This is a genomic window from Paracoccus aminovorans, from assembly GCF_001546115.1.
In the GTDB taxonomy this organism is placed as follows: Bacteria; Pseudomonadota; Alphaproteobacteria; order Rhodobacterales; family Rhodobacteraceae; genus Paracoccus; species Paracoccus aminovorans_B.
On sequence record NZ_KQ955208.1, the window covers coordinates 1,764,321 to 1,987,115 of the forward strand.

General features: G+C 68.5%; 212 protein-coding genes, 3 tRNA genes and 7 pseudogenes (1 of these 222 cut by a window edge). 103 read left to right on the forward strand and 119 right to left on the reverse strand.

Translation table 11 applies throughout. From position 1 onward, the window contains the following. Positions 1-940 (reverse strand): annotated as a pseudogene (locus tag ASV56_RS09075) (IS3 family transposase); the annotation flags it as partial. Positions 941-1,231: 291 nt separating this feature from the next. Here ASV56_RS09075 and ASV56_RS22695 point away from each other — a divergent pair. Next, positions 1,232-1,816 (forward strand): annotated as a pseudogene (locus ASV56_RS22695) (type IV secretory system conjugative DNA transfer family protein); the annotation flags it as partial. A gap of 66 nt (positions 1,817-1,882) precedes the next feature. Next, positions 1,883-3,009 (forward strand): IS3 family transposase gene (locus ASV56_RS09100; protein WP_152988090.1). Its coding sequence is split into 2 segments (ribosomal slippage): positions 1,883-2,147 and positions 2,147-3,009, totalling 1,128 coding nucleotides; the frame shifts between segments, so codons are not numbered across the junction. Positions 3,010-3,012: 3 nt separating this feature from the next. Here ASV56_RS09100 and ASV56_RS24395 read toward each other — a convergent pair. From ASV56_RS24395 to ASV56_RS23945, 4 genes are all read right to left on the reverse strand, one after another. Continuing rightward, positions 3,013-3,411, reverse strand: a complete 399-nt coding sequence (locus ASV56_RS24395; RefSeq protein WP_253879937.1) for a hypothetical protein — start codon at positions 3,409-3,411, stop codon at positions 3,013-3,015. Continuing rightward, on the reverse strand, positions 3,393-4,061 hold the full coding sequence (locus ASV56_RS24400) for a hypothetical protein (RefSeq protein WP_253879939.1): 669 nt from the start codon (positions 4,059-4,061) through the stop codon (positions 3,393-3,395). Before ASV56_RS24400 ends, ASV56_RS24395 begins: the two co-directional genes overlap by 19 nt. 342 nt (positions 4,062-4,403) lie before the next feature. Further along, complete coding sequence (locus tag ASV56_RS09110; RefSeq protein WP_253879941.1) at positions 4,404-5,552, reverse strand: hypothetical protein; 1,149 nt, start codon at positions 5,550-5,552, stop codon at positions 4,404-4,406. After that, a complete protein-coding gene (locus tag ASV56_RS23945) occupies positions 5,497-5,952 on the reverse strand; it encodes a hypothetical protein (RefSeq protein ID WP_172823709.1) in 456 nt (151 codons plus the stop codon). Before ASV56_RS23945 ends, ASV56_RS09110 begins: the two co-directional genes overlap by 56 nt. Positions 5,953-5,986: 34 nt before the next feature. Here ASV56_RS23945 and ASV56_RS22700 point away from each other — a divergent pair, with 34 nt between their 5' ends. The 3 genes and pseudogenes from ASV56_RS22700 (at position 5,987) to ASV56_RS09125 (ending at position 7,468) form a co-directional block, all read left to right on the forward strand. Beyond that, positions 5,987-6,160: a type 2 periplasmic-binding domain-containing protein gene (locus tag ASV56_RS22700; protein WP_216635376.1), complete on the forward strand. Its 174-nt coding sequence runs from the start codon at positions 5,987-5,989 to the stop codon at positions 6,158-6,160. Between the two features lie 102 nt (positions 6,161-6,262). Continuing rightward, positions 6,263-7,128, forward strand: a pseudogene (locus ASV56_RS09120) (carbohydrate ABC transporter permease). 7 nt (positions 7,129-7,135) lie between these two features. Continuing rightward, entirely contained in the window at positions 7,136-7,468 is a 333-nt protein-coding gene (locus ASV56_RS09125; protein WP_216635377.1) for an ABC transporter permease family protein, read from the forward strand. Between the two features lie 188 nt (positions 7,469-7,656). Here the strand turns inward: ASV56_RS09125 and ASV56_RS09130 are convergent, their stop codons facing one another. The 6 genes from ASV56_RS09130 to ASV56_RS09155 form a co-directional block, all read right to left on the reverse strand. Continuing rightward, positions 7,657-8,187 (reverse strand): L,D-transpeptidase family protein, encoded by a 531-nt coding sequence (locus tag ASV56_RS09130; RefSeq protein WP_082724775.1) that lies wholly within the window; start codon positions 8,185-8,187, stop codon positions 7,657-7,659. A gap of 65 nt (positions 8,188-8,252) precedes the next feature. Further along, positions 8,253-9,470: a class I SAM-dependent RNA methyltransferase gene (locus tag ASV56_RS09135; protein WP_062561686.1), complete on the reverse strand. Its 1,218-nt coding sequence runs from the start codon at positions 9,468-9,470 to the stop codon at positions 8,253-8,255. Then, a complete protein-coding gene (locus ASV56_RS09140; protein ID WP_062561687.1) occupies positions 9,467-11,323 on the reverse strand; it encodes an ABC transporter ATP-binding protein in 1,857 nt (618 codons plus the stop codon). Before ASV56_RS09140 ends, ASV56_RS09135 begins: the two co-directional genes overlap by 4 nt. Next, a complete protein-coding gene (locus tag ASV56_RS09145) occupies positions 11,323-12,483 on the reverse strand; it encodes a CCA tRNA nucleotidyltransferase (protein ID WP_062561688.1) in 1,161 nt (386 codons plus the stop codon). Before ASV56_RS09145 ends, ASV56_RS09140 begins: the two co-directional genes overlap by 1 nt. Beyond that, positions 12,480-13,040 (reverse strand): NUDIX hydrolase, encoded by a 561-nt coding sequence (locus ASV56_RS09150; protein ID WP_062562298.1) that lies wholly within the window; start codon positions 13,038-13,040, stop codon positions 12,480-12,482. The genes ASV56_RS09145 and ASV56_RS09150 overlap by 4 nt, the downstream gene beginning before the upstream one ends. Before the next feature lie 20 nt (positions 13,041-13,060). Then, a complete protein-coding gene (locus ASV56_RS09155) occupies positions 13,061-14,119 on the reverse strand; it encodes an Hsp33 family molecular chaperone HslO (protein WP_062561689.1) in 1,059 nt (352 codons plus the stop codon). 225 nt (positions 14,120-14,344) lie between these two features. Between ASV56_RS09155 and rpe the strand changes: the two genes are divergently transcribed. The 3 genes from rpe to ASV56_RS09170 are packed head-to-tail and all read left to right on the forward strand — an operon-like array spanning position 14,345 to position 16,676. After that, on the forward strand, positions 14,345-15,037 hold the full coding sequence (rpe, locus tag ASV56_RS09160) for a ribulose-phosphate 3-epimerase (RefSeq protein WP_062561690.1): 693 nt from the start codon (positions 14,345-14,347) through the stop codon (positions 15,035-15,037). Next, a complete protein-coding gene (locus ASV56_RS09165; RefSeq protein ID WP_062561691.1) occupies positions 15,034-16,242 on the forward strand; it encodes a 3-deoxy-D-manno-octulosonic acid transferase in 1,209 nt (402 codons plus the stop codon). Before rpe ends, ASV56_RS09165 begins: the two co-directional genes overlap by 4 nt. Before the next feature lie 17 nt (positions 16,243-16,259). Next, complete coding sequence (locus tag ASV56_RS09170; protein ID WP_062561692.1) at positions 16,260-16,676, forward strand: DUF1178 family protein; 417 nt, start codon at positions 16,260-16,262, stop codon at positions 16,674-16,676. A gap of 18 nt (positions 16,677-16,694) precedes the next feature. Here the strand turns inward: ASV56_RS09170 and ASV56_RS09175 are convergent, their stop codons facing one another. Next, positions 16,695-17,045 carry a DUF488 domain-containing protein gene (locus ASV56_RS09175; protein ID WP_062561693.1) on the reverse strand — a complete coding sequence of 117 codons (351 nt, stop codon included), beginning with the start codon at positions 17,043-17,045 and terminating at the stop codon, positions 16,695-16,697. Between the two features lie 110 nt (positions 17,046-17,155). On the opposite strand from ASV56_RS09175, the gene ASV56_RS09180 reads away from it, so the two are divergent. The 3 genes from ASV56_RS09180 to ASV56_RS09190 all read left to right on the forward strand — a co-directional run bounded on the left by ASV56_RS09180 (position 17,156) and on the right by ASV56_RS09190 (position 19,164). Beyond that, positions 17,156-17,860, forward strand: a complete 705-nt coding sequence (locus ASV56_RS09180; protein WP_062561694.1) for a CoA transferase subunit A — start codon at positions 17,156-17,158, stop codon at positions 17,858-17,860. Continuing rightward, complete coding sequence (locus tag ASV56_RS09185) at positions 17,860-18,504, forward strand: 3-oxoacid CoA-transferase subunit B (RefSeq protein ID WP_062561695.1); 645 nt, start codon at positions 17,860-17,862, stop codon at positions 18,502-18,504. The genes ASV56_RS09180 and ASV56_RS09185 overlap by 1 nt, the downstream gene beginning before the upstream one ends. Positions 18,505-18,588: 84 nt before the next feature. After that, the gene (locus ASV56_RS09190) at positions 18,589-19,164 is read left to right on the forward strand and encodes a hypothetical protein (protein WP_062561696.1); all 576 of its coding nucleotides are present in this window, start codon (positions 18,589-18,591) and stop codon (positions 19,162-19,164) included. Here the strand turns inward: ASV56_RS09190 and topA are convergent, their stop codons facing one another. From topA to ASV56_RS09220, 6 genes are all read right to left on the reverse strand, one after another. Continuing rightward, positions 19,165-21,726, reverse strand: coding sequence for a type I DNA topoisomerase (gene topA, locus ASV56_RS09195; RefSeq protein WP_062561697.1), 2,562 nt, complete (start codon positions 21,724-21,726; stop codon positions 19,165-19,167). It lies immediately after the preceding gene. 124 nt (positions 21,727-21,850) lie between these two features. After that, on the reverse strand, positions 21,851-22,690 hold the full coding sequence (locus tag ASV56_RS09200; protein WP_062561698.1) for a ferredoxin--NADP reductase: 840 nt from the start codon (positions 22,688-22,690) through the stop codon (positions 21,851-21,853). A gap of 51 nt (positions 22,691-22,741) precedes the next feature. Then, on the reverse strand, positions 22,742-23,113 hold the full coding sequence (locus tag ASV56_RS09205) for a DUF934 domain-containing protein (RefSeq protein ID WP_062561699.1): 372 nt from the start codon (positions 23,111-23,113) through the stop codon (positions 22,742-22,744). Next, entirely contained in the window at positions 23,110-23,841 is a 732-nt protein-coding gene (locus ASV56_RS09210; protein WP_062561700.1) for a phosphoadenylyl-sulfate reductase, read from the reverse strand. The genes ASV56_RS09205 and ASV56_RS09210 overlap by 4 nt, the downstream gene beginning before the upstream one ends. After that, complete coding sequence (locus tag ASV56_RS09215) at positions 23,834-25,498, reverse strand: nitrite/sulfite reductase (protein WP_062561701.1); 1,665 nt, start codon at positions 25,496-25,498, stop codon at positions 23,834-23,836. Before ASV56_RS09215 ends, ASV56_RS09210 begins: the two co-directional genes overlap by 8 nt. Continuing rightward, the gene (locus tag ASV56_RS09220; RefSeq protein ID WP_062561702.1) at positions 25,491-25,817 is read right to left on the reverse strand and encodes a DUF2849 domain-containing protein; all 327 of its coding nucleotides are present in this window, start codon (positions 25,815-25,817) and stop codon (positions 25,491-25,493) included. The genes ASV56_RS09215 and ASV56_RS09220 overlap by 8 nt, the downstream gene beginning before the upstream one ends. A 122-nt stretch (positions 25,818-25,939) precedes the next feature. Here ASV56_RS09220 and ASV56_RS09225 point away from each other — a divergent pair, with 122 nt between their 5' ends. Further along, entirely contained in the window at positions 25,940-26,422 is a 483-nt protein-coding gene (locus tag ASV56_RS09225; protein WP_062561703.1) for an Lrp/AsnC family transcriptional regulator, read from the forward strand. 48 nt (positions 26,423-26,470) lie between these two features. Here the strand turns inward: ASV56_RS09225 and ASV56_RS09230 are convergent, their stop codons facing one another. Then, positions 26,471-27,574, reverse strand: coding sequence for a pyridoxal phosphate-dependent aminotransferase (locus ASV56_RS09230; protein ID WP_062561704.1), 1,104 nt, complete (start codon positions 27,572-27,574; stop codon positions 26,471-26,473). Positions 27,575-27,953: 379 nt separating this feature from the next. After that, complete coding sequence (locus tag ASV56_RS09235; protein ID WP_062561705.1) at positions 27,954-28,841, reverse strand: NAD(P)-dependent oxidoreductase; 888 nt, start codon at positions 28,839-28,841, stop codon at positions 27,954-27,956. Between the two features lie 133 nt (positions 28,842-28,974). On the opposite strand from ASV56_RS09235, the gene gcvA reads away from it, so the two are divergent. The 9 genes from gcvA to ASV56_RS09280 all read left to right on the forward strand — a co-directional run bounded on the left by gcvA (position 28,975) and on the right by ASV56_RS09280 (position 38,455). Then, positions 28,975-29,910 (forward strand): transcriptional regulator GcvA, encoded by a 936-nt coding sequence (gene gcvA / locus ASV56_RS09240; RefSeq protein WP_062561706.1) that lies wholly within the window; start codon positions 28,975-28,977, stop codon positions 29,908-29,910. A gap of 317 nt (positions 29,911-30,227) precedes the next feature. Then, a complete protein-coding gene (locus ASV56_RS09245; RefSeq protein WP_062561707.1) occupies positions 30,228-31,235 on the forward strand; it encodes a TRAP transporter substrate-binding protein in 1,008 nt (335 codons plus the stop codon). 3 nt (positions 31,236-31,238) lie between these two features. Then, the gene (locus ASV56_RS09250; RefSeq protein WP_062561708.1) at positions 31,239-31,832 is read left to right on the forward strand and encodes a TRAP transporter small permease; all 594 of its coding nucleotides are present in this window, start codon (positions 31,239-31,241) and stop codon (positions 31,830-31,832) included. Beyond that, entirely contained in the window at positions 31,829-33,088 is a 1,260-nt protein-coding gene (locus ASV56_RS09255; protein WP_062561709.1) for a TRAP transporter large permease, read from the forward strand. The genes ASV56_RS09250 and ASV56_RS09255 overlap by 4 nt, the downstream gene beginning before the upstream one ends. Positions 33,089-33,199: 111 nt before the next feature. Further along, positions 33,200-34,045: a transketolase gene (locus ASV56_RS09260; RefSeq protein ID WP_062561710.1), complete on the forward strand. Its 846-nt coding sequence runs from the start codon at positions 33,200-33,202 to the stop codon at positions 34,043-34,045. Positions 34,046-34,050: 5 nt separating this feature from the next. Continuing rightward, complete coding sequence (locus ASV56_RS09265; RefSeq protein ID WP_062561711.1) at positions 34,051-35,091, forward strand: transketolase family protein; 1,041 nt, start codon at positions 34,051-34,053, stop codon at positions 35,089-35,091. Between the two features lie 37 nt (positions 35,092-35,128). Then, on the forward strand, positions 35,129-35,887 hold the full coding sequence (locus ASV56_RS09270; RefSeq protein ID WP_062561712.1) for an SDR family NAD(P)-dependent oxidoreductase: 759 nt from the start codon (positions 35,129-35,131) through the stop codon (positions 35,885-35,887). A gap of 44 nt (positions 35,888-35,931) precedes the next feature. After that, on the forward strand, positions 35,932-36,747 hold the full coding sequence (locus tag ASV56_RS09275; RefSeq protein WP_062561713.1) for a sugar phosphate isomerase/epimerase family protein: 816 nt from the start codon (positions 35,932-35,934) through the stop codon (positions 36,745-36,747). A 10-nt stretch (positions 36,748-36,757) separates the two neighbouring features. After that, on the forward strand, positions 36,758-38,455 hold the full coding sequence (locus ASV56_RS09280; RefSeq protein ID WP_062561714.1) for a dihydroxyacetone kinase family protein: 1,698 nt from the start codon (positions 36,758-36,760) through the stop codon (positions 38,453-38,455). Between the two features lie 9 nt (positions 38,456-38,464). Here ASV56_RS09280 and ubiV read toward each other — a convergent pair whose 3' ends face one another. From ubiV to ubiT, 3 genes are read right to left on the reverse strand one after another with little or no spacing between them, the layout of a single operon-like run. Then, positions 38,465-39,355, reverse strand: a complete 891-nt coding sequence (ubiV, locus tag ASV56_RS09285) for a ubiquinone anaerobic biosynthesis protein UbiV (RefSeq protein ID WP_062561715.1) — start codon at positions 39,353-39,355, stop codon at positions 38,465-38,467. 3 nt (positions 39,356-39,358) lie between these two features. Then, on the reverse strand, positions 39,359-40,354 hold the full coding sequence (ubiU, locus tag ASV56_RS09290; RefSeq protein ID WP_062562299.1) for a ubiquinone anaerobic biosynthesis protein UbiU: 996 nt from the start codon (positions 40,352-40,354) through the stop codon (positions 39,359-39,361). After that, the gene (gene ubiT, locus ASV56_RS09295; protein ID WP_062561716.1) at positions 40,354-40,887 is read right to left on the reverse strand and encodes a ubiquinone anaerobic biosynthesis accessory factor UbiT; all 534 of its coding nucleotides are present in this window, start codon (positions 40,885-40,887) and stop codon (positions 40,354-40,356) included. Before ubiT ends, ubiU begins: the two co-directional genes overlap by 1 nt. A gap of 104 nt (positions 40,888-40,991) precedes the next feature. Between ubiT and ASV56_RS09300 the strand changes: the two genes are divergently transcribed. From ASV56_RS09300 to ric, 3 genes are read left to right on the forward strand one after another with little or no spacing between them, the layout of a single operon-like run. Next, positions 40,992-42,461, forward strand: coding sequence for a UbiD family decarboxylase (locus tag ASV56_RS09300; protein WP_062562300.1), 1,470 nt, complete (start codon positions 40,992-40,994; stop codon positions 42,459-42,461). Then, the gene (locus tag ASV56_RS09305; RefSeq protein ID WP_062561717.1) at positions 42,458-43,075 is read left to right on the forward strand and encodes a UbiX family flavin prenyltransferase; all 618 of its coding nucleotides are present in this window, start codon (positions 42,458-42,460) and stop codon (positions 43,073-43,075) included. The genes ASV56_RS09300 and ASV56_RS09305 overlap by 4 nt, the downstream gene beginning before the upstream one ends. Continuing rightward, on the forward strand, positions 43,050-43,715 hold the full coding sequence (gene ric / locus ASV56_RS09310) for an iron-sulfur cluster repair di-iron protein (protein WP_062561718.1): 666 nt from the start codon (positions 43,050-43,052) through the stop codon (positions 43,713-43,715). The genes ASV56_RS09305 and ric overlap by 26 nt, the downstream gene beginning before the upstream one ends. Positions 43,716-43,748: 33 nt before the next feature. Here the strand turns inward: ric and ASV56_RS09315 are convergent, their stop codons facing one another. From ASV56_RS09315 to ASV56_RS09350, 8 genes and pseudogenes are all read right to left on the reverse strand, one after another. Continuing rightward, entirely contained in the window at positions 43,749-44,459 is a 711-nt protein-coding gene (locus ASV56_RS09315; protein ID WP_062561719.1) for a Crp/Fnr family transcriptional regulator, read from the reverse strand. Positions 44,460-44,567: 108 nt separating this feature from the next. After that, complete coding sequence (locus ASV56_RS09320) at positions 44,568-45,257, reverse strand: Crp/Fnr family transcriptional regulator (RefSeq protein WP_232419320.1); 690 nt, start codon at positions 45,255-45,257, stop codon at positions 44,568-44,570. Between the two features lie 122 nt (positions 45,258-45,379). Then, on the reverse strand, positions 45,380-46,192 hold the full coding sequence (locus ASV56_RS09325) for an SUMF1/EgtB/PvdO family nonheme iron enzyme (protein WP_062561720.1): 813 nt from the start codon (positions 46,190-46,192) through the stop codon (positions 45,380-45,382). Between the two features lie 63 nt (positions 46,193-46,255). Next, positions 46,256-47,392, reverse strand: a complete 1,137-nt coding sequence (gene nirK, locus ASV56_RS09330) for a copper-containing nitrite reductase (protein ID WP_062561721.1) — start codon at positions 47,390-47,392, stop codon at positions 46,256-46,258. 287 nt (positions 47,393-47,679) lie between these two features. After that, positions 47,680-47,964, reverse strand: a complete 285-nt coding sequence (locus tag ASV56_RS09335) for a metal-sulfur cluster assembly factor (protein ID WP_062561722.1) — start codon at positions 47,962-47,964, stop codon at positions 47,680-47,682. After that, the gene (locus ASV56_RS09340) at positions 47,957-48,478 is read right to left on the reverse strand and encodes a DUF2249 domain-containing protein (RefSeq protein ID WP_062561723.1); all 522 of its coding nucleotides are present in this window, start codon (positions 48,476-48,478) and stop codon (positions 47,957-47,959) included. Before ASV56_RS09340 ends, ASV56_RS09335 begins: the two co-directional genes overlap by 8 nt. A 17-nt stretch (positions 48,479-48,495) precedes the next feature. Beyond that, complete coding sequence (locus tag ASV56_RS09345; protein ID WP_156429118.1) at positions 48,496-49,818, reverse strand: hypothetical protein; 1,323 nt, start codon at positions 49,816-49,818, stop codon at positions 48,496-48,498. Positions 49,819-49,966: 148 nt separating this feature from the next. After that, positions 49,967-51,142: pseudogene (locus ASV56_RS09350) on the reverse strand (NAD(P)/FAD-dependent oxidoreductase). Positions 51,143-51,357: 215 nt separating this feature from the next. On the opposite strand from ASV56_RS09350, the gene ASV56_RS09355 reads away from it, so the two are divergent. Continuing rightward, the gene (locus ASV56_RS09355) at positions 51,358-51,699 is read left to right on the forward strand and encodes a DUF2853 family protein (RefSeq protein WP_062561725.1); all 342 of its coding nucleotides are present in this window, start codon (positions 51,358-51,360) and stop codon (positions 51,697-51,699) included. A 112-nt stretch (positions 51,700-51,811) separates the two neighbouring features. Here ASV56_RS09355 and ASV56_RS09360 read toward each other — a convergent pair whose 3' ends face one another. Beyond that, positions 51,812-52,429 carry an enoyl-CoA hydratase/isomerase family protein gene (locus ASV56_RS09360; RefSeq protein ID WP_062561726.1) on the reverse strand — a complete coding sequence of 206 codons (618 nt, stop codon included), beginning with the start codon at positions 52,427-52,429 and terminating at the stop codon, positions 51,812-51,814. Positions 52,430-52,510: 81 nt separating this feature from the next. Between ASV56_RS09360 and ASV56_RS09365 the strand changes: the two genes are divergently transcribed. The 4 genes from ASV56_RS09365 (at position 52,511) to ASV56_RS09380 (ending at position 56,980) form a co-directional block, all read left to right on the forward strand. After that, on the forward strand, positions 52,511-54,133 hold the full coding sequence (locus ASV56_RS09365) for a DUF2125 domain-containing protein (protein ID WP_062561727.1): 1,623 nt from the start codon (positions 52,511-52,513) through the stop codon (positions 54,131-54,133). A 92-nt stretch (positions 54,134-54,225) separates the two neighbouring features. Continuing rightward, positions 54,226-55,578, forward strand: coding sequence for a TldD/PmbA family protein (locus ASV56_RS09370; protein WP_062561728.1), 1,353 nt, complete (start codon positions 54,226-54,228; stop codon positions 55,576-55,578). Further along, the gene (locus ASV56_RS09375; RefSeq protein WP_062561729.1) at positions 55,565-56,362 is read left to right on the forward strand and encodes a 3'(2'),5'-bisphosphate nucleotidase CysQ; all 798 of its coding nucleotides are present in this window, start codon (positions 55,565-55,567) and stop codon (positions 56,360-56,362) included. Before ASV56_RS09370 ends, ASV56_RS09375 begins: the two co-directional genes overlap by 14 nt. A 69-nt stretch (positions 56,363-56,431) precedes the next feature. Then, entirely contained in the window at positions 56,432-56,980 is a 549-nt protein-coding gene (locus ASV56_RS09380) for a flavin reductase FerA (RefSeq protein ID WP_062561730.1), read from the forward strand. A gap of 92 nt (positions 56,981-57,072) precedes the next feature. Here the strand turns inward: ASV56_RS09380 and ASV56_RS09385 are convergent, their stop codons facing one another. From ASV56_RS09385 to ASV56_RS09400, 4 genes are read right to left on the reverse strand one after another with little or no spacing between them, the layout of a single operon-like run. Continuing rightward, entirely contained in the window at positions 57,073-57,720 is a 648-nt protein-coding gene (locus ASV56_RS09385) for a PqiC family protein (RefSeq protein WP_062561731.1), read from the reverse strand. A 1-nt stretch (position 57,721) separates the two neighbouring features. After that, on the reverse strand, positions 57,722-59,782 hold the full coding sequence (locus ASV56_RS09390) for a PqiB family protein (RefSeq protein ID WP_062561732.1): 2,061 nt from the start codon (positions 59,780-59,782) through the stop codon (positions 57,722-57,724). Beyond that, the gene (locus tag ASV56_RS09395; RefSeq protein WP_062562301.1) at positions 59,779-60,408 is read right to left on the reverse strand and encodes a paraquat-inducible protein A; all 630 of its coding nucleotides are present in this window, start codon (positions 60,406-60,408) and stop codon (positions 59,779-59,781) included. The genes ASV56_RS09390 and ASV56_RS09395 overlap by 4 nt, the downstream gene beginning before the upstream one ends. 29 nt (positions 60,409-60,437) lie before the next feature. Further along, positions 60,438-61,118, reverse strand: coding sequence for a paraquat-inducible protein A (locus ASV56_RS09400; RefSeq protein WP_062561733.1), 681 nt, complete (start codon positions 61,116-61,118; stop codon positions 60,438-60,440). 285 nt (positions 61,119-61,403) lie between these two features. Here ASV56_RS09400 and ASV56_RS09405 point away from each other — a divergent pair, with 285 nt between their 5' ends. The 7 genes and pseudogenes from ASV56_RS09405 to ASV56_RS24405 all read left to right on the forward strand — a co-directional run. Beyond that, a complete protein-coding gene (locus ASV56_RS09405; RefSeq protein WP_062562302.1) occupies positions 61,404-62,204 on the forward strand; it encodes a flagellar motor protein MotB in 801 nt (266 codons plus the stop codon). A gap of 85 nt (positions 62,205-62,289) precedes the next feature. Beyond that, entirely contained in the window at positions 62,290-63,630 is a 1,341-nt protein-coding gene (locus ASV56_RS09410) for a flagellar hook protein FlgE (protein ID WP_062561734.1), read from the forward strand. Positions 63,631-63,687: 57 nt separating this feature from the next. Then, positions 63,688-65,145 carry a flagellar hook-associated protein FlgK gene (gene flgK, locus ASV56_RS09415; RefSeq protein WP_062561735.1) on the forward strand — a complete coding sequence of 486 codons (1,458 nt, stop codon included), beginning with the start codon at positions 63,688-63,690 and terminating at the stop codon, positions 65,143-65,145. Further along, a complete protein-coding gene (locus ASV56_RS09420; protein WP_062561736.1) occupies positions 65,142-66,161 on the forward strand; it encodes a flagellin N-terminal helical domain-containing protein in 1,020 nt (339 codons plus the stop codon). Before flgK ends, ASV56_RS09420 begins: the two co-directional genes overlap by 4 nt. After that, positions 66,158-67,258, forward strand: a complete 1,101-nt coding sequence (locus ASV56_RS09425) for a flagellar basal body P-ring protein FlgI (RefSeq protein WP_062561737.1) — start codon at positions 66,158-66,160, stop codon at positions 67,256-67,258. The genes ASV56_RS09420 and ASV56_RS09425 overlap by 4 nt, the downstream gene beginning before the upstream one ends. Before the next feature lie 121 nt (positions 67,259-67,379). Further along, positions 67,380-68,377 (forward strand): annotated as a pseudogene (locus tag ASV56_RS22705) (IS110 family transposase). A gap of 228 nt (positions 68,378-68,605) precedes the next feature. Next, positions 68,606-68,818 (forward strand): annotated as a pseudogene (locus ASV56_RS24405) (IS5/IS1182 family transposase); the annotation flags it as partial. A gap of 6 nt (positions 68,819-68,824) precedes the next feature. Here ASV56_RS24405 and ASV56_RS09430 read toward each other — a convergent pair. The 3 genes from ASV56_RS09430 to ASV56_RS09440 are packed head-to-tail and all read right to left on the reverse strand — an operon-like array spanning position 68,825 to position 71,221. Next, entirely contained in the window at positions 68,825-69,262 is a 438-nt protein-coding gene (locus ASV56_RS09430; protein ID WP_062561738.1) for an HIT family protein, read from the reverse strand. Positions 69,263-69,313: 51 nt separating this feature from the next. Further along, positions 69,314-70,705, reverse strand: a complete 1,392-nt coding sequence (gene ahcY, locus ASV56_RS09435; RefSeq protein ID WP_062561739.1) for an adenosylhomocysteinase — start codon at positions 70,703-70,705, stop codon at positions 69,314-69,316. Between the two features lie 57 nt (positions 70,706-70,762). After that, complete coding sequence (locus tag ASV56_RS09440; protein WP_062561740.1) at positions 70,763-71,221, reverse strand: hypothetical protein; 459 nt, start codon at positions 71,219-71,221, stop codon at positions 70,763-70,765. 138 nt (positions 71,222-71,359) lie between these two features. Here ASV56_RS09440 and ASV56_RS09445 point away from each other — a divergent pair, with 138 nt between their 5' ends. From ASV56_RS09445 to tnpC, 9 genes and pseudogenes are all read left to right on the forward strand, one after another. Beyond that, positions 71,360-72,283, forward strand: a complete 924-nt coding sequence (locus tag ASV56_RS09445) for a glucokinase (RefSeq protein WP_062561741.1) — start codon at positions 71,360-71,362, stop codon at positions 72,281-72,283. A gap of 90 nt (positions 72,284-72,373) precedes the next feature. Beyond that, on the forward strand, positions 72,374-74,260 hold the full coding sequence (locus ASV56_RS09450; protein WP_062561742.1) for an autotransporter assembly complex protein TamA: 1,887 nt from the start codon (positions 72,374-72,376) through the stop codon (positions 74,258-74,260). Next, on the forward strand, positions 74,260-78,762 hold the full coding sequence (locus ASV56_RS09455) for a translocation/assembly module TamB domain-containing protein (protein WP_062561743.1): 4,503 nt from the start codon (positions 74,260-74,262) through the stop codon (positions 78,760-78,762). The genes ASV56_RS09450 and ASV56_RS09455 overlap by 1 nt, the downstream gene beginning before the upstream one ends. Positions 78,763-78,893: 131 nt before the next feature. Next, a complete protein-coding gene (locus ASV56_RS09460; RefSeq protein ID WP_062561744.1) occupies positions 78,894-79,325 on the forward strand; it encodes a MarR family winged helix-turn-helix transcriptional regulator in 432 nt (143 codons plus the stop codon). Then, positions 79,322-80,935, forward strand: a complete 1,614-nt coding sequence (locus ASV56_RS09465; protein ID WP_062561745.1) for an MFS transporter — start codon at positions 79,322-79,324, stop codon at positions 80,933-80,935. Before ASV56_RS09460 ends, ASV56_RS09465 begins: the two co-directional genes overlap by 4 nt. Then, complete coding sequence (locus ASV56_RS09470; protein ID WP_062561746.1) at positions 80,932-82,014, forward strand: HlyD family secretion protein; 1,083 nt, start codon at positions 80,932-80,934, stop codon at positions 82,012-82,014. The genes ASV56_RS09465 and ASV56_RS09470 overlap by 4 nt, the downstream gene beginning before the upstream one ends. A gap of 134 nt (positions 82,015-82,148) precedes the next feature. After that, complete coding sequence (locus tag ASV56_RS09475; RefSeq protein ID WP_156429119.1) at positions 82,149-83,243, forward strand: hypothetical protein; 1,095 nt, start codon at positions 82,149-82,151, stop codon at positions 83,241-83,243. Between the two features lie 757 nt (positions 83,244-84,000). Then, a complete protein-coding gene (gene tnpB / locus ASV56_RS24415) occupies positions 84,001-84,141 on the forward strand; it encodes a transposase (RefSeq protein WP_253879986.1) in 141 nt (46 codons plus the stop codon). Positions 84,142-84,282: 141 nt separating this feature from the next. Beyond that, positions 84,283-85,957 (forward strand): annotated as a pseudogene (tnpC, locus tag ASV56_RS09490) (IS66 family transposase). A gap of 91 nt (positions 85,958-86,048) precedes the next feature. Here tnpC and ASV56_RS09495 read toward each other — a convergent pair. The 3 genes from ASV56_RS09495 to ASV56_RS09505 all read right to left on the reverse strand — a co-directional run bounded on the left by ASV56_RS09495 (position 86,049) and on the right by ASV56_RS09505 (position 91,361). Next, positions 86,049-88,712, reverse strand: coding sequence for a DNA translocase FtsK (locus ASV56_RS09495; protein WP_062561749.1), 2,664 nt, complete (start codon positions 88,710-88,712; stop codon positions 86,049-86,051). 3 nt (positions 88,713-88,715) lie between these two features. Then, positions 88,716-89,909, reverse strand: a complete 1,194-nt coding sequence (locus ASV56_RS09500; protein ID WP_062561750.1) for an aminotransferase class I/II-fold pyridoxal phosphate-dependent enzyme — start codon at positions 89,907-89,909, stop codon at positions 88,716-88,718. Positions 89,910-90,038: 129 nt separating this feature from the next. Continuing rightward, entirely contained in the window at positions 90,039-91,361 is a 1,323-nt protein-coding gene (locus tag ASV56_RS09505; RefSeq protein WP_062561751.1) for an amidase, read from the reverse strand. Positions 91,362-91,489: 128 nt separating this feature from the next. Here ASV56_RS09505 and ASV56_RS09510 point away from each other — a divergent pair, with 128 nt between their 5' ends. Both ASV56_RS09510 and ASV56_RS09515 read left to right on the forward strand, forming a co-directional pair. Beyond that, positions 91,490-92,713, forward strand: a complete 1,224-nt coding sequence (locus ASV56_RS09510; protein ID WP_062562303.1) for a UbiH/UbiF/VisC/COQ6 family ubiquinone biosynthesis hydroxylase — start codon at positions 91,490-91,492, stop codon at positions 92,711-92,713. Between the two features lie 90 nt (positions 92,714-92,803). Further along, positions 92,804-93,400 (forward strand): LolA family protein, encoded by a 597-nt coding sequence (locus ASV56_RS09515; protein WP_062561752.1) that lies wholly within the window; start codon positions 92,804-92,806, stop codon positions 93,398-93,400. 30 nt (positions 93,401-93,430) lie between these two features. Here the strand turns inward: ASV56_RS09515 and ASV56_RS09520 are convergent, their stop codons facing one another. The 5 genes from ASV56_RS09520 to ASV56_RS09540 form a co-directional block, all read right to left on the reverse strand. Next, entirely contained in the window at positions 93,431-94,009 is a 579-nt protein-coding gene (locus ASV56_RS09520; protein ID WP_062561753.1) for a transglycosylase SLT domain-containing protein, read from the reverse strand. A 74-nt stretch (positions 94,010-94,083) separates the two neighbouring features. Then, on the reverse strand, positions 94,084-95,124 hold the full coding sequence (gene modC, locus ASV56_RS09525) for a molybdenum ABC transporter ATP-binding protein (protein ID WP_062561754.1): 1,041 nt from the start codon (positions 95,122-95,124) through the stop codon (positions 94,084-94,086). Beyond that, a complete protein-coding gene (gene modB, locus ASV56_RS09530) occupies positions 95,124-95,828 on the reverse strand; it encodes a molybdate ABC transporter permease subunit (RefSeq protein ID WP_062561755.1) in 705 nt (234 codons plus the stop codon). The genes modC and modB overlap by 1 nt, the downstream gene beginning before the upstream one ends. Further along, the gene (modA, locus tag ASV56_RS09535; RefSeq protein WP_062561756.1) at positions 95,825-96,568 is read right to left on the reverse strand and encodes a molybdate ABC transporter substrate-binding protein; all 744 of its coding nucleotides are present in this window, start codon (positions 96,566-96,568) and stop codon (positions 95,825-95,827) included. Before modA ends, modB begins: the two co-directional genes overlap by 4 nt. Positions 96,569-96,633: 65 nt before the next feature. Further along, on the reverse strand, positions 96,634-96,990 hold the full coding sequence (locus ASV56_RS09540; RefSeq protein ID WP_062561757.1) for a winged helix-turn-helix domain-containing protein: 357 nt from the start codon (positions 96,988-96,990) through the stop codon (positions 96,634-96,636). 105 nt (positions 96,991-97,095) lie between these two features. Here ASV56_RS09540 and ASV56_RS09545 point away from each other — a divergent pair, with 105 nt between their 5' ends. Next, entirely contained in the window at positions 97,096-98,277 is a 1,182-nt protein-coding gene (locus ASV56_RS09545; protein WP_062561758.1) for an acetyl-CoA C-acyltransferase family protein, read from the forward strand. 147 nt (positions 98,278-98,424) lie between these two features. After that, positions 98,425-99,129: a DUF1003 domain-containing protein gene (locus ASV56_RS09550; RefSeq protein WP_062561759.1), complete on the forward strand. Its 705-nt coding sequence runs from the start codon at positions 98,425-98,427 to the stop codon at positions 99,127-99,129. 493 nt (positions 99,130-99,622) lie between these two features. On the opposite strand, the gene ASV56_RS09555 is transcribed toward ASV56_RS09550, so the two are convergent. The 5 genes from ASV56_RS09555 to ASV56_RS09575 all read right to left on the reverse strand — a co-directional run bounded on the left by ASV56_RS09555 (position 99,623) and on the right by ASV56_RS09575 (position 104,121). Then, positions 99,623-100,237: a VUT family protein gene (locus tag ASV56_RS09555; RefSeq protein ID WP_062561760.1), complete on the reverse strand. Its 615-nt coding sequence runs from the start codon at positions 100,235-100,237 to the stop codon at positions 99,623-99,625. Between the two features lie 112 nt (positions 100,238-100,349). Beyond that, positions 100,350-101,306 (reverse strand): esterase-like activity of phytase family protein, encoded by a 957-nt coding sequence (locus ASV56_RS09560; protein ID WP_062561761.1) that lies wholly within the window; start codon positions 101,304-101,306, stop codon positions 100,350-100,352. Then, positions 101,279-102,151: a penicillin-insensitive murein endopeptidase gene (mepA, locus tag ASV56_RS09565; protein ID WP_062561762.1), complete on the reverse strand. Its 873-nt coding sequence runs from the start codon at positions 102,149-102,151 to the stop codon at positions 101,279-101,281. The genes ASV56_RS09560 and mepA overlap by 28 nt, the downstream gene beginning before the upstream one ends. Next, positions 102,148-103,512 (reverse strand): MFS transporter, encoded by a 1,365-nt coding sequence (locus ASV56_RS09570; protein ID WP_062561763.1) that lies wholly within the window; start codon positions 103,510-103,512, stop codon positions 102,148-102,150. Before ASV56_RS09570 ends, mepA begins: the two co-directional genes overlap by 4 nt. Positions 103,513-103,548: 36 nt before the next feature. Beyond that, complete coding sequence (locus ASV56_RS09575; protein ID WP_062561764.1) at positions 103,549-104,121, reverse strand: acyl-CoA thioesterase; 573 nt, start codon at positions 104,119-104,121, stop codon at positions 103,549-103,551. 138 nt (positions 104,122-104,259) lie between these two features. Between ASV56_RS09575 and ASV56_RS23540 the strand changes: the two genes are divergently transcribed. Both ASV56_RS23540 and recQ read left to right on the forward strand, forming a co-directional pair. Continuing rightward, the gene (locus tag ASV56_RS23540; RefSeq protein ID WP_062561765.1) at positions 104,260-104,553 is read left to right on the forward strand and encodes a YggT family protein; all 294 of its coding nucleotides are present in this window, start codon (positions 104,260-104,262) and stop codon (positions 104,551-104,553) included. Next, positions 104,554-106,587: a DNA helicase RecQ gene (gene recQ, locus ASV56_RS09585; protein ID WP_062561766.1), complete on the forward strand. Its 2,034-nt coding sequence runs from the start codon at positions 104,554-104,556 to the stop codon at positions 106,585-106,587. It abuts the gene before it with no gap. A gap of 146 nt (positions 106,588-106,733) precedes the next feature. On the opposite strand, the gene ASV56_RS09590 is transcribed toward recQ, so the two are convergent. The 7 genes from ASV56_RS09590 to fliF form a co-directional block, all read right to left on the reverse strand. Further along, positions 106,734-109,829, reverse strand: a complete 3,096-nt coding sequence (locus tag ASV56_RS09590) for an efflux RND transporter permease subunit (RefSeq protein ID WP_062561767.1) — start codon at positions 109,827-109,829, stop codon at positions 106,734-106,736. Further along, positions 109,826-110,920 (reverse strand): efflux RND transporter periplasmic adaptor subunit, encoded by a 1,095-nt coding sequence (locus ASV56_RS09595; RefSeq protein ID WP_253879944.1) that lies wholly within the window; start codon positions 110,918-110,920, stop codon positions 109,826-109,828. Before ASV56_RS09595 ends, ASV56_RS09590 begins: the two co-directional genes overlap by 4 nt. Then, positions 110,920-111,996, reverse strand: coding sequence for an efflux RND transporter periplasmic adaptor subunit (locus ASV56_RS09600; RefSeq protein WP_062561769.1), 1,077 nt, complete (start codon positions 111,994-111,996; stop codon positions 110,920-110,922). Before ASV56_RS09600 ends, ASV56_RS09595 begins: the two co-directional genes overlap by 1 nt. 130 nt (positions 111,997-112,126) lie before the next feature. Then, positions 112,127-112,849: a flagellar type III secretion system pore protein FliP gene (gene fliP, locus ASV56_RS09605; RefSeq protein ID WP_062561770.1), complete on the reverse strand. Its 723-nt coding sequence runs from the start codon at positions 112,847-112,849 to the stop codon at positions 112,127-112,129. Beyond that, a complete protein-coding gene (locus ASV56_RS09610; protein WP_062561771.1) occupies positions 112,846-113,103 on the reverse strand; it encodes a FliM/FliN family flagellar motor switch protein in 258 nt (85 codons plus the stop codon). The genes fliP and ASV56_RS09610 overlap by 4 nt, the downstream gene beginning before the upstream one ends. Before the next feature lie 2 nt (positions 113,104-113,105). After that, the gene (locus ASV56_RS09615; protein ID WP_062562304.1) at positions 113,106-113,594 is read right to left on the reverse strand and encodes a hypothetical protein; all 489 of its coding nucleotides are present in this window, start codon (positions 113,592-113,594) and stop codon (positions 113,106-113,108) included. A gap of 68 nt (positions 113,595-113,662) precedes the next feature. Continuing rightward, the gene (gene fliF / locus ASV56_RS09620; protein ID WP_062561772.1) at positions 113,663-115,231 is read right to left on the reverse strand and encodes a flagellar basal-body MS-ring/collar protein FliF; all 1,569 of its coding nucleotides are present in this window, start codon (positions 115,229-115,231) and stop codon (positions 113,663-113,665) included. A gap of 114 nt (positions 115,232-115,345) precedes the next feature. Here fliF and ASV56_RS09625 point away from each other — a divergent pair, with 114 nt between their 5' ends. The 12 genes from ASV56_RS09625 to ASV56_RS09680 all read left to right on the forward strand — a co-directional run bounded on the left by ASV56_RS09625 (position 115,346) and on the right by ASV56_RS09680 (position 124,113). Then, positions 115,346-115,825, forward strand: coding sequence for a flagellar basal body-associated FliL family protein (locus ASV56_RS09625; RefSeq protein ID WP_062561773.1), 480 nt, complete (start codon positions 115,346-115,348; stop codon positions 115,823-115,825). After that, a complete protein-coding gene (locus ASV56_RS09630) occupies positions 115,822-116,169 on the forward strand; it encodes a hypothetical protein (protein WP_062561774.1) in 348 nt (115 codons plus the stop codon). Before ASV56_RS09625 ends, ASV56_RS09630 begins: the two co-directional genes overlap by 4 nt. After that, positions 116,162-116,701 carry a MotE family protein gene (locus ASV56_RS09635; protein ID WP_062561775.1) on the forward strand — a complete coding sequence of 180 codons (540 nt, stop codon included), beginning with the start codon at positions 116,162-116,164 and terminating at the stop codon, positions 116,699-116,701. Before ASV56_RS09630 ends, ASV56_RS09635 begins: the two co-directional genes overlap by 8 nt. A 9-nt stretch (positions 116,702-116,710) precedes the next feature. Further along, on the forward strand, positions 116,711-117,577 hold the full coding sequence (gene motA, locus ASV56_RS09640; protein WP_062561776.1) for a flagellar motor stator protein MotA: 867 nt from the start codon (positions 116,711-116,713) through the stop codon (positions 117,575-117,577). Next, a complete protein-coding gene (locus ASV56_RS09645; protein WP_062561777.1) occupies positions 117,574-117,843 on the forward strand; it encodes a hypothetical protein in 270 nt (89 codons plus the stop codon). Before motA ends, ASV56_RS09645 begins: the two co-directional genes overlap by 4 nt. Further along, the gene (locus ASV56_RS09650; protein ID WP_062561778.1) at positions 117,840-119,927 is read left to right on the forward strand and encodes a flagellar biosynthesis protein FlhA; all 2,088 of its coding nucleotides are present in this window, start codon (positions 117,840-117,842) and stop codon (positions 119,925-119,927) included. The genes ASV56_RS09645 and ASV56_RS09650 overlap by 4 nt, the downstream gene beginning before the upstream one ends. Beyond that, positions 119,924-120,682 carry a flagellar biosynthetic protein FliR gene (locus tag ASV56_RS09655; RefSeq protein WP_062561779.1) on the forward strand — a complete coding sequence of 253 codons (759 nt, stop codon included), beginning with the start codon at positions 119,924-119,926 and terminating at the stop codon, positions 120,680-120,682. Before ASV56_RS09650 ends, ASV56_RS09655 begins: the two co-directional genes overlap by 4 nt. Then, positions 120,679-121,782, forward strand: coding sequence for a flagellar type III secretion system protein FlhB (gene flhB, locus ASV56_RS09660; protein WP_062561780.1), 1,104 nt, complete (start codon positions 120,679-120,681; stop codon positions 121,780-121,782). The genes ASV56_RS09655 and flhB overlap by 4 nt, the downstream gene beginning before the upstream one ends. Continuing rightward, a complete protein-coding gene (locus ASV56_RS09665; protein WP_062561781.1) occupies positions 121,779-122,168 on the forward strand; it encodes a hypothetical protein in 390 nt (129 codons plus the stop codon). Before flhB ends, ASV56_RS09665 begins: the two co-directional genes overlap by 4 nt. Positions 122,169-122,726: 558 nt before the next feature. Then, entirely contained in the window at positions 122,727-123,374 is a 648-nt protein-coding gene (locus ASV56_RS09670; protein WP_062561782.1) for a TetR/AcrR family transcriptional regulator, read from the forward strand. 111 nt (positions 123,375-123,485) lie between these two features. After that, positions 123,486-123,824: a hypothetical protein gene (locus tag ASV56_RS09675; RefSeq protein ID WP_017999324.1), complete on the forward strand. Its 339-nt coding sequence runs from the start codon at positions 123,486-123,488 to the stop codon at positions 123,822-123,824. 10 nt (positions 123,825-123,834) lie between these two features. Beyond that, positions 123,835-124,113, forward strand: a complete 279-nt coding sequence (locus ASV56_RS09680) for an I78 family peptidase inhibitor (protein ID WP_062561783.1) — start codon at positions 123,835-123,837, stop codon at positions 124,111-124,113. Between the two features lie 220 nt (positions 124,114-124,333). Here ASV56_RS09680 and ASV56_RS09685 read toward each other — a convergent pair. Then, positions 124,334-124,423 (reverse strand) — tRNA-Ser (locus ASV56_RS09685). A 270-nt stretch (positions 124,424-124,693) separates the two neighbouring features. After that, entirely contained in the window at positions 124,694-126,358 is a 1,665-nt protein-coding gene (locus ASV56_RS09690) for a thiamine pyrophosphate-binding protein (protein WP_062561784.1), read from the reverse strand. 100 nt (positions 126,359-126,458) lie between these two features. Between ASV56_RS09690 and smpB the strand changes: the two genes are divergently transcribed. The 5 genes from smpB to ASV56_RS09715 all read left to right on the forward strand — a co-directional run bounded on the left by smpB (position 126,459) and on the right by ASV56_RS09715 (position 129,823). Next, positions 126,459-126,929: an SsrA-binding protein SmpB gene (smpB, locus tag ASV56_RS09695; RefSeq protein ID WP_062561785.1), complete on the forward strand. Its 471-nt coding sequence runs from the start codon at positions 126,459-126,461 to the stop codon at positions 126,927-126,929. A 63-nt stretch (positions 126,930-126,992) separates the two neighbouring features. After that, positions 126,993-127,859, forward strand: a complete 867-nt coding sequence (gene sseA, locus ASV56_RS09700) for a 3-mercaptopyruvate sulfurtransferase (protein WP_062561786.1) — start codon at positions 126,993-126,995, stop codon at positions 127,857-127,859. Beyond that, positions 127,859-129,043, forward strand: a complete 1,185-nt coding sequence (locus ASV56_RS09705; RefSeq protein ID WP_062561787.1) for an amino acid aminotransferase — start codon at positions 127,859-127,861, stop codon at positions 129,041-129,043. Before sseA ends, ASV56_RS09705 begins: the two co-directional genes overlap by 1 nt. 64 nt (positions 129,044-129,107) lie before the next feature. Continuing rightward, positions 129,108-129,383: a hypothetical protein gene (locus ASV56_RS09710; protein ID WP_062561788.1), complete on the forward strand. Its 276-nt coding sequence runs from the start codon at positions 129,108-129,110 to the stop codon at positions 129,381-129,383. Then, the gene (locus ASV56_RS09715; RefSeq protein WP_062561789.1) at positions 129,356-129,823 is read left to right on the forward strand and encodes a hypothetical protein; all 468 of its coding nucleotides are present in this window, start codon (positions 129,356-129,358) and stop codon (positions 129,821-129,823) included. The genes ASV56_RS09710 and ASV56_RS09715 overlap by 28 nt, the downstream gene beginning before the upstream one ends. A gap of 64 nt (positions 129,824-129,887) precedes the next feature. On the opposite strand, the gene ASV56_RS09720 is transcribed toward ASV56_RS09715, so the two are convergent. The 3 genes from ASV56_RS09720 to ubiA form a co-directional block, all read right to left on the reverse strand. Beyond that, the gene (locus tag ASV56_RS09720; RefSeq protein WP_062561790.1) at positions 129,888-130,214 is read right to left on the reverse strand and encodes a hypothetical protein; all 327 of its coding nucleotides are present in this window, start codon (positions 130,212-130,214) and stop codon (positions 129,888-129,890) included. A 27-nt stretch (positions 130,215-130,241) separates the two neighbouring features. After that, positions 130,242-132,497, reverse strand: coding sequence for an OmpA family protein (locus ASV56_RS09725; protein ID WP_082724777.1), 2,256 nt, complete (start codon positions 132,495-132,497; stop codon positions 130,242-130,244). A gap of 62 nt (positions 132,498-132,559) precedes the next feature. Further along, a complete protein-coding gene (ubiA, locus tag ASV56_RS09730) occupies positions 132,560-133,516 on the reverse strand; it encodes a 4-hydroxybenzoate octaprenyltransferase (protein ID WP_062561792.1) in 957 nt (318 codons plus the stop codon). Positions 133,517-133,531: 15 nt separating this feature from the next. Here ubiA and ASV56_RS09735 point away from each other — a divergent pair, with 15 nt between their 5' ends. Further along, positions 133,532-134,251 (forward strand): 16S rRNA (uracil(1498)-N(3))-methyltransferase, encoded by a 720-nt coding sequence (locus tag ASV56_RS09735; RefSeq protein ID WP_062561793.1) that lies wholly within the window; start codon positions 133,532-133,534, stop codon positions 134,249-134,251. A 238-nt stretch (positions 134,252-134,489) separates the two neighbouring features. Continuing rightward, positions 134,490-134,684, forward strand: a complete 195-nt coding sequence (locus ASV56_RS09740) for a DUF1127 domain-containing protein (protein ID WP_017999339.1) — start codon at positions 134,490-134,492, stop codon at positions 134,682-134,684. Positions 134,685-134,815: 131 nt separating this feature from the next. On the opposite strand, the gene ASV56_RS09745 is transcribed toward ASV56_RS09740, so the two are convergent. Both ASV56_RS09745 and msrA read right to left on the reverse strand, forming a co-directional pair. Next, the gene (locus ASV56_RS09745; RefSeq protein ID WP_062561794.1) at positions 134,816-135,685 is read right to left on the reverse strand and encodes a 50S ribosomal protein L11 methyltransferase; all 870 of its coding nucleotides are present in this window, start codon (positions 135,683-135,685) and stop codon (positions 134,816-134,818) included. Next, positions 135,686-136,270 carry a peptide-methionine (S)-S-oxide reductase MsrA gene (gene msrA, locus ASV56_RS09750; RefSeq protein ID WP_062561795.1) on the reverse strand — a complete coding sequence of 195 codons (585 nt, stop codon included), beginning with the start codon at positions 136,268-136,270 and terminating at the stop codon, positions 135,686-135,688. Between the two features lie 101 nt (positions 136,271-136,371). Between msrA and ASV56_RS09755 the strand changes: the two genes are divergently transcribed. Next, positions 136,372-137,352, forward strand: coding sequence for a P1 family peptidase (locus ASV56_RS09755; protein WP_062561796.1), 981 nt, complete (start codon positions 136,372-136,374; stop codon positions 137,350-137,352). On the opposite strand, the gene ASV56_RS09760 is transcribed toward ASV56_RS09755, so the two are convergent. Further along, a complete protein-coding gene (locus ASV56_RS09760) occupies positions 137,349-138,128 on the reverse strand; it encodes a protein-disulfide reductase DsbD domain-containing protein (RefSeq protein WP_062561797.1) in 780 nt (259 codons plus the stop codon). The genes ASV56_RS09755 and ASV56_RS09760 overlap by 4 nt on opposite strands. 122 nt (positions 138,129-138,250) lie before the next feature. On the opposite strand from ASV56_RS09760, the gene ASV56_RS09765 reads away from it, so the two are divergent. After that, positions 138,251-138,823, forward strand: coding sequence for a YqgE/AlgH family protein (locus tag ASV56_RS09765; RefSeq protein ID WP_062561798.1), 573 nt, complete (start codon positions 138,251-138,253; stop codon positions 138,821-138,823). Here the strand turns inward: ASV56_RS09765 and ASV56_RS09770 are convergent. The 6 genes from ASV56_RS09770 to ASV56_RS09795 all read right to left on the reverse strand — a co-directional run bounded on the left by ASV56_RS09770 (position 138,820) and on the right by ASV56_RS09795 (position 144,954). Beyond that, positions 138,820-139,965, reverse strand: coding sequence for an iron-containing alcohol dehydrogenase (locus tag ASV56_RS09770; RefSeq protein ID WP_062561799.1), 1,146 nt, complete (start codon positions 139,963-139,965; stop codon positions 138,820-138,822). The genes ASV56_RS09765 and ASV56_RS09770 overlap by 4 nt on opposite strands. Before the next feature lie 33 nt (positions 139,966-139,998). Then, positions 139,999-140,625, reverse strand: coding sequence for an ABC-type transport auxiliary lipoprotein family protein (locus tag ASV56_RS09775; protein WP_062561800.1), 627 nt, complete (start codon positions 140,623-140,625; stop codon positions 139,999-140,001). Between the two features lie 9 nt (positions 140,626-140,634). Continuing rightward, positions 140,635-141,936: an MlaD family protein gene (locus ASV56_RS09780; RefSeq protein ID WP_062561801.1), complete on the reverse strand. Its 1,302-nt coding sequence runs from the start codon at positions 141,934-141,936 to the stop codon at positions 140,635-140,637. A 3-nt stretch (positions 141,937-141,939) separates the two neighbouring features. Then, positions 141,940-142,716 carry an ABC transporter ATP-binding protein gene (locus tag ASV56_RS09785; protein ID WP_062561802.1) on the reverse strand — a complete coding sequence of 259 codons (777 nt, stop codon included), beginning with the start codon at positions 142,714-142,716 and terminating at the stop codon, positions 141,940-141,942. Then, positions 142,713-143,801 (reverse strand): MlaE family ABC transporter permease, encoded by a 1,089-nt coding sequence (locus ASV56_RS09790; RefSeq protein ID WP_062562305.1) that lies wholly within the window; start codon positions 143,799-143,801, stop codon positions 142,713-142,715. The genes ASV56_RS09785 and ASV56_RS09790 overlap by 4 nt, the downstream gene beginning before the upstream one ends. Before the next feature lie 235 nt (positions 143,802-144,036). Then, on the reverse strand, positions 144,037-144,954 hold the full coding sequence (locus ASV56_RS09795) for a LysR family transcriptional regulator (RefSeq protein ID WP_062561803.1): 918 nt from the start codon (positions 144,952-144,954) through the stop codon (positions 144,037-144,039). Positions 144,955-145,044: 90 nt separating this feature from the next. On the opposite strand from ASV56_RS09795, the gene metF reads away from it, so the two are divergent. After that, positions 145,045-145,908, forward strand: coding sequence for a methylenetetrahydrofolate reductase [NAD(P)H] (metF, locus tag ASV56_RS09800; RefSeq protein WP_062561804.1), 864 nt, complete (start codon positions 145,045-145,047; stop codon positions 145,906-145,908). A gap of 663 nt (positions 145,909-146,571) precedes the next feature. Here metF and ASV56_RS09805 read toward each other — a convergent pair. Together ASV56_RS09805 and ASV56_RS09810 are read right to left on the reverse strand one after the other, a co-directional pair. Next, positions 146,572-147,690, reverse strand: coding sequence for a DUF2235 domain-containing protein (locus ASV56_RS09805; RefSeq protein ID WP_253879946.1), 1,119 nt, complete (start codon positions 147,688-147,690; stop codon positions 146,572-146,574). A gap of 41 nt (positions 147,691-147,731) precedes the next feature. Beyond that, positions 147,732-148,889, reverse strand: coding sequence for a type III PLP-dependent enzyme (locus ASV56_RS09810; RefSeq protein WP_062561805.1), 1,158 nt, complete (start codon positions 148,887-148,889; stop codon positions 147,732-147,734). A 138-nt stretch (positions 148,890-149,027) separates the two neighbouring features. On the opposite strand from ASV56_RS09810, the gene ASV56_RS09815 reads away from it, so the two are divergent. Further along, the gene (locus ASV56_RS09815) at positions 149,028-149,459 is read left to right on the forward strand and encodes an Lrp/AsnC family transcriptional regulator (RefSeq protein ID WP_017999354.1); all 432 of its coding nucleotides are present in this window, start codon (positions 149,028-149,030) and stop codon (positions 149,457-149,459) included. On the opposite strand, the gene rsmD is transcribed toward ASV56_RS09815, so the two are convergent. Further along, positions 149,456-150,022, reverse strand: a complete 567-nt coding sequence (rsmD, locus tag ASV56_RS09820; RefSeq protein WP_062561806.1) for a 16S rRNA (guanine(966)-N(2))-methyltransferase RsmD — start codon at positions 150,020-150,022, stop codon at positions 149,456-149,458. The genes ASV56_RS09815 and rsmD overlap by 4 nt on opposite strands. Further along, on the reverse strand, positions 150,019-151,200 hold the full coding sequence (locus ASV56_RS09825; RefSeq protein WP_062561807.1) for an NAD(P)/FAD-dependent oxidoreductase: 1,182 nt from the start codon (positions 151,198-151,200) through the stop codon (positions 150,019-150,021). The genes rsmD and ASV56_RS09825 overlap by 4 nt, the downstream gene beginning before the upstream one ends. Before the next feature lie 81 nt (positions 151,201-151,281). On the opposite strand from ASV56_RS09825, the gene ASV56_RS09830 reads away from it, so the two are divergent. Next, complete coding sequence (locus tag ASV56_RS09830) at positions 151,282-151,764, forward strand: peroxiredoxin (protein ID WP_062562307.1); 483 nt, start codon at positions 151,282-151,284, stop codon at positions 151,762-151,764. Here the strand turns inward: ASV56_RS09830 and ASV56_RS09835 are convergent. Beyond that, on the reverse strand, positions 151,761-152,405 hold the full coding sequence (locus ASV56_RS09835; RefSeq protein ID WP_062561808.1) for a winged helix-turn-helix transcriptional regulator: 645 nt from the start codon (positions 152,403-152,405) through the stop codon (positions 151,761-151,763). The two genes, ASV56_RS09830 and ASV56_RS09835, sit on opposite strands and share 4 nt — an antisense overlap. A gap of 88 nt (positions 152,406-152,493) precedes the next feature. Here ASV56_RS09835 and ASV56_RS09840 point away from each other — a divergent pair, with 88 nt between their 5' ends. From ASV56_RS09840 to ASV56_RS09865, 6 genes are read left to right on the forward strand one after another with little or no spacing between them, the layout of a single operon-like run. Then, the gene (locus ASV56_RS09840; RefSeq protein ID WP_062561809.1) at positions 152,494-152,850 is read left to right on the forward strand and encodes a DUF1428 domain-containing protein; all 357 of its coding nucleotides are present in this window, start codon (positions 152,494-152,496) and stop codon (positions 152,848-152,850) included. Positions 152,851-152,860: 10 nt separating this feature from the next. Then, the gene (locus ASV56_RS09845; protein ID WP_062561810.1) at positions 152,861-153,649 is read left to right on the forward strand and encodes a VOC family protein; all 789 of its coding nucleotides are present in this window, start codon (positions 152,861-152,863) and stop codon (positions 153,647-153,649) included. Beyond that, positions 153,646-154,278: a YceI family protein gene (locus ASV56_RS09850; RefSeq protein ID WP_062561811.1), complete on the forward strand. Its 633-nt coding sequence runs from the start codon at positions 153,646-153,648 to the stop codon at positions 154,276-154,278. The genes ASV56_RS09845 and ASV56_RS09850 overlap by 4 nt, the downstream gene beginning before the upstream one ends. Positions 154,279-154,281: 3 nt before the next feature. Further along, positions 154,282-154,911, forward strand: a complete 630-nt coding sequence (locus tag ASV56_RS09855) for a glutathione S-transferase family protein (RefSeq protein ID WP_062561812.1) — start codon at positions 154,282-154,284, stop codon at positions 154,909-154,911. Next, a complete protein-coding gene (locus ASV56_RS09860; protein WP_216635380.1) occupies positions 154,911-155,570 on the forward strand; it encodes a glutathione S-transferase family protein in 660 nt (219 codons plus the stop codon). The genes ASV56_RS09855 and ASV56_RS09860 overlap by 1 nt, the downstream gene beginning before the upstream one ends. Before the next feature lie 60 nt (positions 155,571-155,630). After that, positions 155,631-158,720 carry a valine--tRNA ligase gene (locus ASV56_RS09865; RefSeq protein WP_062561814.1) on the forward strand — a complete coding sequence of 1,030 codons (3,090 nt, stop codon included), beginning with the start codon at positions 155,631-155,633 and terminating at the stop codon, positions 158,718-158,720. A gap of 117 nt (positions 158,721-158,837) precedes the next feature. Here ASV56_RS09865 and ASV56_RS09870 read toward each other — a convergent pair whose 3' ends face one another. After that, entirely contained in the window at positions 158,838-159,518 is a 681-nt protein-coding gene (locus tag ASV56_RS09870) for a sirohydrochlorin chelatase (RefSeq protein WP_062561815.1), read from the reverse strand. Beyond that, complete coding sequence (locus ASV56_RS09875; RefSeq protein ID WP_062561816.1) at positions 159,511-160,071, reverse strand: DUF4202 domain-containing protein; 561 nt, start codon at positions 160,069-160,071, stop codon at positions 159,511-159,513. The genes ASV56_RS09870 and ASV56_RS09875 overlap by 8 nt, the downstream gene beginning before the upstream one ends. A 90-nt stretch (positions 160,072-160,161) precedes the next feature. Between ASV56_RS09875 and ASV56_RS09880 the strand changes: the two genes are divergently transcribed. Beyond that, entirely contained in the window at positions 160,162-160,668 is a 507-nt protein-coding gene (locus tag ASV56_RS09880; RefSeq protein ID WP_062561817.1) for an NnrU family protein, read from the forward strand. Here the strand turns inward: ASV56_RS09880 and ASV56_RS09885 are convergent. Then, positions 160,652-161,653 (reverse strand): NAD(P)/FAD-dependent oxidoreductase, encoded by a 1,002-nt coding sequence (locus ASV56_RS09885; protein WP_062561818.1) that lies wholly within the window; start codon positions 161,651-161,653, stop codon positions 160,652-160,654. The two genes, ASV56_RS09880 and ASV56_RS09885, sit on opposite strands and share 17 nt — an antisense overlap. Before the next feature lie 46 nt (positions 161,654-161,699). Between ASV56_RS09885 and mnmD the strand changes: the two genes are divergently transcribed. Continuing rightward, on the forward strand, positions 161,700-162,353 hold the full coding sequence (gene mnmD, locus ASV56_RS09890; protein WP_062561819.1) for a tRNA (5-methylaminomethyl-2-thiouridine)(34)-methyltransferase MnmC2: 654 nt from the start codon (positions 161,700-161,702) through the stop codon (positions 162,351-162,353). Here mnmD and ASV56_RS09895 read toward each other — a convergent pair. Next, positions 162,350-163,069 (reverse strand): rhomboid family intramembrane serine protease, encoded by a 720-nt coding sequence (locus tag ASV56_RS09895; RefSeq protein WP_062562308.1) that lies wholly within the window; start codon positions 163,067-163,069, stop codon positions 162,350-162,352. The two genes, mnmD and ASV56_RS09895, sit on opposite strands and share 4 nt — an antisense overlap. A gap of 101 nt (positions 163,070-163,170) precedes the next feature. Between ASV56_RS09895 and ASV56_RS09900 the strand changes: the two genes are divergently transcribed. Beyond that, positions 163,171-164,439, forward strand: a complete 1,269-nt coding sequence (locus ASV56_RS09900) for a 4-aminobutyrate--2-oxoglutarate transaminase (protein WP_062561820.1) — start codon at positions 163,171-163,173, stop codon at positions 164,437-164,439. 261 nt (positions 164,440-164,700) lie between these two features. Here ASV56_RS09900 and ASV56_RS09905 read toward each other — a convergent pair whose 3' ends face one another. The 4 genes from ASV56_RS09905 to pgsA all read right to left on the reverse strand — a co-directional run bounded on the left by ASV56_RS09905 (position 164,701) and on the right by pgsA (position 167,040). Next, a complete protein-coding gene (locus ASV56_RS09905; protein ID WP_062561821.1) occupies positions 164,701-165,657 on the reverse strand; it encodes an acetyl-CoA carboxylase carboxyltransferase subunit alpha in 957 nt (318 codons plus the stop codon). Between the two features lie 76 nt (positions 165,658-165,733). Then, a complete protein-coding gene (locus ASV56_RS09910; protein WP_062561822.1) occupies positions 165,734-166,168 on the reverse strand; it encodes a molybdenum cofactor biosynthesis protein MoaE in 435 nt (144 codons plus the stop codon). Position 166,169: 1 nt separating this feature from the next. Then, positions 166,170-166,421, reverse strand: a complete 252-nt coding sequence (gene moaD, locus ASV56_RS09915; RefSeq protein WP_062561823.1) for a molybdopterin converting factor subunit 1 — start codon at positions 166,419-166,421, stop codon at positions 166,170-166,172. Then, a complete protein-coding gene (gene pgsA / locus ASV56_RS09920) occupies positions 166,411-167,040 on the reverse strand; it encodes a CDP-diacylglycerol--glycerol-3-phosphate 3-phosphatidyltransferase (RefSeq protein ID WP_062562309.1) in 630 nt (209 codons plus the stop codon). Before pgsA ends, moaD begins: the two co-directional genes overlap by 11 nt. 165 nt (positions 167,041-167,205) lie before the next feature. On the opposite strand from pgsA, the gene ASV56_RS09925 reads away from it, so the two are divergent. Then, positions 167,206-167,610 carry a group II truncated hemoglobin gene (locus tag ASV56_RS09925; protein WP_062561824.1) on the forward strand — a complete coding sequence of 135 codons (405 nt, stop codon included), beginning with the start codon at positions 167,206-167,208 and terminating at the stop codon, positions 167,608-167,610. A gap of 18 nt (positions 167,611-167,628) precedes the next feature. On the opposite strand, the gene ASV56_RS09930 is transcribed toward ASV56_RS09925, so the two are convergent. The 12 genes from ASV56_RS09930 to ASV56_RS09985 form a co-directional block, all read right to left on the reverse strand. Next, positions 167,629-168,405 (reverse strand): DUF429 domain-containing protein, encoded by a 777-nt coding sequence (locus ASV56_RS09930; protein WP_062561825.1) that lies wholly within the window; start codon positions 168,403-168,405, stop codon positions 167,629-167,631. 3 nt (positions 168,406-168,408) lie between these two features. Then, complete coding sequence (uvrC, locus tag ASV56_RS09935) at positions 168,409-170,280, reverse strand: excinuclease ABC subunit UvrC (protein ID WP_062561826.1); 1,872 nt, start codon at positions 170,278-170,280, stop codon at positions 168,409-168,411. A gap of 299 nt (positions 170,281-170,579) precedes the next feature. After that, complete coding sequence (locus ASV56_RS09940) at positions 170,580-171,350, reverse strand: SDR family oxidoreductase (protein WP_062561827.1); 771 nt, start codon at positions 171,348-171,350, stop codon at positions 170,580-170,582. Positions 171,351-171,453: 103 nt separating this feature from the next. After that, on the reverse strand, positions 171,454-172,266 hold the full coding sequence (locus ASV56_RS09945; RefSeq protein ID WP_062562310.1) for a S49 family peptidase: 813 nt from the start codon (positions 172,264-172,266) through the stop codon (positions 171,454-171,456). Positions 172,267-172,305: 39 nt separating this feature from the next. Beyond that, on the reverse strand, positions 172,306-173,175 hold the full coding sequence (locus ASV56_RS09950; RefSeq protein ID WP_062561828.1) for a ribokinase: 870 nt from the start codon (positions 173,173-173,175) through the stop codon (positions 172,306-172,308). A gap of 146 nt (positions 173,176-173,321) precedes the next feature. Further along, positions 173,322-174,752, reverse strand: a complete 1,431-nt coding sequence (locus ASV56_RS24795; RefSeq protein WP_062561829.1) for a cytochrome c1 — start codon at positions 174,750-174,752, stop codon at positions 173,322-173,324. A gap of 13 nt (positions 174,753-174,765) precedes the next feature. Then, complete coding sequence (gene petB / locus ASV56_RS09960) at positions 174,766-176,088, reverse strand: cytochrome b (RefSeq protein ID WP_062561830.1); 1,323 nt, start codon at positions 176,086-176,088, stop codon at positions 174,766-174,768. A 10-nt stretch (positions 176,089-176,098) separates the two neighbouring features. Then, positions 176,099-176,668 (reverse strand): ubiquinol-cytochrome c reductase iron-sulfur subunit, encoded by a 570-nt coding sequence (gene petA, locus ASV56_RS09965; RefSeq protein WP_026155292.1) that lies wholly within the window; start codon positions 176,666-176,668, stop codon positions 176,099-176,101. 196 nt (positions 176,669-176,864) lie between these two features. Next, positions 176,865-177,641 (reverse strand): RadC family protein, encoded by a 777-nt coding sequence (gene radC, locus ASV56_RS09970; protein ID WP_062561831.1) that lies wholly within the window; start codon positions 177,639-177,641, stop codon positions 176,865-176,867. Between the two features lie 117 nt (positions 177,642-177,758). After that, positions 177,759-178,919, reverse strand: coding sequence for a molecular chaperone DnaJ (dnaJ, locus tag ASV56_RS09975; RefSeq protein WP_062562311.1), 1,161 nt, complete (start codon positions 178,917-178,919; stop codon positions 177,759-177,761). A gap of 81 nt (positions 178,920-179,000) precedes the next feature. Continuing rightward, positions 179,001-180,920 (reverse strand): molecular chaperone DnaK, encoded by a 1,920-nt coding sequence (dnaK, locus tag ASV56_RS09980; protein ID WP_062561832.1) that lies wholly within the window; start codon positions 180,918-180,920, stop codon positions 179,001-179,003. 209 nt (positions 180,921-181,129) lie between these two features. Beyond that, complete coding sequence (locus ASV56_RS09985) at positions 181,130-181,993, reverse strand: ABC transporter permease (protein ID WP_318013703.1); 864 nt, start codon at positions 181,991-181,993, stop codon at positions 181,130-181,132. 102 nt (positions 181,994-182,095) lie between these two features. Here ASV56_RS09985 and cysQ point away from each other — a divergent pair, with 102 nt between their 5' ends. From cysQ to ASV56_RS10025, 8 genes are all read left to right on the forward strand, one after another. Beyond that, on the forward strand, positions 182,096-182,893 hold the full coding sequence (gene cysQ, locus ASV56_RS09990) for a 3'(2'),5'-bisphosphate nucleotidase CysQ (RefSeq protein WP_062561834.1): 798 nt from the start codon (positions 182,096-182,098) through the stop codon (positions 182,891-182,893). A 4-nt stretch (positions 182,894-182,897) separates the two neighbouring features. Next, positions 182,898-183,698 (forward strand): 3-deoxy-manno-octulosonate cytidylyltransferase, encoded by an 801-nt coding sequence (locus ASV56_RS09995; protein WP_062561835.1) that lies wholly within the window; start codon positions 182,898-182,900, stop codon positions 183,696-183,698. Positions 183,699-183,979: 281 nt separating this feature from the next. Continuing rightward, positions 183,980-184,870: a UTP--glucose-1-phosphate uridylyltransferase gene (locus ASV56_RS10000; RefSeq protein ID WP_017999391.1), complete on the forward strand. Its 891-nt coding sequence runs from the start codon at positions 183,980-183,982 to the stop codon at positions 184,868-184,870. A 2-nt stretch (positions 184,871-184,872) separates the two neighbouring features. After that, a complete protein-coding gene (galE, locus tag ASV56_RS10005) occupies positions 184,873-185,871 on the forward strand; it encodes a UDP-glucose 4-epimerase GalE (RefSeq protein WP_062561836.1) in 999 nt (332 codons plus the stop codon). Next, positions 185,868-186,911: a glycosyltransferase family 2 protein gene (locus ASV56_RS10010; RefSeq protein WP_082724780.1), complete on the forward strand. Its 1,044-nt coding sequence runs from the start codon at positions 185,868-185,870 to the stop codon at positions 186,909-186,911. The genes galE and ASV56_RS10010 overlap by 4 nt, the downstream gene beginning before the upstream one ends. A gap of 86 nt (positions 186,912-186,997) precedes the next feature. Then, positions 186,998-188,026: a glycosyltransferase family 2 protein gene (locus tag ASV56_RS10015; RefSeq protein WP_082724781.1), complete on the forward strand. Its 1,029-nt coding sequence runs from the start codon at positions 186,998-187,000 to the stop codon at positions 188,024-188,026. Then, positions 188,023-189,711: a DUF5927 domain-containing protein gene (locus ASV56_RS10020; RefSeq protein WP_172823741.1), complete on the forward strand. Its 1,689-nt coding sequence runs from the start codon at positions 188,023-188,025 to the stop codon at positions 189,709-189,711. The genes ASV56_RS10015 and ASV56_RS10020 overlap by 4 nt, the downstream gene beginning before the upstream one ends. Further along, positions 189,708-191,102, forward strand: a complete 1,395-nt coding sequence (locus ASV56_RS10025) for a hypothetical protein (RefSeq protein WP_062561837.1) — start codon at positions 189,708-189,710, stop codon at positions 191,100-191,102. Before ASV56_RS10020 ends, ASV56_RS10025 begins: the two co-directional genes overlap by 4 nt. Here ASV56_RS10025 and ASV56_RS10030 read toward each other — a convergent pair. The 6 genes from ASV56_RS10030 to choX all read right to left on the reverse strand — a co-directional run bounded on the left by ASV56_RS10030 (position 191,099) and on the right by choX (position 196,228). Next, entirely contained in the window at positions 191,099-192,031 is a 933-nt protein-coding gene (locus ASV56_RS10030) for a DMT family transporter (RefSeq protein WP_062561838.1), read from the reverse strand. The genes ASV56_RS10025 and ASV56_RS10030 overlap by 4 nt on opposite strands. Beyond that, positions 192,028-193,086, reverse strand: a complete 1,059-nt coding sequence (gene queG, locus ASV56_RS10035) for a tRNA epoxyqueuosine(34) reductase QueG (protein WP_062561839.1) — start codon at positions 193,084-193,086, stop codon at positions 192,028-192,030. The genes ASV56_RS10030 and queG overlap by 4 nt, the downstream gene beginning before the upstream one ends. Next, positions 193,067-193,756: an FtsZ-binding protein FzlA gene (gene fzlA, locus ASV56_RS10040; RefSeq protein WP_017999399.1), complete on the reverse strand. Its 690-nt coding sequence runs from the start codon at positions 193,754-193,756 to the stop codon at positions 193,067-193,069. Before fzlA ends, queG begins: the two co-directional genes overlap by 20 nt. 76 nt (positions 193,757-193,832) lie before the next feature. Further along, positions 193,833-194,579, reverse strand: a complete 747-nt coding sequence (mtgA, locus tag ASV56_RS10045; protein WP_062561840.1) for a monofunctional biosynthetic peptidoglycan transglycosylase — start codon at positions 194,577-194,579, stop codon at positions 193,833-193,835. A 40-nt stretch (positions 194,580-194,619) separates the two neighbouring features. After that, a complete protein-coding gene (locus ASV56_RS10050) occupies positions 194,620-195,177 on the reverse strand; it encodes a DUF1269 domain-containing protein (RefSeq protein WP_062561841.1) in 558 nt (185 codons plus the stop codon). A gap of 109 nt (positions 195,178-195,286) precedes the next feature. Next, a complete protein-coding gene (gene choX, locus ASV56_RS10055) occupies positions 195,287-196,228 on the reverse strand; it encodes a choline ABC transporter substrate-binding protein (protein WP_062561842.1) in 942 nt (313 codons plus the stop codon). Between the two features lie 160 nt (positions 196,229-196,388). Between choX and ASV56_RS10060 the strand changes: the two genes are divergently transcribed. Continuing rightward, positions 196,389-196,464 (forward strand) — tRNA-Ile (locus tag ASV56_RS10060). A gap of 111 nt (positions 196,465-196,575) precedes the next feature. Further along, on the forward strand, positions 196,576-197,568 hold the full coding sequence (locus ASV56_RS10065) for a type I glyceraldehyde-3-phosphate dehydrogenase (RefSeq protein ID WP_062562315.1): 993 nt from the start codon (positions 196,576-196,578) through the stop codon (positions 197,566-197,568). A gap of 64 nt (positions 197,569-197,632) precedes the next feature. Here the strand turns inward: ASV56_RS10065 and katG are convergent, their stop codons facing one another. Next, positions 197,633-199,810 (reverse strand): catalase/peroxidase HPI, encoded by a 2,178-nt coding sequence (gene katG / locus ASV56_RS10070; protein WP_062561843.1) that lies wholly within the window; start codon positions 199,808-199,810, stop codon positions 197,633-197,635. Positions 199,811-199,958: 148 nt separating this feature from the next. On the opposite strand from katG, the gene gloA2 reads away from it, so the two are divergent. Beyond that, positions 199,959-200,348: an SMU1112c/YaeR family gloxylase I-like metalloprotein gene (gene gloA2 / locus ASV56_RS10075; protein ID WP_062561844.1), complete on the forward strand. Its 390-nt coding sequence runs from the start codon at positions 199,959-199,961 to the stop codon at positions 200,346-200,348. On the opposite strand, the gene nagA is transcribed toward gloA2, so the two are convergent. Genes nagA through ASV56_RS10095 form a run of 4 tightly spaced genes read right to left on the reverse strand, consistent with a single transcriptional unit; the run spans position 200,345 to position 204,082 of the window. Next, positions 200,345-201,460: an N-acetylglucosamine-6-phosphate deacetylase gene (nagA, locus tag ASV56_RS10080; RefSeq protein ID WP_062561845.1), complete on the reverse strand. Its 1,116-nt coding sequence runs from the start codon at positions 201,458-201,460 to the stop codon at positions 200,345-200,347. The genes gloA2 and nagA overlap by 4 nt on opposite strands. Next, positions 201,457-202,482, reverse strand: coding sequence for an SIS domain-containing protein (locus ASV56_RS10085; protein ID WP_062561846.1), 1,026 nt, complete (start codon positions 202,480-202,482; stop codon positions 201,457-201,459). Before ASV56_RS10085 ends, nagA begins: the two co-directional genes overlap by 4 nt. Continuing rightward, on the reverse strand, positions 202,479-203,249 hold the full coding sequence (locus tag ASV56_RS10090) for a GntR family transcriptional regulator (protein ID WP_062561847.1): 771 nt from the start codon (positions 203,247-203,249) through the stop codon (positions 202,479-202,481). Before ASV56_RS10090 ends, ASV56_RS10085 begins: the two co-directional genes overlap by 4 nt. Next, entirely contained in the window at positions 203,249-204,082 is an 834-nt protein-coding gene (locus ASV56_RS10095; RefSeq protein WP_062561848.1) for a glucosamine kinase nucleotide-binding domain-containing protein, read from the reverse strand. Before ASV56_RS10095 ends, ASV56_RS10090 begins: the two co-directional genes overlap by 1 nt. 153 nt (positions 204,083-204,235) lie before the next feature. Here ASV56_RS10095 and ASV56_RS10100 point away from each other — a divergent pair, with 153 nt between their 5' ends. From ASV56_RS10100 to ASV56_RS10120, 5 genes are all read left to right on the forward strand, one after another. Further along, positions 204,236-205,114 (forward strand): N-acetylmuramic acid 6-phosphate etherase, encoded by an 879-nt coding sequence (locus tag ASV56_RS10100; RefSeq protein ID WP_062561849.1) that lies wholly within the window; start codon positions 204,236-204,238, stop codon positions 205,112-205,114. Between the two features lie 50 nt (positions 205,115-205,164). After that, a complete protein-coding gene (locus ASV56_RS10105; RefSeq protein ID WP_062561850.1) occupies positions 205,165-206,439 on the forward strand; it encodes an ABC transporter substrate-binding protein in 1,275 nt (424 codons plus the stop codon). A 149-nt stretch (positions 206,440-206,588) separates the two neighbouring features. Beyond that, positions 206,589-207,506, forward strand: a complete 918-nt coding sequence (locus tag ASV56_RS10110) for a carbohydrate ABC transporter permease (RefSeq protein ID WP_062561851.1) — start codon at positions 206,589-206,591, stop codon at positions 207,504-207,506. Positions 207,507-207,516: 10 nt separating this feature from the next. After that, positions 207,517-208,356 (forward strand): carbohydrate ABC transporter permease, encoded by an 840-nt coding sequence (locus tag ASV56_RS10115; protein WP_062561852.1) that lies wholly within the window; start codon positions 207,517-207,519, stop codon positions 208,354-208,356. A 31-nt stretch (positions 208,357-208,387) separates the two neighbouring features. Continuing rightward, positions 208,388-209,380, forward strand: coding sequence for an ABC transporter ATP-binding protein (locus ASV56_RS10120; RefSeq protein ID WP_062561853.1), 993 nt, complete (start codon positions 208,388-208,390; stop codon positions 209,378-209,380). Here the strand turns inward: ASV56_RS10120 and ASV56_RS10125 are convergent. From ASV56_RS10125 to ASV56_RS10165, 9 genes are all read right to left on the reverse strand, one after another. Continuing rightward, on the reverse strand, positions 209,377-210,276 hold the full coding sequence (locus ASV56_RS10125) for a cation diffusion facilitator family transporter (protein ID WP_062561854.1): 900 nt from the start codon (positions 210,274-210,276) through the stop codon (positions 209,377-209,379). The genes ASV56_RS10120 and ASV56_RS10125 overlap by 4 nt on opposite strands. Before the next feature lie 183 nt (positions 210,277-210,459). After that, positions 210,460-210,711 (reverse strand): hypothetical protein, encoded by a 252-nt coding sequence (locus ASV56_RS10130; RefSeq protein ID WP_062561855.1) that lies wholly within the window; start codon positions 210,709-210,711, stop codon positions 210,460-210,462. Positions 210,712-210,719: 8 nt separating this feature from the next. Beyond that, positions 210,720-211,073: a hypothetical protein gene (locus ASV56_RS10135; protein ID WP_062561856.1), complete on the reverse strand. Its 354-nt coding sequence runs from the start codon at positions 211,071-211,073 to the stop codon at positions 210,720-210,722. A 92-nt stretch (positions 211,074-211,165) separates the two neighbouring features. Beyond that, complete coding sequence (gene gltB / locus ASV56_RS10140) at positions 211,166-215,698, reverse strand: glutamate synthase large subunit (protein WP_062561857.1); 4,533 nt, start codon at positions 215,696-215,698, stop codon at positions 211,166-211,168. 14 nt (positions 215,699-215,712) lie between these two features. Next, a complete protein-coding gene (locus ASV56_RS10145) occupies positions 215,713-216,510 on the reverse strand; it encodes a hypothetical protein (RefSeq protein ID WP_253879949.1) in 798 nt (265 codons plus the stop codon). Between the two features lie 11 nt (positions 216,511-216,521). Continuing rightward, positions 216,522-218,006, reverse strand: coding sequence for an NAD(P)-dependent oxidoreductase (locus tag ASV56_RS10150; protein ID WP_062561858.1), 1,485 nt, complete (start codon positions 218,004-218,006; stop codon positions 216,522-216,524). A 150-nt stretch (positions 218,007-218,156) separates the two neighbouring features. Next, positions 218,157-218,963 carry an undecaprenyl-diphosphate phosphatase gene (locus ASV56_RS10155; RefSeq protein WP_172823768.1) on the reverse strand — a complete coding sequence of 269 codons (807 nt, stop codon included), beginning with the start codon at positions 218,961-218,963 and terminating at the stop codon, positions 218,157-218,159. Next, on the reverse strand, positions 218,960-219,952 hold the full coding sequence (locus ASV56_RS10160) for a complex I NDUFA9 subunit family protein (protein WP_062561860.1): 993 nt from the start codon (positions 219,950-219,952) through the stop codon (positions 218,960-218,962). The genes ASV56_RS10155 and ASV56_RS10160 overlap by 4 nt, the downstream gene beginning before the upstream one ends. 37 nt (positions 219,953-219,989) lie before the next feature. After that, positions 219,990-221,579 (reverse strand): GMC oxidoreductase, encoded by a 1,590-nt coding sequence (locus ASV56_RS10165; RefSeq protein WP_062561861.1) that lies wholly within the window; start codon positions 221,577-221,579, stop codon positions 219,990-219,992. A gap of 247 nt (positions 221,580-221,826) precedes the next feature. On the opposite strand from ASV56_RS10165, the gene ASV56_RS10170 reads away from it, so the two are divergent. Both ASV56_RS10170 and ASV56_RS10175 read left to right on the forward strand, forming a co-directional pair. Next, positions 221,827-221,911, forward strand: a tRNA-Leu gene (locus ASV56_RS10170). A gap of 161 nt (positions 221,912-222,072) precedes the next feature. Continuing rightward, positions 222,073-222,534, forward strand: coding sequence for an NUDIX domain-containing protein (locus tag ASV56_RS10175; protein ID WP_062561862.1), 462 nt, complete (start codon positions 222,073-222,075; stop codon positions 222,532-222,534). Here the strand turns inward: ASV56_RS10175 and ASV56_RS10180 are convergent. Continuing rightward, positions 222,519-222,795, reverse strand: the end of a protein-coding gene (locus ASV56_RS10180) for a PP2C family protein-serine/threonine phosphatase (RefSeq protein ID WP_062561863.1). The gene runs 1,004 nt beyond the window's last position; the window shows 277 of its 1,281 coding nt (coding positions 1,005-1,281); its start codon lies beyond the right edge, outside the window — the gene reads right to left on this strand; it ends in the stop codon at positions 222,519-222,521. The genes ASV56_RS10175 and ASV56_RS10180 overlap by 16 nt on opposite strands.

Here is a 222,795-nt window from a genome sequence, read left to right on the forward strand (position 1 = left end):
CTCTCGCAATACCCGTTCTCCCAGGGTGAACCCGGCTCGATGAACGCGGTCTTGGCACCAACTGCGCCGATCCAGCCCTGCACCTTCTTGGCAATGAATTCCGCGCCATTGTCGGACCTTATGAACGCAGGCGGGCCACGCAAGATGAACAGATCCGTCAGGGCGTCGATTACGTCGGTGGAATTGAGCCTGCGGTTTACACGGATCACCAGCGCCTCCTTCGTGAATTCGTCGATGATATTGAGCGTCCGAAACAGCCGTCCGTCATGTGTCCGGTCCTGAACGAAATCATAGGACCAGACGTGGTTCGGGTGCTCCGGCCGGAGACGGACGCAGGACCCGTCGTTCAACCAGAGCCGACCCTTCTTTGCCTGCTTTTGCGGGACCTTCAGCCCTTCACGCCGCCATATCCGTTCCACGCGTTTATGATTTACATGCCAACCGGCGTTGTTCAGCAATCCGGTGATCATCCGATAGCCATATCGCCCGTAGGTGCGAGCGAGCGTGATGATGTCTTCCGTCAGCCGTTCTTCGTCCGGGGCGCCGCAAGGAACCTTGCGTTGCGTCGAGCGGTGCTGCCCGAGGATGCGGCAGGCGCGGCGCTCGGATATGCCGAGCGCCTGCCGCACATGGTCAATGCACTGGCGACGGCGCGAAGGGCTTAGAAGTTTCCCCGTGCAGCCTCGCTCAGGATCATCTTGTCCAAGGTCAGATCTGACACCGCGCGCCGCAACCGCTGGTTCTCCGCCTCAAGCTCCTTGAGACGCTTCAGCTGATCCCGGTTCATGCCGCCATACTGCTTGCGCCAGCGATAATACGTCGGCTCGGTCACGCCGATCTGCCGCACCGCGTCGGAAATTGCCATTCCCTGTCCATGAAGCACTTCAATCTGTCGAAGCTTCAGAACGATGTCTTCCGGTTTGTCTCGCTTGCCTGCCATCTGATGGTCCTCCTGAACAGGATATTTCTATCCCAGTGGGTGGACCACTTCAGTGGGGGCACTCCAGTGGCGATCAGCAGTATAGGAATCAGGGTGTCCAGTTTCATGATCGAAGCTGGCCAATCTTATGATCGTGGTCAGCAACTTGCACTGGCGGTCGGAACGCCGCGCCCTGTAAGTATTTCCACGCTGCCCTGCGCCAGCCTGCGACCCGCGGAGGCGTAACTGTTGAATCCTGCGACGGGCGCGTTTTCCTCAATGCATCAGATACCTGCAGGGAAACCAGATTTCATGTCCGGCACGAAGATCCTCTGGGGACAGATCATCGTGGTCTTCCTGATCGTGCTGATCTCGGTCTGGTCCGGCACGCAATGGACGGCCTGGCGGCTCGGCTTCCAGCCGCAGCTCGGCCCGGCCTGGTTCGAGCTTTATGGTATCCCGGTCTATTACCCGCCGGCACTGTTCTGGTGGTGGTACTTCTACGATGCCTATGCCCCGCGCATTTTTGTCGAGGGCGGCATCATCGCCGCCTCGGGCGGGTTTCTGGCCATCGGTGTCGCCATCACCCTCTCGGTGATGCGCGCCCGCGAGGCTGCCGACGTCGACACCTACGGATCGGCGCGTTGGGCGGAGCGGCCCGAGATCGAGTGAGCCGGGCTGCTCGGCCCCGATGGCGTCGTGCTCGGCCGCTACGATCAGGACTACCTGCGCCATGACGGGCCGGAGCATGTGCTCTGCTTCGCGCCCACCCGATCCGGCAAGGGCGTCGGGCTGGTGGTGCCGACGCTGCTGACCTGGCCCGGCTCGGCCATCGTCCATGACATCAAAGGCGAAAACTGGCAGCTCACCGCCGGGTTCCGAGCGAAGCATGGCCGGTGGAGTGCCCCCACTGAAGTGGTCCACCCACTGGGATAGAAATATCCTGTTCAGGAGGACCATCAGATGGCAGGCAAGCGAGACAAACCGGAAGACATCGTTCTGAAGCTTCGACAGATTGAAGTGCTTCATGGACAGGGAATGGCAATTTCCGACGCGGTGCGGCAGATCGGCGTGACCGAGCCGACGTATTATCGCTGGCGCAAGCAGTATGGCGGCATGAACCGGGATCAGCTGAAGCGTCTCAAGGAGCTTGAGGCGGAGAACCAGCGGTTGCGGCGCGCGGTATCAGATCTGACCTTGGACAAGATGATCCTGAGCGAGGCTGCACGGGGAAACTTCTAAGCCCTTCGCGCCGTCGCCAGTGCATTGACCATGTGCGGCAGGCGCTCGGCATATCCGAGCGCCGCGCCTGCCGCATCCTCGGGCAGCACCGCTCGACGCAACGCAAGGTTCCTTGCGGCGCCCCGGACGAAGAACGGCTGACGGAAGACATCATCACGCTCGCTCGCACCTACGGGCGATATGGCTATCGGATGATCACCGGATTGCTGAACAACGCCGGTTGGCATGTAAATCATAAACGCGTGGAACGGATATGGCGGCGTGAAGGGCTGAAGGTCCCGCAAAAGCAGGCAAAGAAGGGTCGGCTCTGGTTGAACGACGGGTCCTGCGTCCGTCTCCGGCCGGAGCACCCGAACCACGTCTGGTCCTATGATTTCGTTCAGGACCGGACACATGACGGACGGCTGTTTCGGACGCTCAATATCATCGACGAATTCACGAAGGAGGCGCTGGTGATCCGTGTAAACCGCAGGCTCAATTCCACCGACGTAATCGACGCCCTGACGGATCTGTTCATCTTGCGTGGCCCGCCTGCGTTCATAAGGTCCGACAATGGCGCGGAATTCATTGCCAAGAAGGTGCAGGGCTGGATCGGCGCAGTTGGTGCCAAGACCGCGTTCATCGAGCCGGGTTCACCCTGGGAGAACGGGTATTGCGAGAGCTTCAACGCTCGATTCCGCGACGAACTCCTGGATGCAGAAGTCTTCTATTCGCTCAGGGAGGCCCAGATCCTCATCGAGCGATGGCGCCGCCACTACAACACTGTCAGGCCGCACAGCTCCCTGGGATACCGCCCACCCGCACCGGAAGCCGTCATCCCAATAGACCAGCGGCCGACGATGCACTAACAATCAACCCGGACCACTCGGTGGGGGCAGTCCAATCTGGTGCGCGGCCCGTAGTGCCGGACTGTCGCCATGGATATCCTCGAGCCAGGGGCCGTCGGCCATGGCGCGTGGCGCCTTGACCGTGAGGGCTGCGATCCGTTCGGCGACGGCCTTCGCGGTCGGCGCACGCATCGCCAGACCAAGAGCCAGGGGCTCCAGGTCAGACAGCGCGGCGTCGTCCGGCAAGGCGGCGCGCACCGCGGCCTCGTCGATCCGGCCGGTGGCGCTGTGCGTGGAGCGGAGCGCGGTGATCAGGATCTCAGCCGACAGAGGCGCGAATGCCCGTCGCTGGACAGGCGGGTGGTGCAGCACCTGGGGCGGGGTTGCCACATCCGGCAGCAGGATCAGGATCGGGACCCGCATGTCGATGGCGCTTGCCAGCTCTGCGGCAACCCGCGTCCGGCGTGCTCAGAGATTTTTCCGTTCATGAGTTCCGGGCCCAGCACCAGCAGATAAGGCGTGTCGCGAGGCAGCCGGCCCATGGACATGGCCAGTGACCAGCCGGTCGGCAACGCATGCGGCAGCAGCTTCTTGAGCGCATCGACCAGATCGTTAGGAATGCCTTCGATCACGGTGATGGCGCCCGGCACCAGCATCGCGTCGCGGTGCTTGAGGCTGCCGATACTGGCGGCAAGGCGCAGCAGCGGGATCAGCTTGCTCGCCGGCAGAAGGATACGCGGATGCGATGTGCCATTGGCGGCTGTGGCGGCCGGATCGCCGCCGGCGTCCGCGATCGCGTCGAACTCTTCGGGCGAAACATTTTGCGCGTTGGGGCTGGTGTTCAGGGCATCCAGCGCGGCGGATCCCGAAGGCGACATGGCGGCCTCCAGCAGCTCAGGCAGATCCGCATCTTTCGGGTCGAGCGCGGGATCCCATGACGGGGTCAGCCTCTCGGCCAGATCGACCTGCAGGCGGCGGATGGCGTGACGGGCCAAGGAAGCCCAAGGCGCGGGATGACGGGTTCCGGATTTGGGGTCAGGGTTGCTGGACGGGGTGGAGATTGTCTGGGTCATGGCAGGATTCCGGGTATAAGAGAGGCTGGCCATCCGGCATTCCGGATGGCGGCGGGGCAGATGGCAGAGCGGGCCGCGATCCCGAGGGGCGGGATGGGATGTAGGTGTCAGGTCTGGGGCCGGCGGGGATCCGGAAGCCTCCGAACGGCGGGCGTATCGGATCCGTTCGGATCCGGATTCCGGGATGCGGGCGGCAGGCAACTTGGCATTCGTCCGACGTGGGACGGACTTCCGGATCGCGACGAGGCGCGCTGCCGTCTCGTTTGTCCCGGGGGTATCCGGATCAGCGAGAATGGCTCTTCGTGCGATCCGGATTCGCCCCGTCCGGAACCCGCTGTCCGGTCAGGCCCCAGTGGCGGCGCAGGATCGGGTGGCGATCCCGCGCTGCCCTGGCGGGCCGGGGTTGGACGTTGCCGGAACCCGGGGGACCGATGCCGCAGGCGTGTGCGCTTCCGGGATGTTGTTCGCGCCTTCCGGGTTGCCGTCTGCCCCGGTTCGGGGCGGCGCAGAGATGGCATCCGGAGTCCGGTTGTGTGCCGCATCGATGACTTCCGCCTCGATCCGGTCGAGGGTGTCGTGGAGGATGGGAAGCGCCTCGGGCTGGTAGATCTCGGACACGACATTCATGATGTCCGCGTATTCCGGATGGGGGACCAAGGCTTCCGGATGTGCGCGCTTGAGGCGGGCATGGGCGGCCTTCTCGCGGGCGCAGGCGTCGTGGCCGGTGGGCATCGCGACGACCCGGAGCACCTCGACCTCAGCATCTTTTGGGAGCCCGAGCTGGTGTTTGTGACGCTTTACGGGACGGGAAGAATACCCAAGTTTGGGATAGTGCCTCTTGGTCTGGGGGTGACGGATGTCGAGAAGATAGATGAAGCTGGGCTTGGCGGTCCAGCTCTGCCCGCAACCGGCGCAGTCGCACTGGCCCCATTGCAGATTGGCGCGAGCGATGCGTTGCTCGTGCCCGCAGCTGTGACGATAGAGCCGATAGTTCGGATTGCCCTGCGGATCGCGCCCGAGGCGCGTCCAGCCGAAACGCAGTGCCTCTGCCTCTTCGCGATGGACGAGACAGGTCTCGCAGCGTGCCGAAACCACGCCGGACGCGACACGCTCAACGAAGGTGAACTGGCGCCGAATCTCGTGGCCACAGGGCGGGAGATAGCGGCCGTAGTGGCGATGATCCGGATTCCGGCCGAGCCAGGTCAGGCCGGCGGCTATGGCGGTCGCGCGCCAACGCGCTTCGATACAATGCGGGCACAAGGGCTGCGCGTTCATGACCACGGAGTGGCGCGCCACATGGACCCCGCCGCAGGTCTGGCAGCGCAGCGCGACATGCAGGCGGTCCCGAATGCGGGCGATCAGATCGAAGCCTTTGCTCCGCGCCGCTTCGACCCAATGGGCATGCAGTTCGCCATGATGAATGACGAGCGGCAGGTCAGTGGCAGAGAGCGGGGCGCGGGTGTCGTGCGAGGAACAGGTGGTCTTGGACATGGGAAGTCCTCCCAAAAAACAGGATGAGAAGATGAAGCCAGTCCTCGGTCGCACGCAGGACGTGCGACCAGGAGCCGGTGGCGGAAGAAATCGGACAGGTGCGCGGCTGTGGCTGCCCATCTGTGATGGGCGCCCAACTCGTCAGATATGTGGGATGATCAGGCTGCGGGCGCCACAGCACCTGCTCGGCACTATCGGCCATCACCCAGTCGCCCGGCGCCAGTTCGGCTGCGAGTTCCATCTTCCGCAGATGCTGCAGGCGGCCGACCGTCAGGCGGCGCAGTTCGGGATCCGACGGGCCTTTCATCTCGGGACGCAGATTGATGAGACCGGCGTCATCCGCCTGGAAACGTATCTCGCGGTCGAGGCGGGTCGCCGCGACCGTTCTGGCCTCGATCAAGGCGGCAGATCCGGCCAAGCCCACGAAGGATCCGGTGCCCTATACCGGCATCCAATATGTGACGATCCCCCGGTTCCAGAGCATCGGCACGGTTGCCGGCCAGCAGATCTCGGCTGCGCTGGCCGGGCAGACGAGCGTCGAAGCGGCCCTGAAGGCCGCCCAGGACTACGCGGCGCGCGAGATGACCCGCGTCGGCTACCCCAAGTAAAGGGCTCCTCCCTGGAGGGGGGCGGAGCGGCAAGCTCCGCCCTTTTCGAGAGCGGCCGATTTCCCGTCCGCACGCGCCGATCATCTTTCATTGGAGACACGCATGGCCACCGCGCATTCGCGCGCGCTTGCGCGCCTGATGGTCTCCCCTCGGTCTCCTGCTGCTCTTGTGGATGATCGTGCCCTGGGCATGATCGTTTATTTCAGCTTCCTGCGCTACAACCTGCTCATGCCCGGGATGGAGACCTGGGCGGGTTTCGACAACTACTATTACTTCGCGACGCAGCCCTCGTTCTGGATCGCGCTGAAGAACACGCTGTATCTGGTCCTTGGCTTGCTTTCGTTCACATGATCGGCGGCATCGCCCTGGCCTTGCTGCTGAACCAGCCCTTCTGGAGGCAGGGGATCGTCCGGGTCATGGTCATCGCGCCCCTCTTCGTCATGCCTACGGTCTCTGCGCTGGTGTGGAAGAGCTTCTTATGAACCCGGTCAACGGCATGTTCGCGCATCTGGCTAAGGCGCTGGGGTTCGCGCCGCTGGACTTCCTGTCGCAGGCGCCGCTCATGTCGATCATCCTGATCGTTTCCTGGAGCTGGCTGCCCTTTGCCACGCTGATCCTGCTGACCGCGCTGCAATCCTTGGACAGCGAGCAGATGGAGGCGGCCGAGATGGACGGCGCCGGCTGGCTTTCGCGCTTTCGTTACCTGACGCTGCCGCATCTGATGCGCTCGATCACGGTGGTGGTGCTGATCCAGACCATCGTCCTGTTGTCGATCTTTGCCTAGATCCTGGTCACGACCAACGGCGGCCCCGGCGTCGCATCGACCAACCTGCCGGCCTGGTCTATTCGCAATCGCTTCTGTCCTTCGACGTGGCGGCGGCTCGGCCGGCGGCATCATCGCGGTCATCCTGGCCAATATCGTCGCGATCTTCCTGATGCGGATGATCGGCAAGAACCTGGACGCATGAGGAAGCCATGGCACGCAAAACTTCCCCCACCCAAGGGGCCGTCGTCACCGTCGCGGCATGGAGCATCGGCTTCCTGATCTTCCTGCCGATCCTGTGGACCGTCATCCTCAGCTTCAAGTCGGAAACCGATGCGATCCGCACGCCCTTGCAGGTGCTGTCGGCGCCCTGGACAACGGCCAGCTATGCCGAGTTGCAGGCCCGCTCGAACTACGGCGCGCATTTCATGAACTCGGTCATCATCTCGGTCGGCTCGACGGTGCTGGCGCTGATCGTCGCCATTCCGGCGGCTTGGGCCATGGCCTTTCAGCCCGTCCGGCGGACCATGGACCTGCTGGGATGATCTTCCCGAAGAACAATTCCTGACGTTGGATCGAGGTCGCGAAAGACCGTGGTGCCGCGAAGACGCTCGACAATCGTTGGAAGCGTTGGCTTGTGCGGGTGATGCCGGTCCGTTGCAGGTGACCGCAAAGCCGTCTTGCCGAAAGGAAAGCCCCGCGCCGGCGGGGCCGTGGCTGTTGCGAGACCGTCTCAGGGGTAGACGAAGACCGGCACGCCGGGTTGCAGCATGGCGAAGATCTCTTCGATCTCTTCATCCGTCACCGCGATGCAGCCGGCGGTCCAGTCGCGGCGCTGCTTCACCAGCGCCCGCCCCTCGGGGCCGAGGCCGTGGATCATGATGTCGCCGCCGGGGCGCAGGCCCAGCATCGCTGCATGCGCCACGTCCTGCGCCGAAGGGTAAGAGATGCCCAGCGACAGGTGATAGCGGCTGGCCGGGTTCTTGCGGTCGATGAAATAGACGCCCTCGGGGGTCCTGCCGTCGCCCTCGAACACCTTGGCGCCGACGGGCTGGCTGCCCAGGCCCACGTCGTAGCTTTTCAGCACCGTCCGGCCCGAGATCAGGTAAAGCTTGCGCTCGCCCTTCTTGACCACGACCTGGGTGACGGGCGGGCCGGAATAGGACTTGAACTTGCTGGGTGCGGGCTGGCTGCTGTCGCCGCCGCAGCTTGCCAGAAGCGCGATGGATACCACCGCGACCAAAGCGCGTATTGCCTGAATCATCACTGCCCTCTGCGCGCGTTATGCGCCTCGTTTTGCTATGAAATACCACAGAGGTTAAAACTTCGCTAGCGTCGGCGGAATTCCGCCACGGTCTCGACATGCGGCGACCAGCGAAACTGGTCGATGACGAAAAGCCGGGAGATCACCCAGCCGCCCTGGGCGAGAATCCGCGCATCCCTTGCGAAAGTCACCGGATCGCAGCTGACCCAAGCCAGTTTTGCCGCGCCGATCCGGGCGATTTCACGGGCTTGCGCCTCGGCGCCTGCACGCGGCGGGTCGATCACGATTGCGTCATAGCCCAGCTCGTCGGGCAGCAGCGGGCGGCGGGACAGGTCGCGCATCTCGGTCGTGATTCGACGCAGGCCGGCGGCGCGGCGGGCGGCGTCCTGCAATGCGGCGAGCGGCGCGGCAAGGCCCTCGACGGCATGGACCTCGGCGGTCTCGGCCAGCGGCAGGGTGAAGGTGCCGCAGCCGGCGAAGAGGTCGAGCAGGCGGCCGGCGCCGCGGGTGATGTCGCGCACGGCCGAGAGCAGCGCGGCCTCGCCCTCGGCCGTGGCTTGCAGGAAGCTGCCGGGCGGCGGGACCACCTGGGCGCGGCCCATGACCAGGGCCGGGGGGCGGCGGGTGATCGGCTGGTCGTTCCAGGTCAGCCGCGCCAGGTCGCCGCGCTCGGCCAGCGCGGCGAGGGCCGAGAACAGCGCCGGGTCCATCGGCTTGCCGCCGCTGGTGGCGATGTCGAGGCCGGCGGGGGTCTCGGTCACGGTCAGCGACAACTCGCCCGCGCGCGAGGCGCCCGTCACGGTCAGCTCGCGCAGGAGCGGCAGGGCCGAAAGGATTGCCGGGCGCAGGACGTGGCATTCGGCCAGGTCCACGATCACCTCGGAGGCGCGGGCGTGGAAGCCGACCAGCGCGCCCTTTTTCGTGCGCCGGCCCGAGAGCACGGCGCGGCGGCGCGAACGGGGTGGCGAGACATGCACGCCGGCGATGGCGGCGGTCAGCCCCTGGGCGCGCAGGGCCTCGGTCACCACGCCGACCTTCCAGGCCTTCACGAAATCATCCGAGCCGTGCATCAGCGCGCAGCCGCCGCAGGCGCGATAATGCGGGCAGGGCGGCCGCACCCGGTCGGGCGAGGGCGTCAGGATGCGCGGGGCCGCGATGCGGCCGTCCTGGGCCTCGCCCTCGACGGTTTCGCCGGGCAGGGTCAGGGCGGCCAGCGCGCGGGCCTCGCCCGAGATGGCGACGCCGTCGCCCTTGCGGCCCAGCCGCGCGATGTCCCAGATCACTCGGCGGCCTCCGCCGGATCGTCGTCGGTGCCAAGGAAGCCGCCGGACTGGCGGTTCCAGTAGCGGGCATAGGTGCCGCCGCGGGCCAGCAGCTCGGCATGGCTGCCCTGTTCGACGATGCGGCCGGCCTCCAGCACCACGATGCGGTCGAGCTCGGCGATGGTCGAGAGGCGGTGGGCGATGGCGAGCACGGTCTTGCCCTGCATGGCGCGCGAGAGTGCCTCCTGCACCTGGGCCTCGACCTCGCTGTCGAGTGCGCTGGTCGCCTCGTCCAGCACCAGGATCGGGGCGTTTTTCAGCAGCGCGCGGGCCAGCGCGATGCGCTGGCGCTGGCCGCCCGAGAGTTTCACCCCGCGTTCGCCCAGATGCGCCTCATAGCCCTTGCGGCCCATGTGGTCCTGCAAGGACAGGATGAAGTCGTGGGCCTCGGCGGCGCGGGCGGCGGCGATGATCTCGTCCTCGGTGGCGTCGGGGCGGCCGTAAAGGATATTGTCGCGGGCCGAGCGGTTGAACATCGCGGTTTCCTGCGTGACCATGGCGATGTTGCGGCGCAGGCTTTCCTGGGTCACGTCGCGCAGGTCGTGGCCATCGACGCGGACGGCGCCCTCTTCGACGTCGTAGAGCCGCAAGAGCAGCGAGACCATGGTGGACTTGCCCGCGCCCGAGGCGCCGACCACGCCCAGCTTCTCGCCCGGGGCGATGTGCAGGTCGAGGTCGCGGATGCCGCCGCTGCCCGTGTCGCGGCCATAGGCGAAGCTGACATGGTCGTAGTCGATGCGGCCCGCCACCCGGCCCAAGCCCACGGCGCCGGGCTTGTCGGTCAGGGCATGGGGCGGCGACAGGGTCTTCATGCCGTCCTCGACCTCGCCGATCGAGCCCCAGACGCCCATCAGCGCCATGCTGACCCAGCCGGTCATCTGCGCCAGCCGCATCGAGATGGCGCCGGCGGCGGCGATGTCGCCGGCCGTCGCCAGCCCGTCGCGCCACAAAAGCAGCGTGCCGCCGATCAGCACCACCGGCAGGGCGCCGGCGACGAACATCAGCGAGAAGCGGAACCAGGTCGAGACCCGGCCGAAGTCCAGCGCGCGTTCGCGGAAGCCGGCCATGGCGCCCAAGGCCACGTTTTCTTCATGCTCGGCATGGGCGAAGAGCTTCACCGTCTTGATGTTGGTGATGGTGTCGACGACCTGCCCGGTGACCAGCGCCCGGGCCGAGGCGCGGCTGGCCGAGCGGCTGCGGATGCGCGGCAGGAAGAAGCGGATCAGCGCGACATAGCTCGCGAGCCAGACCAGCATCGCCAGCGCGCCCCAGCCGTCGACCGAGACCAGGAACGCCGCCGAGCCCAGGATCGAGGCCAGCGCGAAGGCCACCACGTTGACGAATTCCGAGGCGACGTCGGTCACGGCCCGCGCGGTCTGGGTCTGCTTCTGCGCGATGCGGCCGGCGAAGTCGTTGTCGAAGAAGGTCACCGAATGGCCCATGGTCCAGCGGTGCAGCCGCGACAGCACCAGCGGGAACAGGTTCGGGCCGATGATCACGGACGAGCTGGCCGTCGAAAGCCCGAAGATCGCCGGCCGCACCACCAGGAAGAAGATCACGAAGCCCGCGATCAGCGCGCCCTTGTCGGCCAGCAGGCTGTCGGGCGTGGTCGTGGTCACCGCGTCGATCACCCAGCCCAGCATCACCGCCGAGACGATGTCGGCGATGCCGCTGAGCGCCGAGGCGACGGCGGCGATCACCAGCCCCGGCCAGGCGCCCGACAGGCACCAGCGGAAGAAGGCCAGCAGCGTGCGCGGCGGCGGCCCCTCGGCCGGGCGGAAGGCGTCGATCAGGCGGGCGAAAAGATTGTGCATCAGCTATCCTGTTCCAGGGCGATGCGGCGCAGTTGGTCGCGGCCCAGGGCGAAGTCGTGGTCGATCCAGGCCGTCTCGGCCCGTTTCAGGGCGGCACCCAGCGCCGGGCCCGACAGATCGGGCATCAGGTCGCGGGCGGCCAGCGGGAATTGCGCCTGGTCGCCCTTGGCGACGGCGTGGCACCAGCCGAAGGGCGGCGGCTCGCCGCGGGCGGCGCGGATCAGCACCGATTGCGCGGCGGCGCGGCGGCCGAGGCGATAGGCGGCCTCGGGGGCGGGCAGCGCCAGCGCCTGGGCGATGCGATCCTGTTCGCGCGCCTCGTCGCGCGACAGGCGCAGGGCGGCGCCGGGGTCGTCGGCCGCCAGCAGCGCCAGCCGGCGCGGCCAGCAGGGCAGGGCGCCGCTGCCGAAGTCATGCTCGGCCGCGACCAGCTCGGCCATGTCGCCGGCATCGGCGCCGGGCAGCACCAGCGGCAGCACGCCCGCCTCGGCCATCAGCGCCAGCGCCCGCGACGGGTCGGGCGCGTCCAGCAGCTTGCGCATCTCGTGCCCGATGCGTTCGCGGGAAATCTCGCGCAAGCCGTCGCGCAGCGCGGCGCAGGCGGCAAGCGCGTGCAGGTCGGCCTCGCGGCCATAGCGGGCGAGGAAGCGATAGAAGCGCAGGATGCGCAGGTAATCCTCGCGGATGCGGGTCTCGGCGTCGCCGACGAAGCGCAGCCGGCGCCGGGCCAGGTCGGGCAGGCCGCCGACCGGGTCCAGCACCGCGCCTTCGGCGGTGGCATAAAGCGCGTTCATGGTGAAGTCGCGGCGCTGCGCGTCTTCCTCGATCCGGTCGGAAAAGGCGACCACGGCGCGGCGGCCGAAGGTTTCGACGTCGCGGCGGAAGCTGGTGACCTCATAGCCACGGCCCTGGGCGACGATGGTGACGGTGCCGTGTTCGATGCCGGTCGGGACGGCGCGCAGCCCGGCGGCCTCGGCCAGCCGGATCACCTGCTCGGGCCGGGCCGAGGTGGCGAGATCGATGTCGGCGACCGGCTCGCCCAGCAGCGCGTTCCTGACGGCGCCGCCGACCACCAGCGCCTGCGCCCCCCCGGCCGAGAGCGCGGCCATGACGGCGTGCAGCGCCGGGTCGTCGAGGAAGGGCGCGGTGATGCGGGTCATGGGGCGAGCCTTCGGGCCAGGGAGTGCAGCACGCGGGCGGTGGCGCCCCAGATGTAATAGGGCCCCCAGGGGGCGACGTAATAGTCGCGCCGGGCGCCGCGCCAGATCCGGCCCTCGACATGGTAATGCGCCGGGTTCGCGACATGGGCGAAGGGCACGGTGAAGACCTCGTCGACCTCGCCCAGCTCGCGGATCGGGGTGAAGGGGCCGTGCACCAGCGCCAGAACCGGGGTCATGGCATAGTTGGTGATGGTGCGATGCGGCGGCATGGTGCCCAGCACCTCGACCTGCGCGGGGTCGAGGCCCACCTCCTCATGCGCCTCGCGCAGGGCGGCGGCGGTCTCGTCGGCATCGGTCGGGTCGACCTTGCCGCCGGGCAGGGCGATCTGGCCGGGGTGGTGGCGCAGGCCCGAGGCGCGCTTGGTCAGGATCAGCCGGCCGGTTTCGGCGTCGAAGGCGGCGAGCACACCGGCCGGCCGCAGCGGCGCCTCGCCCGGCGGCGCGGCGCCGAAGTCATAGTCGGACGAAGGCCCCGTCGTTCCCGACAGGGCCCGCATCAGCTGCTGGCGAATCAGGCTCAATGCGGCGCCCGGTTTTCTGAGGCCCGGTTTTCTGGGGCCCGGCTTTCGCGGGCGCGGCTTTTCGGCGGCAGCGGCTGGCCCTCGGCATCGACCGTCGCCTCGAAGCCCAGGCTCTTCGGGTCGAATTCGTAATGCGCGCCGCAGAACTGGCAGTCGGCGGTGACGATGCCCTCCTCGTTCGTCATGTGGCCGATGTCCTTTTGCGAATAGATCGACAGCGTGCCGCGCACCCGTTCGGCCGTGCAGGAGCAGCCGAAGACCAGGCGCTGCGGTGCGAACGAGGTCGGCTCCTCTTCGTGGAACAGCCGGAAGACCAGGTTCGGCAGCGGCAGCGTGGCGTCGACCAGCTCGATCGCCTCGACCGTGGCCATCAGCATGGTCGAGCGGGTCCAGTCCTCGGATTGCGCGCCTTGCAGGATGTCGGCGGATTCCAGCGCCTCGCCCTGGGGTGCGGCGTGGCTGGCGGCGGGCAGGGTTTGCAGCATGACGCCGCCGGCGCGCCAGTGCTCGCCCGCGGTGCCGGGCAGACGGGCGCGGCCCACGGTCAGCTCGAACCGGGTCGGCAGCTGCTCGGATTGTTCGAAATAGGTCTGGGCGCAGGCGGCGAGCGAGCCGCCCGAGAGCGGCGTCAGGCCCTGGTAGGGCGTGGTGCCCTCGCCCTGGTCGATGAGCACGGCGAAATAGCCCTGGCCGAGCTGGTCGAAACCCGGGGCCTCGGGGTTCAGCCGCTCGGCGTCGAAACTGGCCCAGGCGCGCATGCGGGCGGGAGCGCCCGCGGATTCCGGGGCGTAATAATCGGTGGCGAGCGTGCGGATGGCGCCGTTGCCGCGCACCTGCAGCGAGAGTTTCCAGCGCAGCTTGATGGTCTGGCCGATCAGCGCGGTCAGCGTGGTCAGCTCGGCCAGCATGGCGCTGACCGCGACCGGGTAGTCGTGGCGCGTCAGGATATGTTCCAGCGTGGCGCCGAGCCGCGCCACGCGGCCGCGCATGCCGGAGCGTTCGAGCTGGAAGGGCAGCACGCTGTCGTCCCAGGAGATTTCCTTCGTTTCGGTCATCCTATGTCCTTCGGAATGCGGATGCGCGGGGCCCGGGGAGGCGGCGCGCTTTGGCCTTCAATATAGGCCCTGTGCGCGAAAGCCCAAGGGGGGCGCTGCCCCCGCCGCGCGTGCCGCGCGGCCCCCCCGGGATATTTGGACAAGAAAGAAAGCCGGCATTTCGCGCGTGTTGACGGCTGGCGGGTTGTGGCGGTAACCGGGGCTGGACCTGTGCAGGAGCCCGCCATGACATTCGACCGCAAGATCAAGATCGCGCCCTCCATCCTGTCGGCGGATTTCGCCGATTTCGGCCGCGAGATCCGCGCCATCGAGGCGGAAGGCGCCGACTGGGTGCATGTCGATGTGATGGACGGGCATTTCGTGCCGAACCTGACCTTCGGCCCGCCGGCGGTGAAGGCGTTCCGGCCGCATGTGACCGGTTTCATGGACGTGCACCTGATGATCGCGCCGGTCGATCCCTATATCGAGGCCTATGCCGAGGCCGGCGCCGACATGATCACCGCCCACATCGAGGCCGGGCCGCATCCGCATCGCACCCTGCAGGCGATCCGGGCCACCGGCAAGAAGGCCGGGATCGCGCTGAACCCCGGCACGCCGGCAGAGGCGGTCGAGTATCTCTTGGACCTGTGCGACATGGTGCTGGTGATGACGGTGAACCCCGGCTTCGGCGGGCAGAAGTTCATCCATTCGCAGACGGCCAAGATCGCGCGGCTGCGCGCCATGATCGGCGACCGGCCCATCCATATCCAGGTCGATGGCGGCGTCGATCCGGTCACCGCGCCGCTGGTCGCGGCGGCGGGGGCGAATGTGCTGGTCGCGGGCTCGGCCGTGTTCAAGGGCGGCTCGGTCGCGGATCCCGCGCCCTATGGCGCCAATATCCGCGCCATCCGCGAGGCGGCCGAGGCTGCCCGGCGTTGATCTGGCGCGGCGCCTCGGCCTTGGCGGGCGCCGCGCTGGGGCTGGCCGCGCCGCTCGCGGGCGCGGATTGGCGCGAGCGGCTGGCGCTGGCCGGGCCCGCCGTCGCGCCCGGCGGCATCTGGCTGCATGCGGCGAGCGTCGGTGAGCTGACGTCGGCCCGCGTGCTGGCCGAGGCGCTGGCGCGCGAGTTTCCCCTGGTGGTGACGACGAACAGCCTGACCGGGCGCGACCTGGCGCGGCGGCTGGGTTATCCCTGCGCGCTGGCGCCCTTGGACGTGCCGCAGGCGGTGGCGCGCTTTCTGGACCGGGTGCGGCCAAGCGTCCTGGTGACGGTCGAGAACGAGCTTTGGCCGAACCGCTCGGCCATGGCGGCCGCGCGGGGCGTGGCGCAGGTCGTGGTGGGGGCGCGGATCTCCGAGCGTTCGGCCGCGGCTTGGGCGCGCCTGCCGGGGCTGATCGGGCCGATGCTGCGCCGGATCGACGCGCTTTCGGCGCAGGATGGCGCCAGCGAGGCGCGGCTGCTGGCGCTGGGGCTGCGGCCGGAGGCGCTGGCGGCGCGGCTGAGCCTGAAGCTCTTGGCGCCGGCGCAGACCCGGCCGGGGCCGGAGGCGGCGGATCGCGGGCTGGTGGTGCTGGCGGCCTCGACCCATGAGGGCGAGGAAGCGCTGGTGCTGGACGCCTGGGCCGCCGCGCGCGCAGCCGTTCCGGGGCTGCGGCTGATCCTGGCGCCGCGCCACCCCGAGCGGGGCGATGCCGTGGCCGCGCTGATCGCGGCGCGGGGCCTCGGTTTTGCCCGGCGCAGCGCGGGCGGAACGGCGGCGGCGGCGCTGCTCTTGGCCGATACATTGGGCGAGATGGCGGGCTGGTATGCGGCGGCCGGGATCTGCATCACCGGCGGCTCTTTCGTCGATCACGGCGGCCATACGCCCTGGGAGCCGGCGGCCTGGCGCTGCGCCATCCTGCATGGCCCGCATGTGGCGAACCAGGCCGAGGCCTATGCGGCGCTGGACGGCGCGGGCGCGGCGCTGGGCTGCGATGCGGCCGCCCTGCCCGGCGTGCTGGCGGAACTGGCCGGTGACGCCGCCCGACAACGCGGCATGGGCGATGCGGCGCGGGCCTTGCTGCTGGCGCGGGCGGGTGACCCGGCGCCGCTGCTGGCGCGGATCCGGCATCTTGCGCAAGGGCGCCGGCATCCTGATATGTGACAGGGAAAGGACAAGCGATGATCCGATATGCCCTGCGCTGCGACCAAGGCCATGACTTCGACGGCTGGTTCCGCAACTCCGACGCCTTCGACAGCCTGCTGAGGGCGGGTCAGGTCGCCTGCACGCAATGCGGATCGGTGGCGGTCGAGAAGGCGGTGATGGCGCCGCGCGTCGCCAAGGGCGATGACGCGGCCCCGCTGAGCGCGCCCCGCGACCCGCGCGAGGCGGCGCTGGAGGCGATGCGCCGCCATGTCGAGGCGCATTCCGATTACGTCGGCATGTCCTTTGCCGCCGAGGCCCGCGCCATCCACGAAGGTGCGGCGCCCGAGCGCGCCATCCATGGCGAGGCAAAGCTCGAGGATGCGAAGAAGCTCATCGAGGATGGCATTCCGGTCGCGCCGCTGCCCTTCCGTGCGCGCCAGCGGGTGAACTGAGCCTCGGGGCGGGTCGAGTCAGGGCGCGCCGAGATAGTCGCGCAGCGCCACGGCATTGTTGTGGTCGCGGTCATGGGCGGCATAAAGCAGCACCACCGGGCCCTCATCGATGATCCGGCGCAGCGCCTCGACCGGGGCGGGGTTGGCGTCGAGCTCGGCCGCGTAGCGCCGACGGAATTCGGGCCATTTCTGCGGATCGTGGCCGAACCAGTGCCGCAGCGCATCCGAGGGCGCGATCTCGCGCAGCCACAGCGCCTCGCCCAGCTTCTGGTGGCTGAGGCCGCGCGGCCAGAGCCGGTCGACGAGGATGCGGCGCCCCTCGTCCGGGGCGGGCGGATCATAGGCGCGGCGCAGCGAAATCCTTGCCATGGCTGGTCCTTTCAGCAGGGCAATCCCGAGGCGGCGGTTCCGGTTCCCGGCGCGTTGACAGGCTTCGGGAATAGGGCCAAGACTGGCCGCGCCAACAACGGGAGGGATGCATGAAGAAGGTCTATGCGAGCGCGGATGCTGCTCTTGACGGCCTGCTGCGGGACGGGATGCTGATCGCGGCCGGAGGGTTCGGGCTTTGCGGCATTCCCGAGCTGCTGATCGAGGCGATCCTGAAGGCCGGGACCAGGGACCTGACCATCGCCTCCAACAATTGCGGCGTGGACGGGTTCGGGCTGGGCAAGCTCTTGGATTCGCGCCAGATCCGCAAGATGATCTCCTCCTATGTCGGCGAGAACGCCGAGTTCATGCGGCAGTATCTCTCGGGCGAGCTGGAGCTGGAGTTCAACCCGCAGGGCACGCTGGCCGAGCGCATGCGGGCGGGCGGCGCCGGCATCCCGGGCTTCTACACGAAAACCGGCGTCGGCACGGTGATTGCCGAGGGCAAGGACCACAAGGATTTCGATGGCGAGACCTATATCCTCGAGCGCGGCATCGTCGCCGACCTGGCCATCGTCAAGGGCTGGAAGGCGGACGAGTCGGGCAACGTGATCTTCCGCAAGACCGCGCGCAACTTCAACGTGCCGGCGGCGAAATGCGGCCGCATCTGCATCTGCGAGGTCGAGGAAATCGTGCCGACCGGCAGCCTTGATGCGGACGCGATCCACCTGCCGGGGATCTATGTCCACCGCCTGATCCAGGGCCAGCACGAGAAGCGCATCGAGCAGCGCACCACCCGGAAGAAGGAGACCGTCTGATGGCCGGCGAAATCAAGGGCTGGGACCGCAACCAGATGGCGGCGCGGGCCGCGCAGGAGCTGCAGGACGGCTGGTATGTGAACCTCGGCATCGGCATTCCGACGCTGGTGGCGAACTATATCCCCGAGGGGGTGCATGTGACGCTGCAGTCCGAGAACGGCATGCTGGGCATCGGCCCCTTCCCCTATGAGGGCGAGGAGGACCCGGACCTGATCAACGCCGGCAAGCAGACGGTGACCGAACTGCCGCAGACCGCCTATTTCGATAGCTCCGAGAGCTTCGCCATGATCCGCGGCGGCAAGATCGCCATGGCGATCCTGGGCGCGATGGAGGTGGCCGAGAACGGCGACCTGGCGAACTGGATGATCCCGGGCAAGCTGGTGAAGGGCATGGGCGGCGCGATGGACCTGGTCGCCGGCGTGAAGCGGGTGGTGGTGGTGATGGATCACACCTCGAAACATGGCGAGTCGAAGGTGCTGAAGGCCTGCACGCTGCCCTTGACCGGGCAGAAGGTGGTCAACCGCATCATCACCAACCTGGGCGTGCTGGACGTGGTTCCGGGCGGGCTGAAGATCGTCGAACTGGCCGATGGCGTCAGCGAGGACGCGCTGCGCGCGGCAACCGAGGCGGCGATCGTCGGCTGAGCGGCGCGAAGGGGAGGGGGCTGTCTGCCCCCTCTTGCGGCTTCGCCGCAATTCACCCCCGAGGATATTTGGACACAAAAGAGAATGATGCAGGCGGAGGAGATCGCGGGGCTGTTCACCCGCGATGGGCAGTATCTGTGCGCGAGGTGGGGGCGGCCGGTGGCGCCGGTGATCTTCGGCCTGGCGGATGAGAGCCTGGCGGTGTTCCGGGCCGCCACGGCGGCGGTGCTGGCCGATGCCCGTCATCCCCTGGCCGAGACCGATCCCGAGATGGGCGCCAATATGCTGGGCTTCTTTGTCCGCGATTGGGACGAGCTGGCGGGCGTGCCGGATTTCGACCGGCTGGTCGGGCAGCCCGGCCTGCCGGCGCGGCTGAAGGCGCAGCGGGCGGACCAGTACCGGGTGTTCCGCTTTGACGGCGACGGCGGCATCCGGGCCTGCATCACGCTGGTGGCCATGGGCGGCGCGCTGGCCGAGGCGCATCCGGGGCAATTGGCCGAGGCGCTGGCGGTGCGCGCGATGCTGACATTCGCCCGGGACGTGCAGCCCTCGGCCGCGCTGGCGCGGGTGATCCGCGCCGCCTATGATCCGGCGCTGCCGGTGGTGGCGCGGGACGCCTCGCATGCGCTGCGGCTGGCGGCGCGGGCGTCCCTGGCCTGACTATTCGGCTTTTTTCGCGGTTTTTTTCGCGGCGGGCTTCTTGGCAGCGGCTTTCCTGGCCGGAGGCTTTTCGGCCTTGGCGGCGGTCTTCCGGGCCGGTTTCTTCGCCTTGCCGGCCTTTTCCGCGACCAGCTCCAGCGCCCGCTCCAAGGTCACGGCGCCCGGCTCCAGGTCGCGCGGCAGGGTGGCGTTGACCTTGCCCCATTTGACATAGGGGCCGTAGCGGCCGGCCATGACCTGCACCGGGCCGCCCTCGGGGTGTTCGCCCAGTTCCGCCAGCGGCGCGGCGGCGGCGGCGCGGCCGCGGGTGACCTTCTGGGCCAGCACCTCGACGGCGCGGTTCATGCCGATGGTGAAGACCTCGTCCACCTCGGGCAGGTTCGCGTATTTGCTGCCGTGCTTCACATAGGGGCCATAGCGGCCGATGCCGGCCTCGACCGGCACGCCGTCCTCGGGGTGCGGGCCGATTTCGCGCGGCAGCGCCAGCAGGGCCAGCGCCTTTTCCAGATCGACCGCGGCCAGCTCCCAGCCCTTGGGGATCGAGGCGCGCGGCGGCTTCGGCTGCTCGGCCGTGGCCTCGCCGCGCTGGACATAGGGGCCGAAGCGGCCGTTCTTCAGGCTGATCTCGTCGCCCTTGTCGGTGCCCAGCACGGTGTCGCCGACCACCTCGGCATCGGGGCTGCTGATCGGCCGGGTAAAGCGGCACTCGGGGTAGTTGGTGCAGCCGATGAAGGCCCCGCCCGAGCGCGCCGTCTTCAGGTGCAGCCGGCCCTTGTGGCACAGCGGGCATTCTCGCGGATCGCTGCCATCGGCGCGCGGCGGGTAGAGCGCGGGCGCGAGCGCGTCGTCGATCGCCTCGAGCACCTCGGTGATGCGCAATTCGCTGGTGCCTTCCAGTGCGGCGGTGAAGTCCCGCCAGAAGCGGCGCAGCACCTCGCGATAGGCCAGGTCGCCGGCGCTGATGTCGTCGAGTTCGCCCTCCAGATGCGCGGTGAAGTCGTAGCTGACATAGCGCGGGAAGTATTTCAGCAGGAAGATGGTGACCAGCCGGCCCTTGTCCTCGGGGATCAGGCGGTTCTGCTCCTTGCGGACATAGTCGCGGTCCTGGATCGTGGTGACGATGCTGGCATAGGTCGAGGGCCGGCCGATGCCCAGCTCCTCCATGCGCTTGACCAGCGTCGCCTCGGTATAGCGCGGCGGCGGCTGGGTGAAATGCTGCTCGGGCGTGACCGAGCGCTTGTCGGTCGCCTCGCCCTCCTGGATCGGCGGCAGGCGGCGGCCGTCCTCGTCGTCCTCGTCGTCGCGGCCCTGGTCATAGACGCGCAGGAAGCCGTCGAAGAGCATGACCTGGCCATTGGCGCGCAGGCCGACCTGGCCGTCGGGGCTGGCGATCTCGACCGTGGTGCGCTCCATGCGGGCCGATTCCATCTGGCTGGCGATGGTGCGCTTCCAGATCAGGTCGTAAAGCGCCTTCTGGTCCTTGTCCGCCACCGGCAGCCGGTCGGGCGACAGGCCCATGTCGGTCGGGCGGATGCACTCATGCGCCTCTTGCGCGTTCTTGGCCTTGTTCTTGTACATACGCGGCGATTTCGGCAGATATTCCGCGCCGAAACGGGCCTTGATCGCGTCGCGGGCGGCCATCACCGCCTCGGGCGCCATGTCGATGCCGTCGGTCCGCATATAGGTGATGTGGCCGGCCTCATAGAGCCGCTGCGCCGCCGACATGCAGGCCCGCGCGCCCAGGCCCAGCTTGCGGCTGGCCTCCTGCTGCAGGGTCGAAGTCATGAAGGGCGGCCAGGGATTGCGGCTGGCGGGCTTGGCCGAGACGCTGGCGACCTTCAGGTCGCGCGAGCGGATCGCGGCGACGGCCAGCTTGGCGGCTTCTTCATCGGCGATGTCGAAGCGTTCCAGCTTCTTGCCGCCGAAGACGGTCATGGTGGCGTCGAATTCATCGCCGCGCGGGGTCGCCAGGCGGGCATGGACCGACCAGTATTCGCGGGCCTTGAAGGCCTCGATCTCCATCTCGCGGTCGACGATGATGCGCAGGGCGACGGATTGCACCCGGCCGGCCGACTTGGCACCGGGCAGCTTGCGCCACAAGACCGGCGACAGGTTGAAGCCGACCAGGTAATCCAGCGCCCGGCGCGCCAGATAGGCATCGACCAGCGGCTGGTCGATCTGGCGCGGATTGGCCATCGCCTCGGTCACGGCATTCTTGGTGATGGCGTTGAAGGTGACGCGGCTGACCTCGGCACCCTTCTTCAGGGCCGGCGCCAGCGTCTCCAGCAGGTGCCAGGAGATCGCCTCGCCCTCGCGGTCGGGGTCGGTAGCGAGGATCAGGTTCGGGTCGCCCGCCAGGGCATCCTTGATCGCCTTGACATGCTTGCGCGAGTCCGCCGCCACCTCCCATTTCATGGCGAAATCGGCATCGGGATCGACGCTGCCATCCTTGGGCGGCAGATCGCGGACATGGCCGAAGGACGCCAGAACCGTATAGTCGTCGCCCAGGTATTTATTGATCGTCTTGGCCTTGGCCGGGGATTCAACGACGACGACAGGCATGAAAATTCCTTCGCATGATTCGGCGCCGGAACATGGGCACAGCCCGGCGGACTGTCAACGCCGGGCTTCTTTCTTGTCCAAATATCCTGCGGGGGTCCGGGGGCGCAAAGCCCCCGGCAGCGGGTCAGATGCCGTCGCCGACGAAGGCCTTTTCGACAACGAATTCCTTGGGCTCGCTGTTGGCGCCCTCGCGCAGGCCGAAGCCTTCCAGCACCGCCTTCACATCGGTGTTGAAGGCCAGGCTGCCGCAGATCATGGCGCGGTCATTCGCCGCATCCATCGGCGGCAGGCCCAGATCGGCAAAGACCTTGCCCGAGGTCAGGTTGTCGGTGATCCGGCCCATATGGGGCGACGTCTCGCGCGTGGTCGTCGGGTAATAGAGCAGCCGGCTGGCGAATGCCTCGCCGTAAAGCTCGCCCAGCAGCGGGTCGTGCTTCAGGTTCTCGACCAGCTCGCGGCCATAGGCCAGTTCGTCGGCGGTGCGGCAGGTGTGCATCATGATGACCTGCTCGAAACGCTCATAGCTTTCCGGCTCGCGCATCAGGCTGGCGAAGGGCGCGATGCCGGTGCCGGTGGCGAGGAACCACAGCCGCTTGCCGGGCAGAAGCGCGTCCAGCACCAGCGTGCCCACCGGCTTCGGGCGCAGGATGATCTCGTCGCCCGGCCGGATGTTCTGCAGCTTCGAGGTCAGCGGCCCGTCCGGCACCTTGATCGAATAGAATTCCAGCTCGTCGTCCCAGGCCGGCGAGGCGATGGAATAGGCGCGCAGGATCGGCTTGCCGTTGTCGCCGGGCAGGCCGATCATCACGAACTCGCCCGAGCGGAAGCGCAGCGAGGCCGGCCGCGTCACGCGGAACGAGAACAGCCGGTCGGTCCAGTGCCGCACCGCGGTCACGGTCTGGGCGTCGGGCAGGGTCTTTGCGGGTTTGGCGGCAACTTCGGCCACGGGCACATCCAGGGTCATGTCGATTCCGGTCTATCTAGATCACAAGGGCGCCGGGGGGAAACCCCGGACTCAACCAGCAAGGCGCGACCGATGGTCCCAATCCTGCCAGTCGGCACGGTAGAGCCACTGTTCCTGTGGCTGGCGGGCGGCGAGCGCGGCCGGGATGCGGACTTCGTCGAAGCCCACCCGGCGCGCCATGGCGTATTGGTCGGCGATCAGGCCGCCCACGGCGCGCAGGCGACCCTTGTAGCCCTTTTGCCGCAAGAGCCGCGCCAGCGAAAAGCCGCGACCGTCGGTCATTGCCGGGAAGTCGATGGCCAGCAGCTCGTGGCCAAGATAGTCGTCCAGCGTGGCCAGGTCGGTGCCGGGGGCCAGGACGACCGGCTCGGCGCCGTCATCGGGATGGAAGCCGTCGTCGCGGACCAGAAAGAAATCGCTCATGTGTTCGCTCCTGCGCGGACCATCTTGCCGCCGATGAAGTGGATGCCGCATTCGGTCTTGGCCTGGCCGCGCCAGCGCCCGGCGCGCGGGTCCTCGCCCGGCTTGATGGGCGAGGTGCAGGGCGCGCAGCCGATCGAGGCATAGCCCTTGGCGACCAGCGGATGCCGCGGCAGGTTGTTTTCCGCCATGTATTCCTGCACGTCCTCGCGCCGCCAATGCGCCAGGGGATTGATGCGCAGGCGCGAGGGCGGCTCGGATTCGAAGAAGTCGAGCTGCTGGCGCTCGCCGCCCTGGAAACGCTTGCGGCCGGTGATCCAGGCGTCGAACTTGGACAGCTCGCGCTCCAGCGGAATGGTCTTGCGGAAATCGCAGCAGGCGTCGGTGTTGAACTGGTGCAGCGTGCCGTCCGGGTCGTTCAGCGCCACCTCGCGTTCGGTGGCGCGGATCACCCGCACGTCGGTCAGGCCCAGCTTGCGCGTGACCTCGAGCTGATAGTCCAGCGTTTCCTGGAACAGCATCATCGTGTCGATGAACAGCACCGGCGTGCCCGGCGCCACCACCGAGACCATGTGCAGGAGCACCACCGATTCCGAGCCGAAGGACGAGACCAGCGTCGTCGAACCCAAGTCCGGGTCCTTCAACGCGCGGCGCAGCACCTCGGTCGCGGCATGATGCTTGTAGCGATCATTCAACCGCGCGGCGCGCGCGTCCAGCGTGTCGTCAAGCATCGGCCGGATACAGCGCCGCCTTGAACGGCGCCACCCCAAGACGGCGATAGGCGTCGATGAAGCGTTCCTCGGGCGATTCCCGCAGCGCCAGATAGGCGTCGACCAGCCGGTCGATGGCCGGCACCACCTCGTCCGCCGGGAAACCGGCGCCGGCGCGCTGGCCCAGCGTCGGGATCTCGTAGCCATCGCCGCCCAGCGTGATCTGATAGTTCTCGACGCCGGCCCGATCCAGGCCCAGGATGCCGATATGGCCCAGGTGATGATGGCCGCAGGCGTTGATGCAGCCCGAGATGCGGATCTTCATCTCGCCGATGTCGTCTTCCAGGCCGCGGGCGCGGAAATGCGCGGCGATGTCCTGCGCGATCGGGATCGAGCGCGCGGTCGCCAGGGTGCAATAGTCCATGCCGGGGCAAGAGATGATGTCGGTGATCTTGCCGAAGTTCGCCGTCGCCAGCCCGACCGGGCGCAGCGCCTCGTAAAGCTCGGCCAGGTCGGCCTTGCGCACATGCGGCAGCACCAGGTTCTGGTCGTGGTTCACCCGGATGTCGCCATGGGCCAGCCGCTCGGCCAGGTCGGCCACCAGCCGCATCTGGTCGGCGCTCATGTCGCCCGGCGTGGCGCCCGGCGCCTTCAGCGTGACGATGACGCTGGCATAGCCCGGCACCTTGTGCGGGTGCAGGTTGGTGTCGGTCCAAGAGCGGAAGGCGCCGTTCGCGGCGCGCGCGGCCTCATAACCCTCGACCGGCGCGTCCAGGAACTCCGGCGGCGCGAAACGCTCGCGCAGGTCACGCAGGATCTCCTGGTCCAGGCCCGAGAACTGCCGGCGGCGCTGCGCGAACTCTGCCTCGACATCGGCGCGGAACACGTCCAGACCGCGCTCGTTCACGGTGATCTTGATGCGGGCCTTCCATTTGTTGTCGCGCCGGCCGGTCAGGTTATAGACCGACAGGATCGCTTCCAGATAGGGCAGCAGGTCCGCCTGCGGCAGGAATTCCCGGATCACCTGGCCCAGATAGGGCGTGCGGCCCAAGCCGCCGCCGACCCAGACCTGGAAGCCGCGCTGGCCGTCCTGCTCGACGATGCGCAAGCCGATGTCATAGGCCGAGACCGCCGAGCGGTCCTGCTTGCCGGCCGAGACCGAGATCTTGAACTTGCGCGGCAGGAACTGGAATTCGGCATGGTCGGTGGACCAGATGCGGATCAGCTCGGCCCAGGGGCGCGGGTCCTCCAGCTCGTCGGCGGCGGCGCCGGCGAAGGCGTCGGCATTGACGTTGCGGATGGTATTGCCCGAGGTCTGGATCGAGTGGATGCCGACCGAGTTCAGCGCATCCATCGAATCCGGGATATCGACCAGCTTGTGCCAGTGGAACTGGATATTGGTGCGGGTGGTGAAATGGCCATAGCCGCGGTCCCAGCGCTCGGCCACATGGCCCAGCATGCGCATCTGGTCCGGGGTCAGCGCGCCATAGGGGATTGCCACCCGGTACATATAGGAATGCAGCTGCAGATAGACGCCGTTCTTCAGCCGCAGCGGCCGGAATTCCTCTTCGGTCAGGCTGCCGTCCAGGCGGCGCTCGACCTGGCGGCGGAACTGCTGGGCGCGGTGGCGCAGGTATTCGCGATGCTGGTCGTTGTGCTGGGGACGCGCGTCAAACATGGCTGGCCTCGGCTTCGGCTTGCTGGAAATGCTTGTGGGTCGGGCCGCTGCGGCGGAACGCTTCGCGGAAATGCGCCGGCTCGGGGCGGCCGTCGGGCCCGCGCCTGGCTTCGACCAGATAGGCGCCGACGACCAGGCCGGCCTGGGCGATGGCGTCGAGCAGGGCCAGCTCGGCGATGGCCTCGTCCTCGAACAGCTCGGCCTCGCGCGGGTCGGCGGTCCACTGGCCGTTACGCATCCACACGCAATGGCCCATGCGCAGGTCATTCGCCGTGATGACGCCGGGGGTTGCGGGGGATGGGGTGAAGCCCTTGGACATGGCCTTTGCCTTTCGTTTTCCGTCCCTGCAATATAGAAAATAATCCCCCATATTGACGAGTGGGGCGGAGAAATAAGAAACATCTCCCGCGGTTCCGCGCGAGCGTAGGAAGGGATTTCACGATGAGCGACGAGCGACAAACACCCATCCGGCTGGATGACACGGACCGCAAAATCCTGTCCCTGCTGCAAGAGGACGCGACTCTGTCGCTGGACGACATCGCGGCCCGGGTCGGGGCCTCGAAGACCCCGGTCTGGAACCGGATTCGCAAGCTGCGCGAGGCCGGGGTGATCCGGGCGCAGGTGGCGCTTCTGGACCCGGATGCGCTGGGGCTCGATGCCTGCTTCTTCGTGCTGATCCGCACCAGCGAGCACGATCCCGAATGGGCGCGCAAGTTCCTGACCGCGGTGCGCGCCAGGCCGGAGGTGATCGAGGCGCATCGGCTGGCCGGCGACATCGACTATATCCTGAAGGTGCGGGTGCGGAATGCGCGGGCCTATGACCGCTTCTACCAGGCGTTGATTTCCGAGGTGAAGATCCACAACGTCACCGCGCTTTTGTCCATGGAGGAGCTGAAGGCGACGACGGCGCTTGCCCTGGACTGACCGGCCCGCTGGCATGGTCGGCGGGGTATTTGGAAAACAGAGAAAGCCTCAGGTCAGGGCGGCGAGGGCGCGGGGCAACGCCTGGGCGAAGGCGTCGAGTTCCGGTTCGGGCGCGCAGGAGACGCGGATGCAGCGATCGAGCGGTGCCGTGCCGGGCATGCGGACGAAAACGCCCTCGGCGCCGAGGTTTTGCAGCAGGGCGCGGGCGAAGGTGCCGTCGCGCCGGGTGTCGATGGTGACGAAATTCGTGGCCGAGGGCAGGGCGGCCAGGCCGTTGTCCTGCGCGATGGCGGCGATGCGGCTGCGGGCGGCGGCGGTCTCGGCCCGGATATGGGCCAGCCAGTCCTGGTCCTGCAAGGCCGCAAGCGCGCCGATCTGCGCCGTGCGGTTCATGCCGAAATGGTTGCGGATGCGGTCGAAGCCGGCGATCAGCTCGGCCGGGCCGATGGCGTAGCCCACGCGCGCGCCCGCCATGGCATAGGCCTTGGAGAAGGTGCGGAAGCGGATCACCCGCGCGTCCTCGGGGTCGATGCGGGGGATGGCGTCCGCGGGGGCGAATTCCGCATAGGCCTCGTCCAGCACCAACAGGCTGGTCCGGGGCAGGTCGGCGAGCATCGCCTCGATCCGCGTGCCCTGGTGCCAGCTGCCCATCGGGTTGTCGGGATTGGCGAGATAGACCAGCCGGGCGTCGTTTTCGCGGGCGGCGTCGGTCAGCGCCTGCGGGTCTTCGGCATCGTCGCGATAGGGAACCTTGACCAGCCGGCCGCCGAAGCCCGCGACATGGTAGTTGAAGGTCGGATAGGCGCCCTGAGAAGTGACCACGGTTTCGCCGGGGCTGAGCATGAGCCGGGCCAGCAGGCCGAGCAGGCCGTCGATACCCTCGCCGACCATGATGTTTTCCGGCCGGGCGCCGTGATGCGTCGCCAGCGCCTGGCGCAGGTCGTGGCTGTCCGGATCGCCGTATTTCCAGATCTCGGCCGAGGCGCGGATTATGGCCTCGACGGCGCGGGGCGAGGGGCCGAAGCCGTTCTCATTGGCGCCGAGCCGGGCGCGGAACAGCATGCCGCTTTGGCGCTCGAGCGTCTCGGGGCCGGTGAAGGGCACGGTGGCGGGCAGGGCGGCCGGGATCGGGGCAAAGCGGAAGCGGGTCATGGCGTCATGAGAAACCGCAAAGCCGGGGGCTGCGCAAGGGGGCGTGCGTCGGCCCCGGGGCGCTGCGGTGATATGCGCTTCTGCCTGCACCGTCGCCGCCTTGGCACGCGCGGATCGACTTCGACATGGAAGACGCAGCGTTTCTGGCTCGGTGCGGCCTTGTGCGGCCTGGCCGTTTCGCTCAGGGCATCGGCTGGCGATGACCTTGACGCCGCCTCGGAGCCGATGACGAAATGCGATGGCGCACGCGAGGTTCGGCGAAGCGCCAGGATGCCGGTTGGGCGGGGCGCCTGATCCGAGGCAGGACGCTCTGCGCAAGCTCTGGCGGCTGATCGCAGATCATGCTTGCCCGTAGCACGGCGGCTCTCCTGATGGAATCTCAGGCCGGTGCCGCGCGTCCCGCATTCAGCAACCCATAGGAGCGGATCACCTGGCTGTCGTCGGCCGCCCCGTCGCCCCGTCCGCTGGTCGCCAGGAACATCTGATAGGCTGCGGCCGACAGCGGCAGCGCGGCCTTCACCTCGCGCCCCGCGTCCAGCACGATCCCCAGGTCCTTGACGAAGATGTCGATCGCGCTCGAAACCTCGGGGTCGGGCTGAATCATGCGGGGGCCGCGGTCCTTCAGCATCCAGCTGGACGCCGACGAGCCGCCGAGGATCTCGAGCACCACCTGCGGATCGACGCCGACACGGGAAGCAAAGGCCATGCCCTCGGCCGCGACGGCGATATGGACGCCGCAGAGCAGCTGGTTCACCACCTTGACCGTGGCGCCCTGGCCGGGCTCGGTGCCGACATGGAAGATCTTGTTGCCCAGGGCGCGCAGCACCGGCCTGACGCGATCGAAGACCGCGGCCTCGGCCGCGACCATGATGCTGAGCGTCGCGGCATCCGCCCCCGCCGTGCCGCCCGAGACCGGGGCGTCGACAAAGCCCCGGCCCGTAGCCTGAACCCGCTGCGCCAGGTCGCGGACCGCGCCGGGCGGGCAGGTCGCCATCAGCACCACCACCCCGTCCGGCGCCAGCGCCTCCAGCGCGCCGGAGGCGAACAGCACCTCCTCGGCCTGGGCGGCACTCACCACCATCAGGATCAGCGCATCGGCGCCTTGCGCCGCCTCGGCCGCGGAGGCCGTCGCCTGGCCGCCCTTGTCGCGGAACCGCTGCACCGCCGCCGGCCAGGCATCGTAGCCGCGCAGGGCAAAGCCCGCGCCGATCAGGTTGCGTGCCATAAGGCTGCCCATGGCCCCCAGGCCGATGAATGAAAGCTGCATGATATGTCTCCCCTAGAGCCAAGCCTAAGGAAAGCCGCTGCCGGGCATCAAACGAATTACGCGGGCTGATTTTTGAATTGGTCTCATGCAAGATGCGGCAATACCCTGCCCCGGCTCAATACAAAGGCATCCCATGCGCCGCATGCCCTCGCTGAAATCCCTGCAGGCCTTCGAGGCCGCCGCGCGCTGCGGCTCGTTCACCGCCGCCGCGAACGAGCTGCATGTGACGGCCTCGGCGATCAGCCACCAGATCCGCTTCCTGGAGCGGGAAATAGGGCTGAGCCTGTTTCATCGCGACACCCGCACGATCCTGCTGACCGATGCCGGAGAGCGGTATTTCCAGCGCGTCTCGGAAGCCTTCGCGACGATGGAGGCCGCCACGCGCGAGATCGAGCGCCATGGCAAGGCCGACATCCTGACCGTGCATTCCGTGCCCAGCTTTGCCGCGCAATGGCTGATGCCGCGGCTGTCGCGGTTCAGCGCGCAGCACAGCGACATCGACGTGCGGCTGCATGCCTCGGCCGATCCGGTCGAGCTGGGCGCCGGGCTGGTCGATGTCGATATCCGCTACGGCAGCGTCCTGCCCGCGCGCGGCGTCATCACCGTGCAACTGCCGGACGAGGCGGTGATCGCGCTGTGCTCGCCCGCGTTCCTGCGCCGCGCCGACCCGCCGATCCACACCCCCGCCGACCTGCAGCATCACACCCTGATCCATTCCGAGGTGAACCTGCTGCGCTGGGGCGACTGGGCGCGGCTGAACGGCGACATTCCCCTGCAACTGGACCGGGGGCCGCGCTTCGACCGCTCGTTCATGTCGATCAGCGCCGCCGTGGACGGGCAGGGCATCTGCCTTGAAAGCCATGTCCTGGTCGAGCGCGAACTGGCCACCGGCCGGCTGGTCGAGCTTTTCGGCGAAACCCGTAGCCAGGTCGCCTGCCACAGCATCTCGATCCTGAAGGCCAAGCAGAATGTGCCCAAGATCAAGCTGTTCCAGCAATGGATCCTGGACGAGCTGAGCCGGTGCAGCGTCGATCGGGTCGTGGGACAGATGAATCTTATTCACGAATAAGCGTCGATTTCGCATTTGACCGCGAGCTTGCCTTGCGGCGATCATTTCCCTGCGCACCCGGTTTGAGGAGACCGGACCGCAGCCTGGGCAAGGCAGGACCAAACGCTGCCGCCCATGACCGAAAAAGGGGGAATTCGATGTTCGCGACCAGCGCCGCCGCTGTCACTCACGGCACCAGACGTTCGCCCATGGCCAAGGGCCCCCGGTCCTGACCCGAAGGCGTCGCCGGAGAGGTGACGCATGTCCGACGCAAAGGGCCACGGTGCGGCGCGCCGCAGTCCCTGCCGCTTGCCATCCATCCTGGGGAGGAGATCCAGATGACCACCATCATCAACCGCCGCAACCTGCTGCGTGGCGCCAGCGCCCTGCTGGCGGCGCCGGCGATCATGGCGCTGCCGCGCGGCGCGCAGGCCGCGACCACCATGACGCTGGGCCACAACGCCGCGCCCGGCAATCCGCGCGGCACCGCCTGCGACGAATTCGCCCGCCTGGTCGCGGAAAAGAGCGGCGGCGAGCTGGCCGTCCGCGTCGCCGGGGCCGAGCAGCTCGGCAACGAACAATCCCTGTTGACCAGCCTGCGCACCGGCGCGGTGGACATGACCGTCAACAGCCAGGGCTCGTGCTCGGCCCTGGTGCCGGAAATCGCGGCGCTGGGCCTGCCGTTCCTGTTCGACACCTCGGCCGATGCGTTCAAGGTCCTGGCCGGCCCGGTCGGCGCCAGCCTGGCCGAGCGCTTTGCCGCCGTGAACATGGTGCCGCTGGGCTGGTGGGACAACGGCATCCGCCACATCACCAACTCCAAGCGCGCCATCGTCACCCCCGCCGACCTGAAGGGCCTGACCATCCGCACGCCGCCCGATCCGATGACCATCGACATCTTCAACACGCTCGGCGCCAGCACCGAACAGATCAGCTTCGGCGAGCTCTACATCGCCTTGCAGCAGGGCGTCGTCGACGGGCAGGAAAACCCGCTGACCAACATCGCCTCCTCGAAGCTCTACGAGGTGAACCCTTTCATCAGCCTGTCGAGCCACAAATGGGAGGTCTCGCCCTTCCTGATCTCGCAAATCCGCTGGCAGCAGTTCAGCGACGACCAGAAGGCGCAGGTGCAGGCCGCCGCCGATGCCGCGACCCAGATGCAGCGCGGGCTGATCCTCGAAAGCGAGGCGAAGCTGTTCCAGCAGTTCAGCGCCGATGCCAAGCTGAAGATCAACGAGGTCGACAAGGACACGTTCCGCGCCGCCGCGGCGCCGGTTGCCGAGATCTGGAAGGCCAAGCCCTTCGGCGATTTCGTCGGCCAGCTGATCGACGCGGCCAAGGCCTGATCCATGACGCGGCCGAGCGATCATCACGAAGATCCGCAGCGGGACCTGGCGACGGATGTGCCGCATCCGCCCCATCCCCTGTTGCGGCTGGCGGACGGGCTGGACCGGATTATCTCGCTGATCACGCGCAGTATCGTGATGATCTCGGGCCTGGCGCTTCTGCTGCTGCTGTTTGCCAACGTCGTTGCCCGCTATGCGGCGGGCGGCGGCCTGTCCTTCGCGCAGGAACTGCCCGAGCGGCTGTTTCCGTTCTTCATCGTCGCCGGCATCGCGCTGGGTGCGCAGCGCGGCGCCCATATGGCGGTCGAGGCGGTGCCGGACCTGTTCGGCCGGGGCGGCAAGCGCGCGATCCATCTGCTGGCGCAGCTTTGCGTCATCCTGTCGAACGTCATCGTCGCCGCCGTCGCCTTCCAGGTCGCCGGCATGTCCTGGATCGACCTCAGCCCGGTCCTGGGCCTGCCCGCCGCCTACAGCTATCTGGCGCTGGCCGGGGGCAGCGCCGCGGTCGTCGCCGTGACCCTGGCCATCGCGATCCGGCTGATCCTGATCGGGCCCGAGGCCCTGCCGATCCCCAACCCCGAGGAGACGGGCCAATGACCCTTGCGCTCATTCTCAGCTTCACGCTGCTGATGCTGCTGGCGGTGCCGGTCGGACATGCGCTGGTGCTGTCCTCGGCCTTCGCGATCTATTTCTATGGCGGGCTGCCGCTGTCCATCGTGGTGCAGCAGCTTTACCAGCAGACGCAATCCTTTCCGATGCTGGCGCTGCCCTTCTTCATGCTGGCGGGCACGCTGATGCTGGGCGGCACGCTGGGCAACGAGCTGCTGGCCTTCGCCTCGAAGGTCATGCAGCGCTGGAAGGGCGGGCCGCTGGCGACCACCGTCGTGGCCTCGGTGGTCTTCGGCGGGGTGTCGGGCTCGGCGGTGGCGAATGCCAGCGCGCTGGGCTCGGTGCTGATCCCCTGGCAGAAGCGGCAGGGCTATCCTTCGGCGCTTTGCGCGGCGAACAATTCGACCTCGGCGGTCATCGACATCCTGATCCCGCCCTCGATCCCGCTGATCCTGTATTCGCTGATCTCGGGCACCTCGATTGCGGACCTGTTCACGGCGGGGCTGCTGCCGGGCGTGCTGCTGGCCGTGGGCCTGGTCGTCGCCTGCAACTGGATCGCCCGCCGGCGCGGCTTTGCCGCCGTGGACAAGTCAGCGACGATGCAGGAGCTGGGCCGTCTGGCGGTCCTGTCCAGCCCGGCGCTGCTCTTGCCGGTCCTGATCCTGCTGGGCCTGCGCTTCGGCATCGCCACGCCCACGGAAATCGCGGTGCTGGCCGTGGTCTATGCCCTGGCGATGAGCGTGTTCTTCTATCGCGACATCACCTGGAGCCGCTTTCAGGACAACCTGATCGAGGCCGGCGTGGCGACCGGCGTGGTCATGCTGGTCATCATGGGCAGCGCGGCCGTCGGCTGGATCCTGACCTTCGACCAGGTGCCCGAGAAATTCGCCACCTGGATCACCGAAACCGTGCAGAACCCGATCCTGATCATCCTGTCGATGAACATCCTGCTGCTGGTCATCGGCATGCCGCTGGACCTGCCGCCGGCGATCCTGCTGCTGGGACCGATCTTCGTGCCGCTGGCCGCCAGCATCGGCATGGACCCGGTGCAACTGGGGCTGATGATGGTGCTGAACCTGGGCATCGGGCTTTACACGCCGCCGATCGGGACGACGCTGTTCATCTCCGCCTCGATCGCCAAGACCTCGCTGGGCGCGACGACGCGCGAGCTGTGGCCCTTTTTCCTGGTGTCGATGATCGTCCTGGCCCTGGTCAGCTATGTGCCGGCGATAACCCTTTATTGACGCGACGGCGCGGCCCAGCCGCCGCGCCCTTTCCCCACCCGCCTGCCTGCCGCGTCTGCGGCGCACCGCCCCCGACAGCGCGTCGGGGCCGACCAGAAGGAGACTGCCAAGATGAGCGGGACCACCGCATTTCCGAACATGAGCCTGCCCCGACGGGCCTGGGAAATCCGCCGCAAGGCCGTGCGCATGGGCGAGGTCCAGGGCCAGGGCTATGTCGGGCAGGCGCTCGGCATCGCCGACGTGCTGGCCGTGTCCTATTTCCACGCGCTGCACCACCGCCCCGACGATCCCGAATGGGAAGGCCGCGACCGCTTCCTGCTGTCCATCGGCCATTACGCCATCGCGCTTTACGCCGCGTTGATCGAGGCCGGCATCCTGCCCGAGGCCGAGTTGGAGACCTATGGCGGCGACGACAGCCGCCTGCCCATGTCCGGCATGGCCGCCTATACCCCGGGGATGGAGATCACCGGCGGTTCGCTGGGCCAGGGCCTGGGCATCGGCGTCGGCATGGCGCTGGGGTTGCGGGCCAAGGGCAATCCGGCCTTCGTCTACAACCTGATGTCGGATGGCGAGTTGGGCGAGGGCTCGACCTGGGAGGCCGCGATGTCCGCCGCCCATCACAAGCTGGGCAACCTGATCTGCATCGTCGATTTCAACGACCAGCAGGCCGACGGCAAGTCGACCGAGATGCTGTGCGCCGAGCCGCTGCACGACAAATGGGCGGCCTTCGGCTGGCACGTCCAGCGCGTCGACGGCAACGACATTCCGGCGCTGGTCGCGGCCTTCGACGCCGCCCGCAACCTGGCTGAGGCCCGGCCCCGCGTCATCATCTGCGACACGGTGATGTGCAAGGGCGTGCCCTTCCTCGAGGCCCGCGAGATCACGCATTTCGTCCGTGTCGAAGCCGATGAATGGCAGAAGGCGCTGGCCGTTCTTGACGCAACCAAGCCGGAGTGACGGCCATGACCACCCGTTCCACCTATGACCCGCACCGCAAGTGGCAGCCGCGCCAGCCCGGCACCGGCAGCGGCAAGACCTCGGCCATGATCGCCTCGCTGGACGCCGAGGGCTATGAAAGCGTCGGCGCCCCCTTCGGCCACGCGCTGGTCGCCGCCGCCAAGGTCGATCCGCGCATCGTCGGGCTGACCGCGGACCTGTCGAAATACACCGACCTGCATGTCTTTGCCCAGGCCTTCCCGGACCGCTTCTACCAGATGGGCATGGCCGAGCAGGTGATGATCTCGGCCGCCGCCGGCATGGCGCGCGAGGGCTTCATCCCCTTCGCCACCACCTATGCGGTCTTTGCCAGCCGCCGGGCCTATGACTTCATCGCCATGGCCATCGCCGAGGAGAACCTGCCGGTCAAGATCGTCTGCGCGCTGCCGGGGCTGACCACCGGCTACGGCCCCAGCCACCAGGCGACCGAGGATCTGGCGATCTTCCGCGGTCTGCCGAACCTGACCATCGTCGATCCCTGCGACGCCATCGACGTGGCCGAGGCCGTCCCGGCGCTGGTGGCCCATGACGGTCCGGTCTACATGCGCCTGCCGCGCGGCAAGGTGCCATCGGTCCTGCGCGCCCACGACCCGGATTACCGCTTCGAACTGGGCCGGGCCAGGCTGATCCGCGACGGATCGGATGCGCTGGTCATCTCCTCCGGCTTCATGACCATGCGGGCGCTGGACGCGGCGGCCGAACTGGAGCGCCACGGCGTCTCGGTCGCCGTGCTGCATTGCCCGACCATCAAGCCCCTGGATACCGAGACCATCCTGGCCGAGGCCCGCAAGGGCGGTCGCCTGGTCGTCACCGCCGAAAACCACACCCGCGTCGGCGGCCTGGGCGAGGCCGTCGCCGCGACCCTGCTGACGAACGGCGTCGCGCCCACTTTCCGCATGATCGGCCTGCCCGACCAGTTCCTGGACGCGGGCGCGCTGCCGACGCTGCACGACCGCTACGGCATCTCGACCAGGGCCATCGCCCGGCAGCTGCGCGGCTGGCTGTAACCCCTTTCCCTTTCCCATCACCGACAGGAGCATCACCATGGGAACCGCCCTTCTGACCGGCAAATTCGCCGTCATCACCGGCGCCGCGTCGAAGCGCGGCCTGGGCCTCGCCACCGCGCGGCTGTTCGCGCAGCATGGCGCGACGGTCGCCATCCTGGACCTGGACCAGGCCGCCGCCGCGGCCGCCGCCGCCGAACTGGGCCCGGACCATGTCGGGCTGGCCTGCAACGTCACCGACCAGGCCAGCGTCAAGGCCGCCTTCCAGGCGCTGATCGCGCAATGGGGCCGCATCGACGTGCTGGTGAACAATGCCGGCATCACCCAGCCCCTGAAGATCATGGAGATCGGCCCGCAGAACTATGACGACGTGCTGGACGTGAACCTGCGCGGCACGCTCTATTGCAGCCAGGCGGTGATCCCGCATATGCGCGGCAACCAGTCGGGCGCCATCGTCAACCTGTCCTCGGTCTCGGCGCAGCGCGGCGGCGGCATCTTCGGCGGCCCGCATTACTCGGCGGCCAAGGCGGGGATCCTGGGCCTGACCAAGGCCATGGCGCGCGAACTGGCGCCCGACAATATCCGCGTCAACGCGATCTGCCCCGGCTTCATCGCCACCGACATCACCGCCGGCAAGCTGACGGACGAGATGCGCGTGACGATCAACGCCGGCATCCCGATGGGCCGCCCCGGCACCGCCGACGAGGTCGCGGGCTGCGCGCTGTTCCTGGCCTCGGAGCTCGCCTCCTATGTCACCGGTTCCGAGGTCGATGTGAACGGCGGTTCGCTCATTCACTGAAGGGCGGGCGCCGGGCGACCGGCGCCGTTTCACAGGGGGAAACCATGAAACTCGGCCTTGGCAGCTATGCCTTTCGCTGGTCCATCGGGATCAAGGACAAGCAGCCCGACACGCCCATGACGGCGATGGCGCTGCTGGAAATCGCCCACGGCCACGGGCTGTCGGTCGTGCAATATGCCGACAACCTGCCGCTGGACCGGCTGTCGCCGGACGAGCATCGGGCGCTGAAAGCCCGCGCCGACGCTTATGGCATGACGCTGGAACTGGGCACGCAATCCTTCGATGCCGAGGAACTGGCGCGCTATATCCCCATCGGCCGGCGCATCGGCTCGAACATCCTGCGCGTGGCGCTGGATGCCGAGGATGCGCTGATCCCGGTGCCGGAACTGGCCGCGCAGCTGCGCGCGCTCTTGCCCGAGGGCAAGGCCGCCGGCCTGCGCTTCGCCATCGAGAACCATTTCAACTATCCCTCGCCCCGCATGGTCGCGCTGCTGGATGCGGTGGCCGACGATGCGTTGGGCGTGTGCCTGGACGTGGCGAATTCCATCTGCGCCGGCGAATGGCCGATGGAAACGGTGCGGATGCTGGCGCCCTATGCCATCAACCTGCATTTCAAGGATTACCAGATCACCCCCGACCCTTACGGCGTGGGCTTCCGCATCCACGGCACCCCCCTGGGCGAGGGCCGCGCCGAGTTGTCCGAGGTGCTCGCGGCGCTTGCGGACCGCGACCCGGACATGAGCGTCATCCTGGAGCACTGGCTGCCGCATTCCGACGACCTGCAGGCCACCCGCGCGCAGGAGCATGACTGGCTGAACCGCACCGTCGCCGCCGCCAGGCGGCTGGTGCCCCTGAGCTGAGGGCATTGCCATGACCAAGATCCAAGACACGCCCGAGACCTTCGCGGCCCATGCCCTGTCGGGCTTTTGCGCGGCCTATCCGGGCCATGTGCTTGCCGTGCCGGGCGGGGCGATCCGCGCCATGGACGGCCCCGCCAAGGTCGCGCTGGTCGTCGGCGGCGGCTCGGGGCACTACCCGGCCTTCCTGGGCTATGTCGGCCCGGGCCTGGCCGATGCGGCGGTGGCGGGGGATGTCTTCGCCTCACCCTCGACCTCGGCCATCGCCGGGGTGGCGCGGCAGGCGCAGGACGGCCGCGGCGTGATCCTGGGCTACGGCAATTACGCGGGCGACGTGCTGAACTTCACCGCCGCCGCCGCGCGGCTGCGGGACGAGGGCATCGACGCCCGGCTGCTGGCCGTCGCCGACGACGTGGCCAGCGCCCCCGTGGCCCAGCGTCACAAGCGCCGCGGCGTGGCGGGCGACCTCCTGGTCTTCAAGGTCGCAGGTGCGGCGGCCGAAGAGGGGCTGGACCTCGACGCGGTGATGGCACTGGCCGATCACGCCAATGCCGCGACGGTGTCCTTCGGCATCGCCTTCGATGGCTGCACCCTGCCGGGCAAGGCCGAGCCGCTGTTCGCGGTCCAGCCGGGCCGGATGGCGCTTGGCCTTGGCATCCATGGCGAGCCGGGCATCAGCACGCGCGACCTGCTGCCCGCCGCCGATCTGGCGCGGCTGCTCTTGGAACCGCTGCTGGCCGAGCGTCCGGCCGGGCATGCGGGCCGCGTGGCCGTGGTGCTGAACGGGCTCGGCTGCACCAAATACGAGGAGCTTTTCGTGCTCTGGCATCACCTGACGGCGCTGTTGGCCAAAGCGGGCTTGCAGCCGGTCATGCCCGAGGTCGGCGAATTCGTCACCAGCCTCGACATGGCGGGCTGTTCGCTGTCGCTGATGTGGCTGGACGCCGATCTGGAGCGGCTGTGGTGCGCCGCGGCCGACACGCCCGCCTTCCGCCGCGGTGCGGTGGCGGCGGGTGCCGCCGCCCGCGTCCTGCGCGCGGTCGAGGGTGCCCAGGGCATCCGCGCGGGCAGCGCGGTATCGGCCCAAGCCGGGCGCTGCATTGCGGGGCTGCTCGGCGATCTGGCCGCCGCGCTGGCCGAAGCCGAGGCGGAACTGGGCGCCATCGACGCCCGCGCCGGCGACGGCGATCATGGCCAGGGCATGGCGCGCGGCTCTCGTGCTGCCGCCGATGCGGCCTGCCGCGCGGCCGAGGCGGGGGCTGGCGCGGCGACGATCCTGGCGCTGGCGGGCGATGCCTGGGCGGATCGTGCCGGCGGAACCTCGGGTGCGCTCTGGGGCGCGGCGCTGCGGGCCTGGGGGGTGGCGCTGACCGATGCCGAGGCGCTGACCGCGCCCCGCGTGGCGCAGGGCGCCCGTGCCGCGCTGGCGGCCATCACCGGCATGGGCGGGGCGCAGGTCGGCGACAAGACCTTGGTCGATGCGCTGGTGCCCTTCGTCGAGACGCTGGAGCAGGGCGTGGGCGCCGGCCATGCCCTTGCCGAAGCCTGGGCCGCGGCGGCAAAAGCCGCGCAGGCGGCGGCAGCGGGCACGGCGCAGCTCGTCCCCCGCCTGGGCCGGGCGCGGCCGCTGGCCGAGCAAAGCCTCGGCCACCCGGATGCCGGGGCGATCTCGCTGGCGCTTTGCGCCCGAGTGGTGGGCGAGCGGCTTTAGCGCCCCCGCTCAGGTCACCGGGCGCAGCCCGGGCGCCCCCGCAAGGAAGCCGTCCGCAAAGGCCGCGCCCGGCATGGCCGCCGCCAGCGCGGCCACCGTGTCCTCCGGCGCCGCCGCCTGCCGCACCGCCCTGTCGTAGATCGCGGTGATCGCCGCGAAATCGCCGTGCTGGGGCGACAGGCGGATGGCGCCGACCCCGGCCGCGCGCAGCGCCTCGATCTGGCGGGCCACGGTGGTATGGGCGTGACCCATGGTCTGCACGCCGTTGACGGTCAGGAAGCTCTGCCCGTCCAGCGTCTGCACCGCGCGCCCGTCCGGGTCGTCGCCGCAGACGAACAGGCAGCTGTCCTTGGCGCGGTCGTGCAGCCGGGCGTGATAGCAGCGCCCCGAGATCGCCAGCGGCGTGCGGCCGTGGCCCCAGACCTCGACCGCGACGCCGGCATCGCGCCCGGCCCGGGCCAGCACCGCGACCGAGCCCAGCGGCAGCTCCGGCGGCAGGCAGATCCGGGTCGCGCCCTTGCGGGCCAGCCATTCCAGCGTGCCCTCGTTATAGACGTTGACCATGGGGCCGACCTGGAAGGGCGCGCCTTCGGGCAGGTGCTTCAGCGCGCCCAGGTCGGCGATCTCGACCGGGATGCCGGTCGCGAACAGGTCGGCGGTCTGCCGACGCTCGCGTTTCAGGGTGATCAGCGCCAGCGTCGACAGCGCCACCTCCTTGCCGGCGGCCTGCAGCGCCTCGACCGCGGCCGGGATTTCCTGCTGCCAGAACGGCAGCCGTTTCGAGCACACCCATTCGCCGATCACCACGCGCCGCGCCGGGCCGGCGGCGAGCTGCCGGTAGAAGTCGCGCACCTGTTCGGCGGTCCAGAAAAACGCGATCGGGCCGATGGTCAGGTCCATGGCTTACCTCCAGGTTTTCGCATAGGCGCCGGTGGTGGCGGCCTGGCCCTCGGTCAGTTTCGCCAACAGCCCCGAGGGCATCGGCGCACCGGCCTCGGCGGCCTCGACCGCGGCGCGGAAGGCGCGCACGACCTGCGCCACATAGGCGCGCGAGCGTTGGCGGCCCTCGATCTTCAGCGCGGTGACGCCGGATTTTTGCAGCTTCGGGATCAGCTCGGTCGCGTCCAGGCTGACCGGGTCTTCGAAGATGTGGCCGGTCTGGGCGGCGGCGGTGTCGGTCGCGGGGGCGGTGAAACAGCCCTTGCAGAGCGTCGGATAGGGGGCCGGGCCGCCCTTGGGCGTGCGGTGGATCAGGTATCCGCCCAGCCGCGCCTCGCTCGCGCCCGCGGTCTCGGCATAGGCGACGTGGCTTGCGGGCGAGCAGACGCCGTTCATGTTCGGCGACAGGCCGGTGGCCCAGGACGACAGCGAGCAGCGCCCCTCGGCCATGACGCACAGCCCGCCGAAGACGAAGACCTCGGTCTCGATGTCGATTTCGCGGTTGATGGCGGTGATTTCCTCGACCGTCAGCACGCGCGGCAGCACCACGCGACGGATGCCGAACGCCTCGGCGTAGAGGTTGATCGCGTCGGGATTGGCCGCCGCCGCCTGCACCGACAGGTGCAGCCGCAGGTCGGGATGGGTTTCCGCCGCATGCGCGATCAGCCCGGGATCGGCCAGGATCACCGCATGGGCGCCGGCCCGATGCGCATCGGCCACGGCGCGGTGCCAGACCGCCTGCGCACCGGCGCGCGGGAAGGTGTTGATCGCGACCAGCACCCTGGCGCCGCGCGCGCGGGCATAGTCCACCCCGGCCGCCATTTCCTCGCGCGAGAAGTTCAGGCCCGGGAAGTTGCGCGCATTGGTTTCATCGGCAAAGCCGCAATAGACGGTATGCGCCCCCGCATCGACCGCCGCGCGCAATGCCGCCGGCGTGCCGGCCGGGCAGACCAGTTCCATCATGGCCGGGGCTCCTCTCGTGACAGCACATAGCCGCTTTGCCGCGCGACCAGGCTTGATGCCCGGCGCAGCCAGCGGTCGAAGGGCGGGCGCGACAGCGCCGCCAGCTCTTCGGTCAGGTCCAGTTCGGCATCGTCCAGCGCGTTGCGCAGCGCCAGCACCGCCGCCGTGTCGCCGGTGATCGTCAGATCGCCGGAAAAGAACAGCGCGTCGCCGTCCTCGCTGCCGTGCAGCATGGCGAGAAAGGCGGCGAGCCGGCCGCGGATCGCCGCGTCATGCGCGGGTTCGGCGCGGCCGCGCCGGCTGGCGGTGATGCGGCGCGGTCCGGGCTCCATCAGCAGGATCACCGGGCCGTCGGTGACGTCGATCAGGAAGCGGGCAGACTGGCTTTCGCCAAGCCGCGCCAGGATCGAGGGCTTTTGCCGCGCGATCCGGCGCAAGAGGCGGGTGAAGGCCAGGCCAAGCGCCGGCGTCGCCAGCGGCAGCAGCGCAAGGGGGCCAAGCAGGCGGGGCAGGGCGGGCGGTTGGGTCATGGCCCGTTTCCTGCCATGAAAAATCCGCGGGTTGCTTGACTATTGTCAAGGGAAGCGGGGTTTTTCCGGGGCAGGTTGCGGGCCTGATGCCTCTGGAGCCGATGATGCGCCGCCTGCCCGTGTTTCCCGATCTGCGGGCCTTTCTTGCCGACCTGGGCGAGCGGGGCGAGTTGGCGCGGGTCGCGAGCCCGGTGTCGCTGCGCCACGAGATGACGGCCGTGCAGCTGGCGGTCCTGCGCCGGGGCGGTCCGGCGCTGCGCTTCGAGGCGCATGACGGGCCGCGCATGCCGGTGATCGCCAACCTGTTCGGGACCAAGGCCCGCGTGGCGGCCGGGCTGGGGCTGGAGATCGACCAGATCCCCGCCTTCGGCGCTTTCCTGGCCAGCCTGCGCAGCCCCGCGCCGCCGGCCGGCCTGCGCGATGCGCTGTCGCATTGGCCGGCGCTTCGGGCGGCGCTGCGGGCCCGGCCGCGGATCCTGCGCCACGCGCCGGTGCAGGCGGCGGAACTGCCGGGCCTGCACGCCCTGCCGGTGCAGGTGCCCTGGCCCGAGGACGGCGGGCCGCTCATCACCTGGCCGGTGGTGATGACCCGGCCGCGGGACAGCGCGGCAGCGGATCTGTCGCGCTATAACCTCGGCGTCTATCGCGCCCAGGTGCTGGGGCCGGACCGGCTGATCCTGCGCTGGCTCGCCCATCGCGGCGGCGCGGCGCATCACCGCGGCTGGCTGCGCGCGGGCGAGCCGATGCCGGTGGCAATCGCGCTGGGCGCGGACGCGGCGCTTTTGCTGGCGGCGGCGCTGCCGCTGCCGGAAACCGTGTCGGAGCTGGGATTTTCGGGCGTGCTGCGCGGCGCGCGGACCGAGCTGGTGCCCGCGCGCTCGGTGCCGCTGATGGTGCCTGCCCGGGCCGAGATCGTGGTCGAGGGCTGGGTCCACCCCGGCGAGACCGCGCCCGAAGGGCCGTTCGGCGATCATACCGGCTATTACAACGCCGTCGAACCCTTTCCGGTGCTGCGGGTCAGCGCCATCACCTGCCGCGACAACCCGCTTTACCTGTCCACCGTGACCGGCCGACCGCCGGACGAGCCCTCGGTCATCGGCGAAGTGTTCAACGATCTCGCGCTGCCGGTGATCCGGGCGCAGATCCCCGAGGTGCAGGACCTGTGGCTGCCCGCCGCCGCCTGCTCCTATCGCATGGCGGTGGTCCGGATCGACAAGCGCTATCCCGGCCAGGCCCGGCGGGTGATGATGGCGCTGTGGGGGATGCTGCCGCAGTTCAGCTATACCAAGATGATCGTGGTGGTGGACGGCGATCTGGACATCCGCAACTGGGACGACATCGCCTGGGCGATTTCGACCCGGATGGACCCGGGCCGCGACGTCATGCTGCTGGACCGCACGCCGATGGATTATCTCGACTTCGCCTCGCCGCTGGAGGGGCTGGCGGGCAAGATCGGCATCGACGCCACCACCAAGATCGGCACCGAGACCAGCCGGGACTGGGGCCGCGAGATGCACCTCGACCCCGCGCACGAGGCCCGGGCCGAGGCGCTGCTGGCGGAGATCCTGCCATGAGGGTGGTGCTGGGCGTCTCCGGCGCATCCGGCGCGGCGCTGGCCCTGGATTGCGCGCGGGCGCTGGTCCAGGCCGGGGTGGAGATCGACCTGGTGCTGTCCGCCATGGCCGCGCGCACGCTGGCCGAGGAGGTCGGGCCCGATGCTGAGGCGGCGCTTGCGGCCCTGGCCGCCCGCCGGCATCCGCTGGGCGACCTGGGTGCCTCCATCGCCTCGGGCTCCTGCCCGGTGGCGGGGATGATCGTCGCGCCCTGCTCGATGCGCAGCCTGGCCTCCATTGCGCACGGGTTCGACGACAACCTGCTGACCCGCGCCGCCGGCGTGCAGCTGAAAGAGCGCCGGCCGCTGGTCCTGCTGGCGCGCGAGGCGCCGCTGACGCTGGCGCATCTGAAGAACATGCAGGCGGTGACCGAGATGGGCGCGACGGTGCTGCCGCCGGTCCCGGCCTTCTATCTGCATCACACCACGCTGGCGCAGGCGACCGCCCAGATCGCCGCCCGCGCCGTCGACCTTCTGCATCTGGCCGCGCCGCAGGCGCAGGCCTGGATGCCGGAAACCGCCCCAACCCCCGACCAACCGGAGAATCCCGATGACCGACCCCCTGCTTGCGCCTGAAACCACCGTGCGCGACATCGCCGCCCGGCTGCCCGGCGCCGCCCAGATCTTTCGCGACGCCGACATCAGCTTTTGCTGCGGCGGCGCGCTGAGCCTGGCCGATGCCGCCGCCAAGGCCGGGCTGGACCTGGCCGCGCTGACCGCCGCATTGCAGGCGCTGATCGACCGCGCCGGCCGGGACGCGCCGCAGGCCACGCCCGAGCTGATCGCCCATATCCTCGACCGCTATCACGCCACCCACCGCGAGGAGATGAACTTCCTCGTGCAGCTCGCCAACCGGGTCGAGACGGTGCACGGCGACCATGACGAGGCGCCGCTGGGCCTGACCGATATCCTGCTGGCGCTGCGCGACGACCTCGAGACGCATATGTCGAAAGAGGAAAACCTGCTGTTCCCGGCCATGCTGCAAGGCGCCGGCGCCGTGCTGGCCGAGCCGGTGCGGGTGATGGCCGAAGAGCATGCCGTGACCTCGGACCTGCTGCGCCGCATCGAGCATGTGACCCACGGCCTGACCCTGCCCGAGGGCGCCTGCGGGTCCTGGACCGCGCTCTATACCGGGCTGCGCAAGCTCTGCGACGATGTCGTCGCGCATATCCACCTGGAGGAGACGGTGCTTTTCCCGCGCGCCCTTGCCGCCTGACGGATCGGGCAGGCGGCCCCGGTCGCCCGCCGCCTAAGGCGCGCGGCCCGGGCCGTCGTCATGCGCCAGCCCGCGCAGCTGGGGAACCGAGTCGATGACCGCGCTGGCCTGGTCGATTCGCACCCCGCATTTGCGCAGCCGGGCAAAGCTGCGGCTCAGGCTTTCGGGCTTCATGCCCAACCGGCCGGCGATCAGCGCCTTGTCATAGGGCAGCATCACCGTGGCGCTTTCGGCATCGGGCGGGCACAGGTCCAGCAGGAATTCCGCCACCCGCTGCGCGCCCGAGCGGGCCTTGAGCTGCTCGATCTGCTCGACCAGCCTCTGCAGATGCAGGAAGGTCGCCGACAGGACCGAGATCGCCGCCTCGGGATGGGCCTGCAGCAGGTTCAGGAAGGCCTGCGCCGGCACCGCCACCACCTCGCAATCCGTGGTCGCCTCGGCGGCGACCGGATAGGCGGCGCGGCGCAGGGCGATGGGCTCGCCGAAGCTCTGGCCGCGGGTCATGACGCCGACCACGGCCTCGGTCCCGTTCGGAGCGATGCGATAGAGTTTCACCCAGCCCTCGGCCATGATGTGGATGGCCTGGGCAATGTCGCCGTGATGGAACAGCGCCTGCCCGCGCGTCAGCCGCCGGACCCGGGAGGCATCCAGGAGCCGCTCGGCCATGCCCGGCGGCAGGCCGGCGAACAGCCGCGATTCGCCGGCGATCCGGCGGTGCAGCGGGGTCAGGATCCGGCGCGTCATGGCGGGCCTTTCGGACAGGGGCCGGGGTCGGCCCGCGTTTCGGATGGGCGCGGACCCGGCCGGGCCGCGCCTTGACGGGGGCTGTCCGCCGGGATCACGGCATGGCGCTCAGTCCTCGGGGTCGGCGATCCGGGCCAGCCCCTCGGCATCGGTGACCATCAGCTTCTGCCGGCCGCCCTCGACCAGGCCGCGGCTTTCCCAGGCCGAGAGCAGCCGCGAGACGGTGTGCAGCGTGGTGCCGGTCATCTCGGCGATGTCCTGGCGCGAGATCGGAAAGTCGATGCGGGTGCCCGCTTCCTCGACGCAGCCGGCCTTTTCGGCCAGGCGCAGCACGGCATGGGCGACGCGGCGCTCGACCTCCTGCGTGGACATTTCGCGCAGGCGGGTATGGGCCTCGTCCAGGCGCTGGCCGATGGCCTGCATGGCGTTCATGGCCAGGCGCGGGTGGCCCTCGACCACCGCGTCCCAATCCGTCATCGGCCAGGAGATGACCAGCGAATCCATGGCGGCCTTGGCGGTGCCCGGATAGTCGTTGCGGGTCAGCGCCCGGGCAAAGCCGAACAGGTCGCCGGGATGGACCACGCGCACCATGACCTGCTGGCCGTCTGCCGTGACCTGGCTGACCTTCAGCCGCCCGTGCAGCAGCACGTAGAAGGCCACCGCCTCGGCGCCCTGTTCGAAGACGATCGCGCCTTGCGGAAAGCGCTGCGGCGTTGCCCGCGCCATCAGCCGCGTCAGGGCCGCCGGCTCCATATGGCGAAACAGCGGCAGGTTGCGCACATGGGAAATGTCGATCACCACGGGGTCGCCTCCAGCAAGGGGTCCTCCCCTGAGTGCCGCAAAAGCGGGTGAAAGCAAAGCATCCCCCGTGTCGCAGGCCCTCGTGTCGCAGGCCCCCGTGTCGCATCCCCCATGCCGCGTCAGCCCGTTTCGCGCACCAGGCGCAGGCCCAGGTTGGCAGGCGGCACGCCGACCGAGCAGCCGCCCGATTTCGGGTCGCGCACGAAATCGACGATGGCGGCGCGGTGCAGCCCCTCGGCGATATAAATGCCGCAGCTTTCGCTTTCACGCAGGATGGCGCCCTGATCGTCGATCTCGCCCTGGCGCAGGCAGGTCGAGGTCCATTCCCAGACCGCGCCGCCGATGTCGTGGATGCCCAGCGAATTGACGTTCAGCTGCCCGACCGGGCGGATCTCGCGGTCCAGTTCGCGGCTGCGCGCGGATTCGGCGGCATATTCGGCCAGCCACAGCACGGCGGGATTCGTCGGGTCGCTCTCGACCCCCAGCGCGTCGTCGCGGAACAGCTCGGCGGCGGCATGGGCCCATTCGACGTCGGTGGGCAGGCGCCAGGTGGCGCCGGTCCGGTCCGACAGCCAGGCGGCATAGGCCTGGGCGTCATACCAGTTCACGCCCACCACCGGCAGGTCCGGCCGGGCGCCCGGCTGCACCAGCGGCGCGCAGGCGCCGGCCTCGACGCAGGCGTTCCATTGCCGGTTGCTGACCTGGGTCGCCATCACCTCGACCGGCGCCGGCATCGCGACCGTGGCCATCGGCGCATCGACGGGCAGGCCCTTGCGCTGCCAATCGCCGTCCAGCCGGTGCTGGAACGGCGCCGGCTCCAGCCGCACCAGGGCCGGGATGTCGACCGAGGGCGCCCGGTCGGGCCCGGCCAGGTGCAGGATCCCGGCGACGGCGACGGTGGTGCTGGCGACAAGCAGCTCGGCGAAATGCATGGTGGTATCCCCTGGAAAAGGCGCCCGCCGCGCACGTCCCCCGCGCGGCGGGCCGGACCGGGCTTAGACGCCCGACCCGATCGGGCTGGGAGCGACCACCTGCTTCATCAGGTCGTCGTTCCAGTTCCCCTCGACCACCACATGCGCGGCGGCGCCCAGTTCGAAGGCTTCGATCAGGTTGTGGTTCACATAGGCGTAGACGCCCGGCTGCTCGAAGGTATAGACCATCAGGCCCGCCGTGCCGCCCGGGATGAACCAGGTCTCAAGCCCGCGCTCGGGCGGGTTGTTGAACTTGCCGGTGGCCCAAACATAGTTGCCGTGGCCGCCGATCAGGTGCGGCCGGGTGTCGCGGTTCGCCTGGGAGTGGACGAAGGCCACGGTCTCGCCGACCTTCGCCTTCATCGCATTGTCGCCGGTCAGCGCGCCGACGGCGCCGTTGAAGACCACATGCGTCGGCGTCAGGCTGCGCATGACGGCTACGACGTCCTCGTAGCTTTCGCCGGGGGTGTCGTAGCTCTTCCAGTTGCCGGCCTCGTCGCGCGGCACATAGAAGTCCTGCTCGCCGACGTAATAGACCTTGTCATAGGTCACCGCCTCGCCGTCGGGACCCTTCAGCCCCTCGCGCGGCAGCACCATGATCGCGCCGTTCATGCCCGAGACGACGTGGAAGGCCACCATGCCCGGAGGCGCGCAGTGATAGACGAAGACGCCCGGCTTCGTGGCCTTGAAGCGCAGCACGCATTTCTCGCCCGGGTTCACCTGGGTCAGGCCGCCACCGCCAAGCGCGCCGGTCGCGCTGTGGAAGTCGATGTTGTGCATCAGCTCGTTGGTTTCGGGGTTGATCAGCGTCAGTTCGACGTAATCGCCCTCGTGCACCACCATCAGCGGGCCCGGCACCGTGCCGTTGAAGGTCGAGGCCCAATAGGTCGCGCCGCTGTCGTCGAGCGTGATCTTCTTCTCGCCGATGGTCATCTCGAACTCGACCACCTTGGGGCCGCCGGTCGCGACCTGTTCGTGCTCGTGCACGAAGGGCGGATCGACCAGCTTCACCTTCTGGCGCGGCAGGCTGGCGATGTCGGTCGCGGCGGCGGGGGTCAGCACCTCCTTGGTCTCGGCCACCGCCTGGCGGACCTGGGTCATGGCTCCGGCGATGGCCGCGCCGGCCAGGATGGTGCGTCGGCTGATGGAGAGGGAGGTCATGACAGGTTCCTTTCGCTCGTGGCTTGGTGTCGGGACGGTTCTTTGGTCCGCCGAGGAAATAGTAACCGAGCCGTGAGCCCGCCGTCGTTGAGCCGCATCAAGCAGGATCGGGGAAAACCGCCCCTTGCTTGCGGCAGCGCAAAGAGCGGAACGATTTCCGCGCCGGCGCCGGGAAGAAAGGCCGATCCGGCCGCGGAGGCCCGCCCTGGTCGAATCAAGACGGCCGCAGCGCGGCTGCGGCCGGGATGCCGGCGGTGGTCTGCTGGGGACGGTCGAAAGGGGCCGGATCAGGGCGCCGGCGGCTCCATGCGGTCGGGGGACCAGGGCGGCTCCCAGGTCAGCGTGACCTCGACTGCCGCAATGCCGGGCACCGACAGCAGCGCCGCCTGCACGCCCATGCGCAGCATTTCGGTCAGCGGGCAGCCGCGCGTGGTGGTGGTCATGGTGACATGCACGGTGCCCGCCTCGTGCCGCAGGTCATAGATCATGCCCATGGCGATCAGGTCGCGCCCGGTTTCCGGGTCGAGCACGCCGCGCAAGGCCTGGCGCAACTCGGGCAACCGGTCAGTCATCCTGCGCCCCCGCCCGCACCAGAAGCCGGTAGGCCTGGCCGGAACTGGCGAAATTCCCCGCCCATTCATGGCCGCGATGCGCCAGTTCGGGGAACAGGAACATCGGCTCGCGGTCCAGAAGCGCGAACAGCACCTCGCCCGGGGCCAGCCGGGTGATTTCCTCCAGGATGCGCACCATCGGCTCGGGCGGCATCAGCCCGGTCAGGTCCAGCTCGCAGACCGCATCGGGCCAGAAGCCGGCGGTCGGGGTCGATCCGGGCGCCATGCCCGCCGCATCGGGAGCGTCGGCGACAGGGGTGAACAGCACCTCCCAGACGCCGTCCGCGCGCTGGCGGTCGCTGAAGCCGAAGCCGCGATTGGCCATGACGGTGAACAGCGGCATCGGCCGGAACGGGGCCAGCAGGCGCAGCGCCTGGCCGGGAGACAGCGCGTCGACGGCGGCCATGATGGCGCCGAACGGGTCGTCGCCGCTTTGCATGATCGGGCGGACGTCGAACTCAAGGGGCTGTGTCATGGTCTGGACTCCGCGCGTTATCGAGGCTGAAGCAGGGGAAGGATCAGGGGCGGCAGGGGCGCCGGGCGTTCCTCGGCCGCCAGATGCGACAGGTGGCGGACCGCGATCAGCTCGCGCACGATCCCCAGCGCGGCAAGGCTCAGCAGCGCGGCCGCAAGCCGAAAGCCGGCCGGGCTGGCAGCCAGCAGCGCCAGGCAGCCGGCCAGCGTGCCGGCGGACCACAGCGCCAGGCAGAGCGTCGCCGCCTTGGCGTCGATCAGCTTTTGCACCATCGGCACCGGCTGGCGCCCGATCCGCGGGGCAAAGACCTGGATCCAGGTCAGGAAGCCGACGATCTTGACCAGCTGCGCCAGGGTCAGCGTGGAGAGCCAGCCGACCAGCGCGGCAAAGACCGCCGCCTCGGCCCAGGGCCCGCCCAGGAGCCATCCCGGCACGGAGAGCGCCATGGCAAAGCCCAGGAAGGCCAGCGCCGCCCGGCTCCACAGCATGTTGACCTCGGGTGCGACGCGGCGTCGGCTGCGCCAGATCCGGGCGATCTCGGCGAGGTAGAGCAGGATCAGGACGGGGATCAGCCCAAGGGCGACGGTCGTGGCCCCTTCGGCCGGGCGGCCGGCCAGCACCATCAGGAACGCGGCCAGCAGCACCGCGACAAGCAGGGCGGCGGCGAGGAACACCGCGCCGCGCAGCCGCCCGCCCTGATCGGGGGCGATCAGGAACATGGCGAAGAGCTTGTAGCTGACCCCGAAGGCCGCCAGGCTCAGCCAGCCGCCGATGCCCAGGAGCATGTGCAGCGGCAGGGCTTGGGACAGGTCCACGGCGGGGTCGCGGCCCGAAAGCGTCAGGACCATCATGGCGCCGCTGAGCCACAGCCCGGCCAGGGCGAGCAGCGCCAGCAGCACCATCCTGACCTCGGCCAGGCGCAGGCTGTCGCGGCTGGACAGCGTGGCGCCGACCATCGCCGCGACCATCGCGAACCCCAGTCCGATCGCTGCCGGTGCGGCCAGAAACAGCGGCTGCAGCGCTTCGCGGCCCTCCAGCACCAGGAAACCCAGCGCCAGCGCCACGGTACCCGCCGACGAGACCAGCAGCGCCGGCAGCGCCAGCATGGGCAGGGCCAGCGGCCGCGCCGCCAGCACCGGCACGAACTGGACCAGCGCGCCCATCATGACTTGGCAAAGCCAGCCAAGCGCAAAGACATGCACCAGGGCCAGGCCGTTGCCGCCGGTCCATGCGCCCGGCCCCGCCACCCCCAGCAGGCCAAGCCCGCAGGCCGCCAGCAGGGCCAGCAGGGCCGAGCCGAACCAGGCCAATGTCCAGCGCGAGAGATGTTTCCCCGGCATCGCCGCCCCTCCGAATTGATCCGGTCACGATACAGGATCCGGGGCGGGCTTCCTTGCTTTTGGTCAAACAGGCCGCGGTTGTGATCGGCTGCCGTGGCTGCGCCGGATGCGGGCGCGCGGTCCGGTTCAGAGGTTCGCCGCCCGTCTGTCACCCGCCGAGCGTTCCGACCGGCACATCCTTGGCCGTGCGGTCGATGACGCAGTCGCGGCCGGGCGAGACCGCCCCTTCGGTGATGCCGAGCGCGGCGAGATCGGCGGGCACGCCCTGGCCGGTCGCGAGCGCGGCCGCGAGCCGGGCCGCGGCGGCGCAGGCCATGACCCCGTTGCCGCCCTGGCCGGCCAGCCAGGTGAAGCGCGCGTCCTGCGGATCGGCGCCGATCACCGGCTCGTGGTCGGGCGCAAAGGTGCGCAGCCCGCCCCATTTATGCGAGATGCGCGGCACCTTCATGGTGGTGAAGGTCTCGATCCGGTCGATGGCGAGCGCGACCTCCAGCTCGTCGGCCTAGGCGTCGCAGGGCACGGTTTGCGCCATGTCCACGGGCGAGACCATGACCCGGCCGGCCTCGGGCTTGAAATAGAAGGTCTCGGCCAGGTCGAAGGTCATCGGCCAGCGGTGCAGGTTGCTGCCGGCCGCCGCGTCGAAGGTGACGGCGGTGCGGCGGAAGGGCAGGACGTTGCGATGACCGAGGCCGGCCATGCCTGCCACCTGCTGGGCCCAGCCGCCGGCCGCGTTGACGATGGTGCCGCCCTGGAACGCGCCCGCGGTCGTGTCGACCTGCCAGCCGCCCGCGTCGCGGCGGATCGCGGTGACGCGGGCGCCGGTCGCGATCACGCCGCCCGCCGCGCGGATACCGCGCCGATAGCCCATCATCAGCTCGTTGGTGTCGATGTCCTTGCAGTCGGGCTCATGCATGGCGGCGGCGAATGTCTCGGGCCGCAGCACCTCGCACCAGCGCAGCGCATCGGCGGCCGGGACCAGCTCGACGCGCGCGCCGCGCGCCACCAGAGCGTCATATTGCGCCTGAAGCAGCCCGGTCTCATGCGCCTGGGCCAGGAACAGCGCGCCCCGGTCGGTCAGCAGCGGCGCGGTGGCAAAGCCCTCGGGCGGGTTTTCCAGGAAGCCGCGGCTGGCGCTGACCAGCCGGCTCCAGATCGGGGTGCCGTAGTTTTCGGTCATGACGGCGGCAGAGCGGCCGGTCGCGTGATAGCCAAGCGCGCTTTCCTGCTCCAGCACGATCACGCTGCCATGCGGCAACAGCTCATAGGCCACCGAGACGCCGGCGATGCCGCCGCCGATGACAATGAAATCCGCGATCCCGGGCATGCCCTTCTCCTGTATCCTGCGTTGTCTGGCTGTCTTCTACAGGGATGCCGCGGCGTTTTTAACACAGCGCGCGCCGTTTTCGGCTGATGCCGTCGCGCCTGCGCCCCAGGGCTGCCGATCATGGGGCACCGGATGCAAACGCAGGGTTTCAGTTGATATTTATCAGTCTCGCGCTAGGCTTTCGGGCACAGGGACAAATCCGGAAGGGACAGAGCATGAGCAAACGCGACGACCTGATCGCCAAATATGCCGCCGATCTGAAGGACAAGCTGGGCGTTTCGGCCGATGCCGATCTGCTGGCCAAGGTGGTGATCGGCTGCGGCCCCTCGATCTATGACGCCGATGCCGAGACCGTGGCGGCTTCGGACAAGTCGGAACTGGAGCGCATCAAGGCCAATTACCTGGTCAAGAAGCTGGGCCTGCCCGATGGGCCCGAGCTGATGGCGGCGATCCAGGACGTGGTGGCGCAATACGGCAGTTCCAACCGCAACAAATATCGTGCGGTGATCTATTACATGCTGTGCACGCATTTCGGCAAACAGGCCGCCTATGCCTGATCCGGGCGCCCGATCCTGAGGGCCGACTGCGACCCAGGGTCGCAGATCACGCGCATTTGACCGTGGCGCGGCCCTGCGGCGCAAAGCGCGCGCGCCGCGGGGCTGCGCGCGTTCAGTTCAGCATGCGCTTGATCGCCGCGACCTGCTCGGCGCTGGCGGCCAGCACGTCGCCGGCCAGCGCCTCGGCCTCGGCCAGCAGGGCCTCGGGCGCGACGAGCCGGTCGACCAGCCCCCAAGCCAGCGCCTCGTCGGCCGGGATCTTCTGCCCGGCCATCAGGATCATGCGGGCCCGCGACGGGCCGACCAGCGCGCGCAGCCGCACCGGATCGCTGGGCTGGGGCAGGAAACCCAAGCGCATGACGGGATAGAAGAATTTCGCATCCGGCACCGCCAGCCGCAGGTCGCAGGCCAGCACCATGCCCATGGCGCCGCCGGCCACGGTGCCGTTCAGCGCCGCGATGGTCAGGCAGGGCATCGCGGCGATGCGGGACGACAGCCGCTCCCATTCCGGCGACAGCGCGAGGCCGGCGCGCGCGGCCTCGAGGTCGGCGCCGGCCGAGAACACCTTGCCGGCGCCGGTCAGGATCACCGCGCGCAGGCCCGGCTCGGCGGCCAGCGCCTCGAAACCTTCGGTCAGCGCCTGCAGCATTTCGGCGGTCAGCGAATTGGCCTTGTCCGGCCGCGCGATGGTGATGCGGCCGATTCCGCCGGCGAATTCCCTTGCGATCATCAATCCCTCCTTGGAGCCGCCCGCCGGCTGTGGCAAAACCCCGCAGACGTTTCTTATGCATACTCGCCGGAAGGTAATGACATGAACCTGCGACTGACAAGCTCTGCGCTGGCACTGGCCGCGATGACCGCGCCGGCTTTCGCCGATGTGACCCCGGACCAGGTCTGGCAGTCCTGGATCGATTACTACCAGTCGATGGGCTATACCGTCACCCCCGGCAAGCAGGACACCGCCGGCGAGACGCTGACGCTTTCGGATGTCGTGATCACCGGCGGCCCCGAGGATGGCCGCGTCAGCATGACCGTGCCGCAGATCGCGCTGACCGGCGACGACGGCAAGGTCACGACGGTCTTCGCCGACACGATGACCGGGCTTGCCACCGGCAAGACCGAGGCCGGCGAGGCCTATGAGGTGCCCTTTGCCGTCGCCATGCCGGGCAACAAGATCGTGACCTCGGGCGCGGCCGAGGACATGACGCATGAATTCGACTATCCGCAGATCGACCTGACGCTGACCACGATGAAATCGGGCGACAAGGAAAAGCCGCTGCCGATCAAGCTGGGCCTGGCCGATTCCACCGGCACCTTCCATGTCGTCGCCGGCGCGCCGGCGAAATACGACTATGCGATGAAATCCGGCCAGATCACCTTCAGCGGCGACATCCCCGAGTCCGAGGGCGAGAAGGTCAAGTTCGACGGCACGCTGGACGGGGCCGAGATCTCGGGCGAGATGGCGCTGCCGCAGGGTGCGAAGCCGGAAGAGGACATGAACGCTGCGCTGAAGGCCGGGCTGGCCATGAGCGGCACCGTGAAGGCCGGCGCGCTGGCCGCCAGCTTCGACTTCGCCGGCACCGGCGACGAGGGCCAGCCGCAGACCGGCGCCGGCAAATACGACGGCCAGGGCTTCGACCTGAGCTTCGCGCTGTCGCAGGACGGCATGTCCTATCAGGCCGGTTCGGACGCGGGCCGTTTCGAGCTGACCACCAGCGACGTGCCCTTCCCGATCAACTATGCCATCGAAAGCGGCAGCTTCGACCTGCAGATGCCGGTGATGCAGTCCGATGAGGCGCAGCCGTTCAAGTTCGCCTATTCGCTGGCCGGGCTGACGCTGGGCGATGCGATCTGGAACCTGTTCGACGCCCAGGGCCAGCTGCCGCGCGACCCGGCCTCGCTGGATGTGGACGTGACCGGCACCGCCAAGGTGACCCAGGATCTGTTCGACCAGACCGCCGCGGATGACGCCGCAGCCGATGATGCGACCGCCCCGGCCGATGCGACCGACGATGCCACCGCCGAGGGCATGGCGGATGCCGCCCCCGCCGACGGTGCCGAGGCCACCGCCGAGGCTGACGCCGAAGCGGATGCCGCGGCCGACCAGCCCTTTGCCCCGGTCGACCTGGCGATCAACCAGTTCGCGCTGAACGCGCTGGGCGCCAAGGTCACCGCCGAGGGTGCGCTGAAGGCGCCGGAAAACGGCGACATGACCGCGCCCATCGGCCAGATCGACGCCCATGCCGAGGGGCTGAACGGGCTGATCGACAAGCTGGGCACCATGGGCCTGATCCCCGAGGACCAGATCATGGGCTATCGCATGATGCTGGCCATGTTCGCCAAGCCCGAGGCCGAGGGCGAGGACAAGCTGGTCAGCAAGGTCGAGTTCAAGGAAGGCGGCTCGATCTTCGTCAACGGCCAGCAGATGAAGTAAGCGGCGGCGCGGCGCTTGGGCCGCGTCTCGGGACGGAATTGCGGGGGCCGGACAAGTCGTCCCGGCCCCCGGCACATATGAAGGGTGAACGCATGTCCGAATTCTCGCAGCTTCAGGCGCTGACCGACCGGCTGCTCTCGGCCGCCCGGCAGGCCGGCGCCGACCAGGCCGATGCCGTGGCGCTGGAGGCGGCGGCGGTTTCGGTCGACGTGCGCGGCGGCCGGCTGGAACATGCCGAGCGCGCCGAAGGCGTCGAGATCGGGCTGCGCGTGCTGATCGGCGGACGGCAGGCCTGCGTCTCGGCCTCGGACCGTTCCGAGCGGACCATTGCCGAGATGGCGGCCCGCGCCGTCGCCATGGCGCGCGAGGCGCCGGTCGACGACACCCTGGGCCTGGCCGAGCCCGGCCAGCTGACCCGCGACACCGACAGCAGCCGGCTGGAACTCTTCGACTCCGGGCCCGAGCCCAGCCCCGAGGTGCTGCAGGATCTGGCGCTGCGCGCCGAGGCCGCCGCGCTGGCGGTCGAGGGCGTGTCGCAGATCGAATCCGCCAGCGCCAACCATTCGCGGCGGCGGATGTGGATTTCCGGCTCGAACGGCTTCTCCGCCGGCTACGGCCGCAGCGGCCATGGGCTTTCCGCCGTGGTCATCACCGGCGAGGGCCTGGGAATGGAGCGCGACTGGGCCGGGGAAAGCCGGGTCCATGCCGCCGACATGCCCGCGCCCGAAGAGATCGGCCGGCTCGCGGCCGAGCGCACGGTGGCGCGGCGCGGCGCGCGCAAACCGCCGACCGGCGCCTTCCCGATCCTTTACGATGAGCGCGTGGCGGGCGGGCTGATCGGCCATCTGGTCGGCGCCGCGAACGGGGCTGCCATCGCCCGCGGCGGCAGCTGGCTGCGCGACGCCCTGGGCGAGCAGGTGCTGCCCAAGGGCTTCGACCTCTTGGAGAACCCGCATCTGCCGCGCCACGGCAGCTCGCGCGTCTTCGATGCCGAGGGGCTGGCCACCGCGCCGCGCCTGCTGGTCAGGGACGGCGTGTTGCAGGGCTGGACGCTGGACCTGGCGACGGGGCGCAAGCTCGGGATGCCCTCGACCGCCAATGCCATGCGCGGCGCCGGCAGCCCGCCCTCGCCCGGGGTCACGAACCTGGAGCTGACGCCGGGCGACCAGACCCGCGACGCGCTGATCCGCGAGATGGGACGCGGGCTGCTGGTGACCTCGATGCTGGGCGCCTCGATCAACGGCACCACCGGGGATTATTCGCGCGGCGCCGGCGGCTTCTGGGTCGAGAATGGCGAGATCGCCTATCCGGTCAACGAATGCACCATCGCCGGCAACCTGCGCGACATGCTGTTGCGACTGACGGCGGCGAGTGACCTGCCGGACTGGCGCGGCATGCGGGTGCCCAGCCTGCTGGTCGAAGGCATGACCCTTGCCGGCGCGTGATCTGGCGCTGCTGGAGCAGGCCGCCGTCGAGGCCGGCGAAATCGCGCTGCGCTTCTGGCGGCAGGCGCCGCAGGTCTGGGACAAGCCCGGGGGCGCCGGCCCGGTGACCGAGGCCGACCTGGCGGTCAACGCCCATCTGGAGGCCGTGCTGCGCAAGGCGCGACCGGATTACGGCTGGCTCAGCGAGGAAAGCGCCGATACGCCCGAGCGGCTGGCGGCCGAGCATTGCTTCATCGTCGATCCGATCGACGGCACCCGCGCCTTCATCGACGGGCAGCAGGGCTTTTCGGTCTCGCTGGCCGTGGCGCGGGCCGGGCGTGTGGTGGCGGGCGTGGTGCATCTGCCGGCGATGGGCGTGACCTATGCCGCTGCCGAGGGTGGGCCGGCCCTGCGCGACGGCCGGCCGATCACGGCCTCGAGCCACGGTTTTCAGGACGCGCGGGTGCTGACCGGCAAGCCCGGCCTCGACCCGCGGCACTGGCGCGGCGTGGCGCCGCCGCTGCGCCGGGTGTTCCGGCCCTCGCTTGCCTGGCGCTTCTGCCTGGTGGCGGACGGGCAGTTCGATGCGACGCTGTCGGTGCGGCCGGCTTGGGAATGGGACGTGGCCGCCGGCAGCCTGATCGCGCAAGCCGCCGGCTGCCAGGTCAGCGACCTGGCCGGGGCGCCGATGCGCTTCAACACGCCCCAGGCCCTGACGCCGGGGCTGGTGGTGGCCGGGCCGGCGCTGCATGGCGCGATGCTGCGCGCCATGACGCCGTTTGCCGCGTCAGGCGAGCCAACTTGATGCCATGCCGCGTCGCGGCTAAGAAGAGGGCAAGGGCCTGACGGCCTTATCCCGCAGATAGGGCCAGTCATGAGCCGCCTTCCCCCCGCAGCCCGCGACCGGCTGGCCGACGAGATCACCTTCCAGCCCGCCAATGCCGAGGCCCGGCTGCTGCGCGAGGCGCTGGGCCGCTATGCGACCGGCGTCACCGTCGTCACCACCGCCGGCTCGCTGGGGCCGGTGGGCATGACCGTGAACAGTTTCGCCAGCGTTTCGCTGGAGCCGCCACTGGTGATGTGGTGCCCGGCGCGGGCCTCGACCCGGCACGATGTCTTCGCGCAGGCGGCGCATTGGTCGGTGCATGTGCTGGGCTCGGAGCAGCTGGAAACCTGCCTGCGCTTCACGAAGGGCGGGCGGCAGTTCCAGGGGCTGGAGCCGGTGCTGACCCCCGAGGGCGTGCCGGTGATGCCGGGGGTCGCGGCGCGTTTCGATTGCGCCGGCCATGCCGCGCATGAGGCGGGCGACCATTCCGTGCTGATCGGCCGGGTGCTGCGGGTGACGGTGGCGGGGCCGGGCGACCATCCGCTGGTCTTTGCCGCCGGGCGCTTCGGGCAGTTCGAGCCCGACCAGAGCGGTTGAGGCGCAAGGGGGCTCTGCCCCCACGTCTTGCGCGCCCCTCGATGGGGCACGCAAGACGTTCCCCCGGAGTATTTTCGAAACGGTGAAGGCGATCAGCTGCCTTCCAGCGGCGGCAGCGGCTGCGAGAAGATGTCGTCGATGCGGGGCACGGGCGCGCTGCTGGTGCGGATCGACCGGCCCGGACCCGAGAGCGTGGCGATCTGGCCGGCCAGCTGCGCGATGGCCTGGGATTGCGCGCGTGCGACGGCGGCTGGGCCTGCATCGGCCAGGGGGATGCTGATGTCGAAGCTGCGCGCCTGGTTGGCGCCGCCGGCGGTGGCATCACCGACGAAATAGCGGCCCGACAGGCGATAGGTTCCGTCGGCCAGGGCCAGCGCCTTTTCCACCCGCACCTCCAGCGTGCGGCGCGGCGGTTCCGACAGCGGCCAGGGTTCGGCGATCACCGTCGCGCCCGACAGGTCCGAGATCGTCCGCGCCAGCGTCAGCGTGAAGGCGCGCTGCGGATCGTCGGCCCAGAGCTGTTTCGTGTTCGAGCGCACGGCGCCGTCCGCCGTCTGCCAGCTGACCTCGTCGCTCGCGGCATATTCCGGCAGCGACACGTCCTTGAGTTCCGCCGTGCCCAGCCGGTCAGCCACGCGCTGGCCGCTGTCCGGCGGGTCGATCAGGTAGCGGGCGGTCTTTTCGCCGTTCGAACAGGCGGTTAGGGCGAGGCAGGCGGCGGCGGCAAGGATCAGGCGCATCTTATCGTCCCAGGATGAAGGCTTGCGGGTTGCGCTCGATGGTGCGCGCGAGGCTGCCGAAGGCATTGGCGGCGCGGCGCATCTCGCGCATCAGGTTGATGGTCTCGGTGTTGAAGCTCGAGCGGTCGCCATAGGCCGCCAGCACCGCGTCGGCGCGCGCCGCCAGCGTTTCGAGCCGGGCCGAGAGCTGCGGCAGGCGCTTGGCCGCGTCCGAGACATCCTGCGCCGCCGTGCTGGCCGAGGCCAGCGCCGTGTTCAGGCTGCCCGCCGCATTGCCGTCGCGCAGGTCGTTCAGAAGGCCGGTGGCGGATTTCAGCGTCTCGGACAGGTTCTTCGGCAGCTGCTCGGCATCCTCGGTGCCCAGAAGCGCGCGGACGTCCCGGAGGATGCCCTCGGCCTCGGTGCCGATGGCGGCGAAGTCCACCGCCTCGATCTTGGCGGCGGCGGCGTCGATCTGATCGACCATCTGCGGCACGTCGGCGGCGGCGAGCTTGACCGCCTCGGCCGCGGCCTGGGCTTCGTCCACCATGCCGCGGATCTGGGTCAGGGCGCCGGATTCGCGCAGCTCGGCGGTGGCGCTCCTGATCTCATCGGCGGCGGAGCCGGCGTTCTCCAGCGTGCCGCGCAGCGCGGCGGGGATGGCGCGGGTGTCCTCGCTGCTGGCGATGGCGGTGACCGAGTTCATCATGTCGCTGGCGGATTTCAGCACCTCCTCGATCGGCAGGTTGCCGACCCGGGCCAGGAAGCCCTGCGCCGTGCCGGTGAAATCCGAGATGTCGCCTGGCGCCGAGGGGATGACCGGGTTCGGCTGCGCGTCGCGGTCCAGTTCCGCCGGCGCGGCGTCGGGCAGCGCGACCAGCTCGACCTCCAGCGAGGTGCCGAAGAAGCCGGCGCTGGCCAGGCGGGCGCGCAGGCCCTGGCGCACCTGGCCCTCGATGAAGTCCAGCGCCTGTTCGGGCGTCGAGCCCGCCGGCAGGCCCAGGCGCTCGGGGGTCAGGGCCAGCGTGACCTCCTGTTCCACATGGTCCTGGCCCTGGTCGTCCTTGACCGTGCGCGCCGCGAAGCTGGTGACGCGGCCGACGGTCAGGCCCATGAACTGGACGTTGGCGCCGGTTTCCAGCCCGCTGACCGATTCATCGACCAGCATGGTCAGGCGCAGCGCCTGGCCCTGGTCGTCGAAGAGATTGGCCTCGGCCGAGGCCTGATCGGGCTGCAATGAAAAGACATGGCCGTCCTCGACCGGTGCGCCGCCCGAGTTCAGCGTGGCGAATTCCGCCCCGCCCTGCAGCACCGAGGCCAGCGAGTTCACGTTCAGCGACAGCCCCTGCGCCCCCAGCGAGACCGAGAAGCCCGAGGTGTCCCAGAACACCGTCCGCGTGGTCAAGAGCTTGTCATAGGGTGCGGCGATGAAGACATCGGTCAGCACGCCCTCGTCGTTCTCGGCCAGGCGCAGGTTCTGCATCTGCCCGACCGGCAGGCCGCGGAACAGCACCGGCGCGCCCTCGGTCATCCCGCGCGAGCGCTCGGCGGAAAGCACGATCCAGGTGCCCTTTTCGCCGAAGCTGGTCAGCGGCGGCTTGTCGAGGCCCTTGAACGCGGTCTGCGGCTGGTCGACCTTGTCGTCCCAGTAGCCCTCGACGAAAGAGCCGGTCAGCACGGTGTCGAGCCGCGAGATGCCCTGGGCCGAGACCTGCGGCCGCACGATCCAGAACTGCGCGTCCTTGTCGATATAGGGGGCCAGATCCTTGTCGACCCGCATCTCGACCTTGACCTGTTGCAGGTCTTCGGTGAAGCGCACGGATTCGACCTTGCCCACGGTGATCTCGCGGAATTTCAGCGCGGTTTCGCCGGGGGTGATGCCGGTCGCGTCCTTGAAGGCGACCGAGATCAGCGTGCCGCGGCCGGCGATCATGTTCCAGCCGACGCCCAGGGTGACGACCAGCGCGATGATCGGCACCAGCCAGATCAGCGGCAGCCCGGCACGGACCGCGCGGGCGGCGGGCTTGCGGGCAGGTTCGGCGGGTTTCAGGGGGGCATCCTTGGGCGGCGGCGTATCCGTCATTCCGGGTCCTTGCGGCTGCGCAGCGGCAGGCCGCGCCAGATCAGTCGAGGGTCGAAGCTTTGCGCGGAAAGCATGGTGAAGGCAACCGACAGCGCGAAGGACACCGCGGCCGGCCCGGGATGGATCGAGGCGACGAAGCCCAGCTGCACCAGGGCCGACAGGATCGCGACCACGAAGACGTCGATCATCGACCAGCGGCCGATGAATTCGACGATCTCGTAGAGCACCAGCCGCTTGTGCGCCTGCCTGACCGTCGCCGGCCGGCCCGCGACCAGCGCCAGCCAGCTGATGGCGATGAACTTGCCCAGCGGCACCACGATCGAGGCGACGAAGATCACCGCCGCGACCCAGTAGTTGCCATAATGGATCAGCTCGACCACGCCGCCCAGGATGGTGGATTCGCTGCTGCCCCTGAGCCCGCCGAAGACCGAGGTCTTGAGCATCGGGAACAGGTTCGCCGGGACATAGAAGATCAGCCCTGCGGCCAACCAGGCCCAGACCGCGTTCAGGCAGCGCCGGTCGGGCGGCACCAGCGCGCCGCCGCAGCGGGCGCAAATGGTCTCGGATTCCGGCCAGACCCGGCCGCAGCCGCGGCAGCCGGCCAGCCCGGCGCGGTGCGCGGTCATCACCGGGGCATGCTGGTCCTGGCCCGGGGTCACGCGCGATGCTCCGGCATGATCTCGCGCCCGTCGGTCGGCAGGCCCGCGTCCTCGATCGCGTCCCAGATCGTGGCGGCGCTGGTGAAGGCATTGCTGGCGGCATTGACCAGAATCAGCGCGCAGAACGCCCAGAAGGCCGGGCCGAAGCTGATATTGGCCAGGCCCCCGACCTTGATCAGCGCGACGGCGGTGCCGATGACGAAGATCTCGGCCATGGACCAGGGCCGCAGCGCCTCGGACAGGCGAAAGGCAGGGACGGCATGGGCAAAGGGCCGGCGGTTCCGGCTGAGCGGCAAGAGCGTATAGACCAGCAGCACCGCCCGCAGCACCGGCAGCCCGACGATCGAGCCCAGCAGCGCCACGGTCAGCGGCATCAGCGCGCCATGCGAAAACGCCAGCGCCACCCCGAAAAGCGAGGTCTGGTTGCCGAAGCCCATGCGCGAGATTTCCAGGAAGGGAAAGAACACCGCCCCCACCATCAGCACCAGCGAGGTAAAGGACAGCGCGATGATCCGGGTGAAGGCACCGGCACGCGGGCTGGCCAGCACGGTGTTGCAGCGCACGCAGCGCGCGGTCTCGCCGGGTTCCAGCTCGCGCTCGACATGCAGCGCATCGCAGCGCGGGCAGGCGATCAGCCCGGCGCCGGTGGTCAGGTCATATGCGCCCTCGGTCAACATCCGGCCAGAATATCGGGGCGGGGGGCCGGCGCAAGATGCGGCGTCCGGGCGGGCGACCGATTCGCCCTGGAGGCGAGTGCGATATGCGCTTCGGAGCTTGGGCGGCGGCGGGAAGTAAGCCTGCGCATGATCGCATGAACCTTGTTCATTTACAGGCGCTTGATCCGGTTGCTGGCCTGATCGGACGTGCGCTGGGGACGGGAAATGCGGCGCATTTGAGCCGTTAACTGGATATTAGCGCGCCGCGCATAGAGCTTGGGGGCAGGACACAGGAAAGGTATGGCCATGGCCGGCAACGGGGGCGGCGCCCCGATCATCATCAAGCGGGTGCAGGGCGGGGGCGAAGCCGGTCATCACGGCGGCGCCTGGAAAGTCGCCTATGCGGATTTCGTGACCGCGATGATGGCCTTCTTCCTGCTGATGTGGCTTCTGAATGCCACCACGGAAAAGCAGCGCCAGGGCCTGGCGGATTACTTCAACCCGACCATCGTGCAGTCGCCGGCCAGCGGCAGCGACGGTCCCTTCGGTGGCGAGGTGCAGGATTCCGACACCAACAGCGGCAAGGGCGCCGGCGCCTCGCGCGACCAGCTGATGGCCCAGGCGCGCGAGGGGCAACAGGCCGGCTTCGAAGAAGTGGCCCGCAGCATCCAGAACCAACTGACAGGCAGCGGCGCCGAATCGATGCAGAAGGTCAACCTCCTGCGCCATGTCGTCACCCGCATGACCGACGAGGGGCTGGTGATCGAGCTGACCGACCTGATGGACGAGCCGCTGTTCGTCGGCGACAGCGCCCAGCCCACCCCGGCGATGAAGGAACTGGCCGAGGTGCTGTCCAGCGTGCTGGAGCGCGTCAAGAACGAGATCGCGCTGACCGGCCATGTGCGCTCCTATCCCGAGATGCTGATCCAGTCGCCGGTCTGGGCGCTTTCCGATGCCCGCGCCCACGCGCTGCGCAACCTGCTCGAGGGGACCGGCTTCGACAGCACCCGCATCCAGCGCGTGACCGCCTATGCCGACCGCCGCAACCGCTCGGTCAACCCGATGGATCCGAACAACAACCGGATCGAAGTGATTTTACTCAGATGACCGCCGCCGGCCGGAGCGCATTAGGGCCCTGTTAATCCCTCTCCGGCAGAATTCCCAGGAACGACTCAGACAGGATGACTGCAGAATGTCCATCTCTTCCGCCCTCAGCGCCGGGGTTTCCGGCCTGGCCGCCAACTCGACCCGGCTGGCCAATATCTCGGACAATATCGCGAACTCGGGCACCTACGGCTACAAGCGCGTGGATACCGAATTCGAAAGCATGGTGATCAACCAGGGCCGGGGCGGTGGTCTTTACACCGCCGGCGGCGTGCGCGCCGCCACCGCGCGTGACGTCAACCAGCGCGGCAACCTGGTCACCACCTCGAACGCGCTGGACATCGCCATCACCGGCCGCGGCATGCTGCCGGTCGTCACCTCCTCCGCGGTGGCCTCGGGCTACAGCACGCCGCGCGACCTGATGATGACCACCACCGGCTCGTTCGACACGGACGACCAAGGTTATCTGCGCACCAACTCCGGCCTGGTGCTGATGGGCTGGCCGGCGAATGCCGACGGCACGATCCCGGCGCAGCCGCGCGATTCCGCGACCGGGCTGCAACCGATCCGCATCGACGGCAGCCAGACCGCCGCCGATCCCACCACGCGCATCACCCTGGGCATCAACCTGCCGGCCGATGCTGCGGTCGGCGGCGCCACGGGCGACGCGCAGGAAATGAATGTCGAATATTTCGGCAATCTCGGCAATTCCGAACAGATGACCTTCACCTTCACCCCGGATGTTTCGGGCACGACGGGCAGCCGGTCGAACAGCTGGACGATGGAGGTGCGCGATTCCGCGATCATCGACGACGCGGCGACTGCCGCGGATGAATCGCTCATCGGCAGCTATACGCTGGAATTCGACAGCAGCGCGACCACTGGCGGCCGGCTGATGAACGTCACGACCGGCTCGGGCGGCGCCTTCGATCCGGCCACCGGCGCGCTGACCGTGACCGGTGCGAACGGTCCCATGACCATCGACCTCGGCCGCTACGGCGCCAGCCAGGGCATCACGCAGCTGGCTTCGGATTTCTCCCCGGCCAATGCGACCAAGAACGGGTCTCCGGTCGGCAGCCTGACCGCGCTTGAAATCGACGAGAACGGCTATATCCGCGCGACCTATGACACAGGCTTCACCCGCACCCTTTATCAGGTGCCGGTGGTCGACGTGCCGAACCCGAATGGCCTGATCGCGCTGGACGACCAGACCTACAAGGTTTCCCCCGATTCGGGCGCCTTCTACCTGTGGAACTCGGGCGACGGTCCGACCGGAGAGATCGCCGGCTACGCGCGCGAGGCATCGACGACCGACGTGGCGGCCGAGTTGACCGACCTTATCCAGACCCAGCGCGCCTATATGTCGAATGCGAAGGTCATCCAGACGGTCGACGAGATGTTGCAGGAAACCGCCAACCTGAAACGCTGATAACGCCACCGGGGCAAGAAGGGCTTGCCCCGGCGCACCGCCAATCGGAGCTGTTGCATGAGTATTTCGTCCGCAATTTCCAACGCCGTTTCGGGCCTGACCGCGGCCTCGCGGGGCACCGAGCTGGTGTCCTCCAACATCGCGAACGCACTCACGCCCGGCTATGCCCGGCGCGAACTCGAGCTTTCATCCCGCCCGTCCGAGCGTGGCGGTGGCGTTAATGTGGCAGGGGTCGATCGCATCCTGAACGCCGGGTTGCTCGCCGACAGCCGCCTTACGCAAGCCGATGTCGGTGCATCGGGAACGACATCGGCCCTTCATGTCGCAATGGAGCAACTGTTTGGAACCGGCCAGGAGGCGTCTTCCCTGGGTCAGATGCTGACGGCCTTTGAATCCGCCCTGACCAGCGCGGCCGCTCGTCCCGACAATGAGACGCAGCTGGGCAATGTGCTGACGGCCGCCACCGGCTTGGCCGACAAGCTGAACACCATGTCCGAAAGCATCCAGGCCGAGCGCACGGCGGCAGACAGTGCCATCAGCAAGGATGTCGCGCGCCTCAATGCGGCGCTTGAGCAGGTCGCCGTGCTCAACAAGCAGATCGTCAGCCTTTCGGCGCAGGGCAAGGATGCATCTTCCCTTGTGGACACCCGGCAGGCTGTGATCGACGGGATCGCGGATATCGTGCCTGTCAAGGAAGTGCCTCGGGAAAATGGCCGCATCGCGCTTTTCACCGTCGGCGGCGCCATCCTGCTTGACGGCACCGAGCCCGCGAGCATCAGCTTTGAAAGCGCCGGAAACATTACTCCGCAAATGTCCCTGGCCAATGGCGCGCTGGCAAGGTTGACGTTCAATGGCAAGGAACTGAGCGCCGGGCAGATGGACATGTTCAGCGGCGGGACCATCAGTGCCAATTTCGCCATCCGGGATGAGGTGGCGCCCGAATATCAGCAGCAGATCGATGGGTTCGCGCGCGAGATCTATGACAGATTGGCCGATCCCGCGGTCGATCCGTCTCTGAATACCAGCGGGCCCGGCATCTTCACAGATGCGCAAGGTGTCCTGGATCCTGCCGATGAAACCGGCTTTGCCGGTCGCATCTCGGTAACCGCGCTGATCGATCCCGCAGCTGGCGGCGATTTATGGCGCATCCGTGCCGGCGTGAACGCCGCAAACTCTGGAGATTCCGGGGACAGCGGCCTGCTGGGCCGCCTGAGCTCTGCTCTTTCGACAGCGCGGCTGCCCGCCTCGGGAAACCTGACTCAACAATCGCGAAGCCTGCAGAGCCTCGCCGCGCATCTTTCGTCCTTTGCCTCCACCAATCGAATTCAGGCAGAAGCCACCGCGTTGCAGGACAGCGCGCATCAGAACAGTCTGAAAACAGCCTTGCTGGCGGACGGCGTGGATACCGACAAGGAGATGGAAAGCCTCCTGGCGCTGGAGCGAGCCTATTCCGCCAATGCGAAGGTCTTTCAGACCGCAAACGACATGCTTGATGCTATTCTGAGGTTGACATGACATCCTTCAACTCGATCGGTGATCTTTCGCGCACCTTCCAGCTTCGCCTTGGTCAGAGTTCATTGAAAAGTCGGCTTGATCAGCTGACCCAGGAGATGATGACGGGCATCAAGACGGATGTCCCCAAAGCGCTGGGCGGAGATCTGCACAAGATCTCGCATATCGAGGGGCGGCTGGCCATGCTGAGTTCCTTTCAGCTGAATGCATCCGAGGCTCAAGCGCAGTTTCAAGCCATGCAGACTGCGCTGGAAAGCATCAAGGACACCGTGGACGATCTTGGACCAAGCCTGCTCACTCAGGCCGGAGGCTCGGACGAGAACCAACTTCGGTCACAACTTGGTGGCATCGAGCAGAACTTCCGCTCGATGTTCAGCACCTTGAATACCAATGTCGCAGGGCGCTACCTGTTTTCCGGATCCCGTTCCGATACGGCGCCGCTCGGCAGCTTTGATGACATGATGACGGCTTTGGGCACGGCAGTCTCTGGCGCTACGACGGCCTCGGATATCGCAGCGCGCGTTGACGCTTGGTTCGATGCTCCGGCCGGTGCAGGCGGCTTCCTGGATACCACTTTCCAGGGCAGCGACAGCGGCAGCACCTCCCTGGCCGTATCCCCCGACAGCCAGGTCAGCATGAGCTTGACCGCAAACTCTTCGACATTGCGCGATACGCTGAAAGGCATGGCCATCATGGCATATGCCTCGGAAGCCGGCACGGGCGTTGACGGGGCGACGCTGCGCGATCTGTTTACCGAAGCAGGTTCACGGCTGGTGAAAGGAAGCACCGGATTGATCGGTGCCGCTGCCGATCTTGGTCAAAGGCAGGCCGTCGTCACGCAAGCGCAGACCCGAAATGGCGCCGAGGTCACGGCGCTGTCTGTCGCCCGATCAAACCTCATAAATGCCGATCCTTACGAGACGGCCACGGCCCTCGAGGAAGTGGAAGCCAAGATCGAAAGCCTATATGCGCTTACCGCGCGTCTCTCGCGTCTCAATCTGACTGATTACCTGTCATGAGATTTCTTTTCATCCTTCTGGCGGCCCTTGGCTTTGCGCAACTCGCAGTCGCTGCGCCTGTCCGTATCAAGGATCTCGCGAATGTGGACGGAGTGCGGGGAAACGATCTCGTGGGCTACGGTCTGGTCGTCGGCCTCAATGGTTCGGGCGACAGCCTGCGGAACGCGCCATTCACAGAAGAGATCATGGCCGGATTGCTCGAGCGTTTGGGAGTCAACGTCACCGACGAAGCGTTCCGACCAAAGAACGTTGCGGCGGTGATTGTCACAGCTGCGCTGCCGCCTTTCGCGCGCGCAGGCTCCCAGATCGATGTGAATGTGGCGGCTATCGGTGATGCAAAGAGCCTGCTTGGCGGCACTCTGGTGATGACGCCGCTGAATGCGGCCGACGGCGAAATCTATGCTGTCGCCCAAGGGGCCGTTCTTGCCGCGGGCGCGGAGGCTTCCGGAGCGGCTGCTTCGGTCGTCCAAGGCGTCCCCACAACAGGTACGATACCCTCGGGCGGAAGGGTGGAGAGAGAGGTGGCTTTCGACTTTTCGCAAATGACCAATTTGCGGTTGGCCCTGCGAAATCCGGATTTTACAACGGCTGCACGTGTAGAGGCCGCAATAAATCGCAAGCTTGGCCGCGGACTGGCAGAGCTTGTCGATTCTGGAACTATTTCCATCAACTCCACTGTTCTGGGCAACGTCAATCCCGCGCGCCTTATGGGGCAGATCGAGAATATTACCGTGGAACCGGAAGCTGCGGCCAGGGTCGTTATCGATCACAAGTCGGGAACCATCGTGATGGGAGAGGATGTCAGAATTTCCCGCGTGGCGGTTTCGCAAGGCAATCTGACTCTTCGCGTTCGCGAGGCACCGGTCGTGTCTCAGCCTAATCCGTTCGCTCCTGGGGAAACCGTGGTCGTGCCGCGCACGCAAGCCGAGATAACGCAAGAGCCCGGTATCGGATTTGCGGAAGTATCGGGTGAATCGTCCTTGTCAGAGGTGGTCGCGGGTCTTAACGCGTTGGGAATTCGGCCAAGAGACATGATTGATATCCTGAAAGCCATCCATGCGGCGGGGGCGTTGCACGCCGAATTTGTCGTGAACTAAGGGGAATCCCCTATGGTTAAGGGAATGCGAACCGGCTCTATCGGCTCTGATGATGTGACCGCTCCCCGACGGCATCACTGTGCCAAGGTGGGTCTTCGAGGATCCAGATAGGAGAGCGATCATGTCTGAGATTATCACGGTCGGGTTCGAGCTGGCGAAGAATGTGTTTCAGGCGCATGGTGCTGACGCCTTGGGCGGGCGGTTCTGCGCAAGAAGCTGAGACGCGATAAGGTGCTTGCATTTCAGGTAGTTGCGGCCGTGCGTCGTGGCAATGGAAGCCTGCGGCGGCGCTCGCTTTTGGGGCCGCGAGATCGGCAAGCGAGGCCACGAGGTCCGTCTCATCCCGCCCGCCTACGTCAAACCCTTCGTGAAGCGGCAGAAGAACGACGCTGTCGATGCTGAAGCGATTTGCGAAGCGGCCATGCGCCCGACGATGCGCTTCGTGCCCCGTCAAAAGCAAAAAGACCCAAGGGGCCGCCATGGTGTTTCGTATCCGCGAGTTGCTGATCCGGCAGCGGACACAGGCGATCAATGCGCTTCGCGGCCGGGTGAGTTCGGGCAGATCGTGCCGCAGGGGGCCGCCAACACGGCGCGACTGATCGCTGTCGTCGAGGACCCCGACAGCGGGGTTGCCCGCCGATGCCATTGCCACGCTGAAGGTGCTTGTCGGCGCTCTCACCCATCTGGAGGTGGAGATCGGCAAGCTCGACATCGAGATCGCTCGCCGGGCCAAGGAGAACGTGGTAGCCCGACGGCTGATGACGGTGCCCGGCATCGGGCCGCTGATCGCCACGGCAATCGCGGTCCTGGCTCTACCGCCCGAGCCGCGAGGTGCTGACGTTCCGCCAGCATTCCCCGGAGGCAAGCAGCGCCTCGGAGCCACGACGAGGATGGGCGAGCGATCCTTGCGTCGGCTGCGGATCATCGGGGCGAACAGCCGTCAAGCGGCACGTCCATGCCGGAGCCTGACCGTGCACGTGGCTGGGCAAGGTGCTGACACGCAAGCCGCCGATGCTGGTGCGGGTGGCGCTGGCGAACAAGATGGCGCGCATCGTCGGAGCGAAAGAGGGCAAAGAGCAGTTTGGCGCAATAGTCGTGAGACGGGACCGGCAGACCTAGGGTGCAACAGGGTGCCTTCGAGCACGCGGCTTTGATCTGGACCCGACCTGCGGATACATACGGGCCCGCGGCCTGAAGATGGTCGCAACAGAGGTCGGAGACATGTCAGCACCCGGTGACGCGCCAAGAGCAACTCCGAAAATATCTCTTGCGCAAGGGGCGGTTACACATGTTGCACAAACCGAGCGAGGGATTTATGGTGTGAATACAGCGTGGTAGTTGGATGGCATGAGCAGATCGGCACCGCCGACTACAAGGCCCGGAACGAGCCAGCCTACGACGAAGCGCTCGAGGGCCGCGGCTCGCTGTCGATCTGGTTCGGCCGGCCATGAGCGGGGAAGCTCCCACCGGCAAGCGTGGCCGTCAGCCCGACGACAGTGCCGCGATCCAGGCTGTCTGACCATGGAAATGCGGTTTGGCATGGTGCGCCGTCACACCTCCGCCCATTCAGGCCGGAAAAGCCGCCGCCAAATCGCCCGCGATCCGCGCGCCGTCCTCTGCCGGCAGTTGTGGCGGCTGGGTGAAGTCCAGAACCCCGTCCTTCAGATAGGCCTGGGACGACACGTCGTGGACGTGATGCATCGGCACGACATGGGCATGGGCATGGGCGACATGGATGCCGGTATAGAACAGCGCCACCCGCTCGACCCCGTAGAGCGCCTTCATGTGCCGAGAGAGCCTTTGCGCGCAGCTGGTGATGCGGGTGGCCAGATCCTCGGGCAGATCCTCGAACCAGGGATAGTGCTGCTTGGGAATGATCAGGCAATGCCCGGGGCGGATCGGATGCAGGTCGAGAAAGGCCAGGATATGGTCATCCTCATGCACGCGATGCGCGGGCAATTCCCCGCGCGCGATACGGCAGAACAGGCAGTCGTCACCGGACATGGGCATCCTCATCGGGCGGGCGCGCGGCCGCCAGGGGCCGCGCGGCGGGGATCAGTAGCGGTAATGCTCGGGCTTGAACGGGCCTTCGGGCGTCACGCCGATGTAATCGGCCTGTTCGCGCGACAGCCGGGTCAGCTTGACGCCGATCCGGTCCAGGTGCAGCCGCGCGACCTTTTCGTCCAGCGCCTTGGGCAGGATATAGACGCCCGGCGCGTAGTCGTCGCCCTTGGTCCACAGCTCGATCTGCGCCAGCACCTGGTTGGTGAAGCTTGCGGACATGACGAAGCTTGGGTGGCCGGTGGCATTGCCGAGGTTCAAGAGCCGCCCCTCGGACAGCAGGATGATGCGGCTGCCCGAGGGCATCTCGATCATGTCCACCTGCTCCTTGATATTGGTCCATTTGTGGTTGCGCAGGGCGGCGACCTGGATCTCGTTGTCGAAATGGCCGATGTTGCCGACGATGGCCATGTCCTTCATCTCGCGCATGTGCTCGATGCGGATCACGTCCTTGTTGCCGGTGGTGGTGACGAAGATGTCGGCGCTGGCGACCACATCCTCCAGCACCACGACCTCGAACCCGTCCATGGCGGCCTGCAGGGCGCAGATCGGATCGACCTCGGTGACCTTGACCCGGGCGCCGGCGCCGCGCAGCGAGGCGGCCGAGCCCTTGCCGACGTCGCCATAGCCGCAGACCACGGCGACCTTGCCGGCCATCATCACGTCGGTGGCGCGGCGGATGCCGTCGACCAGCGATTCCTTGCAGCCGTATTTATTGTCGAATTTCGACTTGGTGACCGAGTCGTTCACGTTGATCGCCGGGAAGGGCAGCAGCCCCTTCTTGTGCAGGTCATAGAGGCGATGCACGCCGGTGGTGGTTTCCTCGGACACGCCGCGCAGCGCCGCGCGCTGGTGGGTGAACCAGCCGGGCGAGGCCGCCAGCCGCTTGCGGATCTGCGCGAACAGCGCCTCTTCCTCTTCGCTGGTCGGCACGTCGATCAGCCCGGTCTCGCCGGCCTCGACCCGCGCGCCCAGCAGGACATACATGGTCGCGTCGCCGCCGTCGTCCAGGATCATGTTGGCGGTGCCTTCCGCGAACTGGAAGATCTGGTCGGTATAGGACCAGTATTCCGGCAGCGTCTCGCCCTTGATGGCAAAGACCGGGATGCCGGCCTTCGCGATCGCCGCCGCGGCATGGTCCTGGGTCGAGAAGATGTTGCAGGACGCCCAGCGCACTTCGGCGCCCAAGGCCACCAGCGTCTCGATCAGCACCGCGGTCTGCACGGTCATGTGCAGCGAACCGGCGATGCGGGCGCCGGCCAGCGGCTTCGCTTCGCCGTATTCGGCGCGCAGGGCCATCAGCCCGGGCATCTCGGTCTCGGCGATGTCCAGCTCCTTGCGGCCGAAATCGGCCAGGGAGATGTCACGGATGATGTGGTCGGTCATGGATGCCTCGCGCAGCTTGTCGCGGCGGCCATACCATTCCCGGCGCTGCGGCGCAAATCAGCCGTTGAGGCCGGCCTTGGTGAAGAACACCCCCGGATTGGCGCCGTCGCTGAAGCCGATGCCCGAGGCGATGACGCAACTGGTGGCATCCGGCCGCTCCAGCACCACCGTCCAGGTGCCCATCAGCGCCGAGCCCCACAGCGCGGTGCCCTCATGCCCGGCGGCGACCCTTTCCTCGCCGAAATCGTGGCTCAGGGTCGATTCCACCTCGGCCTTGCGGTCGCACCAGGGCTGGTCGCCGCCGGCATTGTCGGACAGCGGCAGCGTGCGGGCCATCTCGCGCACCTCGCGCGGGTCCATGCCCGCCACCGCCGACCAGCCGCGCGGATTGGCCAGGTTCTGCTCGCGGCTCATGGTGGTGGCCATGGCCGGGGCGGCGCCCGTCATCAGCGCCGGGGCGGCGACGGCCAGCGCCAGAACGGCGGGGACAAGGCGGGTCAGCAGGGTCTTGGTCATCAGATCAACCTTTCGCTTGGCAGCGGGTTCGCGGGCAAAACGCCGCCCCGCGCGGCAAGGTTCCGCAAGTGTTCCATGCTGGCGGCGCGGGCGCGGATGGCCTAGAACCAGACCGGGGCCAGAACCAAGGGGGGCGGAATGGCGATCTTGCTGGCGGATGTGGGCGGCACCAATGCGCGCATGGTGCTGGCGCGGGACGGTGCGCTGGACCCGGGCTCGATCACCCGCTTTCGCGGCGACGACCACGCCAGCTTCGACGATGTGGTGACCGCCTATCTGTCGCAGCAGGGCAGCCCGCAGATCGAGGCGGTCTGCGTCGCCGTCGCCGGCCCGGTCTGGGGCCACGAGGCGCGGCTGACCAACCGCGACTGGGATTTCTCGGAAGCCCGGCTCTGCGCCCTGACCGGCGCGCCGCGCGCCCGGCTCATCAACGACCTGATCGCGCTGGGCTATGCCACGCCGACGCTGGACGGCGCGGCGGCGGGCTTCCTGCGCGTCCCGGCCGAGGCCGCGCTGTCGAACGGCCAGCGCCTGGTGGTCAATGCCGGCACCGGCTTCAACGTCTGCGCCGTCAAGGTGCTGCCCGGGGGCGGCATCGCCTGCCTTGAAGCCGAGGAAGGCCACACCCGCCTGCCGCTTTCGGTCGCGGAGCCGCTGGCGCAGGCGCTGGGCGACAAGGCGGGCCAAGTCGATTCGGTCGAGGAACTGTTCGCCGGCCGCGGCCTCGCGCGCCTGCACGCGCTGCGCAGCGGCACGGCGCCGGCGCGGGCCGAGACCGTGACCGATGCCGCGGCCCAGGGCGACGCCGAGGCGCTGCGCACGCTGGCGCTTTACGCCCGGCTCCTGGGTCTTTTGTGCCGGGAACTTGCCTTGCGATTCATGCCGATGGACGGGATGTTCCTGACCGGCAGCGTGGCGCGGACCTGCGCCGACCGCTTTGCGATCTTCGAGGCGGCCTTCCTGTCCGACCCGCTGATGGCGCGGATTCCGCAGGCGGTTCCGGTCGGGGTGATCCGCGACGACATGGCTGCGCTGCATGGCTGTCTTGCCGCGATCCGCTGAAAATTGCCCGAATCCGGGCCGCTCGCGCTGGATTTTGTTAGCACTCCCTGCAATGCTGCTGCAAAACGCGAAAAGCAGGGCAGACGGGCAATGAAAAGCTGGATCAGGGCAGGGGTATCGGCCGCAATCGTGCTGGGCGCGGGGGCGGGCGTGGTGATGGCCCAATCCTCGGGGCCCTCCTCCTCCTCGCCCTTCTCGGGGCTTTTCGGCGGCAAGGGCGGCAATGCCAGCTCGCCCGTCGATGTCGATTTCAGCATCCGGGGCGGCGACGACGAGCTGCTGCCGCAGATCCGCGCCACCTCTCTGCTGGTCAGCGCGCAGGACGAGGCGCGGGTGACCGGCCAGGACATGCTGGCGGCGGCGCGCGGCGACTATGCCCGCATCCTGGGCGTGCTCTACGACAACGGCTATTTCTCGGCGCTGATCGACATCACCCTGGACGGGACCGAGGCCGCGACCATCGCGCCGCTCGACGCGCCGAAGCTGGTGCGCAAGGTCGTGGTGCAGGTCGATCCCGGGCCGCGCTTCCGCTACAGCCGGGCCGAGATCGCGCCGGTCGCGCCCGGCACCGAACTGCCCAGCGAATACCACACCGGCGCCATCGCCCGCACCAGCGACATGAAGGGCGCGGCCACCGCCGCCGTCTCGGGCTGGCGCGACGTGGGCCATGCCAAGGCCGATGTGGCGGAAACCCGGATCATCGCCGATCACGCCACCAACAAGATCGACAGCCGCATCCTGCTGGCGCCCGGCCCCGAGCTGCGTTTCGGCAAGCTGACCATCCGCGGCGAAAAGCGCATGGACCCGCGCCGGCTGCGCAAGATCGCCGGTTTCCCCGAGGGCGAGAAATTCGACCCCGAGAAGCTCGAGGATGTCAGGAAGCGCCTGCGCCGTTCGGGCGTGTTCTCGGCCATCACCCTGACCGAGGCGGATTATATCGGCCCCGGCAATACGCTGGACGTGGATCTGCTGGTGGTGGAACAGAAGCTGCGCCGGCTGGGCGCCGGCTTTGAATATTCCAACACCGACGGGCTGGCGCTGACCGCCTATTGGATCAACCGCAACCTGTTCCGCGGCGGCGAGCGGCTGCGCGTCGATGCCGGCGTTTCCGACATCGGCGGCGACACCGGGCGCGACTATAACCTGGGCGTGCGCATCGACCGGCCGGCGACGATCACCGCCGACACCACCGGCTATGTGCTGGCCCAGGTCGTCAGCGAGCAGGAAGAGGATTACGACCTCAAGTCCGGCACCTTCGGCCTGGGCTTCACCTGGCTGCCCAGCGACGAGCTGACCGCCGACGTGGCGCTGCAATATCGCGCGCTGCGGGTGGATGACGATTCGGGCCAGACCGACTTCCGGCTGTTCGCGCTGCCGGCCTCGGTCACCTGGGACAAGCGCGACGACCAGAACGACGCCAAGCGCGGCTACTGGCTGTCGGGCGGCGTGACTCCCTTCGTGGGCTTGCAGGACGAGACCGGCTCGGGCGCGCAGATCACCGCCGAGGGCCGGGCCTATTACAGCTTCGGCCAGGACGACCGCTTCACGCTGGCCGGCCGCGCCCGGCTCGGCACCGTCGCCGGCCCCGACATTCAGGAAACCCCGCGCGACTATCTGTTCTGGTCGGGCGGCGGCGGCACCGTGCGCGGCCATTCCTATGAATCGCTGGGCGTCGAGGTGATCCAGGGCCCGGACGGCCCGGTCAAGACCGGCGGCATGTCCATCGTCACCCTGACCGCCGAGACCCGCATCCAGGTCCGCGAGAAGATCGGCCTGGCGATCTTTGCCGACGCCGGCCGGGTCTGGGAGGACAGCACCTGGTCCGGTGCCAGCGGCTGGCAGGCCGGCGCCGGCGCCGGCATCCGCTACAAGACGCCGATCGGCCCGCTGCGCTTCGACCTCGCCACGCCGGTCGGCGGCGGCGATGGCGACGACGGCGGGGTGCAGGTCTATATCGGTCTGGGGCAGGCATTCTGATGCGCGATCTGGCTTACCGTTTCCTTTTCGCCCTCTGCCTCGTGCTGGCCGCGCCTTTGGCCGCCATGGCGCAGGACAGCGCCGCCGAGATCTCGCAGCAGGTCGAGGACGACAAGGGCTTCATCACCCGCTTCCTGCAGGAAAAGCTGTCCGGCGCCGGCCGCGACGTGCAGATCGACGGTTTCCGCGGCGCGCTGTCCTCGCGCGCGACCTTCGACCGCATGACCATCGCCGACGATGACGGCGTCTGGATCACCCTGGAAAACGGCGCCATGAGCTGGAGCCGCTCGGCGCTGCTGTCGCGCCGCATCCAGATCGACGAGCTGTCGGCCGAACGCATCATCCTGCCCCGCCTGCCCGGCACCGGCGAAAGCGCGCCCAAGGCCGAGGCGCGGGAATTCTCGTTGCCGCAGCTGCCGGTCAGCGTGAACATCGACAAGATCCAGGTCGGCCGGGTCGAGCTGGGCCAGCCGATCATCGGGCAAGAGGCGGTGATCGCCATCGCCGGCGCCATGAACCTGGAGAACGGCGAGGGCCAGACCAAGCTGACCATCGACCGCGTCGACGGCCCGCGCGGCCAGTTCCTGCTGGACGCGGGCTTTTCCAACGAGACCCGGGTGCTGGCGCTGGACCTGCGGCTGGACGAGGACAGGAACGGCCTGTTCACCAATATCGTCAAGATGAACGGCCGCCCGGCCGTGCAGGCGCAGATCTCGGGCACCGGGCCGCTGTCGGACTATACCGCGAAGATCGCGCTGATGACCGACGGCGCGCCGCGGGTGCAGGGCACCGTCGCAGTGCGTTCCGAACAGCGCGACGGCGCCGCGGGCACCGCCTTCCTGGCGCAGCTCGACGGCGACATTGCCTCGCTGACCGCGCCCCAGAACCAGCAGTTCTTCGCCGGCACCTCGCAGATCCGCGCCGAGGGCTGGCGCGGCGCCGACGGCCGGCTGCTGGTGCCGGAACTCAAGGTCACCACCGGGGCGCTGGACCTCGCGGGCTCGGTCGCCACCACCGCCCAGGGCGCGCCGGAAAGCGCGCATCTGACGTTGCTTCTGGGCCAGGACGCCGGCGCCACGCAGCTGCCGGTCGCGGTGCCCTTCGGCGACAAGCCGATGACCGTGACCTCGGGCAACCTGCGGCTGGACTACGACGCGGCGCAGGGCGCGGGCTGGGTCTTGAAGGGCCGCGTCGGCGACATGACCCGCCCCGACCTGACGCTGACCGAGCTGCGGCTCGACGGCCGCGGCCGGGTGGTGCTGACCGAGGCCCAGGCGCTGTCCGAGGTGCGCGGCTGGGTCGCCTTCGGCATGGACGCGGTGAAACCCACCGACCCCGGCCTGGCCGAGGCGCTGGGCGACACGCTGAACGGCGGCCTGAACTTCGCCTTCACCCCCGGCAATGCGCTGAAATTCTGGGGCATGAACATCAACGGCAAGGGCTATGGCTTCAAGGGCGAAGCCGAGGTCTCGGGCCTGAAAAGCGGCCTTGCCATCGCCGGCGACATCACCGCCACGCATGACGACCTGTCGCATTTCTCGCGCCTGGCCGGGCGGGCCTTGGGCGGACGGGCCGAGGCGGCGATCAAGGGTCGCTATGTCCTGCTGGGCAAGGCCTTCGATCTGGACACCCAGGTCAAGGGCCAGGACATCCGCATCGGGCAAGAGCAGGCCGACCGCATGCTGGCCGGCGAATCGACCATCGACCTGTCGGCCAGGCGCGACGGCACCGGCATCCAGCTGCGCAAGCTGACCGTCAACGCCCAGAACCTGACGGCCGAGGCGCAGGGTTACCTGAACAGCAATGCCAGCGACGTGACGGCGACGATCTCGATGCCCGACCTGTCGGTGGCCGACCCGCAATATGCGGGCGCGGTGCAGACCCGGGCGCATCTGACCGGCCCGCAGGGCGGCCGCAAGCTGGCGCTGGAGGGCAAGGCGCAGGACCTGGCCTTGGGCCGGCCCGAGATCGACGGCGCCTTCAAGGGCGAGACCGACCTGGTGATCGAGCTCTTGGAAAGCGCCGGCGCCTATCAGTTGCAGCAATTCAGCCTGCAAAACCCGCAGCTCGACGCCCAGGGCAAGGGCAGCTTCTCGATGCAGGCGCTGGACGGCGAGCTTTCCGTCGCCATGCCCGACCTTTCGGTGCTGGGCCGCGGCTTCTCGGGCGGAGTGGTGCTGCAAGGCACCGCCTCCAGGCAGGGCAATGCCCGCCGGCTGGAGCTGACCGGGCGCGGCACCGACCTGCGCTTCGGCCAGCAGGACGTGGACGGGGCGCTGACCGGCGTCACCGACCTGAAACTCTCCGCGCGCGAGCAGGGCGGCGAATTCACCATCGACAGCTTCAACCTGCAAAACCAGCAGATGCAGGCCACGGCCCAGGGCACCATCGGCCAGGCGACCGACATGACCGGCGCGGTCAGCATCAGGTCGCTGGCCAGCTTCGGCCGCGGCTGGCGCGGGTCGCTGCAGGCGCAGGGCAGCTTCAAGGACGCGGGCGACGGCGCGCGCCGGCTGGACGTGACCGGCACCGGCACCGACCTGTCCTTTGGCCAGGCCCAGGTGGACGGCGCACTGGCCGGCCAGACCCGGCTCGCCGTGCAGGGGACCGAGCGCGGCGGCGTCTTCACCATCGACACCGCGACGGTGCAGAACCCGCGCCTGAACGTGGACGCCGCCGGCACGCTCGGCAAGGGCGCCACCGACCTGACCGCCAACCTGCGCGCCGACGACCTGCGCTTTCTCGGCCGCGGCTTCCGCGGCGCGGTGCAGGCCCAGGGCCGGGTGCAGGACCAGCAGGACGGCACCCGCGCCATCACCGCCACCGGCAATGCCAGCAACCTTGCCGTCGGCAATGCCCAGGCCGATGCCGTGCTGGCCGGCCAGACCCGAATCGAGCTTGCCGCGACCCAGCGCGCCGACGGAAGCCTGACCGTCAGCCGGCTGCGGGCGCAGAACCCGCAGCTCTCCGTCACCGGCGACGGCAGCCCGTCCGAGGGGCTGAACCTCGACGCCCGGCTGGCCGACCTGGGCCTGCTGGTGCAGGGCTTCCCGGGACCGGCGACGGTCAAGGGCACCATCCGCAACGCCGGTCCGACCTATGACGTGAACCTGACCGCGACCGGACCGGGCGATACCCAGGCCCGCGTCACCGGCACCGCCGCGACCAGCCTGGCGACCGCCGATATCCGCATCGAGGGCACCAGCAATGCCGCTGCCGCCAACCCCTTCCTGCGCACCCGCTCGGTCGAGGGGCCGCTGCGCTTCGATCTGCGGCTGAACGGCAAGCCGGCGCTGGAATCGCTTTCCGGCCGGGTCGCGCTGACGGGCGGCCGGCTGGCCGAGCCGCGCTTCGGCCTGGCCGTGGGCAGCCTGAACGCCAATGCCGATTTCAACGCCGGCCGCATCGACGTGGACGTGCGCGGCGCGGTCGAGGCCGGCGGCACCATCACCGTCAGCGGCCCGGTCAACCTGACCGGCAGCCGGCAGATGGACCTGGACGTGCGGCTGGCGAATGTCGTGCTGCGCGACCCGAACCTCTATGAAACCCGGGTCAACGGCGCGATCAATGTCGCCGGCACGGTGGGGCAGGGGCCGCTGGTCTCGGGCCGCATCGACGTCGGCCATACGGAACTGCGCATCCCCTCGACGGGCCTCGGCGGTGCGCGGGCGATCCCCGACATTATCCACCGCTCGGAACGGCCGCCGCAGCGCCAGACCCGGGCCAAGGCCGGGCTGCTGGAATTCCCCAGCCCCGACGCGATCGCCGCCGGCATGACCTCGCCGCCGGCCATCCCGCCGGCCGACCCGGCGCGTTTCGACCTGCTGATCTCGGCCCCCGACCAGGTCTTCGTGCGCGGTCGCGGCGTCGATGCCGAGCTGGGCGGCGAGATCCGCCTGACCGGCAACGCCCGCCAGCCGATCCCCATCGGCAAGCTGGAACTGATCCGCGGCCGCGTCGACCTGCTCGGCAAGCGCTTCGACATGACCGAGGGCATCATCGAGTTGCAGGGCAGCCTGGTCCCGGTGATCCGCCTGGTGGCCGAGACGCAGCAGGACGACATCACCACCCGCATCATCATCGACGGCGAGGCCTACGACCCCGAGATCACCTTCGAATCCTCGCCCGAGATGCCGCAGGAAGAGGTGCTGTCGCAGCTGCTGTTCGGCCGGGGCCTCGACAATATCAGCGCCTTGCAGGCGGCCCAGCTTGCCAGCGCCGTGGCGACGCTCGCCGGCAAGGGCGGCGAGGGCATCATCGGCCGGCTGCGTGCCTCGACCGGACTGGACGACCTGGACCTTGCCACCGACGACCAGGGCAATGTCTCGGTCCGCGCCGGCAAGTATCTGTCGGAAAACCTCTATACCGACGTGCAGGTCGGCGGCGATGGCAAGACCCAGCTGAACCTGAACCTCGACATCAACAAGGCGCTGACCGCGCGCGGCTCGGTGGATAGCGAGGGCGAAAGCTCGATCGGCCTGTTCTACGAACGCGACTACTGACGCGCCCGCGCCCGTTCGGCCCAAAGGCCCCGCCCGCGAAATCCGCAGGCGGGGCCTTGATCTTGGCGGCGACCTTCATTAGTTAGCTAACTAATGAAGGCGACTCACCCGTCGCCGACGGAAATAACCCCATGCCCGTTCGCGAAACCATGATCTTCGACACGCTCACCGCGCTGACCCGCAGCATCCGCGCTGCCTTCGAGATGCGGGTCGAGCGTTACGGCCTGACCTTCGCCCGCGCCCGCCTGCTGACCGCCATCGGCCGCGACGAGGGCGCGAGCCAGGCCCAGCTTGCCGCCACGCTGGGCATCGAGACACCGACGCTGAAGCGGCTTCTCGACGCGCTGGAACAGCAGGGCCTGGCCGAGCGCCGGGCGCTGCCGGGCGACGCGCGCAAGCATGCCGTGCACCTGACCGATGCCGCCCGCATCGAGCCCCTGCTGGGCTTCCGCGCCGAGGTCGATGCCGCGCTGTCCGAGGGTATCCCCGAGGACGATCTTGCCGCCACCCGCCGCACGCTGGCCCGCATGGCCGAGAACGCCGAAAAGCTGCGCCAGCCATGAGCGACGCCGCCACCCCGGCCGCCCCGCCGCCCTTCGTGCCGAAACCCCTGGCCATGACGCTGGGCTATATCGGCGCCTCGCTGACCATCGGCATGACGCAAGGCTTGGCGCAGGGCTTCGTCAGCAGCAATATCCCGCAGATCGCCGGCGACCTCGGCGCCACCCAGACCCAGGCCGGCTGGCTGATGGCGGCCTTTCTGATCCCGCGCGCCTCGCTGCCCCTGATGCTCATCAAGATCCGCACGCAATTCGGCCTGCGCCGCTTTGCCGAGATCGCCATCCTGCTCTACCTGCTGGTCTCGCTGGCGGCGCTGGCGATCTCGGACCTGCGCTCGGCCATCGTGGTGCAGTTCTTCGCCGGCGCCGCCGCCGCGCCGCTGTCCACGCTCGGCTTCATGTACATGCTGGAACCGCTGCCCCCGGCCTGGAAGATGCGCCTTGGCCTGCCCATGGTCATGGCCATGCTCTCGGCCGGGCCGTCGCTCGCGCGCGTGATCTCGCCCAGCCTGATGGGGGACCTGGGCTGGGGCCCGCTGCACCTGATGTCGCTGGGGCTGGCGGCGGTGTCGCTGGCGCTGGTCTATGCCTTGCCGCTGGCCTCGCTGCCGCGCGTCAAGGTGATCGCGGCCATGGACCTGGTCAGCTGGGTGCTGATCGCCATCGGCTTCGGCAGCCTGACCGCCGCCTTTACCATGGGCGCGACCTTTTGGTGGACCGACACGCCCTGGATCGGCTGGGTGCTGGCCCTGGCCGCCGTCACCCTGACCGGCGTCGTGGTGATCGAGCTGCACCGCAAGACGCCGCTTCTGGACATCCGCTGGCTCACCAGCCCGGCCATGGTGCACCTGACCATCGCCCTGCTGGTGTTTCGCCTGGTGCTGTCGGAACAAAGCTCGGGCGCGCCGCGCATGTTCCAGATCCTCGGCGTGACCCAGGGCCAACTGGTGCCGCTGTTCGCCATCATCACCGCCGCCACCGTGCTGGGCGGCCTGGCGCTGATCCCGGTCATCAAGCCCGAGCGCGTGCCGGTGCTGCACCTGGTCGCGCTGGTGCTGTTCTGCACCGGCGCCTTCATGGACAGCCATTCGACCATCGACACAAGACCGGCGCAGATGATGCTGAGCCAGGCGCTGATCGCGTTTTCCGGCACCTTCTACCTGGCGCCGGCGATGATGCAGGGGCTGGTCGCGGCGCTGGCCAAGGGGCCGAACTACCTGCTGTCCTTCGTCGTGGTCTTCATCTCGACCCAGTCGCTGGGCGGGGCCATGGGCTCGGGCCTGTTCTCGACCTTCATCAACCACCGCCAGGCCCTGCACCTGCAGGTCCTGCGCGAAGAGCTGACCGCCGCCGACCCCCAGACCACCGCCGCCATCGCCCAGAACATGGCGGCGCTGGCCTCGCAGATCCCCGACGCCGCCGCGCGCAAGGCGCAGGCGGTGGCGCTGATCGCCCAGGACGCCAGCAATCAGGCCTATGTCATGGCCTATAACGACGCCTATCTCCTGACCTTCCTGGTGGCGGCGACGGCGCTTTGCGCATTGCTGCTCCACATCTTCCGCGACTGGCTGGTCGCGCGCCGCCAGCCTGCCAACCCCGAGCCCGCGAAATGACCAAGAACCACCTGATCCCCACGCTGATCGCCCTTGTCGCCGGCCTCGCCGGCCTGCTGATCGTGCTCTACGCCTGGCACCTGCCGCCGTTCAATTCCTCGCATCCCCAGACCGAGAACGCCTATATCCGCGGCAAGATCACCACCGTTGCGCCGCAGCTCTCGGGCTATGTCGCCGCGGTCGAGGTGCAGGACTTCCAGACCGTGCGCCAGGGCCAGGTCGTCGCCCGCATCGACGACCGGCAATACCGCCAGAAGCGCGCCCAGGCCCAGGCCGCGCTGGAAGGCGCCGAGGCGGCGCTGAAGATCCAGCAGCAATCGGTGCATTCCGCCCAGGCCAGCCTGCAATCGGCCGAGGCCGCGCTTTCGGCCGCCGAGGCCGCCCGCGACACCGCGAAATCGACCTGGGACCGGGCGAGCGCCCTGCAATCGCGCGGCGTCACCGCGCAAAGCTCGGCCGACCAGTCCGAACTGGCGCTGCGCCAGGCCGAGGCCGGCGTGACGCAAGCGCAAAGCGCCATCGCCGTCGCGCGCGAGACCGTCAACGGCGCCGAGGTCGGCCTTGCCGCGAAGCGCGCCGAGATCGCCTCGGCCAGGGCGGCGGTGGAGCTGGCGCAGATCGACCTCGACAATACCGTGATCCGCGCCCCCTCGGACGGCCGCCTGGGCCAGCTCGGCGTGCGGCAGGGGCAATATGTCACCGCCGGCACCGCGCTGGTCAGCCATGTCGGCCCCGAGGTCTGGGTGATCGCGAACTTCAAGGAAACCCAGCTGCACGGCGTCCGCATCGGCGACCGCGCCACCTTCACCGTGGACGCCATGCAGCACCGCAGCTTCACCGGCCGCATCGAGGCCTTCTCGCCCGCCACCGCCTCGGAATTCAGCCTGCTCTCGGGTTCCAACGCCACCGGCAACTTCACCAAGGTTGCGCAGCGCCTGCCGGTGCGGATCGCGATCGACCCGGGGCAGGAGATGTCGGAATACCTGGAGCCCGGGCTGTCCGTGGTGGTGACGGTGGACGAGGGCTCGGGCGAGCGGTCTGCCAGCGCCGGCGCGCTGGTCATGGGGCATGAGGGCTAGGAGGAGACCAATTGGTCTGCCGCCAAGCGCTTAGCTGTCGGACTGACAGACAACCCCATGGACAACCGCTTTGCTGTCGCGATAGCCATTCAGGTGGAACGGTTTAACAGATCCACCTGTGCAGGAGTATGGTCTTGTCGCGCGCGAATATTCTTGTCTCGCTTGCTTTGAGCTTGATGTCTCATGGCGCGGCGGCCGAACAGATTTCTGCCCCCGATCTCGCCGCAATTCAGAAGGCGGTGGAGGCCGGGGACGGGGCCGCCTTGGTGCCCTTGCTGAAGGGCAAGACCGTTACCATGGAAGCCGCCGAGCGCGATGCGACAATGCTTGTATTGCTGGAACACCTCGCGCTGGTGGCCGCAGATTCGACAGCCGAACGAAGTGCGGTGGGACAGGCGCTTCTTGCCATTGCTCCAGAAGACAAGATCGGCAAGGCGTTGGCCATCGCAGAGCCGCCCGCAGGCGCCCCTACCGCAGAAGCGCCTCTTCCCAAAGAATTTTCCTTGGCGCTGGAAAAGAACGACGGCAAGGATCTGGTTCGCCTCGTTCTGTCTCCAACCTTGAAGCTTTCGGACCTGCATAGCCGGGCCGCCGAGATCGAAAAGGCCATTGCGGAATATGCTCGGCCGCTGCCTGCCAGCAATGCAACGGACAATAAGGAAGCCTATCGGGCTTTGGCAAAACTGGTACCAGACAACGCGACATACGCCGAAAAGTCGCAGAGCTACGCCGCTTTGGAGGCGGAACGCAACGAAAGCATTCTTCGAAAGCTGAAGAAAAAAACCGACGAGTTCAATGGTATCAGCTTTTATGAGCATCCTGCCAAGCCAAGATACACCGACACACGAACCTATTTCCTGCCCTATCTTGGAGCGCGCGATGGGCGGGTCTGGATGCGCTTTGTCGTACATTATACAGCGGAAAGCTGGCTCTTCGTCGAAAAGGTTTCTTTCAACGTTGATGGGGTGATTGTTCCTTTGCCCGATGCCGAATGGAAGCGTGACAATGATTCCGAGATATGGGAATGGGCGGATGTTCCTGTTAACATTCCGCTGCGCATGCTGTTGAACAAGATTGCCGACTCGAAAAAGACAGTGGTGCGGTTCGAGGGACGGCAATATTTTGACAATGTGACCATATCCGCCACAGACAAACAGGCGATCAGGGATATGTTCGTCGCTGAAGAAGCACTGAAGAAGCAGGCTTCCGTCACGACAGAGAAGCCCTAGCCGCCGGGTTCCCTACCGCTTTCCGTCGACCGTCCGGTTGTGGTGTGCACGCCCTGTGTACGCACGGTGTACGCCCCGTGCACGGCTGTCACAGCGAAAATCCCAGCATTTGCCGGGATTCCGGCTTCCGTGCAGCGCCCTCGTGTACCGCGCAACGCACGCTGCGTATGCCTGCGGTGAGGGCCGTCTGCTGTGATTGATCAAATGGTCGCAAGGCATTGCCTTATGTCATGCGCTTCAGTTGTTTCCCCGATCGAGATCTTTGCGGCCGATGGGATCGGTCGTCGCCGGCACTGGTCAGACGAGGACAAGTTGCGGATCGTGGACGAGAGCCTGCGCGGCTACCGGCAGGGCTCGGCGACGGCCCGCCGGTATGGGATTTCGCGTTCGCTGCTTTCGATCTGACGGCGCGAGTATCGTAGCGGGGCTCTTGCTGCACCGGTTCCTGGCAGTGGTTTCGTGCCCTTGGTGATGGAGGGTGGGTCGCCCGCGTCGGCGGGGCAACCCTCGTGGGAAGCCGACGACGGTCGGATCGACATCACGCTGACGAACGGGCGCCGCATGACGATCCCTGCGTCTCTGGCTCCAGCGCATCTCGCAGCGCTGTTGGGCGTGCTGGATCCTCGATGATTGCCTGCCGGAGTGAAGGTCTGGATCGCGAGTGGTGTGACCGACATGCGGTGCGGGATGAACAGCCTGGGGGCGTGATCCGCACGGCGGAGAGATCTTCTGCTTCCGGGGACGCAAGGGCGACCTGATCAAGCTGCTCTGGCACGATGGCGTCGGGATGTCGCCCTATGTGAAGCGGCTGGAGGCCGGGACGTTCATCTGGCCGGTGAGCCAGAATGGCTCGGCCGTTCCGGTCTCGGTGGCGCAGCTCGGCTCTCTTCCGGAGTGAGCGGACGAACGCCACTGGTTCGAGTGAGGCCGCGAACATCGACTGGCGCAATCCACGCTGGACACAGCGGCCTGCATCGGGTGATGCGCTACAATCCCCTTGTTTCATTGGCATTATATCGACATGGGGCAAGTCTTCGGCATGTCGGAGACCCCTTCGGAGATCGCTGTCCTGCGCGCCGCCTTGCCGCGGCAGAGGCCCGCGCATCTGCCGCGGAGGGCGCTCTGGTCGCCGCCAGGAGCGAACTGATCCAGGCCCAGGCCGTCGTCTCGGCCGCCGAGGAGATGATCCGGCACCTGCGGCTCCAGATCGCCAAACTCCGGCGCGATCGATATGGCCACAGTGCCGAACGTCATGCCCGGCTGATCGAACAACTCGAGATGCAGCCTGAGGACCTCGAGACGGACCTTGAACAGGATCGTGCAAAGGCGGATGCCGCCGCTTCCAGGACCACGGTCACGGCATTCGAACGCGGCCGCCCGGCCCGCAAGCCGTTCCCGGATCATCTGCCCCGTGAGCGCGTGGTGGTCGAGGCCCCGACCTGCTGCACCCGGCTCGTGGATCTGCGCGCATCGTGAAGATGGGCGAGGACATCACCGAGGCGCTGGAGGTGATTCCCCGGCAGTGGAAGGTGATCCAGACCGTCCGCGAGAAGTTCACCTGCCGCGACTGCGAGAAGATCAGCCAGCCGCCGGCACCGTTCCATCCGACACCGCGGGGCTGGGCCGGTCCCAATCTGCTGGCCATGGTGCTGTTCGAGATCGAGCCATGGGAACGCCACTGGTCCGAGGGACCACGGCGAGGCGGCCAGCACCAACCCCTGAACAGACAGGCCGAACGCTACGCGAAGGAGGGCGTCGAGATCAGCCTGTCCACCCTCGCCGATCAGGTCGGCTGCAACCCCTCCACGATCTGATCCGTGCCCATGTTCTCGGGGCGGAACGATTGCATGCCGATGACACAACCGTGCCGCTGATGGCCAGGGGTGGCACGCAGACTGCCCGGCTCCGGACCTGTCTACGTGACGACCGGCCCTTTGCAGGCGGGGCGCCGCCAGCGGCGCTCTATTACTTCTCCACTGATCGCAGGATGGACCATCCGACCCGGCATCTGGACGGCTGGACCGGCATTCTGCAGGCCGATGCCTGCGGCGGATACAACGGCGTCTACGACACGGCCCGCAAACCCGCGCCCGTGCGCAGCGCATTGTGCTGGTCACATGCCCGCCGCAAGTTCTTCGAACTGGCCGACATCAAGGCCACAGCCCGCAAGGGCAGAAGGCAGCCGAGGAGAGCTCGCCCATCGCGCTGGAAACGGTCAGACGCTTCGACACCATCTTCGACGCCGAGCGCGAGATCACCGGCCTGAGCGCCGAGACCCGTCATGATGTCCGTCAGCGCATCCTGCGCCCGATGGTCCAGGAGCTGCATGATTGGCTGCGGACCGAACGCGGCAGGATGTCGAAGCACAATCCGGTCGCCAAGGCCATCAACTACATGTTCGAGGAGCACGGCCGCTGGGAAGCCTTCACTCGCTTCCTCGATGACGGCCACATCTGCCTTACCGACAATGCCGCCGAACGTGCTCTGCGCGATATCGCCCTCGGCCGGAAGGCCTGGCTCTTCGCCGGTTCTCCCCGGGGCGGCGCCGCGCCGCTTTCATGTATTCCCTGATCGTCACCGCGAAAATGAACGACGTCGATCCTCAAGCCTGGCTGGCTGATGTCCTGGCACGACTGGCAGACACGCCTCTGTCTCGCCTGCCAGAATTACTGCCTTGGAACTGGAAGCGCGAAATTACCGCAAAAGCTGCATAACCACGGCCTACGCCGGATGCATACCACGCTGCCGTTGCGCCACGAAAAAAGGCCGGGCACATGCCCGGCCGCGATCCGCGAAATTTTGTGATCACACTTCCGGGACCAGCACCTCGCGCTTGCCGACATGGTTCGCCGGGCTGACCACGCCCTGCTCCTCCATCTGCTCGACCAGCCGCGCCGCCTTGTTGTAGCCGATGGCGAGCTTGCGCTGGATATAGCTCGTCGAGCATTTGCGGTCCTTGGCGACGATGGCCACGGCCATGTCGTAAAGCTCGGCATCGCCGCCCTCGCCGGTGGACAGCCCCAGCACCATGTCGATGCTGTCGGCGCGCTCCTCGTCCGGTCCCTCGACCACGCCCGACATATAGCTGGGCGGGCCGAAGCTCTTGAGATGATTGACGACTTCCTCGACCTCCTCGTCGCTGACGAAGGGGCCGTGCACGCGGGTGATCTTAGACCCGCCGGCCATGTAGAGCATGTCGCCTTGGCCCAGCAGCTGCTCGGCGCCCTGCTCGCCCAGAATGGTGCGGCTGTCGATCTTGGACGTGACCTGGAAGCTGATCCGGGTCGGGAAGTTCGCCTTGATCGTGCCTGTGATCACATCGACCGAGGGCCGCTGCGTCGCCATGATCAGGTGGATGCCGCTGGCCCGCGCCATCTGCGCCAGCCGCTGGATGCAGGCCTCGATCTCTTTCCCCGCGACCATCATCAGGTCGGCCATTTCGTCAACGATCACAACGATATAGGGGAAGGTCTCGGGCTGGAATTCCTCGGTCTCGAACACCGGCTCGCCGGTATCCTCGTCGAATCCGGTCTGCACGGTGCGCTTGAACAGCTCGCCCTTGTCCAGCGCCTCGCGCACGCGGCCGTTATAGCCCTCGATGTTGCGCACGCCCATCTTGGACATCTTGCGATAGCGTTCCTCCATTTCGCCCACGACCCATTTCAGCGCGACGACCGCCTTCTTGGGATCGGTGACGACCGGGCTCAGCAGATGCGGAATCCCATCATAAACAGACAGTTCCAGCATCTTGGGGTCGATCATAATCAGCCGGCATTCCTCGGGCGAAAGCTTGTAGAGCAGGCTCAGGATCATGGTGTTGATCGCGACCGACTTGCCCGAGCCGGTGGTCCCAGCGATGAGCAAATGCGGCATCTTGGCCAGGTTCGCCACCACCGGCCCGCCGCCGATGTCCTTGCCCAGCGCCAGCGGCAGCGGCTGGGTGCCGTCGCCATAGGCCTTGGACGCCAGGATCTCGCGCAGCACCACCTTTTCGCGCCGCGCATTCGGCAGCTCGATGCCGATGACGCTGCGCCCCGGCACGGTCGAGACCCGCGCCGACAGCGCCGACATGGACCGCGCGATGTCATCGGCGAGGCCGATCACCCGGCTCGCCTTCAGCCCCGGCGCCGGCTCCAGTTCGTAAAGTGTCACCACCGGACCCGGCCGCACCTCGGTCACCTGGCCCTTGACGCCGTAATCGTCCAGCACCGCCTCCAGCATGCGGGCGTTTTCCATCAGCGCCTCCTGGCTCAGCTGATGGCGCTGCACGGTTTCTGCCGCGGCCAGCAACGACAGCGGCGGGTTCTCATAGGGATTCGCGACCTCGTCGAAACGCATCGAGGGCTCGGCCTCGGCCAGCGCCTGGCGCGAAGGGGCAGGCCTCTTCGGCGGCACCACCACGCGCGGCGTCTCGGCGCCGAAGGGGGTGGCGGTGACCGGCTCGGGCAGGTCGTCGTCCTCGGCGCTCAGCGGCGGCTCGGCGCGGGGCAGGGACGCCCGGGCGCCGGTCAGCCGCGCGGTCACGGCCGACAGCAGCGAGGCCTTGCCCTCGTTGCGGCTGCGGATCGCGTCGCTGATGCGGGCGCTGATCTCCTCGGCCGGCGGCGGCTCGTCGTCCTCGGCATAATGGGTCTCGGGCTCGATCAGCTCGGATTCCGGCGCGAAATCATCGCGATAGGGCGCGATATGCGGCGCCGGCACGGGAATGGCCGGCCGCACGGCAGCCGCCTGCGGCAGCGCGGCCGCGCCGGCGCGGCTGACGCGGTCGCGCCGCGCCTCGGCGCGGGTCTTGATCTGCTGCGCCGCGCCCGAGGACAGCCGCGCGCCGCGATCCACCGCATGCAGCGCCAGGATGCGCGCGGTCGAAAGCCCCTCGCGCAGGAAATGCCCGATGACTGTCAGCTCCTTGCGGTCGAAGCCCAGCACGAAGGCCAGGAAGGCCGCGGCGCCGGCGGCGGTCAGCAGCGCCAGCACCTTGATGGCGATCGAGGCCTTCATCGGCATCGCGGACAGCATGCCGCCCATCAGCATGTCGCCCAGGTGCCCGCCCAGGCCGAAGCTTTGCGTCCAGCCCGCGGGCGGCGTCAGCGAGGTGGCGTAGATCGAGACCAGGACCATGGCGATGGGGAGGAAGATGCCGCGCATCAGCCGCTCTTCGCCCCGGTGCAGCATCAGCCGCAACCCCCAGGCCACGGCGCCGACGACCAGCACCCAGGTGCCATAGCCGGTGATCATGAACAGCGCCGAGGCGACATAGGCCCCGAAGCGACCCAGGTAGTTCTGCGCCGGCTGGTCGGTCGCCGACATGAAGCTGGGGTCGTCGGGCGAATAGCTGAGCAGCATCATCGCGATCAGCACGCCCAGGATCACCAGGCCCGCGCCCAGCAATTCCTTGCCGCGCCGCTCCAGCGCGGCCTGCGTGCTTTGGTCAAACAGCGGATCGCGGTGTTTCGCCTGCCAGCTCGCCATGCGTCAACCCCCTTGATACAAACAATTTTTCAGGCGGTTCAGCGCCGCCTCGGTCTGGTCGGCCGCAGCCACCAGCGCGACGCGGATGAAATTCCGCCCCGGATTTCCGCCCGCGCCGTCCCGCGCCAGATAGGCGCCGGGCAGGACCTGGATGCCGGCCTCGGCCCAAAGCTTCCTGGCCGCATCCTCGCTGTCGCCGACGCTTTCGGGCACCGGCAGCCACAGGAAGAACCCGCCCGCGACCGGCTGATAGCCCGGCACATTGCCCAGCACCCGGTCGGCGATGGCGTATTTCTGCTGATAGAGCGCGCGGCTTTCGTCGACATGGCCCTCGTCGCCCCAGGCGGCGGCGCTGACGCGCTGCAACGGCAGCGGCAGCGGTGCGCCGGCATAGCTGCGCAGCCGGCGCATCTGGGCGATCTGCCCCGCGCCGCCGGCGGCAAAGCCCGAGCGCAGCCCCGGCAGGTTCGAGCGTTTCGACAGCGAGTTGAACATCACCACCCGGTCGGCCAGACCCATGCGCGTGGCCACGGCCAGCGCGCCGGGCGGCGGGGCGTCGCGCCAGATCTCGGAATAGCATTCGTCGGAAAACACCAGGAAATCATGGCGATCCGCCAGCGCGATCAGGTCTTCCATATAATCCTCGCCGGCGATGGCGCCCTGCGGATTGGCGGGCGAGCACAGATAGGCGATGGTCGTGCGGTCCAGCACCTCGGCGGGCAGGTCGGCGAAACGCGGCATGTGGCCGGTCGCGGCGGTGGCCGGCACGAACACCGGCTCGGCACCGACGGCGGCGGCGGCGACGGCATAGACCTGGTAGAACGGGTTCGGGATCAGGATCGCCGGGCGCTGGCCGTTCTTCGTTTCGGGCGACAGGGCGAGGCCGGCATTGAACAGTCCCTCGCGCGTGCCGTTCAGCGCCATGATCCGCTCGGGCGCGACATCCAGCCCGTGCCGGCGCTTCAGCCAGCCCGAGATCGCCGCCAGCAGCTCCGGCGTGCCCTCGTTCGCGGGGTATTTGCCGAAGTCCGCCAGACTGTCCTGCAGGATCGGCCCGACGAAAGCGGGCATGTCGTGGCGCGGCTCGCCGATGGTCAGGATCAGGGGATCGCCGCCGGGTTCGATCCCGGCGAGCAGTTTCCGCAGGCGCGGAAACGCATAATCCGGCAGGTTCGAGAACCGCTCGGGTATTGCCATGACTGCCTCTCTCGTCGGGGTCGTTGCGCCCCGTTTGCCGCAAGACTACCGGCATTCCCCGGATGCGTCCAGAGTTTCGCGGGCCGCGCCCGGGGGTTTTGCCCGGATTTGCCCGGAAAGTCCGGGTCGCTAGCGCAGCGCGGCCTCGGCGGCGCTGGCCGCGACCAAGAGCGCGCGGTCGCCCCCGGCGCAGCCCATCAGCATGATGCCGCAAGCGTGATGGCCGGTGGGCAGGCTGATCGCCGGCAGGCCCAGCAGGTTGCCGATCCGGGTGTTGCGCAGCGTCAGCAGGTTTTCGCGCGCGAAGAACTCGGGCTCGGACAGCAGCCGGTCCACCGCCGGCGGCAGAATCGGCGCGGTGGGCAGGACCACGGCGTCGAAGCCGGCGACCAGCCGCTGCCAGTCTGCGCGAAGGCGGTGCAGCTCTTCCCAGCCGGCGACGTAATCGGCGGCCAGCACGTCTTTGCCGCCGCGGAACCGTTCCAGGATCGGCGGATACATCAGCTCGGGCGCGTCCTCGATCTGGTCGCGCCAGATGCCATAGGCTTCGGGCGCGAACAGCGTGGGCGACAGCGCCATGGCCTCGGCCACGCAGGGCGGCGCGGCATGGGTGATGCGCATGCCCGCGGCGGCAAGGCGGCGCAGCGCGTCCTCGAAGCCCGCGACCGGCCCTTCGCGCGCGTCGTCGAAGGGTACGCCCTCCAGCACCATCAGCCGCAGGCCGCGCGGCGGCTCGGTCAGGTCGGGGGCGGGCTCGCCGCGCAGGACGGCGAAAAGCTCGGCGCAATCCTCGACCGTGCGGGCGATGGGGCCGGCGACGTCGAATTGCCGGCACAGCGGCAGCACGCCGTCCGAGCGCACCGCGCCGGTGGTCGGCTTGAAGCCCACCAGCCCGTTCCAGGCCGCCGGCACCCGGATCGAGCCGCCGGTGTCGCTGCCGATGGCCGCCGCCGCCAGCCCCAGCGCCACCGAAACCGCCGCTCCCGAACTGGAGCCGCCCGGCGCCAGCGCGGGGTCGATGCTGTTCGGCGGCGTCGCCGTCATCGGGTTCACGCCCAGCCCGGAAAAGGCCAGCTCGGTCATGTGGGTCTTGCCCAGGCAGACCAGCCCGTCCAGCGTGGCGCCGGCCAGGATGGCAGCGTCGCGTTCGGGGGTGCGGCCCGCGAGCAGGCGCGAGCCGGCCTCGGTCGCGGTGCCGGCGCTGTCGATATTGTCCTTCCAGCTGATCGCCACGCCGTCCAACAGCCCGCGCCGCAGCCCGGCGCGGGCACGGTCATGGGCGGCGACGGCCTCGGCCCGGGCACGTTCGGGGGTCAGCCGGGCATAGATCCGGCGGCCATAGGGATGGCGGCCGGCGGCATCGAGATAGGCTTCGACCTGCCCCAGCGGGCTGATGAGCCCGGCCAGGATCGCCCGCCCCTGTTCCGCCGCCGATGCCTTGAGCCAGTCCATGCCGTTACCCCTGAAAAACCTGTTTGCAATATCGCACACGCTAGCCCGGCAAGGGGTTTGCCGCAATGCCGCAGGCATGGGCGCAATGACCGATGGACATTGCCCGGCCAAGCAGCATTATGCGCGCCATGACGACGGATTTCGACATCGTGATCGCCGGCGGCGGGCTGAACGGCCCGGCCCTGGCGCTGGCCCTGGCCGATGCCGGGCTCAGCGTGGCCGTGGCCGATGCACGGCCCGCCGAGGCCCGCGCCGGCGACGCCTTCGACGGCCGGGCCTATGCGCTGGCGCTGGCCTCGCAGCGGCTGCTGGCGGCGCTGGGGCTGTGGCCGGAGCTGGCCCGCCATGCGCAGGAGATCCGCAGGGTCGAGGCGACGCAGGGCGTTCCGGGCAGTGGTCCCGGCCCCTTCGGCCTGCATTTCGACGGCGCCGAGATCGAGGAAGGCCGCCTGGGCTATATGCTTGAAGACAGGTTCCTTTATCGCGCCCTGCTGGCGGCGATGGCGGGGCGGGTCACGCATCTGCCGGGCGTTTCGGTGACCGGCCAGCAGCCCGAGGCGGCGGCGATCCGCAGCACGCTGTCGGATGGGCGCGCGCTGGTCTCGCGCCTGCTGGTGGGCGCCGACGGGCGGCAATCCGGCGTGGCGCGGCGGGCCGGGATCAAGCGGCTGGGCCGCGACTATGGCCAGATCGCGCTGGTCGCGGCGGTCGATCACGACCTGCCGCACCAGGGCACCGCGCATCAGTTCTTCATGCCCGGCGGGCCGCTGGCGATCCTGCCGCTGCCCGGCAACCGCAGCTCGATCGTGTGGTCCGAGCCCGAGGCCAGCGCCCGCGAGATCATGGCGCTGTCCGACGCACAATTCCTTGAGGTGCTGCGCCCGCGCTTCGGCGATTTCCTGGGCGAGATCCGGCTGGCCGGTCCCCGATTCTGCTATCCGCTGAACCTGACCCTGGCCGAGCGCTATGTCGCGCCTCGCGTCGCGCTGGTCGGCGACGCGGCGCATGGCGTGCATCCGGTGGCCGGGCAGGGGCTGAACCTGGGGCTGCGCGACGTGGCCGCCCTGGCCGAGGTGCTGGTCGCCGCCCGCCGCCGCGGCGAGGATATCGGCACCGACCCGGTGCTGGCGCGCTACCAGGACTGGCGCCGGCCCGACGCGACGCTGCTGGCCTTGGGCATGGATGGGGTGAACACGCTGTTTTCGAACGGCAATCCGCTGCTGCGGGCGGCGCGGGAAATCGGCATGGGGCTGGTCGATGCGCTGCCGCCCTTGCGGCGCGGCTTCATGCGCCAGGCGGCGGGTCTGTCGCTGGAGCCGATGCCGCGCCTGCTGACCGGGCGGCCGCTTTAGGGAACGCTCACGCCGGCGTCAGCGTTGGGCCGGGCGCGCATCCGGCGATCGTGATGTGCAAGTCCTTGGAGAACCGCTATCATCCCCGGCATGAAACTGAAATCGCTCGCCCTCGCGCCCGTCCTTGCCCTTGCCATGGCCTTCCCCGCCATGGCCGAGAAGATCCCGCTGAACGAGATCTCGCGCTATCTCAATGGCCTGAAGACCGCCATGTCGGACTTCACCCAGGTCAATGCCGATGGCAGCATCACCACCGGGACGGTCTATATCCAGCGCCCGAACCGGGTGCGCTTCGAATACAAGGGCGACCGCACGCTGGTGCTGGCCTCGGCCGGGCAGGTCGCGGTCTTCGACGGCAAGTCGCGCGGCGGGCCGCAGCAATATCCGCTGTCGAAGACGCCGCTGTCGCTGATCCTGGCGCCGAACATCAACCTGGGCCAGGCCCGCATGGTCACCGGCTATAGCGAGAAAAAGAACAGCACCGTGGTCACCGCGCAGGATCCGCAGCACCCGGAATACGGCAATATCCAGATGGTGTTCACCGCCAGCCCGACGCAGCTGCGGCAATGGGTGGTCACCGACCAGGCCGGCAAGCGCACCACGGTAATCCTGGGCGACATGAAGACCGGCGTGTCCTTCAAGCCCTCGACCTTCGCCATCGAGAACGAGATCGCCCGCCGCCGCTAGGGCGCGGGCGACCGTTTCAGCGGACCCGGATCAGCGGCAGGTCGCCAGCTGCATCCGGTAAAGCTCGGACCGGGCCTGGACCTTGCCCGCGACGCTGACCAGCCAGGGCTTGCCGCGATGCGAGCCATTGGCGAAGCCGTTCCGCCCCTCGTGATAGGCCAGGTATTGCGCGCCGGCGTCCTGTTTCGAGACGCCCAGCCGCTTGGCCGTGCCGTCCATGTACCAGCCCATGAAATCGGTCGCGTCCCTGATATTGTCGCGCCGCGCGCCGCGGTTGCCGGTTTCCTTGCGGTATTCGTCCCAGGTGCCGTCCAGCGCCTGGCTATAGCCATAGGCCGAGCTCTGCCGCCCCATCGGGATGATTCCCAGCGCATAGCGATGCGGGGTGCGGGCGTCGCCGATGAACTTCGATTCCTGGTGGATCGTCGCCATCTGCACATTGATCGGAACGCCCCAGCGCCGCTCGGTCTGCTTCATGGCGCGCATATAGGCCGGACGCTCGCTGGCGAGCAGGCAGGCGTTTTCCAGATTGCGCGGTGCCTTGTAGTTCCCGCCGCCCCCGCACGAGGCGACCAGCCCGACGATGGCGAGCTTGAGAAACCTGTTCATACTGCCCTCATGTTTTTTGCGGCCAGCATAAGCGGATTCGCGGCGGGCGCGCAAATGACAAAGCCGCGCGCGGCCTAGCTGGGCAGGACCGAGACCGATTTCACGATGGCATGGCAGGCAAGCCCGGGCTGCAATTCCAAGGCCTTGACCGAGCGTTCGGTGACCTGCGCAAGCATCCGCTCATCGCTCGCGGCCAGCTGCACCAGCCCGCCGTCGATGCGCGTCACCCGCACCGGCAGCACGTTCAGCGCCGAGAGCCCCTGCGGCACATGCCGCGACAGGATCACCTCATGCGCCAGGATTCGCAGCCGCATCTCGGGGCCCTGCGGCAGCGGGCCGGGCAGCAGCATCGGCCCGGCGGCGGTGGCGACGCGGATCATGCCGTCCGGCTCGACGCCCTCGACGCGGGCCCGGATCAGGGCGCCGGCCTCGCGCGCGCCCAGGCGCGGCGCCAGCGCGGGATCGGCCAGGATCCCGGCCAGCGGCCCGGCATGGCTGACCCGGCCGCGATCCATCAGCACCACGGTATTGGCCAGCCGCAGCACCTCGGGCACCGAATGGCTGACGTAAAGCATCGGCAGCCGGATCTCGTCCCGCAGCCGTTCCAGCCAGGGCATGATCTCGGCCTTGCGGGCATCGTCCAGCGCGGCCAGCGGCTCGTCCATAACCAGAAGCGCCGGGTCCGACAGCAGGGCGCGGCCGATGGCGGTGCGTTGGCGCTCGCCCCCCGACAGGGTGGCGGGACGGCGTTTCAGCAGGGGCCCCAGCGCCAGCATCTCGACGATGCGGTCGAAGTCGCGCGCTGCGCCGCGCCGCCAGCGCGCGGGATAGCGCAGGTTCGCGGCAACCGTCAGATGCGGGAAAAGCCGCGCGTCCTGAAACACATAGCCGATGCGCCGCGCCTGCGGCGGCAGGTCGGTCGTGGCGTCGTAAAGCACCCGGCCGTCCAGCGCGATGCGCCCCGCATCGGGCCGCAGCAGCCCGGCGACGGCATTGACGGTCGAGGTCTTGCCGCAGCCGGACGGCCCGAACAGCGCCGTTACCCCGACCGGCGCCTGAAAGGCCACCTCCAGCGCCAGCCCGGGAAAGTCGCGGCGGAAATCGACCTGAAGCATCAGCGCGCCCCGGCGATGCGCGCGGCCATGCGCCGCGCCAGCCCTTCCGAGACCAGCACCGCTGCCATGGCGATCACCACCGACACCACGACCAGCCGTAGCGCCGCCGCGTCGCCGGTCGGCGTCTGCAGCAGCGCGTAGATGGCCGAGGGCAGCGTCTGGGTCTGGCCCGGAATATTGCTGACGAAGGTGATGGTGGCGCCGAATTCGCCCATCGCCTTGGCAAAGCCCAGCGTGGCGCCCGCCAGGATGGCGGGCAGGATCAGCGGCAGGGTCACGGTCAGGAAGGTCCAGGCCCGCGACGCGCCCAGGGTGGCGGCCGCCTGTTCCAGCTTGGGGTCCACCGCCTCGAACCCCAGCCGGATGGCGCGCACGACCAGCGGAAAGCTCATGATGCCGCAGGCCAGCGCGGCGCCGGTCCAGCGAAAGGCAAAGACGATGCCCAGCGGCTTCAGCAGGCTGCCGATCGGGCCCTGGGTGCCGAAACTGACCAGCAGCAGATAGCCGGTGACCACCGGCGGCAGGATCAGCGGCAGGTGCACGAGGCCGCTGAGCAGCCCGTGCCCCGGAAACCGGCGCCGGGCCAGCAGCCAGGCGACAGCCACGGCAAGGGGCAGGCTGGCGAGCGTCGCGACGCTGGCCACCCGCAGGGACAGGCGCACGGCCTGCCATTCCTGAGGGCCAAGCCAGTCGGTCGGGTTCATGGCGTGACGGTAAAGCCTTGCGATTCAAAGATCGACTTTGCCGGCTCTTGCGACAGGCTGTCAAGGAAGGCGCTCGCCTGCGGCGTGTCGGCCGATTTGGTCACGGCTGCGGGATAGGTGATCTTTTCGTGGCTGTCCTCGGGGAAGGTCGCAATGACGCCCACGCCCTTTTCGGCCACGGCGTCGCTGCCATAGACGATGCCCAGCGGCGCCTCTCCGGTCGCGACCAGCTTCAGGGCGGCGCGGACGTTGTCGGCCTGGGCGACCTGGCCTTCGACCTTGTCCCACAGGCCCAGCTTGGTCAGGGCCTGCTTGCCGTATTGCCCGGCGGGCACGGAATCGACCAGTGCCATGGCCAGCTTGCGCTCGCCCAGCAGCGTCGGCAGCTCGGTCACCGGTGCCGCGGCGGGCGTGCCGGTGCCGACCAGGACCAGCGTGTTGCCCAGCAGGTCCTTGCGCGTGGCGGCGTCGATGTCGCCCGAATCCTGCACCGCATCCATCCATTCCGTCGAGGCCGAGATGAACAGGTCGGCCGGCGCGCCCTGCTGGATCTGCTTGGCCAGCTGCGAACTGCCGGCATAGGAGATTACCACGGTGTCGTCCTTGTGGCTTTGCTGCCATTGCGCGGCAATGCCGTCCAGCGCGTCCTTCAGGCTGGCGGCGGCAAAGATGGTGATCTCGTCGGCATGGGCAGCGGGGGCCAGCGCGACCAGTGCGGCGGCAATCAGGGGCAGGCGCATGGAAAGCTCCGTTCAATGTGTCCGAATGGACATAACCGCCGCCCGCCGGCGCTGGCAACCGTTATTTACACCGGAACAGAACGCTGCCCGGCGCGCAGCCGGGCCAGCGCCTCGGCGCCCTGATCGCGCAGCAGCGCCTCCAGCGCCCGGTAGTCGGCCAGCACCGCGCGCCCGCGCGCGGTCAGTTGCGCGCCGCCGCCCTTGGCGCCGCCCCGGCTGCTGTCGACCAGCGGCGCGTCGAAATGACCGTTCATCTCTTCGACCAGCGACCAGGCGCGGCGATAGCTCATCTTCATCCGCCGCCCGGCGGCCGAGATCGAGCCCTCCTCGTCGATGAATTGCAAGAGATCGGCCTTGCCGCGCCCGAAGGTCAGGCCGGAGTCGAAATGCAGGCGGAGGCTCAGCCGGGGGTCGTCGCTCATGCCCGCATCTTGCCCGGATTCCGCTCCGTCGCAAGAGCATCGGGCTTTCCAAGGTCCCGGGGCGTGGCTACGAATGACAGGGATCGCGCAGCGAAGAGGGAAATCATGTCCGAGGACGAAATCGTCATCCTGTCGGGGGCCCGCACGGCCATCGGCACCTTCGGCGGCAGCCTAGCGGGCGTGCCGCCGATCCAGCTGGCCGCCACCGTGACCCGTGCCGCCATCGAGCGCGCCGGCCTGGGCGCGGACCGCATCGGCACCGTGGTCTTCGGCCATGTGCTGAACACCGAGCCGCGCGACATGTATCTGTCCCGCGTCGCGATGCTCGAGGCCGGGGTGCCGGACACGACGCCGGCGATGAACGTGAACCGGCTTTGCGGCTCGGGCGCGCAGGCCATCGTCTCGGCCACGCAGGCGCTGATGCTGGGCGATGCCGATTTCGCCGTCGCGGGCGGCGCGGAATCCATGAGCCGCGCGCCCTATGCGGTGCCGGCGGCCCGGTTCGGCGCCAAGATGGGCGATGTGCAGATGCTGGACATGATGGTCGGCGCGCTGACCTGCCCGATGGGCACCGGCCATATGGGCGTCACCGCCGAGAATGTCGCGCGCGAGCATGACATCTCGCGCCAGGCGCAGGACGCCTTCGCGCTGGAAAGCCAGCGCCGCGCCGCGCATGCCATCGCGCAGGGCTGGTTCAAGGAGCAGATCGTCCCGGTCGAAATCAAGACCCGCAAGGGCGTGGTGGCCTTCGACACCGACGAGCATCCCAAGGCCACCGACCTGGAAAAGCTCGCGGCGCTGAAGACCGTGTTCCAGAAGGACGGCACGGTCACGGCGGGCAATGCCTCGGGCATCAACGACGGTGCGGCGGCGCTGGTGCTGGCCCGGGCCGATGCGGCCAAGGCGGCTGGTGCGACGCCGCTGTTCCGCGTGCTGGGCTATGCGGTCGCGGGCGTACGTCCCGAGGTCATGGGCATCGGCCCGGTGCCCGCAGTCCAGGCGCTGCTGCAACGCACCGGCCTGAAGGCCGGCGATTTCGACGTGATCGAATCGAACGAGGCTTTCGCGGCGCAGGCGCTGGCGGTGAACAAGGGCCTGGGCTTCGACCCCGCCCGGGTGAACCCGAACGGCGGCGCCATCGCGCTCGGCCATCCCGTCGGCGCCACCGGCGCCATCGTCACCGTCAAGGCGATGTATGAACTGCTGCGAACCGGCGGTCGCAAGGCGCTGATCACCATGTGCATCGGCGGCGGCCAGGGCATTGCGCTGGCGATCGAGCGGATCTGACATGCCGCGGGAGTATTTGGAAAACGGTGAAAGGACAGGGGAAGGCGCCCCGTTTCACCGTTTGACAAATACTCCCGCACCATCCCGGCGGGGCGGAGCGGCTGCTTTCGCTCGCCGCGTCGCCAGACGAAGCGGGAGGGCTGCGTGATGTCCAAGACCCCGATCCACGCCTGCCAGGTCTGCGGCAGGCCGAAGGATGCCAGTGATCTTGCCGAGGCGGCGGATCTGCGGCCGGCCCTGTCGCGGCTGGTCCGCGAGGACGTGCGGGATTGGGACGAGGGCAGGCGGATCTGCACCGACTGCCTGCAGAAATACCGCCAGCTTTACCTGACGCAGCTTCTGGCCGATGAAACCGGAGAACTGGGCGAACTCGAGGCCGAGGTGGCGCAAGTGCTGTCGCGCGGCACGCTGCTCACGCCCTCGACGGCGCCGGTCGAGCGGGACCGCGCGTTGCGCTTCGGCGAGCGCATGGCCGATCGCGTCGCCGATTGGGGCGGCTCCTGGAGCTTCATCCTAATCTTCGTCGCGGTGCTGGCGCTGTGGATGGCGGGCAATGTGTCGGGGTTGCTGTTCGGGTCCTTCGATCCCTATCCCTTCATCCTGCTGAACCTGGTGCTGTCCTGCATCGCCGCGTTGCAGGCACCGATCATCATGATGAGCCAGCGCCGGCAAGAGGCGCAGGATCGCCGCCGGGCCGAGAGCGATTATCAGATCAACCTGAAAGCCGAACTGGAATTACGCCAGCTGCATGAGAAGATCGACCACCAGCTGACGCATCAATGGCGGCGCCTGCTGGAGATCCAGCGCATCCAGGTCGATCTGCTGCACGAGATGCGGCGCGCGCAGCAATAGCGACCCGGACGAGAGCGGGCGAGAGCTGCGCAAAGCCGGCCGATGCGCGGCGGTTGCGGGCGAAAGCGAAGCCTGCCGGCAAGAAGCGGCCGCGTTCAACGTCGGGGCACGGCCCATCAGGTCGGCGTCGCGCATCCCGCGCGCGATAGGGCCTGCGTCCCGGCGCAGGATGCCCGCGCCGCTACGCCACCCGCCACGATGAAGCGAAGACCACCGCCACGACCAGAGCCTGCCGAAATCGGGTCTGTCTTGGCATGCGGCTTCGAATGGGGAACGAGCCGTTCCGTGGGAACGGCTCGCGAGATCCACGGAGATGGTCCGGTTAGGGTTGGTGCCCACCGTCCCAGCCAGGGTTCACGACCCTTGGGGCTGCCCTCAGGCCAGATCCCTCCTGACTGTCCCGACACCTCTCTCCAATATCACTCTCGACACTGGACCACCTCCTTTCAATAAGTTGCCTTATAAGGTCAGCCTGACACAAAATCATGACCAGTCAATGAATTTGCGCGCGCCTCTGGATCAAATTTCCGACGATGATGCGGAAGGGGACAAGGGCCAGAACTGCCTGCGCCAGCTTCACCAGCCAGTCCGCCGTTGCCAGCGAAATCCACAGCGGCAGAACCGGACCCAGGCCCAGCAGCGCAACCGGCTCATTTGCCCATGAAACATCGTCCGCCGGGAAAACCGCGCTCAGCGGGGCAGAGAAGGCGATGCTGAAGAAGATGGCAGTATCGACCACCGAACCGACCAGGCTGGCGGCCAAAGGTGGCAACCACCAGTTGTATTTCCGCAACTGGTTGAAAACCGTTATGTCCATCAACTGGGCAGAAAGGAAGGCCGCGCCCGAGGCGACGGCGATGCGCAACGTGGTCTTGTCCATGCCGGCCGCGACCAGCGAGCACAGCACGCCGGTGATGAAGCCGGCGAACACCACCTTGCGGGCGGCCGTCGGACCATAGACCCGGTTCATGATGTCGGTGACCAGGAAGGCGACCGGATAGGTCAGCGCCCCCCAGGTCAGCCAGGCGCCCAGCAGGTGCTGGACCAGGATGTTCGAGGCCACGACGGTGATGGCCATGGCGATGACGCCGGGAAGAAGGCGGGGCATGTCGGTGATCCGTTTTGACAAGGTAGCGGAGACTCGGCCCTTGCGGGCATGGCCGATTAAGGCCGCGGGCGCCTGCTGTCAACGCTTTCCGGCGCCGCGCCGCCCGGCCGGCTTATTCCGTGACCCGGTATTCGACCAGTTCGGTGCGCTGGAACCAGTTGAAATTGTCGTCCGCGATCAGGGTCAGCCGGATGCCGGTGCCATCGTCCCAGACCGAGATCCCTTCCAGGTTGTCATATTGCAGTGGCCGGCTTTCCAGCAGCACGCGCTCATTCAGGGCGCCCTGTTCGGTCAGGTCGAAGCGGCGCACGCGGGCGCGAAAGCCCAGCAAGCCCTTGAAATCGCGTTCGAGCAGGTAGAACCGGCCGTCTGGTCCGACATCCGCCCCGACCGCCAGCCAGTCGCCCGAGCGCGGGATCGCGAAGGGCTGGTCCCATCTGCCGTCGCGCCAGCGCCAGACCGGGAACGGCCGCGTCAGCTGGCCCGAACGCTCCGGCAGGGTCAAGAGCGTGCCGTCGGGCAGGATCGCCAGCGCCTCCAGCGAGGAATTGCGCTGCATCGCCTTGAACTCGGGTGGGCGGGGCAGAGGCTGGGCCGGGCTGTCGGGCGTGTCGTAGCGGGCGACGCGGGTCAGCCCCTCGAAGCTGATCCAGATCGTGCCGTCCGGGGCCACGGCCAGCCCCTCGCTGTCGCCCTGCCAGCCGGGTTTCAGCGGTTTGCCGGAACTGTCACGCAGCCGGGCGCGGCCGGCGGGCTCCAGGCCGCGGATGCGGCCCTCGGCGTCGCGCTCGACGCTGCCCCAGCGGATCGAGGCGCGATCCGACAGCGCGGTGAAGCGGCTGCCGTCGGCGCTGATCTCAATGCCGGAAAAGCCGCCGAACTGCTCGTCCGGCAGGCTCCAGACATAGGTCGCGACGTAATCGACACGCGGCCCGGCCGAGGGGGCCGGGTCGGCGGCGCAGGCGGCGCCGGCGGACAGCAGCAGGGCAGACAGCGCCAGTCGGCGCAGGCGCCGGAACCGTCCTTCGCCTGCTGCCCGGCTTAGCGGGCGGTGGCGACGACCTGGCATTGGCGGGGCATCTCGCTGAGCCGGAAACTGCGGGGGTGGCGATAGTTCGGGTCGGGCGGCACCGGCTTGACGCGGCTGGGGTCGATGCGGTTCCGGATCCACTCGGCGGCCTCGGCGCAGCCGTCGCCGGGCGGTGGCGCGTCCTGCTGCTGGCAGGCCGAGCCGGCCGGGCAGGTCATCCGGACGTGGAAGTGATAGTCGTGGCCGCCGATCGGGCGGACCTTGCGCAGCCAGCTGCGGTCGCCGGTCTCGGCCTGGCACATGGCGACCTTGGCGACCGGGTCGATGAAGATGCGCTCGACCCGCGGGTCGCGGGCGGCGGCGCGGATAATCGCCATATGCGAGCCGCTCCACAGCGCCGAGGGCGCAGTGCCGGCCTTGTTCACCACCGATTGCGAGGAAATCTTTTCCCGCTGCGCCGGGGTCAGTCGCAGGCTTTGCGGCGGCAGCAGCCAGATGTCGGCGTCGAGCCCCATCTGGTGGCTGGCGTGGCCGGTGACCATCGGGCCGCCGCGCGGCTGGCTCATGTCGCCGATGTAGAGCCCCGGCCAGCCGGCCTGGCGCGCGGCACCCGACAGGCCGATCAGGAAGCTGACCAGCTCGGGGTGGCCCCAGTTGCGGTTGCGCGACAGCCGCATCGCCTGCCAGGTCGGGCCGCTTTCCGGCAATTGCACCGCGCCCGAGACGCAGCCCTTGGAATAGAAGCCCAGGGCGACGGGGGCGCCGCCGGTCGGGCCTCGGGCGCCGCCGAACACGTCCTTGGCGAGCGGATCGGCAGCCGAGGGCTGGGCCATGGCAAGCGCAGCCAGCGCCAGCACGGCGGCGGTCAGGGTTTTGCGGATCACGGCTCGGCCTCTCCTTCTGTTTGGACCCAACCTAGCAGAATGAGCGAAAGAAGGAACATCACGATGAGCGGAGAGATGCCGAGCCGCTGATTGCCGCTGAGATCGGTCGCGACCGCGATCAGCAGCGGCGCCAGAAAGGCGGTGGCCTTGCCGGAAAGCGCGTAAAGACCAAAGGCTTCCGTCGCCCGCGCCGGCGTGGTGTGGCGCACCATCATCGTGCGGCTGGCCGATTGCAGCGCGCCGCCCGCGCCGCCGATCAGCACGCCGCACAGAAAGAACAGCCCGTCCGGCAGGCGCGAGCCGGGCGCCAGGGGCAGGCCCAGGACGCTGTCCCGGCTCATGCCGGTGACCAGGATGCAGACCCCGGTCAGCACCAGCGTGCAGGCGACGATGACCGGCCTTGGCCCCCAGCGCCGGTCGGCGCGGCCGCCGATCCAGCTGATGACGGCGGCCGAAACCGCGCTGACCACGCCGAAGACTCCGGCCAGGAACACTGGCCAGCCCAGCACCGTGCCGGCATAGACCCCGCCGAAGCCGTAAAGCGCGTTCAGCGCGTCGCGCGAAAACATCGAGGACGCGAGCCAGGCTGCCAGCGAGCGGCGATAGCGCAGGCTGGCCAGCAAGCGCCCCAGCGCCGCCATGGCCGCGCCCAGCCGGACCGGGCGGCGGGGTCCTGGCGTTTCCGGCACCCACAGCGCGAAGGGGATCATGAAGACCAGATACCACAGCGCCGTGAACGGCCCCGCGGCCCGCGTGCCCTCGCGCAACGCCGGGTCCAGCCCCAGCACCGGCGGGATACCCAGAAGCGTGCGGCCGGTCTGCGCGTTCTCGGCCAGAAGCAGCAGCACCAGGGCCAGCGCCACCACGCCGCCCAGATAGCCGAAGGCGAAGCCCGAGCCCGAGACCCGGCCGATCTCGTCCCGAGGCGCGAGTCCCGGCAGCAGGGCATTGGTGAAGATGGTGGCGAATTCCATGCCGATCAGGCCGATGCCGAAGCTGACGACCGCAAGATGCAGACCGGGCTGGTCGGGCATCAGGAACCACAGCCCCCAGGATCCCGCCAGGTAAAGCGCCGAAAAGGTCCAGACCCAGACCAGCCGGCGGCCGCTGTTGTCGGCGATGGCGCCCAGCACCGGCGCCAGAAGCGCGATGACGACGCCGCAGATGCCCAGCCCGTAACCCCAGAGCGCCTGCGCCGCTGCGCCGGCCTCCTCGACGCTCATGCCCTGGGCGGTATAATGAGCGCGGGCGACCTCGGCGTAATAGACCGGGAAGATGAAGGTGGTCAGCAGCGTCGCGAAGGGCTGGCTGGCCCAGTCGAAGAACCACCAGCCCCAGATGCGTTTGCGTTCCATGCCCATCCCCTGCCTTGCGGGGCGCATAAGGCCCAAGCGCGATCAGGCTGGCAAGTCACCATTGCGGTCTGCGGCGGCGATTTCCGGCAGGGCGGGCGGCCAGGGCCGCTGCGCATCCGCCGCGATCCAGGCCGCGACCCAATCCGGCAGCGCCGGGCTTTCGGTCTCGCGCCCGGCGGCCTGCATCAGCCGCGCCGGCGCAACGATGCCCTGGGCCGAGGTGATCGCGCCGCGCAGCAGCATGTGGTTGCAGCACTCGCCCCGGTGCCACATGCTCTGCTCCATGTAGAGAAAGCGCGCGTCCCAGCCCAGTGTGCGCGAGACCATGGTGAAGCGCTGGAACCCCTTGATCCGGCGGCGATAGCGCACCGAGTTCCCGGCCACCGTGATGCCCCAGCCGTTTTCCCGCATGGTGTCGATGATCCCGGTCCGGACCGCCATCGGCAGCCGGCCGAGGTCGTAGAGCGTCAGCGTGCGGCCGTTGTTCAACTCGATCCAGGGGTCCAGGTCCAGGGGCCAGCAGCGATGCGTCGAGACATGCGGCTCCAGCACGCCGATCCGGGGCGCGCGGCGGAATTTCAGCATCTCCTTGGCAAAGCGGAGCATCGGATACATGGGCGGCCTTTCGCTGCGGGTCGGCTTTTGCGGCTAAGCCCGGGGTCGGGGCGCGTCAACCGGAACGCTGCGGCCTTATGCCTTGCAGAGCGTGGGCGGCTGGCTTACCTGTCCGGGAAGCAGCCGGAAGGGGATGGAATGGGCACTCTCTACGAAGCCTTGATGCTGATACTGGACGTGGTCTGGTTCGTGATGATCGCCCATATCATCATGTCCTGGCTGATCAACTTCCAGGTGCTGAACCTGCGCCAGCCGCTGATCTGGCAGATCTGGAACGGGCTGAACCGGCTGCTGGAGCCGATCTATGCCCCGGTGCGCCGGATCCTGCCGAACACCGGCGGGCTGGACCTGGCGCCGCTGGTGGTCTTCATCGTCATCATCATCGCGCAGCGCGCGCTCGCCAATAACGCCGGCTTCTTCTACGGCTTCTAGATGTCCGCTGCGCCCCTTCTGCGTCAGGTCTTCGGCTTCGACGCCTTTCGTCCGGGGCAGGAAGAAATCGTGGACGCCGTGGCCCAGGGCCGCGACGTGCTGGCGATCATGCCCACGGGCGGCGGCAAGTCGCTGTGCTATCAGTTGCCGGCGCTGATGCGCGACGGGCTGACGGTGGTGATCTCGCCGCTGATCGCGCTGATGCGCGACCAGGTGCGGGCGCTGACCGAGGCGGGTGTGGCCGCCGCCGCGCTGACCAGCGGCAATTCCGAGGAAGAGAATACCGAGGTGCTGCGGGCCTTGGCCGCGCGCGAATTGCGGCTTCTGTATATGGCGCCCGAGCGGCTGGCCTCGGGGGCGACCATCCCGATGCTGCGCCGCGCCGGCGTCCAAGCCATCGCGGTCGACGAGGCGCATTGCGTCAGCCAATGGGGCCACGACTTCCGCCCCGACTACCTGCGCGTGGGCGAGCTGCGCCGGGCGCTGTCGGTGCCGCTGGCGGCCTTTACCGCCACCGCCGATGCGGAAACGCGCGAGGAAATCGTCAAGCGCCTGTTCGACGGTGCGCAGCCGCAGTCGTTCCTGCGCGGCTTCGACCGGCCGAACATCCACCTGGCCTTCCAGCCCAAGGACGGGCCGCGCCGGCAGATCCTCGACTTCGCCGCCGCGCGCCGGGGCCAGTCCGGCATCGTCTATTGCGGCACCCGCGCCAAGACCGAGACCCTGGCCAGCGCCCTGAACGATGCGGGCCTTGCCGCCACCGCCTATCACGGCGGCATGGAGGCCGAGGCCCGGCGCGAGGTCGAGATCCGCTTCCAGCGCGAGGACGGGCTGATCGTGGTCGCGACCGTGGCCTTCGGCATGGGTATCGACAAGCCGGACATCCGCTGGGTCGCCCATGCCGACCTGCCGAAATCCATTGAGGCCTATTACCAGGAAATCGGCCGCGGCGGCCGCGACGGCGCCCCGGCCGAGACCCTGACGCTTTACGGTCCCGACGACATCCGCCTGCGCCGGACCCAGATCGACGAGGGCCTGGCCCCGGCCGAGCGCAAGGCCGCCGACCACGCCCGGCTGAACGCGCTCTTGGGTCTGGCCGAGGCCACCGGCTGCCGCCGCGTCGCCCTGCTGTCCTATTTCGGCGAAACGGCGGTGCCTTGCGGCAATTGCGACATCTGCGACAGCCCGCCCGACTGTTTCGACGGCACCGAGGCGGCGCAGAAGGTGCTGTCGGCGGTCCTGCGCACCGGCCAGACCTATGGTGCCGGCCATATCATCGACGTGCTGACCGGCAGCATGAACGACCGCATCGGCCAGCGCGGCCACGACCGGCTGCCGACCTTTGGCTGCGGTCGCGACCTGACGAAGCCGCAATGGCAGGCGGTGATCCGGCAGATGCTGGGCCGCGACCTGATCCGCCCCGACCCGGAACGCCACGGCGGCCTGGCGATCACTGCCGCCGCCCATGCTGTGCTGCGCGGCGAGACCCGCATCACCCTGCGCCGCGACGCCATGACCCGCGCCCGTCCCGCCGTGGTCGTGCGCACGCAGGTCGATGAGGAGGACGCGCCGCTGCTGTCCGCGCTGAAGGCCAAGCGCCGCGCGCTGGCCGAGGCGGCGCGGGTGCCGGCCTATGTCATCTTTCCCGACCGCACGCTGATCGAGATGGCGCAGGCCAGGCCGCAGACGCTGGACCAGATGGCGCGGATCAGCGGCGTCGGGGCCAAGAAGCTGGACAGCTACGGCGCCGAGTTCCTGCGCGTCATCGCCGGCGAGATCGCGCCCATGCACCCGGCGCGCAAGGCCCTGGCCGGGCGCGAGGCCGGCGCCCTGTTCGACAGGCTGGCCGAGGCGCAGGCCCGGCTGGCGCGCGGCACGGACGGCATCGAAAAGCCGCTGTCGGTCGGCAATTCCACCCTGCGCCGCATCGCCGAGGATCGGCCGCGCGACCTGTCGCGCTATCTGGATCCGGCGCGGCTGGACCGCTTTGGCGCGGCCTTCGCCGCCGAGATCGCCGCCGATCCCGAGGCTTGACCGGGACGGACGCGGCGGCACCTCCCGGCTGCCGGCCGTGCAAACCGCACGGCTGCTTCGCCGCTGGCTATCCCCCGGATCGAGGCTTGCTCGAATATCGCCACGGGGTCTTGCGACGCATGCCGGAGCCGTTTCCCAGGCGGCGGCTATTGATGCGCCGCCGCGCGGGCGCGGTCCTCGGGGCTGGGCATCGGGTCGCCCTCGGGCGGGCGCACCCGGAACACCGCGCAGTAAAGCGCGGGCACGAAGATCAGTGTCACCAGCGTGCCGGCGATGATGCCGCCCATCATCGCGAAGGCCATCGGCCCCCAGAACACCTGGCGCGAGATCGGGATCAGCGCCAGGCTCGCCGCCGCTGCCGTCAGCAGGATCGGCCGGGCCCGGCTGTCCGAGGCCTCGAACACCGCGTTCCAGGCGCTGTGCCCCTTGCCGATCAGCACCTGGATCTCATGCACCAGGATGACCGAGTTGCGGATCAGGATGCCGATCAGCGCCAGGATGCCCAGGATCGCGACGAAGCCCATCGGCACGCCGAAGGGCAGCAGCGCCGCGACCACGCCGATAAGCCCCAGGGGGGCAGCGGCAAAGACGATGAAGCTCAGCCGGAAGCCCTGCATCTGCACCATGACGAGCAGCGCCATGATCAGCAGCATGACCGGCACTACCGCGGCGATGGGCTCCTGGCTTTCGGCCGAGGTCTCGACCGTGCCGCCGACCGTGACCTTGACGCCCTGCGGCAGGCCCCGCTGGAACTGCGCCACCCGCTCGGCCAGGGCCGCAACCAGCGTCGCCGGCTGGTCCTTGCTGGCGATGTCGGCCTTGACCGTCACCGTGGGCAGACCGTCGCGCTGCATGACCAGGGGCTGTTCGGTGCCGTATTCCAGCACCGCCAGCGAGGCCAGCGGGATCGGCGTGCCGGTCTGGGTCGCCAGTTGCAGGTTCTGGATCGACTCGACCGATTCGCGGTCGGCCTGCGCGCCGCGCGCGGTCACGTTGATCAGGAAGATGCCGTCGCGCAGCTGGGTGATGGTGCGGCCGGTGAAGGTGCCCGACAGCGCGCCCGAAATATCCTCGTTCGTCAGCCCCAGCCGTCTCGCCTGGTCCTGGTTGACCTGCAGCCGAACCACCCGCGCCGGCTCGTTCCAGTCCAGCGCGATGTCGCGCAGCCGCGGCTCGGTCGCGAGCACCGCGGCCAGCTCGCGCGCCGCGTCCCGCGCCTTGTCCAGGTTGGGCGAGGACACGCGATATTGCACCGGCTTGCCGACCGGCGGGCCGATTTCCAGGTTCTTGACGTAGAGGTCGGTGCCGATCAGCCTGTCGCGGGCGAATTCCTCGAGCCGCCGCTTCAGCCGGTCCCGCGCCGCGAGGTCGGGGGTCTGGATCACGATCTGGCCCATGTAGGGGCCGGGCGTCGGCACGTCCATCGACAGCACGAAGCGCGGCGCGCCCATGCCGACATAGCTGGTCCAGAACAGCGCCTCGTCCTGTCCCGCCAGCATCTCCTCGATCAGCGCGATGTCGGCGTCGGTCTTGGCGATCGAGGCATTGGCGCGTTCGTTCACGTCGACGATGATCTCGGTCCGGTCCGAGGTCGGGAAGAACTGCTGCTCGACGAAGCGCATGCCGATGACCGAGGCGGCAAAGATCGCCAAGGTCAGGGCGATGGTCAGCCATTTGTGCCGCATGCCCCAAAGCAGCAGCCCGTGGAAGCGGCGGCGCAGCCAGCCCGGCCCGCCGCCGGCGTGCTTCATCCGCGCCGGCAGCAGCGTCACGCCCAGGAGCGGCGCGAAAAGCACCGCCACGATCCAGCTGACGATCAGCGAGACCGCGATGACCACGAAGAGCGAAAAGGTGAACTCGCCCGCCGCCGAATTGTTCAGCCCGATGGGGATGAAGCCCGCGACCGTCACCAGCGTGCCGGTCAGCATCGGGAAGGCGATCGAGCTCCAGGCATAGCTCGCGGCGCTTTCTAGGTTCTCGCCCAGCTCCAGGCGCGAGATCATGGTCTCGATGGCGATCATGGCGTCGTCGACCAGCAGCCCCAGCGCGATGATCAACGCGCCCAGCGAGATGCGCTGCAGGGTGATGCCGTAGAGGTCCAGGATGATGAAGGTGATCGCCAGCACCAGCGGGATGGTCAGCGTGACCACCAGCCCGGCGCGCAGGCCCAGGCTGACGAAGCTGACCAGCAGCACGATCCCGACCGCCTCGACCAGGGCGCGGACGAAATGGCCGACGGCCTCGTCCACGACATGGGGCTGGTCGGCGAACTTGGCCATCTCGATGCCGATGGGCAGGGTTCGGGCCACATCGGCCATCAGCGCATCGACCTGCTCGCCGAATTCCAGGATATTGCCGCCGTCGCGCATGCCGATCTGCAAGCCGATGGCCTCGCGCCCGTTATAGCGGAACAGCGCGCTCGGCGGGTCCTCATAGCCGCGCCGCACCGTCGCCACGTCGCCGATGTTGAAGAAGCGGTCGCCCACGCGCAGGTTCACCGCCGCGATGGCGGCCGCGTCGTCGAACTGGCCGCCGACCCGGACCAGCACCTGCTCGGGCCCGGCCTGCACGATGCCCGAGGGCGAGATCGCGTTCTGCACCGCCAGGGTCTGCACGACCTGGTTGTGGTTCAGCCCCAGCGCCGCCAGCCGGGCCGAGGAAAACTCCAGGAAGATCTGCTCCTTGCGCACGCCCAGCAGCGCGGTCTTGCCGGCCATGGGCAGGGCCTGGACCTGCTTGCGGATATCCTCGACCCGGTCGCGCAGCTCGCGCTGGGTAAAGCCGTCCGAGGTGAAGGCATAGATATTGCCGAAGACGTCGCCGAAATCGTCGTTGAACTGGAAGCCCTGGAATTCCTGCGGAAAATTCGGGCGGATGTCGGACATCATGCTGCGCACCCGCTTCCAGACCTCGGGCACCTCGGGGCCGCGGATGGTCGGGTCCAGTTCCAGATAGACGATGGCCTGGCCGGGCATGGTGACCGAGCGGGTGAATTTCAGCTCGTCCAGTTCCTCGAGCTTGGTCTCGATCCGGGTGGTGACCTGGTTCAGCGTCTCGTCGATGGTGGCGCCGGGCAGGCTGGCGCTGATCACCATGATCTTGATGGTGAAATTCGGATCCTCCTCGCGCCCCAGCCGCAGGTAGCCAAGGCTGCCGGCCAGCATCGAGACGATCAGCAGGAACCACACCAGCGAACGGTGATGCAGCGCCCAGTCGGACAGGTTGAAGCCGCGCCCGGTCATGGCGCCACGCTTTCGCCGACGGCCTGGCCTTCGGCCAGCGAATGGATGCCGCGAATGACCACCTCGTCGCCCGGCGCCAGGCCCGCGGCGATGGCGATGCGCCCATTCAGCGCCGGGCCCTGGGTCTGGACCTCGCGCAGCGCGACGCTGGCCCGGTCGCCGTCCCGGCTGACGATCCAGACCTGTGGCGTGCCGTCCGGGTCCAGGATCGCGCTTTCGGGCAGGGCCAGCCGCGCCGCCGGGCCGCCCGAGGGCCGCGCCCGCACCAGCGCCCCCAGCCGCAAGGCGGCGTCGTCGCGCAAATCCAGATGCACGCGCCGGGTGCGGGTGACGGCGTCGGCCACCGGCTCGATCTGCGCTACGGTGGCGGGGAACAGATGCGCGGGATCGGCCTCGGACCAGACGTCGTAGCGGTCGCCGGTCTTCAGCCGCGCCAGCGCGGTGTCGGGCAGGTCGATCACCGCCTCGATCCCCTCCTGGGCCGAGAGCTGGATCACCGGCTCGCCCGCATTGACCACCGCCCCGGCATTGGCATGGACGGCGCTGATGACGCCGGCAAAGGGCGCCCGCATCTCGGCGAAGCCCTCGGCATCGCGGGCGCGGATCAGTTCCGATTCGGCCTGCTGCCGGGCGGCGGTCGCCGAGGCCAGCGCGCGGTCGACCTGCTCGACCTGCGCGGCCGAGGCGACATTGCGCTGCGCCAGCGACCGGGTGCGGTCGGCCGAGGCCTGGGCGGTGCGCTCCTGCACCCGGGTGGCGTCGACGGCGGCCTGGGCGGCGCGAACCTCGCCCTGCAGGTCGTCGGGGTCGAGCGCGGCCAGCACCTGGCCCCGGCTGACGATATCGCCGACGTCGACGTGGCGCGCGGTGATGCGGCCCAGGGTCTGGAACCCCAGCGCGACCTCGATCCGGGCGGCGATCACGCCGGGGGTCGAGGGCAGCGCCGCCATGTCGTCCTCGACCCGGATGCTGACCACCGGGCGCGGCTCCGGCGCGGGCGCCGGCGCCTTGTCCTGCCAGGGCAGGTCCAGCGCGGCAGCCTGCACCGCCCAGGCGCATGCGGCCAGCGCGGCCAGGATCATCCTGCGCATCATTTCCCCCCTGCCGGGCCGGCGGCGACCTGCCGGCCGGGATAGAGCATTTGCGAGCCGGCGCCGACCACGATCTGGCCCGGCTCGACGCCTTCGGCCAGGATGACGGTGCCGTTGATGAAGCGCTCGATGCGGACCGGGGCCAGCCGGGCGCGGTGCTCGGCATCGACCAGCCAGACCGCGGGCTGGCCGCCGGCCGCGGTCAGGGCCGTCCAGGGCACGGCGATGCCGGTCCCGGCCGGGAAATGCACCGCGCCGCGGACCGCGGCGCCCAGCAGGCTGGTGCTGACCGGCGCATCCTCGATCTCGGCCCGGACGGTGACCGAGCCGGTGGCCGGATCGACCAGCGGCGCGATCTCGGTGACACGCGCCTGCATGCGGAGTTCGGGGAAGTCGATCCCGTTGAGCGAGACCGGCGCACCGATGGCATCGCGCAGCAGCGGGGTGTCGGGGGTCAGGAACACCGCCTCGCGCCCGGTGGCCGATGCCAGCGAGATCACCGCCTGCGCCGCGCCGACGATCTGGCCCGGCTCGGCCTGCCGCGCGGTGACGATGGCGTCCGAGGGCGCGCGGATCACCGTATCCTCCAGCGCCCGTTCGGCCTGGCCCAGGGTCGCGCGCGCCTGGGTCAAGGCTCCGGTCGCCGCCGAGAGACCCTGGCTCGCGGCGTCGAACGCCGCGCGCGTGCCGACGCCGCGCCGCAGCATCGCATCGGCGCGCTCCAGCGCCTGCCGGGCCTGGGCCTCGCTGGCCTCGGCCGCGACGACGGCGGCGCGGGCCACCTGCAAGGCCTGCTCCTGTTGCAGCGGGTCGGTGCGGGCCAGGGGCTGGCCCTCGGCGACGCGGTCGCCCTCGCGCACCAGGACCTCGGTCACGCGGCCGCCCAGGCGAAAGCCGATGTCGACGCTGTCCTTGGCTGCGATGGTGCCGGTCAGCGCGGCGTCGAAGGTCAGGTTGGTGCGCCGGACCTGGACATACTCCACCAGCAGCGGCGGCTGCGCCGATGCCGGCCAGGCGCCGCCAAGGCAGGCCAGGGCCCAGGCGGCCAGCAGTCGGGCTTCGGGACGATGGGTCATCTGATGCTCATGAACCTTGCGGGTGGAAGAACCTTGCAGGTGGGAAGGCCCTGCCATTGTGCCAATGCGCCGCCGATCTGCAACCGGGCTTGGCTTGTCCGGCCGCGAGGTCAATGTTGCACGGCTGCGGTTACTGGTAACTTCGGACCAGCGCGGCGGCGATCATGCCCCAGCCGTCGACCACCAGGAAGAACGCCAGCTTGAAGGGCAAGGCCACGACGGCCGGGGGTACCATCATCATCCCCATCGACATCAGCACGGCCGAAACCACCAGGTCGATGATCAGGAAGGGCAGGGCGACCAGGAAGCCGATCTCGAAGGCGCGCTGCAATTCGCTGAGCATGAAGGCCGGGACCAGCACCGACAGCCGGTCCGGCGCCGCCTGCGGCTCGGGCGAGACCTCGGCCAGGGTGGCGATCATCTCGGGATCGGTGCGATGCTCCATGAAGCCGCGAAACGGCACGATGCCGCGGGCGAAGGCCTCCTCGACGCTGATCTGGCCGTCGCGCAGCGGTGCGCCGGCGGTGGTCCATGCCTCGGTCAGGACCGGGCTCATCACGAACCAGGTCAGGAACATCGCCAGGCTGACGATCAGCATGTTCGGCGGCGATTGCTGCAGGCCGATGGACTGGCGCAGGATCGACAGCACGGTGACGATGAAGGGAAAGCAAGTCACCATGATGGCGATGCCCGGCGCCAGCGACAGCGCCGTCAGCAGCGCGAGAAGCGTGATCGAGTTCCGCCCGACGCCGCCCGTCACCGTCTCCAGCGCGCCGGCGTCCAGCGGCAGATCCTGCGCCACCGCGAGATGCGGCCAGAGCAGGACCAGCAGAACCGGGAGAAGGCGCGTCACGATGCGCTGGCCGGGCCGAGGATGCGGACGCAGAGCCGCTGGTCCGTCTCCACGCCGCTGGTCAGCTCGCCCTTGGCGATTACCTTGTCGCCGACGCAGATGTCGACGCCATCGGACATGTCCTGATCCAGCGTCAGGATGTCGTCGGGGCGCAGCCGCGACAGCTCGGCCACGGTCAGTTGCGTGCCGCCCAGCCGGATGGTGATTTCCACCTGGATCTGGTCGGTTGCAATCAGGCTTGCGAGATCGTCCATGGTCAATCCTCGGTCTTGATGTCGTCGATAAGGGACTTCAGCGCGGCCGCGACCTGCGCCGGGTCAAAGACGATGCTGCCCTGGGCCGAGATCAGCTCGAGCAGCGGCTGGCCGGGGCGGGCATCCTCGATCCGGGCCTGCGGAAAGCTTGCCAGCTCCAGGCAATCGGCCAGTTCGGGGCGCATATCGACCGGAGAACGCAGCACGATCTGCTGTTCCGGCGCATGTTCGGCCAGGCGATGCAGCTCGGCCAGAAGCGCCTGGCGCAGCCGATCGGTTTGCGCGGCGGGCGCCAGCTGGTCGACGATGGCATGCAGAACCGGCACCAGCCCGGCCAGGATCTCGCGCCGCAGGCCGGTTTCGTGCTGCCGGCTGGCGGCGAGCTCCTGCCGGCAGCCGACCAGCGCCTGGCACAAGGCGTCGAGGCTGCGCTCGCGCCCTTCGGCCAGGCCTTGCTCGTGCCCGCGCTGATAGGCGTCTTCGACATCCATCGCGGTCACCAGCGGCGCCGACCGGGCGTGGGCTGCGGAAAAGGAATCCAGGCGCAATGCGGCGGGTCTCATACAGGATCCTCACGTTTCTCGATCCAGCCCGACAGGATTTGCAGGCTTTCGTCCTTGCGGGATTTCATCAGCTCCTTCAGCCGGCCGACCGGATCGCCCGAATCGGGCAGGGGGGCGAAGTCGATCTCGGGCACCACCTCGGCCACCGTCGCGACCGGGGCGGGCGGTTCGGCGGATTCGATGGCCTTGACGCCCGGGGCGGCAGAGTGGTCCAGCGCGGCAAGCGCGGCGTTGCCCGCCGGCCGGGCCCGCAGCAGCGGGCGCAGCAGGAACGCGGCCAGCGCCAGCGCAAAGAAGCCGACCAGCACGATCCGGATCAGCCCGTTCAGGTCCAGCTTCGACAGCAGCCCGCCCTGGCTTGCCAGCGTGCCGGCATCGGACAGCGTCGCGAAGGGCAGCGATTTCACGGTGATCGCGTCGCCGCGGCCTTCGTCGAAGCCCACGGCCGAGGCGACCAGTTCCCGCAGGGACTGCAACTCGGCCTCTTCGCGGGGAACCAGCGTGGTTTCGCCTTTCGAATCACTCTGCGCGACGCCGTTCACCAGGACGGCGACGGTCAGGCGCCGCGTCGCGCCGGGCTGGCGGGTGACTTCGCGGGTGACCTTGCTGACCTCGAAATTCGAGCGTTGGCGGGTTTCCGACCGCTGCGACTTGCTCTGGTCGGCGCCGCTGTCCTTGCCCTCGGGCAGATTCGAGGCCGCGGTGACCGCGCCCTGCTGCGAATTGGTGCTTTGATCGGCCGTCTCCTCGCTTTCCTGCGAAATCAAGGCGCGCTGCTGCGGATCGAAGCGCTGCTCGGTCATCTGCTCGGATTCGTTGACGACGTCCAGGTTCAGCTCGACGATGGCATTCCCGGCGCCGACATGGGCGCTGAGGATGCGCTCGACATTGCGCTTCATCTCGGCCTCGCGGTCCTCACCGGCGAATTCCTCGCCCGAGGAGATCACGCCGCGTTCGCTGTCGATGACGGCCACCCGGTCGGCGGACATGCCCGGCACCCCCGAGGAGACCAGGAACTTCAGCGCCTTGGCCTGGCTGCGGTTGATCGGCGTGCCGTCGGTCGTCAGGGTGACCGACGCGGTCGATTCGGCCTCGCGCCGATAGCCGCGGCCGCTGGGCACGGCCAGGTGGACGCGGGCCGACTTGACGTTCGGCAGCGCCAGGATCGTGCGGGCCAGCTCGCCCTCCTTGGCGCGCCAATAGGCCGCGTCGAACATCTGCGAGGTGGTGCCGAAACCCGACATGCCGTCGAGGATTTCGTATCCGGTGCCGCCGGCCGAGGGGACGCCCTCTCCGGCCAGGGCCATGCGCAATTCGTCCCGGCGGGTTTCCTCGACCCAGATGGAATCGCCGCGAATCTCATAAGGAACGCCGGATTTTTCCACCGCGGCCATGACGGCGCCGGATTGCTGGGCATCGAGGCCCGAATAAAGCAGGGCCATCCCCGGCCGTGCGGCCAGCCAGGCCAGGCCGGCGATGGCGGCGAACGTGAACAGGAAGGCCGCCGCCAGGATGGCCTTCTGCTTTGCGCTTCTCTCGCGCCAGTAGTCTTGCAGCTTCAGCAAAACCGCCCCCTTCGAATCGGCGTGATCTTTGTCCGGACCTTCATGGCACGGGGGCGATTAAGAATTGGTTAGCCCGCAGGTGTTATCCAGACCGTAGATGGATGGAGAATCACCATGACCGATGTCGCCGACATCAACACGGAACAGAAATCCGGTCGCGGGCTTGGCCGCATTCTTCTGCCGCTGGGGTTGGCGCTGGCGCTGGGCGGGGGGGGCTTCGCCTCGACCTGGCTCGGCCTGTGGTCGCCGACCGCGCTGCTGGCGGCGAAGAAGGAAGAAAAGCCCGAAACCCTGCCCACGGTCGATTTCGTCGGCCTGCCGCAGATTGTGCTGAGCCTTTCGGGCCCGGCGCCGCGCATGCTGGTGATGACCGTCAAGATCGAGACCGACCAGGCCCATAAGGCCGAGGTCGAGCACCTGACGCCGCGGCTTCTGGACGCCTTCAACAGCTTCCTGGCCGAGATCGACGTCTCGGCCTTCGAGAAGCGGGGCATCCTGGACATCGTCCGGGACGAGCTGGCGACGCGCGCGGTCTATGTCCTGGGCAAGGAGGCGTTCACCGATGTCCTCATCACGGAGTTCCGCATCCAATGACGATCGCCCAAGTTTTGCAGATCGCCCTGATCGCCTTCACCATCGGCCTGTCCGGCTTCTGCTTCACCCTGGCGCGGCGGCTGCGCAAGCTGAATGACCTGGAAAGCGGGCTTGGCGGCGCCATCGCCGTCATGACCAGCGAGATCGGCCGGTTGGAAAAATCCATCCTGCTGGCCAAGGCCGAGGCGACCAGCGCCACCCAGGCGCTTGCCGACGAGATCGAGCGCGCCAAGCAGGAGCGGGCCTTCTGGATGCTGCAACAGAAATTCGCCGAATCCGGCCAGCCGCGTCCCGCCCGGCTGCAACGCCGCCGCCGGCGCGACGGGGTGGGCTGCGATGCGTAGGCCGCTGCTGTCTTTCCTGGGCGGTGTCATGGTCCTGGCGGCGGCCGGGCAGGCGGTCATGCTGATGGACGGGTTTTCCCGGCTGACGGCGCATGCCGAGCCCTCCGAGCTGATGTCGGGCTGCACCGACGTGCCCGAAGCCGTGGCTCTGGCCGATACGCTACGCGAGCGCAGCCTGCGCATCGACCGCTACATGCAGGACATGCAGCGGCGCAAGGATGAGATCGCCGTGGCCGAAAGGCAGCTGACCAAAAAGCTGGTCGAGCTGCGCAAGCTGAAGCAGCAGATCGGCAGCAATGAGCAGGGCTATGCCCAGGCCCAGAACGACGATATCGCCCGGCTGATCGCGGTCTATGACCAGATGAAGCCCGAACAGGCGGCGATGGTGCTGTCGAACCTGCCGCCGGACTTCGCCGCGCAGATCCTCGCCCGCGTCCAGCCCGAGACCGGCGCCAGGATCATGGCCTCGGTCGAGCCGGGACAGGCAGCCGTCCTCACGTCCTACATGGGCGCAATCAGAGCCAGGAAATAGGTGTAACTCATGTTCGGCATGATCGGCATTGTCTTGACCTTCGCCATGGTCTTCGGCGGATACATTATGGCGGGCGGCAAGCTGGGGGTGATCCTGCACTCGCTGCCGTTCGAGCTGATGATGATCGGCGGCGCCGCCATCGGCTCGTTCCTGCTCTCGAATGAAACGGCGGTGATCAAGCAGGCGCTCTCCGGCATCGGGCGGTCGCTGAAGGGGCCGAAATGGCATGAATCCGACCTGCAGGACGTGCTTTGCCTGCTGTTCCAGTTGTTGCGCATCGCCCGCTCCAGCCCGGTCGAGCTTGAGGAACATATCGAAAACCCCGAGAACTCGCCGGTGTTCCAGACCTATCCGCGCATCCTGGCGGATCACCATGCGGTGACGCTGATCACCGATACGCTGCGCTCGGCCAGCCTGAACTACGACGATCCCTATCAGGTCGAGGAGATGCTGTCGCAGCGCATCGGGCTGATGAACGAAGAGGCGATGCACGCCCCGCATGCGTTGCAGAACATGGCCGACGCGCTGCCGGCCCTGGGCATCGTCGCCGCCGTTCTGGGCGTGATCAAGACCATGAGCGCGATCGACCAACCGCCCGAGGTCCTGGGCAAGATGATCGGGGGCGCGCTGGTCGGCACGTTTCTGGGCGTATTCCTGGCCTATGCGCTGGTGGCGCCCTTCTCGCAAAGGCTGTCGGCGGTGATGAAGCAGGACCAGGCCTTCTATGACGTGATCAAGTCGGTTCTGGTCGCCGGCCTGCACCAGCACGCCACCAATCTTTGCGTCGAGGTCGGCCGTCAGGCCGCCCCCGAACACGTCCGCCCCTCTTTCGGCGAGTTGGAAACGGCGCTGCGCGAATTGAAGAGGGCGTCGTGATCGCGATCCTGATCCTGTCCAGCGCGCTTGCCACCGTGCCGGCCGGGCAGGAGCCGGCGCGCGACGCGCTGATCCGCGAGGCGACCGAATGGCTGCTGAACGGCGAGGACCTGCCGCGCGACCTTGACGAGCGCCTGATGCGGCTGCCGCCCTCGGACCGGATCGAGGCGCTGGTCTTCCTGCGCCGGTCGGGCATGCTGATCGGCCCGGCCTGGAGCGCCGAGCGGCTGCTGGCCCCGGCCAAGAACATGGAAACCCCGAAATGAGCCTTGCCGAGTCGAATCCGGGCATGTCGGTCGCCGCGCGGCCGCTGGTCATCACCGGCGTGCTGCTGCTGATCGTGCTGTCCATGGTCATTCCCTTGCCGGCCGGCTTGCTGGACGTGGGCATCGCGCTGTCCATCGCCACGGCGACGCTGATCCTGGTCATGGCTTCGCTGGTCGACAAGCCGACCGATTTCCAGGCCTTTCCGGTGCTGCTGCTGATGTCGCTGCTGATCCGGCTGTCGCTGAACATCTCCTCGACGCGGCTGATCCTGACAAATGGCCAGAACGGCCCCTCGGCCGCCGGCCATGTCATCGAGGGCTTCGCCGAATTCGTCGCGGGCGGTTCGCTGCTGGTCGGGCTGACGGTTTTTGCCGTGATCTCGGTGGTGAACTTCATGGTCATCACCAAGGGCTCGGGGCGCATGGCCGAGGTTTCGGCCCGCTTTGCGCTGGATTCGCTGCCCGGCAAGCAGCTGGCCATCGACGGCGACCTGAACTCGGGCGCCATCGACCACGAGGAGGCCAAGCGCCGCCGCACCCGCGAGCAGCGCGAGATCAGCTTTTTCGGCTCGCTCGACGGGGCCTCGAAATTCGTCAAGGGCGACGCCATCGCCGGCCTGGTCATCACCCTGATCAATCTTTTCGTCGGCCTGGCGGCCGGCGTGCTGGTGCATGGCATGCCGGTGGGCGAGGCGATGACCACCTATTCCAAGCTGACCATCGGCGATGGCCTGGTCAGCCAGATTCCGGCGCTGATCACCTCGATGGCCGCGGCGCTGCTGCTGTCGCGCGGCGGCGCGACCGAGAACACCGCCGACCTGCTGTCGCAGCAATTCCTCAGCAACTGGCAGGTTCCCGCGGTCTGCGCCGGGGGCATGGTGCTGGTCGGCCTGGTGCCGGGCATGCCCACGCTGCTGTTCTTCGGCCTGGCCGGGGTTCTGGGCGCCGCCGCCTGGTTCATCCGCAACCGCAAGCCGATCCCGGATGCCGCCGAAGCCGCGCCCGCCGAGGCGGCTGCCATCGCCGCGCCCCAGCCCCGCATCGGCGATGTGCTGGACACGGACGAGATCTGCGTCGAGATCGGTGCCGGGCTGATCCTTGGCGCCCTGGACCCGGTCCGCGGCCTGGGCCAGCGCATCACCAACCTGCGGGTCCATATCGCGCGCAGCTATGGCCTGATCCTGCCCGATGTGCGCATCACCGACGGCACCGGTTTCGCCGAGGGCGAATATGTCATCCGCCTGCAAGGTGTGGTGCGCGGCAAGGGCGTGCTGCGCCCGATGGGCGTCCTGGCCCTGGGGGCCGAGACCATGCTAGAGGGCCTGCCCGGCGAAAGCGTGCGCGAGCCGGTCTATGGCAGCGCCGCGCGCTGGATCGCCCCGGACTGGCAGGATGATGCCGCCATCGCCGGCGCCACCGTCGTCACCCCGATGGAGGTGCTCTCGACCCACCTCATGGAGGTGGTCAAGACCAACCTGCCGGCGCTGCTGACCCTGTCCTCGATGCAGCGGATGATCCGCGAGCTGTGCGGCGTTTCGGACGAGCATCGCGCGCAGCTGAACCAGCGCTTCTTCGACAGCATGGTGCCCGACAAGGTTTCGCCCGAGATGCTGCTGGCGGTCCTGCGCGGCATGCTGGAAGAGCGGATCTCGATCCGTAACCTGGTGCTGATCACCGACGCGGTGCACGAGGCGCGCAACGCCGCCACGCCCGAGGCGGTCTATGAACAGGTCCGCAAGCGCCTGCGCGGCCAGATCACCGAGCAGTTCCTGGACGAGGAAGGCGCGCTGAACATCCTGCAGCTGCACCCGCAATGGGAGGCCGACATCGCCCGTGCCGAGGCCGAGGGCACACGTACCGGCGCCAGCGTCGTGCCGCAGATCCAGAAACGGCTTGCCGAGGCGGTGCAGGCCACGCTGCGCGAGCTGGCCCCGGGGCTCGAGGTGGTGATCGCGGTGGCCGATCACCGCCGCCGCCTGATCCGCATGATGCTGACCTCGGCCGGGATCGCGACGCCGGTGCTGGGCCTGGACGAAATCGACCCGACGGCACAGGTCAAGCTGCGGGGAACGGTGGCGCCATGAACCAGTTGGCAGCCGATCCGCGCATGATGCCGGCGCTGCTGGGGCTGTTGCTGACCTATTGCCGGGTGCAGGCCTGTTTCCTGACCTTGCCGGTGTTTTCGGAACGCGCCCTGCCGGTGCGGGTGCGGGCCGCCCTGGCCATGGCGGTGACGCCGCTGCTGGCGGAAAGCGCCCGCGCCCCGGGTGAGGTCGAAAGCCTGCTGCAACTCGCCGCCCTGGCCGGGGGCGAGATCCTGTCGGGTCTGGCGCTGGGGGGGCTGGTGCGGATCTTTGCCTCGGCCCTGGATGTGGCGGCGACCGCCATCGCCTCGACCGCCTCGCTGTCGCAGCTGGTCGGCGTCGCGAATGAATATTCGCCGCATCCGATCGGCAACCTGGCGCATCTGGCCGGTCTTGCCGTGCTGGTCGCCCTGGGCTTTCCGGTCATGGCCTGCGATCTTCTGCGCGAAAGCCTGGTGCTGCGCCCGCTGGGGGATTGGCCTCAGATCGCCGACCTGTTGCCGAATGCCGTGGCGCTGATCCGGCAAAGTTTCGTCCTGGCGATGCTGCTGGCCTCGCCCTTCATCCTGGGCGGGTTCCTGTTCCAGCTGCTGTCGGGGATGATCAGCAAGGTGATGCCCAACCTGCCCATCGTCTTCATCGCCGCCCCGGGCGCCATCATGATGGCGCTGATCGCGCTGGCAGTGCTGACGCCCTCGATCCTGTCGGTCTGGTCCGGCGCGGTCCTCGACGTCCTGGGGGACCTGCTGCGATGAGCGAGGAAAGCGACGACAAGCAATTCGACGCCTCGGAAAGCAAGCTGCGCCGGGCACGCGAAGAGGGCGACATCCCTCGCTCTGCCGAGCTGCAGGCCGCGCTGGCCTATCTGGGCTTCTGGTTCGCGGTGCTTTTCGCGGCCGGCTGGGCGGTGCCGGGCTGGGTGCGCATGGCCGCGCGCGCCTTGGGCAGCGAGCCCTGGCCCGACGGGCAGGGGCGATCGGTGATGGACCTGGCGCAAGCCATGGCCTCGCGCGCGGGGCTGGCGGTGCTGGCCGCGGTCGCGATCATGGCGCTGCCGGTGGTGCTGGGGGTCGTGGTCCAGCGCTCGCTGGTGCTGACGCCCAAGAAGCTGCTGCCGGACCCCAAGCGCATCGATCCGTTCAAGAACGCGGGCCAGAAATTCGGCAAGACCGGGCTCATGACCTTTGCCATCTCGCTGGGCAAGGCGGCTCTGGTCGGCGTCGGCGGGTGGTTTCTCTATCGCTCGCTTCTGGACTGGCTGATGAACGCCGGCGGCATGGCCGATCTGCAATGGGTTGAGGGCGTGGGGCTGATGCTGCGCCGCGCCGTCTGGCTGGCGCTGGGGATCGGCACCGTCTTCGCAGGGATAGACCTGGTCTGGAAGCGTCTGGAGTACCGCAAGCGCCACCGCATGACTCGGCGCGAGATGCAGGACGAATACAAGGAAAGCGAAGGCGATCCGCATCTGAAGGCGGCGCGGCGACAAAAGGGCGTCGACATCGTGCTGAGCTCGATGCTGGCCGATGTGGAAAAGGCCGATGTGGTGATCGTGAACCCGACCCATTACGCCGTGGCGCTGGAGTGGAAGCGCGGCAGCGGTCGTGCGCCGGTCTGCCTGGCCAAGGGCGTGGACGAGGTGGCGCGCCGCATCCGGGAACGGGCGAAGGACCATCAGGTGCCGATCTGGTCCGATCCGCCCTGCGCCCGGGCCCTGCACGCCACCATCGAAATCGGCGACGAGATCGCGCCCGAGCATTTCGCCCCGGTGGCCGCGGCGATCCGCTTCGCCGAGGCCATGCGCAAGAAGGCCCGCGACGGCTGGGCGCCCGCGCCGCGCCGCAAGGAGAGGACATGACCCGCAAGACCGCGTCCTTGGCCGGGCTGGAGCGCATCGCCCGGCTGAAATCCGACCTGGAGATGCGCCGCTTCGCCGCCTTCCGCGCCCATGTCGAGGCCGCGCGCGCGCGCATCGGCCAGATCGAGCACGAGCTCGAAGCGCTTTACCGGGCCGATGCGCCCTTTTCGGTGGCCGAAGCGCGGCTGGCCAACGCCCTGGCCGGAGAGCGCAGCCGCGCCCTGCTCAGCGCCGAGCGCGAGCTTGAGCGGATGCTGCCCGGCTATGAGCAGGCCCGCCGCTCTGCCGCCCGGGAATTCGGCCGCGCCGAAGCGGTTCATGGCCTGCGCGAGGACATGATCGCCCAGGCACGGCTGGAGCGGATGCGGCGCGACAACAACGGATGAACCTGTTCCGGATGATGCCTCGCGGGCCGGCCGACTCGTCCCCTGAGGCAGCGCAAGTCTGGATGGACCACGCTCAGAATCTGCGCCGCACACTGTTTAGGGAACGGGATGGCGTCAGGTGACACTTTGCGGCCAAGCAAGGGGCAAGGAAGATATTTATTTACAGGACTATAGCGCAAACGGAGTGTCCCATCACCATCGACCGCGGCCCGCCACCTGCCCAGAGCTCATCACCTTACCTGCATCGCGCGGTGGACCGGCGCAACGGCCACTGCAAACCGGCTTCGGGCCGGCCCTGCGGCCCTCGGCAAGCCCGGGCGGTTCCCGCTCCGGACAGCAAGCCGAGCGCCACCGGCGCGGGAATGGCGCTCCGCTGAAGCCTCGATCCGAAGCTCGTATTTCCCTTGCATGACCTCAGACATATCGTGCTTATAGTTCACGGGGATTGGCAAGAATCGCTATTCCGTATTATGGACGAATTGGTTCGGTTTCGGCTCGCGTAGGGCCTGGGTTTTGTCCGGCGCTGCTGTCGGGTGTGAGTTATGAGTAGGTGTTTTCATGGGAATCAAGTCGCTTCCGGTGACGCGCGGCCGCAAGTTTCTGCAGGTGCTTGAAGGGGCGCGGACGATCTTCCTGCGCGACGGCTTCGAAGGCGCCAGCGTGGACGAGATCGCGCGCGAAGCCGGGGTCTCCAAGGCCACGCTCTACAGCTATTTCCCCGACAAGCGCGTCATGTTCATCGAGGTCTTCCGCAACGAGCTGGCGCGCGAGACCGCCGATGCCGGTGCCCTGATCGAGGTCGACCTGCCGGTCGAGCAGGTGCTGCCCTTCATCGTGCAGCTCATCTCGGCGCATCTGATCTCGGAATTCGGGCTGCGCATCTATCGCGTCAGCGTCGGCGAGGCCGAGCGCTTTCCCTCGCTGGCCCGCGAGTATTACGAATCCGGCCTGCTGCTGCTGCGCCGGCAACTGGTCGGCTATCTGGAACGCTGCGTGCAGCGCCACGAATTGTGCATCGCCGATCTCGACCTGGCCGCCGACCAGCTGATCGAGCTTGCCGGCGTCGGCATTCACAACCGCGCCCTGTTCCTCGGGCCGCAGGCGATCGACAAGGACCAGCTGCGCAAGGTCAATCGGGGCGCCGTGCGGATGTTCCTGTCCTGCTATGGCAACAGGCACGCCGCCCTGGCCGAGGCGGCGCAGTAGCGCCATGGCACCGGCGCCACGCCCGGGGGCGATCTGCCGGGGGCGCTTCTCATTTGCCGGCAGCATGCTTATGATGCCGCGTCAGATCTTTTCGCACTGGATGACCGCCCGATGACCCGAGCCCTGATCGCGCTTCTTGCCCTTGCCCCCCTTGCCGCCTGCGCGCCGGCCTATGCCCCCGAACCCGAGCCGGTGCCCGCCGTGGCACCGCTGCCGCCGACCCCCGTCGCCGGCGTCAGCGGCCTGGAATCGCGCGAGCCCGATGCCTGCCACGCCAAGGACTACGTTGCGGCGCTGGGTCAGCCGGGCACCGTCATCTCGACCCTGGGCGTGACGCGCGAATATCGCGTCGTCGAATATCGCGGCATCGAGCCGCAGGAATACAACCCCCTGCGCATCGTCTTCCGCCTGGATGCGGCCGGCAATATCTACAACATCGACTGCGGCTGAGGGCGCGGCGATGAAAGCCCTGCTTCTTCTGCTGCCGGTCTGCGCCCTGGCCGCCTGCGTCGAGACCGAGGCCCCGGCGCCCGCCCCGCAGCCCGAGGCCGACAGTTGCCATGCGGCTCAGTTCCGCGGCCTGGTCGGCCAGCCCCGCGCGGTTCTCGACAGCATGAAGCTGCCCCCGGCGACGCGGGTGATCGGACCGCGGGATGCGGTGACGATGGACCTGCGTCCCGACCGGCTGAACTTCGAGATCGACGACAAGGCCGTCATCGCGAAGATCGGTTGCTACTGAAAGAAGGGCGCGGCGACCGCGCCCTTTTTCTTGCGGCGGGTGACGCAAGGTGCGGCAATGGCATCACCATCCTTGCGGCAGGACCTGGCGCTGAAGAGCGTCGCTGCATGAGCGACGGCTCGTAACGCCGAATCAAGCCCCTGCCGAATGGGGATGGATTGACGGAACGGACTGGTGGAATCTGGCGAAATGTCCGGTAAACACAGCGCTTTACAGGGAATGGCGGAGACGAAGGGATTCGAACCCTCGAGGCGGTTTCCCGCCTGCACCCTTAGCAGGGGTGTGCCTTCGACCACTCGGCCACGTCTCCGCCGCCCCGTATATGGAGCAAGCTGCAAGGAAACAAGGGGCTTTCGGAGAGATGGCTCAACCGGCCGGCCAGCGCGGGATTTCCGCAACTTCTCGCAGCCTGTCACGCCGCAGGCCCGGTTTGCGGGTCGGCCCAGAGGTTTCCGCATGAGAAGGACGTGGCGGGCCTGAACCAGCAAGACCCGGGGAACGGAGCCGAGCCAGGGCAGATCTTTTTCCGCGCGATCACCGGCGAAGCCTGGTCCCATCCAGGCCGCAGAGCTCAACCGGGCTACCGATCCCGGACGGCGGCGGCCTCGCCCGCGGCGCGGGTCTCGGCCAGGGTGGCGCCGGTGGACAGGGCCTCGGGATCCAGGCGCAGGTCCAGCACCGCCAGCGTGCCGGCGGCGCGGGCGCGGGCGAAGGCGGCGGCGAAATCCTCTTGCCGGGTCACGCTTTCGCCGAAGCCGCCATGGGCGCGGGCCAGCGCGGCGAAGTCGGGGTTTGCCAGGTCGGTGCCCGAGACCCGGCCGGGATAGCTGCGCTCCTGATGCATGCGGATGGTGCCATAGCGGCCATTGTTCGCCACCAGCACGATCACGGCGGCGCCATGCTGGGCGGCGGTCGAAAGCTCGTTCATCGTCATCTGCAGGCAGCCGTCGCCGGCCATGCAGACCACCGTTCGCCCGGGATGCTGCAGCTTGGCGGCGATGGCCGCGGGCAGGCCGTAGCCCATCGAGCCCGAGGTCGGCGCCAGCTGGCTGCCCCAGCGGCGAAAACGGTAGTAGCGATGCACGAAAGCCGCGTAATTGCCCGCGCCGTTGGTGATGATCGCATCCTCGGGCAGGCTGTCCGAGAGCCAGCGCACCACCGCCTCCATCCGCACCGCGCCGGGGGTGGGCTGCGGCTGCTGCCAGGTCTCGTAGTCGGCGCGCAACCCGGCGGTCCAGTCGTCCCAGCGGCGCGGCGCCGGCAGCCGGGCCAGCGCGGCGACCACCGCGCGCGGATCGGCCACCAGCCCCGGATCGGGCCGCCACAGATGCCCCAGCTCATCGGGCGCGGGATGGACATGGATCACCCGCAGATGCGGCCGGACCGGGTCCATCAGCTCATAGCCGCGGGTCAGCGTGTCGCCCAGCCGCGCGCCCAAGGACAGCAGGCAATCCGCCTGCGCCAAGGCCTGCCCCAGGGCCGGGTTCATGCCGACGCCCAGATCGCCGACATAGTTCGGATGCGCGTTGTCCATATGGCCCTGGCGGCGAAACGGCACGGCGACCGGCAGGCCCCAGGTTCCGGCAAAGCGCGCCAGGTCATCGGCCGCCGCCTGCGACCAGAGCGTGCCGCCCGGGATCACCAGCGGGCGCTCGGCCCCGGCCAGCGCCTTGGCCAGCGCCGCGACCGACTCGGGCGCCACCGCCGTCAGGGCCACGGCAGGCGGCGGAATGTCGGAGACCTCGGCGCGGGCGCTCAGCATGTCCTCGGGCAGGGCCAGCACCACCGGCCCGGGCCGCCCCGAGACCGCCAGGTGAAAGGCGCGCGACAGGTATTCGGGAATGCGCTCGGTCTGGTCGATCTCGGCCACCCATTTCGCCAGCGGGCCGAACATGGCGCGGTAATCCACCTCCTGGAAGGCGTCGCGGTCGCGGTCGGCGCGGGCGATCTGGCCGACGAACAGGATCATCGGCGTCGAATCCTGCCGCGCCACATGCACGCCGGCGCTGGCGTTCGTCGCCCCCGGCCCGCGGGTGACGAAGGCCACGCCGGGCCGGCCGGTCAGCTTGCCCTGCGCCTCGGCCATCATCGCGGCCGCGCCCTCGTGCCGGCAGACGATGTTCCGAATGCCGGAACCGTGCAGCCCGTCCAGCGCCGCCAGGAAGCTTTCGCCGGGGACCGAGAACACCCGCGCGACCCCGTTCGCCTTCAACGCATCGACCAGAATCTGCCCGCCGTGCCGCATCGACGCCTCCCCTGCCTCGGCGCCAGTCTTGCCGGCCGGGCTGGCGCTGGCAAGCCAAAGGCTTTACAGCCTGCGATGCCCGCCCTATCTGTGCGGGGTCATGGCCACGAAATCCGATCCCAACTACAAGATCATCGCCGAGAACCGCCGGGCGCGCTTCGACTATTTCATCGAAAGCGACCTCGAGGTCGGCATCGTGCTGACCGGGTCCGAGGTGAAAAGCCTGCGCACCGGCCAGTCGAACATCGCCGAGAGCTATGCCTCGGTCGAGGAGGGCGAGCTGTGGCTCATCAACGCCTATATCGCCGCCTACAAGCAGGCCGGCGTCTTCGGCCATGAAGAGCGGCGCAAGCGCAAGCTCTTGGTCAGCCGCAAGGAGCTGGCGCGGCTCTGGCAGGCGGTGGGGCGCGAGGGCATGACGCTGGTGCCGCTGGTGATGTATTTCAACGACCGCGGCATGGTGAAGCTGAAGATCGGCGTCGCCAAGGGCAAGAAGAATCACGACAAGCGCGAAACCGACGCGAAACGCGACTGGAACCGGCAGAAGCAGCGCCTGCTGAAGCAGGGATAGGCATTGCAGCCCCGCGCGCCTGCGGTTACATCGAAGGCGTTTTTCGCGGGGGGAGCCAGGCCGATGTCCCAGACGACCGATTCCGACGATCCCAGGGTGCTGGTCTCGACCGGCTGGCTCGCGGCCCATCTGAACGATCCCGACCTGCGCATCATCGACGCGACCTGGTTCCTGGAGCCGGGCCGCGACGCCCGCGCCGAATACATGGAGGCGCATATCCCCGGCGCCCGCTTCTTCGATCTCGACGAGATCGCGGACAAGCGCAGCCAGCTTCCGCATATGGCGCCGCAGCCCGAGATGTTCATCAGCCGCATGCGCGCCATGGGCGTCGGCGATGGCCATCAGGTCGTGGTCTATGACAATTCGCCGGTGCGTTCGGCGGCGCGGGTCTGGTGGACCTTCAAGCTGATGGGCAAGCCCGACGTCGCGGTGCTGGACGGCGGCTTTGCCAAGTGGCAGGCCGAGGGCCGCCCGATCGAGGACATGCCGCCGATCCAGCGCGACCGCCACATCACCGTCGCCCGCCAGGCCGGGCTGGTGCGCGACGTGACCCAGGTCGCCGCCGCCAGCAAGCTCGGCAGCCACGAGATCGTCGATGCCCGCAGCGCCGAGCGCTTTCGCGGCGAGGCGCCCGAGCCGCGCCCCGGCCTGCGCGCGGGCCATATCCCCGGCTCGAAAAGCCTGCCCTTCGGCCGGCTCTACAACGCCGACGGCACCCTGAAGGCGCCGGACGCGCTGCGCGCCGAATTCCAGGCCGCCGGGGTCGATCTGTCCCGGCCGGTCATCGCCAGCTGCGGCTCGGGGGTGACGGCGGCCTCGCTGTTCCTGGCGCTCGACCGCATCGGGCACCGGGACCATTCGCTTTACGACGGAAGCTGGGCCGAATGGGGCAGCTTCCCGGACCTTAAAATCGCAACCGGAGATGCGTGATGCTGGGCAATCTGAAACCGCAGGCCCCCGACAAGATCCTGGCCCTGATGGGCGAATTCAAGGCCGATCCCCGCCAGGGCAAGATCGACCTGGGCGTCGGGGTCTACAAGGATGCCAGCGGCCACACCCCGATCATGCGCGCCGTGCTTGCCGCCGAAAAGCGGATGCTGGAAACCGAGACGACGAAAAGCTACGCCGGCCTGTCGGGCGAGCCGGATTTCCAGAAGGCCATGGGCGGGCTGATCCTGGGCGATCTGCTGAAGCCCGAGACCACCGCGACGCTGGCCACGGTCGGCGGCACCGGCGCGATCCGCCAGGCGCTGGAACTGGCGCGGATGGCGAATCCCGACCTGCGCGTCTTCGTCTCGAACCCGACCTGGCCGAACCATGTCTCGATCATGAATTTCATGGGCGTGCCGGTCCAGGAATACCGCTATTTCGACGCGGCCAGGCGCGGCGTCGATTTCGAGGGCATGAAGGCCGACATCTCGACGGCGAAAAAGGGCGATGTCGTGCTGCTGCACGGCTGCTGCCACAACCCGACCGGCGCCAACCTGACGCTGGAGCAATGGGCCGAGGTCGCCGGGATCCTGGAAAAGACCGGCGCGCTGCCGCTGATCGACCTGGCCTACCAGGGCTTCGGCGACGGGCTGGAAGAGGACGCGGCCGGCACCCGGCTGATCGCCGCGCGCATCCCCGAGGTGCTGATCGCCGCCTCGTGCAGCAAGAACTTCGGCATCTACCGCGAGCGCACCGGCTGCCTGCTGGCGCTTTGCACCGACGCCGCGACGCGCGATCTGGCCCAGGGCGCCATGGCCTTCCTGAACCGGCAGACCTATTCCTTCCCGCCCTTCCACGGCGCCAAGATCGTCTCGACCGTGCTCAACACGCCCGAGCTGCGTGCCGACTGGATGGCCGAACTCGAGGCGGTGCGCAGCGGCATGCTGCAACTGCGCGAGCAACTCGCCGGCGAACTCCGCGACCTTTCCGGCTCGGACCGCTTCGACTTCGTGGCCCGGCATCGCGGCATGTTCTCGCGCCTCGGCGCCACGCCCGAGCAGGTGCAGCGGGTCAAGGAAGAGTTCGGCATCTACATGGTCGGCGATTCCCGCATCAACATCGCCGGCCTGAACCAGGCCACCATCCCGGTCCTGGCCCGCGCCATCATCGAAGCCGGCGTCTGAACCCGACCCAGACAGGGGGCGACCGCCGGTCCTGACCGGCGGTCCGTCCCGACCGGGGGGTGCCATGACCAACCTCGAACGCGAGCTCTGGGTCGATCAGCTCGGCAAAAGCTTCCTCACCGCTTTCCGATGGGTCAGCGGGCGCGAATCGCAGACTCCGGTCACCGAATTCGCCAGCGAATGGGCGGCGCTGATCGACAGCGCCCTGAACGATGTGCGGCTGACCGCGCCGCCGACCGTCGATGACCGGCAACCTTTCCTGCCCTTCATCAAGACACACCGCATCACCTGTTCCAGGCCCTGCGCAGCGGCATGCTGGGCGGGCCGCCGCTCGACCTGATCCTGCAGATCTGGTTCGACACTGAACATGCCAGCGGCGGCTTCGGCGTTCCAATGGTCATGCAGCAGGTGCCCCGCAGCGGCGCCATGCCGGAACCGATGTGGCACGAGCTGCGCCAGACGGCGCAAAAGCTGAACGTCGCCACCCCCGCCGGGCGGTTCGTCCTGCTGCGGCGTGGCGTGGATCCGGGCAGCGACAGCCTGTTCGGCCATGACCATCACCCCGTGGTGATGAGCAGCTTCACCCTGGCCAGCACGCGGTCGCCGCCGCACCCGGTCTATGGCCGCCGCCTGGACCAGTTCTGCCATGACCTCGCCTCGGGCTGGATCGGAGACCCGGCGCTGTCCGGCCGCACGGATTCGCCGGTCTTCGACGAACTTCTCAGCAATTTCCACGTCGGGTCCGTGCTGCGCATCGCCATCCGGCAAGAGGGCGACTGAACGGCTCCGGGCTTCTTTGTTGCAGAAATACCCCGGGGTCCGGGGCAGAGCCCCGGTCCAGCGCCTATCGCTTCAGCTTGCGCTCGATATAGTCGCGCAGTTCCTCGATCTCCGTCGTGCTCTCACGCAGCTCGCCCTGGACGGCAAGCAACTCCGCCTCGACCCCCGACAGTTTCGCCACCAGTTCGGCCTCGCGCTCCTCCAGCTCGGCCACGGCGCGGTCGCGGGCCTCCTCGGCCTCGTGCAATTGCTGGGCCATGCTTTCCAGTTCGCCCATCTCGGCCCGGGTGACGCGGGACAGGCGATGGATCAGCCAGCTGGCGAACCAGCCCAGCAGGAAGGCGGCGAACAGGATGATCGCGGTGGCGACGATGAATTCGGTGCGGTTCATGCGGGCTCGGGCGCTGAGGTTGCGGGGTCAGGGCGTCGCGGGACGCGGCTGCGGGCGGTCGGGCTCTGCCACCGTGGCGGCGGGCATGGTGGCGGTTTCCGTCGCGGCCTCGACCAGCAGCTTGGCCGAGGGCTGGGTGGCGGCCAGTTCGGGCGCGATGGGCGGCGGCAGCAGATCGCCCGCCGGCCGGGTCGCGGCCCGGATCGCCAGCTGGTCGGGCAGCACCGTGGCCGCCGCGGGCAGGGCGCCGGCCTCGACCGGGGCCACCGGCGCCACCGCCAGCGCGGCGGGCTCGGTTGCGGCCTGCAAGGCCAGGGCCGGATCGGTCGGCACGCCCAGCGCCGGGCCGATGGCGGCGCTGGCCGCGCGCAGGGCCAAGGCCTCGGCGCGGGCGGCGACCGCCTCGGGCGGCTCGGTCACGCCCTTGACCAGCGCGGCGGGGGCCGGCGCCTCGACCATCACCGGCTCATCCGCCAGCAGGGTGAATTCGATGCGCCGGTTCGCCTCGCGCCCGGCATCGGTGTCGTTCTCGGCGATGGGCCGGCTTTCGCCATAGCCGCGCGCGGTCAGGTTCGCGGTATCGATGCCGGCCTCGGTCATCGCGGTCAGCACCGCCTGGGCGCGCGAGCGCGACAGCTCGGCGTTGAACCCCTCGGAGCCCTGAGAATCGGTATGCCCGCCCAGCTCGATGCGGAAATCGCCGCACAGCGCCATGGTCTCGGCCAGCCGGGCCAGGGTCGGGCCGGGGTCGCCGGCGATCACCGACTTGTTCGGCTCGAAGCCGATCTCGGATTCCCGCATCGCCGCGTTCAGCCGGTCCACGCATTCCGCCCCCGAGGGCAGGCCCAGAAGCGGGTCCATGCGCTTGTCGTAACGGATCGCCAGTTCATAGCGCGCGCCCGGTCCCAGGCGCTGCGCCAGCCGCGCCGCCACCATGTCCGAGGCGGTCTGGTTGCCCGAAACCCCGCTGATGCGCACCAGGTCGGGCGTCACCGTCGCGGTGCCGCGCTCGAGCCCGGTCATGGCCTCGATGGCGGCGATGGCGCGCAGGGTCCAGCCGCCCGGCACGGCATCATCGCTGCGCAAAGCGCTGTCGACATGGTCGAAACGGGCGCGGGCCATGCTTTCCACCGCCTCGCGCATGCGGTCGTCGGTGATGCGCCCGCGCAGCGAGACGCTGCCGTGATCGACCACCGCGACGAATTCGGCCGGTCCCTGCGCCGCCGAATCGGGCTTTTCATGCTGCGCGGTCAGGGTGAAGCCAGCGGGCAGCGCCGCCTGCAACCGGCCGGTGGCCTCGTCGAAACGATCCGCCGCCACCTCGGAGGGTGCAAACAGCGCGATTTCGGTGCCCGAGATCGTGACCGACCCGGCGCCCAGGCCCTTGACCGCCGCGATGGCCGGCACGGCCGCATCGGCCCAGCGGGGCGAGGGTGCGCCCAAGCCCAGCGTGCATTGCGGCTGGCCCGCCGCCCCGGCCTCGCGCCCGGCGGCCAGGATGCGGTCGCGCGCCGCCTCGGTATCGGCGGCGCAGGCGTCGAAGCGCGCGCCGCTGTCGTCCTTGACGAAGCGCAGGGTGAAGGGCGCGATCACCGGGCGCGGCGCGGTGATCTCGGCCGCCAGCTTGACCGAGGCCGGCCGGGCGCGATTCAGCGCCGCCTGCAGATCGACCTTCTCGCGCGGGCTGTCGGTCACCGCGCGGACCGAGACCGCGCCCGCCGCGATCGAGACCTTGGCGCGTTTCGCCAGCTGCGCGGCCTTCAGGCCGAAGGCAAAGGCCTCGTCCCAGCCCTCGGGCTCGGGGTAGTCGGCGCTTTCCATCAGGTCCGAGATCTGCGCCGCGCCGGTCTGCCGCTTCAGACGCTCCACCAGCGCCTTGCGGTCGAGGCCGGCCGGAACCAGGCCGATGATCGAGATGCCCTCGTCATTGCGCAGAAGCTCGATCTCGAAGGCCGGGGTGGCCAGCGCGGCGGCGGCGGCGACCTGCATGTCGTCCACGACCCGGCCGGCGCCGACCAGGGTTTCCGCCTGGGCGCGGGCGCGAAAGCGCTGCACCTCGTCGGGCGCGATGCCGCCCAGCTGCACCTGCAAGCCGTCCGTCCTGACCGTCACCCAGTCATGACCCGCCAGCGCGGCCGAGACATCGCGCATCGCCCGGCTTTCGATGAAATCGGCGGCGGCGGTGGCGCCCCAGAAGGACAGGCCACTGGCGGCGACGAATGCGATCAGGCTCGCGGCGACGACCGGGCCGCGACGCGGACCTGGACGTTTGGGATTGGCCATCCGGGGAACCCTCGGGCTGTTTCCGACCCGCCGCATGTAAACCCTGCGCGCCGGTTTCGCAATCAGACCAGCCCGGCCAGGGCAAGAAACAGCGCAACGATCAACCCGGCGTCGCGGTTCGACCGGAACAGCCGCAGGCAGGCGGCCGGATCGCGAATGTCCAGCGCCCGCAGCTGCCAGGCCAGATGCGCGGCAAAGCCTGCGACCCCCAACAGGCCCAGCGTCAGGCCCAGTCCCTGCGGCGCCGTCGCCATGACCGCCAGCCCCAGCAGCAGCACCGCGGCGGTGCCGAAGCCCGCCAGCCAGCGATGCGTGTCCTGCCCGAACAGCCGGGCGGTGGACTTGACGCCGATCAGCGCGTCGTCCTCGGTGTCCTGGTGGGCATAGATGGTGTCGTAGAAGATGGTCCAGGCGATGCCCGCCAGCCAGGCCAGCAGCGGCGCCGGCGCCAGGTTGCCGGTATGCGCGGCCCAGGCCAGCAGCACGCCCCAGTTGAAGGCGAGCCCCAGGAAGACCTGCGGCCACCAGGTGAAGCGCTTGGCAAAGGGATAGATCGCGACCAGCGCCAGCGAGGCGACGCCCAGCAGGATTGCCGCCTTGCCCAGCGTCAGCAGGATGACGAGACCCGCCAGCGCCTGCGCCGCCAGCCAGACCAGCGCGCCCTTGACCGTGACCTGCCCCGAGGGGAGCGGCCGCGACCGCGTCCGCGCCACCCGGGCGTCGATGTCGCGGTCGGTGATGTCGTTCCAGGTGCAGCCGGCGCCGCGCATCAGCATGGCGCCCAGCCCGCAGGCGACGGCGATCCACAGGTCGCGCCATTCCGGCCGGTCGGCGATCATCGCCAGCCCGATGCCCCACCAGCAGGGCAGCAGCAAGAGCCAGGTGCCGATGGGCCGGTCGGCGCGGGACATGCGCAGCCAGGGCCGCCAGCCCGCCGGGGCGTGGCGGTCCACCCAGTTGTCGGGCGGTGCGTCCGCGACCATGCGCGGGCCCTCTGGCGTCGGATCCTCGGTCTGCATATTCTGCGCCCCATCATGGCGAAAATCAGACTGTTCATAGATCACCCGCTGGCCGAGGGACAAGGCATCGCGCTGAATGCCGACCAGGCGCATTACCTGTCCTCGGTCATGCGGCAGGGGCCGGGGGATGAAATCCTGGTCTTCAACGGCCGCGACGGCGAGTGGCTGGCGCGCATCGAGCGGCTGGCCAAGCGGGGCGGCGACCTGCTGGCCCAGCGCCAGACCGCGCCGCAGCTGGACCCGCCGGACCTGTGGCTGGTCTTCGCCCCGATCAAGAAGGCCCGCACCGATTTCATCGTCGAGAAGGCGGCCGAGATGGGTGCCGCCCGCATCCTGCCGGTGCAGACCGAACACACCAATTCCGAGCGCATCCGCCAGGACCGCCTGCAGGCCCATGCCGTCGAGGCCGCCGAGCAATGCGGCGGCACCTTCGTCCCCGAGGTCTGCGAGCTGCAATCGCTGGCGCGGCTTCTGGACGGCTGGGACCCGGCGCGGCGCATCCTCTGGGCCGACGAGGCGCTGGCCGGTCCGGCGCAGCTGCTCTCGGGCCTGCCGCGCGGGCCTTGGGCGATTCTCATCGGACCCGAAGGCGGCTGGTCCGAATCGGAGCGGTGCCGGCTTTCGGCCATGGATTGCGTCACGCGCATCGCTCTGGGCCCCAGAATCCTGCGCGCCGACACCGCTGCCGTCGCGTCACTTGCGCTGTGGCAGGCGGCTTTGGGGGACTGGCGCTAGGGCTTCGGCCGCATTTCGCGCAAGTTTCCGCCGCGCGGTGGCGCTTCGGCGGGAGGATCTTGCGACGCGCTTGCAGAATTTACCCCTTCGTCACAAAAGTTAAGAAAAAACGGTCGCTTATGCAGCCGCTGCATAGCGGCAATGCCGGTTTGACCGTGGTTTTGCGACTTTGCCCGATCTATATGCTGTGCATCAACGAAGCGCCCGATGAGCGGGCAATGATCTCAAGGTGAAAACTATGTCGGCGATTGACACGAACCGCGTCCATGGCGGGGCGGTCTCCTTCGGTATTGGCTCGAAACTTCTGTCCGCCTTTGCGGCCTGGAACGACGCCCGCGTGACGAAGAACGCGCTGAGCCGTCTTTCGGATCGCGAGCTGGACGATATCGGTCTGTGCCGCGGCGATATCGATCTGATCTCGCGCGCCCGCTAAGCAGCGGTCGAAGACGCGACCGGACCGGCGGCTTGGCCCGCGGACGGTTCCCCGGCCCGGGCAGGGCAAGACGCTCAGGCGGCCCGCAAGGCCGCCTTTCGTATTTTCGGCGGCCCGGAATGCGCCGTGCCTCAGGCCCGTCGCACCACCAGCGTCGACCAGTCGCCGAAATCGTCGCGCCGCTCCAGCGCCAGCCCGCCCTTGGCATAGGCGTCGATGACCTCCTGGGCCTGGGTGGTCAGGATGCCCGACAGGATCGCCCGGCCGCCATGCGCGACATAGCGCGCCATGTCCGGCACCAGGTCGATCAGCGGCTGTTTCAGGATATTGGCGAAGACCAGGTCGAAGGGCGCGGCCCGTTCGATCAGCGGATGGTCGAAGCCGACCGCCTCGACGCATTCCACCCGGCCGTCCAGCCCGTTGGCGATGACATTGGCGCGCGCCACGTCCACCGCCTGCGGGTCGATGTCGCCGGCCAGAACCATGACCGGGAACACCCGCGCCGCCGCCATGGCCAGCACGGCGGTGCCGCAGCCGATGTCGACGATGCGCTCGGGCGCCGCGCCCTCGGCCACCAGCCGGTCCAGCGCCAGCAGGCAGCCCTTGGTGGTGGCGTGGTGGCCGGTGCCGAAGGCCATCGCCGCCTCGATCAGCAGCGCCTCGGCGCCCTCGGGCACGCTCTCGGCGTCATGGCTGCCATGGACGAAGAAGCGCCCGGCCTCGACCGGCGCCAGCTCGCGCTTGACATGCGCGACCCAGTCCACCTCGGGCAGTTCCGAGACGGTGAAGGGCGCCGCGCCCCAGGCCGCGGCCAAGAGCGCCAGCGCCACGTCGTCGGGGGCCTCGGTGAAATACAGCCCGACCTCCCAGCGGTCGCTGCCGTCCTCGATCTCGAAGACGCCGGTGCCGACGGGCTCGGGGGTCAGGTCCTCGCCGGCCTCGGCCAGAGCCTCGGCCGCCTCGCGGCCTTTGGTATGGGTCAGCGCGGTCCAGGTCGCCATTCAGATGTCCTCGGCAATATCGGTCAGAGGCGCTTTGACACCCGTGCCGCGCAATCCGCAATAGCCGTCGGGATGGCGGTCCAGATATTGCTGGTGATCCTCCTGCGCCGGCCAGAAGCGGGCGGCGGGCAGGATCTGCGTGGTGACATCGGGAAAACCCTGCACGGCCAGGCGGTTGCTGTAATCCGCCTTGCTGAGCTCCGCCGCCGCCCGCTGGCTGTCGGTGAAATGCATGATGACCGAGCGATACTGGTCGCCCACATCGTTGCCCTGGCGGTCGCCCTGGGTCGGGTCGTGGTTTTCCCAGAACAGCTGCAACAGCCGCTCATAGCTGATGCGCGAGCTGTCATAGACCAGCCGCACCACCTCGGCATGGCCGGTCTGGCCGGCGCAGACCTGCTCATAACTCGGGTTCTCGGCGCTGCCGCCGGCAAAGCCGACCTCGGTCAGCCAGACGCCGTCCTGCTGCCAGAACAGGCGTTCGACGCCCCAATAGCAGCCCATGCCGAAGATCGCCTGATCGAAGCCGCGGGGCGGTTCGGCATCCAGCGGCCGGTCGAAGATGCGGTGCAGCGGGGCGGTCATGGTCGCGTCCTTTCGAAAGCTGTTGTGGCACATCTAGGTGCCGCCCTAGTCTGGCGCAACGCCGCAGGCAGCCCGCCGGTTCGGCGACAAGGAGGCCAAGCATGCGGAAAGGCCCGCGAAACCTGATCACCGATGTCGCCGGATTGCGGGTCGGCAATGCGCGCGACGACCGGCTGCGTTCCGGCACCACGGTGCTGCTGGGCAATGCGCCGCTGGCCTGCGGCGTCAATGTCATGGGCGGCGCCCCCGGCACGCGCGAGACGGAACTGCTGGCCCCCGACAAGCTGGTGCCGGGCGTCGATGCGCTGGTGCTGTCGGGCGGCTCGGCCTTTGGGCTTGCGGCCTGCGACGGGGTGTCGGACGGGCTGCGGGCGCTGGGGCGCGGCTTTGCCGTCGGGCCGGTGCAGGTGCCGATCGTGCCGGGCGCCATCGTCTTCGACCTCTTGAACGGTGGCGACAAGGACTGGGACGCCAACCCCTATCCCGCCCTCGGCCGCGCGGCGCTGGAGGCGGCCGGTGCGGATTTCGGCTTGGGCAGCGAGGGGGCTGGCACCGGCGCGATGACGCATCGCTGGAAGGGCGGGCTCGGCTCGGCCTCGGCGGTGCTCGATTCAGGGGTGACGGTGGGGGCGCTGGTGGTGGTGAACGCGATGGGCTCGGTCACGCTGGAGGCCACGCGGCAGTTCTGGGCCGCACCCTGGGAGATCGAGGGCGAATTCGGCGGGCTGGGCCTGACCGGCCCCTATCCCACCGCCGAGCCTGCGCCGGCCAAGCGGCTGGGCGAGGCGACGACCATCGCCATCGTGGCGACCGATGCCGCGCTGGACAAGGCCGGGCTGACGCGGCTGGCGACGGCGGCGCAGGACGGCATGGCCCGCGCCATCGTGCCCAGCCACACGCCCTTCGACGGCGATCTGGTCTTTGCGGTCTCGACCGGGGCGCAGCCGCTGCCCGACCCGGCGCTGACGCCGTTCCAGTTGGGCCATGCGGCGGCGACGGTGCTGGCCCGCGCCATCGCCCGGGCCGTGCACGAGGCGCGGCCGCGACCGGGCGACCTGCAACCCTGCTGGCGCGTGACCTAGCTTTCGGGCCGGCAGCCGCGGAACTCGACCGCATCTTCGGGGCCGATCAGCGTCAGGCGCAGCGCGGCCGGGTCCAGCGGAAACGGCTTGCCCGAGGCGGCGACGAAATCCGCCTGCGCCACCACGCGCGCCCCTTCGGCACTGGTTTCGGGGGCCGAAACCCAGATGTCCTTGCCGGCCAGTTCCATCGCCACGTCCTCGGCCAGAGCCGATTCCTCGGAAGGCAGCGTGGCGGTGACCTGCATGCCGTCCTTGATCGGCTGGACCCGGCACTCCGGCTGCCGGTCCGAGGCGCGGGGCTGGCGCGCCAGGGCCGCCTCGATCAGCGGATCGGGCGCGTCGCCGGGCGGCGGCGCGGTCAGCCGGACCTGCGCCGGCACGCAGATGTCGAGGCAGAGGCCGAAATCCACCACCACGCGCGGCGCGACCGGCTGGCCGGGCTGCGTGGGCGTGATCTCGATCGGCAGGATCAGCCGGTCGTGATAGCCCAGCGTGCGCTCGCCGCCGGACTCGATCACCTCGGGGCGCGGCCACAGCACCCGCACCGGGCCCAGGTTCCGCGAGCCCTGCCAGTCGAAGCGCGGCGGCACGCCGGCGTCGCCGGGGCTGCGCCAATAGGTCTTCCAGCCCGGCTCCAGCTCCAGCCGCAGCGCGGTCATGCGGTGGCCTTCGGGGGTGATCCAGCCGGGCATCAACTCGGCCGAGACCAGCCCCGGCGGCGGTTCGTCGGCCAGCGCCGGCAGGGCGGTCATCAGCAGGGCGGCGAGGATTCTCATGGGATGCCTTTTAGCGGGCGCCGGGGGACGCCGTGAAGTCACATTACCGCCAATCCCTTGCGAAATCAGCCTGCAGCGCCGATCTTGAGGGAAAGGCACCTGCGAAAGGAGCGCGGCGGCTCATGGACCTGTCCAGCAACCTGACCGGCAAGATGCTGATCGCCATGCCCGGCATGCGCGATCCGCGCTTCGAGCATGCGGTGATCCTGATCTGCGCCCATTCCGAGGACGGCGCCATGGGGCTGGTGGTGAACCGGCCGATGCCCGACGTGGATTTCTCGGACCTGCTGTCGCAGCTGGGCATCGACGCGGGGGTGGACGCGCTGGACATTCCCGTGCGCTTCGGCGGCCCGGTCGAGCCGGGGCGCGGCTTCGTCCTGCATCGCGTGCCGCAGGGCATCCGGGTCGAAGAGAACCGGCTGCGGATCTCGGACGACCTCGCCATGTCCACCACCCGCGACATCCTGGAAGATTACGCCCGCGGCCATGGCCCGCAGCCGGCCGTGCTGGCCCTGGGCTATGCCGGCTGGGGACCGGGGCAGCTGGATTCCGAGATCCTGGCCAATGGCTGGCTGACCTCGGACCGCGGCGACGAGATCATCTTCGGCGCCGACAATGCCGGCAAATGGCGCGCGGCGCTGAAGTCGCTGGGCATCGACCCCTTGCACCTGTCGCCAAGCGCCGGCCGCGCCTAGAGGCAGCGTTCCAGCAGCGCGCGGGTGTTTTCCGCCGTCATCGCGAGCGGGTTGCCGCCGCAGGAGGGATCCTCCAGCGCCATCCCGGTCAGCTCGTCCAGCCGGTCGCGGCCGACGCCCAGGGCGGTCAGGTTCGGCGGGATGCCCAATTCGGCGCGCAGGTCCATGACCCGGGCGCGGAAGCCGTCGAAGCCGCCCGGAATGCCCAGATAAGCGGCGGCGCGCGCCAGCCGGCCCTCGATGGCGGAGCGGTTGAAGTCCAGCACCATCGGCATCACCACCGCATTGGTGGTGCCGTGATGGGTGCCATAGAGCGCGCCGATGGGATGACTCAGCGCATGGATGGCGCCCAGCCCCTTCTGGAAGGCCACGGCGCCCATGGCGGCGGCGCTCATCATCTGCGCCCGCGCCTCCAGGTCGTCGGGGTTGGCATAGGCGCGCGGCAGGTATTCGTTGACCAGCCGCATCCCTTCCAGCGCAATGCCCTGGCTCATCGGGTGGTAATGCGGCGAGGAAAACGCCTCGAGGCAATGGGCAAAGGCGTCCATGCCGGTGCCGGCGGTGATGGCGGGCGGCATGCCGACGGTCAGCTCGGGGTCGCAGATCGTCACCCTGGGCATCAGCTTCGGGTGGAAGATGATCTTCTTGCGATGGGTTTCGGTGTTGGTCAGCACCCCGGCGCGCCCGACCTCGGAGCCGGTGCCGGCCGTAGTCGGCACCGCGACGATCGGGGCGATGCGGCTGGCATCGGCGCGGGTCCACCAGTCGCCCACGTCCTCCAGGTCCCAGACCGGGATCGACTGCCCGGCCATCAGCGCGATCATCTTGGCCAGATCCAGCGCCGAGCCGCCGCCAAAGCCGATCACCCCGTCATGGCGGCCGGCGGCATAGGCGGCGATGCCGGCCTGCATGTTCGCCTCGTTCGGGTTCGGATCGACCTCGGAAAACATCGCCCGGCCCAGGCCGCCGGCCTCCAGGATCTCCAGCGCGCGGGCGGTGATCGGCAGGCCGGCCAGCGCCCTGTCGGTGACCAGCAGCGGGCGCGCGATGCCGGCCTCCCGGCAATGCTCGGCCAGTTCGGCGATGCGGCCGGCGCCGAAGCGGATCGCGGTCGGATAGGACCAGTTCGCGCGCAATGTCATCCTTCGCCCCTTTTCGCTGCGGCCCTCCCGCCCTCAGCGGCAGCGGGCCGGATTCACCCCGATGCCGTTCAGGCCCCAGTCGGTCATCTGCGCCACCAGCTGCTGGCCGGCGGCGTCGAAGGCCGGGATCAGGTCGGCGGTCTTGGTGGTCGCCGCCTGCGCCGTGGTGGCGAAATGGCCGCGGGCGACGACGGTGGCGTCCATCTCGCGCACCAGCTGCGCATCGACGGTCAGCTTGATCAGCGCGCCCTTGCCCGCGACCTCGGCATTGAAGTCCTGCACCTCGGAGATCAGCGCGTAATCGCCCGCCGTGCCCAGCGGCGCGCGGCCGACATGGGTGAAGGCGTCATAGCGGCCAAAGCCGCGCACCAGCAGCGTCTGCAAGGTGGTGGGCACGGTGTCGCCCCAGCGCGCATCGGGCAGATACTGGGTCTGCAACTGGTTCGGGCGGATCATGATGCGGTCGGTGTCCAGCGTGCCGCGCGCCTTGGGCGGCTCGATCACCAGCTCGGCCAGCCGGCCGCGGCCGCAGCGTTGCGGCTGGTCCGAGGGCGGGCGCAGCTCGAAGACGTCGCGGTCCGGCTCGCCTTCCAGCGCCTTCAGCGCCGCGCAGCCGGGCAGGGTCAGGGTCAGCATCAGCAGGGCGGCGGTCAGGCGCATGGCGGCTCCTCAGCGGCGGAATTCGGGGGTCTTGGGCCCCGAGAAGATCTGCGAGGGATTGCGCCGCAGGGCCGAGACCAGCTCGTTCACATTGCCCACCAGCCCGCGCAGATCGCTGGCCATGCGGGTGATTTGCGGCAGCCCCTCGCGGGTGAAAGCCTGCACCGGGGCGCGGGCGCTGTCCAGCATCCCGCGCAGGCTGGCGAATGCCGCGTCGGCGCTGTCGGCGGCATCGCGCAGCTTGCCCGTGATCTGCGGCAGGTCGGCCACCACGCGGTCGATGGCCTCGTTGGCCTTGCCCAGCGTGGCGCGCAGGTCGCCGACCACCGGCTCGATATTGCTGTTCATCACCCGGTCGGCGCTGTCGAAGGCCCGCTCGGCCGAGGCCAGCGTCCGCTGCCCGACCGCCAGCGCCGCGTCGAGCCCGTCAAGGCTTTGGTCCGCGCGATCCGTCAGCCGCGCCAGGTCGGTCTGCAGCGTGGTCGCGGTCTGGTCCAGCCGCTGCGTCAGCCCGCGCAGGTCGCCCGAGACATAGTCGCGCACCTCGTTCAGCGTCGCGGTGCCGGCGTCCAGCGCCGCATCGGCCTTGCCGGCGGTTTCGTCGAACTTGGCCAGCGCCGTGTCGGCATTGCCCAGCGTCGTCTCGGCCGCCGCGGAAAGTCCGTCCAGCCGCTCGCCGAAGGCCGAGATGTCGGCGGCGGCCGAGGCGATGGACTCGGTCGCCTTGGTCACATCCCCCAGCGCCTTGTCCAGGTTGGCGCTGGAGCGCTCCACGTTGTCCAGGATATTGCGCACCCGGCTCTGGTTGTCGTCGCCCAGCAGCTGGGTCATCTGCTCGGCCACGGTGTTCAGCCGCGAGATCATCTCGGGGCCCTGGTCCGACAGCGTCTGCAGGGCCGAGCGGTTGGCGGCGATCACCGGGATGCCGTCGGACTGCGCCTTGCGCAGCAAGGGTGCGTCGGGCGTGCCGGCGGTGATCGCGACGTTCGAGACGCCGGTGACGCCCTGGATCTCGATCGAGGCGCGGGAATTGGTGCGCACCGGCGTATCCTCGGCCACCTCGACGCGCACCCGCACGGCGCCGTTGACGCCGTCCGCCAGCTGCATGTCCACGACCTTGCCGACGGAAAGCCCGGCAAAGGCCACCTCGGACGAGATCGCCAGCCCCGAGACCTCGGGGAAATAGATGTCGTAATAAGCGAATTGCCGGTTGATCTGGATCTTGGCGAACCACATCAGGAACAAGAGCAGCCCCAGGAAGCCCGCAATGGTGAAGGCGCCGATCAGGACGTAATTGGCCTTGGTCTCCATGGGCTACTCCTTGCTCCGGCCGGTGGCGATGGCGGCGCGGGCGCGGGGCCCGTGGAAATATTCATGCACCCAAGGATGATCCACCTTCAGCATCTCGGCCATGGTCCCGCTGACCAGCACCCGCTTTTCCGCCAGCACCGCGACGCGGTCGCAACAGGCGTGCAGCGTGTCGAGGTCATGCGTGACCAGAAAGACCGACAGGTCCAGCGCATCGCGCAGCTCGACGATCAGCCGGTCGAAGGCATCGGCGCCGATCGGGTCCAGCCCGGCCGTGGGCTCGTCCAGGAAGACGATCTCGGGGTCCAGCGCCAGGGCCCGCGCCAACCCCGCGCGCTTTTTCATGCCCCCCGACAGGTCCGAGGGGTATTTGTCGTTGGCGTTCCACGGCAGCCCGGCCATCGAGACCTTCAGTTCCGCCAGCCCCGCGCGCGTCTCGGGCGTCAGGCCCGGCACGGCCCGCAAGGGCACCTCGACATTCTCGCGCACGTTGAGCGAGGAAAACAGCGCCCCGGCCTGGAACATCACGCCCCAGCGCCGCTCCAGCGCCTCGCGCGCCGGGCCGTGCAGCGCGGTCACGTCCTGGCCAAAGACCCGGACCGTGCCGGCGGCGGGCGGGTTCAGCCCGACGATGGTGCGCAGAAGCACCGATTTCCCGGTGCCCGAGCCGCCGACCACGCCCAGGATCTCGCCCCGCCGCAGGTCCAGGTCCAGCCCGTCATGCACGACATGGCTGCCGAATTGCGTGCGCAGGCCCCGGACCTCGATGACATTGTCGCTCACAACCCGATCTCCGCGAAGAAGACCGAGAACAGCGCATCCGCCACGATCACCGCGAAGATGGCGTTCACCACCGCGGTCGAGGTCTGCGCGCCCAGCGATTCCGCGTCCTTGCCGACCTTCATCCCGGCGTGGCAGCCGATGATGCCGATGATGATGGCAAAGACCGGCGCCTTGGACAGGCCGACGATGACATGGTCGACGCTGGTTTCCGCGATCAGCCGATAGCGGAACATCGAGGGCGAGATCCCGAGCTCCACCCAGGACATGATCGCGCCGCCGATCAGCCCGGCCAAGTTCGCGATCAGCCCCAGGATCGGCAGGGTGATGACCAGCGCCAGCACGCGCGGCAGGATCAGCACCATGTCGGGATCGAGGCCCAGCGTGCGCATGGCGTCGATTTCCTCGTTCATCTTCATCGAGCCGATCGAGGCCGTCAGCGCCGAGGCCGTGCGCCCGGCGACGATGATCGCGGTCAGAAGGATGCCCAGTTCGCGCAGGATCGAGATGGCGATCAGGTCGATGACAAAGATCTCGGCCCCGAACTGGCTGAGCTGCGCCGCGCCCTGAAAGGCCAGCACCACGCCGATCAGAAAGGACATCAGCGCCACGATGGGCACCGCGCGCAGGCCGGTTTCCTGGCAGTGATGGACCAGCGCGGTCAGGCGGAAATCGCGCGGGTGCCGGATGCCGCGCCACAGCGCCGCCAGGAACCGGCCCAGGTATTCCGCAAGCTCGCGCAGGAAGACCAGCGCGCCCATGATCCAGCGCCCGGTCGCATCCAGCGCCCGGCGCCAGCCGGGCTCGGGCGCGGGCGGCGGATCGGGCCGGGGCAGGGCGCCGGTCACGCTTTCCAGGAGCTTCGCCTGCGGCGCGGCCAGCCCCAGAAGCGTGGCGCCCGCGGCTGTGCGCCCGGCCAGGTACCAGGCGCCGGCGGTGTCGAGCCGCGTCAGGCCCGACAGCTCCAGCCGCTCCGGCGCCTCGGGCGGCAGCTGCGCCAGGGTCCAGACCGTCAGCGCGCCCTCAAGGCGCAGCTGCCCGTCCTGAAGGGTGGCGCGCAGCTGCGGATCGGCGGGAAGGCTGGCCATGGCGGTCCTGATGGGAAGCGTCACCGATTTCATCCGGCGATTGCGGGGCTTTGTCAAATCCGCCGCCGGGGCGGGTGGTGGCGTCGGGGCGAGAGGTTTCAATTTGCATCGTATTCTCGGGGTCTTGTGCTTGATCGCAATCCTGCCCCGGCCCTAGCCTGGGGGCAAGGCGAACGGGCCTGAACCTCCCCGGGATCGGGTGAACCAGTGCTGCTTTGACGATGATCCCGGGGCATCAGCCCGGCGCCGCCGCGCGCATCATTCGCACCGGCTCGGTCCGGGCCAGGCGCAGCACATGCGCCATATAGGGTTGCTGCAGGTCCTCGCTGCGCAGCCCGGCGTACAGCCGGCGCAGCATGCCCTGCGGCCCCAGCGGCAGCAGCGCCAGTTCGGGGTTGCCGGCCTGGCCGCGCAGCACCCAGTCGGGCATCACCGCCACCCCGCGCCCCGAGGCGATCAGCATCAGCGCGATGGCGGTCTGCTCGACTTGGCGCAGATGCGCCGGCTCGACCCCGGCCGGGTCGAGGAATTGCGAGAACACGTCCAGCCGCGCCCGGTCCATCGGATAGGTGATCAGCGCCTCGCCGGCCAGGTCGGCGGGCTCGGCATAGCCCTTGGCGACCAGCGGGTGACTGGCCCGCACCACCAGCGTCGGCGCATAGTCGAACAGCGGCTGGAAGCTGATGCCCGCGATTTCCTCGGGGTCCGAGGAAATCACCAGGTCCACCTGGCCGCGTTCCAGCGCCGGCAGCGCCTTCAGCGCCAGGCTGGTGCGGATGTCCAGGTCGACCTCGGGCCAGGCGCGGCGGAACTGGTCCAGCACCGGCAGGAGCCAGTCGAAGCAATGGTGGCATTCCATCGCCACATGCAGCCGGCCGGCCCGGCCCAGCTCGACGGCGCGGAATTCGGCCTCGGCGGCCTCGATCATCGGCAGCACCTGCTCGGCGGTGCGCAACAGCCGCATCCCGGCACCCGACAGGCGCAAGGGCTTGGTCTTGCGCAGGAAAAGCTCGACCCCGGCCTGTTCCTCCAGCGCCTTGATCTGGTGCGACAGCGCCGATTGCGTCAGGTTCAGCACCTCGGCCGCGCGGGCCAGCCCGCCCTGTTCATGGATGGCGCGCAGGCTGCGCAGATGGCGAAGTTCCAGATGCATCTTGAGCGGATCTCATCACGATCTTGAGGATTATGAATTTGTCTCACGTCGCGGCGCGTGTCACAAGTCCTGCGACAAAAGGATAGTGCGATGACGACACCGGCGATCAGTTTCGAATTCTTCCCGCCCCGGACCCTGGAGCAATCCTTCCGGCTGTGGGAGACCGCCCGGGCGCTGGCGCCGCTGGGGCCGGACTTCGTCTCGGTCACCTATGGCGCCGGCGGCACCACCCGGCAGCTGACGCATGAGGCGGTGACGGCGCTGGCCGGCCATTACGGGCTGAACGTCGCCGCGCATCTGACCTGCGTGGACGCGACGCGCGAGGAGACCTTGCAGATCGTCGCCGATTACGCGGCGGCCGGCGTGCACGAGATCGTCGCCCTGCGCGGCGACGCGCCGCAGGGCCAGGACCGCTTCACCGCCCATCCCGAGGGCTTCGCCAGCTCGGTCGCGCTGATCGAGGCGATTGCCGCGCGCGGCGACATGACCATCCGCTGCGGCGCCTATCCCGAGCCGCATCCCGACAGCGCCGACACTGCCGCCGACGTGGCCTGGCTGAAGCGCAAGGTGGACGCAGGCGCTAGTTCGGCCATCACGCAGTTCTTCTTTGACGCCGACACCTTCTTCCGCTTCCGCGACGCCTGCGCGGCCGCCGGCGTCGCGGCGCCGATCATCCCCGGCATCCTGCCGATCCAGAGCTGGGCCGGCACCCGCCGCTTTGCCGAACGCTGCGGCACCTCGGTTCCGCAATGGGCCGAGGAGGCCTTTGCCGCCGCCGGCCCCGAGGGCGAGGCCGCGCTGGCGCTGGATGTCTGCGTCAAGCTGTGCGAATCGCTGGTCGAGGGCGGCGTGGACAAGCTGCATTTCTATACGCTGAACAAGCCCGACCTGGTGCAGAAGGTCTGCGCCGGCCTGGGCGTCGCACCGAAGGCCGAATTTTCGCGCGTGGCCTGAGCGGCCGGGGCTGCGGTTCAGCATATCCTGACCGTTGAGCGCTGTGCCTTGGCCAATCGCGCCGAGAGGGCTGCGTTTGACGATTCGTGCCCAAGCTGCAGCACCGCCGCACCGCTATCCGTCGCTCAGGCCGAGGATCCTCGAACAGATCCGCGGCGGCGATCACCAGACCGCGCTTGCCGTTCTGCAATGCGCTTGCAGAATTCGGCTATGATGCCTCGCTGGTGGCCGACATGGCGGGCTGTTTCTGGGCGCTCGGGGATAGCGAGCCGCCATCCAGCTCCTGGTCGCCGTCACCGGGGATGGCGCCCGGCTGGGCGCGATGCATATCTTGATCGGAGAGGCTGGGAAGGCCAGGTTCGCGCTTGAACATGCGCTTCCGCGGTGCCCGGTCAACCGTTCCGACCCGACGCTGCGATGACCCTGGTGTCAGGCGGTATGCACTCTCAGGAACGGCGCCGCGCAAGAGAGTCTCCATGTTTTTGACGGTCTCAGCCTGATTCCGATGGCAGGCTTGGCCTTGGGGCATGCGCAGCCCGGCTGATCCTGCCGCCAAGCGAGCGCGGCAGCGCTTCAGATGTCGGTGCGGCCGAGAAGAGTCGAACTTCGATGACGGTGATTGCATCTCGACCATGTGCCAATCAGGCGTCCTGTCGCAACCCGTCAGGGCGCGATAATTCCTGGGTTATCGTCCTCTGCTGTCGCTCCGGGCATGGCCATTTCTTGCGGCGCGGCGGGCGTGCGGCGGCGGAAGCGGCGCTTGCGGTGCGGGCGTTCGGGCGCGGCCTCGGCCAGCGCGCCGGTCAGCAGCGCCGGGCCCGGATAGGGGCGTGGCACCGAGTCGTGTAGTCGTTCCGAGGCGTCCAGCCCCGCCAGCCGCGGCGCGCGGGCAAGGAAAGCCTTGCCCCAGCTGCGCCAGGACCCGACCGAGGGCGCCGTCGGGTCGCAGGGGAACTGCGCCTGCCAGCCCGCGGGCAGCGGCAGGCCAAAGCGCTCGGCCCGCGTCATCATCCAGACCAGCGGGATATTCGCCAGCGGCCGGGCATATTCCAGCCCCGACAGCTGGCCGCCGATGTCCGGGTGGCAGCCGCGGAACCACATCTGCTCGATCCGGCCGGCGACCGACTGGCTGTCCCAGACCAGGGGCTGAAAGGCCGCCCGGGTCTCGTCCAGGGCCAGCGCCTGCAGGCCGTGCTCGACATGGCTGCCCAAGTGTTCATCGTGAAAGCGAAAGCGCGGCTCGGTCAGCATCCACAGCAGCGGCAGCCGGATGCCCAGCGCCATGACGGTGTCGAAGACCCCGATCAGCCGGATCGGCACGAAGGGATGGCACAGGCGCTGGTCCAGCTGCTCGACCCCCAGGTCGGCACCGTTGCGATAAAGCTGCCAGGCGTGGTGGACGTTTTCGGCCGTGGCATGGGTGTGCGTCAACAGCCCGACCCGGCCGATCATCCCGGCCAGCGAGCGCACCGCGAAGGCGCCGCGCGAATAGCCGAAGAAGAACAGCGGATCGCCCGGCCGCCATTCGCGGGCAAGCCAGGCATAGGCGTCGCAGATGCTGCGCTCCAGCGTGGCGCCCATGGTCAGTTCGGGCAGGGTGCGCCAGGCCTGCCATTGCTGGCCCGGCGCGTAATGGATGCGCACCGGCGCCGGCAGCAGCCCGCGGTCGCCCGACAGCATCGCATGGATGCGCGCGATGGAGGACCGTCGCCCCTGGGTCAGCGAGGCGAAGGTTCCGTCCATCAGGACGACATGGCACAGGGGCGGGCGGGACGATTCCATGGCCGGACGCTAGCACGGAACCGCGAACATTCGATTAATCCCTATTCAAGCGCGTTCACGGTCATGTGTGCCATCAACCCGAAGCCGTTGAACCGGGTGTTGGTGACCGTGGAATAGGCGCCGGCGCCGTGGAAGATGACATAGTCACCTTCCTGGAGAGTGCCGGGCAGCGCCAGCTCGCCCGGCAGCCGGTCCACCGAATCGCAGGTCGGGCCGAAGATGACGCGGGGATGCGCCTCATCCTCGCGCGCCGTGCCTTCGGGGGTCAGCACCTGCAAGCGGTCGAGATTGCCGACGATCGGCAGTTCGAACAGCCCGCCATAGACGCCGTCGTTCAGGAACACGTTCTGGCCGTCGCGCACCGCCTTGACCCGGGTGATCAGCGAGAAGGCGTCGGCGCAAAGCCCGCGCCCCGGCTCGCAGACCAGCGCCGGGGGCTCGGCGCCGAAAGCCTCGTCGGTGACGCGGCGGATCAGGGCAAAGATCGCGGCCAGGTCCGGCTCGACCCCGGTCACGCGATGCGAGGGGAAGCCGCCGCCGACGTTCAGCCGCCGCGCGCGCACCCCGGCCATGGCGCAGATCTCGGCCGCGGTGGTGATATAGGCCTCCCAGGCATGCGGATCGGTGCATTGCGTGCCCGGGTGGAAGGTCAGCGAGGGGATATAGCCGCGATCCGCCACCGCGCGCAGCAGCTCCGCCGCCAGTTCCGGCGAGGCGCCGAACTTCGAGCCGAAGTCATAGGCCGCGCCCAGCACCGGCAGCTTGAAGCGGGGCGAGATCTCGCAACCCTCGGCCGGCACCTTCTCGAACAGCTTTTCCAGCTCGGAATGGCTGTCGACCGACCAGGCCTTGATGCCCGCCTCGACCGCATGGGTGATCTCGGCACGCGAGCGCACGGGGTTGTGGTAATGCCGCGCCGCATCCGGGGCCAGCCGGCCGATCAGGTCGATCTCGGCCGGTGAGGCGACGTCGAAGCCCTTGACCCCGGCGGCGGCGAGCGTGCGGATCACCGCCTCGTCCGGGTTCGACTTGACGGCATAGGTCACCAGGCCGGGAAAGCCCTGCAGGAAGCGCTGGGCATTCGCGCGCAGGACCGAAGGGGCAAAGACCATGACCGGGTTTTCCGGCGCCAGCTTGCGGATGATCTCGGCGGGATTGTCCCAGACGGTCTTGGGGCCACGGCCCTCGGTCAGTCCCATCGGCATGTCCTTCCTGTGCGCGTGAGGGATGGAAACAAGTCTGCGCCCTATGGGTTCCGATTGAAGCAATGAAAAGGGTGGAAATGTTCCCGCCTATGGGTAATCTGCCGAAAGTGTCGTCATTATGACAGGTGGCAGGTGGACGAGCTCGACCGGGGAATTCTGACCCATCTCGCGCAGGATGCGCGCATGTCCGTGGCGGTGCTGGCCCGGCGGCTGAAGGTGGCGCGCTCGACCGTGCAGGCCAGGTTGGAACGGCTGGAAACTTCGGGCGCCATCGCGGGTTACACGCTGCGCCTGGGCGATTCCGCGCGCGAGCATCGCATCCGCGCCACCTGCCTGCTGACCATCGAGCCGCGCTCGCAAGCCGCGATCCTGGGCCGGCTGCGCAGCCTGCCCGAGGTCGAGCGCATCCATACCACCAGCGGCCGCGTCGATCTTTTGCTGCAACTGGCCGCCATATCGACCAGCCAGCTGGACGATGTGCTGGACCAGATCGGCGGTCTGACCGGCGTGAAGTCCAGCGAGAGCCTGATTCACCTGTCCACCAAGCTGGATCGCGCCACCTAGCCGTGTTCCGCGCGCAACAATGTGACGATCGTGTCGCCGTATTTGCGCTGGTCGATCTGGGCCAGCCCGGCGACCGGGGGCGGCGCGGCCGATTCTTCCCAGACCACCATGGCGCCCGGCGCGATCCAGCCGCCGGCCAGGGCCGATTCCAACGCCTGCGCGCCCAGGCCCCTGCCATAGGGCGGGTCGAGGAAGACCAGCCCATAGCCCGGACCGCGATTCTCGCCCAGCTTGGTCGCATCGCGGCGCCAGACGTCGGTCACGCCCATGGCGCGGGCCTTTTCGATATTCGTGCGCAAGAGCCCGCGCGCCGCCACGCCGTCATCGACGAAGGCCACCCGCGCCGCGCCGCGCGACAGCGCCTCCAGCCCCAGGGCGCCGGTGCCGGCGAACAGGTCCAGCACCCGCGCGCCGGGGATCGGATTGCCATGCGTGCCGTTGATGAGCAGGTTGAAGATCGACTCGCGCACCCGGTCGGTGGTCGGGCGCAGATGCGCGGCCGGATCGCCCGCGCCGACCTCGGCCAGCTTCAGCCCGCGCAGGGTGCCGCCGACGATCCTCACAGCAGCGCCTTCAGGTCGGGGGCCTCGGCCAGGGTTTCGGGCGCGGGCGACTTGCCGGCCTCGATCAGGCGCTTGCCGATCATATAGGCGCGGGCGTCGTTCAGCGCGTCCACCGCGATCAGCCGGCCGTCGCGGTAATACCAGACCGAGCCGGGCCGCGTGACAACACGGTCGTAGCCCAGGTTCAGCCCGGCGATCTGCAGTTTCGCGTCGAACTGGTCCGACCAGAACCAGGGTTTCGGGACGTAGTCCGCGCCCGCGCCCAGCATGTTCGCCGCCACCGCCTCGGCCATGTCGATGGCATTGCCGACGCTTTCCAGCCGCAGCCGCCCGCCCGGCGCAGGAAAGCTGGCGCAATCCCCGGCCGCCCAGATGCCTGGGTCCGAGGTCCGGCCCTGCGCATCGGTGGCGACGCCGTTGTCAATGGCCAGCCCCGCCGCCTCGGCCAGGGCGGTTTCGGGCGCGACGCCGATGCCGCAGATCACCAGATCGGCGGGCAGCAGCCGGCCATCGGCCAGTTCCACCCCCTCCGCCGCCGTGTCGCCGGTGATGCGGGCGATGCCCACGCCCTCGATGATCTCGACGCCATGGCGGCGATGCAGGTCGCGGATCATGGCGGCGGTTTCGGGGGCCGCCACCCGGCCCAGGATGCGCGGCGCGGCCTCGACCAGCGTGACGTCCAGCCCCAACTTGCGGGCGACGGCGGCCGCCTCCAGCCCGATATAGCCGCCGCCGATCACCACCAGCCGGCGACCCGCCACCAGCGCCGGTTGCAGCCCGGCAATGTCGGCCAGATTGCGCACCACATGCACGCCCGGCAGCGCCCCGCCCATCGCCGCGGGCAGCCGGCGCGGGTTGGCGCCCAGCGTCAGCGCCAGCGCGTCCCAAGGATATTCGCCACGATCCGTCACCACCACGCGCCGCGCCCGGTCGATGGCCACCGCCCGTTCGCCCAGGTGCACCGCGATGTCCTGTTCGGCCCACCAGTCCGGCCCGCGCAGCGTCAGCCGGTCCAGATCCATCTGGCCCAGCAGATAGGCCTTGGACAGCGGCGGGCGCTGATAGGGCGGCGCGGGCTCGTCGCCGATCACCGTCACCGGCCCGGCGTGCCCCAGCGCCCGCAGCTTCGCCGCCAGCGAGGCGGCCGCCTGGCCGGCGCCCAGGATGACGATGTTCATGGTTTTCCTCGCTGGTTTGCCTGCGGCGCGCAGCCTATAGTCCGGCCTGACGCGATGCAATTCGACAAGGAGGAAGCGCGCATGGCCATCGAAAAAGGGGCAAGCCTGCCCGACGGCACGCTGGTGAAACTGGGCGAGAACGGCCCCGAGCCGGTCGAGGTCGCCGATCTGCGCAAGGGTCGCGTCGCGATCTTTGCCGTGCCGGGCGCCTATACGCCGACCTGCACCAACGCCCATATGCCGAGCTTTGTGCAGAATGCCGACAAGCTGCGCGAGAAGGGCGTCTCGCGCATCGCCTGCATCACCGTGAACGACCCCTTCGTGGCCGGGCATTGGGCCAAGGACACCGGCGCGACCGGCGCCGGCATCGAGGTTCTGGCCGATGCCGACGGCAGCTTCACCAAGGCGCTGGGTCTGGACATCCAGGCCGACGGCTGGATCAAGGGCCGCTCGAAACGCTATGCCATGCTGGTGAACGACGGCACGGTCGAGGCGCTGGAGATCGAGGAAAGCCCCGGCGCCTGCGCTATCTCCTCGGGCGAATCGCTCCTGGGCCTGATCTAGGGCTTCAGCCTGAACAGGTCCGTGAAGGCTTGCGCGGCGGCCCGGTCGCCGTGCAAGCCGATCAGCCCGGCGCTGGCGATCGTCACCGGCCCCGGGCCATAGATCGCGGCGGCCAGCGCATTGCCGCTGCCCTCCAGCAGGAAATCGCCCTGCGGCGCGCGCATGGCCGTGACCAGCGGTGCGCCCTTGGGCGACAGGATCACCTCGAACCCCTCTTTCCCCGACAGGAAGCCCGCGCGCAGGTTCGATCCCGCCGCCCGCCCCGCATCCACCGTCGCGGAAATCGAGATCATCAGCGCCGAGATGCTGATGAACCTGCGCGGGTCGTGCCCCGGCATCAGCAGCGCCCAGCGGCACAGCTCGCGCAGCACCGGATGCAGCGCGCGGCCCTGCTCGGTCAGCGCGTAAAGCCCCAGCACCTCGTCATGGCTGACCACGCCGGCCTGCACCAGCTGGCCCAACCGCTGCGTCAGCACGCTGGCGGTCACGCCGGGCAGCCCGGCGCGGATCATCTGGAAACGCTTGGGCGCGAACATCAGCTCGCGCACCACCAGAAGCGCCCAGCGGTCGCCCACCAGGTTCAGCGCATGGGCGCCGAGACAGCCTTCGTCATAGCGCAGGGTTTTGCCGGTCTTGCTCATGTTTTGATATTATCAGTTGCTTTTTGCTACTGCAAGTGCCAGCCTTCGACTCACCGGCGCTTTTCGCGCCAATCATGAGGAGGAGAAGATGACCTATTACTCCGGCTTCCTTTTGGCGGTCCCGACCGCGAACAAGCAGAAATACATCGACATGGCGAGTTCGGCCTGGCCGATGTTCAAGCGCTATGGCGCGCTGCGCATGGTCGAGACCTGGGGCGCCGACGTGCCCCATGGCAAGGTCACCGATTTCTACATGGCGACCCAGGCCAAGGAGGACGAGACCATCGTGTTTTCCTGGATCGAATGGCCCGACAAGGCCACGGCCGAGGCGGGTTTCGAAAAGATGATGAACGACCCCGAGATGCAGGGCCCGCCCGAGATGCCCTTCGACGGCATGCGGATGATCTGGGGCGGCTTCGAGCCCATCTTCGACGACAAGGCCTGAGGGGGCGGCGATGTATCACGGCAAACCCTGCTGGTTCGAGCTGGACACCGCGCGCGGCGGGCTTCCTGCCGCAAGCGACTTCTATGGCAAGGTCTTCGGCTGGTCGGTCGCCGATTCCGGCATGCCGGATTTCAGCTATTTGCTGGCCAGCCACGGCGGCGACATGGTGGCCGGGCTGATGGAGATCCCGCCCGGCTATGACGGCATCCCGCCGAACTGGCTGATCTACCTGGACGTGGACGATTGCGACGCGGCGGCGGAAAAGATCGCGCTGCTGGGCGGGACGGTCCACAAGCCTCCGGCCGATATTCCCGGCACCGGCCGCTTCGCCGTGGCGGCCGATCCGCAGGGCGCGGTCTTCGGCATCCTGCAACCGCTGCCGATGCAGCCGCAGCCCGCGGCCGAAACCGGCGCCTTCGACCAGAAGAAGGAAGGCCACGGCAACTGGATCGAGCTGATGTCCACCGATCCGGTGGCAGGCTTCGCCTTCTATGCCGAGCTGTTCGGCTGGACGGCGGGCGATGCCATGGACATGGGCGCGATGGGCAAATACCAGCTGTTCCGCTGGAACGGTACCGATATCGGCGGGATGATGGGTCTGGGCAATGCGCCCGTGTCCTGCTGGCTGCCCTATTTCGGCACCAACGGCGTCGAGCCGGCCATGCAGCGCATCCGCGATGCCGGCGGCGAGGTGGTCAGCGGTCCGCATGAGGTGCCGGGCCCGGCCTTCATCGCCGTGGCGCGCGACCCGCAGGGCGCGCATTTCGCCATCGTCGGCCCGCGCGAGGCCACGCCATGATCCGTGTCGCGCTGCTTTGCGCCCTTTGCGCCGCCCCCGTGGCGGCGCAAGAGGTGCAGCCCCAGGACATTCCGCAGGGGCAGAAGGACTATCACGCCGCCGAGGCCGGGACCTATAAGCTCGACCCCTATCACAGCGCGGTCATCGCCCGCGTGCCGCATATGGGCTTTTCCTACAGCGTCTTCCGCTTCGACGCGGTTTCGGGCGCGTTGACCTGGAACCCCGACGACCCGGCGGCGATGCGGCTGACGGCCGAGGTGCAGGTCGGCTCGATCTCGACCCCGGTCGAGGGCTTTGCCGAGGTGCTGAAGGGCGCCGAATACCTGAACACCGCCGCCAATCCGGTGGCGAGTTTCGTGTCGGACAGCTTTGTCCCCGAAAGCGACACCAGGGGCACGGTCTCGGGGCAACTGACGCTGATGGGCCGCACGCATCCGGCCAGCTTCGCGGTCGAGCTGGTCGGCGCCGGCAAGGGCTTTACCGGGGACGAGAATGGCAACCCGGTGATCCGCAACCTGATCGGCGTCCATGCCGAGACGCAGATCGACCCGCAGGCCTATGGCATGAACGCCTTTTTCACCGCGCCGATTCCCGTGGTGATCGACGCCGAATTCGCCCGGAGCGACTGAGCCATGTATGTGATTACGACCTACGACTGGGTGCCCGATTTCGCCCGCGGCCATGTCCGCGACCTGCGCATCCGCTGGGCCTGCGAAGAGGCCGGCCAGCCCTATCGCATCGAGACGACCAGCGTGCGCGAGAAGACCGCGCAGCATTTCGCCCGCCAACCCTTTGGCCAGGTGCCGATCCTGCAGGACGGCGATCTGACGCTGTTCGAAAGCGGCGCCATCCTGCTGTATCTCGGCGAGCGGCATGAGGCGCTGCTGCCCGCCGACGCGCAGGGCCGGGCCGAGACCCAGCAATGGCTGGTCGCGGCGCTGAACACGCTGGAGCCGGTGGTGATGGCGCTGGCGCTGGCCCGCATGTTCGACCGCGACGAGCGCGCCGCCGAACTGGCCCTGCCGCGGCTGGTCGCGCGACTGGAGCAACTGGCGCCGGTGTTGAAGTCCCGCGACTTCATCGCCGCCGGCCGCTTCACCATCGCCGACATCATGCTGGCCGAGGTGCTGCGCATCGTCGATAGCCTGGGCGAGCTGGCCGGCCATCCGGTGCTGCTGGACTATCTGCAGCGCATGACCGCCCGTCCGGCGTTCCGGCGCGCCCATGACGCGCAGCTGGCGCATTTCGAAAAGGCTGCGTGATGCTGACGCTTTATGGCCACCCGCTGTCCTCCTATACCCAGAAGGTGCTGATCGCGCTTTACGAGCTGGGGACGGATTTCACCTTCTGCGAGGTCGATCTGGGCGATGCGCAGGACCGGGCGCTGATGCAATCGGTCGAGCCGATGGGCCGGATGCCGGCGCTGCGCGAGGGCGATCTGGCGCTGTCGCAAAGCTCGCTGATGATCGAATGGCTGGACCGGCACCATCCCGGTCCGCAACGCCTGCTGGACCCGGACCCCGATGCCTCGCTGCCGGCGCGGCAATGGGACCGCTTCCTGGATTTCCAGGTCATGCAGATGATGCAGCAGATCGTCGACGCCCGCATCTTCATGGCCGAAGGCGCCGAGGAGCGGGTGGCGCCCTTTGCGCGGGCCAAGCTGGACCTGGCCTATGCCGCGCTGGACCGGCGCCTGGACGGGCGCGACTGGATCGCGGGCGGCTTCGGCCTGGCCGATTGCGCGGCGTTTCCGGCGCTGTTCTATGCCGGCGCCGTGCATCCCTTCGCGGATCATCCGCAGCTGACCGGATATTTCGAGCGGCTGGTGGCGCGGCCCTCGATCCAGCGCGTGATCGCGGGCGCGCGGCCCTATTACGGCTGGTTCCCGTTCAAGGACGGGATTGCGGCGCGGTTTCTCTAGCGCCTCTTGGCCTTTGGCCGTGGTTTCGCTATCCCCTTGGGCAATTCAAGGGGTGACGACATGGCCATGGACAAGAACTTCGACGCCGCTGCCGCCGAGGCGCGGATCGCGGCGGAATGGGCGGCAAGCGATGCCTTCGCGGCGGGGGCCAATGCCTCGCGCGCGGAAACCTTCTCGGTCGTGATCCCGCCGCCGAATGTCACGGGCAGCCTGCATATCGGCCACGCGCTGAACAATACGCTGCAGGACATCCTGGTGCGCTGGCACCGGATGCGCGGCTTCGACACGCTGTGGCAGCCCGGCCAGGACCATGCCGGCATCGCCACCCAGATGGTGGTCGAGCGCCGGATGGCCGAGCGCCAGGAGCCCGGCCGGCGCGAGATCGGGCGCGAGGCCTTCCTGCAGAAGGTCTGGGCCTGGAAGCAGGAATCCGGCGACACCATCGTCAACCAGCTGAAACGCCTGGGCGCGTCCTGCGACTGGTCGCGCAATGCCTTCACCATGTCCGGCGCCCCCGGCGCCCCGGCGGGCGAGGAGGGCAATTTCCACGATGCCGTCATCAAGGTCTTTGTCGAGATGTTCGACAAGGGGCTGATCTATCGCGGCAAGCGGCTGGTGAACTGGGACCCGCATTTCGAGACCGCGATTTCCGACCTGGAGGTCGAGAACCGCGAAGTGCCCGGCCATATGTGGCATTTCAAGTACCCGCTGGCCGGCGGCGAGACCTATGAATACATCGAGCGCGACGCCGACGGCAACGTCACCCTGCGCGAGACGCGGGACTATATCAGCATCGCCACCACCCGCCCCGAGACCATGCTGGGCGACGGCGCGGTCGCGGTGCATCCGGACGACGCCCGTTATGCGCCCATCGTCGGCAAGCTGGTGGAAATCCCGGTCGGCCCGAAACAGCATCGCCGGCTGATCCCGATCGTCACCGACGAATACCCGGACCCGGATTTCGGCTCGGGCGCGGTCAAGATCACCGGCGCGCATGACTTCAACGACTATGCAGTGGCGATGCGCAATGGCATTCCGCTCTATGCGCTGATGGACGGCAAGGGCGCCATGCGCGCGGACGGTCTGAGCTATGAGGAAAGCGCCGAGATCGCCACGCGGGCGGCGCGGGGCGAGGATGTGGGCGACGTGTCCTCGGTCAACCTGGTGCCCGAGGAGTTGCGCGGGCTGGACCGCTACGACGCCCGCAAGCGCGTGATCGCGGCGATCACCGACGAGGGGCTGGCCGTCACCTATCTGCACAAGGAAATCGACAAGGAGACCGGCGCCGAGCATCTGGAACGCCGGCCCCTGGTCGACTCGAAGCCGATCATGCAGCCCTTCGGCGACCGCTCGGGCGTGGTGATCGAGCCGATGCTGACCGACCAGTGGTTCGTCGATACGCCGAAGATCGTCGGACCGGCGCTGGAGGCGGTGCGCGATGGCCGCACCGAGATCCTGCCCGAGCAGCACCGCAAGGTCTATTTCAACTGGCTCGAGAACATCGAGCCCTGGACCATCTCGCGCCAGCTGTGGTGGGGGCATCAGATCCCGGTGTGGTATGGGCTGGACCTGCGGCTGGAAGGCCAGGTCGATGACGACCACGACGGCGCGCTGGACGACGTCGAGATCTTCGCGCTGCTGGAGGAAGGGCTGGTCCATGGCGACGACCTGCTGCAATGCGCGGCGAATTTCGCCGATGTGGCGCAGAAGTTCCGCGACGCGCTGGCCGACCTGCCGCAGCCGCTGGAAATCGCCCGGGTGATCGAGGTCGAGGACCGCGAGGCGGCGGTCGATGCCTTTGCCCAGGGGCTGGCCGACTATAACCTGACGCAGGATCCGACCAGGCTGGTCTATCCGGTCTGGCGCGATCCCGATGTGCTGGACACCTGGTTTTCCTCGGGTCTGTGGCCGATCGGCACGCTGGGCTGGCCCGAACCCACGCCCGAGCTGCGCCGGTATTTCCCGACCGACGTGCTGGTCACCGGCTTTGACATCATCTTCTTCTGGGTCGCCCGGATGATGATGATGCAACTGGCGGTGGTGGGCGACGTGCCGTTCCGCACCGTCTATGTCCACGGCCTCGTGCGCGACGAAAAGGGCGCCAAGATGTCGAAGTCGAAAGGCAACGTCATCGACCCCTTGGTGCTGATCGACCAATACGGCGCCGACGCGCTGCGCTTCACCCTGACCAGCATGGCGGCGATGGGCCGCGACCCCAAGCTGGGGCCGAAGCATGTCGAGGCGAACCGCAACTTCGTCACCAAGATCTGGAACGCCAGCCGCTTTGCCGAGATGAACGGCGTCAGGGGCGGCGGCGCCCGCCCGGCGCCCGCGCATGTGGTGAACCGCTGGATCATCGGCGAGGTCGCCCGCATCCGCCAGGCCACCGACGAGGCGCTGGCGGGGTTCCGCTTCAACGACGCCGCGACCGGGCTTTACGCCTTTGTCTGGGGCAAGGTCTGCGACTGGTATGTGGAATTCTCGAAGCCGCTGTTCGACGGCGGCTATCGCGACGAGACCCAGGCGACGATGGGCTGGGTGCTGGACCAGTGCTATCTGCTCTTGCACCCGATCATGCCCTTCGTCACCGAGGAGCTCTGGGCGCTGACCGGCGCGCGCGCCAAGCCGCTGGTGCATGGCGACTGGCCGGACTACGGCTCCGAGCTGATCGATGCCGAGGCCGACCGGCAGATGAACTGGGTGATTTCGGTGATCGAGAACATCCGCTCGGCCCGCGCCCAGATCGGCGTGCCGGCCGGGGCGCGGCCCGACCTGATCGTGACCGAAGCCGACGCGGCCGCCCGTGCGGCGCTGGCCGCCAATGGCCCGCTGGTCGAGCGGCTGGCACGGGTGAACCCGCCGCGCGAAGGGGCGATGGGGCCGGGCATGATCGCGGTCGCGGCGCTGGGGGCGAGCTTTGCCCTGCCGGTGGGCGAGATGATCGACGTCGCGGCCGAGACGGCGCGGCTGGAGAAGGCCGCCGCCAAGGCCGAGAAGGATGCCGGCGGGTTGCGCGGCCGGCTGGGCAATCCGAAATTCGTCGAGAACGCCGAGCCGGAGGTGATCGAGGAAACGCGCGAGAAGCTGGCCGCGCTGGAGGACGATCTGGCGCGGATCCGGGCGGCGCTGGGGCAACTGGCGGCGATGTGAGGCGCCCCGCCGCGCGGCTGCCGGAGTATTTGGGAAACGGTGAAAGCCGCGGTTTTCCCAAGGCCTGGTGCGGCGGCGGTGGCGCGGTTGCCGTGGGTATTTGCAGAGCAAAGAAGCTCAGGGCCGCTCGGTAAGGGCGGCCTTGATGCTGGCGGCGATCATTGCCGGCACCTCGGGGGCGAGGCCGATGGCGGGCAGGGTGATGCCGCGGAAGCCGGCCTCGGCCAGTGCCTGGGGCAGGTCGTCGGTGACGTGCCCGGCGCTGGTGGCGAAGAGCGGCAGGCAGAGCGCGCGCGCGGGCAGGGCGCGGGCGGCCTCGGCGAGACGGGGCGGTTCCTCGATGAAGCCGCAGGTGACGGTCAGGGGCGCGAGGTCCGCGGCCATCTTGCGCGCCGCCTCGGCCGGGGCGCGCGAGCGGCCGGAGCCGTGGGCGGCGAGCAGGACGTGGGTTTCGTCCAGGGCCCAGCCTTGCGCTGCGCTGGCTTGTGAGAGCAGGCGGCGGGCGAGCGCGGGCAGGCCGGCATCGGCGCCGAAGGGCGGCAGGATGCGGGCCTTGGGGGCGCCGGCCAAGGCCAGGCGGCGCGGCAGTTCGCTGCGCGTGAACCAGCCCGCCGCCATGAACAGCGGATAGACCAGCATGGCGTCATCGGCACCGTCCAGCGCGCCGGGCATGGCGAGCGTCGCGCCCCGGATGGTCACCCCGGGCAGCGGGATGCGGGCGGCCAGCGCCTCGATGGCGGCTTGCTGCGGGCCGGGGGCGCCGGGCTGGCCGTGGGCGACGATGAGCGCCCTAGGCACGGAAGGCCGCGGCGAAGGGTTCGGGGATGGCGAATTCGGTCAGCGCGATGCTGCGCGCCTGCGGCGACATCTTGCGCGCGGTCTTTTCGACGATGCGCTGCAATTCCTCGGCGTCGCGGGTTTCGGCGAAGGGGCCGAGATACCAGCGGATGAAGGTGAAGCAGGCCACGTCCTCGAGCGCCTGCACCTCGGGGTCGCGTTTGATGCCCTGTTTCGTCAGCATCTTCTCGGCATGGGCGATGGATTCGGGATCATAGCCCGCCGCCTGCATGATCCCGGCCACGCGGGCGGCGTGGCGCCGGCCCTGTTCGGTGCGCCAGGCCAGGTAGCCGGGCCGGTCCATCGGATAGGCGTCGCGCGGCAGGAGCCAGCGTTCGACATGCTGCCCGCGGCAGGCGATCTGCAGCGGCTCGGAGGCGTCGGGGTAGAGCGCCCGCTGCTCGGCTGTCATGCGCTGGCCATAGAGGAGTTCGCGGGGCTCGCCGTCCTGAAGATGCGGGTCGGCGGCATTGGCCTGGTCGATGGCGTCGAAAGCGGTCTGAAGGCGGGTCATGGGCGGGATCCTTTTTGCGCCATCATGCCGCAGGCGGGGGCCGGGTCAATGCGGATTGCGGGGGCCTGGCGCCGGGGCTAGGTTCAAGGCATGGAATGGTTGGAATTCGCCCTGGCGCTGGCCGCTTTTCTGGGCTCGCATGTCATCCCGGCGCGGCTGCGCGGGCCCTTGGTCGCGCGCTTCGGCAAGCGGGCCTATGTCATCGGCTACAGCCTGCTGTCGCTGGGGCTGCTTTACTGGCTGATCGTGGCGGCGGGGCGGGCGCCCTTCGTCGAGATCTGGCCGCAGTGGCCCTGGACGCGCTGGCTGGTGAACATCGCCATGCCCGTCGCGGTGCTGGCGGCGCTGGTCGGCGGCATGGGCGGGCTGATGCTGGCTTTTACGCTGTGGGGCGGGGCGCATCTGCTGGCCAATGGCGACCTGGCGCATGTGATCCTGTTCGGGCTCCTGCTGGGTTATGCCCTGCTGGGGCTGGTGATGATGCGGCGGCTGCTGGTCTGGCGGCTGGCTTGGTGGCGGCTGGCGCTGGTGCCGCTGATCTGGATCGCGCTCTATCACCTGCATCCGCTGGTGATCGGCGTCAGCCCGGCACCCTGAACCCCTCGGGGATGCGGTCCCGCGCGTCGAGGATCAGGTCCGCGAGCATCGCCGCGCAGGCCGGCGCCATGGCGATGCCGATCTTGAAGCCGCCATTGGCGACGTAATGCCCCGGCCGGCCGGGCCATGGCCCCAAGAGCGGCGCCCGGGACAGCGCGCGCGGCCGGATGCCGGCCCAGCGGTCCACCACCGGCGCATCGGCCAGCGCCGGGCACAGCGCCCGGGCCTTGTCGATCAGCGCCTGAAGCTGCGCATCGGTGCCAAGCTCGGTCACGTCGCGTTCCGAGGTCGAGCCGACCGCCACCGTCCCGTCGGCATGCGGCACGATATGCAGCCCCTCGGCAAAGACCTGCGGCGCCTCGGGAGCGGCGAATGCGAGCAGCGCCGACTGGCCCTTGACGCCGCCGCCGCCGAAGGGCGCCAGCCCGGTCCAGCCGGTGGCCCAGATCGCCGGGCCTTTTGTGCTGGCGCCTTCCTCGATGATGCCGCCGCGCGCGCGGATCGCGGCGGCCAGCGCCGTCCCGGCCCGGCGCGGGCTGATGCGCGCCGTCAGCCGGTCGACCAGCCACAGCCCGGTCCCGGACGGCGGCACCAGCGGGCCCTGCGGCGCGTCGGTGATCTGCATCGTCGCCCAGGCGGGCCAATGGCGGCGGGCGGCGGCGATGCGCTCGGCCATGCGCGCCTCGGTCCCCGGCAGGACGGGCTGGTTGCGGCCGGTGCGGGCATAGCCGGGATCCACGCCGCCGGTTCGGGCCACCTCGGCCCACCAGGCCTCGGCGCCGGTCAGCGCGTCCAGTTGCACCTGCTTCTTGTCGTTCCAGTTTTCCGGCGCGTGCGGGGCCAGCGCGCCCACCGTGCCGCCCGAGGCGCCGGCGCCGATGCGCGCGATCTCGACCACGCGCACCGGCCGGCCGCGCCGCGCCAGCTCCCATGCGCAGGCGAGGCCATAGATCCCCGCGCCCGCCACCGTGATTTCGCTTGCCATCCCGCCGCCCCTTGCCGCATCTGCCGGAAAACAGGAGTTAGCGCGAATGAGCGATCCCGACCAGAGCGCGGCGCTGGCATGGCGCGAGGGCGGCATCCCGGTCTCGACCCGGTTCGACGACCCGTATTTCAGCCTGAACGGCGGGCTCGAGGAAACCCGGCATGTCTTCCTGGCCGGAAACGACCTGCCGGCGCGGCTGGTGCCCGGCTTTCACATCGCCGAGCTGGGCTTCGGCACCGGGCTGAACCTGCTGGCGCTGGCGCAGGTGGCGACGGTCCCGGTCCGCTTCACCAGTTTCGAGGCCTTTCCGATGGAACTGGACGAACTGGCCCGCGCCCATGCCGCCTTTCCCGAACTGGCGCCGCTGGCCGAGGCGTTGCGCGCCGGCTGGCCCGCCCGGCGTTTCCAGGTCGGCCCCGTCAGTGCCGAGATCATCGTCGGCGATGCGCGCGCCGCGCTGCCCACGTGGCAAGGCCGGGCGGATGCCTGGTTCCTCGACGGCTTTTCGCCGGCGAAGAACCCCGAGCTTTGGGGTGAGCCGCTGATGGCCGAGGTCGCCCGCCATACCGCGCCGGGCGGCACATTCGCGACCTATACCGCCGCCGGCCATGTGCGCCGGGCGCTGGCGGCGGCGGGCTTTGCGGTCAGCCGCGCGCCGGGCTTTGCCGGCAAGCGCCACATGAGCCGGGGCCGGCTCTAGCGGCGCACCTGCGGAATGCGCGAGGGCGGAAACGCCAGCGCCGCATGCGGCGGCCGGCCGTGGGTGCGGCGCCAGAAGGCGGGGCCGCCGCGGCGCAGGAACAGCGGCAGCGCCAGCACGATGCCGGCGAGGAAGCCGGCGGCATGGGCGACATAGGCGACGCCGTCCTCGGCCCCGATGGCGCCCGAGACCAGCTGGATGCCGAACCAGGCCAGAAGCAGCACCCAGGCCGGGATGGTGAAGCGGCGGATGATGACGATGATGATGGCGATGACATCGACCCGGGCGCGCGGGAACATCAGAAGATAGCCCCCCATCACCCCGGCGATGGCGCCCGAGGCCCCGACCATGGGCACGCCGCTGCCGGGGTCGGCGACGATCTGGCCGCCGGCCGCCGCCAGCCCGCAGGTCAGGTAGAAGCCCAAGAAGCCCAAGGGGCCCATCTGGTCCTCGAGATTGTCGCCGAAGACCCACAGGAACAGCATGTTGCCGGCGATATGCATGATGCCGGCATGCAGGAACATATGCGTCACCAGCCCCCACAGCCATGCGCCATGCGTGATCGCGACCGGATACAGCGCCAGCCGGTCCCAGAGCCCGACCTGGCCGCCGGCCCAGGGCATGGTCAGCAGGAACAGCGCAAGGTTCAGGACGATCAGCCCATAGGTGACATGGGGCGTGCGCTCGGAGGGGTTGTGGTCGCGGATCGGGAACATGGCCGCAGCCTGAAGCATCGCATGGGCGCGCGCAAGCGGCCCTGTTCGGATCCCCGAGCCGCGTATAGCATCACCCCCGAATCGCATCCGAGGAGGCGCCGATGACCAGCCTGACCGACCGCAAGAACGCCGCCATCTCGCGCGGCGTCGGCATGACCACGCAGGTCTATGCCGAGCGCGCCGAAAACGCCGAGATCTGGGACAAGGACGGCAATCGCTACATCGATTTCGCCGCCGGCATCGCGGTCGTCAACACCGGCCACCGCCACCCGAAGGTGATCGCGGCGGTCAAGGAGCAACTCGACCGCTTCACCCATACCTGCCACCAGGTCGTGCCCTACGAGAATTACGTCGCCCTGGCCGAGCGGCTGAACGCCGCGGTGCCGGGCAAGGGGCCGAAGAAGACCGCCTTCTACACCACCGGCGCCGAGGCGGTGGAAAACGCCATCAAGATCGCCCGCCACCATACCGGCCGCGCCGGGGTGATCGCCTTTTCCGGCGGCTTCCACGGCCGCACCTTCCTCGGCATGTCGCTGACCGGCAAGGTCCAGCCCTACAAGGCCGGCTTCGGGCCGATGATGAACGACATCTGGCACCTGCCTTTCCCGAACACCACCCATGGCGTGACGGCCGAGGACGCGCTGGCGGCGCTGGACCGGCTGTTCAAATCCGACATCGACCCGGCGCGGGTCGCGGCGATCATCATCGAGCCGGTGCAGGGCGAGGGCGGCTTCTACGAGGCGCCCGCCGGCTTCATCCAGCGCCTGCGCCAGATCTGCGACCAGTATTCGATCCTCCTGATCGCGGACGAGGTGCAGACCGGCTTCGCCCGCACCGGCAAGCTGTTCGCCATGGAGCACCACGGCGTCGCGGCCGACCTCACCACCATGGCCAAGGGTCTGGGCGGGGGCTTGCCGATCAGCGCCGTCACCGGCCGGGCCGAGGTGATGGACAGCCCGCAGCCCGGCGGCCTGGGCGGCACCTATGCCGGCAACCCGCTGGCCGTCGCGGCCGCCCATGCCGTGCTGGACGTGATCGAGGAGGAGCAGCTTTGCGACCGCGCCACCCGGCTCGGCCAGCGGCTGAAGCAGCGCCTGGCCGGCCTTGCCGAGGCGGTGCCCGAGATCGTCGACATTCGCGGCCCCGGCTTCATGAACGCGGTCGAGTTCAACATCGCCGGCAGCGACAAGCCCAACCCCGAGCTGACCAACCGGGTGCGCGAGGAGGCGCTGAAGCGCAACCTGATCCTCTTGACCTGCGGCGTCTACGGCAACGTGATCCGCTTCCTGGCGCCGCTGACCATCCCCGACGCGGTCTTCGACGAGGCGCTGGACATCATCGAGGAGTCGATCCGCGCCGCCCGCGGCTGATCCGGGGTCAACCGGCACCGGCCGCGCCCCCGGTCGCGGCCGGCCGGGTATTTGAAAAACGGAAGAAAGCAGGCCCGGGGCGGCGCCTAGGGGGCGAGAGGCCATGGCTTCTTCGTTCCTCAAATACCCAAACGGCCGCGCGCATGAGAGCAGTCGGCGGGGTATTTCCGAAACAGAGAAAGCTGCAGGACAGTGCCCGGCCGCGCGGATCGCCCGGGCTTTCACCGTTTTTCAAATACTCCCGCGGCCCGGGCGGCGGGGTCAGGCCAGCGCCTTGGAGCCCATGTGCAGGAACTTCTGCCGCCGGTCCTTGACCAGTTCGGCCGGCTTCTTGCCGTCGAGCTCGGCCAGCATGGCGGCGATGGCGTCGCCCACGGCGGCCATGGCGTCCTGGGGGGCGCGCTGGGCGCCGCCCAGCGGCTCGGCGATGATTTGGTCGATCACGCCCAGTTTCTTCAGGTCCTGCGCCGTCAGCTTCAGCGCCGTGGCGGCCTCGCGCATCTTCTCGGCATCCTTCCACAGGATCGAGGCGCAGCCCTCGGGCGAGATCACCGAATAGATCGAATGCTCCAGCATGGCGATGCGGTTCGCGGTGGCGAAGGCCACGGCGCCGCCCGATCCGCCCTCGCCGATGATGACCGAGACCAGCGGCACGCCGATCTGCAGGCATTTCTGGGTCGAGCGGGCGATGGCCTCGGACTGGCCGCGTTCCTCGGCGCCCTTGCCGGGATAGGCGCCGGGCGTGTCGACCAGCGTGATCACCGGCAGGCGGAAGCGGTCGGCCATGTCCATCAGCCGGATCGCCTTGCGATAGCCCTCGGGCCGGGCCATGCCGAAATTGTGGGTGATGCGCGACTTTGTGTCATTGCCCTTTTCATGGCCGATCACCACGCAGGGCGCGTCGCGGAACCGCGCCAGGCCGCCCATGACGGCGTGATCCTCGCCAAAGGCGCGGTCGCCGGCCAGGGGCGTGTATTCGGTGAAGAGTGCCTCGATATAGTCGCGGCAATGCGGGCGTTCGGGGTGGCGGGCGACCTGGGTCTTGCGCCAGGGATCGAGCTGGCGATAGAGGTCGCGCAGCATGTCGCCGGCCTTCTTGTCGAGCGCCGCGGCCTCTTTCTCGAGATCGACGCCTTCGCCCTTGCGGGCCAGCACCCGCAACTCCTCGGCCTTGCCTTCCAGGTCGGCGAGGGGCTTTTCGAACTCGAGATAGGTCATTCGGGGCTCCGCACTGTGATCCGGTCCATCTGCGGGGACTATATGCTTGTCCGGGCCCCGGATTGCAACGTGCGCGTCACCACCGCGACAGCGCGTCCTCGTCCTCGGACCGGGCCTCGACCCAAGCGCCGGCACCGCCGGGGCCGATTTCGCGCTTCCAGAACGGGGCGCGCGACTTCAGCCAGTCCATCAGGTATTCCGCCGCCGCGAAGGCGGCCTGGCGGTGGCGGGCGGCGGTCGCGACCATCATGATCGGCTCGCCCACCGCCAGCCGGCCATGGCGGTGAATCACGCGCCAATCCGACAGGCCGAAACGCTGCGCCGCCTCGGCGCCATAGGCGGCCAGCGCCTTTTCGGTCATGCCGGGATAATGCTCGATCTCCAGCGCGACCAGCCGGCCGCCCTCGTCGCGCACCAGGCCCGAAAAGGTCACGATGGCGCCGGCGCCGGCGCCGAAGCCCGAGAGTTCGGCGCCGAGGTCGAAGGACTCGCTTTGCACCCGGGCGGACATCTCAGCCTCCGGTCATCGGCGGGAAGAAGGCCACCTCGCGCACGCCGGCCAGCGGCGCGTCGAGATCGGCCAGTTCCTGGTCCAGCGCGACGCGCACCGCCGCCAGGTCCGACAGCGCGGCGGCATGCCATTCGTCCAGCGCCACCAGCTCGGCCACCAGGTCGCGCACGGTCGCGGCCCGGGTCTCGATCCGCTCGCGCGGCTGGCCGATGCGTTCGCGCAGCCAGGCGAAATAGAGCACGTCAACGGCCATCGGAATCCCTCAGGAAGGGCCGGGCCTTGTCGAAGTAATCCCAGCCGGTGATCGCGGTCAGCACGGCGGCGATCCAGAACAGCAGGAGCCCGGCCTGCGTCGCCAGGTCCGACCAGCTGTCGGACCAGGGCAGGCTGGTCTCGCCCACCAGGGGCGGGTGGCCGGTCTCGTAATAGTTCAGCCCGGTGCCCAGGAACAGCACGGCGATGGCGACCATCTGCGCCGTGGTCTTCCATTTCGCCAGCCGGGTGACCTTCAGCATCCGCGACTGGTCGCCCAGGAATTCGCGCAGGCCCGAGACGAAGACCTCGCGGAACAGGATCACGGTCGAGGGCAGGATCAGCCAGGGGTTCATCCCGGAATAGCCGGTGATGACCACGACGGCGATGATGACCATGGCCTTGTCGGCGATCGGGTCCATGGCGGCGCCGAAGCGGCTTTCCTGGCCCCAGGCGCGCGCCAGATAGCCGTCGAACCAGTCGGTGACCGCGGCGACCAGGAACAGCGCCAGCGCCGCGAAATCCGCGAAAGGCCGGCTGAGGAAAAAGAACATCAGCGGCACCAGCGGCGCGGCCGCAAGTCGCAGAACGGTCAGGATATTGGGCAAGGTCCAGCGCATGGCCTGCAATCTAGGCGCTTGTGCGGCCGGGGGGAAGGGGCCAGACGCGGCGGGCCGCGCGCGCCTGCTTTCTATCCGGGAATAATTCTTTCCCGAAAAGCACATTTTCTGCCGCGAATCGGTCATTTTCCTGCTAGGCTGCGGCCGTGGCTTGCGGAGGGCCCCATGTATTTTGCCGGACAAAAGAAGGATTCGCTGTTCGCCCGCCTGGGCGGCGAGGAGGGCGTGCGCGCGCTGGTCGAGCTGTTTTACGACATCATCGAGCAGGACGAGGCGGCGCAGCCGCTGCACCAGCTGCACCTGCAAGGCTCGGGCGTCGCGCATTCGCGGGCGGAGCAGTTCAATTACCTGTGCGGCTTTTTCGGCGGGCCGCAGCATTACGTCATGCGCCACGGCCATTCCCGCCTGCGCGAGATCCACGAGCATGTCCCCATCGGCCCCGAGATGCGCGACCTGTGGCTGGCCTGCATGGAAAAGGCCATCGCACAGCGCGGCATCGCCCCGGACCTGGCGGCGCAGCTGATGCGGCATTTCGCCGTCGCGGCCGAGACCTCGCGGAACCGGGACTGAGGCCCGGGGCCGCCCCGATTACAGCGAGACGTCTGCGCAGGGACGCGGCGTCGGTATCCATACCGCAGCCGTCGCGTCGCCGTATGATGTGGCGCGCCCTTCGATGATCTCGACCGCAACAGCCGCGCATATGATGGCATCCAGCTGATCCTCGAAGTATTTCAGCGATGCAAGGCTGGCATCGGTCGGCGGCATCGCCAAGGCATTCCGCGTGCCGGGCAGCAGATTCTCCAAGGTTTTCAGGATGCGGGTCCATTCGATGCGCAGGTTCGCCCGCCGAGCCGAAGGCGGAAGATCGGGCCAGTATTTTCCCGCGCGCTGGATTTTGTAAGGCAGCCTTCTGGGTGCCTGCAGCAGTTCGATCAATGCGGGGTGGGGATAGACCTCGGCCAGCCGTCCGTCGGGGCGGGCCGAATGCCGCAGCTCATAGCCCCTGCTGCCGAGCTCCTGCCGCATCCGGTCGGCGATCGGTCCAGGCCGCAATGCCGAGGGCGAATGCGTGGCGGCAGCCCGTCCGCCATAGGCGCGACTCACCTCGCGGTCCGCTGCGCGGCGCGCGGTGATCGGCAGGTCCGACAGCGGCATGTCCACCGCGATGAGATCGGGATACCGGCCGCAAAGGCTTGCCACCCTGTCCGGCAGATCGGCGGCGCTTGGCATCGGTGCGTCCAGGAAATCGGCGTAGCTGGGCCAGACGGAGTGCAGGGACCACTTCCCCTGGTCTTGCGTGGCCAATGCCAGACCGCTGGGGTTATGGGCCGTCCAGGCGGCGTCGATTCCCAACACCACCGTCATGCACTAGCCCTTCTGGAAGTGATCCACGATCTTCTGTGCCAGCGATTCGCTGATGCCCTCGACCGCGACCAGGTCGGCGAGGCCGGCGCGGCTGACCGCCTTGGCGCTGCCGAAATGCTGGAGCAGGGCGCGCTTGCGGCTGGCGCCGACGCCCGCGATCTCGTCCAGCGGATTCGCCATCACCGCCTTGGCGCGCTTGGCGCGATGCGTGCCGATGGCCCAGCGATGCGCCTCGTCGCGCAGGCGCTGGACGAAATACAGCACCGGATCGTTCATGCGCAGAGCGAAGGGGCGCTGGCCGAAGCGGTGGAATTCCTCCTTGCCGTGGTCGCGGTCGAGGCCCTTGGCGACCCCGACCATCGGGATGTCCTCGACCCCCATGTCCGCCATGATCTGATGCACCGCCGAGACCTGTCCGGCGCCGCCGTCGATCAGCAGCAGATCGGGCCAGGCGTCGGTCTGGCGGTCGGGATCCTCTTTCAGCAGGCGCGAGAAGCGCCGGGTCAGAACCTCTTTCATCATGCCGAAATCGTCGCCGGGGGTGATCTCGGTGCCCTTGATGTTGAACTTGCGATACTGGCTCTTGATCCAGCCCTCGGGGCCGGCGACGACCATGCCGCCGACGGCATTGGTGCCTTGGATATGGCTGTTGTCATAGACCTCGATGCGCTGCGGCACGGCGGGCAGGTCAAAGGCCTCGGCCAGACCCTCGAGCAGCCGCGCCTGGGCCGCGCTTTCCGACATGCGGCGGGCCAGGCTCTCGCGCGCGTTGCGCAGGGCGTTCTCCACCAGCTCGGCCTTTTCGCCGCGCTGCGGCACGCCCAGCACCACCTTGCGGCCGGCCTTTGCGGTCAGGATCTCGGCCATCAGGTCGGGGTCCTCGATGCCATGCGACAGCAGGACCATGCGCGGCGGCACCTTGCCGTCGTAGAATTGCGCGATGAAGGCCTGCATCACCTCGTCGGCGGATTCGACGCCGTTGAGCCGGGGGTAGAAGTCGCGGTTGCCCCAGCTCTGGTTGCCGCGGATGAAGAAGACCTGCACGCAGGCCTGGCCGCCCTCCATATGCAGCGCGATCACGTCGGCCTCGGGCACGCCGCGCGGGTTGATCGCCTGCACCGATTGCACCGCGGTCAGCGCCTTGATGCGGTCGCGCAGCGCGGCGGCGCGTTCGTATTCCATCGCCTCGGCCGCCTCGGCCATCTCGCGCGCCAGGTTGGCCTGCACGGCGGTGGACTTGCCCTGCAGGAAGCGTTCGGCATCCAGCACCAGCGCGGCGTAATCCGCCTGTTCGATGCGGCCGACGCAGGGCGCCGAGCAGCGCTTGATCTGATAGAGCAGGCAGGGCCGGGTGCGGCTGCTGAATGTCGCATCGGTGCAGCTGCGCAGCAGGAACACCCGCTGCAACTGGTTCAGCGTCCGGTTCACCGCCCCGGCGCTGGCGAAGGGGCCGTAATAGTCGCCCTTTTCCGACTTGGCGCCGCGATGCTTCTTGATCTGGGCAAAGGGATGCGCCTTGGCGACCAAGATGTTCGGGAAGGACTTGTCGTCGCGCAGCAGCACGTTGTAGCGCGGCTTCAGCTGCTTGATCAGGTTCTGTTCCAAGAGCAGCGCCTCGGTTTCGGTGCGCGTGGTCAGGAACATCATCGAGCAGGTTTCGCGGATCATCCGGGCGATGCGCCCCGAATGGCCGGCCGGGCGGGCATAGTTCGACACCCGCGCCCGCAGGTTGCGCGCCTTGCCGACGTAAAGCACCGCCCCCTGGCCATCCAGCATGCGATAGACCCCCGGCGAGCCGTCGAGCGTCTTCAGATAGTCCTGGATCAGCGTGTGGCCGGTCTTGGCGGGCCGCTTGTCTGGGGTGGAATCGGTCATGCTGTTAACGAAATGATTCTGGAGCCGCGCTGCAAGTTCCGGCGTGGAAGTTCAAGCAGAATCCTGTCCACGGAATCTGGGGATAACTCTGTGAATCAGCTTGGGAGCAGCGGTCGATCCGCAAGCGTTTGTTGGGGATTCCTCGATCTGCACAAAAAACAGGCATCAAAGCAAAGCCTTGTTTTCGCGAAATATTTTTTCTCCTTTCGCCAATCCCCTGAATCTCTTGCCAGAATCGTGAAGGATAGGTGAATGCCAGGCCAAAGGTGGACAACTTGCCGCAAGGGCAGGGCCCGGCGCTATTCAACCCCAAGGACATCGGGCGTGCGCCAGGCCAGATGCTGGCCGCCGTCGGTGCAGATCAGCTGGCCGGTGACCGAGGGCGAGTCGAGGAAGAATCCCAGCGCGGCGCAGACATCGCCCGGCCTGGCGCCGCGTTCCAGGATGGTGGCGGCGCGCTGGCGGCTGAAATGGCTGTCGGATTGCCGGGTGCCCTGCACGGTCGGGCCGGGGCCGATGGCATTGACGCGGATGTCGGGCGCCAGGGCCTGGGCCGAGGTGCGGGTCAGCCACCACAGGCCCGCCTTGGCCAGCGAATAGGTCATGAATTCCGGCGTCGGCTTCAGCACGCGCTGGTCGATCATGTTGACCACCAGCGCGCGCGCCACCGGCTCGTCGCCGCTGCGGTCGGCCCCGGGAGCTTGGGCCGCGAAAGCCTGGGTCAGCAGGAAGGGCGCCCGCAGGTTCGAGCCCATGTGCCGGTCCCAGCTGTGCCGGCTGGCGCTTTGCAGATTGTCGTATTCGAAGATCGAGGCATTGTTCACCAGCACCGTCAGCGGACCCAAGGCCGCCGTGGCGCGCGGCACCAGTGCCTCGGTGGCCTCGGGGTCCAGCAGATCGGCCTGCAGGATCTCGGCCCGGACGTCAAGCGCGCGGATCTCGGCCGCGGTGGCCTCGGCCTCGGCGACGGATGCGTGGCAATGCACGGCGATGTCGTGGCCGCGCCCGGCCAGATACAGCGCCATGGCCTTGCCCAGCCGGCGGGCGCCCCCGGTGATCAGCGCGGTCATTTCAGCGGAATCCCCAGGATCCTGGCGATGATCCGGCGCACGCCCGGGCCGGCGACCAGCGCCAGCGCGATGATGATCAGCAGGCACAGGATGACGGTCTTGATCATCCGCGCACCTCGAAGCGGGAAAAGGCGGCGCGTTCCTCGACGCCGCCGATCAGCGCCTCGGCGGACAAGCCGAAGCGGCGCAGCAGCGGCACGCGCTGGCCATAGGTCAGGAAGCGGGTCTTGTCGCCGTAAAGTTCGCGCATCTTGGGCACCAGATGGGCGATGCCGTCGGCCAGGCCCAGCTCGACCGCCTCGCGGCCGGTCCAGATCTCGCCGGTGAACAGGTCGCGGCCCTCGGCCAGCCGGCTGCCGCGGCGGGCGACGATCTGCTCCTTGAAGGCCTGGTGGATCGGGCCCAGCAGGCGTTCCAGCCGGGCCACGTCCTCGGGGGTTTCGGGGCGGAACGGGTCCAGCATCGACTTCGAGCGCCCGGCGGTATGCACGCGCCGCTCGACCCCGTGGCGCTGGATCAGCTCGGCAAAGCCGAAGCCCGAGGAGATCACCCCGATCGAGCCCAGGACCGAGCTGTCATCGGCCCAGATGAAATCGGCGGCCGAGGCCAGCCAGTAGCCGCCCGAGGCCGCCACATCCTCGACGAAGGCATGCACCGGCACGTCGTTTTCCTGCGCCAGCCGGCGGATTCGGGCGCCGATCAGGCTGGACTGCACCGGCGAGCCGCCGGGCGAGTTCACCGCCAGCGCCACCGCGACCGGCTTTCTGCGCTTGAAGGCGCGTTCCAGCAGCGGCGCCAGCGCGGCATCGGACAGGCCGGGGCCGCCGCGACCGGCAGCTCCGATGGCGCCTTGCAGGCGCAGCACGGCGACGCTAGCCGGGCGGTTCACGAGACGGTTCAGGAATGGAATTTTCATGCGCTCCAGATAGGCATGCGACGGGGCGGCGGCAAGCACTCAGCCCTGCGCTTTCAGAAAGGCCATCACCTCGGCGCGGTTGGGCATGGCGTCGCCGGCGCCCGGCCGCGTGACCTGCACCGCGGCGGCGGCGGCGGCGTGGCGCAGCGCGGTCGGCGCATCCTCGCCCCGCGCCAACCCGGCGGCGAACCAGCCGGCAAAGCAGTCGCCGGCGCCGGTGGTATCCACCGCTTCGACACGAAACGCCGGCTGGTGCCAGCTCTGGCCGCCTTGCAGGTCGCGGAACTCGGCCCCCTCGGCGCCGCGGGTGATCAGCAGCCCCTCGATGGGCAGATCCTCGCCGAAGGCGGCAAACGTGTCGCGGGCCTCGATCGCGTTCACCGCCAGGATCGAGACATGCGGCAGCACCGCCCGCAGCGCCTCGATCTCGAAGGGGGCAGCGGAATAGATCACCCGGGCGCCGGCGGCGCGGGCGCGGGCGGCGGTCTGGACCTGGAGGCTGGTCTCGTTCTGCATCAGGAGCAGGTCGCCGGGGCCGAAGGCCGCGCGCTCGGGCAGGTCGGCGGGCAGGGCCAGATTGGCGCCGCCGTGCAGGACGATGGAATTCTCGCCCGAGGCATCGACCAGGATGATGGCATGGCCGGTGGCGGTATCGGCCAGCCGCGCGATGCCCGAGGTATCGACGCCGGCCGCGGCCAGCCGCTCGATCACCCAGTCCTCGGCCGTGCCCAGGGCGCCCAGATGCACCACCGGCGCCCCGGCGCGGGCGGCGGCGACCGACTGGTTCGCGCCCTTGCCGCCCAGGCCCTGGGCATAGGACAGGGCATGCATGGTTTCCCCGGCGCGGGGCAGGACCGGCAGGCGATAGACATGGTCGATGTTGATCGAGCCGAGATTATAGATCGTCATCCGCCCCCCTTCATTCACCGTTTCCCAAATACCCATGCAACGCTGGCGGCGCGCCCCCGGCATTTCAGCCCCGGCGCGGCGCCTTGTCCATCCCGGAAACGAAAAACGCGCCCCGAGGGGCGCGTCTTCGGTTCAAGGAGCGGCGGTCATTCCGGCTTGCGCGGATGCTTGATCGGCCACCACAGCTTCTTGTTGGTCAGATACAGCAGCACCGACAGCACGACCAGGAACAGGACCGAGACGAAGCCGACCTGCTTGCGGTCCATCATCTTCGGCTCGGCCGTCCACATCAGGAAGGCCGAGACGTCGCGCGACATCTGGTCCACCGTCGCCTCGGTGCCGTCCTCATAGGTGACCTGGCCGTCCGAAAGCGGCGGCGGCATCTTGATCCAGCCGGTCGAGAAGGCAGCGTTGTGATAGAAGGTGCTGCCCGCCTCTTCCTTTTCCTCGCCGTTGAAGCCGGTCAGGATGGCGTGGATGTATTCCGGCCCGCCGATGCCGTTGAACAGCTGGCTGATGCCGGTGCCATAGGGGCCGTGGAACCCGGCCCGCGACTTGGCCATCAGCGACAGGTCGGGGCCCATGCCATCGCCATGCACGGTCGGGAAGTGGTCGGTCGGGATGCGCGGGCGCTCCTCTCCGGTTTCCTCGTCGAGAATGGACAGCGCGGCGGCATAGGCGCGGACCTGGTCCTCGGGCAGGGCGGGGCCGCCCTCGTCGGCAAGCGTGCGCAGCGGCACATAGGTCAGGCCGTGGCAGGCGGCGCAGACCTCGGTATAGACCTGCAGGCCGCGTTGCAGCTGGAACTGGTCGTATTTGCCGAAGGGACCCTCGAAGCTGAACGAGATGTCCTCGATATGCGGCGCGGCATGGGCGGCAGCGGCCTCTTCGGCCGGGGCGGCGGCGGGCTCGGCCGCAGCCTCGCCCTCGGCGGCCGCGGGTTCCTCGGCCGGTGCGGCTTCGGCAGCCGGCTCAGCCTCGGCCGCGGCTTCGGCGGGGGCGGGTTCCTCGGCCGGGGCCGCCGGCTCGGCGGTCTCGGGCGCCGCAGCCTCGGTGCTTTCCGCCTGGTCGGCAGTCGGTTCCGCAGCGGGCTCGGCAGCCGGTTCCGCCGCGGCTGGCGCGGCTTCGGCCGGAGCCTCGGCCGCGGGCTGCTCGGCAGCCGGTTCTTCAGCAGCCGGTTCCTCGGCAGCAGGAGCTTCGGTGGTCGCGGCCTCTTCGGCCGGCGCCTCAGCAGCAGCCGGAACCTCAGCAGCCGGTTCCTCCGCGGCCGGTGCCTCAGCAGCCGGAACCTCAGCAGCCGGAACCTCAGCAGCCGGAACCTCAGCAGCTGGTTCCTCGGCGGCCGGAGCCGCCGCCGGCTGGTCGTCAGAGCCTGCCTCGACCCCGGCCGGGGCCTCGGTCGCGGTTTCGGTGGCCGGCGCCTCGGCTGCCGGGGCGGCCTGCGGCGTGGTCTGGTAGCTCGAGCCCGCGGGGGCGGTGGTGCCGGGCGCCGTCGTCGCGTCCTGCGCCACGGCCCCGCCTGCCAAGGCAACCGTCAGGGCCGCAACAGCCGTGAGCGATGCGTTTCTCAGGGTCATTGGATGCCTCTCCTTACTCGGCAGGATGGGTTGCGGGCCCGTAATGGGCGTTGAAGTCGTCCTCGATGGTCTGAGGCATGGGCAGCGGTTTCTCGATGATGCCCAGAAGCGGCAGGATGATCAGGAAATAGGCGAACCAATAGGCCGCACCCGCCAGCGCGATATAGGGATAGATCCCTTCGGCCGGCATGGCGCCGACCCACATCAGCACGACGAAATCCACCGCCAGGATCCAGAACCACCACTTGAACAGCGGCCGGTACTGGCCCGAACGCACCCGCGAGGTGTCGAGCCAGGGCACCAGCGCCATGACGATGATGGCGCCGAACATCGCGATGACGCCGAAGAACTTGGCGTCGATGATGCCGAAGGACAGCCAGTTCACCAGCTGCACCGCCCAGACATCGGCGGTGAAGGCGCGCAGGATGGCGTAGAACGGCAGGAAATACCATTCCGGCACGATATGCGCGGGCGTGGCCAGGGCGTTCGCCTCGGTATAGTTGTCGGGGTGGCCGAGATAGTTCGGCATGAAGCCCACCACCGCGAAGAACACCACCAGGATCACCGACAGCGCCAGCAGGTCCTTGATCACGAAATAGGGCCAGAAGGGCAGGGTATCCTTCTGCGCCTCTTCCCTGGAACCGCGACGGACCTCGACCCCGGTGGGGTTGTTGTTGCCGGTGGTATGGAAGGCCCAGATATGGACGATCACCAGCGCCGCGATCACGAAGGGCAGCAGGTAATGCAGCGAGAAGAAGCGGTTCAACGTGGCGTTGTCGACCGCCGGGCCGCCCAGCAGCCAGGTCTGGATCGACGCGCCGATGCCCGGAATGGCGCCGAAGAGGCCGGTGATGACCGTCGCGCCCCAGAAGGACATCTGGCCCCAGGGCAGCACGTAGCCCATGAAGGCGGTGCCCATCATCATCAGATAGATCAGCATGCCGACGATCCAGGTCACCTCGCGCGGGGCCTTGTAGCTGCCGTAGTAGAGGCCGCGGAAGATGTGGATATAGACGGCAAAGAAGAACAGCGAGGCGCCGTTCGCATGCAGATAGCGCAGCATGTAGCCGCCGTTCACGTCGCGCATGATGTGCTCGACGCTGGCGAAGGCCAGGTCGACATGCGGGGTGTAATGCATCACCAGCACGATGCCGGTCGCGATCTGCAACACCAGGCAGAAGGCCAGCACGATGCCCCAGATCCACCACCAGTTCAGGTTCTTGGGGGTGGGGATCATGATGGTGTCATAGACCAGGCTGACCACCGGAAGGCGGCGGTGCAGCCAGCGTTCGAAACCCGTCTTGGGCTCGTAATGGTCGTGGGGAATTCCGGCCATGTGCGCCTCCTCAGCCCAGCTTGATCGTGGTTTCGTTGACGAATTCGGCAACGGGAATATGCAGGTTCTGCGGAGCCGGGCCTTTGCGGATGCGGCCGGCCGTGTCGTAGTGGGACCCGTGGCAGGGGCAGAACCAGCCGCCGAAATCGCCCGCGCCATCGCCGATCGGCACGCAGCCGAGATGGGTGCAGACGCCGATCATCACCAGCCATTCGCCGGCCTCGTCCAGGGTGCGGTTCTGGTCGGTGGCGGGCTCGTTGGGCTTGTTGGGGTTCTCGGCGCTCTGGTCGATCAGGTCGCCCAGCGGCACATCGCGGCCCTTCTGGATCTCGTCCTCGGTGCGGCGGCGGATGAACACGGGCTTGCCGAGCCATTTCACCGTCAGCTGGGTGCCGGTTTCGACGCCGCTGACATCGACCTGAATCGAGGAAAGCGCCTGCACATCCGCCGAGGGGTTCATCTGGTTGACAAGGGTCCAGGCGGCAGCCCCGGCCGCGACGGCGCCGGCGCCGGCGGTCGCGAAATAGAGGAAATCCCTCCGGGTGCCGTGGTCACCTGCGTGTTCGTCTGCGTGGGACACGGGTCTGATCTCCATTTATGCCCCGAAACCGGGGCTATACGACGCATGGGGCCGTGTCGAACACAGCCCTCGCCTAGGCGGTTCTAGCGATCAAGTTCCTGTCAGTCCAGCGGGGTAGGGCGCTGGTCCCGGCGCAAAACACCGCAGGTGTCGCATTTTGGTTGCGCGTTGCGGCCGGCCGTCCGGGCCGTTGGCGCTAAAGCAGGCCCTCGCTGCGAAAGCTCAGCTCGCGCGACTTGCCGATGATGAGATGGTCGTGGACGGCGATTCCCATCACCTCGGCCGCCGCCACGATGCGGCCGGTCATGGCGATGTCGGCCTGCGAGGGCGTCGGGTCGCCCGAGGGATGGTTGTGCACCAGGATCAGCGCGCTCGCGGTCAGCTCCAGCGCCCGGCGCATGATCTCGCGCGGATAGACCGGGACATGGTCGACGGTGCCGCGCGCCTGCTCCTCATCCGCGATCAGCACGTTCTTGCGGTCCAGGTAAAGCACGCGGAACTGCTCGATCTCGCCATGGGCCATGGCGGTGTGGCAATAGTCCAGAAGCGCGTCCCAGCTGGTCAGCACCGGGCGCTGGATCACCCGCGACCGCGCCAGGCGCTGCGCCGCGGCCGCGACGATCTTCAGCTCCTGCACCACGGCCGGACCGACGCCCGCCACCTCGGACAGCCGCGCGGGCGAGGCCGAGATCACCCGGTTGAAATCGCCGAACCGGTCCAGCAGCCGCCGGGCCAGGGGCTTCACGTCCTGGCGGGGGATGGCGCGGAACAGCAGCAGCTCCAGCAATTCGTAATCCGGCATTGCCTCGGCCCCGCCCTGCATGAAGCGGTCGCGCAGCCGGGCGCGGTGATCGGCGATATAGCTGGGCACCCGGCCGCCGGGCGCCAGCGGCGGCGCGGCCTCATCCCCGGCAGGCCGGGCCGAGGAGAAAAGTGGCAGCGGGGCTTCCTGAAAGGCGCGATTTTTGTCCATGGCCGGCAGCCTGCCACGACAAGAGTAAAGGCCGGGTTAACGCGCGCGTCCCCCGGCCTTCTTTGTTTTCCAAATACCCAGATCCCAAAGGCGGCCACACGCGCCGCCCTGGCCGGTTCAGCCCTTCATCTCGTCCCAGAAGCCCTTGATCTTCTGGAAGAAGCCCTGGGTCTGCGGATTGTTGTCGGCCTTGATGTCTTCGAACTCGCGCAGCAGTTCGCGCTGGCGGGCGGTCAGGTTCACCGGGGTTTCCACGACGAGTTCGATCAGCATGTCGCCCGATTCGCCATTCATGCCGGGGCCGTGGCGCAGCGGCGGCATGCCCTTGCCGCGCAGGCGCAGCTGCTTGCCCGATTGCGTGCCGGCCGGAACCTTGACGCGCGAGCGGCCGCCGTCGATGGTCGGGACCTCGATCTCGCCGCCAAGCGCCGCGGTCGCCATGCTGACCGGCACCTGGCAGGCCAGCATCTTGCCGTCGCGCAGGAAGATCGGGTGCTCCTTGACCTCGATGAAGATGTAAAGATCGCCCGCCGGACCGCCGCGCATGCCGGCCTCGCCCTCGCCGGCCAGGCGGATGCGGGTGCCGGTCTCGACCCCCGCGGGGATATTCACCGACAGCGTGCGCTCTTTCTCGATCCGGCCGGCGCCGCGGCATTCCTGGCAGGGATTCTTGACGATCTGGCCCTGGCCGTTGCAGGTCGGACAGGTGCGCTCGACGGTAAAGAAACCCTGGGTGGCGCGGACCTTGCCCATGCCGGAACAGGTCGGGCAGGTCGCGGGCTCGACCGCGCCCTCGGCGCCGGTGCCGTTGCAGGCGCCGCAGGCGACCGAGCCGGGCACGGTGATGGTCTTCTGCGCCCCGGCATAGGCCTCGTCCAGCGAAACGCGCAGGTTGTAGCGCAGGTCCTGGCCGCGGCTGGCGCGCGAGCGGCCGCCACCGGCGCCGGGCCGGCGGCCCATCATGTCGCCGAACAGGTCCTCGAACACATCCGCGAAGGCCGAGCCGAAATCGCCATGGCCGTTGCCGCCGCGCCCGAAGCCGCCGCCGCCGTTTTCGAAGGCGGCATGGCCGAAGCGGTCGTAGGCGGCCTTCTTCTGGTCGTCCTTGAGGCAGTCGTAGGCCTCGTTCACTTCCTTGAACTGCGCCTCCGAGACCTTGCAATCCTTGTTGCGGTCGGGATGCAGCTGCTTCGCCTTGGAGCGGTAGGCCTTCTTGATCTCCTCGGCCGAGGCGCCGCGCTGCACGCCAAGCACCTCGTAGTAATCGCGTTTCGCCATATCCATCGCGTCCGGGCTCTTTCACGAAATGGCCGGCCCGTGCGGGAAAGCAGCGGGCCGGCCGGTTGGGTCACATCGCGCTTACTTGCGCTTGTCGTCGCCGAGATCCTCGAAATCGGCGTCGACAATCTCGTCATCCACGTCGCGCGGGCCGGGCTCGTCATCACCCGCATCGGCGCTGCCGCCTTCGGCCTGGCTGGCCTTGTAGATGGCTTCGCCCAGCTTCATCGAGGCGTCCATAAGGTTCTGGATGCCGCCCTTGATCTTGCCGGCATCCTCGGACTTCAGCGCATCTTCCAGCGCGCCGACGGCCAGCTCGATGGCCTCGACGGTCGAGCCGTCCACCTTGTCGCCATGCTCTTCCAGCGACTTCTTGGTGGTGTGGATCAGGCTTTCGGCCTGGTTGCGGGCCTCGACCAGTTCCTTGCGCTTCTTGTCGGCATCGGCATTGGCCTCGGCGTCCTTGACCATCTTCTCGATCTCGTCGTCCGAGAGACCGCCCGAGGCCTGGATGGTGATCTTCTGCTCTTTCCCGGTGCCCTTGTCCTTGGCGGAAACCGAGACGATGCCGTTGGCGTCGATGTCGAAGGTCACCTCGATCTGCGGCATGCCGCGCGGCGCCGGCGGGATGTTTTCCAGGTTGAACTGGCCCAGAAGCTTGTTGTCGGCGGCCATCTCGCGCTCGCCCTGGAACACCCGGATCGTCACGGCGTTCTGGTTGTCCTCGGCGGTCGAGAAGATCTGCGACTTCTTGGTCGGGATCGTGGTGTTGCGGTCGATCAGCCGGGTGAAGACGCCACCCAGCGTCTCGATGCCCAGGGACAGCGGCGTCACGTCCAGCAGGACCACGTCCTTGACGTCGCCTTGCAGCACGCCGGCCTGGATGGCGGCGCCAAGCGCCACGACCTCGTCCGGGTTCACGCCCTTGTGCGGCTCCTTGCCGAAAAAGCTGGTCACTTCCTCGACCACCTTCGGCATCCGGGTCATGCCGCCGACCAGCACGATCTCGTCGATGTCGCCCTTGGACATGCCGGCATCCTTCAGCGCGTCCTGGACGGGCTTCATGGTGCGCTTGATCAGGTCGCCGACCAGGCTTTCCAGCTTGGCGCGGGTCAGTTTCATGACCATGTGCAGCGGCGTGCCGGTGTTCTTGTCCATCGAGATGAACGGCTGGTTGATCTCGGTCTGGCTCGAGCTCGACAGCTCGATCTTGGCCTTCTCGGCCGCCTCTTTCAGGCGCTGCAGCGCCATCTTGTCCTTGGTCAGGTCGACGCCATGCTCTTTCTTGAACTCCTCGGCGAGGTAGTTCACGATCCGCATGTCGAAGTCCTCGCCACCCAGGAAGGTGTCGCCGTTGGTGGACTTCACCTCGAAGAGGCCGTCATCGATCTCCAGGATGGTGATGTCGAAGGTGCCGCCGCCAAGGTCATAGACCGCGATGGTTTTCGATTCCTTCTTGTCCAGGCCATAGGCCAGCGCGGCCGCGGTCGGCTCGTTGATGATGCGCAGGACTTCCAGGCCCGCGATCTTGCCGGCGTCCTTGGTGGCCTGACGCTGGGCGTCGTTGAAATAGGCCGGGACGGTGATGACGGCCTGCGTCACCGGCTCGCCCAGATAGCTCTCGGCGGTTTCCTTCATCTTCTGCAGGATGACGGCGGAGATCTGGCTGGGCGAGTATTTCTCGTCCCGGACCTCGACCCAGGCGTCGCCATTGCCACCGTCGACGATGGCATAGGGCACCAGTTTTTTGTCCTTTTCCACCTCGGCGTCGGTGGTGCGGCGGCCGATCAGGCGTTTGACGGCGAAGATGGTGTTCGAGGGGTTGGTCACCGCCTGCCGCTTCGCGGGCTGGCCGACCAGGCGTTCGTTGTCGGTGAAGGCCACGATCGACGGCGTCGTGCGCGCGCCTTCCGAGTTCTCGATGACCTTCGGCTGGCTGCCGTCCATGATGGCGACGCAGCTGTTGGTGGTCCCGAGGTCGATGCCGATGACTTTAGACATACAGTAACCTTTCTTGCGGCGATATTCTGGGCCTTGGGTCCGAAAGCGGCCCCCGAAGCCCGATCCCTGGATGGACCGAAGGGGACGGCGATCCGGGCCCTTCGATGTTCTGGAGGGCTATATAGGAAGGGGCTCGACGGGCTGCAACAGAGAGCCTGTCATAAAATCGAACGGTTTGCGCCCGGCCGCGCAGCCTGCGGCAAGCCGTCTCATCGCCCGGCCGACCAGCTGAGCGAGACCGCCTTGCGGGTGACGAATTCCGCCATCAGCCCGACCATCAACAGCGCCAGCGTGGTATAGACCGGATAGGTCAGCGACGAGTTGCGGGGCGAGTAGTTGATGAAGGCAAAGCCCCGGGTCTGGTCGATGATGTGGAACAGCGGGTTCCAGGCGAACATGTGCAGCATGAAGCCGGGCATGGTGTTGGCGACGAACATCTTGCCGGAAAACACCATGTTCAGCCGCTGGTAGAATTGCGTCAGCACCTGCGCCGCCTGCGGCCACCAGGGCCGGATCGACAGGAAGATCAGCCCGATGCAGCAGCCCGAGAACCAGGCCATCAGCAGCATGGCATAGCAGGCCAGCGGATTGTCGATCACGATCGGCTGCAACAGATAGTGATAGGCCGACAGCACCACGATGGCCGAAAACGTCTGCTTGTAGAGCGAGGCCAGCGCCGCGGCCGAGATCATCACCGCCGTGTTCATCGGCCCGTGCTTCATCATCTGGTTGCTGGGGTTGCCGGCCCCCGCGACCGCGCCGATGGCCTGGGAATGGGCCATGAACATGAAGACCCCGGTCATCAGGTAGACGATGAAATCGCCACGGATCGGCGACTTGCGCACGCCGATGATGACGAACATCAGCCAGAAGCCGGCGATCATCGCCATGGCCTGCGCCACCGTCATCACCAGGCCGACCACGGCATTACGCTGGCCCTTGCGCAGATTGTTGACCGTGACGTGATAGATCAGCGACAGCGTGATGAACGCGGCCTCGATCATGTTGCGACTGCGGCGCTGGGTGAACATGCGTTTCGGGACTTTCTGGGCGGGATCTTTCCGTTGCGACATGCGGGGCGCTTGCCCTGCGCGGTTCGCCGCATCATAAGGAAGCGGACTGCCGTATTCAATCGGCGCCGCATTCCGGGAACGCCGGGACGGAAGGGAAAAAACATGCAATTCGATCAGTTGATTGCCGAGATGCGTCGCCTGGCCCTGCGGGCCGGGGACGAGATCATGCGCATCTATGGCGCCGAGGATTTCGCGGTGCGGGCCAAATCCGACGCCTCGCCGGTGACCGAGGCTGACGAGGCCGCCGACGCGCTGATCTCGGCCGGGCTGCGGGCGGCCTTCCCCGACATCGCGCTGGTGACCGAGGAGCAGGCCGCGACGCATGGCCAGCACCTTTCGACCTTCCTGATCGTCGATCCGCTGGACGGGACCAAGGAATTCGTGCAGCGCCGCGGCGATTTCACCGTCAATATCGCCTATGTCGAAAACGGCGTGCCGCGCTTCGGCGTGGTCTATGCCCCGGCCAAGGGCCGGCTGTTCTATACCACCGCCCAGGGCGGCTCGGTCGAGGAGAAGGGCCCCTTCGGCGAACAGCCGGGCGAGACGGTCGCCATCGGCGTGAACTCGATGCCCGACAACCGCGGGCTGATGGTCGTGGCCTCGAAATCGCATCGCGACCAGGCCACGGACGACTATATCAACCGCTACGGCGTGCGCGACATGACCTCGGCCGGCTCATCGCTGAAATTCTGCCTGGTGGCGACGGGCGAGGCGGATCTGTATCCGCGCCTGGGCCGGACCATGGAATGGGACACGGCGGCGGGCGACGCGGTGCTGCGCGGCGCCGGCGGCGAGGTGGTGCGCTTCGACGACCATACGCCGCTGACCTATGGCAAGCCAGGTTTCGAGAACCCGTTCTTCATCGCCTTCGCCCCGGGCGTGCTGCTGGTCAAGGACTGAGCCCATGTCGGTCGTCATCGTGATCCCCGCCCGGCATGCCTCGACGCGCTATCCGGGCAAGCCGCTGGTCGAGCTGCGCGGCGCCACGGGCGAGGGGCTGTCGCTGATCCGCCGCAGCTGGCAGGCGGCGCAGGCCGTCGCCGGCGTGGACCGGGTGATCGTCGCCACCGACGACGCCCGCATTGCCGAGCATGCAGCCGGCTTCGGCGCCGAGGTGGCGATGACCTCGACCGCCGCGCGCAACGGCACCGAACGCTGCGCCGAGGCTGTGGCGGCGCTGGGGCTGATGCATGACATCGTGGTCAACCTGCAGGGCGACGCGCCGCTGACGCCCGCGTGGTTCGTCGAGGAGCTGGTCGCGGGCCTCGCCGCCGATCCGGGCGCCGATGTGGCGACGCCGGTGCTGCGCTGCTCGGGCGCCATGCGGTCCGAACTGATCGCCGACCGGGTGGCGGGGCGCGTCGGCGGCACCACCGCCGTCTTTGGCCACGACCGCCGGGCGCTGTATTTCAGCAAGGAAGTCATCCCCTATGCCGCCGCCGATTTCGGCCCCTCGGACCCGACGCCGGTGTTCCACCATGTCGGCGTCTATGCCTATCGCCCGGCGGCGCTGGCCGAATACCCGGGCTGGGACGAGGGCCGGCTGGAGGCGCTGGAGGGGCTGGAGCAGCTGCGCTTCCTGGAACGCGGCCGCCGCATCCTCTGCGTCGAGGTCGAGGCCCGCGGCCGCGAGTTCTGGGAGCTCAACAATCCATCCGACGTGCCCAAGCTCGAGGCAATGATGCAGCGGATGGGTATTGCTTAGGCTAATCGCGTTAAAGTAGACTAACGCGCAGTTCCGTGTTTGTTTAAGTTGTTCAAATCTGCGGCAGCATTCAAACGCGCCGGACGACGCCATTTTGAAATCAGAGGAATTCCGCTGGAACTCCACAGCCAATAGGCAGAAACTCGCTGCCAGCCGCCAAAAATTGAATCACTTTCGTCGTTTGCAGAAACCTGCGCGGGGTATACGCACTTGTTGCGGAAGCCTCGTCAAAGAGGGATAAGCGTCGGGCTGTCGGCGCAAGAGATCAGGAGATCGGATCAATGAACCGCAAAGTCACCAAGGCCATCTTTCCCGTCGCTGGCCTGGGCACCCGCTTCCTTCCGGCTACGAAAAGCATTCCCAAGGAAATCATGACCTTGGTCGACCGGCCGCTGATCCAATACGCCATCGACGAGGCGCGCGCGGCCGGAATCGAGGAATTCATCTTCGTCACCTCGCGCGGCAAGGGCGCGCTCGAGGATTACTTCGACCACGCGCACGAACTGGAATCGAGCCTGAAGAAATCCGGCAAGACCGAGCTTCTGGACATCCTGCGCGGCACCAACATGGATTCGGGCGCCATCGCCTATGTCCGCCAGCACAAGGCCCTGGGCCTGGGCCATGCGGTCTGGTGCGCCCGCCGCCTGCTGGGCGACGAGCCGGTCGCGGTCATCCTGACCGACGACGTCATCATGGGCGAGCCGCCCTGCCTGCAACAAATGATCGAGGCCTACAAGGAAACCGGCGGCACCATGGTCGCCACCATGGAAGTCCCGGCCGAAAAGACCAAGGCCTATGGTGTCCTGGACGTGGCCGAGGACATGGGCGCCATCGTCCGCGCCAAGGGCATGGTCGAGAAGCCCAAGGAAAACCCGCCCTCGAACCTGGCCGTCATCGGCCGCTACATCCTGGCGCCGACGGTCATGGACAACCTCAACAAGCTGAAGCAGGGCGCCGGCGGCGAGATCCAGCTGACCGACGCCATCGCCGACGAGATCGAGGAAGGCCGCGACGTCTTCGGCCTGCGCTTCCGCGGCCAGCGCTTCGACTGCGGCAGCAAGGCGGGCTTCCTGCAGGCCACCGTGGCCTTCGGCCTGGCGCGCGACGAGCTGAAGCACGAGTTCGCCGAATATCTCTCGGACATCACCGCGATGTACAAGGCGGCCGAATAAGCATGACGGAAACGGTGCTGGTCACGGGCGGCGCGGGCTATATCGGCTCGCACGCCTGCAAGGCCCTGCGGGACGCGGGTTTCACCCCGGTCACCTATGACAACCTGTGCACGGGCTGGCAGGACGCGGTCAGGTTCGGGCCCTTCGAGCAGGGCGACCTGATGGACCGCGCCCGGCTGGATGCGGTCTTTGCCGCGCACAAGCCGGTCGCGGTGATGCATTTCGCCGCGCTGAGCCAGGTCGGCGAGGCCATGCGCGAGCCGGGCAAATACTGGCGCGGCAATGTCGGCGCCTCGCTGAACCTGATCGAGGCGACGCTGGCGGCGGGGGTGCGGAACTTCGTGTTTTCCTCGACCTGCGCCACCTATGGCGACCATGACGGCGTGGTGCTGGACGAGACGACCGCCCAGGCGCCGCTGAACGCCTATGGCGCCAGCAAGCGCGCGATCGAGGACATGCTGAAGGATTTCGGCGCCTCGGACGGGCTGCGCTCGGTGATCTTTCGCTATTTCAACGTCGCCGGCGCCGACCCCGACGGCGAGGTGGGCGAGTTCCATCAGCCCGAGACGCATCTGATCCCGCTGATCCTGGACGCGGTGGACGGCAAGCGCGACGCGCTGACCATCCACGGCACCGACTATCCGACGCCGGACGGCACCTGCATCCGCGACTATGTCCATGTCATGGACCTGGTCGATGCGCATGTGCTGGGCCTGCGCCACCTCTTGGCCGGCAAGGTCGCGGATGGCGGGCACGAGGTCTTCTGCCTGGGCACCGGCAACGGCTTTTCCGTGCGCGAGGTGGTGGCCGAGGCGCGTCATGTCACCAACCGCCCGGTGCCGATGGTCGAGGGCCCGCGCCGGGGCGGCGATGCGGTCAAGCTGGTCTCGGGCTCGGAAAAAGCGATCTCGGTCCTGGGCTGGAACCCGGCGCGCTCGACCATGCAGCAGATGGTGGCGGATGCCTGGCGCTGGCACCAGAATGGCGGCTATACCCGGTGAAGGCCGGCGACCGGCGCGGTCCGCTGCGGCGCGGCTGGTCGGCCTGGCGGATGCGCGCCAAGCGGCGCCAGCTGATCCTGCGCGCCATGCGGGCGGGGCGGGGCCTGCAGCCGCTCGCCGACCGCACGGCGGCGATCCGGCCCGGCGACATCCTGGGCTTCGTCACGCTGCGGAACGAGATGCAGCGACTGCCCGAGTTCCTGGCGCATTACCGGGCCTTGGGCGTCGCGCATTTCCTGATGGTGGACAATGCCAGCACCGACGGCGGCGCGGATTACCTGCGCAGCCAGCCCGACGTCTCTTTATGGAGCGCGCCGGGCAGCTATCGCGAGGCGCGCTTCGGCATGGACTGGCTTTCGGCCCTGCTGCTGCGCCATGGCCGCGGGCATTGGTGCCTCAGCGTCGATGCCGACGAATTGCTGGTCTATCCGCATTGCGACAGCCGCGACCTGCGGGCGCTGACCGCGCATCTGGATGCGCAGGGCATCGCCGGCATGGGCGCGCTAATGCTGGACCTGTATCCGCAGGGGCCGCTGGACCAGGCGCCTGCGACCGGCAGCGTGACCGAGCGGCTGCCCTGGTTCGACCCCGGTCCCTATCGCTGCCAAGTCATGGCGCCGCGCCGCAACCGCTGGGTGCAGGGCGGGGTGCGTGCGCGGGTGTTCTTCGCCGACCGGCCGAAACGTGCGCCGACGCTGAACAAGCTGCCGCTGATCCGCTGGCACTGGCGCTATGCCTATGTGAACTCGACCCATTCCATGCTGCCGGCGCGGCTGAACGACCTCTACGACGGGCCGGGCGATGCGCGGCTTTGCGGCGTGCTGCTGCACAGCAAGTTCCTGCCCGACATCGCCGCCCGCTCGGCCGAGGAGCTGGCCCGGCGCCAGCATTTCGCCGATCCCGACGCCTATGCCGGCTATCACCGGGCACTGACCGATGCGCCCGACCTGTGGCACGCGGACTCGGTGCGCTATCGCGACTGGCGGCAGCTGGTCGCGCTGGGTCTGATGGCGGGCGAGGGCTGGCCCGGCGACCCGTAAGGAAACCGCTTGCGAAACCCCGCGCAACCACGCATGTCCCCTGACATGAAGCACGACCGTCACATTCAACCCACGGATGGTATGCGGTGCCCCGGCTGACGCGCTGGCCGATCTGGAAGCGGCTGCGCCGACGGGCGCGGCGGCAATGGCTGGTCGCCCGGGCGGTGCGCCGGGGGCGGGCGCTGCGCCCGGTCATGGACCGCACCCGCCGCATCGGGGCGGGCGAGATCCTGGCCTTCGTGACCCTGCGCAACGAATTGCCGCGCCTGCCGTATTTCCTTGCGCATTACCGTCGGCTGGGCATCGGGCATTTCCTGGTCGTGGACAATGCCAGCAGCGACGGCAGCGCCGAATGGCTGGCCGAGCAGCCCGACGTCTCGCTGTGGCGGACCGAGGCCAGCTACAAGGAATCGCGCTTCGGTATGGACTGGCTGAACTGCCTGTTGCGCCGCCACGGCAGCGGGCATTGGTGCCTGACCGTCGATCCCGACGAATTCCTGGTCTATCCGCATCACGACACCCGGCCCTTGCAGGCGCTGACCGACTGGCTGGACGCGGGCGAGATCCGCTCCTTCTCGGCCATGCTCCTGGACATGTATCCCAAGGGCTCGCTCGAGGCCGAGCCCTATCGCCCCGGGCAGGACCCGTTCGAGATCGCGCGCTGGTTCGACCCGGCGAACTATACCATCCGCAAGAACAGCGAATACGGCAACCTGTGGATCCAGGGCGGGCCGCGCGGCCGCGCCTTCTTTGCCGACAATCCGCAGAATGGCCCGGCGCTGAACAAGATCCCGCTGGTGCGCTGGGAACGCGGCTATGCCTATGTCAGCTCGACCCATATGCTGCTGCCGCGGGCGCTGAACCTGGTCTATGACCAGGACGGCGGCGAAAAGGCCTCGGGCTGCCTGCTGCACGCCAAGTTCCTGTCCACCTTCGTTCAGAAATCCGCCGAGGAGCTGACCCGGCGCCAGCATTACGCCGACAGCCAGGAATACCGCGCCTATCACTCGGGCCTGCAGGAGGACCCGGATTTCTGGTGCGCGCAGAGCCGCGAATTGCAGGACTGGCGCCAGCTCGAGGATCTGGGCCTGATCTCCAAGGGGAACTGGGCATGACCGTGCGGCTGGGCGTGGTGATGCTGTGCCACGACGAATTGCCCGTCGCGGCGCGCCTGGCGCGGGTCTGGGCTGAGGGCGGGGCCTCGGTCGCGGTCCATGTCGATGCCAAGGCGCCGCCGGACGGGGTGGAAACCATGCAGCAGGATCTGGCCGACCTGCCGCAGGTGGTGTTTAGCCCGCGTCATTCCTGCGAATGGGGCATGTTCAGCCTGGTCAAGGCCACGCAGGACGCCGCCGCGCTGCTTCTGGACCGGTTCGAGGACGTGACCCATGTGCTGGTGGTCTCGGGCTCCTGCCTGCCCCTGCGGCCGGTCGCCGACCTGGTGGCCTTCCTGGCGCTGCATCCGCGCCGCGACTTCATCGAAAGCGTGACGGCGGCCGATGTCGGCTGGACCGTGGGCGGGCTGAACGAGGAACGCTTCACCCTGCGCTTCCCGTTCTCGTTCCGGCGCCGCAGGAAACTTTTCGACCGCTATGTCGCCTTGCAGCGCCGGCTGCGCTTTCGCCGCCGCATCCCGCAGGGGCTGGTGCCGCACCTGGGCTCGCAATGGTGGTGCCTGACCCGGACCACGCTGCGCGCCATCCTGGCCGATCCGCGCCGGGCCGAATTCGACCGCTATTTCGCCAAGGTCTGGATCCCGGACGAGAGCTATTTCCAGACCCTGGCCCGCCGCCATTCGCAGAATATCGAAAGCCGGTCGCTGACGCTGGCCAAGTTCGACGGCCAGGGCAAGCCCTATATCTTCTACGACGACCACCTGGAGATGCTGGAACAGTCGCGCTGCTTCGTCGCCCGCAAGATCTGGCGCGGCGCGGCGCGGCTGCATGCGCATTTCCCGCATGGCGATCCGGCCCGTCCCGCGGCCGACGAGCCGCGCCCCGAGCGGCTGGACCGGGTCGTCAGCCAGGCCGTCGCCCGCCGCAGCCTGGGCCGGCCCGGGCTTTACATGCAAAGCCGCTTTCCGCTGAAGGACCGCGAGAACGGCAAGACCTCGGCGCCCTATGCCGTGCTGCAGGGCTTCACCGACCTGTTTCCCGATTTCGAATCCTGGCTGGCCGAACGGGTGGATGCCGATGTGCACGGCCATCTTTTCGCGGTGCATGGCGCCGAATTCGCCGGCCGGGCGCCGATCGGGCCGGGGGGGCTGTCGGACAGCGCGGCGCTGCGCGATCTGGACCCGCGCGGCTTTGTCGCCAACCTGATCCGCATGTCGGACCGGATGCCGCTGTGGCAGTTCAGCCCGCGCGACGGGCAAGAGATGAACTGGTTCACCGCCACCGACCCCAATGCCCGTATCTTCGTCATCACCGGCGCCTGGGCGGTGCCGCTGCTGCATTCCGACATGCCCTTCGACGACATCCGCCGCGTCGCCGCCATCCTGCAACGCACGGAGCTGGCGCAGATGGAGGTGCTGAATTCGGTCTGGCTCAAGGCGCAGACCCAGGTTTGGGACCTGGGCGATTTCTGCGCCCGGCCCGCCGCCGTGCTGGGCGGCATCCTGCGCGCGCTCGGTGCCGACCCCGAGGCCGCCGCCGACCTGCCGCCCATGCGCGAGATCGCCGGCATGGGCCGATTCCTGCAACGCCTGCGCAATGCCGGGCTGCGCCCGCAGCTGATGGGCGACTTCCCCGCTTCCGACACCGCCCCTTCCGTTCCGCCGCAAGAAAGACCCGCGCCATGACCCAGCCCTTCCGCAGCTTCGTCATCTTCGCCGAGATGCGCACCGGCTCGAACCTGCTCGAGGCGACGCTGAATGGCGTGAAGCGCGTCACCTGCTTCGGCGAGGCCTTCAACCCCTACATGATGGGCTGGCCCGACAAGACCGAGCTCAAGGGCATCACCATGGCCGAGCGCGACGCCGATCCGCACCGGCTGCTGGCGGCGATCTTCGACAAGCCGAACCACCTGCCGGGCTTTCGCTATTTCCACGACCACGACCCGCGCGTCTTCGACGCCATCATGGAGGACCGGGCCTGCGCCAAGATCGTGCTGACCCGCAATCCCGTGGACAGCTATGTCTCGACCGCGCTGGCGCGCGCCACCAACCAGTGGAAGCTGAACGAGACCGAGACGCCGATCCCCGCCGCCGCCCGCTTCGACGCCGAGGAATTCCGCCAGGTGACGGGCGAGATCGAGGCGTTCCAGCTGAAGGTGCTGCACCGCCTGCAGGTCACCGGCCAAGCCGGCTTCTGGCTGGGCTACGAGGATCTGCGCGACGCCGAGGTGATGACCGGGCTGCTGCATTGGCTCGGCCGCACCGACCTCGAGCGGGTCGAGCCGGCCAACGACCAGGTGCCGCAGAACCCGCGCGAGCTTGCCGAGAAGGTCGAGAACTTCGACGAGATGCAGGCGGAACTGGCGCGCCTCGACCCGTTCATGCTGCGCAAGATCCCGAATTTCGAGCCGAGGAAGGGCCCGGCCGTGCCCTCGTTCCTGGGGGCCGAGGCGGGCAAGGGGCTGATCTTCATGCCGATCAAGGGCGGGCCTTCGGACAGCGTGGTGCGCTGGCTGCGGGCCATGGGCGAGGTCTCGGCCGATTTCAACCAGAACAGCCTGCGGCAATGGAAGCGCCAGCATGTCGGCCACCGCAGCTTCACCGTGCTGCGCCACCCGCTGCTGCGCGCCTGGGCAGCCTTCGACAGCCTGCTGCGCGGCAGGAATGCCGAGCTCCGCCAGATCCTGCGCGACATCCACCGCGTCGCCCTGCCGCCCGATGCCGAGCTGGCCGCGATGGAAGACAGCCGCAAGGCCGAGCTTTTCGCGGCCTTCCTCGACTTCCTGCGCCGCAACCTGAACGCCCAGACCACGCTGCCCTGCTATCCCGGCTGGGCCAGCCAGTCCGAGGTGCTGGCCGGCTTCGCCCGCTTCGGCGCCCCGGACATGGTGCTGCGCGAAAGCGACCTGCCGCGCGACCTCAGCTGGCTGGCGGCCAGCGCCGGCATCCGCGCCCCCGCCGACCTGCCCGACCCCGAGCCGTTCCCGGATTTCCTGAACGAACAGGAACTGCGCGGTGCGGCGAAAAAGGCCTATCTGCGCGATTACGTCGCCTTCGGCTTCGGCGGCCAGCCTTAGCCCTGCGGCGTCATCGCCTTGCGCTGGCGGTTGCGCTCCAGCCCCAGCTGGCGCTCGCGCCAGATGATCAGGATGCCGGCCAGGATGACCAGCGCGGCGCCGGCCAGCATGGTCAGCGTCGGCGCCTCGCCGAAGACATACCAGCCGATGAGCAGCGCCAGGATCATCGAGCAATATTCGAAGGGCGCGATCAGCGAGGCATCGGCAAAGCGATAGGCCGAGGTCAGCAGGATCTGCGCGAACCCGCCCAGCAGGCCGATGGCGATCAGCGTCAGCGTGGTCCCGAGGTCCGTCGCCACCCAGCCGAAGGGCAGCGTCAAGAGCCCCAGCACCGTCGAGGTCAGCGAGAACCAGAACACGATGGCCGAGGTCTGTTCCTCTTGCGCGAGCTTGCGCACGAAGATCATCGCCAGCGCCGTGCAGGCCGCCGCCGACAGCGCCACCATGGCGCCCAGGCTCTGCTGCAGGCCGCCGGCGCCCTGGCCCAGCCGCGGCGACAGCACGATCACCACCCCGACCAGCCCCAGAAGCACCATGCCCAGGCGAAAGACCCGCACCTCCTCGCCCAGGAACATCGCGGCAAAGATCACCGTCAGCAGCGGCGCGGCATAGCCCAGCGTGGTGGCCTCGGGAAAGGGCAGCAGCGCCAGCGCCCAGAAGCTCAGCACCATGGCGCAGGTGCCGATGATGCCGCGATAGAAATGCCCGATCGGGCGAAAGGTGCGCAGCCCGGTGCGCAGGTCGCCGCGCCAGGCCAGCCAGCCCAGGATCACCGGAATCGCGAAGAACGAGCGAAAGAACACCTGCTGGCCCGGCGGCACGCCCAGGCCCCCCTCGGAGGTGGCCTTGACCAGCGTGCCCATCAGCGTGAACACCAGCACGCTGAGGCATTTCAGGATGATGCCGCGCAGCGGGCTTTGAGGGATCATGGCAGGCGCTCGCAGGCCCAGCGTGCCGCATCGGCCACGGCGGGATCAGGGTCGTTCCGCAAGCCATCGGCCACGGGGCGCAGATGTGCAAGCCCCGAATTGCCGATGGCGTAAAGCACATTCCGGACCATGCGGTCGCGGCCGATGCGCTTGATCGGGCTGCCCGAGAAGCGTTCGCGAAAGCCCGCGTCGTCCAGCTGCGCCAGCTCGGCCAGCGCCGGGCCGCCATGGGGCCCGTGATAGCGCAGTTCGGTCGCGGCCTGGGCGAACTTGTTCCAGGGGCAGGCGGCGAGGCAATCGTCGCAGCCATAGATGCGGTTCCCGAGCATCGGCCGCAGCTCGGGGTCGACCGGCCCCCTGTGCTCGATGGTCAGGTAGGAGATGCAGCGCCGCGCATCCAGCTGATAGGGTGCCGGAAAGGCGCGCGTGGGGCAGGCGTCGAGGCAGGACCGGCAGGATCCGCAATGGCTGCGCTCGGCCGCGTCCTTGGGCAGGTCCAGCGTGGTGAAGATCGAACCCAGGAAGAACCAGCTGCCCAGCTCGCGCGACAGCAGGTTGGTGTGCTTGCCCTGCCAGCCTAAGCCCGCCGCCTGCGCCAGCGGTTTCTCCATCACCGGGGCGGTATCGACGAAGACCTTGATCTCGCAGCCGGTCAGCCCGACCAGCCAGCCGCCCAGGCGCTTCAGCCGCTTCTTGACCAGGTCGTGATAATCCTTGCCCTGGGCATAGACGCTGACCGCGCCGCGATCCGGGTCGTGGATGATCTCCAGCGGGTCGTGCTCGGGCGTATAGAGCTCGGCCAGCATGATGACCGAACGCGCCTCGGGCCAGAGGCTGGCGGGCGAGGCGCGCCAATGGCTGCGCTCGGCCATCCATTCCATCTGGCCATGGCGGCCATCGGCCAGGAAGGCCGCCAGCCGGTCGGGCAACTGCGGGTTGGCGTCGGGGGCGCAGATGCCAAGGGCGTTGAAGCCCTCGGCCCGGGCCTGTTCCTGCAGCCGGGACCGGATCTCGGCCGGGTCGGAGATCCTGGTCCTAGAAGTCGAGCAGGGCATAATGCGGCGCCGGGTGGACGCCCGGCAAATGGTCGGCCAAGAGGCTGCGGAAGGCCGGCCGCGACTTGATCTTGGCATACCATTCCTGCACCTCGGTCGAATAGGTCCAGTCCACGTCCGAGATGTAGTCGAGGCACGAGAGATGCGCCGCGGCGGCGAAATCGGCCAGCGTCATCGCGTCCCCGGCCAGCCAGCGGCGATGCTCCAGCAGGCTGCGCATGTAGTCGAGGTGATAGCGGATCGCCGACAGCCCGGCCTTGACCGTGCGCGAGTCCGGGTAGCCCAGGCGCATGACCTTCTTCCAGACCCGCTCGGTCATCACCGGCTTCGTCACCTCGGCGTTGAACTTGTCGTCGAACCAGGCGCAAAGCCGGCGGACCTCGTAGCGCTCGATGGCGGCATGCGGCATCAGTGCCGGCTGCGGGATGGTCTCGTCCAGATATTCGCAGATCGCCTGGCTTTCGGCCATCAGCCGGCCGTCCATGCGCAGCACCGGCAGCTTGCCGGCCGGATTGCGGCGCAGGATCTCGGACCCCGGCTCCCAGAAGCGGTCCTCGACCAGCTCGACCTCGACCCGCTTCTCGGCCAGCACCAGCCGCACCTTGCGGCAATAGGGCGACAGCGCGACATGATAGAGGCGGATCGTGGAATTGGGCGAGGAATTGTTCATCTGGGAAAAACCGTGCGTGGCTGGGCCTTCGGGTTGATACGCCCCGGGGGCCGCGTTTTCAACCGCGATGCGCGGATCAGCGCCCAAGCACCAGGCAGGAATCGCGCCCGTCCGCCCGGATCGTCTGCGCGCCGCTGACGATGGAGCGCGTCCGGGCCGAGCCGGTCTGCGGGTTGCGCACCCGCGGCGCCGGCAGGATCGAGGCCAGCGCCGCCGATTGCGCCAGCGTCAGCTTGTCGGGCGTGGTCTTGAAGTAATACTCGGCCGCCGCATGCACGCCGAAGACGCCGCGGCCGAATTCGGCGATGTTCAGATAGACCTCGACGATGCGGCGCTTGGACCACAGCGCCTCCAGCATCGGGGTATAGGCGGTTTCCATCACCTTGCGCGGCCAGCTGCGGCCCTGCCACAGGAACACGTTCTTGGCGGTCTGCTGGGTGATGGTCGAGGCGCCCCGGCTGGAGCCCGAGGCGATGACCTTGCGGATCTCGACCATGTCGAAGCCCCAATGGGCGCAGAAATTGGCGTCCTCGGCCGCGACCACGGCGCGGACCATGTGGGGCGACACCTCGTCCAGATCGACCCATTCCCGGCTGGCGCGGCCGGGAAATTCGCTCTGGCCTTGGATGATGGTCCAGGTCGTGGGCGGGTTGATGAAGGAAAACAGAAAGACCAGCACGAACATCAGTGCCAGCAGGCGAAGCCCGATCCAGCGCCCCCAGCCCCAGAGCCACAGCGCGGCGCGCCGCAAGGGCCGCCAGCGCCGGGGCACGGCGGGCGGCATGTCCTGCGGGTCGTCAATGGTCTGGCTGCGGCGGGGCATGGCCGCGTCCTGTCACGGCCATGGCCCCTGCGTCAAGCGATCAGGCGCCGGCAGGCGGGGCGGCGGATGCCGCATCGGCCTGCGGCACCCCCAGCGCGGCGCCCAGCTTGCCGCCGGCAAAGGCTTCGCGCAGCTTTTCCTCCTCGGCGTCGGGCAGCGAGCTTTGCAGCACCCGTCCCTTCAAATGGAAGCCTTCCAGCCGCGCCAGCACCTTGTCGGCGGTCATCTTGCGCACCAGGATGAACACGGCCGAGCCGCCGGGTGGGATGGAATGGCCCAGTTCTCGCATGAAATCATCGTTGATGCCGATGTCCGACAGCTTGCCGGCCAGCGCGCCCGAGGCCGCGCCGACCGCCGCGCCCACCAGCGGGTTCAGGAACAGCAGCCCGACCAGCGTGCCCCAGAAGCCGCCGCCAAGCGCGCCGGCGGCGGTCAGGTTCATCGCCTGGTGCAGCTTGATATCCTCGGCCGAGGGGCGGGTGACGACCACGGCATCCTCGAGCTCGATCAGGTATTCCTTCTGCATCTTCACCAGTTCGGTGCGCAGCTCGAAGCCCGAGGCTTCGTCGTCGAAGGCGATGACAAGCAGGTCTGACATGGCGAAATCCTTTCCAACAGGGGTCCGCCGGCCAACGCCGCGGCGCGGCGCCGGGTTCCTGCGGCGCCGTGTCGCTGGCCGGGACGGCGCCGCGCCCCGGCCGCGCCGGTCACTTGACCGAGGCCATTACCGCATCAGCGCCGGGCTTGCCGTCCAGCGTGGTCACGCCGTCCAGCCACTTCGCCACCGGCTCGGGGTTGGCGGCGATCCAGGCCTTGGCGGCATCCGCCGCATCGGCGCCGTCTTCCAGGATCTTGCCCATCAGCACGTTTTCCATGTCGACGGTAAAGGTCAGCTGGCTGAACAGCTTGGCCACGTTCGGGCATTGCGCGACCCAATCCTTGCGCGCGACGGTATGCACGGTCGCGCCGCCGAAGTCCGGGCCGAATTCCTCGTCCCCGCCCGACAGATAGGTGACGGCGAAGTTGACATTCATCGGATGCGGCGCCCAGGCCAGGAAGACCGAGGGGGTCTTGGCGGCATCGTTGCGCGCGACCTGCGCCAGCATCGCCTGCTCGCCCGATTCCACCAGCTCCCAGTCGCCCAGGCCGAACTTGTCGGCGTCGATCATCTTCTGGATCGACTGGTTCGCCGGTGCGCCGGGCTCGATGCCATAGATCTTGCCCTGGAAGGCGTCCTTATGCGCATCGAGATCGGCAAAATCCTTGACGTTCAGGTCCTTGGCGGCATCGGTGACCGCCAGGGTGAACTTGGCGCCCTCGAGGTTCTGCACCAGTTCCTGCGTCTTGCCCGAGGCTTCCAGGTCGTCGCGGAACTTCTGCTGCGCCGGCATCCAGTTGCCCAGGAAGACGTCGGTCTCGCCCTTCTTCAGCGCCTCGTAGCCGATCGGCACCGAAAGCGTGGCGATGTTCGGGGTATAGCCCAGCCCGGTCAGCACCGCATTCGCCACGCCGTTGGTGGCGGTGATGTCGGTCCAGCCCGGGTCCGACAGGTGCACGGTGGCGCAGGTCTGCGGATCGGCGGCGAAGGCGGGTGCGGCCACCAGCGCAAGGGCCAGGGCGGTCGGGGCGAGCAGGGGGGGTCTTTGCATGGATCAGGCCTCCGGGTTCGGGTCGCGCGCGTTTCGCGCGATTGCCCGGATATCAGCCCACAAGGCGGGCCGTCGCGCAAGAGAGGATCGCAGCGCCCGCCCGGCAGCGGATCGCGACCTTGACGAATGCCGCGGCGTCGATCAAAGGTGACAGCGGTCTGGGCCTGTAGCTCAATGGTCAGAGCAGGGCGCTCATAACGCCTTGGTTGGGGGTTCAAGTCCCTCCGGGCCTACCAGCCATCCCGATCCCCGAACGCCGGCGCCCGCGCGCGAGGGGCCTTGATCCCGTCCCGCCGTCCCGGCATGGATGCGGGCAGGACAGCGCGGCGATGCGCGGGGAGGGGAACGTGACCGAGGCAAAGCTGCGGCTGGCGCTGAACGGATTTGGCCGCATCGGCCGCTCGATCCTGCGGATCTGGGCGCAGGGCGGCTACGAGGACCTGGACCTCGTGCTGATCAACGACATCGAGCCGCTGGAGAATTGCGCCTATCTCTTCGAATATGACAGCGTCTTCGGGCCGTGGCGCGGCACGGTGGCGGCGCGGGACGGGGCGCTGGTCGTCGATGGCCGCGCGATCCCGTTCCATTCCGCGCCGGACCTGCGGCAGCTGGACCTCTCGGGCGTCGACATCGTGCTGGAATGCACCGGCATGACCGGCTCGCGCGCGGTGGTCGAGCGCGGCTTGCAGGCCGGGGCGGGCCGGGTGCTGATCTCGGGGCCGTCGGATCAGGCCGACGTGACCATCGTGATCGGCGCCAACGACGAAAAGCTGGCCGGGCAGCAGATCGTCTCGAACGCCTCTTGCACCACCAATGCGCTGGCGCCGCTGCTGCGGGTGCTGGATCAGGGCTTCGGCATCGTCTCGGGGCAGATGACCACGGTGCATTGCTATACCGGCAGCCAGCCGACGGTGGACAAGCCGCGCGGCGATGCGGCGCGGTCGCGCGCGGCGGCGCTGTCCATGGTGCCGACCACGACCAGCGCCGGGCGGCTGATCGGCACGGTGCTGCCGCATCTGGCCGGCCGGGTCGCGGCCCGCGCCATCCGGGTGCCGACCGCCAGCGTCTCCTGCATCGACCTGACCTTCGCCAGCGAAAAGCCCACCGAGGTCGCGGCGGTGAACGCGCTGCTGCAAGAGGCGGCCCGGACCTCGCCGGTCTTCGGCTGGACCGAGAAGCCGCTGGTGTCCTGCGACCTGCGGGCGCGGCCCGAGTCGATCGTGATCTGCGGACCCGAGACCTCGGTCGCGGGCGGGCTGACGCGGGTCTTCGGCTGGTATGACAACGAATGGGGCTTTTCCACGCGGATGCTGGACATGGCCCGGCTGATGGGCCGCTAGCGGCAGCGCGGGCATGAAAAAGGGGCCGGCGAACCGGCCCCGATACTCGTTACCCTCGCGCGTTTTACTGTTTCAGGTCGAACCGGTCGGCGTTCATGACCTTGGTCCAGGCGGCCCCGAAGTCGCGGACGAACTTCGCGGCATTGTCGTCCTGGGCATAGACCTCGGCATAGGCGCGCAGGATCGCGTTCGAGCCGAAGACCAGATCGACGCGGGTCGCGGTATGCTTGACCTCGCCGGTCTTGCGGTCGCGGATCTCGTAGTGATCCTTGCTGGCCGGCACCCAGGCATTGCCCATGTCGGTCAGGGTGACGAAGAAGTCGTTCGTCAGCGCGCCCTCGCGGTCGGTAAAGACGCCATGCTTGCTGCCGCCATAATTGGCGCCGATGACCCGCAACCCGCCGACCAGCGCCGTCATCTCGGGCGCGGTCAGGCCCATGAGCTGGGCGCGGTCCAGAAGCATCTCCTCGGGCGAGACGACGTAATCCTGCTTCAGCCAGTTGCGGAACCCGTCGGCCAGGGGTTCCAGCACGTCGAAGGATTCCACGTCGGTCTGTTCCGCCGTGGCATCGCCGCGACCGGGCGCGAAGGGCAGGTCCAACTCGAAGCCCGCGGCCCGTGCCGCCTGCTCGACGCCCAGGTTGCCGCCCAGCACGATCACGTCGGCAAGGCTCGCGCCGCTTTCCGCCGCGATCGGCTCCAGCACCGAAAGCACGCGCGCCAGGCGCGGCGGCTCGTTGCCCTCCCAGTCCTTCTGCGGGGCCAGGCGGATGCGTGCGCCATTGGCGCCGCCGCGCATGTCCGAGCCGCGATAGGTCCGGGCGCTGTCCCAGGCCGTCGCCACCAGGTCGGCGGTGGACAGCCCCGAGGCCGCGATGCGCGCCTTGACCGCCGCCACGTCATAGTCGCTGCGGCCGGCGGGGATCGGGTCCTGCCAGGTCAGGTCCTCGGCCGGCACCCAGGGGCCCAGGTAGCGCGATTTCGGCCCCATGTCGCGGTGGGTCAGCTTGAACCAGCCGCGGGCGAAGGCGTCGCTGAAGGCCTCGAAATCGTTCATGAAGCGCAGCGAGATCTCGCGATAGATCGGGTCGACCTTCAGCGCCATGTCGGCGTCGGTCATCATCGGCATGCGGCGGATCGAGGGATCCTCGACATCGACCGGCATGTCCTCTTCGGCGATGCTGATCGGCTGCCATTGCGAGGCGCCGGCCGGGCTGTGGGTCAGCGTCCATTCATGCTTGAACAGCATCTGGAAGAAGCCGTTGTCCCATTGCGTCGGGTGCGTGGTCCAGGCGCCCTCCAGCCCCGAGACGACGGTATTGCGGCCGATGCCGCGGCCCTTGGTGTTCATCCAGCCCAGGCCCTGGAACTCGGGTCCGGCGGTTTCCGGGTCCGGGCTCAGGTCGGTGGCATTGCCGTTGCCGTGGCATTTGCCGACGGTGTGGCCGCCGGCGGTCAGGGCGACGGTTTCCTCGTCGTTCATGCCCATGCGGGCAAAGGTCTCGCGCATCATGTTGGCGGTGGCCTGCGGGTCGGACCGGCCGTTCACCCCCTCGGGGTTGACGTAGATCAGGCCCATCTGCACCGCGGCCAGCGGGTTCACCAGGCTTTTGGCATCGCCCACATCGCCATAGCGGCTGTCGCTGGGCGCGAGCCATTCCTTTTCCTCGCCCCAATAGGTGTCCTTCTCGGGCGCCCAGATGTCCTCGCGGCCGAAGGCGAAACCATAGGTCTTGAGGCCCGCGACCTCATAGGCGACGGTGCCCGCCAGCACGATCAGGTCGGCCCAGCTGATCTTGTTGCCGTATTTCTTCTTGATCGGCCACAGCAGGCGGCGGCCCTTGTCGGTGTTGACGTTGTCGGGCCAGCTGTTCAGCGGCGCGAAACGCTGGTTGCCGGTATTGGCGCCGCCGCGGCCGTCCGAGGTGCGATAGGAGCCCGCCGCGTGCCAGGCGGTGCGGGCGAACATGCCAACATAGCTGCCGTAATCGGCCGGCCACCAGTCCTGGCTGTCGGTCATCAGCGCTCGCAGGTCGGCCCGCAGCGCCTCGACGTCCAGCGTCTTCAGCGCCTCGCGATAGTTGAAATCAGGCCCCAGCGGGTTCGACTTGCTGTCATGCTGGTGCAGGATGTCCAGGTTCAGCGCATTGGGCCACCAGGCGGTGACCGAACTGCCAAGGGCGGTGTTGCCGCCATGCATGACCGGGCATTTCCCGGTGGTTGCGATGTTGTTTCCGTCCATGCTGGCTCTCCTTGCCGAGACGCTCGCGCGTATTTCCTGCGCTTGTTCTAGCAGGTTTTTGCATCATGAGAATTTATATTTATCAATCATTATGATAATCTGAAATTATGATTGCCGGGTGCGTCTTCGGGCTGCTACGATCGCGGCCATGGTCCTGGCCGGCATCCATCACGTGGCGATCATCTGTTCGGATTATGCCGTCTCGCGCGATTTCTACACGCGGGTGCTGGGGCTTGCCGTGCTGGCCGAAAACCACCGGGCCGCGCGGCAATCCTGGAAGCTGGACCTGGCGCTGCCGGACGGCAGCCGGATCGAGCTGTTTTCCTTTCCCGCGCCGCCGCCGCGCCCCACGGCGCCCGAGGCGCGGGGGCTGCGTCACCTGGCCTTCGCCACCGCCGACATGGATGCGGCCCTGCGGCATCTGCAGGCGCAGGGCGTCGCGGTCGAGCCGGTGCGCGTGGACGAATACACCGGCCGGCGCTTCACCTTCTTCAAGGATCCCGACGGCCTGCCGCTGGAGCTTTACGAGACCGGCTAGAGCCAGCTTTCCCGCAGCGCGAAATCCCGGTCCAGCAGCACGATCTCGGCCCGCCGGCCCGGCGCCAGCGCACCATGGCTGTCCTGCAAGCCGATCAGCGCCGCCGGAACCGAGCTGGCCATGGCCAGCGCCCGTTCGGGTGCGATGCCGACCTCATGCACCAGGTTGGCCACGGCCTGCGGCAGGCTCAGGTCGGCGCCGGCCAGCGTGCCGTCGGCCAGGGTCAGCCGCCCGTCGCGGCGCAACACCTGCCGGCCGCCCAGCTGCATCTCGGTCAGCGCGGTGCCGGCAAAGGCCATGCAATCGCTGACCAGGAAGATTCCTTCGGGCCGCGCGGCCAGCGCCAGCCGCATCACCGCCGGATGCACATGGATGCCGTCGGCGATCAGCCCGGCCCCGGCATCGCCCGACAGCACCGCGCCGGCCAGCCCCGGGGCGCGGTGGCCGATCTGGCTCATGGCGTTGAACAGATGCGTGACGCAGCGCGCGCCGGCGGCCAGCGCCGCCCGGGCGGTGTCGTAATCGCAATCGCTGTGACCCAGGCTGACCACGGCCCCGGCGCCGGCCAGCGCCGCGATCTGCTGCGGCGTCGCGGCCTCGGGCGCCAGCGTGACCATCAGCGCCGGCAGCCGCCGCGCCGCCTCGCAGAGCCGCGCCAGATCATCGTCACCCATCGGCCGGATCAGGCCTGGATCATGCGCGCCCTTGCGGCGCGGGTCCAGATGCGGCCCTTCCAGATGCAGGCCCAGAAAGCCCGGCACCTGCGCATCAGTCGCGGCGATGCCGGCGGCGACGACCTGCGCCGTCGCCTGCGCCGTGTCGGTGATCAGCGTCGGCAGCACCCCCGCCGTGCCAAGGCCGCGATGCGCGGCGCAGATCTGGCGCAGCGCCGCCAGGTCGGTCGCGCCATCGACCATCAGGCCGCCGCCGCCGTTCACCTGCAGGTCCAGAAAACCCGGGGCCAGGATGCCGTCTACCGCGCGGCGGCCCTGCGCCGGCGCTTCGGCTTCGGGCAGGATCGCGGCGATCACGTCGCCCTCGATCACCAGCGCATGGCCGTCGAGGAAGCGGGCGCCGTCGAAGATGCGCGCGCCGGTCAGGACTTGCATCATACCGTCTCCGTCACCTTGCGCAGATGCGGCGGCGTGTCGGGATCGAAGCCGCGCCGCCGCGCCAGTTCCTCGATGAAGGCGTAAAAGCCCGCGATGGCGACCAGCGGCGCCACCAGCGGGTGCAGGCCCTCGACCAGCGGCAGGGTCGTCGCGCCCTCGACCTCGGCGCCGGTGATGAAGACATCGGCGCCCTGCGCCACCAGCCGCTCGGCGGTCGAGACCACATGCGGCAGGGCGGCATCCGGCATCCCCAGCACGAAGACCGGGAAATTCGCCTGCACGATGGCGGCGGGGCCGTGCAGCACCTCGGCGGCGGAATAGGCTTCGGCATGGATGCCGCAGGTCTCCTTGAACTTCAGCGCCGCCTCGCAGGCGATGGCGAAGCCCGGGCCGCGGCCCAGCACGAAGGCGGAATTGGCCCGCGCCAGCCGCGCCGACATCGGCGACCAGTCCAGCGCCACCGCCTGGCCCAGCGCCTCGGGCAGGGCGGCGACGGCGTCGCGCAGCGCGTTGTCCTCGCGCGATTCCGCCAGCAGCGACAGCAAGGCCAGCACCGAGCAGACGAAGGTCTTGGTCGCGGCCACGCTTTTTTCCTCGCCCGCCTGCAGGGGCAGGCAATGCACCGACGACCGCGCCATCGGGCTGTCGGGATCATTGGTCACGGCGATGGTCAGCGCCCCGCTCATCGCCGCGCTGCGCATCATCTCGACCCCGTCCGGGCTGCGGCCGGATTGCGAGATCCCCAGGCAGGCCGTCCCCCCCAGCCGCAGCGGCCGGCGATATATCGAGGCGATCGAGGGCCCGACCGAGGCGACCGGTATCCCGGCCAGCAACTCCACCGCATATTTGATATAGGTCGCGGCATGGTCGGACGAGCCGCGCGCGACGGTGACCACCAGGTCGGGGTCGCGGCGGCGCACGGCATCGGCCGCCTCCAGCACCGCGTCGCGCGACAGCGACAGGAAGCGCGCGGCGGCTTCCGGGATCTCGGCCACTTCGCGGGCCATGTGGGTCTGGCTCATCCTGAGCTCCTTTCGCCCTCGGGGGCTAGCTTGAGTTCCACGGCGAAATCATAGGCGTCGCCGCGATACAGCGATCGGGTGAATTCGACGACCTGGCCCGAAGGCAGGTAGGAGATGCGCTCGATGCGCAGGCCGGCGACGCCGGGCACCACGCCCAGCAGCTCCGCGTCCTTGGCGCCCAGGTTCGCGGCCGAGATGCGCTGCACAGCCCGCACCGGCCGCATGCCGCGCGATTCCAGCACCGCGTAAAGCGAGGCATCGACGCCCGCCGGGTCGGGCAGGATCGCCTGCGGCAGCGAGGCGCGCTCGATGGCCAGCGGCACGCCGTCGGAGGAACGCACCCGTTCCAGCCGCGCGACCTTTTCGCCGACGCCCAGTCCCAGCGCCATGACCTCTTCGGGGGCGGGGGCATGCAAGCCGCGCGCGATCCAGCGGCTTTCGACGCTGCGGCCGCGCCGGGCCATGTCCTCGGTGAACGAGGTCAGAAGCGACAGCGCCTGCTCCAGCTTCTCGACCCGCGGCGCGACGAAGGTGCCCGAGCCGCGCTTCTGCACCAGCTGCCCCGAGGCGACCAGTTCCGCCACGCCCTTCCTGACGGTGACGCGCGACAGGCCGGTCATCGCCGCCAGCTCGCGTTCCGGCGGCAGGCTGTCGCCGGGCTGCAGGCGGCCCTGGGCGATGGCATCGGCGATCAGCCGCTGCAATTGCAGGTAAAGCGGGCCGCTGCCGGTCTCCTCGAAGGCGCGGGGGGTGAAGATCTCGCCCATCACGCCTCCTGCCGGGCCAGCAGCAGCGCCCCGTCCAGCCCCGAACCCAGCGGCGCCCGGATCGGCCAGCGCCCGGAGAGCCGCTGGGCGTAATGCGCGCCGAGCCCGCCCAGGAACACCACCGGCAGCCCGCGCCCGGCCCGCAGCCTGTCGATCATGCTGCCGATCTCGGCCACGGCGGCGGTCATGATACGCTCGGCCGCCGGGTCGGTGCCGGCGACGATGCGGGGCGCGAAACCGCCGAATTCCGCCGGCCGGGCGCGCAGGCCGAAGGAGATCACGCCCTCGATGCCGCCCAGCTCGTCCAGCACCGCCTGCAACAGCGGCGTCATCGGCGCGAATCCGTCCTCGGCCCGCAGCGCCTCGGCCAGCAGCGCCCGGCCCAGCACCGCGCCGCTGCCCTCGTCGCCCAGAAGGAAGCCGCGCCCGCCATATTGCCGCATCGTGCCGCCGGCCTGCACCGCGAAGACCGAGCCGGTGCCCATCGCCGCGACGATGCCGTCCGCCGTCCCCAGCGCGCCCACCGCCGCCGTCACCGCATCGGTGACGATTCGCGTGCGGCGGAACGGCAGCATCGCCTGCAAGCGCCGGGCCGAGGCGGTGACATTGGCCCCGGCCAGGCCCAGCACCGCCGTCAGCTGGTCCAGGTGGCCCTGGCCGGCCTGATCCAGCGCGGCGCGGGTGGCGGCCAGGATATTGGCGCAGGCGCCCTCGGTCTCGATCGAGATATTGGCGGGGCCGCCGGCACCCTGGCCGATGATCCGGCCCGAGGCATCCGCGATGGCGGCGCGGCAGCCGGTGCCTCCCCCGTCTATGCCCAGAAAATACGTCATGGCGACTCCCTTTGGCTGCACCATACCAAAACAATACCAGATGGGAAGAGGAAACTGAAAATCCCGGTAAAAATGCCCTTTTATCGCTGGATCCAGCAAGGGGGTTTACAATTGGTATTGTTTTGGCATTATCGAGCGAACAGGGGGAATCACATGACCGCATCGGCGACCGAGGCACGGCATCCATCATCCGCAGGACTGCACGCCCGGCCGGCGGCCGAGGCGCTGGCGCTGCTGCTGGATGCGCAGGCCGAGGCGGTGCAGGCGGTGCGGGACGCGATCCCGGCCCTGGCGCGCGCCGCCGATGCGGCGGCGGCTTCGCTGGGTGCGGGCGGCAGGCTCGGCTATGCCGGTGCGGGCTCGTCCGGGCTGATGGCGCTGGCCGATTGCCTGGAGCTGGCCGGCACCTTCGGCATCGCGCCCGAGCGCACGCCGATGCTGTTCGCCGGCGGCGCCGCAGCGCTCTTGCACATGAAGGGCAGCGTCGAGGACGACCCCGCGCTGGCGCTGGCCGATCTGGACCGTGCCGGGCTGGGGGCGGGGGACACGCTGCTGTGCCTCTCGGCCTCGGGGCGGACGCCCTATGCGCTGACCGTCGCGCGGGCCGCGCGCGAGCGCGGGGTGACGGTCGCGGGTCTTGCCAATGTGCCGGGCTCGGCGCTGCTGGAACTGGCGGATATCCCGGTGCTGATCGCGACCGGGGCCGAGGTGGTCTCGGGCTCGACCCGGATGGGGGCGGCGACGGCGCAGAAGGTGGCGCTGAACATGCTGTCCTCGCTGGTCGGCATCCGGCTGGGCCATGTCCATGACGGCTATATGGTCAATGTCGTGGCCGACAACATCAAGCTGGTCGACCGCGCCGCCCGCATCGTCGCGGCCCTGGCGCGCGTCGGCCGGGACGAGGCCGAGGCGGCGCTGCGCACGACCGCGGGGGCGGTGAAACCCGCGATCCTGGTCGCCCGGGGCATGGCGCCCGCGGCGGCCGAGGCGGCGCTGCGCGAGAATGGCGGCCATCTGGCGCCGCTGATCTGAAGGCAAGACGGGTCCGCGACAGACGAGACCCCCAACACGGGAGAGAGACCATGACCAAGACCATCCGCCCCACCTTTCTGAAAGGCGCGCTGCTGGCCAGCACGCTGCTGGGCGGCACCGCCTGGGCCCAGGATGTGACGCTGACCGTCGAAAGCTGGCGCAACGACGACCTGTCGATCTGGCAGGAAAAGATCATCCCTGCCTTCGAGGCCGCGAACCCCGGCATCAAGATCGATTTCGCGCCCTCGGCGCCGGCCGAATACAATGCGGTGCTGAACTCCAAGCTGGATGCCGGCTCGGCGGGCGACCTGATCACCTGCCGGCCCTTCGATGCCTCGCTGGAGCTGTTCAACAAGGGCAAACTCGCCGATCTGAGCGGGCTCGCGGGCATGGCGAATTTCTCGGACGTGGCGAAATCGGCCTGGCAGACCGACGACGCGGCCAAGACCTTCTGCGTGCCGATGGCCTCGGTCATCCACGGCTTCATCTACAACAAGACCGCCTTCGACGAACTGGGCCTGACCCCGCCCAAGACCGAGGCCGAGTTCTTTGCCGTGCTGGAGAAGGTCAAGGCCGATGGCACCTATATCCCGATGGCGATGGGCACCACCGACCAGTGGGAAGCCGCCACCATGGGCTATCAGAACATCGGCCCGAACTACTGGAAGGGCGAGGAGGGCCGCAAGGCGCTGATCGCCGGCACCTCGAGCCTGACCGATGAGCCTTGGGTGGCGCCCTTCCGCCAGCTGGCGAAATGGAAGGACTACCTGGGCGACGGGTTCGAGGCCCAGACCTATCCCGACAGCCAGAACCTGTTCACCCTGGGCCGCGCCGCGATCTATCCGGCCGGGTCCTGGGAGATCGGCGTCTTCGGCCCGCAGATCGGCGGCGCCTTCGAGATGGGCGCCTTTCCGCCCCCGGTCCCGGCCGAGGGCGACACATGCTATATCAGCGACCATACCGATATCGCCCTGGGCATGAACGCGGCGACCAAGCACCCGGAAGAGGCGAAGAAATTCCTGGAATGGGTGGCCTCGTCGGAATTCGCCACGCTTTACGCCAATGCGCTGCCGGGCTTCTTCTCGCTGAACGCGGCGCCGGTCGAGATGGCCGATCCGCTGGCCAAGGAATTCGTTTCCTGGCGCGAGAGCTGCGAGCCCACCATCCGCTCGACCTACCAGATCCTGTCGCGCGGCACGCCGAACCTGGAGAACGAGACCTGGACCGCCTCGGCCAATGTCATCAATGGCAGCGAGACGCCGGAAGCCGCCGCCGAGCGGCTGCAGAAGGGCCTGGCGAGCTGGTACGCGCCGCAGCAGAAGTGATGCCTTGGGCCTGACGGCCCGGGGACTGTGGCCGGGCCTGGCGGCCCGACGCGAGATGGTTGCCGGGCCTGGCGGCCCGGCGCTAGCGGGGGGCTTTCCGCCCCCCGCACCCCCCGAGGGTATTTTTCAACGGAGAAGAGGAGGGTGCCATGGCACAGCGGCGCGCATTCCGCTGGCATATCGCGGTGTTTCTTGCGCCCGCGGTGCTGGTCTATACCGCCATCATGATCGTGCCGCTGTTCGGGACGCTGAACCTGTCGCTGTTCAATGTCGTCGAGGGGCAGCGGGTCTTCGTCGGGCTGCAGAACTTCGCCACCCTGCTGGGCGATCCGCGCTGGTCGGCGAGTTTCTGGAACGCGCTGGGCAACAATGCCTGGTTCTTCCTGGTGCACATGCTGGTGCAGAACCCGGTCGGCGTGGCGCTGGCGGCGCTGCTGAGCTCGCCGCGGCTGCGCGGCGCGGCCTTCTATCGCACCGCGATCTTCATCCCGACCATCCTGAGCTTCGTCATCGTCGGCTTCGTCTGGAAGCTGATCCTGTCGCCGATCTGGGGCATCGCCCCCGGCATGCTGGATGCCGTCGGGCTGAAGGCGCTGTTCGCGCCCTGGCTGGGCCGCGAGGGCACGGCGCTGACCACGCTGGCGCTGATCTCGGTCTGGCAATTCGTCGGCATCCCGATGATGCTGATCTATGCCGCGCTGCTGACGATCCCCGACGAGGTGATCGAGGCGGCCGAGATCGACGGCGTCACCGGCTGGGCGCAGTTCTGGAAGATCAAGCTGCCGCTGATCCTGCCCTCGATCGGCATCATCTCGATCCTGACCTTTGTCGGCAACTTCAATGCGTTCGATCTGATCTATGTGACGCAGGGGGCCTTGGCGGGGCCGAATTTCTCGACCGATATCCTGGGGACGTTCCTCTATCGGACCTTCTTCGGCTTCCAGCTGCAGATCGGCGATCCGCATATGGGCGCGACCATCGCCACCGCCATGTTCGCCATCATCCTGCTGGGCGTCTGCTTCTATCTCTTCGCCATCCAGCGCCGCATGCGCCGCTATCAGTTCTGAGGGCAAGACCATGAGTGACGCACGCCATTCCACCGCCCGCAGCATCGCCGCCCATGCCGTGCTGCTGACCTATACCGCCATCGCGCTGTTCCCGGTCTTTGTCATCGTCGTCAACAGCTTCAAGAACCGCCGGGCGATATTCGCCGATCCGCTGGCGCTGCCCTCGGGCGACAGCTTCGACCTGGTCGGCTACCGGACCGTGCTGGCGCAGGGGGATTTCCTGCTCTATTTCCAGAACTCGCTGATCGTCACCGTGGCGAGCCTGTTCTTCGTGCTGCTGTTCGGCGCCATGGCGGCCTTTGCGCTGTCGGAATACCGCTTTCGCGGCAATATGCTGATGGGGCTTTACCTGGCGCTGGGGATCATGATCCCGATCCGGCTGGGCACGGTCGCCATCCTGCAGCTGATGGTTGCCTCGGGGCTGGTCAACACGCTGGCGGCGCTGGTGCTGGTCTATACCGCGCAGGGGCTGCCGCTGGCGGTGTTCATCCTGTCCGAGTTCATGCGCGGCGTCTCGGACGACCTGAAGAACGCCGGGCGCATCGACGGGCTGTCGGAATACACCATCTTCTTCCGCCTGGTGCTGCCGCTGGTGCGGCCGGCCATGGCCACCGTCGCCGTCTTCACCATGATCCCGATCTGGAACGACCTGTGGTTCCCGCTGATCCTGGCACCCAGCGAGGCGACCAAGACCATCACCCTGGGCAGCCAGGCCTTCATCGGCCAGTTCGTCACCAACTGGAACGCGGTGCTGGCGGCGCTGAGCCTCGCCATCCTGCCGGTGCTGGTGCTCTACCTGGTGTTCTCGCGCCAATTGATCCGCGGCATCACCGCCGGCGCCGTGAAATGACCCTTTCCGCCATGAACAAGGAGCGAACCCCATGGGCGCCCTGAGCCTTTCGCAAGTCACCAAGTCCTTCGGCGCGACCGATGTCATCAAGGGCGTCGACCTGGAGGTCGCCGATGGCGAGTTCTGCGTCTTCGTCGGCCCCTCGGGCTGCGGCAAGTCCACGCTCTTGCGCATGATCGCCGGGCTCGAGGATGTCAGCGCGGGCGAGATCGCCATCGACGGCGCCCGCATCAACGACCTGGCCCCCGCCAAGCGCGAGATCGCCATGGTGTTCCAGAGCTATGCGCTTTATCCGCACATGACCGTGCGCGACAACATGGGGCTGGCGCTGAAACAGGCCGGCACGCCCCGGGCCGAAATCGCCCAGGCCACCGACCGCGCCGCCGCCATGCTGGCGCTGGACGCGCTGATGGCGCGCCGCCCGGCCGAGCTGTCGGGCGGCCAGCGCCAGCGCGTCGCCATCGGCCGCGCCATCGTGCGCCGCCCGAAGCTGTTCCTGTTCGACGAGCCGCTCTCGAACCTCGACGCCGCGCTGCGGGTGCAGACCCGGATCGAGATCGCCCGGCTGCACCGCGAGCTGGGCGCGACGATGATCTATGTCACCCATGATCAGGTCGAGGCGATGACGCTGGCCGACAAGATCGTCGTCTTGCGCGCCGGCCGCGTCGAGCAGGTCGGGCGGCCGATGGATCTCTACAACGACCCCGACAACACCTTCGTCGCCGGCTTCATCGGCAGCCCGCAGATGAACTTCCTGAAGGGCGCGCGGCTGGGCCTCAACTCGGACACGCTGGGCATCCGCCCCGAGCATCTGCTGCCCGGCGGCAGCCGCATCCAGGGCCGCGTCAGCCATGTCGAGAAGCTGGGCGGCGAGACCCTGGCCTATGTCCAGGCCGAGGACCACGGGCTCTTGACCCTGCGCATGTTCGGCGAGCGCGACTTTGCCGTGGACGAGGCGCTGGGGCTGGATTTCGACCCGGACCGCGCCTTTCACTTCGACGCCGAAGGGCAGCGGCTGCGCTAGATCACCAGCACGCCGGAATGCTTGGCCTTGTGCGGCGGCTCGACATGGATGGTGATCATCGCATCCGGCAGCTTGGCCTTCAGCGCCTGCTCGATGCGGTCGCAGATCGCATGGGCGGCTTCGACCGTGGTCTGGCCGTCGACGACCAGATGGAAGTCGATGAAGGTGCGCGGGCCGGCGTGGCGGGTGCGCAGGTCATGCGCCTCGATCGCGCCGATCGCCGCGTCCGAGATGGTGGCGCGGATCGTGGCCAGCGTCTCTTCGGACACCGCCTCGTCCATCAACCCGGACAGCGAGCGGCCCATGACCTTCCAGCCCGACCACAGGATGTTCAGCGCCACCAGCGCCGCCAGGCCTGGATCGAGCACCGCCCAGCCGGTCGCCACCGCCGCCGCCACCCCGACCACCACACCGGCCGAGGAGATCACGTCGGTCAGCAGGTGATGCCCGTCCGCCACCAGCGCCGGCGAGCGCAGCTTGCGCCCGCGCGAGATCAGCACCCAGCACCACCAGGCATTGACCACCGAGGCGGCGATGTTGATCGCCAGCCCCAGGGCCGGCGCGTCCAGCAGACGCGGGTTCTGGAGGCCGTGCCAGGCCTCGCGCAGGATCAGCAGGGCGGCGGTGATGATCATCGCCCCCTCCAGCACGGCGCTGAAGAACTCGGCCTTGTGGTGGCCATAGGGGTGGTCCTTGTCGGCGGGTTTCTGCGCGATGCGGATGGCGATCAGCGCCGCCACCGCCGTGGCCACGTTCACCGTGCTTTCCAGCGCGTCCGACAGCAGCGCGACCGAGCCGGTCAGCCACCAGGCCAGTGCCTTGAGCCCCAGCACCAGGACGCCGACGAGGATGCTGCCCAGCGCAATGCGCTCGGTGGGCGAGAAGCGGGCTGACATGGCGGGCGTCCTTTTCCGAATCCGGCGCTCGGGGGCTTTTAGCCAGCCGAGGCCCCATGTCAAACCCTGTATCGGCCTCGCCATGCGAATGAGACGCAAGTGTAAATAATTGTTCTTGCTTATCTTATTCTTGCGCAAAACGCCGGGGCACGCAGAAATGTCCGCCCCGCGCCTGCCCGCCCGTCAGACGACGCGCGCCAAGCCTGCCATGATCGCCGCCGCCACCACCCCGAAGATCAGCGAGGCCAGCAGCCAGTTGCGCCAGAGCGGGCGATGTGGCCCGATCAGGTCGGTCTGCGGGTCCTTTTTCAGGCGGCCCTCGGCAAAGCGGGCCTTGCGCGTCTCGAAGGTCTTGCGGGCCATGGGCGTCTTGAACATCAGGGCAAAGGCCGGCCCCGCGAACAGCGCGATCAGCAGCACGAAGGCTGCGGCCATCCCGCCGTTCATTGCGCCACCATCTTGAAGTCCTGCGTCACGCCATTGGCGGTGATGCTGAAGCTGCCATCGGTGCCGACGGCTTTTTCCTCGGCGCAAAGCGGCTCGGCGGCGCCGTCCTCATGCAGGCACAGCTTGCCGTCCCGGCGCGACCATTTGCCTTGCGCGACGGGCTTCGGCACATTGTCCTGCATGTCGACATAGGTGCCGTCCTTGTTGAAGACCGCGCGATGCGCGATGCCATTGCTGGTCGTCGCATAGATGCCGGGCTTCATCGGCCCTTCGGCCTGTTCGTCGCGGCAGCCGCCCAGCAGGGCCAGCGCCAGCAGCGGGGCGCAGATCGGCAGGAATGTGCGGGTCATCGGGGAAAATCCTTGGTCAATGGAACGGGCCTAGACAGCCACAAGGAAACGGGGGCCGCAAGGGCCCCCGTTCGCATTCCGATCCGGCGCGGCTACTCGGCCGGCACCGCCGCCAGGTCCTCGACATCTGCGATAGGATGCTTCAGATGCGGCAGCATCTCGCGCGGGCAGACCTGCAGGAAGTTCGGCTTTTCTTCCTCCCAGTTCTGCAGGATGTCCTCGGCCCGGCGCGAGCGGGTCTCGCGCGCATGACGCTCGATCAGGCCCTTCAGCTCGGCTTCCCAATGCGCCTGCGTCACCGGGCACAGGATCAGCGTCTCGGCGTTGACATAGTCGCGCGCCAGCCCCTCGGGGTCATAGAGATAGGCCATGCCCCCGGTCATGCCGGCGCCGAAATTGGCGCCGATCCGGCCCAGGATCACCGCGACCCCGCCGGTCATGTATTCGCAGCCGTTGGACCCGCAGCCCTCGATCACCACCTTGGCGCCGGAATTCCGGACCGCGAAGCGCTCGCCCGCGCGGCCGGCCGCGAACAGATAGCCGTCGGTCGCGCCGTAAAGCACGGTATTGCCGATGATGGTGTTCTCGGCCGCGACCAGCGGGCTCGACATCGGCGGGCGCACGGTGATGGTGCCGCCCGACAGCCCCTTGCCGACATAGTCGTTGGCATCGCCCGAGACCTCGATCTTCAGCCCCGGCGCGGCGAATGCGCCCAGCGACTGGCCCGCGCTGCCGGTCAGCCGCACCGTCAGATGGTCGGGCTGCAGGTTGTTGCGCATGCCGAAGGTCTGCACGATCATCGACGAGGTCCGCGTGCCGATGGTGCGCAGCGTGTTCCGGACCGCATAGCTCAGCTGCATCTTCTCGCCGTCCGAGAAGAAGCGGCTGGCGTCGCGGATGATCTCGGCGTCCAGCGTGTCCGGCACGGCGTTGCGCGGCTTGGTGCGGTCATAGACGATCTTCTCGCTGCCATCGACGGTGATCAGCAGCGGGTTCAGGTCCAGGTCATCCAGCGATTTGTCGCCCCGGCTGACCTGGGTCAGCAGGTCGGCGCGGCCGATCACCTCGTCGAGCGACCGCGCGCCGATGCTGGCCAGGATCTCGCGCACCTCGGTCGCATAGAAGGTGATCAGGTTCACCACCTTGTCGGCCGAGCCGGTGAACATCGCCCGCAGCTTTTCGTCCTGGGTGCAGACGCCGACCGGGCAGGTGTTCGACTGGCACTGGCGCACCATGATGCAGCCCATGGCGATCAGCGCCGCGGTGCCGATGCCGTATTCCTCGGCCCCCATCATCGCCGCCATGACGATGTCGCGGCCGGTGCGCAAGCCGCCGTCGGTGCGCAGCGTGACGCGGTCGCGCAGGCGGTTCATCGCCAGCACCTGATGCGCCTCGGTCAGGCCCATCTCCCAGGGCAGGCCGGCGAACTTGATCGAGGTCGCCGGGCTGGCCCCGGTGCCGCCATTGTGCCCCGAGATCAGGATCACGTCGGCCTTGGCCTTGGCCACGCCCGCCGCGATGGTGCCGACGCCCGACGACGCCACCAGCTTCACGGTGATCTTGGCGCGCGGGTTGATCTGCTTCAGGTCATAGATCAGCTGCGCCAGGTCTTCGATCGAATAGATATCGTGATGCGGCGGCGGCGAAATCAGCGTCACCCCCTTGGTCGAATGCCGCAGCCGGGCGATCAGGTCGGTGACCTTCATGCCCGGAAGCTGGCCACCCTCGCCGGGCTTGGCGCCCTGCGCGACCTTGATCTCCAGCTCCTCGCAGGCGTTCAGATATTCGGCGGTGACGCCGAAGCGGCCCGAGGCGACCTGCTTGATCTTGGCGCAGGGGTTGTCGCCATTCGGCAGCGGATGGCTGTGCGCCGGGTCCTCGCCGCCCTCGCCGCTGTCGGACTTGGCGCCGATGCGGTTCATGGCGATGTTCAGCGTCATATGCGCCTCGGGCGACAGGGCGCCCAGCGACATGCCCGGCGTCACGAAGCGCTTGCGGATCGAGGTGATGCTCTCCACCTCCTCCAGCGGCACCGGCTTGCCCAGCGGCTTGATGTCCAAGAGGTCGCGCAGGTGGATCGGCGGGTTCGCCCGCATCGTCGCGGTGAACTGCTTCCACACGTCATAGGACGCCTTTTCGCAGGCGATCTGCAGCAGCTTCATGGTGTTGGCTTCCCAGGCGTGCTTCTCGCCCGAGCGACGCGCCTTGTAGAAGCCGCCCACCGGCAGCAGTTCGGTGGTGTCGGCATGGAAGCCCTTGGCGTGGATGTCCTCCAGCTTCGCCTGCAAGCCGTGCAGACCGATGCCCGAGATCCGCGACTGCATGCCGGGGAAATATTCCGCGACCATGGCGCGGGACAGCCCCACCGCCTCGAAGTTCAAGCCCCCGCGATAGGAGGACAGCACCGAGATCCCCATCTTCGCCATGATCTTCAGCAGACCGGCGTCGATGGCATCGCGATAGTTGCGCATGTTGTCGATCAGGCTGCCCGAGAGCAGCCCGCGCTCGATCCGCTCGGCGATGGTGTCCTGCGCCAGATAGGCGTTCACCGTGGTCGCGCCGCAGCCGATCAGCACCGCGAAGTAATGCGGGTCGATGCATTCCGCCGAGCGCACGTTGACCGAGCAGAAGGTCCGCAGCCCCTTGCGGGTCAGCCAGCTGTGCACGGCGCTGGTCGCCAGGATCATCGGCAGGCCGATGCGGTCCGGGCCGACCTTCTCGTCCGACAGCACCAGATGGCCGGCGCCGGAACGCACGGCATCCTCGGCCTCGGCGCGGATGCGGGCCAGGGCCTCGGCCATGGCCTCGGGGCCGGCGCCATCGGCGAAGGTGCAGTCGATCTGCGTCACCGCATCGCCAAACAGCTTCATCATCTCGGCGAATTCACCATTGGCGACGAAGGGGCTTTCCAGCAGCAGGATCTCGGTCTGGGCGCTGGATTCGTCCAGCACGTTCTTGAGGTTGCCGAACCGCGTCTTCAGCGACATCACCCGCGTCTCGCGCAGGCTGTCGATGGGCGGGTTGGTCACCTGGCTGAAGTTTTGCCGGAAGAAATGCGACAGCGGCCGATACTGGCCCGACAGCACCGCGGGCGGCGTGTCGTCGCCCATCGAGGCCAGCGCCTCCTTGCCGTCCTCGGCCATGGGCGCCAGCATCTGCTCGATTTCCTCGACCGTATAGCCGGCGGCGATCTGGCGGCGGCGCAGTTCCTCGCCGGTAAAGGACAGTTCCTCGGGCAGGTCGCGCATCACTTCCGAAAGCTGCACCACCTTCTCGATCCACTCGCCGAAGGGCTGCGCCGAGGCGAGATAGTCCTTGATCTCGCGGTCGTGGTAGAGCTTGCCCTCGGCCATGTCGACGGCGATCATCTGGCCCGGACCCAGCGCGCCCTTTTCGCGCACCGTGGCCTCGGCGACCGGGACCATGCCGGCCTCGGACCCCGCGATCAACAGCCCGTCGCCGGTGATGACATAGCGCAGCGGCCGCAGCCCGTTGCGGTCCAGGCCGCCGCAGACCCAGCGCCCGTCGGTCATCGCCAGCGCGGCCGGCCCGTCCCAGGGCTCCATGACCGAGTTGCAATAGGCATACATGTCGGCCCAGGCCTGCGGCATGTCGGTGGTGGCCTTGGACCAGGCTTCCGGCACCAGCATGGTCTTGGTCATCGGCGCCGAGCGGCCGGAGCGCACCATGACCTCGAAGACCGCGTCCAGCGCCGCCGAATCCGAGCTGCCGCCGGGGATGATCGGCTTGATATCCTCGGCCATCTCGCCGAAGGCGCGGCTGGCCATGCGGATCTCGTGGCTGCGCATCCAGTTCGAGTTGCCCTTCAGCGTGTTGATCTCGCCGTTATGGGCCAGCATGCGGAAGGGCTGCGCCAGCCACCATTGCGGGAAGGTGTTGGTCGAATAGCGCTGGTGATAGATCGCGAAGGCCGATTCGAACCGCTCGTCCTTCAGGTCGGGATAGAATTCCGCGACCTGCTCGGCCAGCATCATGCCCTTGTAGATGATCGACCGACAGGACAGCGTGCACAGATACAGCCCGCCGATCTGCGCGGCGATGGCCGCCTTCTCGATGCGGCGGCGGATGATGTAGAGCTCGCGCTCGAACTGCTCCTGGTCGATGTCCTTTTCGCAGCGGATCAGGATCTGCTCGATCTCGGGGCGGGTGGCATTGGCCTTTTCGCCCAGGACCGAGGTGTTCACCGGCACATGCCGCCAGCCATAGATATAGTGGCCCATGCGCAGCACTTCGGATTCGACGATGGTCCGGCAAAGCTCCTGCTGGGCGAAGTTCGTGCGCGGCAGGAAGCACTGGCCGACCGCGATCAGCTTGTTCTGATCCGGCTCGTGCCCGGTGCGGCGCACCTGGTCGTAAAAGAACGGCACCGGGATCTGCACATGGATGCCGGCACCGTCGCCGGTCTTGCCGTCCGCGTCCACCGCGCCGCGGTGCCAGATCGCCTTCAGCGCGTTGATGCCGGCATCGACCACCTTGCGGCTGGCCTTGCCGTCCAGGTTCACCACCAGGCCGACGCCGCAAGAGGAATGCTCGTCCTCGGCACGATACAGCGAATGCTGGTCCATCCAGTCGCGGCGGGCCTGTTCCTGCTGTTCCCAGCTCATGTTTTCACAGTCCTTCACGTCCGTGCCCCTTTCAAAAGCTGCCTCACGGCGTCGGCGTCGCGGCCGTTCACCATTTGCAGGTCGCAATCATATTCCGGCGTGGTCGCGCCAAAGCCGGGCTGTCCCGGGAAGGCGAAGGTCACCGGGCTGTCGTTGGTTTCCTGGCGCGCGCCGGTCCAGTCCTCCGAGGTTTCGACCCCGCCATAGAACCGGCCCTGGGCGCGGCTGATGAACTGCTGGCCCTTGCGGGTAATCAGCACGTCGCCCGTTTCGCTATAGGTGGTCAGCTCGAACTGCGTCACCTCCAGGGGCACGCCGTCGATCTGCACCGTCTCGCCGGTCAGCCGGTCCTCGCCGACGTGATGCAGCCGCTCGCCATTGTTCGAGCGGGTCCAGAAGTCGAAATCGTCGCGCCCGGTCGCCGCCAGCGTGCTGAACGAGGCGTCGTCCGCCGCGCCCTCCTCCAGCACGTCGACCAGCCCGCTGCGCAGGTCGGTGCTTTCCATCCAGCGCGTTTCCTTGTCGATGCGCGACTGGTAGGTGGCGCCCTCGCGGGTGAAATAGGTCACCCACTGGTCGCCCGGCGTATCGCCCGAACAGCGGTAATGCTGCGACACCGAACAGCCGCGGTTCTGCACCGTGATCTCCAGCCGGCAGCCTTCCGGTGGGGTGAAGTTCGCCGCCGCCACGGGTAGGGCAAAAAGGGTCAGCAGGCCTGCCGTTCCCGCCGCAAGCGCCAAGGCCCGCGCAACGGGCAACGCGCGCAGGCTGTGTACGCGCGGTGTACGGTCGGTGTACGTCCCGTGCATCATGGTCACACCCCCTATTCGGCGGCGACGCGGGCGCTGCCGGCCAGGAAGCCGGCGATGCTGTCGGCGGCCTCGCGGCCGTCGCGGATCGCCCAGACCACCAGGCTGGCGCCACGCACGATGTCGCCCACGGCAAAGACGCCGGGCAGGCTGGTCTGATGCGTCTGGTAATCGGCCTTGATCGTGCCCCAGCGCGTCACCTCCAGCCCCTCGACGCCCCAAAGCCGCGGCAGCTCCTCGGGCTCGAAACCCAGCGCCTTGATGACCAGATCGGCCGGCTCGTCGTAATCGGCGCCCTCGATCAGCTCCGGCGACTGCCGGCCGCTGACGTCCGGCGCGCCCAGCCGCATCTTCTGCACCCGGACCGAGGCGATGGCGGGCAGCCCGTCCACATCGACCTCTTGCGCGACCATCGCCTCGCCGGTGACATGGCCGCTGAAGGAACCGGGGGCGGAAAGCCAAACGAATTCAACGCCTTCTTCCTCGGCGTTCTGCACTTCGCGCTGGCTGCCCGGCATATTGGCGCGGTCGCGGCGATACAGGCACTTGACCGATTGCGCGCCCTGGCGGATGGCGGTGCGCACGCAGTCCATGGCGGTGTCGCCGCCGCCGATCACCACGACGCGCTTGCCGCGCGCGTTCAGCTCGCCATCCTCGTAATCGGGGATCTCGTCGCCCAGATCGACCCGGTTCGAGGCGGTCAGATAGTCCAGCGCCCGCACCACGCCGCGCGCCTCGGCATTGTCGATGTCCAGGTCTCGGGTCTTGTAGACGCCGGTCGCGATCAGCACCGCGTCATGCTTGCCGCGGATGGCGTCGAAGCTGATGTCCTCGCCGACATTGGCGTTCAGCACGAATTCCACGCCGCCGTCGCGCAGCAGCTGGTTGCGGCGCTCGACCACGGATTTCTCCAGCTTGAAGCCGGGGATGCCATAGATCAGCAGCCCGCCGGCGCGGTCGTGGCGGTCATAGACCGTGACCTGATAGCCCATGCGGCGCAGCCGGTCGGCGGCGGCCAACCCGCCCGGGCCGGCGCCGATGATGCCAATGGATTCAGGGCGTTCCACCACCGGGGCGGCAGGCTGGACCCAGCCCATCTCCCAGGCGGTGTCGGTGATGTATTTCTCGATCGCGCCGATGGTGACGGTGCCGTGGCCGGATTGCTCGATGACGCAATTGCCTTCGCACAGCCGGTCCTGCGGGCAGATGCGGCCGCAGATCTCGGGGAAGGTGTTGGTCTCCTGGCTGCGGAAATAGGCCTCTTGCGTGCGGCCCTCGGCGGTCAGGCGCAACCAGTCCGGGATGTTGTTATGAAGCGGGCAATGGCTCTGGCAATAGGGCACGCCGCATTGGCTGCAGCGGCTGGCCTGTTCCTTGGCCTTGGCGTCGGCAAACTCGCGATAGATCTCGTGGAAGTCTTCCGAGCGGGTCGCCGCGTCACGCTTTTCGGGCATCTCGCGCCCGATGGTGACGAATTTGAGCATCTTTTGCGTGGCCATGGCTGCGCGTCCTTCGATCGCGAGGAGTATGAGAGCCTGATAAAACAGGCCGCAGCCGATTAAAAGTCAGCTAAGCTGACCTAATTAACGATTTCTGGCGCACGTCGGCAGATTTTCTTGCTGCGAGTGCGAAAAATAGGTCAGCTCATCTTACCAACCTGCCTGCAAAGCCAGCAGAACCAGGGCGCCGACCACGATTCGCCACCAGGCGAAGAACGCATAGCCATGCACCGAGACGTAATTCAGCAGCCCGCGCACCACGACCAACGCGGCCAGGAAGGCGCAGACGAAGCCGACGACGATATTGCCCGCCGCCGCCGCGTCCAGGATGTCGCGGTTCTTGTAGAGGTCGTAGACAAAGGCGCCCAGCATCGTGGGCATGGACAGGAAGAAGCTGAATTCCGCGGCAGAACGCTTGTCGGCGCCCAAAAGCAGGGCACCGACGATGGTCGCCCCGGAACGCGAGACGCCGGGAATCATCGCCAGGCACTGGATGAAACCGATCTTCACCGCCATCGGCAGCGGGAATTCCTCGGCCGCGTGATAGCGCGGCCGGGTCGCCATGCGGTCCACGAACAGCAGCACCACCCCGCCCAGGATCAGCATGCTGGCGATCAGCAGCGGGGTCTCGAACAGGATCTCCTTGATGACCTTGTGCGCCAGCACACCGATCACCACGGCGGGCAGGAAGGCCAGCAGGACCGCCAGGATGAAGCGGCGCGCCTTGGGATCATGCGGCGCGCTGGAAAAGATCCGCCACAGCTTGCCGGCATAGACCCCCAGGATCGCCAGGATCGCGCCCAGCTGGATCAGCACCTCGAAAGCCCGGCCCGGCGAGTCGAAGCCCAGGAAATGCCCGGCCAGCAGGACATGGCCTGTCGAGGAAACCGGGATGAACTCGGTCAGCCCCTCCAGTAGACCAAGGGCGGCGGCGACAAGCGTGTTGTGATCCATCAGTTGTCGCGGAGGTTCTTCGCGGTCGCGGTGATGGCGTCATATTGCCCCGCGGGGCGGAAGCGCCACAGGTATTCGGCGATGACCGCCGGGGCGGAGGTCGGCTCGATGCCCAGGTCGGCAAAGGTCCTGGCGCCCCCGGCGACCCGGTTCGGCAGCCGCAGCGTGCGGGCCTGGTCCCTGGTCAGGATGCGGTTGGTCAAAAGCCCGCCCGTCACCACCTGGCCCGCGTCCAGCACGCTGCCCATGACGCCGGCCAGCACATGCGGCAGGCCGATGATGGCGCGGCGCCGGCCGGTGGCGGTCAGCACCTGGCGCGCGATGTCGCGCATGGTCAGCACGTCCGGCCCGCCCAACTCATAGATTCCCGGCGCCGCCAGGCCCGAAGCCGCCAGGGCCGCGGCCCGCGCCACGTCCATGACATAGACCGGCTGCACCTCGGTCCGCGCGCCCGGGACCAGCAGGAACGGCCCCAGCCGGGTCATCGCCGCGATGCGGTTGTAGAAATTGTCGTCCGAGCCGAAGATGATCGAGGGCCGCAGGATCACCGCATCCGGCCGCTGCGCCAGAACGGCAGCCTCGCCCCGGCCCTTCGAGGCGGCATAGAGGCTGGAGGACTCCGGGTCGGCGCCCAGGGCCGAGACATGCACGAGATGCTTCACGCCCTGCTGGGCGGCGATGCGGGCGATGCGGCCGGCGGCCTCTTCATGGATGGCGTCGAAGGTGTTCTTGCCCTCGCGCACCAGGATGCCGACGCAGTTGATGACCGCATCGGCATCGGTCATGCAGGCGGCAACCGACAGGTCGTCGCGGACGTTGCAGGGCACCGGCTCGACCTGGCCGGGGGCGCCATAGGTGCGCACGATGCCGGCCTGGTTCGGGCGGCGCACGGCGACGCGGATGCGCCAGCCCTGCTGGGCCATGACCCGGGCGATCTGCCGGCCCAGGAAGCCAGACCCGCCATAGATGGTGACAAGCTTGGTTGCGGACATGGCTCTCGCTCCTATGCGTGGCGTGCTTGTCCGTTCATTACCCAAGCCCGCCGCCAGCGGCAAGCCGTGGCCGCAGCCCGTCCGCGACCGCATCCGCCACCCGCAGCGCATTGGCGGCGATGGTCAGGCTGGGATTGACGCCGTTCGAGGTCGGCATGAAGGAACTGTCGGCCACGTAAAGGTTTTCCACCCCGTGCAGGCGGCAGTCGCGGTCCAGCACGCTGCTGTGCGGATCGTCGCCGAAGCGCAGCGTGCCGCAGGGATGGGCGAAGTTCAGCTGCGGCGCCGCGCCCATGAACATGGCGCGATGCGGCCGGAAGGCCTGGCGCATCGCCTTGCGGAAGGCGGCGCGGCGGCCGCGCAGCTCGTCCGAGATGTCGTAGTGAAAGCGCAGCCGGTCGGGATCGGCCGCATCGGGCAGCACGCGGTTCCCGGCATAGGGCAGGTCCTCCAGCACGCCGACGAACAGCTTGGCGTTGCCCAGCATCCGCGCGGCGATGGTGGCCGGGATGCGCAGCCCGTGGCGCAGCACCCGCAGCCGGCGCAGCGGCGACTGGTCGAAGCGGCCGTGCAGCGCATGCAGGATCTCGCCGAAACCGGCGCTCAGCCCCATGGATTGCACGGTGCCGAAGCGCTGGCCCTCCATGAAATAGAGGTCGCGCAGGCTGATCGAGCGCGTCGCCTCCTCCCGGCCGCGCCCGGCCCAGATCGCGATGATCTCGGACAGGTGGAACATCAGGTTGCGCCCGACCAGCCCGCTGCGGTTGCCAAGCCCCTCGGGCCAGGCCTCGGCCGCCGAATTGAGCAGCAGCGCCGGCGATGCCAGCCCGCCGGCCGCGAGCACGTAGCGCCGGGCGCGCAGGGTGAATTCCCGGCCTTGGTGCTGGCAGGTCAGGGCCTGGACCCGGCCGGCATCGGCCTCGATCCGGGTGACGGTGCAGCGGTCGATCAGCGCGGCGCGCCCGGTCTCCAGCGCCGGCAGCACGCCGGCCGTGCGGCCGTCCATCTTGCAGCGCCGCGCGCAGCGCCGGCCGAAGCAGTTCTCGCAGCCGGGCAGGAAGCGCGCCGCCATATGGGTGCGATAGGGGTGCATGCCGGCGCGGCGCAGATCCTGCATCAACGCCGCATCCGAGGCCGGCAGCGGCAGCACCGGCGCCAGCAGCGCGGCACCGTTCGGGGCCAGCGGATCAATCTCGCCATTGATGTGGAAATAGCGCTCGGCCAGTTCGAACCAGGGCCGCATCTCGTCATAGCCGACGGGCCAGCCGCCGGTGGGATGCGGATGGCCGTCGCTGTCGTCCAGGTCGTGCCGCTCGGGCCGTTCCAGGGTCGCGGCGTAATAGGCCGAGGTGCCGCCGACGCCGGCGCCGATCATGCCGTCGAGCTCGCACCATGCGCCGTCGAGTTCCGCCTCGAGCAGCCGGGGCCAGGCGCCGTTGGCGAGCCGTTCGTCGGGATCGCGGGTCTCGATCCCCAGGGCGGGCAGGGCGGCGTCGCCCAGGTCGGGGCCCTTTTCCAGGTAGAGCACGGAAAGTCCCTGTTCGGCCAGGCGCCGTCCGGCCGTGCCGCCGCCCACGCCGGTGCCGATCACGATGGCATCCCATTCGCGGCTTATGAGGTCATCCATGATGGTCCGTTCGACTGGGGCACAGGCAACATTATACGGGTTGTGAAGCCCTTCTAATCCCGCCGGGATTTGCCCGGCAAGCTGGCCGAATGGACAGGCCCGGACGGGGTGCGCGGCCGGCCCGGCAAGGCCCGGGTGCGGGGTCTTTCGGGGCGGGCGAAAAAAGATTTGCGCGGCGCGAAGATTTTCGCCGGACCCCCGTTGACACCCCCCGCGGCTGGCCTTAATCACCCGGCTTACGCGACCTGCCCAGGTGGCGGAATTGGTAGACGCGCACGGTTCAGGTCCGTGTGCCGCAAGGCGTGGAGGTTCGAGTCCTCTCCTGGGCACCAAAATAAAAACCGCGCAAGCCTTTGGGTTTGCGCGGTTTTTGTTTTCTGCCCGCGCTGATTGCCAAGCCCGCGCCGGTGGCGCGGTCGCGTGGGTATTTGAAGAGCAAAGAAGCCGGGCAAGGCCGTGATGCCGGCCGGGCCGGAGCGGAAAGGGGCAGGCGATGATTCCACGGTTCGGACCGCCGCCCGGGGCGCGGGACTATCGCTTGCGCCCGGGGGCCTATGCGCTGCTGATCCGCGGCGATGCGGCGCTGCTGACGTTCCAGCGCGCGCCGGTCCCCGAGTTCCAGCTGCCCGGCGGCGGCATCGACCCCGGCGAATCGCCGCTTTGCGCCCTGCATCGCGAGGTGGCCGAGGAGACCGGCTGGAGCATCGGCGGCTGCCGGCGCCTGGGTGCCTATCGCCGGTTCTGCTTCATGCCGGATTACGGATTCTGGGCCGAGAAGCTGTGCTCGGTCTGGATCGCCCGGCCGGTGCTGCGCCGCGGTCCGCCCCGCGAGGCCGGGCATGAGGCGCATTGGGTGCCGCTGGACCAGGTCGCGCGGCTGTTGCCCGATCCCGGCGGGCGGGCCTTCGTGACCGCGGCCTTGCAGCGCGGTGTCAGGGATCAGCCGCGCGGCTGATCCAGCGACGTGACGGGCCCGCGCCGCTCGATCAGCACGGCCGAGATGTCGTCGTTGCGCTGGCCGCCGGCGTAATTTGCGGCCGACCAGCAGATCGATTCCAGCAGCGCGTCGCCCCGCAGCAGGGCGTTGGTGCGCAGGATGGCCTGAAGCCCCTCTTCGCCCAGCGGCTCGCCGCGGGCATTCTCAGCCTCGGTCAGCCCGTCCGAGGCGATGAACAGCCGGTCGCCGGGGTGCAGGAACAGCTGCACCTCTTCGTAT

What these genes read in the sequence shown, in the direction of transcription:
- ASV56_RS24795 (WP_062561829.1), bottom strand. Translation starts at nt 174,752, where the DNA reads ATGACCCTGAGAAACGCATCGCTCACGGCTGTTGCGGCCCTGACGGTT.
- ASV56_RS09680 (WP_062561783.1), top strand. Translation starts at nt 123,835, where the DNA reads ATGAAAGCCCTGCTTCTTCTGCTGCCGGTCTGCGCCCTGGCCGCCTGC.
- ASV56_RS09985 (WP_318013703.1), bottom strand. Translation starts at nt 181,993, where the DNA reads ATGTCGCAACGGAAAGATCCCGCCCAGAAAGTCCCGAAACGCATGTTC.
- ASV56_RS09520 (WP_062561753.1), bottom strand. Translation starts at nt 94,009, where the DNA reads ATGAACAGGTTTCTCAAGCTCGCCATCGTCGGGCTGGTCGCCTCGTGC.
- ASV56_RS09405 (WP_062562302.1), top strand. Translation starts at nt 61,404, where the DNA reads ATGGCCGGCAACGGGGGCGGCGCCCCGATCATCATCAAGCGGGTGCAG.
- ASV56_RS10165 (WP_062561861.1), bottom strand. Translation starts at nt 221,579, where the DNA reads ATGGATGACCTCATAAGCCGCGAATGGGATGCCATCGTGATCGGCACC.
- ASV56_RS09860 (WP_216635380.1), top strand. Translation starts at nt 154,911, where the DNA reads ATGCTGACGCTTTATGGCCACCCGCTGTCCTCCTATACCCAGAAGGTG.
- ASV56_RS09705 (WP_062561787.1), top strand. Translation starts at nt 127,859, where the DNA reads ATGCTGGGCAATCTGAAACCGCAGGCCCCCGACAAGATCCTGGCCCTG.
- ASV56_RS09575 (WP_062561764.1), bottom strand. Translation starts at nt 104,121, where the DNA reads ATGTATCCGATGCTCCGCTTTGCCAAGGAGATGCTGAAATTCCGCCGC.
- ASV56_RS09380 (WP_062561730.1), top strand. Translation starts at nt 56,432, where the DNA reads ATGAGCCGCCTTCCCCCCGCAGCCCGCGACCGGCTGGCCGACGAGATC.
- motA (WP_062561776.1), top strand. Translation starts at nt 116,711, where the DNA reads ATGTTCGGCATGATCGGCATTGTCTTGACCTTCGCCATGGTCTTCGGC.
- ASV56_RS09345 (WP_156429118.1), bottom strand. Translation starts at nt 49,818, where the DNA reads ATGCCGGGGAAACATCTCTCGCGCTGGACATTGGCCTGGTTCGGCTCG.
- ahcY (WP_062561739.1), bottom strand. Translation starts at nt 70,705, where the DNA reads ATGACCGACCACATCATCCGTGACATCTCCCTGGCCGATTTCGGCCGC.
- ASV56_RS10030 (WP_062561838.1), bottom strand. Translation starts at nt 192,031, where the DNA reads ATGATCCCTCAAAGCCCGCTGCGCGGCATCATCCTGAAATGCCTCAGC.
- galE (WP_062561836.1), top strand. Translation starts at nt 184,873, where the DNA reads ATGACGGAAACGGTGCTGGTCACGGGCGGCGCGGGCTATATCGGCTCG.
- ubiV (WP_062561715.1), bottom strand. Translation starts at nt 39,355, where the DNA reads ATGGACCTGACCATCGGCCCGATCGCGTTTTTCTGGACCGCCGAACAG.
- ASV56_RS09140 (WP_062561687.1), bottom strand. Translation starts at nt 11,323, where the DNA reads ATGCACAATCTTTTCGCCCGCCTGATCGACGCCTTCCGCCCGGCCGAG.
- ASV56_RS09555 (WP_062561760.1), bottom strand. Translation starts at nt 100,237, where the DNA reads ATGCCCCGCCTTCTTCCCGGCGTCATCGCCATGGCCATCACCGTCGTG.
- gcvA (WP_062561706.1), top strand. Translation starts at nt 28,975, where the DNA reads ATGCGCCGCATGCCCTCGCTGAAATCCCTGCAGGCCTTCGAGGCCGCC.
- ASV56_RS10105 (WP_062561850.1), top strand. Translation starts at nt 205,165, where the DNA reads ATGACCAAGACCATCCGCCCCACCTTTCTGAAAGGCGCGCTGCTGGCC.
- ASV56_RS09215 (WP_062561701.1), bottom strand. Translation starts at nt 25,498, where the DNA reads ATGTTTGACGCGCGTCCCCAGCACAACGACCAGCATCGCGAATACCTG.
- ASV56_RS09500 (WP_062561750.1), bottom strand. Translation starts at nt 89,909, where the DNA reads ATGGCAATACCCGAGCGGTTCTCGAACCTGCCGGATTATGCGTTTCCG.
- ASV56_RS09270 (WP_062561712.1), top strand. Translation starts at nt 35,129, where the DNA reads ATGGGAACCGCCCTTCTGACCGGCAAATTCGCCGTCATCACCGGCGCC.
- flhB (WP_062561780.1), top strand. Translation starts at nt 120,679, where the DNA reads ATGAGCGAGGAAAGCGACGACAAGCAATTCGACGCCTCGGAAAGCAAG.
- katG (WP_062561843.1), bottom strand. Translation starts at nt 199,810, where the DNA reads ATGGACGGAAACAACATCGCAACCACCGGGAAATGCCCGGTCATGCAT.
- ASV56_RS10160 (WP_062561860.1), bottom strand. Translation starts at nt 219,952, where the DNA reads ATGTCCGCAACCAAGCTTGTCACCATCTATGGCGGGTCTGGCTTCCTG.
- ASV56_RS09245 (WP_062561707.1), top strand. Translation starts at nt 30,228, where the DNA reads ATGACCACCATCATCAACCGCCGCAACCTGCTGCGTGGCGCCAGCGCC.
- ASV56_RS09850 (WP_062561811.1), top strand. Translation starts at nt 153,646, where the DNA reads ATGATCCGTGTCGCGCTGCTTTGCGCCCTTTGCGCCGCCCCCGTGGCG.
- ASV56_RS09275 (WP_062561713.1), top strand. Translation starts at nt 35,932, where the DNA reads ATGAAACTCGGCCTTGGCAGCTATGCCTTTCGCTGGTCCATCGGGATC.
- ASV56_RS09910 (WP_062561822.1), bottom strand. Translation starts at nt 166,168, where the DNA reads ATGTCCGCCCGGGTGCAAAGCGAGTCCTTCGACCTCGGCGCCGAACTC.
- ASV56_RS09465 (WP_062561745.1), top strand. Translation starts at nt 79,322, where the DNA reads ATGAGCGACGCCGCCACCCCGGCCGCCCCGCCGCCCTTCGTGCCGAAA.
- uvrC (WP_062561826.1), bottom strand. Translation starts at nt 170,280, where the DNA reads ATGACCGATTCCACCCCAGACAAGCGGCCCGCCAAGACCGGCCACACG.
- ASV56_RS09280 (WP_062561714.1), top strand. Translation starts at nt 36,758, where the DNA reads ATGACCAAGATCCAAGACACGCCCGAGACCTTCGCGGCCCATGCCCTG.
- ASV56_RS23540 (WP_062561765.1), top strand. Translation starts at nt 104,260, where the DNA reads ATGGGCACTCTCTACGAAGCCTTGATGCTGATACTGGACGTGGTCTGG.
- ASV56_RS09335 (WP_062561722.1), bottom strand. Translation starts at nt 47,964, where the DNA reads ATGACTGACCGGTTGCCCGAGTTGCGCCAGGCCTTGCGCGGCGTGCTC.
- ASV56_RS10150 (WP_062561858.1), bottom strand. Translation starts at nt 218,006, where the DNA reads ATGGCCACGCAAAAGATGCTCAAATTCGTCACCATCGGGCGCGAGATG.
- ASV56_RS10110 (WP_062561851.1), top strand. Translation starts at nt 206,589, where the DNA reads ATGGCACAGCGGCGCGCATTCCGCTGGCATATCGCGGTGTTTCTTGCG.
- ASV56_RS09895 (WP_062562308.1), bottom strand. Translation starts at nt 163,069, where the DNA reads ATGTTCCCGATCCGCGACCACAACCCCTCCGAGCGCACGCCCCATGTC.
- ASV56_RS09795 (WP_062561803.1), bottom strand. Translation starts at nt 144,954, where the DNA reads ATGCATCTGGAACTTCGCCATCTGCGCAGCCTGCGCGCCATCCATGAA.
- ubiA (WP_062561792.1), bottom strand. Translation starts at nt 133,516, where the DNA reads ATGCAGACCGAGGATCCGACGCCAGAGGGCCCGCGCATGGTCGCGGAC.
- ASV56_RS09145 (WP_062561688.1), bottom strand. Translation starts at nt 12,483, where the DNA reads ATGACCCGCATCACCGCGCCCTTCCTCGACGACCCGGCGCTGCACGCC.
- dnaJ (WP_062562311.1), bottom strand. Translation starts at nt 178,919, where the DNA reads ATGGCGAAACGCGATTACTACGAGGTGCTTGGCGTGCAGCGCGGCGCC.
- ASV56_RS10090 (WP_062561847.1), bottom strand. Translation starts at nt 203,249, where the DNA reads ATGGGCGAGATCTTCACCCCCCGCGCCTTCGAGGAGACCGGCAGCGGC.
- ASV56_RS10025 (WP_062561837.1), top strand. Translation starts at nt 189,708, where the DNA reads ATGACCCAGCCCTTCCGCAGCTTCGTCATCTTCGCCGAGATGCGCACC.
- rpe (WP_062561690.1), top strand. Translation starts at nt 14,345, where the DNA reads ATGACATTCGACCGCAAGATCAAGATCGCGCCCTCCATCCTGTCGGCG.
- ASV56_RS09545 (WP_062561758.1), top strand. Translation starts at nt 97,096, where the DNA reads ATGTCCGAGGACGAAATCGTCATCCTGTCGGGGGCCCGCACGGCCATC.
- ASV56_RS09180 (WP_062561694.1), top strand. Translation starts at nt 17,156, where the DNA reads ATGAAGAAGGTCTATGCGAGCGCGGATGCTGCTCTTGACGGCCTGCTG.
- sseA (WP_062561786.1), top strand. Translation starts at nt 126,993, where the DNA reads ATGTCCCAGACGACCGATTCCGACGATCCCAGGGTGCTGGTCTCGACC.
- ASV56_RS09110 (WP_253879941.1), bottom strand. Translation starts at nt 5,552, where the DNA reads ATGTCCAAGACCACCTGTTCCTCGCACGACACCCGCGCCCCGCTCTCT.
- ASV56_RS09235 (WP_062561705.1), bottom strand. Translation starts at nt 28,841, where the DNA reads ATGCAGCTTTCATTCATCGGCCTGGGGGCCATGGGCAGCCTTATGGCA.
- ASV56_RS09930 (WP_062561825.1), bottom strand. Translation starts at nt 168,405, where the DNA reads ATGACGGTGGTGTTGGGAATCGACGCCGCCTGGACGGCCCATAACCCC.
- ASV56_RS09510 (WP_062562303.1), top strand. Translation starts at nt 91,490, where the DNA reads ATGACGACGGATTTCGACATCGTGATCGCCGGCGGCGGGCTGAACGGC.
- ASV56_RS09355 (WP_062561725.1), top strand. Translation starts at nt 51,358, where the DNA reads ATGAGCAAACGCGACGACCTGATCGCCAAATATGCCGCCGATCTGAAG.
- ASV56_RS09875 (WP_062561816.1), bottom strand. Translation starts at nt 160,071, where the DNA reads ATGACCCGCCTTCAGACCGCTTTCGACGCCATCGACCAGGCCAATGCC.
- ASV56_RS09265 (WP_062561711.1), top strand. Translation starts at nt 34,051, where the DNA reads ATGACCACCCGTTCCACCTATGACCCGCACCGCAAGTGGCAGCCGCGC.
- ASV56_RS09675 (WP_017999324.1), top strand. Translation starts at nt 123,486, where the DNA reads ATGACCCGAGCCCTGATCGCGCTTCTTGCCCTTGCCCCCCTTGCCGCC.
- mtgA (WP_062561840.1), bottom strand. Translation starts at nt 194,579, where the DNA reads ATGCCCCGCCGCAGCCAGACCATTGACGACCCGCAGGACATGCCGCCC.
- radC (WP_062561831.1), bottom strand. Translation starts at nt 177,641, where the DNA reads ATGGACAAAAATCGCGCCTTTCAGGAAGCCCCGCTGCCACTTTTCTCC.
- ASV56_RS09505 (WP_062561751.1), bottom strand. Translation starts at nt 91,361, where the DNA reads ATGGACTGGCTCAAGGCATCGGCGGCGGAACAGGGGCGGGCGATCCTG.
- moaD (WP_062561823.1), bottom strand. Translation starts at nt 166,421, where the DNA reads ATGGCCGTTGACGTGCTCTATTTCGCCTGGCTGCGCGAACGCATCGGC.
- ASV56_RS09810 (WP_062561805.1), bottom strand. Translation starts at nt 148,889, where the DNA reads ATGGGACTGACCGAGGGCCGTGGCCCCAAGACCGTCTGGGACAATCCC.
- ASV56_RS09720 (WP_062561790.1), bottom strand. Translation starts at nt 130,214, where the DNA reads ATGAACCGCACCGAATTCATCGTCGCCACCGCGATCATCCTGTTCGCC.
- ASV56_RS10130 (WP_062561855.1), bottom strand. Translation starts at nt 210,711, where the DNA reads ATGGCCGCAGCCTTCGTGCTGCTGATCGCGCTGTTCGCGGGGCCGGCC.
- ASV56_RS09125 (WP_216635377.1), top strand. Translation starts at nt 7,136, where the DNA reads ATGGCACGCAAAACTTCCCCCACCCAAGGGGCCGTCGTCACCGTCGCG.
- ASV56_RS09300 (WP_062562300.1), top strand. Translation starts at nt 40,992, where the DNA reads ATGCGCCGCCTGCCCGTGTTTCCCGATCTGCGGGCCTTTCTTGCCGAC.
- ASV56_RS09390 (WP_062561732.1), bottom strand. Translation starts at nt 59,782, where the DNA reads ATGACGGATACGCCGCCGCCCAAGGATGCCCCCCTGAAACCCGCCGAA.
- recQ (WP_062561766.1), top strand. Translation starts at nt 104,554, where the DNA reads ATGTCCGCTGCGCCCCTTCTGCGTCAGGTCTTCGGCTTCGACGCCTTT.
- modC (WP_062561754.1), bottom strand. Translation starts at nt 95,124, where the DNA reads ATGCTTCAGGTCGATTTCCGCCGCGACTTTCCCGGGCTGGCGCTGGAG.
- ASV56_RS09805 (WP_253879946.1), bottom strand. Translation starts at nt 147,690, where the DNA reads ATGGAATCGTCCCGCCCGCCCCTGTGCCATGTCGTCCTGATGGACGGA.
- ASV56_RS10050 (WP_062561841.1), bottom strand. Translation starts at nt 195,177, where the DNA reads ATGTCAGACCTGCTTGTCATCGCCTTCGACGACGAAGCCTCGGGCTTC.
- flgK (WP_062561735.1), top strand. Translation starts at nt 63,688, where the DNA reads ATGAGTATTTCGTCCGCAATTTCCAACGCCGTTTCGGGCCTGACCGCG.
- ric (WP_062561718.1), top strand. Translation starts at nt 43,050, where the DNA reads ATGACCGACCCCCTGCTTGCGCCTGAAACCACCGTGCGCGACATCGCC.
- fzlA (WP_017999399.1), bottom strand. Translation starts at nt 193,756, where the DNA reads ATGAACAATTCCTCGCCCAATTCCACGATCCGCCTCTATCATGTCGCG.
- ASV56_RS09495 (WP_062561749.1), bottom strand. Translation starts at nt 88,712, where the DNA reads ATGGCGAGCTGGCAGGCGAAACACCGCGATCCGCTGTTTGACCAAAGC.
- ASV56_RS24400 (WP_253879939.1), bottom strand. Translation starts at nt 4,061, where the DNA reads ATGACCCAGACAATCTCCACCCCGTCCAGCAACCCTGACCCCAAATCC.
- ASV56_RS09365 (WP_062561727.1), top strand. Translation starts at nt 52,511, where the DNA reads ATGAACCTGCGACTGACAAGCTCTGCGCTGGCACTGGCCGCGATGACC.
- ASV56_RS10085 (WP_062561846.1), bottom strand. Translation starts at nt 202,482, where the DNA reads ATGAGCCAGACCCACATGGCCCGCGAAGTGGCCGAGATCCCGGAAGCC.
- ASV56_RS09185 (WP_062561695.1), top strand. Translation starts at nt 17,860, where the DNA reads ATGGCCGGCGAAATCAAGGGCTGGGACCGCAACCAGATGGCGGCGCGG.
- ASV56_RS09315 (WP_062561719.1), bottom strand. Translation starts at nt 44,459, where the DNA reads ATGACGCGCCGGATCCTGACCCCGCTGCACCGCCGGATCGCCGGCGAA.
- ASV56_RS09845 (WP_062561810.1), top strand. Translation starts at nt 152,861, where the DNA reads ATGTATCACGGCAAACCCTGCTGGTTCGAGCTGGACACCGCGCGCGGC.
- ASV56_RS09885 (WP_062561818.1), bottom strand. Translation starts at nt 161,653, where the DNA reads ATGGCAAGCGAAATCACGGTGGCGGGCGCGGGGATCTATGGCCTCGCC.
- msrA (WP_062561795.1), bottom strand. Translation starts at nt 136,270, where the DNA reads ATGACCGCCCCGCTGCACCGCATCTTCGACCGGCCGCTGGATGCCGAA.
- ASV56_RS09710 (WP_062561788.1), top strand. Translation starts at nt 129,108, where the DNA reads ATGACCAACCTCGAACGCGAGCTCTGGGTCGATCAGCTCGGCAAAAGC.
- pgsA (WP_062562309.1), bottom strand. Translation starts at nt 167,040, where the DNA reads ATGCGCTGGACCTTGCCCAATATCCTGACCGTTCTGCGACTTGCGGCC.
- ASV56_RS09420 (WP_062561736.1), top strand. Translation starts at nt 65,142, where the DNA reads ATGACATCCTTCAACTCGATCGGTGATCTTTCGCGCACCTTCCAGCTT.
- topA (WP_062561697.1), bottom strand. Translation starts at nt 21,726, where the DNA reads ATGCCTGTCGTCGTCGTTGAATCCCCGGCCAAGGCCAAGACGATCAAT.
- ASV56_RS09255 (WP_062561709.1), top strand. Translation starts at nt 31,829, where the DNA reads ATGACCCTTGCGCTCATTCTCAGCTTCACGCTGCTGATGCTGCTGGCG.
- ASV56_RS09230 (WP_062561704.1), bottom strand. Translation starts at nt 27,574, where the DNA reads ATGACCCGCTTCCGCTTTGCCCCGATCCCGGCCGCCCTGCCCGCCACC.
- ASV56_RS09205 (WP_062561699.1), bottom strand. Translation starts at nt 23,113, where the DNA reads ATGAGCGATTTCTTTCTGGTCCGCGACGACGGCTTCCATCCCGATGAC.
- ASV56_RS09725 (WP_082724777.1), bottom strand. Translation starts at nt 132,497, where the DNA reads ATGGCCAATCCCAAACGTCCAGGTCCGCGTCGCGGCCCGGTCGTCGCC.
- ASV56_RS09560 (WP_062561761.1), bottom strand. Translation starts at nt 101,306, where the DNA reads ATGCCAGGTCGTCGCCACCGCCCGCTAAGCCGGGCAGCAGGCGAAGGA.
- ASV56_RS09835 (WP_062561808.1), bottom strand. Translation starts at nt 152,405, where the DNA reads ATGAGCAAGACCGGCAAAACCCTGCGCTATGACGAAGGCTGTCTCGGC.
- gltB (WP_062561857.1), bottom strand. Translation starts at nt 215,698, where the DNA reads ATGAGCTGGGAACAGCAGGAACAGGCCCGCCGCGACTGGATGGACCAG.
- ASV56_RS09600 (WP_062561769.1), bottom strand. Translation starts at nt 111,996, where the DNA reads ATGACCCATCGTCCCGAAGCCCGACTGCTGGCCGCCTGGGCCCTGGCC.
- ASV56_RS09395 (WP_062562301.1), bottom strand. Translation starts at nt 60,408, where the DNA reads ATGACCGCGCACCGCGCCGGGCTGGCCGGCTGCCGCGGCTGCGGCCGG.
- ASV56_RS09360 (WP_062561726.1), bottom strand. Translation starts at nt 52,429, where the DNA reads ATGATCGCAAGGGAATTCGCCGGCGGAATCGGCCGCATCACCATCGCG.
- modB (WP_062561755.1), bottom strand. Translation starts at nt 95,828, where the DNA reads ATGAACCCGACCGACTGGCTTGGCCCTCAGGAATGGCAGGCCGTGCGC.
- ASV56_RS09260 (WP_062561710.1), top strand. Translation starts at nt 33,200, where the DNA reads ATGAGCGGGACCACCGCATTTCCGAACATGAGCCTGCCCCGACGGGCC.
- ubiT (WP_062561716.1), bottom strand. Translation starts at nt 40,887, where the DNA reads ATGACCCAACCGCCCGCCCTGCCCCGCCTGCTTGGCCCCCTTGCGCTG.
- ASV56_RS09855 (WP_062561812.1), top strand. Translation starts at nt 154,282, where the DNA reads ATGTATGTGATTACGACCTACGACTGGGTGCCCGATTTCGCCCGCGGC.
- ASV56_RS09825 (WP_062561807.1), bottom strand. Translation starts at nt 151,200, where the DNA reads ATGAACATCGTCATCCTGGGCGCCGGCCAGGCGGCCGCCTCGCTGGCG.
- ASV56_RS09325 (WP_062561720.1), bottom strand. Translation starts at nt 46,192, where the DNA reads ATGCATTTCGCCGAGCTGCTTGTCGCCAGCACCACCGTCGCCGTCGCC.
- ASV56_RS09880 (WP_062561817.1), top strand. Translation starts at nt 160,162, where the DNA reads ATGGAATGGTTGGAATTCGCCCTGGCGCTGGCCGCTTTTCTGGGCTCG.
- ASV56_RS09190 (WP_062561696.1), top strand. Translation starts at nt 18,589, where the DNA reads ATGATGCAGGCGGAGGAGATCGCGGGGCTGTTCACCCGCGATGGGCAG.
- ASV56_RS09740 (WP_017999339.1), top strand. Translation starts at nt 134,490, where the DNA reads ATGTCGGCGATTGACACGAACCGCGTCCATGGCGGGGCGGTCTCCTTC.
- ASV56_RS09590 (WP_062561767.1), bottom strand. Translation starts at nt 109,829, where the DNA reads ATGACCGGGCGCGGCTTCAACCTGTCCGACTGGGCGCTGCATCACCGT.
- petB (WP_062561830.1), bottom strand. Translation starts at nt 176,088, where the DNA reads ATGGCCGGAATTCCCCACGACCATTACGAGCCCAAGACGGGTTTCGAA.
- ASV56_RS09905 (WP_062561821.1), bottom strand. Translation starts at nt 165,657, where the DNA reads ATGACCTATCTCGAGTTCGAAAAGCCCCTCGCCGACCTGGAAGGCAAG.
- ASV56_RS09950 (WP_062561828.1), bottom strand. Translation starts at nt 173,175, where the DNA reads ATGACGATCTATAATCTCGGCTCGATCAACATCGACCATGTCTATCGC.
- ASV56_RS09625 (WP_062561773.1), top strand. Translation starts at nt 115,346, where the DNA reads ATGACCGATGTCGCCGACATCAACACGGAACAGAAATCCGGTCGCGGG.
- ASV56_RS09305 (WP_062561717.1), top strand. Translation starts at nt 42,458, where the DNA reads ATGAGGGTGGTGCTGGGCGTCTCCGGCGCATCCGGCGCGGCGCTGGCC.
- ASV56_RS09340 (WP_062561723.1), bottom strand. Translation starts at nt 48,478, where the DNA reads ATGACACAGCCCCTTGAGTTCGACGTCCGCCCGATCATGCAAAGCGGC.
- ASV56_RS09610 (WP_062561771.1), bottom strand. Translation starts at nt 113,103, where the DNA reads ATGGACGATCTCGCAAGCCTGATTGCAACCGACCAGATCCAGGTGGAA.
- ASV56_RS09900 (WP_062561820.1), top strand. Translation starts at nt 163,171, where the DNA reads ATGACCAGCCTGACCGACCGCAAGAACGCCGCCATCTCGCGCGGCGTC.
- ASV56_RS09175 (WP_062561693.1), bottom strand. Translation starts at nt 17,045, where the DNA reads ATGGCAAGGATTTCGCTGCGCCGCGCCTATGATCCGCCCGCCCCGGAC.
- ASV56_RS09615 (WP_062562304.1), bottom strand. Translation starts at nt 113,594, where the DNA reads ATGGATGTCGAAGACGCCTATCAGCGCGGGCACGAGCAAGGCCTGGCC.
- metF (WP_062561804.1), top strand. Translation starts at nt 145,045, where the DNA reads ATGACGACACCGGCGATCAGTTTCGAATTCTTCCCGCCCCGGACCCTG.
- ASV56_RS09995 (WP_062561835.1), top strand. Translation starts at nt 182,898, where the DNA reads ATGTCGGTCGTCATCGTGATCCCCGCCCGGCATGCCTCGACGCGCTAT.
- ASV56_RS09945 (WP_062562310.1), bottom strand. Translation starts at nt 172,266, where the DNA reads ATGAAAATTCCATTCCTGAACCGTCTCGTGAACCGCCCGGCTAGCGTC.
- ASV56_RS09225 (WP_062561703.1), top strand. Translation starts at nt 25,940, where the DNA reads ATGAGCGACGAGCGACAAACACCCATCCGGCTGGATGACACGGACCGC.
- ubiU (WP_062562299.1), bottom strand. Translation starts at nt 40,354, where the DNA reads ATGGAACTGGTCTGCCCGGCCGGCACGCCGGCGGCATTGCGCGCGGCG.
- ASV56_RS09440 (WP_062561740.1), bottom strand. Translation starts at nt 71,221, where the DNA reads ATGACCAAGACCCTGCTGACCCGCCTTGTCCCCGCCGTTCTGGCGCTG.
- ASV56_RS10020 (WP_172823741.1), top strand. Translation starts at nt 188,023, where the DNA reads ATGACCGTGCGGCTGGGCGTGGTGATGCTGTGCCACGACGAATTGCCC.
- ASV56_RS09925 (WP_062561824.1), top strand. Translation starts at nt 167,206, where the DNA reads ATGTATTTTGCCGGACAAAAGAAGGATTCGCTGTTCGCCCGCCTGGGC.
- ASV56_RS10000 (WP_017999391.1), top strand. Translation starts at nt 183,980, where the DNA reads ATGAACCGCAAAGTCACCAAGGCCATCTTTCCCGTCGCTGGCCTGGGC.
- ASV56_RS09170 (WP_062561692.1), top strand. Translation starts at nt 16,260, where the DNA reads ATGATCCGATATGCCCTGCGCTGCGACCAAGGCCATGACTTCGACGGC.
- ASV56_RS09775 (WP_062561800.1), bottom strand. Translation starts at nt 140,625, where the DNA reads ATGCGCCTGACCGCCGCCCTGCTGATGCTGACCCTGACCCTGCCCGGC.
- ASV56_RS09670 (WP_062561782.1), top strand. Translation starts at nt 122,727, where the DNA reads ATGGGAATCAAGTCGCTTCCGGTGACGCGCGGCCGCAAGTTTCTGCAG.
- ASV56_RS09250 (WP_062561708.1), top strand. Translation starts at nt 31,239, where the DNA reads ATGACGCGGCCGAGCGATCATCACGAAGATCCGCAGCGGGACCTGGCG.
- ASV56_RS09550 (WP_062561759.1), top strand. Translation starts at nt 98,425, where the DNA reads ATGTCCAAGACCCCGATCCACGCCTGCCAGGTCTGCGGCAGGCCGAAG.
- ASV56_RS10135 (WP_062561856.1), bottom strand. Translation starts at nt 211,073, where the DNA reads ATGACCCGCACATTCCTGCCGATCTGCGCCCCGCTGCTGGCGCTGGCC.
- ASV56_RS09210 (WP_062561700.1), bottom strand. Translation starts at nt 23,841, where the DNA reads ATGCTTGACGACACGCTGGACGCGCGCGCCGCGCGGTTGAATGATCGC.
- ASV56_RS09595 (WP_253879944.1), bottom strand. Translation starts at nt 110,920, where the DNA reads ATGCGCAGGATGATCCTGGCCGCGCTGGCCGCATGCGCCTGGGCGGTG.
- ASV56_RS09400 (WP_062561733.1), bottom strand. Translation starts at nt 61,118, where the DNA reads ATGTTGACCGAGGGCGCATATGACCTGACCACCGGCGCCGGGCTGATC.
- ASV56_RS10115 (WP_062561852.1), top strand. Translation starts at nt 207,517, where the DNA reads ATGAGTGACGCACGCCATTCCACCGCCCGCAGCATCGCCGCCCATGCC.
- queG (WP_062561839.1), bottom strand. Translation starts at nt 193,086, where the DNA reads ATGCCCTGCTCGACTTCTAGGACCAGGATCTCCGACCCGGCCGAGATC.
- ASV56_RS09830 (WP_062562307.1), top strand. Translation starts at nt 151,282, where the DNA reads ATGGCCATCGAAAAAGGGGCAAGCCTGCCCGACGGCACGCTGGTGAAA.
- ASV56_RS10125 (WP_062561854.1), bottom strand. Translation starts at nt 210,276, where the DNA reads ATGTCAGCCCGCTTCTCGCCCACCGAGCGCATTGCGCTGGGCAGCATC.
- ASV56_RS09460 (WP_062561744.1), top strand. Translation starts at nt 78,894, where the DNA reads ATGCCCGTTCGCGAAACCATGATCTTCGACACGCTCACCGCGCTGACC.
- ASV56_RS09200 (WP_062561698.1), bottom strand. Translation starts at nt 22,690, where the DNA reads ATGACCCTGGATGTGCCCGTGGCCGAAGTTGCCGCCAAACCCGCAAAG.
- ASV56_RS09130 (WP_082724775.1), bottom strand. Translation starts at nt 8,187, where the DNA reads ATGATTCAGGCAATACGCGCTTTGGTCGCGGTGGTATCCATCGCGCTT.
- ASV56_RS09155 (WP_062561689.1), bottom strand. Translation starts at nt 14,119, where the DNA reads ATGACCGAAACGAAGGAAATCTCCTGGGACGACAGCGTGCTGCCCTTC.
- ASV56_RS09445 (WP_062561741.1), top strand. Translation starts at nt 71,360, where the DNA reads ATGGCGATCTTGCTGGCGGATGTGGGCGGCACCAATGCGCGCATGGTG.
- ASV56_RS09745 (WP_062561794.1), bottom strand. Translation starts at nt 135,685, where the DNA reads ATGGCGACCTGGACCGCGCTGACCCATACCAAAGGCCGCGAGGCGGCC.
- ASV56_RS09470 (WP_062561746.1), top strand. Translation starts at nt 80,932, where the DNA reads ATGACCAAGAACCACCTGATCCCCACGCTGATCGCCCTTGTCGCCGGC.
- ASV56_RS09770 (WP_062561799.1), bottom strand. Translation starts at nt 139,965, where the DNA reads ATGACATTGCGCGCGAACTGGTCCTATCCGACCGCGATCCGCTTCGGC.
- ASV56_RS09630 (WP_062561774.1), top strand. Translation starts at nt 115,822, where the DNA reads ATGACGATCGCCCAAGTTTTGCAGATCGCCCTGATCGCCTTCACCATC.
- ASV56_RS09755 (WP_062561796.1), top strand. Translation starts at nt 136,372, where the DNA reads ATGCGGAAAGGCCCGCGAAACCTGATCACCGATGTCGCCGGATTGCGG.
- ASV56_RS09370 (WP_062561728.1), top strand. Translation starts at nt 54,226, where the DNA reads ATGTCCGAATTCTCGCAGCTTCAGGCGCTGACCGACCGGCTGCTCTCG.
- ASV56_RS09650 (WP_062561778.1), top strand. Translation starts at nt 117,840, where the DNA reads ATGAGCCTTGCCGAGTCGAATCCGGGCATGTCGGTCGCCGCGCGGCCG.
- ASV56_RS10175 (WP_062561862.1), top strand. Translation starts at nt 222,073, where the DNA reads ATGATTCCACGGTTCGGACCGCCGCCCGGGGCGCGGGACTATCGCTTG.
- ASV56_RS10120 (WP_062561853.1), top strand. Translation starts at nt 208,388, where the DNA reads ATGGGCGCCCTGAGCCTTTCGCAAGTCACCAAGTCCTTCGGCGCGACC.
- ASV56_RS09150 (WP_062562298.1), bottom strand. Translation starts at nt 13,040, where the DNA reads ATGCGGGCCCTGTCGGGAACGACGGGGCCTTCGTCCGACTATGACTTC.
- ASV56_RS09635 (WP_062561775.1), top strand. Translation starts at nt 116,162, where the DNA reads ATGCGTAGGCCGCTGCTGTCTTTCCTGGGCGGTGTCATGGTCCTGGCG.
- nagA (WP_062561845.1), bottom strand. Translation starts at nt 201,460, where the DNA reads ATGATGCAAGTCCTGACCGGCGCGCGCATCTTCGACGGCGCCCGCTTC.
- ASV56_RS09790 (WP_062562305.1), bottom strand. Translation starts at nt 143,801, where the DNA reads ATGGCCAGCCTTCCCGCCGATCCGCAGCTGCGCGCCACCCTTCAGGAC.
- ASV56_RS09455 (WP_062561743.1), top strand. Translation starts at nt 74,260, where the DNA reads ATGCGCGATCTGGCTTACCGTTTCCTTTTCGCCCTCTGCCTCGTGCTG.
- ASV56_RS09690 (WP_062561784.1), bottom strand. Translation starts at nt 126,358, where the DNA reads ATGCGGCACGGCGGGCAGATTCTGGTCGATGCGTTGAAGGCGAACGGG.
- smpB (WP_062561785.1), top strand. Translation starts at nt 126,459, where the DNA reads ATGGCCACGAAATCCGATCCCAACTACAAGATCATCGCCGAGAACCGC.
- ASV56_RS09840 (WP_062561809.1), top strand. Translation starts at nt 152,494, where the DNA reads ATGACCTATTACTCCGGCTTCCTTTTGGCGGTCCCGACCGCGAACAAG.
- ASV56_RS09940 (WP_062561827.1), bottom strand. Translation starts at nt 171,350, where the DNA reads ATGACCGCGCTGATCACCGGGGGCGCCCGCCGGCTGGGCAAGGCCATG.
- ASV56_RS10100 (WP_062561849.1), top strand. Translation starts at nt 204,236, where the DNA reads ATGACCGCATCGGCGACCGAGGCACGGCATCCATCATCCGCAGGACTG.
- ASV56_RS09735 (WP_062561793.1), top strand. Translation starts at nt 133,532, where the DNA reads ATGGCGAAAATCAGACTGTTCATAGATCACCCGCTGGCCGAGGGACAA.
- ASV56_RS09665 (WP_062561781.1), top strand. Translation starts at nt 121,779, where the DNA reads ATGACCCGCAAGACCGCGTCCTTGGCCGGGCTGGAGCGCATCGCCCGG.
- ASV56_RS09385 (WP_062561731.1), bottom strand. Translation starts at nt 57,720, where the DNA reads ATGCGCCTGATCCTTGCCGCCGCCGCCTGCCTCGCCCTAACCGCCTGT.
- ASV56_RS09515 (WP_062561752.1), top strand. Translation starts at nt 92,804, where the DNA reads ATGAAACTGAAATCGCTCGCCCTCGCGCCCGTCCTTGCCCTTGCCATG.
- cysQ (WP_062561834.1), top strand. Translation starts at nt 182,096, where the DNA reads ATGCAATTCGATCAGTTGATTGCCGAGATGCGTCGCCTGGCCCTGCGG.
- ASV56_RS09540 (WP_062561757.1), bottom strand. Translation starts at nt 96,990, where the DNA reads ATGAGCGACGACCCCCGGCTGAGCCTCCGCCTGCATTTCGACTCCGGC.
- ASV56_RS09765 (WP_062561798.1), top strand. Translation starts at nt 138,251, where the DNA reads ATGGACCTGTCCAGCAACCTGACCGGCAAGATGCTGATCGCCATGCCC.
- ASV56_RS09425 (WP_062561737.1), top strand. Translation starts at nt 66,158, where the DNA reads ATGAGATTTCTTTTCATCCTTCTGGCGGCCCTTGGCTTTGCGCAACTC.
- mnmD (WP_062561819.1), top strand. Translation starts at nt 161,700, where the DNA reads ATGAGCGATCCCGACCAGAGCGCGGCGCTGGCATGGCGCGAGGGCGGC.
- modA (WP_062561756.1), bottom strand. Translation starts at nt 96,568, where the DNA reads ATGCGCCTGCCCCTGATTGCCGCCGCACTGGTCGCGCTGGCCCCCGCT.
- ASV56_RS09450 (WP_062561742.1), top strand. Translation starts at nt 72,374, where the DNA reads ATGAAAAGCTGGATCAGGGCAGGGGTATCGGCCGCAATCGTGCTGGGC.
- ASV56_RS09410 (WP_062561734.1), top strand. Translation starts at nt 62,290, where the DNA reads ATGTCCATCTCTTCCGCCCTCAGCGCCGGGGTTTCCGGCCTGGCCGCC.
- ASV56_RS09780 (WP_062561801.1), bottom strand. Translation starts at nt 141,936, where the DNA reads ATGGAGACCAAGGCCAATTACGTCCTGATCGGCGCCTTCACCATTGCG.
- ASV56_RS10145 (WP_253879949.1), bottom strand. Translation starts at nt 216,510, where the DNA reads ATGATGCACGGGACGTACACCGACCGTACACCGCGCGTACACAGCCTG.
- ASV56_RS10095 (WP_062561848.1), bottom strand. Translation starts at nt 204,082, where the DNA reads ATGACGTATTTTCTGGGCATAGACGGGGGAGGCACCGGCTGCCGCGCC.
- choX (WP_062561842.1), bottom strand. Translation starts at nt 196,228, where the DNA reads ATGCAAAGACCCCCCCTGCTCGCCCCGACCGCCCTGGCCCTTGCGCTG.
- dnaK (WP_062561832.1), bottom strand. Translation starts at nt 180,920, where the DNA reads ATGTCTAAAGTCATCGGCATCGACCTCGGGACCACCAACAGCTGCGTC.
- ASV56_RS09430 (WP_062561738.1), bottom strand. Translation starts at nt 69,262, where the DNA reads ATGTCCGGTGACGACTGCCTGTTCTGCCGTATCGCGCGCGGGGAATTG.
- ASV56_RS09760 (WP_062561797.1), bottom strand. Translation starts at nt 138,128, where the DNA reads ATGAGAATCCTCGCCGCCCTGCTGATGACCGCCCTGCCGGCGCTGGCC.
- ASV56_RS09570 (WP_062561763.1), bottom strand. Translation starts at nt 103,512, where the DNA reads ATGGGCATGGAACGCAAACGCATCTGGGGCTGGTGGTTCTTCGACTGG.
- ASV56_RS09655 (WP_062561779.1), top strand. Translation starts at nt 119,924, where the DNA reads ATGAACCAGTTGGCAGCCGATCCGCGCATGATGCCGGCGCTGCTGGGG.
- nirK (WP_062561721.1), bottom strand. Translation starts at nt 47,392, where the DNA reads ATGACCTCCCTCTCCATCAGCCGACGCACCATCCTGGCCGGCGCGGCC.
- ASV56_RS09715 (WP_062561789.1), top strand. Translation starts at nt 129,356, where the DNA reads ATGCTGGGCGGGCCGCCGCTCGACCTGATCCTGCAGATCTGGTTCGAC.
- ASV56_RS09865 (WP_062561814.1), top strand. Translation starts at nt 155,631, where the DNA reads ATGGCCATGGACAAGAACTTCGACGCCGCTGCCGCCGAGGCGCGGATC.
- ASV56_RS24395 (WP_253879937.1), bottom strand. Translation starts at nt 3,411, where the DNA reads ATGCGGGTCCCGATCCTGATCCTGCTGCCGGATGTGGCAACCCCGCCC.
- ASV56_RS09220 (WP_062561702.1), bottom strand. Translation starts at nt 25,817, where the DNA reads ATGTCCAAGGGCTTCACCCCATCCCCCGCAACCCCCGGCGTCATCACG.
- gloA2 (WP_062561844.1), top strand. Translation starts at nt 199,959, where the DNA reads ATGGTCCTGGCCGGCATCCATCACGTGGCGATCATCTGTTCGGATTAT.